This window comes from Enterovibrio sp. QJM3NY_24 (genome assembly GCF_057786035.1).
The window spans coordinates 461,372-692,057 of the sequence record NZ_CM173519.1 but is presented as its reverse complement, the minus strand read 5'-3'; the positions used below and the strand labels follow the sequence as shown (position 1 = coordinate 692,057).

Here is a 230,686-nt window from a genome sequence, read left to right as displayed (position 1 = left end):
ATCAGTTGAGTAATGTATCAAAAATTGACTTTATTGATTCAGTGAGAAACAACGAGGCGGTAGCTTATTATGGGCACTGTGCTCATGCTCCCCCTTGCAGACCAACTCTTAAAACGAAGCATTTCGACTTGAATGATTTAGAGTTAGTAAATTACATAAGTGGAATGAATCGGTTTGAATTTTGGGCTTGCCAGAGTGGTAGTAATATCCCTTTAAGTGTCTTCTCTATCCCCGTAAATGAAGCATTCGGTTTTGACATGCGGATGATAGAGTGGGGCGCAGTGACTTCAATTGGTTCTATGTGGGAACTGCCTGATATTGTTACAGCGCATATCAAATCTCACTATGATCAACTTGTTAAAAGTGGTACCTCGCCATCAAAAGCCCTACTTGCAGCTCAACGCTGGTGGGTTTCACAAGGAGCAAAAGCCGAACTTAACAAAATGAGAGAGATAGGGCTGACACCATATCTAAATACTCTAAGTTGTAATGAAACTGTGGATGGGCTTTTGGGGCCAATGAAGACAAAAGACTCGCGGCATGAAGATGAGCTAAAACATGCCGAAAAACTATTCCTACATCCTTCCTCTTGGGCTGGTTTGAGGTTTTGTGGGGTTTCAGAAAAAATCAAAGAAGCAGTTTGCAAAGAGAAAATAGACCTTACGGCTGATGAAACCAGTCAACTAAAGAGTCTATTAGCCAAAAAACATTTGAAATCTGGGTTTATAAATTATGCATGATGGCCTTGAAGAATCATTGCCGATAACTGATTGGAGTGTAGAAGGCCGCAGAAAGTACCTCGAACAGAACATAATTGTTGTTGAGTTGATACTGTATGAGAGTCTTGAGGTTTTCGATGAGCGAAGAGTATCTCTTGCCTTTAAAAGTCAGGATAACGCTAAAGATCAAATAATTAGTTTGTTTTCATCCGATAGATTTAAACTCGGGGAGTTACCAATAGGTATCCCCCATGATATCAATTTATTCAGCCAAATTAACTTCTGGTGCAAGCTTAAAACAGGAAAGACATTTTCTGGGGTACAGCGACTCGTAGATGAAGAGATCGAACTAATTGATGCTCAGTCAGAGGTAGGCACTTTTGAAGCCGATCTGAATAAACTGTCACATTGCCTAGCTATTTATAGTGATTTGGTAGCCGCAAACATGATTTATTTTTGGCTACAGGCTAACAAGAAGCTATTGGACGAATTAGGCAATGTAGTTCATCCACTTAAGCACGACAAGTCAGTATGCGTTGTAAAGAGCCCTACTAGATATAAAGTTGACTCATCATTTAGGTATCTTTGCGTTTTTCTAAATATCGAGTCGCACATCCCTGATTTTCACTTGTATAAGAGTAAATACTTAACAAAAGGAGAAAACAAGCCGCAGTATACTGCGAAGAAAAACGAAAGGGAGTCTCACCATACAACCAGTGAAATTAGATCTGTTGTGACAAAAGTTATTGATTACTTTTATAGAATTCATGGTGATGAACCAAGCCTTCTATGTATGGCACTATTTAAATCCATAGGAAGTAAGACTCTATTAGATCAATATAAAATCAAGAGTAACGATTGTACAGACATTGATGAACTAAGAGATAGGCTTACTGCATTAAAGTTCCCCTTCAGGGAGAAAATTTAATATGACTTTAGATAAACTTTCATTGGACGAGATGGTTCAAGGCCGAAACACTGATACAGAGGACTGGAAAGAGCTGATTAAAGATCCAGAGCGTGAGCGAGTTTGGCACGAGGCTGTTAAGCGTAGAGAGAGTCTTGATCGGTTTTGCTATTTTGCCGCCAAATGGCCGCAGTTTGTTAGTCATTACCAGCAAGCAAAGGGCTTTGTGAAACAGTCTATCAACTCTCCAAAAGTCTCTCTAATCAGTGAAAAGGAGTTACTAGGTGACTTAGCTTTGACACTAAATGAAAAAGATGGGGTAAAGGATCCGCTTCTTGTTACTGTCGAATGGGGAAGCCAACAGATAATTGAGGTTCATGGTGAGCAAGCCGTTCTCTTCTACAGTGAGTCGCGGGTTCAAATACACTATAGATACGAGGACTTAGAAGGCTGGATAACTTCTGAGGATAAATGGAAGTTCTCTCCTGATGAAGGAGCCGTAATGCTCACATTCATAGATGGAGATGTGATAGAGGGCGATCTGGATGAAAAAATAAACCATTCAAAATCAGTGAGTTACATTGCTTTAGTGCCTTCAATGAAATAAAAAGCGAAAAAAAACGATTTTCTATGCGTATGGGAGTACCACACAAAATAGGTACTCCTAAATGCAAAATATTGTCTTCGAATTCAAACCACAGAACTCTGACCTCATCACTTCTAGATCTCGTGACTGCATCTTTTTCGTTCATAAAAATATCTGGCAACAGTTGTCGAATTCCACTCAGAAAAAAACACTCCGTTTAGTAAGAGACATTACAAATGGCATTTCATTAACTTCGCTCGGCGGTCAAGTAGTCAAATCTAACCCATCACTGATTCGATTCAGAATCGGACGTAGTTTTCGTTTGGTCTTATCAAGAGGAAAAGACCGCCTTACCTTTCGACTCTGTCGCAGACAAGGTTATGAAGCGCAATTCAAACGTTTTTGATTTGGTCACTAAGCAAAACCATTAAGTGTGCAACAACGAACTTCACAGCGCTTTACGAACACTTTAAAGATCTAAAACTATGAGCCTTGTTATGAAAAAAATTAAGAAATGTCTATTGGTTACTTTTGACTTTACCCAAAGAGGAAGAAGCGCAACAAGTTTTGCCGCTGGGGTTCTTTTGTCTGCGTGTAAACAACATGATCTTTATGGTTTGCGATTTACTGTTGATCATTTTCCTATACAAATGATTAAGAGTAATGAACGCAACTTTACACCAGCCGATCTAGCTAAAAATATTAACGACCACTACAAGTTGGAAGATCTGCACGGACTAGCAATCTCTTGCTATGTGTGGAACACCGATCTGATAGAACCATTGATTCAAAAATGTAGAGACATGGGATTTAGGGGCAATATCATTCTCGGGGGATACCAAATAAATGAAAAAACTTGCCAGTCACTTTATCCTAGCGGCGATATATACCTTCCAAGCTATGCAGAGGTGTCACTACCTGAAGCTTTTATACATGACAGGGTGCTTCACAAATTAGTTGTATCCAAGCCAGTTGTTTTTGGTGCATTCGGGTCCCCCTATCTAAATGGTTCAATAAATCTGGAAGATAACCAAGCGATGATACATTGGGAAACCCAACGCGGTTGTTTCTATGCTTGTTCGTTTTGCGCTCACCGTGATGTCGCTAATAATAGGGTTCATGAGTTTCAACTGGAAACCATCAAAAAGGAACTGTTACTTTTTAAGAAAAAAAGAGTTAAGCGAGTCAACATCCTGGACCCCATATTTCGTAAAGGGCGCCGGTCCTACGAAATTCTGGAGTACGCCATTGAGATCGGACTAGAAGCAGAACTTGTGTTTCAAGTGCGCTTTGAAGACATTAATGAGCGTTTGTTAGGCCTATTTTCTAAACTCAATACTTACCTTGAGTTCGGTTTACAAACAGCAAATCAGGCCGAATCTGTTGTAATTAACCGCCGTAACAACATTAAAAAAATCTCTTCTGCTATTTCAATGCTTCAGGAGAAAGATGTGTCATTTGAAGTCAGCCTAATCTATGGGTTACCAACACAAACCCTGAGTAGTTTTGAACAGAGCATCCAATTTCTTCTAGAAAGAGGAGTAACATGCATTAAGGCGTTTCCCCTGATGCTATTGGAGGGAACACAACTTTCATTTGATAAAAACTTGTATGGGATCAAAGAAGGTCACATTGATCAATCAGGTATCCCACATGTTATTGAGAGTGACAGCTTTACTCACGAGGAATGGATTTCGATGAGAGAGTTAGCAGAACGGTTAACATACAAGAAATCGTAGTATCGTCATCGTCAGTGCGTCAACGCCGACTTAAGACTGATCCACTTAGCGGCGTTACCAAAAAACCACTGAACATGGAGTGGGTGTATCACATCAAAATATACAAATAATCTGATATTTCCAACGCAAAAAATCATGTTTTCTTAGCAATGCTACTCAACATGGTTGGCAACTTTATATATATCGCGCTAAGCTTATGTATCAAAAGAAGTTATGGTGATGGGTGAAAATTAGCCACTAATTTTAGCACCAAGAATAACACCAAAGCCCCCTCGCCCACTTAACTTTATCTATATGAATCATAATACTATTTTCTCGGTTCAACTCCCGCCAGCCCACCAATCGATTGGAAAAGGCCAACCTGAAAGGGTTGGCCTTTTTTATTATCCGATCCGCCTGAATCATGCCGTTTTTGATTAATACTTCACACTTACAATATAAATTATCCGTCATAAGGGATATAACATTGCGTATACCCTAAAGGGGATATAGCTTTGAATATAACGTGTAAGGGATATTTCTTTATAGGGAGCGGTTGTGATGATTTATAGTCCGCAGCAATTAGCAAACCACTTAAAACTACTTCGCACTAAGCACAAGCTCACTCAAGCAGAGCTCGCCCAACGTGTCGGTTTGAAGCAAGCTACGTTGTCCAACTTTGAAAATAACCCCGACACCACACAACTCAAAACCGTGTTTAAGATCATCCAAGCACTTGGCGTGAAAATGGACATACTCTCAGAAGAGAAAGCACCCATAGCAAAAACCGATGAAGAGGTGTGGTAATGGAAACGTTAGTGGCCTATATGAACGGAGAGCGTGTTGGTGAATTCATAAAGCTGGCGAACGGCGCACATGAATTCCAATACGATGCGCAATGGATTGAAAACCCTAAAGGCAGGCCGCTATCACTTTCCTTACCGCTTCAATATAAAAAGCACGCTTCCAGCCACGTCATTAACTACTTCGATAACCTGCTACCTGACCTTAGTGAAATTCGAGACCGTATCGTAGCGCGCTATCAAGCCGACTCTCGGCAAGCCTTCGATTTGTTAAAGCAGGTGGGTAAAGACAGTGTTGGAGCCATCGCGCTCTATGAACCGAATGAAGATACCCCCGCGTTCAAGCAACTAGACTATGACGTTCTCACCAATGATCGCTTGGAGAAAGTCCTCAGTGCTTACAAGGCCAACATCCCTTTAGGCATGCTTAGTGATGAAGAGGATTTCCGTATTTCCGTCGCTGGCGCACAAGAAAAGACCGCACTTTTAAAGCTGGGGGATGATTGGTGCATTCCTAAAAACGCCACACCAACGACGCATATCATCAAGTTGCCCATTGGCGAGATAAAACAGCCCGACGCCACGCTTGATATGCGCGACAGCGTCGAAAATGAATACCTCTGTCTGCTACTTGCCAAAGCACTCGGCCTTAACGTGCCCAACGCAGAGATCATTCACTCCAACGGCATCAAAGCCCTTGCCGTTGAACGCTTCGACAGACGTTGGTCAAAAGACGATGCTTGGCTATTGCGCCTGCCACAAGAAGACATGTGCCAAGCGTTTGGTAAACCTTCAGCCATCAAATATGAAAGCGACGGTGGTGTGGGAATTAAAGACATCATGACCTTACTTCTAGGCTCAAGCAATGCGCTCGAAGATCGCGACGCCTTCATGCGCTTTCAGGTATTCCAATGGATTATCGGTGCAACAGATGGGCATGCGAAAAACTTCTCGATTTTCCTTGGTGCAGGCGGCAGTTATCAACTTACCCCCTTCTACGATATACTTTCGGCTTACCCCCTATTAGGAGGCAAAGGGCTACACCGTCGCTCCCTAAAGTTAGCCATGGGACTAAAAGCCAACAAAGGCAGGAAGTACAAACTTGATAAGATTTTTGCTCGACATTTCTTAGCCACCGCCAAAGAGGTGGGCTTTAGCACACAGAGAATGCAGGCGATCTTGGATGAGTTTGCCAACCAGCTTCCTTCAGCCATCGAGCAGGTCAAACGACAGCTTCCAGAAGCATTTCCGGCGCATGTTTCGACGGCGATTTTTGAGCAGTCGTTGCTAAAGGCGAGTCGGCTGACAGACGACTAACAAAGCAAAGAGTCTCTAGCTATGGCCAGAGAAACTCCCGCTTTTGTTATATTCAACCGATCGCCATCCAACTCAAGCCACTGCGAGCTTAGCAGCCTGTTGCCACATAAAGTTGGGCATTGGCGTTTGAAGTTTCCAAGTGATGCTTAACGGTTGCGAACCCGTATGACTCACGTATTCCACTTCCCCGTAGTTTACAAACCCCATAGTGCGGCCGTATTTGTCCTTGGTCTGTTCTCGCACAAAAAGAAAGAGGCGCTTACCGATTTCACGATGATCTATGTACTCTTTACCGCGCCCGCGATCAGGTCTCGCGCTGTTCTGTGATTGCCAGTGGAATAGGCTCTCATTGATCGCGTAATCGTGGTACATCGTAGTTGGAGAAAACTGTTTTTCGTTTTTGTCTAAGGTGACAAAAAACAACTCAATATTCTGATCTTTAATATTAAATAAGCCTTCTCGTGAAGGTGGTTGATGCTCAAATGTGGTTGCGCCAAAGCCTACCAATATCTGCTCACGCGCGTAGCGTGCATGCAGGCGAAGTGGAACGTTGGGTAAAGAGGGCATCGCTGGTTGATCGTGTTTAGTTTGTGCCAACTTCCACTCGATCACATCGGCTAACTCTTGATTGAGCGCCAGTTGATTAAGTTTCGCCATGCTCTCGGAAAGCGTTCGAAAACCCAAATCAGGCCCCGTTTTTTGCCAAAAATCGTAGTGGCACATTAGCGTTCGCGGATCTTCGCTTTCGTCAAAGCTAAAACGACTCAGACAAAGCTGCTGTAAGAACAGCAAGTAGTAATGATCGTCACAGGTCAAAATACGGTTGTGTATCGCTTTTTTGACCAGCTTTATTGATGATTCATCAGAGGTTTTATTGTCACTGGCTTTATTAACAAGCTCGGTCCAACTGCCGCGTTTATACAGCTCGTTTAGGTCAATATGCGGGTGATGAGATAAGAAATTCTTCAGCGTTAATGGTCGCGAAGAGTGTTGCGGATACTGACGGATAAGCCCCACAAGCCTTTTGAGTGTCAGCGTGGCTTGGCGAATATTGTCCAATACCATCTCTTGTGTACGTTTAGTAAGCTCTATACGACAACCGAGAGGAGCATGCGGAAACCCTTGCTTCACTTCATCCGAAATGGCTTTCTCTGTTTTCCCCACCAACGCTCTAAACTTATTCGCAAAGTCATATTCATGATTAGAGTTACCAACAAAGTCCAGCACCGTACAGCACTCTTTCCCATCGGCTAAGCGTAAGCCTCGCCCTAACTGCTGAAGGAAAATAGTGAGACTTTCTGTTGGGCGTAGAAACAATAAAGTATCCACTTCAGGAATATCGACGCCTTCATTAAAGATATCGACCACACACAAAATGTTGATTTGACCGGAGCGAATCGCCTGCTTTTTTTGCTGTCGTTCATGGCTGTTATCACTGGTCAATACATCTGCTTTAATCCCTTTCAACAAGAACTGCTGAACCATGAAATTCGCATGAGCTCGACTCACACAAAACGCCAAAGCCTTTATATCGCTAATTTCAGTCACGATCTCCTGCAAACTACGGAGAATTTTATCTACTCGATTTTGGTTATGCGTATAAAGATTGGTTAACTGCGAAACATCGTAACGACCGCGATTCCACGAGATACTGCGAAGATCCGTATCATCATCAATGCCAAAGTATTGAAACGGGCAAAGGTGTCGGCGATTAATGGCTTCGGGTAAACGAATTTCAGCGGCGATCACACCGCCAAAATCGTTGAGTATATCCCCACCATCATGGCGCTCAGGTGTTGCAGTTAGACCCAATAAAATCGAAGGTGAAAAATAATCAAGCACTTCACGATAGCTCGCAGCCGCAATATGATGCACTTCGTCAATCACGATGTAGTCATAGTAATCCGGCGTCAATTTAAGATGCTGCAACTGATTGTTCAACGTCTGGATCGAAACAAACAGCTGACGATAGTGCTCTGGTGTGTTTCCACCAACCCATAGTTCGCCAAATGCGCTATTTTTCAACACACCGCGATACGCTTCCCTAGCCTGACGCAATATCTCTTCTCTGTGAGCAACAAACAGAAATGTGGCATTGGGTTTGTCTTTGATAAAACGGGCAAAATCAAAAGCAGATATCAGCGTTTTTCCCGTCCCTGTTGCTGCTACCACAAGGTTCCGATAGCGTTGATGCACTTCGCGCTCAACCAACAGTTGCTCAAGAATGTCTTTTTGATGGGGAAAAGGCGTAATCTCGAAAAAGTGTTGCACACTTTTGTCATTCCCAAATTTTTGCTGTTTCAATGCTCGCTTTAACTTTTCCACGCTGTCTGCTTGACCATCAAAAAGCTCAAATTCGTTCGATGCCCAATAGGTTTCAAACGTACTGAGTGACTTCTTAATAATGTGCGGAATTTCTTTCGAGGTGATCTTCAGGTTCCACTCAAGGCCATTGGTGAGCGCCGAATGAGACAGATTAGATGAGCCAATGTAGCCCGTGTGATATTCAGTATCACGCAAGAACAAATAGCTTTTGGCATGGAGTCGCTCACGCTCTGTGTTGTAGCTTAGTTTGACTTGGGTATTGGGAAGGCTTGCTAGATACTCAACCGCTTTGGCATCCGTCGCCCCCATGTAAGAGGTGGTAATAATTTTGAGCTCACGTCCACTGGTGGTAAACGCTTCTAATTCTTTACGGAAAATTCGAATACCTGTCCATTTGATAAACGACACCAGCCAATAGATCTTATCTGCCGACAAGATCTCGCGTTTAAGCTCTGATTCCAATGACAAGCCTGCATTGCTACCACAGAACAATTCGCTCTGCGTCAGACCAGTAAGCGGAAAGATATTTTCAACATACTGCTTCAAATTGGCTGAAATAGGGTTTTCTAACTCATACAGCGCAGTGAGTATTTTCCCTTGGCTATCAAGCAAGTTTTCTTCGATAAATTCTTTATCTTGGATTTGGTCTTTTAACCACATCAACAAATCATTAGAAAGCTCTATCTGTTTTTGTAACTGGTCGTCCCCCGAAGGCACTGAGCCAATCGCATAATCCAAAATATGGGTCAAAAAACGAGATAGCCAAACAGACGCTTCGTTGACATTGAGTTCACGCTCACCCACATAGAATCGGTCTCGATCCAGACGGCTATTAATGAGTTGTGTAATGAGCTGCTCGTAGATACCACTTTGCTTCATAGTCTGCCTTTCATACAGGCCAAAACACACAGTGTATATCGACCTGAAAATAATAATAAAAACGTTTCATTTTAATTGGTTAAAAACATTTCACAGAGAATACTTTAAGCATTATTCAAAAATAAAAAACGACTATCACCACTCCCCCACCAGCAACCGACTTTGAACTCCTGCCACTTGTAACTTCATGGATTCAAACACAGATTCAAAATCTCTTTCTGTTGACGTGAGGTTGGGGAGTGACAACGCGGCTTCGCAGAAGAAGCGCGATTGCGCGAGATCTTCACCCCATGCCAGTTGCCAGAAATCGAGGATCAGCGGCTTGGCTTTTTGCAGGCGTTGTTTGGATGGCACACGATTGAGCTTGGTGAGGTTTTCTTTTTCCGTGGTGGGGAACAGGTTCCATCTGTCATTGTTCGGCCAATAGGCGAACGGAAGACAATGATCGACATGATATTTATCGTTCAGCTTGGTGTTGCTCCACACACTGACGATTTGATGTTGGTTTTCACGCAACAATTCAATGCGTTTTCGCACGTCTCGCGTGTCGTGGCTGGCACCTATCCACGCTAAACAATCGTGATAGGTTTGCAGTGAAATCGCGCGGCGTTGGTTTAGCTCATAGCGCTTCATTTCCGCTATCCACTGGTTCACCACCAGCGGCTCTATCCAACTCGCGTAAAGCCTCAAGCAATCCCACAGGCTTTCTTCTAAGGTGAATACCCCGAAGCTTTGCAAAAACTCACTGTCAATAATAAAGCTAGATTTGGCGTGAACCTTGGTGCGTTCCATCTCAAACAAAGGTCTGGTGATATCACCACGATAGGTGAATTTGACGGGCCCCGCTTTGAGTGTGTCGATGGTATGCCGCATCGCCTTTTGCAATGCTTGTGCATCTTCACCAGTGAAAAACGCCCCGATAGAAAGATCGTCCGGCGTCAGGTGTTTTAATTTGTGCCAACCCTCGTCTTTAACAAACCCCAATCCTTTATTGGCATCGCTGTTTTGTTGAATCCCTTGTCCGTCACCCACGTCCGTATCAAGCAGGCGTTTGTACTGGCGCATCCAATACAGTGCGACCAAGCCCAATGGAATGGCAATACGCTTGTCAGAACGATCAATCACCGCGCCGGGATGTGCATCGGCAATGCGTAGCAAGGTGCGAAGCAACGCAAGCTTGTAAGTGGCTGATTTGCTGTCGTTGACGATCACGTGACGCACGGTGAGCAAATCACCCGAACCATCATCCGGCAGGGTTAATACGACGGTCTGCCACTTCACGTCATCACGGCCCAGCGCATCGGCTTGCACGGGTGTTTGCAGCCTTATCTGAAGCGCATGATCTTTGGCGAACTGCTCAATCTCCTCAACGGAAACTGAGTGAGCTTGCCTTGCATCATCAAAGCCGCCGTGGCGAAGCGTGATCACCAGTCGCCCATTGGGTGCAAGCAGGTTGGCCAGTTTTCGAAATGCGCGTTCTCTGTCACTCGGCGCGATGTGCATCCACACGGCAGAAAGCAAGATGCAGTCAAAGCGAAGGCTAAGTTGATTGACTACTTTCAGTTCAGGCAAGGTGTCTGAAAGCCAAGTGATAGGAAGAGATTGCGTGCGTGACTCACCAATTGCCCGAAAGCTATCGGCAGGCTCTACCGCATAAACATCACAGCCTTGGTTCGCGAACCACGTGGCATCCGCGCCATTGCCTGCGCCCACATCCAACACTTTGCAGGTGCCATTGCTGCCATCAGGCCAAAAAGATCGCCAGCTCTCATGAACCCGTTCAAAGCTCACTTGCTGATACTGGTTATCCAGCTGTTCTGAATGTTGATGGTAAAACTGGATAGTTCGATTCATAAGAGACAAGTTTATAAGTGGTTTATCAATTGTACTTTGTATGGACTTTTATGCACGCCTAACAAAGAAAAACGCGACCGTGGCTGCCGATTCTAAAGGCAGTGGCATTGAACAAAGACAGCTGGCCATCAAGCCCTTATCACATATCGGCACGGGTCATTTCCCCCCTACAATTGAAACCTGCTCGCTTAGTTGCCATCATTACGCTTGTGCGTTCTAAGTTTGGTGCGCTGAAATGCAAGCGATGGAGAGCGGCGGTGCGACATTTGGTCTTGGGGTTATTGTTTCTTGTATTTGCAGCGCCAACACTGGCAGCATGGGACGAGACTGCCTACGTGAAAAAGGCATTCAAGATTATTGCCCTCAACAATGAGTATGATGATAAAACCCACCCCATCCGCAAGTGGCACCAGCCAATACGGATTTTCATTGATCACCGCGTGGGTGATGACAAGCTTCACACCATGCTCACCACCATTCAGATCAACGATTTAGCACGCGCCACAGGGCATGACATCAAACTGGTCGATGACCCGGAAGAAGCCAACATTCGGATGGTGTTTACCCGCCAAGGCCGTTGGCAAGATGAAACCCGAGAATTGTGGCCGACAGCGGAAGACTTCCCTTTTCATGGCGCGATCTGCATGGCGCATATTTCGGTGACGCCAAAGACAGAAATCCGAAAGGCGCTGATTGTTATTCCTGTCGACCTTGCCCGTGAACGCGGCAAACTGTTTGCCTGCGTGGTCGAAGAAATCACTCAGGTGATGGGGCTGCCGAACGATTCAGATAAGGTCTTCCCCTCCATTTTTAACGATGCCTCGAAGAACAACCTGATGACGCCGCTAGACATCACGTTGCTTCGGTTGCTCTATTCATCTGAGGTTCGCGCTGGCATGAGTGAAAAACAGGTGATGCCGTTGCTGGACGCCTGGTTCAAACAAAACCCTAATTGGTCAAAGCAATCGACTGATCTCTATCTTCAAAGTAAGTTCATTACTGAGTTTGGGTTGAATTGAGGGGCGACGACTTTCAATTTTGATACAACCTTAGTAAATGTTGTCTAAGTGCTTGTACATACTGCATCTTTAACCAATAATGTTACGGTAACATTATTGGTTGGCTCAATGTATGAATCAAAATTTTAAAAAGAATCGCGCAACGCTTCAAGACGTAGCAGATACCATTGGTATCACGAAGATGACGGTCTCTCGTTATCTTCGAAACCCCGACACGGTCGCCGCAAAAACCCGAGAGAAAATAGCGCAAGCCATTGAAGATCTTGGCTACATTGAAAACAAAGCACCGGCGATGCTTTCCAAGTCATCCAGCCGTGCAATTGGCATTTTGCTTCCCTCTCTGTCCAATCAAATCTTTGCCTCTTTCGTTCAAGGAATAGAATCCGTCACGAAAGCGCATGGCTATGAAACCCTGCTGGCTCACTTCAGCTATGACGAAGTAGAAGAAGAGCATAAAATCGCCTCTCTCCTTTCTTATCAAGTCGATGGGCTTATCTTAACCGAGAGCCATCACACACAGAAAACCCTGCAGATGATCGAGAATGCAGGCATACCTGTGGTGGAAACCATGGAACTGCCAGACACCCCCATTGATATGGCTGTAGGCCTTGATCATATTGCCGCATCGTATGACGTTGTGAATCGCATGATTGCTTCAGGCAAACGTTCAATTGCCTATTTTGGTGCTCGCCTTGATTCCCGCACCCAATTACGAATGGCGGGTTACGATAAAGCATTGAAAGAGGCTGGATTAGCACCAAAGCATATTCTGACAGGCGAGCATTCCAGCTATTCATTATCGCTGGCCTTCTTAGCCGTGCGTTAGAAGCACATCCAGATTTGGATGGCGTGTTTTGCACCAATGACGATATTGCCATCGGTACATTACTGAGCGCACAGCAACGGGGGCTGAAAGTGCCCGAACAGTTAGCGATTGTGGGGTATAACGCGCTAGATATTGGCCAAACCGTCATGCCAAAACTGACGAGTGTGGATACACCTCGTTATGAAATTGGCGAGAAAAGTGCAGAGCTTTTGCTGGCAAGGCTGAGAGGTGATGAGATTGAAAACAAGATTGTCGATTTAGGCTATCAAATTACGAATGGTGAAAGCCATTAACTGAAAACACACAGGGCGGCTATTTGGCCGCCCTGTGGTTATTGGCATCACTGATGCGCTCAGTATCAAAGAATGAAGCTTGCGCCTTCCTCTGCGCTTGTCACGCTCTGACGCATCACTTTAAACATGTTTCGTCCCCACGTTTGCTGTAAGGCTTCAGTATCTAACTCAATCGGCGTTCTGCCCTGGGTATCAGCCAAGTTGTTCAACTCGCCCGTTTCGCAGTTCACAGAAATTATATCGCCTTCATGCACCAGACCAATCGCCCCACCACGAATGGCTTCTGGCGAAACGTGAATGGCAGAAGGTACCTTACCCGATGCACCAGACAGACGACCATCAGTGACCAATGCCACGCTAAAGCCGGCTTTTTGAACATTACCCAGAATCGGCATCAACTTGTGCAGCTCAGGCATGCCGTTTGCCGCGGGGCCATTGTGTGTCAGCACCACAATGCAGTCTTTGCTCAGCTCGCCACGCTTATAGGCCGCTTCCACTTCATGCTGGCAACGGAACACTGCCGCTGGCGCTTGAATAATGCGCTGATCCGCTTTTAGCGCAGACACTTTGACAACCGCTCGTCCAAGGTTGCCATCCAGAACGCGCGTGCCGCCCGTGCTTTCAAAGACTTCACCGCTCGCCGCAATAACGGCTGCGTCACTTGAACCATGGCAAGCCTGCCAGTGCAATTTGTCTTCGTTAAGGCTTGGCAGTGATAGTTGGTCTTCAAAAGAACCAAATACAGGAACCACATCAGAATGCACCAACTGCGCTTCGTGCAGACGATGCATCAACGCCGGCACGCCGCCTGCTTGTTGGAATGCATTCATGTCTGCTGGGCCATTTGGATATACTTTGGCCAACAACGGAACAACATCTGACAGATCGCTAATGTCTTGCCACGTCAGCATAATGCCCGCCGCACGTGCGACAGCCAGCATATGAATAGTGTGATTGGTGCTGCCGCCTGATGCTAACAGCGCAATCACGCCGTTGATCAGGCTCTTCTCGGTCACGACCTCAGAAAGCGGGCGGTATTGCGCAGAATCTTTGGTCATTGACGCGATCTTTGATGCCGCGTGATCTGTCAATGCCGTGCGCATGGCTGAATGCGGGTGAATGAACGCAGAGCCCGGAAGCATCAAGCCCATTGCTTCAAACACCAACTGGTTGGTGTTCGCCGTGCCGTAGAAGGTACACGTACCCGGCGCGTGGTAAGCGCTACATTCCATGTCTAGCAACGCTTCTTTGCCCACTTCGCCTGCTGCGTAGCGTTGGCGCACATCGACTTTTTCTTCGTTGCTGATCCCTGTCGCCATCAAACCCGCAGGCACGAACGCGGTCGGTAAGTGCGCATAGGCCAATGCGCCCATGAGCTGCCCTGGTGCGATCTTGTCACAGATACCCAGCAGCAAGGTGGCGTCATAGCTATTGTGGCTTAGTGACAGCGCAGTTGACTGCGCGATGAGATCGCGAGAAAACAACGACATGTCCATGCCTGGCTGGCCTTGTGTTACGCCATCACACATCGCAGGCACGCAACCTGCAACTTGTGCGGTGTGGCCTTGTAATGCCAGCGTTTGTTTAATTTGGTCTGGGTAATCTTTGTAAGGCTGGTGCGCACTTAGCATGTCATTGTATGCACTGATAAGTGCCACGTTAGCGCGAGTCAGATCGAGAATTGATTTTTTCTCGGATGCACAAGATGCAGCCACTGCGTGCGCTAAGTTGCCGCAAGAAAGTTGGTTACGACCTTTCCCTTCGTCAGCTTGCGCTTTGGTGTGAGCCAAGAACATTTCGCGGGTTGCACGGCTGCGTTCAATCAAACGCTCGGTGACTTTTTTGACGACAGAATGGATCATGCAAACACCTCATTCCTTTCCAACACAGCTTGTGCGGCATGCTCGACCACACTCTGAATATCGCAATTGATGCTGACAACAATCGTTTGAGGCTCGTTATCGGGGCGGTCTAAGGTTTCAAACTGGCTTTTCACCATGTTCTCTTTCATAAAGTGACCTTTGCGGGTGCGCATACGCGCCATGATCAATTCAAAGTCGCCATCAAGAAACAGGAAGGTCACGTTACTGTTTCCTTCACGTATCTGATCACGGTACTTTTTTTTCAATGCTGAGCACACGATCACACCATGCTCATTCTTACTTTCTAGACTGTAAGCCGCATCGCGAATACGCTCTAGCCAAGGTTTGCGGTCATCATCATTGAGCGGTTCACCTGATGACATTTTTTGAATATTGGCGCGTGGATGGAGATCGTCTCCATCGATGAATTTGCGATCAAGCCGTTTAGCGAGTAACTCTCCAATGGTGGTTTTTCCACTGGCACAAACGCCCATCACGATGACACTACTTCCAGCCATGACTCATCCTCTTTACCAAATTTGCGCGTGCTCTCAATTTTGGAATTCACTTTGAAATATGGGTTTATCTTACGAATGTTATCGGTAACATGTTACCGGTAACGTAAGCAAATGTGAACTCACACACAAACAATAACAATGCTAGAAAAGGTGTAACTATGGAGCAGTTAGTTCAACCCTCAGATCCTACGTTTTTGTTAACCATTGCTGTGTTCGCTATCGCGGCGCTCTTGGTATTGATCATTAAATTGAAAGTGCATGCGTTTGCCTCACTGACCATTGTCAGCTTGGGCACAGCGATTGCGACTGGCGTTGCGTCAGAACAAGTGGTACCGACCATGATGAGTGGTTTTGGTGGCACATTGGCTTCCGTCGCGCTGCTTGTTGGTCTTGGCGCGATGATTGGTAAAATCCTCGAAGTGACGGGGGGTGCGCAGGTTTTGGCTGACACGCTGATCGGTCGATTCGGCAAAGACAAGGCGCCTCTCGCCCTTGGTATTGCTTCACTGCTGTTCGGTTTCCCTATTTTCTTTGACGCCGGCCTTGTGGTGATGATGCCTATCATCCTGAGTGTTGCGAGCCGTTTCGGTGGTTCTCCGCTGAAATACGCACTGCCATCAGCCGGCGCATTTGCTGTCATGCACGGCTTCGTTCCCCCTCACCCAGGCCCAGTTGCTGCTGCAGAGTTTCTCGGCGCAAACATCGGTCTACTGTTGGTTGTTGGCCTGCTTGTGGCCATTCCAACATGGTACTTTGGCGCGTATCTTTTCGGCCTGTACGCGGGTAAGAAGTTCGATATTCCTTTGTCTAAAGCCTTCTTCAACGGTGATACCGTCGTTGATGAATCAAAGCTGCCTAAATTCGCCACGGTAATGAGCATTCTGGTGCTGCCTGTGGTACTTATCTGTCTCGACACAGGTCTGCACACGTTATCTGTTGCGGGCATCATTGACGGCAAAACACCGCTGGTTGAATTCCTGCGCATGCTAGGTAAAACACCCGTTGCATTGCTTATCACTTTGCTGGTCTGTTTGGTGGTTTTTGCCAAAGATTACGGCATGGCGAAGCTTGAAAAACTGTGTGGTGACTCGTTAGCACCCATCTGTGGCGTGGTATTGGTGACGGGTGCTGGCGGTATGTTCGGTGGCGTGTTGCGTGCAAGCGGTATTGGCGATGCATTGGCGGGCGTACTGACAGACACAGGCATGCCAGTGATTGTCGCGGCCTTCGTTATCTCAACGTGTCTTCGCGTTGCACAAGGTTCAGCGACCGTTGCACTGACAACCACCGCAGCACTGATTGCCCCTGTGGTTGCATCGACTGTAGGCCTTAGCGAACTCGATTTATGCTTTATCGTTATCGCCATTGCGAGTGGCGCGACGGTACTTTCACACTTCAACGATTCAGGCTTTTGGCTGGTATCTCGTCTACTCGATATGGATGAGAAGACCACGCTGAAAACATGGACCGTGATGGAAACATTGTTAGGCGGTATCGCATTTATTATCGTCGCAACACTTAGCTTTATTTTGTAGAGGTAAACAATGAAAACGATTGAACAGCGACTAAAAGAAATCCAAATCGTCCCAGTTATTGCGATTAACGATGTCGCTCACGCTCTGCCTCTGGCAAAAGTGTTGGTAGAAAACGGCCTGCCATGTGCTGAAGTCACTTTCCGCACAGAAGCGGCAGCGGAATCTATTCGTATTATGCGTGACGCCTACCCTGAGCTACTGATTGGTGCGGGCACCGTGCTGACGACGGAACAGGTCGACATCGCGATTGACGCGGGTGTGGATTTCATCGTGAGCCCGGGCTTCAACCCAACCACTGTGAAATACTGTCAGCAGCGCAACATGCCAATCGTACCGGGTGTGAACAACCCAAGTTTGGTTGAGCAAGCCATGGAAATGGGCCTGAAGACATTGAAGTTCTTCCCTGCTGAGCCTTCTGGTGGCGTTAACATGCTAAAAGCACTCGGTGCGGTTTACCCTGTGAGCTTTATGCCAACAGGTGGCGTTAGCCCAGCCAACGTTGATCAGTATCTTGCGCTAAAAAGTGTTGTCGCATGCGGCGGTACGTGGATGGTACCGACTGACATGATGGACAACGGCGACTGGGACGGCATTGCCGCGTTGGTCAAAGCGGTTTCCGAGCGTTAATCCCGAAACAGAACGCAAACCTAAGCCGAGCTCACCGCTCGGCTTTTCTCTATCAAATCACTCCTCATCAAATACGCAATTCAGTGCCCATTTCGAGCCAGAAATTGCCCCCGCATGATCTGCCTTTCGCTTTTGGTTTCGCGTCATTGTAATCACCTCGTTTGTTCGGTATTTAACCTACAAACAAAAATCATCAGGGAAGAATCAGTGGCGTACAGGGTTGTGAAAATGTCCGAACTCGCATCGTATGAGTTCGGTCAGGTTGAGGGGGCGTTTTCGACGTTAGATGAAAGAGCGCTGGCCGCGGTGTTGCCGCAGGATATGGCGTTAGATAAATTCAAATCGAAACTTGAAGCCGGCGAATTTGTATTGCTAAGCGACGCGCCGATCACGCCCGCTCTCAGAGCATCCAACACCTCCTATGGTGACAAAGTCTGGCAAGTTAACCCTGCTGCTGAATCTCACTTTTCACCACAGGCAAAAACGGCGTTTGTGTCTCGCTCCAAAGCGTCTGGCTTCACCTCTCGCTCAGGCTCTGAATCTCAATCCGCCCCTGATGTGCCTTACACCCCCGAACCCAAGGCCGTAGAAAAAACAAAAAAACCTGATCAAGATTATGAGTATCTGTTTGAGGTTGCCTGCACTGAGGCCGTGCTCGCCAGTGAAATCGGTTGCCAGTTTGCATTGGGTAAAACGCCCAAAGAAGCCAGTATTGTCAGTTGGCAGACCAAGCTTTCTGAAATAGGCACAATTTTTTCTGCCAAGGCCACGGATGACACACCCCGCAGGCTCATCGCTAAAGTCGCGGCAACTGAAAAAGGCGTGAGTAGCCAGCCTCCTGTGAAACTCAAACCCAAAGGCACTGATGCGGTTCGGGAAGCGTTTATTCCTATTGTCCCTGCCATGCAGTTAGGGTCGCGTTTAGGCTTTCCTACCGACGGGTATTTCTACCATTTTCATGAAGGAAAACTGGTTCAAGAGTACAAGATTTTAGGAGAAGGCCGCTGGGCATTTCAGGCGACTCGCTCTACCCATACCGCGCTCAACACTGAGCCGGGGCTGAATAAGTATCAAGGCGCTATCCTGCTTTATTGGAAAATCGACAGCAAAGTCGTCACCAACCAGCACCTTGTGCACCTCGGTTCCCCTATCACGCGGGAACAACTCGATAACCTCAATGAAGATTGGCTAGCTGAAAACGGCATTGCGATTGATATACCAGCCCTGCTTGCTGTCATAAAAACCACCACAGCCACCGAGAAGCCGTACAAGCCGTACAAGCCACAAACCTACAATACCCATGCAGATGTTACTTATGAGCACAAAGAACGCCTGCTGATGGGCTCGACGCTGAAAGCGATAAACAATACGCGCTTGGTCGAGAGTGGGTTGCCCGTGGTGAATGTTAAGACATGGGGGGAAGCCAAGTTGGCGTTCGATTTGGGCTATTGCCAGATTGAAGAAACCCAACCATTGGAACAGTTCTGGAGCAACCTGTTTTCAGACGAAACACCCACTGACATTCAGGAACTTATCAAGAAATACAATGAGCATTTGAATAATCCCGCCAGACAGGGGGAGATTGTTGTTCTGCCGACAGCAGAGCCAGAGACCGAGGAAGAAAGAAGCCGTCTTGATGCACTGATTGAAGAAGCGAAAGCGGCAAGTAAAGAGCTGGGCAAACTGACGGATGATGCAGTGGCTACCGTAAACCGTCACTTTGAGCTTTTGGACTACTATGCGTCGGAAACATTAAAAACAGTTAAGGAAGATGGACTTCCATCAGATGCTTACGCGCATGCCTCATTGGGAGTTGGGGCTATAGCTGCAGGTATTGGACAGCATCTTGATAACATTAATGGCATATTACTGGAAATTAATAGCTTGTATGTATCGCATGTGGCAATGGCAAACCGTGTTGGTGGGATAAACTATGGAGCCTTCGTCACCGAGCGAGCTGCTCTATTTAAAAAATTGGATGGGTCTTTCGCTGCCCTTTCGAAAGGCAGTGTCAAAGTCCCAGCCTATGTGCAAGTTCGAAAGAACTTAAAACTGTCCACTAAGTCGGTTATCCACAATGCCAATGAAATTATCGCGAAAGGCGTTGTCCCAAATCTGGGCAAGCGCATGGCAAATGTAGCTATGGGAATGTTCGCATCGAAAGGGCTTGGATATGTCAGTATTGCCCTAGGTGCAGCAAGCGGAATTAACAATATTTACGAAGCTTGTTCGTTAGACACCCCTGATAATTGCGGAAGGGTTGTAACCAGAGAAACCTTTGGATTTGGCGCAGGTATCTTGGGAGGGGTTATTGGTGGCAATCTCGCTATGGCGGGTATGGCGCTATTAATTGGCATTGCCGGCATTACATCCGCACCTATAATCGCTATAGCCACAGTCGGTGCAGTTGTGGGAGGAGGAGCCTTTGGTGGTATAGCTGGTTCAACTGCTGGTAAAGCGACTGGAGATACTGTGTACCTAGCATATGAATGGATTGGGGATATTTTCTAGTTATGTCGGATTTTGGCTCAACACTCATACTAATGCTTGCCATTGTAGGGACGCTATCTCTCGCTTGGATTATTCCGGGCATTATCTCTTTTTGCGTTGTTTCTCTGGGGAGTTTTAAACACATCATTTATCTTGATAGCCAGCTAAGCAGAAAATTAAACGAGCTTTATGATGAGGAAGGCAACCTAAAGAACATGAATTTTTTGAATATTGGCGGCCGTTTCATAACCTATTGTTTTACTTTTCCATTTATTCAAAAGCATGCCCAATCAATGCCAATTAAATACAAAGTATTTATGTGGTTGAACTCTGTTGGCTTCTGGAGCCTTATGGTCACGATGCTTCTGGCCTTTCTCGTTCGACATTTACACATCTTGAGTTAGACACAAGCAAATCACAATGGAATGGTACGAAGTAGCAATTGTGCTCATCAGCGCACTTTTCGGTGGTTATCTAGTCATTTGGGCAATTCCTGGAACGGTTATGAGTGCCATGGTTGCACTCGGTGATGTTGAACGAATTGTATTTATTGATAAACAACTTGCTAAGAACCTGAAGAAGTATTATGACGAGAGAGGTTATTTAAAGCCTGAATATCAATTGTATACTTCAATTGGCACACGACTATTTGGCTACTGGATTGCTTATCCATTTATTAAGAAAAGAGCTACCACCCAGTCTAAAAAATTCAGGCTATTCATGTGGATAAATTGCCTGGGAATGTGGAGTTTGGTTGGTACAACGTTTTTTGTTTGCTTGGCAAAGTTGCTGGGAATTATTCCCTAATTCTGACCTTAAAAATGGATACCCATGCACATTGAAGAGCTAAAAATAGCGGCATCAGGCTTACTCGCAATCTACGCCATATTGTGGGCTCTTCCCGGAACCATCATGAGTGCAATAGTTTCTTTGGGAGATCCGCAACGTATCGTTTTCATTGATCAACAATTAGCAAAAGATCCCCAGAAGCTCCACGCTGACTGGTCAAGCATGATTTTCAGTAACATTGCAACACGCCTCTTTGGCTATTGGCTTGCCTACCCACTCATTCGTCGCAGAGTAACCACAACCTCAACAAAGTTTTCATTGTTTATGTGGTTCAACTGTATGGGAATGTGGAGCGTGATTGGTGCGCTGTTGCTGTCCTTGATGTCAAAGGCGCTTTGACGGTCCCTCCCCAATTTGCCCCCTCAACCACTCCACAAAACACGCGGTGCTTTCGTTTTGGGTGGTGTTTATCAAGTAATAGCCTGCGTTGGCTTTGATCGGTGCGAAAGGCGACACTAAACGCTCGGTGTCCAACTCGTCATCAATGAGTGCCATACGCGCCATGGCAATCCCTACACCGGCTTCGGCAGCAGACATGGCCATATCAGTGCGGTTGAAAAAATGGCCTTTATCTGTCGGTATCTCAAGCCCTTGCTCTAATGCCCAATATCGCCACTCATGATCCCGTGCGGCGTTTTGCCACGGCATGGCATCATGCAGCAAAGTGACAGTTTGCCAATGCTCTGAGCTATATGGGTCATCCAACAGCCAGTGGTGTTTTGCAAGGTACCTTGGGCTCATCACGGGCAGTAAATATTCGTCGAGCAACAGCTCGGCATTAGGATGACGATAAGGGTGCTGGCGGTAATCAATCGCCAAATCAAAATCTCGCGTGTCACTGTTCACCAGTGCGCCTTCGGCAAAGATCTGAATTTGAATCTCCGGAAATTGCTGATGAAAGCTTTCAAGCTTTGGCACTAGCCATTTGAAGGCAAACGACGGGGTGAGTTTCAGGCGTACTTCCTGCTTTTTTCCCTGCAATTGCTGAAGCACGGTGATTTCAGCGTCTATTTCTCCTAAATGGAAGCTCACACTTTGCAGCAGTTGCTTTCCTTTGTCTGTTAAGCGAATTCCCCGTGAATGACGCTCAAACAGGCTAAAACCCAATTGTTGCTCAAGCTGCAACAATTGCTGACTCACCGCCCCTGTGGTCAGGCATAACGCCTTGGCAGCGCTGGTTAGGCTTGTGTGTTTGGCCATTTCCGTAAACGTGAGTAACGCACCCAAGTGGTTGCTTTTGATTGTCTGCATCTTTCTGCTTTTAGTTTTTCTATACGCTGTGATTAATTTATATCGATTGTTAGCACCTTGTAAACAACACACACTCGCCTTGTTTTCAATTGGAGAAGAAAAAAGATGAAAGCCTTGGTGTTGGGAAGTGGTGTTGTCGGTTTAATGAGTGCTTGGTATCTACAAAAAGCCGGCTATCAAGTGACGGTGGTTGATCGTCAATCACGCAGCGGTGAAGAAACCAGTTTTGCCAATGCTGGGCAAATTTCCTATGGCTACTCCTCCCCTTGGGCAGCGCCGGGTATTCCACAAAAAGCCATTCGCTGGTTGATGGAAGAACACGCCCCATTGAAAGTGAAACCTAGATTAGATCCGCAGCTCATTAAGTGGGCCAGCCAAATGTTGGTCAACTGCCAGCTCGACCGCTACAAAGTGAACAAATCGCGCATGCTGGGCATTGCCAATCACAGCCGAGAGTGCCTGATTGAACTGCGCGATCAACACAACATTCAGTATCAAGGTCGTCAACAAGGCACACTGCAACTCTTCCGCAGCCAAAAACAAGTGGATGCGGTAGAAAAAGACATCACCCTGCTAGAACAAAGTGGTACTCGCTTCCAACGCATGTCGGTGGAAGCGTGTATTAAGCAAGAACCTGGGCTGACAGCTGTAAGCCACAAGCTAAAAGGTGGTTTGTATCTGCCTGATGACGAAACGGGCGATTGTTACCTGTTCTGTCAACAAATGACCGAACTCGCCAAACAACATGGCGTCGAGTTTTTGTTTGATACGCCCGTGTTGGATGTAAAACGCGAAGGTACGCGTATCGTCGGTGTGGAGACAGACAAAGGCACATTGGAAGCCGATACCTTTGTGGTCGCCATGGGCAGCTATTCCACCCCATTTTTAGCAAAGCTTGGCGTGAAGATCCCAGTCTATCCGGTAAAAGGCTACTCGCTCACCGTGCCGATTACCGACGCATCACAAGCGCCTGTTTCTACCGTGATGGATGAAACCTACAAGGTAGCGCTGACGCGCTTTGATGATCGCATCCGCGTGGCGGGCACGGCGGAATTGGCAGGGTTTGATCCGGCCATTCCAGAAAAACGCAAAGCAACCATTGAGATGGTGGTGAAAGATCTCTTCCCGCACAGCGGCGATTTTGCAAAAGCCGAGTTCTGGACGGGCTTCCGCCCCATGACGCCCGATGGTACGCCTGTGATTGGCAGCACGCCTTACAGTAACTTGTTCACCAATACGGGTCACGGCACCTTAGGCTGGACCATGGCGTGTGGTTCAGGCGATTTGCTGGCACAGATGATCACCAAGCAGGTGACCAGCAAAGTGGAAGGGCTCGATTACTTCCGCTACGCAAGCTAACCCCCTATTCAATACCCTTTAACAAGAGAGGTAGATGATGCCTCTCTTCCGCTCATATTTGCGTATTTCTTCGCTTCTACCCTCTTGTTTCTTTTTATCCCGCTCTGCCTCCTTTCAGTTTCGTATCAACAATAAACCGCCTAGATACTTCCTGCGCATCTACCTTCAAAGCACTCAAAAAACTGAACAGCATTAAAGGAAGCAGTATGTCGGTTATTCAACAATTCAGCCTTGAGGGGCAAGTCGCTATTGTCACTGGCGCCGCAGCAGGTATTGGGCGTCGTATTGCTGAAGTCTTTGCGGATGCGGGCGCCGCCGTGGTGGTGAGCGACCTCGATATGCAGGCAGCGAGCGATGTGGCTGCTGCTATCACAGCCAAAGGCGGCAAAGCCGTTGCGACCGCTTGCAATGTCACCAAAGAGGAAGATCTTGTCGCCCTGGTAGAAACCGCAATGCGGGAGTTTGGCAAGCTCACCCTACTCGCCAATAACGCGGGCGGCGGGGGTCCAAAACCGTTTGATATGCCAATGAAAGATTTTGACTGGGCGTATCAGATCAATGTCTACGCGCCGTTTCGCTTAATGCAGCTTTGCGCCCCTGCAATGCAACGAGCGGGGGGCGGCGCGATATTAAACATCAGTTCAATGGCAGGAGAAAACAAGAACGCTCATATGGCTTCTTATGGCTCATCAAAAGCCGCAGTGAATCACTTAACGCGCAATACGGCGTTTGATTTAGGTCCAATGGGCATTCGTGTCAATGCGATTGCACCTGGGGCAATTCGGACTCAGGCGTTGGAAAAAGTGCTCACACCAGACATAGAAAAAGCCATGCTGAAACACACACCACTTGGCCGATTGGGTATCACTGATGATATTGCGCTCGCGGCTTTGTTTTTGTGCTCGCCAGCGGCGGCATGGGTGAGCGGACAAATCCTGACAGTGAGTGGCGGAGGAAGCCAAGAATTAAGCTAATAACGAATCCGTGCCAACGTGGAAACAGCGAAAGGGGCGATACGCCCCTTTCGCTGTTTCTATCTTTTCTGGCTCTCTAATCGTGCAATCTACTCGCGCTCACTCAAACCCGCACACTTACTGCTCCATCACCTTTTTAAGGTTACCTAGCCCTGCTTTGTATAACCCTGTGATCGCACTGATGGCGGTTTCATCATTTAAATTTTCTGGTGGATTATTGTTTGGATCGCCGCGGTAAAAACCTGCTTTCCAAGTCACCACACTGTTGTCACCATCCGCTTTGACGGTGAGGGTGGATTGATAATTGGTGACAGGAAGGAGAGTTGTATTGTTAATGCTGATTTTGTACTTGAGTAACATGCCAGCGTTATCCAACTTCTTAAGTTGTTCTGTCACGTTTTGCTCACCAACGTATACGACTCTCACCGCCCCTTTTTGATCCGCAGGCCCTTTTTCCATTACGACTTTGGTCACAGGCGGAAGCCACGCAAGACTGTCAAACGCACCCACGGTTTTCCATATTTTTTCAGCGGGAGCATTGATGATGACAGACTCTGAGACCTTCAACCTTGACGGCCCGTGAGCATGCGCGGTTGAAACGCTGAGCGCACAAGCGAGAGCCAATAATATGCGCGTCAGTAACCTACACGATAGTTTTCTGAACATCCGTTGCTTTCCTTCTCAATACCGATGACCGTTTCTGTTATAACGGCGATTGAGAAGGAACAAAATCGCGCCTGAGGCAAAAGTGTTTTTTCACCCCAATAGTCGCAAATAGACTATGCGGCTTTCACGATCTTCGGCTCGTATTTTTTGATAAACCCTTTGATCTTCGGTGCAATCACTTCGCGATAACGGCGACCGTTGAAAATACCGTAATGCCCCACACCTTCTTGTTCGTAATGCATTTTCTTGGATTTTCTCAATTTGGTGCACAAATCCAGTGCCGCCGCAGTTTGACCTCGCCCAGTGATATCATCCAACTCACCTTCTATGGTCAGGATCGCCGTTTCAGTGACGCAATCAAGGTTGATGAGCTTGCCACGATAGGTCATGGTTTTGTTCGCGAGCTTTTGATCCAAAAACACTTTGCGAATGGTATCGAGGTAGTATTGCGCGGGCAAATCCATCACTGCTAAATATTCATTGTAAAACTGACGGTGCGACTCCGCATTGTCACCATCGCCTTTGACTAAATCACCAAAGAACTTAAAGTGCTTTTGCACATGGGAATCAAGGTTCATCGACATAAAGCCAGAAAGCTGAACAAAACCCGGATACACCAATTGCCCCATGCCTTTATATTGCTCAGGCACAGTACAAATCACGTTCGATTCAAACCATTCTAAATCTTTGCCGCTGGCATAATCGTTCACTTCTGTGGGATTGATGCGGGTATCAATTGGACCGCCCATTAGTGTCATGCTCGACGGGGTTGCAGGGTTGTTTTGCTCTGCCATCAGCGCAGTAGCCGCCATTAATGGCACACAAGGCTGACACACTGCGATCGCATGCGTATCTGGCCCCAGCATTTCAAAAAACTCAATCAGGTAATCCACATAGTCATCAAAGTGAAAGTCACCCTCACTGAGTGGCACATCTCGTGCATTTTGCCAGTCGGTCACGTACACATCATGATCAGGTAAGAACTCGCGAATCGTGCCGCGAAGTAGTGTGGCGAAATGACCCGATAGCGGAGCAACGAAAAGGACTTTCGGCTGATTCGGCTGTGCTTTACTACGCCTAAAATGAAGCAGGTTACAAAACGGCTTGTTGGCAATCACATTGTATTGAATCGCCAAACTCTGGCCATTAATCACCGTATAATCCAAGCCCCAAGCCGGCTCGTCATAGCAATCGGTTAGTCGCTCCACCAGCTCCATCGAAGCATCTAAAGTACGCGCAAGGGTGGAATCTCGCATGCCATTCCAAGGCGCAGCGTTAAAGTCTCTGACAAACCTCACCCAACTATTTAGCGGTTTAATGGATTCCATGTATGTCGCATTGAGCTCATAAAGCATACGGTGCCCCTGATGTTAAAAAGCGCGTGGCGAGTCGCCACTATTGACTAACTACTTAATTAACATACTAGACCAGAAACTCAACGCCGCTGGTTTGTGTCAAAACACCTATTACAAATGTATACCCAATGCTCCCCTCATTCGTTGCTTTAACCTCAATGTCTCAATGCCTCAATGTCTCACTGGCGAAACACACCACTCATTTCTAACCTTGTAATAAGCAAGCTCGCAGATCGACCCCAAAAGATCTGCCACTGAATCAATTCATGAGGCCAAGAAAACTTGATGAAACATACTTTATTATTTGGCGTGTTTGTCATGCTGCTTATCGGTTGCGATCGTCAAACCGATTCGCAAGTCGTCAATCCTGAGCAAGACGCTGAATCGTTCGTATTAAAACTGGCGCTGGCAAATGCCACAGGCAGTTCTGAGCATAAGGCTGCAAAATTCTTTGCATCATCATTAGAAAGTGCAACTCAAGGTAATGTCACTGTCGAATTAGTGTCGACATCCTCGCGCCTATCAGAGCGTGAAGTGATAGCTCAAGTACAACAAAATAAGTTGGATATCATCATCACACCAGCGTCAAAGTTGTCCCACCTTGTGCCTGAAATGCAGATCCTCGACATTCCATTTTTATTCGAAGATAACGCCGCTGTGCAACGTGTGTATGAATCCAGTGCAGCGCGGACGCTGTTATCAACACTCGACAAGCAAGATCTTAAAGGACTCGCTTTTTGGAAAGGCGGCTTTAAGCAATTAATTAGCACTGCCCCGCTTTCATCGCTGTCTGATTTTAAAAACCGCCGCTTCAGAATCATGGAGAGCTTGGTGCTCCGCGAGCAGTTTGAGCATTGGGGAAGTACCACGGTACCCATTGCCTCCAATCATGTCGCTGATGCTTTTGCCAAAAAAGCCATTGACGGGGCTGAGGGTACATTCGTCAATATCGCCAAACTCGGCGTCGACAATCTACAGATTACTAAAACCAATCATGGATACCTCTCACTTGTGATGATGATGTCACCGAGCTCGTTTGATTCGCTTCCTAGTATTTATCAAGACGCGCTGCTAGAGGCAGCAAAAGCAACTACTCTGCATCAATATTCACTTGCCGATCAAGAAGGAGAAAATGCTTACTCTGCTGTTAAGCGTAAATGGACAATCACACAAGCGTCGCCTCACCTTATTGGCAAAATGAAGGATGTCTCCAAAACAATTCTTGAGCGTAATCGCATGATGTTTGGCACTGCGCTAGTTGAACAAGTATTGCAAACCAGCCAAAACTGGAAAGCGCCGCATCCAGAGGCTTTATTGGTCGCGCTAGATGCAGATCTAACAAATGCTGCAGCCTTATCAGGATTAGCCATACGTCGTGGCATTGAGTTGGCACTAGACGAAATTAATGCACAGGGCGGACTACTGGGTAAGGAAGTGAAACTGGTGGCGAGAGATAACTCCATGGTGCCATCGCGAGGGATCGACAACATAAAAACCTTCGCCAAACTGCCCAATCTTATTGCTGTTTTCAGCGGAATAAGTAGCCCTGTAGCCCTCGCCGAGCTCGATTTACTCCATCAACATGACATGCTCATGCTCGTTCCTTGGGCTGCTGCTACCCCTATTGTAGATAACGGCCATGATCCCAACTTTGTTTTCCGTGTCTCTGTTCGAGATGAGTATGCCGCTGAATTTCTCCTCGACGGCGCTCTCGACGTATCACCCAATATTGGATTAATGCTGGTTAACAATGGATGGGGACGAAGCAATTACGAAGGCTTGACCAATGCAATGGCAGAGCGCGATCTCCCTCCCGCTCATTTAGAGTGGTTTCATTGGGGAGAAAAGGATATTTCATCCAAAACAACTCGACTCATCGAACGGGGTGCAGAAGTCATTATTTATGTTGGTAATCCTGTAGAAGGTCAGAAATTCCTCGCCGCTTTAGCGACACACCCCACGCCTCCTGTCGTGATTTCTCATTGGGGGATAACAGGGTCAGAATTTGCCCAACAGGCTGCAAGAGAGCTAGAGAAAATAGATCTTCGTGTGCTGCAAACTTTTTCCTTTATCGACAATGACAGCCCTATTGCCACGTCGCTGGCTAAGCGTTACCACCATCAATACAACACCCTATCCGCCACCGACATTTTCGCCCCATCTGGCACCGCACATGCTTACGATTTAATGCACTTGTTAGCACAAGCAACACGAAAAGCAGGCAGCTCCGACATGACGAAAATTCGTCAGGAAATGAAGAATCTTGATCAACACAAAGGTGTCATGAAGCGCTATCAATCCCCCTTCCTAAGCGGTCAACAAGATGCATTAACGCCAGAGGATTATATCTTTGCTTTTTATAAAAACGGCATGCTTCACCCTATAAGGTCCACAAACTAATGGCCGAAAATAGAAGCATTGCCAGCCGATTTGCCAATCTGAATTTGGTGTTACTTGTGTCATTTTTTCTTTTTGTGGTCGGTGCAACCACGGTGATGGAGCTGTTTCGATTAGAAAAGCAGCTCCATGTGGAACTGCATACTCAAGCACAAACTCGCCTCAAAATATTGAATCAAGAAATCAACAACCAACGCGTCGCGGTTACGCGAACCGCTGAAAGTCAGCTGTCAATCAATAGCCTTATCGACATTAACGGCAGCAGCCTCTATTTCGACCATGCGCTAGAAGATCTCACCCAGTACACTGCCATTGATGATGCGCAGTTTTTTGATTATGCGAGCTCTCTATTAGACAAATCCTCTTCTCCCCCCACCTGGTATTCTGCCTCGTTCGTCAGAGAAACGTTGGTAACCGGCAAGGGGGACATAAAACTGCACAATGGGGCTTTCTTTATCATTGAGCCCATTACGTATTTCGGCGCGGTACAAGGCGGCATCATTGCACGAGTTAACTTATCCGAGTTGGTTTCGCCAGTGCTTGAAAACATTGACCGTTACTATTCGCTCAAATTGGGCGAAAAAACGGAATTCACCAACGGTGAAAGGCACAAATTTGAGTCCACAGCCTTTGTGGTGCCTTCATCAGACATGACACTCAGTGATTTCCCCATATCCATCACCTTGTCCGAGCCTTACCTTTACCTGCTACACAAGATCTCGCCATGGCTAACTAGCGTTGGCATTTTCGCCTTAATATCCTTATTTCCTATCGTGGCGATTGCACGTCGGTGGGGGGAAAAAATGGCTCTCCCTATTGCGCAGCTGTCAGAAAAAGTGGAAGAAGGCACTTACCCGATTGCGCTCTCTCACACCGCCATTGAATTAGAAGTGCTAGCGAATGCGTTTAACCGAACAACAGAACAAATAAACAAAGCCGGTGAATTGAATCTTGAGGCTGAGAGACAATCGGGCCAAAGCCAGTTGCTCGCCATTGTTGACACCGTAGTTGATAGCATCATCACCATCGACGAAAAGGGCTACATCGCGACCTTTAATCCCGCGGCAGAAGGCTTATTTGGGTATTACGCTGACGAAGTTATCGGGAAAAAAGTGAACATGCTGATGCCACAAGATTTCGCCCTACAACATGACACTTTCTTGACAAACTATCTCGGTGGAAAGCCTGCAAAAATCATCGGGATTGGTCGAGAAATCGTCGCTAAACGCAAAGACGGTTCGGAATTTCCCGCAGAGCTATCCGTCAGTGAAATGCGCGTCTTAGGTGCGCGAATGTTTACTGGCATTATTCGAGATATTACGGCTCGCAAAAAGGCGCAAAGTGTAAAAAATGAATTTGTCGCAACCGTCAGTCATGAATTACGTACTCCGCTCACATCAATTCGCGGTGCGTTAGGTATCGTATTAGGCAAATTTGGCAATGACTTGCCAGAAAAAAGCAAAAAGATGCTCACCATTGCACTTCGAAACAGTGAACGATTAACCCTTTTAATCAACGATATTCTTGATATTGAAAAACTAGATTCAGGGCAACTCAGCTTTAGTTTTAGCCGTATTAATCTTGATTCACTGATTCGGCGTTCGATTGACGACAACGACGGGTTTGCACGACAACACAACGTCTCGTTGGTATACATCAACGAAGTTAACGATGCCTATGTCAATGCCGACTCAGGTAGGGTGTTGCAAGTGATGGCTAACTTATTGTCAAACGCGATCAAATACTCCCCAGAATATGGTGAAGTCACCATCACACTAGCGCAACAGGATTCATTTTACCGCATCGATGTGACTGATGTCGGATCGGGTATCCCTCCTGAATTCCATCAACGCATCTTTGAACGCTTCTCCCAAGCAGACAGCTCAGATACACGAAGAGTTGGTGGAACAGGCTTAGGACTTAGCATCACCCAATCGATTGTAGAAGGCCATAAGGGACAACTTGACTTCTTCTCGGCGCTCGATGAGGGGTCTACTTTCTACTTCACGCTCCCTATTGATACAGCCGAGGCTAAGCGCTTGAGTGCTGATCACGGGGGTGTGGTAACCCCATTCAACGCAGTGTTTCAGGTGTTATATGTCGGGAGTGACGACAATCTCATTCGAGTATTGCGAAATGAGATTGCTAAGGTCGCAGAAATATCTCGTGTTCCCTCTCTTCCAGCCGCCACACTGGCTTTCAAACAGCAACATTTTGAGCTTGTCATATTGGACAATGAATGGGACGAAGAGAGTATTACACCTTTCCTATCTTCAATGGCAGAAAACGCGAACCCTGTCATTTTGATTTCAGAAACACGCCTTGAAAAGACACTGCCGACCAACGTCATTTCGTGTCATGAAAAGTCTCAATTAAATATCAACAAACTGAAATCGGAAGTCCGTCTTATACTTAAGAAAACATCCCCCAAAAAGGCAGTGTAATGAGCAAGCCAATTACTGTTTTATATGTAGAAGATGACGAAGATATTCGCGATGTTGCCGAAATGGCGTTAGAAGGCGACGATTTCATCCTTCTTGTATGCAGTTGTGGTGAAGAAGCATTGGAAAAGGGAGCGCTCTCCTCCCCTGACTTACTGCTGCTGGATGTGATGATGCCTGATATGGATGGACCCACTACGCTGATAAATTTACGCAAGCTGCCTCATATGGAGGTGACACCCGCTATTTTTATGACTGCAAAAGTGCAGCCTTCCGAGATAAAGGCCTACCACGAATGCGGTGCTATTGGGGTTATCAGTAAACCCTTTGATCCAATGATGCTTGCCGAAAAAATCAAAAGCATGATGACAAGGGAAGGCTTATGAGACCATCTCAATTAAAAAAATTTCAGGAACAACAAGCCAAATTTGCCAAAGGCATTGGTAAGCGCGTCGAAAGAATAACGACGTTATGGCAAACGATCCAAACCAATAAGAAATCGACCCATGGCGAACTTGATGAGCTAGTGCTTGAAGCACATAAATTAGCGGGGACGGCCACTACGCTAGGGTTTGTCGATTTAGGAGAACGTGGTCGCGATATCGAAGTCTTGCTCAAGCCTTCTCTTGAGAATCAAGAAAACCCTTGGCCAAATACGGATATTGATGCGCTCATTGCCACAATCGACGATGTGGCTCGCATTGAACCTAAACGCCCGGAAGATCTCACCTATGGTGAAGTCACCTTGCTTCATGAACAAGGACGAACGAAGCAACTGGTCTATGTGCTCGCCGATGATCTCAGTAACACCCAAGATATGGTCGAACAACTTCAATACCTTGAATATGACGTGCTGTCATTCGACGCCACTGATGACTTGAAAGAGGCCTTGAGTAAAGAAGCGCCGTCAGTGCTAATTGTTGATATCAATGAATGTGACCTACTCAGTAAAGTCACTAAGGTGTGGCGTAAAAACAGCGGTATTCCACTGGTGGTATTAAGCAGCACCGAGTGTTGGAAAAGCAGACTTCTCGCTGCCAAAGCAGGGGCGTTTGCCTTTTTCCATAAACCAATTGAATACGATGATATTCTCAGTGTACTGGATTCTCTTTGGGAAACTCATAACGCCCAATACCGTGTCCTGATCGTTGAAGATGAACAGATACTTGCTGAGCACTACTCCATTGTGCTGCAAGGGGCGGGAATGAAAACCCTGATCGTTGACGATCCAGAACATTTGCTCGATGAGCTCGGCGAATTCAGTCCCGATTTGGTACTGATGGATTTGTATATGCCCAAGTGTTCGGGCGTGGAAGCCGCCAGAGTTATTCGCCAGCACTCTTCTCACACCAATGTGCCTATCGTGTACCTTTCTGGTGAAACCGACTTAAAGCTGCAAATGAAAGCGCTGCAAGTGGGCGCAGATGACTTTCTTACCAAACCCATCAATGATCTGCACCTAACGCAAGCAGTCTCCATTCGCGCTAAACGCTTCCGTCAATTAAGCGCCTTAATGGACAGGGATAGCCTCACAGGGTTACTCAATCACTCGAACCTCAAAGTCGCCCTCGACCGCGAATTGTCACGAGCACGTCGTCACAAATCTCCATTGAGTTTTGTGATGATAGATATCGATCACTTTAAGTCTGTTAACGACAGATATGGTCACCCCGTGGGAGACAAAGTCATCAAAGGCGTCGCCCGCCTGCTCAATTACCGATTCCGAAAAACCGATACCTGTGCCCGCTACGGGGGGGAAGAGTTTGCGCTCATTTTACCGGACACACCTGCAGATATCGCCCTTCGACTGATTGACGAGTTTCGGATCACCTTTGCAAAGACGCCGTTCTCCAATGGTCCGGACACTTTTTACGCGACCTTGAGTGCAGGCGTCGCAACTTTCCCTGAATTTGATTCGGTCGAATCCATTATTGAAGCGGCAGATTCTTCTTTGTATATGGCCAAAGAAAAAGGCCGTAACCGTGTGGTGACTCATGTAGAGTTGGATGCAAATAAAAAGAATCACGCCTAATGAGTGATAAGAACGAAATTGCCGCCCAATAACACAGGGTTGCCGTGGCTAAAGCGAAACAACAATGCACCCGATTAACCTCACGAATAAATTGACATAACTCTGTGAGAGTTTCGCAATAAATTCGAGACCGTTTCGCCACTTTTCCGCGCCATGCTTTGAAAGTCTCAACGCATTCTTGAGTCTTTCAATTGCACATGGAGCGAAACATGAAACCATTACTCTTAGCCATCGCGATGGGCGCTGCGTTTTCCGCACAAGCCGCAAATATCGATGTGAGCATCACCAACGCTACCGACGGCGTCTATTTCACCCCTTTAATCGTTGCTGCACACTCGGATGACGCTAATCTCTTCCAAACAGGCACACCCGCATCTGAGGCTGTTGAAGCCATGGCAGAGGGTGGCGATATCAGCGGATTAGAAGACGTCGCACTGAGCGTAGGCGCAGCCGTTAGCGCTAACCCTGCCGAAGGCATTCTAGCCCCAGGCGAAACGGCCTCTACGCGTCTTTATACTCAACACGGCGACGTGCTTTCTATTGCCGCTATGTTGCTCCCTTCAAACGATGCATTCATCGGCGTCGACAGCTGGAAAATACCGAAGAAGAGAGGCACCTATGTCATTAACGCTAATGGCTATGATGCTGGCACAGAAGCAAATGATGAACTGGCCGCCAGTGTTCCCAACCCTCCTTTCTTAACATTTGGCACGGGCGGCACGGGCGTTGACAGTGACGTTGCAAATCAAGCGGTTCATATTCACCCTGGGAATCTTGGCGACACCAACGCCACAGGCGGTATCAGTGATTTTGATAGCACCAAACACCGTTGGTTGAATCCGGTTGCCATCATCACCGTCACGGTTTACTAAGGGAGGGCGTTCTATGTTTCGCTTATCTCTCGTTGGGATCACTGCGCTGTTATTGGCGGGTTGTCCCTTGCAAAAAGAGTACACCGTTACGGTGGAAAATCTGACTGATGCGCAACCTATGTCACCAGTGACGCTGGTAACGCATCGTAAAAACTTCGATCTATTTGAAGTTGGGCAACCGGTGAGTGTTGCATTAGAAAAACTCGCCGAAAGTGGCGATAACAGCGACGTTCTGACTTACAAGAAGCAACGATCCGTTGAAGATGCCGTGTCAGGGAAAGCACCACTTGGTCCCGGCGCATCGGAAACCTTTACCTTGCAACTGGGTAACCAAAAAACGCGTTTTCTCTCTGTGGCTTCCATGCTCGTCAATACTAATGATGCGTTGGTTGCGCAATCAGGCATTGATTTACGCAAACTAAAACCCGGTCAAAGCATGACTATCACCTTACCCGTGTGGGATGCGGGCACAGAGGCTAACAGTGAATCTCAAGGTTCGGTTCCAGGCCCAGCGGCAGGTGGTGAAGGCTTCAATGCCGATCGTGATGATGCGAACCGTATTCGTATTCACCCTGGCGTACTGTCGCAAGATGAAGGGCTTTCTTCTTCCGCGCTGAGCTATCGTCATCGTTTCCTTAACCCCGGCGCGAAAATCACCATTAAACGTGTTTGGTAACTCGCTTAGCGGCGTTATTCTCAACATGTACTTTGCGCCTAGCATTCCCTCTGTTAGGCGCTTTCTTTTCGTGAGCAGTTATTTTTGTGGGGTAATTGCATGTGTGGGGTAATTGCATGATAGCGCATTGCGCTGATCGTCATTCAGATCCGTATTGTATGATAAGCTAACAACCCGTCATTCATAGCAGGAGCGCGCGTGCTGACATTTATTGAGTCGCAGGAAATGGCCTTTCGACTGTTCACCTTTTTCTCTATTTTTGCGGCAATGGGGCTCGCCGAATGGCTTTTTCCTAAGCGCCTTCTTACGGTGAGCAAAGCCAAGCGCTGGCTCAATAATATCTCTCTGATGATCCTCAACACTTTCGTGCTTCGCGCCATCTTCCCGCTGGCAGCGGCAGGCTTTGCTGCATGGACCGCTGACCAAGGCATTGGCTTGTTTAATCTAGTGAGCACCCCACTATGGGTATCCGTATTGGTTTGTATCATCGCTCTGGATGGGATCATCTGGCTGCAACACCGACTGTTTCATCAAATCCCCCTGCTTTGGCGTTTGCACGCCGTTCATCATGCCGATAAAGATCTCGATGTCACCTCGGGTGCGCGTTTCCACCCTCTCGAAATTTTACTGTCGATGGTGATTAAGATTGCCGCCATTGCCTTGCTTGGCACGCCTGTGGTCGCGGTTATTTTATTTGAAGTGATACTTAGCGGTATGGCACTGTTTAATCACAGCAATGTCGCCATCCCACCCGCTATCGATCGCGGGCTACGCCTGTTGGTTGTTACACCGGATATGCACCGCGTCCATCACTCTATTCATCGCTATGAAAGTGATTCAAACTTTGGGTTTAATCTTGCGATTTGGGACAGACTCTTTCGCACTTATCGCGCCCAGCCTGATGAAGGCCATTACGGCATGACCATCGGTATCAAAACGCAGCGTGAGGAGCGGCACGTCGTCTGGTTAAGCGGCTTATTAGCACTGCCCTTTCTGTTGTTTAGCGCATCAGGATCAAACAAATCCCGTTCGAACAAAAAATCAAAACAAACGCCTTAGTTCAGGAAATTAGCACCATGACAAAAGTGATCGTCACCTCGCTCAACCCTGCCAAAATTGCCGCAGTAGAAACGGCATTTCGCAGTGTATTCCCCGATAACGACATGACATTTGAAGGCATCTCTGTTTCCAGTGATGTGGCCGATCAACCCATGACGAGCGAAGAGACCCTAGCAGGCGCAAGAAATCGCGTTCACAACGCAAAGAAGGTGATTGACGGTAATTTCTACGTGGGCGTTGAAGCGGGGCTGGATAACCCATTTACCTTTGCGTGGATGGTCATTGAATCATCCGATCGCACCGGTGAGTCGCGCTCAGCCTCTGTGCCATTGCCGCCACAGGCGCTCAAAGCGCTGGAAACAGGCAAAGAGCTAGGCGATGTGATGGACGAAATGTTCAATGAAGAAAACGTAAAGCAAAAAGGCGGAGCGATTGGCATGTTAACAGGGGACTTACTCACCCGCAGCTCGGTCTATCACCAAGCACTTATTCTGGCGTTGATCCCGTTTATGCATCCGAACTTGTTTCCGCCATTAGATAAAAATAACTCGCCACAAAACCACGGCTAGCATTGGCAGATGCCAAAAACGTTCGCGCAAAAAAATAGGACCTTACGGTCCTATTTTTCTAACACTTTCCCCAGCCACGCCTTCTGGCTGTCATCAAGTTGTTTAAGCTCATTTGAACCGCGGGTAATGGTGGCAATGCCTACACCCAGCATCTGGCTTAGCTGGCGTTGGCTAATTTCACCTTTTAGCAGCTCATTGACAATATTCACGCGCGCAATCAACGCGGTGCGTTCATCTTGTGTCAGCAGCATTTTAAGAAGCTCCGCTTCATGCCCTGAATCTATTGCTCTGTGAATCAAATCCAGCACATCTTGCCAGTCTGAATACTCGGGCGTGTCTTGCATACTAGCCTCACAGGAAGAGAATACTCTGGCGTAGTTTACGCACAGCCAGAGTTTGGCTCAATCATACTGTTACCTAACACGACTAATAGCGTCGACTCTGTTCACTTTCATGCAAAAACTGTATCTGCTTCCCAAGTAACTTACGATAGTAAATGTCGTACATCAGCACGTTCTGCACATATCCACGGGTTTCGTTGAAAGGGATTGCTTCGATAAACGCAATGGCGTCGAGATTGCCATCGGATTTATCCAACCAACGCGAAACACGGTGTGGCCCGGCGTTGTACGCAGCAAATGCCAAAATGCGGTTTTCGTCAAACCTGTCGAGCAACATGCGAAGGTACCCACTGCCAAGACGGATATTAATTCCTGGATCGCTCAATGTGCTTTTGCCAAGGTAACGAAAGCCCAGCTTTTGCGAGGTTTCTTTAGCCGTGGCTGGCATGAGTTGCATCAGACCTCGTGCACCAACGGGCGATACCGCATTGGTGTAAAACGCACTTTCCTGACGCGACAATGCAAGCAATGTTGTCAACGGAACCTCACGCTCTTTGCTGAAAAACTCGAACCACCAGCGATGGGCCACAGGGAAGCGATATTCAAGGTGTCCCCACAACTTACCAGCAATGGTTGCCTGCACAGAAAGGTGATACCACTTACTCTCAGAAGCAAAGGCGGCCAGCATGGCTTTTTGCTCTAGATCGGCGCGTCTAAGCAGATATTGCCATTCGCGTTTAGCGGCTACCACCTTGTCGAGCACTAGCAGCTCGCCGACACGATCTAACGCCGCGCGAAACGGTTTAATCGACTCAATATTCAGCGAGGTTGTCTGGAAAGGAATATCAATCGGCTTGTCGAGGTGCATGGCTGCTGCAACGCTGTAAAAGTTGCGCTCGCCAATCATGTCAGCAAACAGTTTTTCGGCTTGCGCCTTGTTGCCTTTTTCCATCTCGATGCGAGCATGCCAGTATCGCCATTTCAGTTTCTTGGCCTCTTTTTCTGGCAGAACATTTAGCCACCGCTCGACTTTTTTCCAATCGCCCTTCACTAAACTGACGCGAATACGACGTTCCAACAAAGATGGGTTTGTAGACTGCTTAAGCCATTTGTCACGCCATTTCGCTAGCGTATCGTCATCTGTCGACATCAAACGGCTGGCGAGAAAATCTGCCATCTCTTGCCGCTCGTTCTTTTTGTAATGTTGTCCCTCCACCACACGAGTAAACTGCGCCACAGCGTCTTTGGCATTGATGCGCGCTAAGCGCTCAAAAGAAAGACGAGTTAAACGCTGATTAAACGGCGTCACTTTGCTTTTTTTCGCAAACTCCGCGACACCTTGAGGCTTGTCATAAAGCGCAATAATTTGCTGACCACTTGCCGCGGCGTTACCTGTCAGTTGCTTTCCCAAATACTTGAGCAGCGTTTTATTTCGGTTATCAAACGTCAACAACATGCGATCTAACACCAAAGCATTGTTGAGTTTGCCTTTATCCTGTAAATCTTCAAAAAGCTTGTCGCACGCACGGTCAACCGATGAGCCGGACAAATACAGCGACTTGGCTCCGGAAAGCGCCAACGCTTTGTCTCCCGCTTGGCTATGGGCATAATAGTACTGACACTGATGGCTTTCGCCACGAGGCACTGTCGTTTGAAAAGCCAGCAATTCTGACCACTTACCTCTCGATGCCAATACATTCAAATAGCGAGCACGCACGGTATTCGTGAACGGCAATTCGTCATATCGACCAACGAACGCTTCAACTTCTTGCTCCTTCGCTGAACTCAATTCACGCATGAATTCGCGATAATCGAGATAAGGATAAAGCGGATAACCGTTAAGACCTGATTTGAGTGTCGAAAATGTCGCCATATCATTGCGTTCAATCGCCGCAATGGCTTTTTCATAGCGTGTGCGTTGCTCTTCTAAACTTAGCGCTTGCGCTGGAAGTGATACCCCGAGTAACGCAATAAACCCAAAACGCGCTGAACGCAAAACGTCTTTCGCTAAATTATTATAGGTTTCTGTAATTATTGATTTTTCTATCGATAGCATATTGAATGCATCTCCAAGGCGCGCCTGATTTTATAGCTTATACCCTATCCGCCTAGCCGGACGGATTTTACGGTGTACGACTGGTCTATATACCAAACTCATTTGATATATGCCGCAAAATAACTGTTGCTGAATGCGTCGTAATGTCAAAACGGGATGTTGATCTGTGCTTATCAGCGTTGCGGTGCATGAATGTTGCGCACGTCACTCTTCATCTACGTCTGATTAAAACACCGTCTTATTGTTTGTTATCAAAATCAACGATTGGTTCCCGACACCGTCGCTTTGCGGTATGGCTGTTACAATAATCGGCTATACCAGTTAGAATATCCCTTTTATGTGACAAGAGAACGCGAGCAGAAATGGCTGAGTACGTTTATACCATGTCGCGCGTTGGCAAAATCGTGCCACCGAAGCGTCAGATCCTGAAAGACATCTCCCTGTGCTTTTTCCCTGGCGCCAAAATTGGCGTATTGGGTCTGAATGGCTCAGGTAAATCTACCCTTCTTCGCATCATGGCGGGTATCGATACCGATATCGAAGGTGAAGCACGTGCCCAACAAGGCATCAAAGTGGGTTACCTGCCACAGGAACCGAAACTGGACGAAGATAAAACCGTACGTGAAACTGTGGAAGAAGCGGTCGCGGATGTGGCTGGCGCACTGTCTCGTCTTGACGCGGTTTATGCGGCTTACGCTGAACCCGATGCCGACTTCGATGCACTGGCAAAAGAACAAGGCGATCTTGAAGCGCTGATCCAAGCAAAAGACGGTCACAACCTTGATAACGCCCTTGAGCGTGCTGCTGACGCCCTTCGTCTGCCAGAATGGGATGCGAAAATTAAGCATCTGTCTGGTGGTGAGCGTCGCCGTGTCGCTATCTGTCGTCTATTACTTGAAAAACCTGACATGCTGCTTCTCGACGAACCAACCAACCACTTGGATGCAGAATCTGTGGGCTGGCTGGAGCGTTTCTTGGTGGATTACAACGGCACTGTTGTGGCCATCACGCACGACCGTTACTTCTTGGACAATGCAGCAGGCTGGATTCTAGAACTTGACCGTGGTGAAGGTATTCCATGGGAAGGTAACTACACTTCTTGGCTTGAGCAAAAAGATGCGCGTCTCCAACAAGAGTCGTCGCAGGAAAGTGCCCGTCAAAAGACCATTGAGAAAGAGCTTGAGTGGGTTCGTCAAAATCCTAAAGGTCGTCAGGCGAAATCTAAAGCACGTATGGCGCGCTTTGAAGAGCTAAACAACACCGAACACCAACGTCGTAACGAAACCAACGAGCTGTTCATTCCACCAGGTTTGCGCTTGGGTGACAAAGTCATCGAGATCAACAACCTGACCAAATCGTTTGGCGATCGCGTTCTGATTGATGATCTGTCGTTCAGCGTACCTAAAGGTGCCATCGTCGGCATCATCGGTGCGAACGGTGCCGGTAAATCGACGTTGTTCAAAATGTTGAGCGGCACAGAGCAGCCTGACAGCGGCACCATTGAACTGGGTGAAACCGTTCAATTGGCATCGGTTGAGCAGTTCCGTGACAGCATGACGGACACCAACACGGTTTACCAAGAGATCTCTGAAGGTGCGGAAATCATCCGTATCCACAACTTTGAACTTCCTGCACGTGCTTACTGCTCGCGCTTTAACTTCAAAGGCAGCGATCAGCAAAAACGCATCGGCGATTTGTCGGGCGGTGAGCGCAACCGTGTGCACCTTGCGAAACTGCTAAAATCAGGCGGTAACGTATTGCTGCTGGATGAACCAACCAATGACTTGGACGTAGAAACCCTACGTGCATTGGAAGAGGCGCTGCTGGAATTCCCAGGCTGTGCCATGGTTATCTCGCATGACCGTTGGTTCCTTGACCGCATCGCGACCCATATTTTGGATTACCGCGACGAAGGTAAAGTTAACTTCTTTGAAGGTAACTACAACGAATACAGCGAATGGCTGAAGCAAACCTTGGGCGCACAAGCGGCTCAACCTCATCGCATGAAATACAAGCGCGTTACCAAGTAATTCGCGCTACGCATTCAATACTGCAATGAGTCAAAGGGTCACTTCGGTGGCCCTTTTTGCATTTTCAGCCCATATCCCCATCCATCTTATTGATAAGACGCGCAGCGCATCACGGAGACGAGACGCAAGAGTAGAGATATCGACTCGTCTCTCCTACACTTGGTGTAAATTGTACTGAGGATTTGTTATATGGCAGAACGTCGTATGTTTTCGCGTGTTGTCTATCTCACTCCCGCCACGATAAGGCAGGGAGAATCAAGTTGGACCTCTAACGTTCTTGATCTATCGCTAAAAGGCGCACTGCTTTCCACCCCTGAAGATTGGGGCGTTGGCAACGAGACAGATTATGTTGTGAGCTTCAAATTGCATGACTCTGACATTGAGCTCAGCATGGAGCTTCAGTTGATTCAAGACGGCGGCGACTATCTTCGCTTCCAGATTGATCATATTGATATCGACAGTGCGAGCCACCTGAAACGTCTGGTTGAACTGAACGTCGGTAACGATGATTTGCTTCACCGCGAATTAGCACAACTGACAGATCTAAAAGATACCGTATAATCGGTGAAGTTGGTCGCTAGAGATCACCGCTCTAGGGATCATCTCTCGAGGCGTTGATGACTCTGGAAATAATTATCACGCTGTTTTTTATGCGTCCATTTTACAAGTGCTGTGCGTTACCAAATGCTTGGCTCAAATAAACACTAAGCGCCATTACGTGCATAGATACATGAAGTAGTAGTAACCATGCCACATAACATTCGAATTGCCGTTTCACATGCGAATGGATCTCGCCACTTTGTGCTCTCTCCGTCGCTTAAAAAAGTGCTGCTCACGCTATTGATCATACTCGTGGTCGGTATTGTCGCCAGTATCGCCACGATTTATTACCTCAATCACCGCTCAACCACCGCAGAAATGACGGTGAAAAACATGACAGAGAAAAGCTCCGCTCTGGTCGGGCAACTCGAGTCTCTCAAGCAAAAGCGTCAACAACTTGAGCAGCAAATCAACAATAAAGAAGAAGAATACGCGCAAACCATCGAAGAAAAAGAAAGCGAGCTGAATTATCTCACTCAACGTGTTTCCAGCGTTGAAGAAGTGTTGGGGTTAGAAAAAGAAAACAGTAGCGAAGTTCCACTAACAGAACGCTTAGATGTTGCAGTGATCAACTCTGCCGTACGTGCCACCATGCTTAGATTGATCCCAAGTGGTCAACCGATTGAAAGCTATCGTCGCTCATCCGGCTATGGCTCCCGCACCCATCCGGTTACTGGAAGCAAGAAATTCCACCTTGGTTTGGATTTAACCGCAGACATCGGCACACCCGTTTATGCTCCCGCAGATGGTGTGGTGGAATACAAACGCCCGAGTCGCAAAAAAGGTTATGGCAACCTACTCAAGATTGACCATGCCTTTGGCTTTATGACGCTTTACGCACACCTCGACAAGTTCAACGTCAATACTGGCGAATTTGTGAAAAAAGGCGACTTGATTGGCTGGTCTGGCAATACGGGGTTATCTACTGGACCACACCTTCATTACGAAGTGAGATTTCTTGGCCGCGCACTGAATCCGAAGCGCTTTATCGCTTGGACACACGACAATTTTGAAGCGCTGTTCAAAGAAGAAGATAAAGTGAAATGGGCAAGCTTGGTGAAAATTGTCGAGAGCATGGTCGCAACGCAGGTTCAACTAGCGTCCGATGCAACAGGACAAGCTGGTCTGGTTGCTGTCGCCAATCACTCTGCGGCCTCAGACACCGCCGAGATTGAGAGCACCAAGTAGCTCAATAGCTTCCAGTCAAACCAAACGAAAAAAGGCACGCAATGTGCCTTTTTCTGTTTTCTGCTTCTGCTTCTGCTTCTGCTTCTGCTTCTGCTTATAAGCAAAACTAATCAAACTCATCCAGCACGGCAAGCGCTTCTGATAGCTTGTTCACGCCGTAGACTTTCATCCCCGGCGTGTCTTTTTTCGGTGCATTTGCTGAAGGCACAACTGCGCGGGTAAATCCATGCTTCGCGGCTTCCATTAAACGCTCTTGACCACTTGGCACAGGGCGTATTTCGCCGGCCAATCCCACTTCACCAAAGACCACCAGATCCCGAGGCAAAGGGCGATCACGAAAACTGGAAATCAACGCCAGTAGCAACGCAAGATCCACACTGGTTTCTGTGACCTTTACGCCACCCACCACGTTCACAAACACATCCTGATCGGACATTTGCAAGCCACCATGTTTGTGGAGCACTGCAAGCAATAGCGCAAGGCGGTTTTGTTCAAGACCAACGGCAATACGACGAGGGTTGGACAGTTGGCTGTAATCCACCAGCGCCTGTATCTCGACTAACAAAGGACGCGTTCCTTCCCACAGCACAGTGACTGCGCTGCCTGATGTCACCTCTTCGCCTCGGCTCAAGAAAATGGCTGACGGGTTGCTCACTTCACGAAGCCCCTGCCCTGTCATGGCAAACACCCCAAGCTCATTCACGGCGCCAAATCGGTTTTTGTGGCTGCGAAGGGTACGGAAACGACTGTCACTCGAACCATCCAGCATCACAGAGCAGTCAATGCAGTGCTCGAGTACTTTGGGGCCCGCCAAAGAACCGTCTTTGGTGACGTGCCCGACCATGAAGATCGCCACATTGTGTTGCTTGGCATAGCGGGTTAAAGCGGCGGCAGATTCTCGAACCTGTGCGACGCTTCCGGGTGCAGACACCACATCGGCACAATGCATCACCTGAATCGAGTCGATGACCATGATTTTGGGCTGCTCTTGGCGAGCAATCTGACAGATGGTTTCAACATTGGTTTCCGAGAGCATTTTCAGTTTATCTTTCGGTAATCCCAAACGTTCAGCGCGCATAGCGACTTGCTGTAACGACTCTTCACCGGTCACGTACAAGGTTGGCATTTGACTGGCTAGCCAACACATAATCTGCAGCAGCAAGGTACTTTTACCTGCCCCCGGACTACCACCAATCAAAATGGCTGCGCCAGGCACAACACCGCCGCCAAGCACACGATCGAGTTCTTTGAAGCCACTGCTAAAACGAGGCACTTCTTGCAGGTCAATCGACGCTAACGTTTGCACTTGCGCGTCAGCTTTGCCTGCATAGCCCGCATACTTTTCGTTACGTGCGACTTGAGGCGAGGCCGCCAAGCGAACTTCTGTAATCGTGTTCCATGCACCACACGCTGAGCATTGACCTTGCCAGCGTGGATAGTCTGCGCCGCAATCATTGCAGACATAGGCACGTTTTGCTTTCGACATGATTTCTCCTGAAATGACGTCTTGCGGTTCGAGAACTGCGAGACAAGGCAAGTTTATGCATATCTTCGAGACACTTACACGAAAACAGGTAAACTATGCCCCTTCTCAGCCGTTAAATAATTCACGATTCTATCAGACTTTACCATGATGCAGGACCACGATAAGACGCTGTACGATCAGTTACTTCCACTCTATGAGATGGAAGGTTTTGATGATTTACTGTTTAAGCTGACCCCAACAGAAAGTAACTCTGAACGCTTGATCATTAAAATGGAAGTGCGCAAGCTCATGTCTGCGTGCAGCCGCCCCGTGGACTTACGCGGTAAAGTGGTCGGCGAATGCCGTCGTTATTTTCTCAACAACGTGAACCATTGGTTGGATGATGTCGCGATCAATCTGTATCAGCGCCGTCTCGATATCTATCAAGGTAAGATGACACAAGGGTTGTGGGATGAACTTCACAACACCTCCAACAGTTATCGCGTATTGCAACGTCAAGGCGATGTGCGTGCAGCTGAGTCGATGGATACGGTAGAAACCGTGCCATTGCGCTTTGGTCATTACTTGTCCCGCAGTGAAAATCGCATTCAAATTTCCAGCCGTATTCAGGCTTTTCTGCCCGACGGAACGGAAGTTAACGGCTCGACAATCGATCTATCTAACTCGGGCATGCAAGTTAAGCTACCTGCGGCATTTCGTTATGACGAAGGCTCAACACTGGTCGTTTACTTCCCGCAATTGGGCGACGAATGCCGTCTGCCTGAACTGTTTAGCGGCCTAAATTATCGCGTGGTCGGGGTTGAACTTAATTTCAACAAAGACAGTTTTCAGCGACTTCGACTGCGTCTAGTGACCAGTACTGACGCCATCAAAAACGCGATTGAGACCAAAAGTACGCAAGACACTGTCAGTTCGCGCTCAGAAAATGAAGACAAGTTTCTAACAACACGTTCAAAGAGTTACGAACAAATCTTTCTTGAGCAAACATCCTCATTACCGCTGTTTTTCTGTGGCAACAAGCTGCGTTATAGCTTGCTAACTGAGCAAAACCGTTCGCTGTGGGACTACTGGCATGATGAACGCAACCTGCCTGTGGTTGATAAACTCTTTTCTGCTGCTCGGCTCCAACATTTGGCCTTAGAGGGACTCACTAGCAGTGAAACGCTGGTCTATTGCTTCAGCCACCAACACAGTGATAAAACCTTCTTTTTCTCTGCCTGCCCAACAGAGCTAACACCCGAGCTTCGCCGATTATTTTGGCATGTGGGTAGCTCTCGCCCCTCATGGCGTGTGCTGCGCGTTACGATGGCGAAAATTAATGAAGAGGACACTCGACGTTTACAGGACATCTCTCCTGCCTACATCCAGCAAATTGATGAATTAACCCACATCGCGACGATTCAGGATTTAACCTTAGAAACCGTTAACAGCGACTATCGCATCCCGATCAAACCGAAGCTGCCTTCTCGGTCACTGAATCAATTTGTCCATGAGCGAGATCCTATTGCGGCGATAGACGCGGTGCCATCAGTACTCGCACCGCAACGTAAAGAACCTCGTTACCAGCATAAAACGGGCACCATATTAATTCACCACACCAGTGGTGAACTGCATGGCGAGACAATTGATTTCTCTCCTCATGGATTAAATATTTCATTGAGTGGCCCTTTTTCTGGGAGTAAATCACAAGAAGTGGCGGTGACATTTACTGACCTAAAGCGCGTGGATCCCAACGCGCCGCTCGGAAATGTGCCATACAAAGTCATCCAAATCAGCGAAGACCGCACAAACGTTAAGCTTGCTTTGCTCAAGGACAGACACAGTAAACATCGCAGTCACTACTTACAGCGACTCATCGAACACAACCAACATAAGCTCATGTTAGACAGTGAAAAACTGCCGGATGCCCCGCTTCTTAGCGCCATGCATCAAATGTTGCTAACACGTTTGTCCGTCACACCGTATTTCCTCGTTCGTCGTGGTGAAACGCTTCAAGTGTCAGGGATTGGCACTAACTATCCAGGTAGCGAACTCAGCCGTATTTTGCATAAAAGCGCAGCGGCGGGCATGATCTCGCTGGCGCCAGTGCTTGGTGAGCACTTGTCGAAATACGCCAACGGAGTAACACGTCAACGAAACCGTCTTGAGCAGATAAGACATGAGTTTTATGTCGCTGCAACCATTGCGAATGGCGTGGTCATCGCGGTGAAGTCACGTTCATTGGACAGCTTTGAAACACCCGAGGAGAGAAAGTTTTTCATCTCTCAAGCGAAAAAGCGCGGAAAGTTTTTTGCCGTACGAAATTGGATGCAGCCTATAGATGATGGCAGTCAGTGGCTAAATTCGGAAACGTCAGAGCAATTGATGAAGCTATCCACCAAAAGAACGGCACAGCTTGAGCATGAGTTTGCCGATTTGTGTGTCTACGGCGAAATGAGTGACATCACAGATGAAGTGATGATGCGATTGGAAATGGGATGAACCCAAAACCAAAAAACAGAGAGCTAGAAGCTAACGCTTGACGTTAAGCTTCTAGCTTGGCAAACAGCCCTTACCAGCTAAGGCGCTGAGGCAACAACGACGCTGACAACACACACATAACGCCACCTAAGTCCCCATGACGGATCGAGACCTGCGCAGCTTGCTGCACTTTGGGTTTCGCGTGATAAGCAATGCCCAATCCCGCCGCGGCCATCATGGTTAGATCATTGGCACCATCACCCACTGCTAAAGTGTTCGACGGCGGATATTCGTAACTCTCTGCCAAATCGCGCAAAATGTCCGCTTTACGCTGTGCATCCACGACAGTACCGGCCACTTCACCGGTCAGCTTGCCATTTTCAATCACTAGCTGATTGGATTCGGCATACGCCAGCGACAAATCATTTTTGAGTTTGTCAGAAAACCAAGTAAATCCACCAGAAGCAATCGCCACTTTCCAACCACGTGCCTGCAGCGACGCTGTCAGACGACGCATTCCAGGCATATAAGGAATATTGTCTCGCACGTGCTCAAGCACAGACACATCCGTGCCTTTGAGCGTGGCGACACGTTGACGCAAGCTTTGCTCAAAATCCAATTCGCCACGCATAGCACGCTCTGTGACGTCGGAAACTTGCTGGCCTACACCTGCCAGCTTGGCTATTTCATCAATGCATTCGATTTGAATCGCAGTGGAATCCATATCAAATAACGCCAAGCCTGGCTCATAAAGGTTAGGAATATTTTCCAGCCCTGAGCAATCGAGAAACAGTGCATCACACAAAGCGACAATCTCAGGCGTTAATTCCCCGCGCATAAGTAGCACTTCATAAGGACCAACCGTCCAACCCGCTAACGGGCGAACACGCTCACCGGTGAGAAACGAAAAATCATCAAGGTAAGAGGGGCTGATGTGCAAACCGAACAGTAGCCATCCTGCTTGACGGCAGTCAGACGGACGAAAGCCACGTATAGAAGGGAATCGGTTTAACAGTTTGGTGTGCTTTTTTATTGGATAAGCTGAAAATGCATCCATTGCATAAATTCCTTTTTGAAAATTCGTATACCCGAGCAACCTCAGATGCTTATTCAGCGAGAGCTTGTTTGGGCATACTACTATATCAAAGAGTGCGTATGATCACAGTAGCGCGATCGACGAGTGACTTCAAAATACTGACTCAGTGAGAATTTGGTTAAGCCAAGCGCTGACTTGCATTTTTTAAGTGCTGACAGCAAACTGAGGGCGCGCTGATTTTGATGCGAAGTATTTCATAACTTCGCCTATTGCTTGGAAGGCATATGCTACAAATAAATAAAAAACGCCTAAAAAAACTGTGGCAGTTCATTATCCTTGTGGCGTGCTTCGCTACGGTAATGATGCTTTTTATGTACAGTAATCAGTTAAATAACCGTAACTATAAGATGTTATACGACCAGACCGAATCCTTGTCTCGCGTCATTTTACGTCAAGCTGCTGCTGCTGCCCACGATGCTATTGCTAACGATGACATAGAGTCACTTCAACGCTTAGTTGCGAATCTGCAGAGTGAGGATTTGATCTTGGACTCCGCCGTGTACGACATCAGGGGGAATATTGTGGTTAACTCTGTCGGCGCAATGCCGCTTGAACAGCTCACTGGTCTCAATACACCGCTGTCTGTTGCCAGCATTGGTCGACTTCAACTGGTTGAGCCCATTGCAGACAATGGCAACGTGGTGGGCTTTTTACGCATCACTCTAGAACATGGTGATGTGATAAAAGTGGCCTCTAATCGCTTAGAACAAAGCATTAATTTGGTCCGTGCCATGATTTTGGTGGCGATCGTGACAGGGGCGTTACTCATCTTCACGTTTGCTAGCCGCAAAGATCTCTGGCGATCGACATTTTTGCTGAAAAATAATGATTAGTAGAGCGAGAGCGGTCTTAGGTCCTAAAGAGCAACTTTGTCACAACTTAGAACACAAAAGGATGGCCTGAGCCATCCTTTTTCATTTCTGTTACTCAGCAGAACTTACGCTTCGTCAGCGTCGCCCAGCAGTACAGATTCTAGTGCGATTTCAATCATCTCGTTGAACGTGGTTTGACGCTCGTCAGATGACGTTTGCTCGCCGGTCTTAATGTGGTCAGACACAGTACAGATAGTCAGAGCTTTCGCGCCGAATTCTGCCGCTACGCCGTAAATACCCGCCGCTTCCATTTCCACACCCAAGATGCCGTACTTCGCCATGGTGTCGAAGAACTCTGGCTCAGGCGAGTAGAAAAGGTCCGCAGAGAAGATGTTACCTACACGTACGTTGATGCCTTTTGCTTTCGCGGCATCGACTGCGTTACGGGTCATTTCAAAGTCAGCAATCGCTGCGAAATCATGGCCGTTAAAACGAGTACGGTTAATTTTCGCATCGGTTGACGCGCCCACACCGATGATCACTTCACGCAGTTTCACGTCTTCACGCACAGCACCACAGCTGCCCACACGAATGATTTTCTTTACGCCAAAGTCTTTGATCAACTCAGTCGCGTAGATTGAGCATGATGGGATACCCATACCATGTCCCATCACAGAGATCTTACGACCTTTATAAGTACCGGTGTAACCAAACATGCTGCGAACATCGCAAACTTGCTTAACATCTTGCAGGAACGTTTCTGCAATGTACTTAGCGCGAAGCGGGTCGCCCGGCATCAGAACAACATCTGAAAAATCACCCATTTCGGCATTGATATGTGGAGTTGCCATTTGTATTTTCCTTTTGATCAAATTTCGGATTCTACCTATTGAACATCTGCCGCAGCACGATGAAACACCAGCGCTGCGATGTCTATTCAATGGGGTATTACAAGAATGATTTGCCATAGTCCATGTCGGAGGTACCGAAGTACTCCGCCAACGTCTGGCCAATATCTGCAAAGGTTTCGCGACGCCCCAATGAGCCCGCTGGCACTTTTTTGCCATAAACCAGAACAGGAATGTATTCACGTGTGTGATCTGAGCCCGGCCAGGTTGGATCACAACCGTGGTCAGCCGTCAGGATCAACACGTCGTCTTCATCCAGCATATCGATGATCTCTGGAAGACGACCATCAAAGTATTCAAGTGCAGCCGCATAGCCCGCCACATTGCGGCGATGGCCGTAATGTGAGTCAAAATCGACAAAGTTGGTGAAAACAATGCTGTTGTCACCCGCTTTATTGATCACATCTTTGGTGGCATCAAACAAAGCTTCTAAGCCCGTCGCTTTGATTTTCTGCGTAATGCCGACGTGCGCATAGATATCAGCAATTTTGCCAATCGATATCACTTCGCCTGATTTCTCTTCAACCAGCTTTTGCAACACAGTGGCAGCAGGTGGCTCAAGCGACAAATCACGACGGTTGCCGGTACGCGCAAACTCACCTTTGCCTGCACCAACAAACGGACGCGCGATAACGCGGCCTATGTTGTAGTCTTCCAGCTCTTCACGCGCAATTTGGCAAAGCTCAAGCAAACGATCTAAACCGAAAGTCTCTTCATGCGCGGCGATTTGAAACACAGAATCAGCAGACGTATAGAAGATTGGCAAGCCACTCTTCATATGTTCTTCGCCTAATCGATCGAGGATCTCTGTGCCTGACGCATGGCAATTACCCAAATAGTCAGAAATGCCTGCACGCGCAAGAATACGGTCGGTCAGTTCTTTCGGAAAGCTGTTTTCTTTGTCGCTGAAATAGCCCCAATCAAACAATACAGGTACACCTGCAATTTCCCAGTGACCCGATGGCGTATCTTTGCCAGAAGACAATTCTTGAGCATGGCCATAAGCACCGATGATTTCAGCATTAGGATCGAGCCCTTCAGGGAAGTAGCCAGACGCTTCTTCGCATGCTTTACCTAAGCCAAGTTTATTCAGGTTCGGCAGATCTAGCAGGCCATGACGATCTTCGTTATTCGCATTCCCTGCCGCACACGCTTTCGCGATTGAGCCTAGGGTGTTGGCGCCCACATCACCAAATTTGTGAGCGTCTTCTGAAGCACCGATCCCAAAAGAATCGAGAACCAAAATTATCGCGCGTTTCATGATCGCCTCCTTTAGACGTCTTCTGGGCCAATCTGACGGTACACGTCTGGTGTCGCTTGTGGCGCCTCATCAGAGACAGCCATTGCGGCCTGAAATGCTTGTGCTGCTTGTTGCCATTGATCTTCATCGTTGGCGTGCACAACCGCCAGTGGCTTAGTGCTATCAGCACGCATTCCAAGTCGAATGACGTCACTGAAGCCCACTGAGTAGTCAATAGTATCGCTCGCAACACGGCGTCCGCCACCTAAACCGACAACGGCCATACCAATCGCTCGTGTATCCATCGCGGAGACAAAGCCAGAGGTGGTGGCAAACACAGGTTTAATCACGTTTGCAGTTGCAAGGTACTTGCTGTAATTCTCAACAAAATCTAACGGACCACCGAGGCCTGCCACCATTTTGCCGAAGCATTCTGCCGCTTTACCGTTATCTAGCACGGCTTGCAGTTTGTTCATCGCATCGTTTTTGTCTTTCGCAAGACCGCTGATCATCAGCATTTCTGCAGACAATGCCATGGTTACGGTGTACAAACGCGGATTGCGATATTCACCGGTCAAAAACCGCACGGCTTCTTTCACTTCCAGCGCATTACCCGCGCTGGATGCCAGCACTTGGTTCATGTCTGTCAGTAATGAGCTGGTGCGAGTGCCTGCGCCATTCGCCACAGCAACAATCGACTTTGCAAGTTCTTCGGATTTTTCGTAGGTCGGCATAAATGCGCCAGAGCCTACTTTGACGTCCATCACTAGCGACTCTAATCCTGCCGCCAATTTCTTCGACAAAATTGATGCCGTGATCAACGAAATATTGTCGACCGTCGCGGTGACATCACGCGTGGCATAAACGCGCTTGTCCGCGGGTGCGAGATCGCCAGTTTGACCAATAATCGCGACGCCCGCAGTTTTCGTTACCTGACCAAACACGTCATTGGTTGGGGTAATGTTGTAACCGGGAATCGCTTCAAGTTTATCCAGCGTACCGCCAGTGTGGCCTAAGCCTCGACCTGAAATCATCGGCACATAGCCACCACATGCTGCCACCATTGGGCCTAGCATTAATGAGGTGACATCACCCACACCGCCGGTACTGTGCTTATCGACGATAGGGCCATCAAAATTCATGTGTGACCAATCGATCACCATGCCAGAATCGCGCATGGCACATGTCAGCGCAACGCGCTCGTCCATGGTCATATCATTGAAATACACTGCCATCGCAAACGCCGCGATCTGACCTTCAGACACGGTATCTTTGGCAATGCCTTGGATGAAAAAATTAATTTCATCCGTGGTCAGTGCGATATTGTCACGCTTCTTTCTGATAATTTCTTGGGGAAGGTACATGGTTGACCTCGCAATCTTGGTGATCCGCAACATCAGGGGAGCGCGAACACTCCCCTACTGAATGGCTTAGTAGCCGCCTTCCGCCGCTTTTTCGCCTTCACCCAAGGTATTAAGAAGGTTCGCCAGCAAGCTAGATGCACCAAAACGGTAATGATTCGCGTCAGCCCAATCACCACCAAGAATACGATCAGCCATTGCTAAGTATTCTGCTGCGTCTTCTGCTGTGCGCACGCCGCCAGCGGGTTTGAAACCAACTTTCTCAGCAACACCCATGTCTTTAATGACAGTTAGCATGATTTCAGCTGATTCAGGGGTCGCGTTAACTGGCACTTTACCGGTTGAAGTTTTGATGAAGTCCGCGCCCGCTTCGATAGAGATTTCTGAAGCACGTTTGATCAATTCAGCTTCTTTCAGTTCACCAGTCTCGATGATCACTTTCAGCGTGATATCACCACACGCCGCTTTCACTTGTTTTACCAGTTCAAAACCGGTTTTCTCGTCACCTGCGATCAGTGTGCGATATGGGAAAACCACGTCGACTTCATCGGTGCCATATGCAATAGCTGCTTTGGTTTCAGCAACAGCAATCTCGATGTCATCGTTACCGTGCGGGAAGTTAGTCACGGTCGCAATTTTGATTTCAGGCGTGCCTTGCTCGCGAAGTTGTTTTTTCGCCACAGGGATGAAACGCGGGTAGATGCAGATAGCAGCAGTGTTACCAACAGGCGTTTTCGCACTCTTACACAAGGCGATCACTTTTGCATCAGTGTCGTCGTCGTTAAGGGTGGTCAAATCCATTAGTTTAAGGGCACGTAGGGCTGCTGCTTTAAGATCGCTCATGACTTTCTCCAGTCTATATATTCAAAACCAAGTAACAAATTGCACGACCATAATTGGCACGTTGCAATTTGATGAGCGGACTTGGCTCCTTGAAGTTTGGCTTAAGTTTGCCAATCAACATTCCTTGTTGCCGCACACCCTTCATCATCATCGTTGAGGGTGCAAACTCAACCACTGGACCGCGATGGGTCTTGGGTTGTTGAGTTGTGATATTTCATCGTTCCGCTGTCTAGATGAAACTAAAGTGAAAGTAATTGAAATCACCCTTTCGAATCTTTGACAGCGCTCACCAATTTTACCAATGTTCACGCAGCAGAACCAGATGTTACCTGTTTCTGTTGAAAAACACTCTGTTGCTCTTCGTGTCCAAATCGGCACGTTAAGCGGACATGGTTCGGGTATCAATCCAATATATGCGTTGGGCCAACATCATCCTGTCTTATTGCTAGGGCAAGCTTGCCGTTAACGTGCACATTCAACGCCCTTTCCCCTAAACGACAGACAAAAAAAACCGCCTCACAAGGAGGCGGCTTTTAGAATTTTACGTTGTGCGTATTACATCATCGACAGAGTCAGGAAGAAACCAGCGATAGTTGCACTCATCAGGTTAGATAGCGTACCAGCCGCTACAGCCTTCATACCGAAACGAGCGATGTCGTGACGACGTGTTGGTGCGATGCTACCCAAGCCACCCAGTAGGATTGCTACTGAAGATAGGTTAGCGAAACCACACAGTGCGAACGAGATGATAGCAACACTCTTGTCACTCAAATCTGGAATCATTGGGGTGAAGTTCAGATAAGCAACAAATTCGTTAACAACGATCTTCTGACCGATGAAAGAACCAGCAATATCCGCTTCAGCCCAAGGAACACCAATCAGGAATGCTAGTGGTGCGAAGACTTTACCCAGCAGCCACTCAAGCGTCAGACCTTCAATGCCGAACCAGCCACCAATGCCGCTCAACATGCCGTTAACCAGCGCGATAAGACCGATGAAAGCCAACAGCATTGCACCAATGTTCAACGCCAGTTGCATACCAGAAGATGCGCCGCCAGCAGCTGCATCGATGATGTTTGCAGGCTTGTCTTCTTCTTCGTCATCAGCATCAGCGCCAAACTGTTCAATAGGTTGATCAGTTTCTGGCTTGATGATTTTCGCGAACAACAGACCACCCGGTGCAGCCATGAAAGAAGCGGCAATCAGGTAAGAAAGTGGAACGCCCATTGCTGCGTAACCCGCCAGTACACCACCTGCTACAGATGCCATACCACCACACATTACGGCAAACAGCTCAGATTGAGTCATTTTTGGTACGTATGGACGAACAACCAGTGGCGCTTCAGTTTGGCCAACAAAGATGTTTGCTGTTGCTGACATAGATTCAGCGTGCGAAGTACCCAGTACTTTACGCAGTGCACCGCCCATTACGCGGATAACAAGTTGCATGATACCTAGGTAGTAAAGAACGCTGATCAACGCCGAGAAGAAAACAACGGTTGGCAGAACTTGGAACGCAAAGATAAAACCGATGCCATCTACAGAGAAGTTTACAAGGCTACCAAACAGGAAGCTGATGCCGTCTTTACCATAGTTGATAACATTCTGTACGGCATTTGCCATACCGTTCAGCAGGGTTTGGCCCCACGGAACAAACAGGATAAATCCACCCAGGATAAACTGGATAGCAAACGCACCACCAACGGTACGCAGGTTGATTGCTTTGCGGTTGTCAGACAGAAGTACGGCGATTAGCAGCAGTACAACCATCCCTACAATGCTCATAATCAGGCTCATAATATGGGTTCCTAAAGAAGTCTTGGCGTATCGACAGATTGGGAGTGTTATTCCGGCCGAGATTATACTCATGAGATCGGTTGCAAAGGAATGCACGAGTCACGGTTTGAATGAAAATTTTTATGCAATTCACCCGAAATAGTGATGTAGATCTATTTTTGTGACCTATGCACGACGCAAACGATTGGGCAAACGATGACGATCAGGTGTTCAATGCAAAACAATCGTTCGCATTTTGTGATGTTGTGTGAATAATTTCTTCGACACTGACTCCTTTTAATTCAGACAGAGCGGCCACAATCAGCGTTAATCGTTCTGGCAAATTCGGCTCCCCCTGAAACCCTGAAACTGGCATATCTGGTGAATCAGTCTCCAAAACCATGGCTGAAAGCGGCAAGGCTTTAACGGCATTTCGCGTTTTATTGGCGCGTTCATAAGTAATGGTTCCACCTATACCTAGCAAAAAACCACGACGAACATAGTTAAACCCGACCTGCTCGCTGCCACTGAACGCATGCAACACCCCTTTTACACGCGGGAATTCGTTAAGAATTTGTAGCAATTCATTGTGCGCTTTTCGGCAATGTAAGATCACGGGTAATTGATGTTTTTCAGCCAACGCAAGTTGCCCGCGAAGCAAGGTTATTTGTTTTTCTGGTTGTGGATTATTGATGGCAAAGTCTAATCCGCACTCCCCCACGGCCACGCAAGCTTTGGGCGCGAGTGACAATGCATGGTCGAGCTTTTCAATATCGTCATCATGATGTTCGTGTAACCAAACGGGGTGAAGACCTAACGCAAAAGAGATAGTGGGAAAAGTGTTGGCAAGGTTTGCCGTTGTCTGCCAGTTGCTGAGTGCAACCGAAGGCACGATAAGATGACGAACACCTGCAATCTCGCTGCGATTTACCCAGTGCGCTGGTTCATCATCAAAGGGCGGAAAATCAAAATGGCAATGTGTGTCTATCATTCAAAATCCTTCTCCAATCCTTTTAGCATACAAAAAAGCCGTCTAAGTAGACGGCCAGTTTTGTACTCAAATGCCAATTTTCGCTTTTCGTGAAAGAGCGAAATTGCAATCAGCGTGAATTAATGCTCACGTGTTGCGCGGAAGATAACATCTGGGTGACGTTCTTGCGTCAGATTCAAATTCACCATGGTTGGCGCAATATAACTAAGATTGTCACCGCCATCGAGTGCGAGGTTCGTTTGATTCTTACGCTGGAAGTCTTCCAATTTTTTCGCATCAGAACAATCAACCCAACGCGCTGTCGCTACGTTGATTGGCTCATAGATAGCTTCGACGTTGTATTCAGATTTCAGACGTGCGACAACCACATCAAACTGAAGCACACCAACTGCTCCTACAATCAAATCATTAGAAATCAGCGGACGGAATACCTGCACCGCGCCTTCTTCTGACAATTGAACCAGACCTTTGAGCAATTGCTTTTGCTTCAATGGATCGCGCAGACGAATGCGGCGGAACAGCTCAGGGGCAAAGTTCGGAATACCAGAGAACTTCAGATCTTCACCTTGTGTAAAAGTATCACCAATCTGAATCGTGCCATGGTTGTGCAAACCAATGATGTCGCCCGCATAAGCATCTGCGGCGCGGGAGCGATCACCCGCCATAAAGGTAACCGCATCTGAGATCGACACCATCTTACCGGAGCGAACATGCTTCATCTTCATACCTTGGCTGTATTTGCCCGACACGATGCGCATGAAAGCAATACGGTCACGGTGTTTTGGATCCATGTTCGCTTGGATCTTAAAAACAAATCCGCTGAATTTTTCTTCACCTGACTCGACAACACGCTCATGAGTTTGGCGAGACAATGGCTTTGGTGCCCACTCGGTTAAGCCATCAAGCATATGGTCAACGCCAAAGTTACCCAATGCTGTACCAAAGAATACAGGCGTCAGTTCACCGCTCAGGAACAACTCGCGGTCGAACTCGTGAGAAGCACCAATCACAAGCTCTAGCTCATCACGCAATTGCGCAGCCAGATCTTCACCGATAGCAACATCGAGATCCTTATTGCCGAGCCCTTTAATAATGCGCGTTTCTTGAATGGTGTGACCTTGACCTGATTGGTACAAAATCGCCTCATCACGATGAATATGATAAACACCTTTGAATTCTTTACCGCAGCCGATCGGCCAAGACACTGGTGCACAAGCAATCTTCAACTCGCTTTCGACTTCATCAAGCAGTTCCATTGGATCCCGAATTTCGCGGTCCAATTTATTCATGAAAGTCACGATTGGCGTGTCGCGAAGACGGGTGACTTCCATCAGCTTACGAGTACGATCTTCAACACCTTTCGCGGCATCAATGACCATCAAGCAGGAGTCGACCGCTGTCAGAGTACGATAGGTATCTTCCGAGAAGTCTTCGTGTCCCGGCGTATCAAGCAGGTTAACGAGGCAATTGTTATAAGGAAACTGCATTACGGAAGTGGTAACCGAAATACCACGTTCTTTTTCCATTTCCATCCAGTCTGACTTCGCGTGCTGGTTAGACCCACGGCCTTTTACGGTACCGGCTTTCTGGAGCGCGTTTCCGAACAACAACACTTTTTCAGTGATGGTGGTTTTACCGGCATCAGGGTGCGAGATGATCGCAAACGTACGACGCGTGTCGACTTCTTGCTGGAATGGAGAGTTTGTCATGCTTAGGTTTTTCCGGGTTAGACAATACGGTTAATGATCTTGGAGGCGTTAGCGCATTGTACATCAATTCAAATCGGCGGGTATTTTGTACGATCTAGCCATCAGACTCAACGACTGCTCAATAAAATCCCATTCTATCTTCGCTAACGTTAATTTTTTGTAACAAACAAGATCAAGATTGCCGCGAAATGACCGCCCAACAAGTAAGACATACATAAAACGACGCTTATTGATTGAACCTGATCGCATTAAACGGGAAAGCATCGATTTTTCAATCTCATGGATGGAATCAAAAAACAATCAATATTTACAAATTGCGTCACCTTTTTGGCATTTACTGTAACAAGCCCGAGTGGAATGGATTGCTTTGCATAGTAATATGGATGAGACTGATGTATCGCGCACGGTACACGCATTTATATTTACCTTTCTGCAGGAATAAGATTCATGGATTCGATTATCACCAAGCAGGCTGCAAAAGTAGTTTCAGTAAACGGTAACGCTCACGTCAAAATTAACGGAAAAGAAATCCCCGTTGCAGAACTGTCAGAGTTAACGTCAGGCACTGAACTCATCCTCCCTCCCGGTGCGGGAGCGCTTCTTCAATTAGAAGACGGCAGTTTTATACCTGTAGGTGAAATGGAATCCAACCTTGCATCAACGGACGAATTCACCGTTGACGACGAAATCGCCGCACTTCAAGAATTGCTTCTTAATGAAGACTTTGACCCGACACAAGAATTAGAAGCGACAGCGGCGGGTAATTCCTCGCCGACGAACACCGGCGCTCAAACCTCAGCAGTAGAAAGCCGCACTGGCAATGAAACCGTGGCTCAAGCAGGTTTTGACTCAGAGGCGACATCACGTAGTTTTGCAAATGCGAGAGGCCTGAGCCAAACATTTAGCTCAACGGCTAATGACCTTCCTACCCTTACTGTGTCTGGCGGCGGCGAAGTGAATGAAGGCAGCAATGTCACCTTTAACGTCGAGCTGGGTAACCCTGTAAACAGTGATATTACATACACGTTGGTTCTGAACAATAGCGCAACGGACAACAGCGACTTTGCCCTCAACCCAGACGGCACCCTAACCGTCGAAGTCAACGGTGAGAATGTCGTCTTTACGCTGATTGACGGCAAGCTCACCGGCACCCTTGAACTTGTTGGTAATGTCACCTCGTTCAACGTCGTGATCCCGACCTTTAATGATAGCGGCAGTCCCGTATTTGAAGGTGACGAGTCGTTTAACCTCGATATCTCCGCTAGCCTCGGAAGTCAAACACTTACAGATTCAGGCAGTGCCACTATTTCGGATGATGGAGTAGTGACTGACGAACCCGCTGAAGACCTAACTCCAGGCGGTAATGACGACCGCCCTGAAGTCGCAAGCGTGACTGACACCACCGTCAGCGAAGGCGACGACGCCACCTTTACGGTCACTCTGACCAACGACAGCACCACCGACACCACGGTCAGCCTAACCTTGGCGGGTGACAGTGCCGACAAGAACGTCGACTTCACGGGCACAACCGTGACCGTCAACGGTACCGAGATCCCGGTTGCCGCTGACGGCAGCTTCACCGTCTCTGTTGCTGCTGGCGACACCGCATTCAATGTGGTGGTTAACACCACGGCTGATGACACCTTCGAAGGTGATGAAACCTTTACTGTGTCAGCCAAGACAGACAACCAAACCAGCGCGGTCATCGGCACGGCCACCATCACCGATGGCGGCAATGACGGCACACCTGGCGGCGGTGATGACGACCGCCCTGAAGTCGCCAGCGTGTCTGACACCACGGTCAGCGAAGGCGACGATGCCACCTTTACGGTCACTCTGACCAACGACAGCACCACCGACACCGAAGTGAGCCTAACCCTGGCGGGTGACAGTGCCGACAAGAACGTCGACTTCACGGGCACGACCGTGACCGTCAACGGCACCGAGATCTCAGTCGCCGCTGACGGCAGTTTCACGGTCTCTGTTGCTGCTGGCGACACCGCATTCAATGTGGTGGTTAACACCACGGCTGATGACACCTTCGAAGGTGATGAAACCTTTACTGTGTCAGCCAAGACAGACAACCAAACCAGCGCGGTCATCGGCACGGCCACCATCACCGATGGCGGCAATGACGGCACACCTGGCGGCGGTGATGACGACCGCCCTGAAGTCGCAAGCGTGTCTGGCACCACGGTCAGCGAAGGTGACGATGCCACCTTTACGGTGACCCTGACCAACGAGAGCACCTCCGACACCACGGTCACGATGACCTTGGCCAGCGGCAGTGCCGACAAGGACGTCGATTTCACGGGCACTAAGGTAACCGTCAACAGTGAAGAGGTATCGGTTAATGCTGACGGCACCTTTGATGTCACGGTGTCACCGGGTGACACCAAATTCACCGTTGCCGTCAGCACCACAGATAACCTGGATGCTAACGGCAAGCCTGTGTTCGAAAGCACGGAAGACTTCACCCTGTCCGGCAAAACCAACAGCCAGACCGATACCGTTACGGGAACAGGTACCATCCTTGATAACGATGCTCCTACCCTCAATGTCTCCAATGCAGGCAAAGTGGCCGAAGGCAGCGACGCCTTCTTTAACGTAGCGTTGAGTAATCCGGTCGACAACGAGGTTACCTACACCTTCACCGCCAACACTGGTGATGACAGCGACAGTGATAGCCTTACCGCGAAAGCGGGTGACATCAGTACCCAATTGACCGTGACTTACACCAAAGCCGACGGTACTAAGGTCACTGAAACCATCGACAATGGTGCTGAGCTGAAGATCCCAGGCAATGCTACGGGTATCACTGTGGCCGTCACCACCCTGGATGACCAAGGCAACATCATTTATGAAGGCGACGAGAGCTTCCAACTCGACGTCACAGCTAACACAGGCATTAACAATGTCATCGTCAATGACAGTGGTAACGCCACCATCGCTGACGATGGCACAGGCTCTAACCCACCACCAAGTGGTGGCGACAACCGCCCTGAAGTACAAAGCCTTAAGGATGTCACCGTCAGCGAAGGCCAAGACGCGGCCTTCACCCTGGCACTGACCAACACCAGCACCTCAGGCACGGATGTCACCCTCACGCTCAACAGCGGCTCTGCGGACAAGGGCGTTGACTTCTCCGGCACCCAAATCAAAGTCGGCGATCAGACCATTGACGTGAACGAGGACGGCTCCTTTACCGTCACTGTTCCTGCCGGCGAGACCACCCTCGACTTCTCAGTGATCACCTCAAACGATGACACCTACGAAGGCGATGAAACCTTCACAGTGACGGCAACCACGTCGAACCAGCAAAACGCGGTGACCGGCCAGGGCACCATCACGGATGAAGCTGACCGTCCAACTATCCAGGTCGCCAATGCCGGCGCGGTCAGCGAAGGCAGCAACGCGGTCTTTGATGTGGCACTGAGCAACGAAAGCAAGGCTGACGTGACCTTCTCACTGACCCTTGAGCCTGCCGGTAATGGCACCAACAATGCTGAGCTGGAAGACCTGCTCGGCGACGCTCAAACCCTGATTGTCGAAATCCTTGATGAGAACGGCAACCCGCTGCTTGACGGTGACGAGAACCCCATCACCGTCGAAATGCGCCTCGAAGACGGCACTCTGGTCGGCCAAATCACCCTGCCGGGTGACCAGACTGACTTTCAGATCCGCGTCCCCACCGCACAAGACGATGTCTACGAAGGCAATGAGCGCTTCAAACTGACCGTCGACAGCGACACGCTGGCGGCAGAAGGCAACGATAAAACCGGTGGTGCCCGTATCACTGACGGTGGCCAAGGTGGGGGTGATGACGACCGCCCAGAAGTGAAAAGCCTCAATGATGTCACCGTCAACGAAGGCGAAGAAGCAACCTTCACCCTGACACTGACCAACACCAGCACCTCAGGCACGGATGTCACCCTCACGCTCAACAGCGGCTCTGCGGACAAGGGCGTTGACTTCTCCGGCACCCAAATCAAAGTCGGCGATCAGACCATTGACGTGAACGAGGACGGCTCCTTTACCGTCACTGTTCCTGCCGGCGAGACCACCCTCGACTTCTCAGTGATCACCTCAAACGATGACACCTACGAAGGCGATGAAACCTTCACAGTGACGGCAACCACGTCGAACCAGCAAAACGCGGTGACCGGCCAGGGCACCATCACGGATGAAGCTGACCGTCCAACTATCCAGGTCGCCAATGCCGGCGCGGTCAGCGAAGGCAGCAACGCGGTCTTTGATGTGGCACTGAGCAACGAAAGCAAGGCTGACGTGACCTTCTCACTGACCCTTGAGCCTGCCGGTAATGGCACCAACAATGCTGAGCTGGAAGACCTGCTCGGCGACGCTCAAACCCTGATTGTCGAAATCCTTGATGAGAACGGCAACCCGCTGCTTGACGGTGACGAGAGCCCCATCACCGTCGAAATGCGCCTCGAAGACGGCACTCTGGTCGGCCAAATCACCCTGCCGGGTGACCAGACTGACTTTCAGATCCGCGTCCCCACCGCACAAGACGATGTCTACGAAGGCAATGAGCGCTTCAAACTGACCGTCGACAGCGACACGCTGGCGGCAGAAGGCAACGATAAAACCGGTGGTGCCCGTATCACTGACGGTGGCCAAGGTGGGGGTGATGACGACCGCCCAGAAGTGAAAAGCCTCAATGATGTCACCGTCAACGAAGGCGAAGAAGCAACCTTCACCCTGACACTGACCAACACCAGCACCTCCAGCACGGATGTCACCCTCACGCTCAATAGCAGCTCAGCGGACAAGGGCGTTGACTTCTCCGGCACACAAATCAAAGTCGGCGACCAGACCATTAGCGTGAACGAGGACGGCTCCTTTACCGTCACTGTTCCTGCCGGCGAGACCACCCTTGACTTCTCAGTGATCACCTCAAACGATAACACCTACGAAGGCGATGAAACCTTCACAGTGACGGCAACCACGTCGAACCAGCAAAACGCGGTGACCGGCCAGGGCACCATCACGGATGAAGCTGACCGTCCAACTATCCAGGTCGCCAATGCCGGCGCGGTCAGCGAAGGCAGCAACGCGGTCTTTGATGTGGCACTGAGCAACGAAAGCAAGGCTGACGTGACCTTCTCACTGACCCTTGAGCCTGCCGGTAATGGCACCAACAATGCTGAGCTGGAAGACCTGCTCGGCGACGCTCAAACCCTGATTGTCGAAATCCTTGATGAGAACGGCAACCCGCTGCTTGACGGTGACGAGAGCCCCATCACCGTCGAAATGCGCCTCGAAGACGGCACTCTGGTCGGCCAAATCACCCTGCCGGGTGACCAGACTGACTTTCAGATCCGCGTCCCCACCGCACAAGACGATGTCTACGAAGGCAATGAGCGCTTCAAACTGACCGTCGACAGCGACACGCTGGCGGCAGAAGGCAACGATAAAACCGGTGGTGCCCGTATCACTGACGGTGGCCAAGGTGGGGGTGATGACGACCGCCCAGAAGTGAAAAGCCTCAATGATGTCACCGTCAACGAAGGCGAAGAAGCAACCTTCACCCTGACACTGACCAACACCAGCACCTCCAGCACGGATGTCACCCTCACGCTCAATAGCAGCTCAGCGGACAAGGGCGTTGACTTCTCCGGCACACAAATCAAAGTCGGCGACCAGACCATTAGCGTGAACGAGGACGGCTCCTTTACCGTCACTGTTCCTGCCGGCGAGACCACCCTTGACTTCTCAGTGATCACCTCAAACGATAACACCTACGAAGGCGATGAAACCTTCACAGTGACGGCAACCACGTCGAACCAGCAAAACGCGGTGACCGGCCAGGGCACCATCACGGATGAAGCTGACCGTCCAACTATCCAGGTCGCCAATGCCGGCGCGGTCAGCGAAGGCAGCAACGCGACCTTTGACGTGACCCTCGGTAACGAGGTCAAGGGCGACGTCGAGTACACCTTTACCCTGTCTGGCAACGGCGATAACGCCGCGGACATCAGCAGTGACATCGTGGGCCTAACCCTGACCGATAAGAACGGCGCTCCGATTGAGGGCGTGACCATCTCCGATAATGGCGATGGCACCTACACCGCGACCATCGATGGCACGATCACCGACTTCAAGGTGGTCGTTGAGACCAAGCAAGACGGCGTGTTTGAAGGCGATGAAGGCTTCCAGCTTGACGTCAGCACGGACATCCCGCTGGCCACAAGCAGCAACGACACTACCGGCACCGCTACCATCTCTGACGATGGGGAACTCGATGGCAAGCCAGGCGGCGACGATGACCGCCCAACCATTTCCATCGAAGGCACCGCAGAAGTGAGCGAAGGCAATACTGCCAGCTACAAGATCACCCTTGATGGTCAGACGGATAAGGAAGTTAACTTTAAACTTGCATTGAATGCGGGGACGGCAGACAGCGATGACTACGGCAGTGTTACCGTTTACTACCTCAATGAGTTCAACAAGTTCGACGTCATCACACCAGACACTGACGGCAACTACACCGTACCTGCTGGCGTGAACCAATTGCTCGTATATGTGGATACTAAAGAAGACAACGTATTCGAGGGGGATGAAAACTTCACGCTGACCGTGATCCCTGGCGACGGTGTCAATGGCATTACCGAAGGCAAATCTGCTATCGCTGAAACTATCATCTCTGATGACGGTGAACTCAATGGCAAGCCTGGTGGCGATGATGACCGTCCGACCCTAAACCTCTCAGATGCTGGTGAAGTTAACGAAGGTCAAGATGCAAGCTTTGATGTTGTGCTGGGTAACAAGGTTGAAGGCAACGTCGAGTACACCTTCACTCTCAGTGGTACTGGGGACAGTGCCGCGGACATCAGCAGTGACATCGTGGGCCTAACCCTGACCGATAAGAACGGCGCTCCGATTGAGGGCGTGACCATCTCCGATAATGGCGATGGCACCTACACCGCGACCATCGATGGCACGATCACCGACTTCAAGGTGGTCGTTGAGACCAAGCAAGACGGCGCGTTTGAAGGCGATGAAGGCTTCCAGCTTGACGTCAGCACGGACATCCCGCTGGCCACAAGCGGCAACGACACCACCGGCAACGCCACCATCTCTGACGATGGGGAACTCGATGGCAAGCCAGGCGGCGACGATGACCGCCCAACCATTTCCATCGAAGGCACCGCAGAAGTGAGCGAAGGCAATACTGCCAGCTACAAGATCACCCTTGATGGTCAGACGGATAAGGAAGTTAACTTTAAACTTGCATTGAATGCGGGGACGGCAGACAGCGATGACTACGGCAGTGTTACCGTTTACTACCTCAATGAGTTCAACAAGTTCGACGTCATCACACCAGACACTGACGGCAACTACACCGTACCTGCTGGCGTGAACCAATTGCTCGTATATGTGGATACTAAAGAAGACAACGTATTCGAGGGGGATGAAAACTTCACGCTGACCGTGATCCCTGGCGACGGTGTCAATGGCATTACCGAAGGCAAATCTGCTACCGCTGAAACTATCATCTCTGATGACGGTGAACTCAATGGCAAGCCTGGTGGCGATGATGACCGTCCGACCCTAAACCTCTCAGATGCTGGTGAAGTTAACGAAGGTCAAGATGCAAGCTTTGATGTTGTGCTGGGTAACAAGGTTGAAGGCAACGTCGAGTACACCTTCACTCTCAGTGGTACTGGGGACAGTGCCGCGGACATCAGCAGTGACATCGTGGGCCTAACCCTGACCGATAAGAACGGCGCTCCGATTGAGGGCGTGACCATCTCCGATAATGGCGATGGCACCTACACCGCGACCATCGATGGCACGATCACCGACTTCAAGGTGGTCGTTGAGACCAAGCAAGACGGCGCGTTTGAAGGCGATGAAGGCTTCCAGCTTGACGTCAGCACGGACATCCCGCTGGCCACAAGCGGCAACGACACCACCGGCACCGCCACCATCTCTGACGATGGGGAACTCGATGGCAAGCCAGGCGGCGACGATGACCGCCCAACCATTTCCATCGAAGGCACCGCAGAAGTGAGCGAAGGCAATACTGCCAGCTACAAGATCACCCTTGATGGTCAGACGGATAAGGAAGTTAACTTTAAACTTGCATTGAATGCGGGGACGGCAGACAGCGATGACTACGGCAGTGTTACCGTTTACTACCTCAATGAGTTCAACAAGTTCGACGTCATCACACCAGACACTGACGGCAACTACACCGTACCTGCTGGCGTGAACCAATTGCTCGTATATGTGGATACTAAAGAAGACAACGTATTCGAGGGGGATGAAAACTTCACGCTGACCGTGATCCCTGGCGACGGTGTCAATGGCATTACCGAAGGCAAATCTGCTACCGCTGAAACTATCATCTCTGATGACGGTGAACTCAATGGCAAGCCTGGTGGCGATGATGACCGTCCGACCCTAAACCTCTCAGATGCTGGTGAAGTTAACGAAGGTCAAGATGCAAGCTTTGATGTTGTGCTGGGTAACAAGGTTGAAGGCAACGTCGAGTACACCTTCACTCTCAGTGGTACTGGGGACAGTGCCGCGGACATCAGCAGTGACATCGTGGGCCTAACCCTGACCGATAAGAACGGCGCTCCGATTGAGGGCGTGACCATCTCCGATAATGGCGATGGCACCTACACCGCGACCATCGATGGCACGATCACCGACTTCAAGGTGGTCGTTGAGACCAAGCAAGACGGCGCGTTTGAAGGCGATGAAGGCTTCCAGCTTGACGTCAGCACGGACATCCCGCTGGCCACAAGCGGCAACGACACCACCGGCACCGCCACCATCTCTGACGATGGGGAACTCGATGGCAAGCCAGGCGGCGACGATGACCGCCCAACCATTTCCATCGAAGGCACCGCAGAAGTGAGCGAAGGCAATACTGCCAGCTACAAGATCACCCTTGATGGTCAGACGGATAAGGAAGTTAACTTTAAACTTGCATTGAATGCGGGGACGGCAGACAGCGATGACTACGGCAGTGTTACCGTTTACTACCTCAATGAGTTCAACAAGTTCGACGTCATCACACCAGACACTGACGGCAACTACACCGTACCTGCTGGCGTGAACCAATTGCTCGTATATGTGGATACTAAAGAAGACAACGTATTCGAGGGGGATGAAAACTTCACGCTGACCGTGATCCCTGGCGACGGTGTCAATGGCATTACCGAAGGCAAATCTGCTACCGCTGAAACTATCATCTCTGATGACGGTGAACTCAATGGCAAGCCTGGCGGCGATGACGACCGTCCGACCCTAAACCTCTCAGATGCTGGTGAAGTTAACGAAGGTCAAGATGCAAGCTTTGATGTTGTGCTGGGTAACAAGGTTGAAGGCAACGTCGAGTACACCTTCACTCTCTCAGGCAGTGGTACTGGGGACAGTGCAGCAAACATCAAAACAGATATCACAACAATCACATTGCAAGACAAGAATGGACTTCCTCTCAAGGACGCCAACGAGCAAGTGATTGAAATCACCATTGATGCTAACGGTGAATTCTCCGTCACCCTTCCGGGTAACATCACCGACTTTAAAGTGGTAGTGGGTACCAAGAATGATTCCATCTTCGAAGATGATGAAGACTTTAAACTTGATGTAAGCACTAACATTGAGCTGGCGACGACAGGAAACAAAACTACGGGTACCGCCATCATTTCTGACGATGGTAACGACAATAACAACCAGACTGATCCTGACGACGATGACCGCCCAACCCTAAACGTTAAGAGCCTGAAAGATATTGATGAAGGCAACCTAGCAATATTTGAAGTCAAGCTAGATAAAAACGTCCAAAGCAAAGTCTCTTATACACTTAAACTAACAAGCGACGATGGCTTCAATATTTCCGATATCGAATCTATTTACATAGATGGTACCGAAATAACAGACCCAAACATCATTGCGACTTTCTTTGAACAAGGGTATGACCTTACGCTTTCTGGTTACGAAACGAGCTTCAACGTAATCATTAACACAAAGGATGATTCAATATTTGAAGGTTCAGAGACAGTCACGCTAACTGTCGGCACAAGTGTTGAACTAGCTGAAACAGGTAATCAACTATTCGATACCTCGACAATCAAAGACAACGACAACCCGCCAGTTGCTAAAGATGACTATAAAGACACAGGTTCTATTTTCTTCGAATCATTTGAAAGCCAACCAAGCAGCAATAACGTTGTTCTAGATAACGGCAAATGGGTGGTCGTCGATGGGTACAACGGCTGGGATATCACCAACGGTTTAGAAATCCAAATGGGTAATGTTGGTGGTAGCACTGCATCCGATGGAAGCAGTCACGCTGAACTAGATAGCCATGGTTCTGTTGACACGTCAGTCACCATAAGTCGCACTTTGGATGCGGGTGATGGCGTTATTGAAGGTCAACTTTACACCTTGTCATTTGACTTCAAGCCACGTCCGAACCACGAAGATGACAGCGATATGCTCTTCAAATTCGGCGAGTTCACTTACAAAATCAACGCAGACAGCAACAAGAACGTAACGGTTATGCCTGAAGACTCAAAGGTCACCATTAAAGGTCCTGATAATAATGGCTGGTACACCGTTTCAACAGAATACACAGCGAATAGTAGCGCAGAAATCGAGCTTTCTTTTGCGAACAATGCCGATACCACCAGCACGAAAAACTTTGGTGCGTATATCGACAACATTGAAGTAGACGGCCCTCAGCCATATTGGGTAAATAACGATAGCGGTAACGAAATCATCATTCCGCTTGAGCACATTTTAGGAAACGATAGTGACCTAGATGGCGATTTATTGTCAGTTTGGCTAGAGAGTGGATTAGACAGTCTTAATCTAGTTCCAGAAAATGCGGGGACTATTTCTCTCGTTACCGAGAACGGAGAAGTCACCGGGATCAAGTTCACACCAGACAGTGAATTCAACGGCCCAGTTCAGATCGAATACAAGGCGACTGATGGCACAAACCTGTCCAACACCGCCAATATCCACATTTACGTCAATGAGGTGAATGCAAACGACGATGGCGATGGCATCCTGTTTTCCACATCAAAAGCTGATGGATGGGAAAACCTAGATGGAAATGGCTTCTTCACTGTCAAAGCATTCAAAAAAGGCGAAGTTCTAAACGCAGATGGCTCATTAAATACTGCAGGAGAACTTATCACCGAGGAATCAGAGCACCTAGACAACAAATATGGTATGGGTGTCGCTGACAGTGCTCGTGGTGATGGTGCTGGAGACGTGCCGTATCAAGTGGAATACGATCATGAAACAGACCAATCCGAAGCATTGCGGATCGATTTAACAAATCCAATTAAGGCGTTAGAGTTTGGCGTTGCACGTCTGTTTGCCGAAGAAAATGGCACTGAAGTTGGTCAATACACGCTTTACGATGCAGATGGCAATTTCATCAAAGTGCAGGAATTTTCGCTTGATTCAGGGAATAGCGGGAAATTCACGATCATTTCAGACGTAGCGTTTGCTTACGTCGTGTTTGAAGCTCTACCTCGAACGAAAGATGGAGACAATCAAACAAGTGGTGACGCTTCAGATTTTGTCATTACTGAAATTACCATTTTGTCAGACAAGTTCATTGTTGAAGAGGGGTCAACTCCTGACAATTCAGACACTGACACAATAAGCGGTTCGTTGTTCGACAACGACAGCGATCCTGAAGGGCATGCTTTCTCCATCACTAAGTTGGATGGGAATGAGCTCATCTTTATCGATGGTAAAGCGACTGTTGATTTCGATGAAGGTACGTTGACTATCTGGCAGAACGGTAACTTCACTTTCGAGGCTGCAGATCAGGGTGATGACCTCAAAGCGGGCCAAAAGCAGGACTTTGACTTCACGTACACCATTCAGGACGAAAAAGGCGACACGGATACCGCCACCGTTCATATCGATATTATTGGTAAGGATAATGCTCCTGAACCACAACCACCTAAGTTCGAAGTAAATCCATCTGACGTGTTGGTTGAAGAAGACAAGCTAGTCGATAGCAATGCTGAACTACCAATCGCATCGGGAACATTTGATATCTCTGACCCAGATTCAGAGTTGGTAGAAAGTAACGTATCGCTAAGTATCAACCTGCCTCAAGGGCAATCTATTGAAACCGCCACTGGTGAAACTTTGTCGTGGAAATGGGTACCGGCTGAAAATGGCGAAAATGCTCAACTTGTTGGCTACTACCAAGATGCAACCCCAAGTGATGTAGCAGTTATCACAGTAGAACTGACATCACCAGCAAGCGGTACTGAAGGTCAATGGAGCTACGACGTTACATTGCATGAAGCCATTAAGCATGATGATGCGAGTGTATCTGACGAAATCCTAGATATCCCAGTAACAATCACCGTGACTGACGGAGATCTGACGGATACTGCCGACTTGAATATTCAAGTTAAAGATCATGGGCCAACACTTACTGCCTCAGAGCTAGTCACAACTGAAATAGTCATCAACTCGGTAGCAGGACTCAACCAGGTCACCTTAGATGCCATTTTATATGATACCGACGATAATAAATCATCCGCATCCCTTAAAGAATGGGGGCAAGGAGTAGGCGTTATCAGCGGTCAGGACAATGGTAATGGAAACTCAAACAAGAACGAGATCCAATACCTACAAAACGACTACAAAGAAGCCATAGGTGTGAACCTTCCACAAGGTAGCACTGGCTACAGTACTACCATCACACTGGGTAAAATCCAGGACGGTGGAAAGGGAGCAAATCAAGTTGATGAAGATATTAACTTCATCGTGGTCTTCTTTGACAAGCAAGGGGGGGAGGTTTTCCGTGGCTCATATTCAGAAAGTGACTTGTCCTATAACTCCTCTGGCAACTCAAATAAAACCGGCGTTATTACTATTGATGTGCCCGCAGGCTTTAATCGTTTCGAAGTAATCGCTGCCGACAATGGCAACGCTCAAGACAACTCAGACTTTACCCTTGTTGATGTTTCCGTTAGCACAGGATTTCCTTCGCAAACAGGTCAGCTCAATGTTGATTTCGGTGCCGATGGCAGTGCAGCACAAGATGCTCTCAAACTGGTACACGATGGCAGTACTTCAGGACTAACCAGCGGCGGCGACCCAATCAGCATCTCTGTTGTTGCAGGTGCAATTGTGGGTAACGTAAACGGTGAGCCAGTCTTCAGGATTATTCTGGATACCGCTGCCACACCACCGACATGGACGTTAACTCAACTCAAACCAATTGATGGTGATGACAGCACACTTAATTTCGATATTACAGCGACCGATAAGGATGGTGACACCGCCTCAGTAGCCGTTAATGCGACATTGGCAGGTGCCGGAGACATTACTACACCTAATCCAGAGCCTGAGCCAGAGCCAGAGGGCAAAGTAATAGTGTCAGGCTTTGGTGGTGATGACTCAATCAACGCAAACATCGAGGCCATATTAAAAACAGGTGGATTGAATCGCGATGATGAAGCATATACGAAAGAGCTTTTTGAAGACGCAGGCTACGTCGTCGACTCGCACGACGAGGGACTTCTGAATCATGACTCAGGCAAGTACGGTAACTTTGAACTAGAGCTTGAAAATCCTTACGACCCTTCTACTGGAGCCTATCTATTTGGCGACTTAGGGAATGATAATATTATCGGTGGCGCGGGAGATGACATCATTCGAGGTGGCGCTAACGGTCACGGAACTTCCGGAACAAGTGCAAACGGTGGACAAGGGGACACTCTTGAAGGCGGAGCTGGGGCTGATACCTTCCTCTGGATGAAAGAAGACTTGGTCAATCTCGGCGCTGTAGATGGATATGACCATATCACTGACTTCATTGGTGATTTTAATGTCAATGAAGATAAATTGGATTTATCCGATCTCGTTTCTGTCTCAAATGGTCAATTAGATAACCTGACTGTGGGTTACGATGACAAAGGACAACTGAAAATATCTATTGCTGTTAATGGCTTAGAGAATGATACAGATGGAAATGTCACCCAACATATTGTGCTGGAAAAAGTTAGCCAAGGTCAGGAAGGAAACGAAGGGCTAGATCCTTCCGCTGTTGGCGGTGTGGTGCTCAATACCATCATCAATGGCAAGGAGGCAACGTTGACTATCACCGATGAGGATGGCGCAGGAACAACGCATAACCCCATTGTTGAAATTAAGTTCGAAGAACATTCCTAATTAAAACCCTCAAGGCATCGGCCAATCAGCCGATGCCCTTTTTGTATTTGTACATTTTTGATTTTTGACTTTTTATAGAGAGAACTAGGTGGCAGAAGCAGCTATCGCTGAACGTAAACCGTCGCAGTGGCGCATTTCAGCGTCTACGCAGGCGGTTGACGACCCGTTGTTAGATTGCTTGGTCTTATTGACCGAGCACTATGGTTCACCGTGCTCTGGCGACGCCTTAACGGCAGGATTACCCATGACTGATGCGTTGCTGACGGCGGATTTATTTCCGCAGGCTGCGGCGCGCGCAGGGTTAACGGCCAAGCTCTCGCGGCGCCAACTAAAAGCGCTACCGAAACTTTTGTTACCTTGCATACTTCTTTTGACCGACAAAAAAGCCTGCATTCTGCGTGAAATTGACGAGAAAGAAGGCACAGCGCTGATACAAACCTCAGAGAGCGGCGGTGAGGAAGAAATGTCTCTGGCTGAACTTGAGTCCATGTATGTCGGCTATGCATTTTTGGTCAAACGTCAGTATCGCGGTGACAACAGTGTCGACCTGCATTTACACGACACCAAAATCCATTGGTTCTGGCAAACCGTCAAAGACGCCTCCCCTATCTATCGCGATGCGTTAATCGCGTCGGTATTAGTGAACTTGTTCGCCTTGGTCTCGCCGCTGTTTGTCATGAATGTGTATGACAAAGTGGTACCTAACCTGGCGTTTGAATCTTTGTGGGTACTGGCATCGGGAGCACTGATCGCGTTTTTCTTTGATTTTCTCATGAAGAAAATGCGCTCTTACTTGATAGATATTGCAGGCAAGAAAGTCGACATCATCGTGTCATCTCGCTTGTTTGCGCGATTAATGGGGATCCCGTTAGAAAAACGCGCCAAAAGTGTCGGCGGTATGGCCAAGCAACTGGGTGAGTTCGATGGTATTCGCGACATGTTAACGTCGGCGACTATCACTACCTTGGTCGATTTACCCTTTGCGGCCTTCTTCATTTTTGTGATTTACCTTGTCGCGGGCGATCTGGCGGTCGTGCCTGTTGTCGCGGGTATCGCCATTCTAGGTTATGCATTTATTGTGCAGCCGCGCCTGAAAGCCGCCATTGAAGAGTCCAATAAATACGCCAGCCAAAAGCACGGTCATTTGATTGAAAGCCTATCCGCCTTGGAAGGGATCAAAGCCAACGTGGCTGAAGGTATTGTGCAAAAAAGCTGGCAACAAATGACCGCACACACCGCTAACTGGAACATGAAAGTCAAACAAATCACCAACTCTGTGTCGTATTTCGCGGCCTTCGTCGTGCAAGTCACCTCAGTAGCCGTAGTCGTACTGGGTGTCTACCGCGTTGCGGATGCTGCCATCAGTATGGGTGGCATTATTGCCGCGGTGATGCTGTCTAGCCGCGCGGTGTCACCGATGGCACAGCTTGCAGGCCTGATGAGTCGCTGGAATCAGACCCAATCAGGTATGCGTCAGCTTAATGCCATGATGGATCAAGAAGACGAGTTCGCAGACAAAGGCCACCTGATTAGCCGTAAGCGCCTGAAAGGCGATATCTATGCCGACAACGTGGGCTTTACCTATCCAGAAACGGAAAAACCGACACTTCACCCCACCAGCATGACTATCAAGGCCGGTGAAAAAATCGCGATTCTGGGTAAAAACGGGACAGGCAAAAGTACCTTAATTCGTATGCTGGCAGGCCTTTATCAGCCAAGCGCCGGCAGCCTGCGTTTTGATGGCGTTGACGCCAAACAAATCCACCCTGCAGATCTGCGCCGCAATGTCGGTTATCTGGCACAAGATGTGACACTTTTCCACGGTACGATTCGTGAAAATATCATGTTCGGCACCCGCCAAGTGACAGAGCACCAGTTAATCCGTGCGACCCAGCTGTCGGGGGTCGGAATCTTCACCTCACAAGACAGCGAAGGGCTGGATAAACAAGTGGGTGAGCGCGGTGAAACACTTTCCCGTGGCCAACGTCAGTCTGTCGCATTAGCACGTGCGCTGCTTAACGACCCGCCGCTACTGATCATGGACGAACCAACAGCCAGCCTTGATGCTCATGCGGAAAACCAGTTTATCCATTCCATGAAGTTCGCCGCAAAAGATCGCACCTTAGTGATGATCACCCACAAAATGGCGCTACTCAACTTGGTAGATCGCGTCATTGTGATGGACAAGGGCCGCATTGTGATGGATGGGCCACGAGACAAAGTTCTTGAGCGTTTAAACAGCAATAACGCAGGAGAACAACATGACTAATCCATTGAAGCGCGATGACATCGAAATGACTGACGATGTCTATGGTGCCATGCTGACAGACGCGCCACTTCGCTACCGCATGGTAATTTGGGGGGTATTCATATTCTTCGCAGTGATGTTGGTTTGGTCTAACTTTGCATCGTTAGATCGCATGACACGCGGCGAAGGTAAAGTGATCCCCTCTTCACAAGTGCAGCTGATCCAAAGTCTTGATGGCGGTATTTTGCAAGCAATGTATGTGCAAGAAGGCCAACTGGTTCAACAAGGTGAACCGCTTGCGCGTATTGATGACACGCGTTTTCGTTCCGACCTCGCTCAGCAAGAAGAGGAGGAATTCAGCCTTCGTGCCAATATTTTGCGTATGCAAACCGAGCTAAAAAGCATCCAGTTAACCCCGACGGCCCCAAACTGGCGCGAGCAAATCCAGATAACCATGTTGCCATTGGAATTTCCCACACAACTTGAAAGTGCCGAGCCGGCACTGATTGCGCGTCAGCGCCAGGAATATGCAGGCCGATTGGTCGACTTGAAAAACAAAGTCGAAATTCTTGCTCGCCAGATCCAGCAAAAACAGCAAGAACGTCAAGAGATTGATTCAAAGCTACGCACCCTATCTAACAGCTATGGCCTGATCAATCGAGAACTAAAAATCACCATTCCGCTGGCCAAAAAAGGCATTGTTTCTGAAATTGACTTGCTCAAGCTTGAGCGCCAAGTCAACGACCTCAAAGGTGAACTGGAATCGCTTCGCTTAATGCAGCCAAAGATCAAATCCACTGTCGACGAAGCGATTTTAAAACGCCGTGAAGCGGTGCATTCGTTCAACAATGAAACCCGCTCAAAAATGAGTGAGTTGGAATCGCGCTTGTCTCGCTTAACGCAGGCACAAGTTGGCTCTCAAGACAAAGTGAACAAAGCGGTGATCACTGCCCCTGTCACTGGCACCATCAAAACCATTCATATCAATACATTAGGTGGCGTTGTTCAACCTGGCATTGATTTGATTGAGATCGTACCCGCTGAAGACAAATTGCTGATAGAGGCAAAAATCGCGCCCAAAGATATCGCCTTCTTGCATTCAGGATTGCCATCGGTCGTGAAAGTCACTGCTTATGATTTCACACGCTACGGCGGTCTAAACGGCACCTTAGAACATATCAGTGCTGATACCACCCAAGATGAAGAAGGAAACAGCTTCTACTTGGTGAGAGTCCGCACCGATAGATCCAGCTTAGAAAAAAAGGATGGCAGTGAATTGCCCATTATTCCGGGAATGCTGACGTCAGTGGACATCATTACCGGAAAACGGACGGTTCTAGAATATTTGCTTAATCCCATTTTAAGGGCAAAAGAATCTGCGCTAAGAGAGCGCTAATAATAAGAATCAAGGAGAGAGACATGAAAAACAGTGTTAGCCAGTCGCTGAAAAAAAGCGTGGCAGCATTGGCAGTGGCTGCGGTATTGCTACCCACGTCAGTTGCCGCTCAATCACTCGAACAGGCAGTGGCAACCGCATTAGATACTCACCCGCAAATCCGCCAAGCATTCAACCGTTTTAAGGCGCGTGAAGAGCAAGTGAACCAAGCCTCTGCTGGTTACTACCCAACGATTGATTTCGATGCAGGTATTGGCCGCGAGTGGACAGAAAGCCCGTCAACCCGTCGAGACGGACTCAACGATAAATATGACGATAACAAAGAACTGACGCGCCGAGAAATTGGTGTCTCCCTTCGCCAAATGCTGTTTGATGGTTTCCAAACCTCCAGCGAAGTTGAGCGCACGGAATATGAAACCAGCGCTGAACAATGGATGCTGTTTGCCTCTGCGGAAAATGTGGCATTGGAAGTCTCTCGTGCCTATCTAGAATACCTGCGCGCAGGTCAAATTGTGGTTCTTGCCGAGCGCAATCTAGAAAGTCACCAGACTATTTTTGATGCAGTAAAACAAAAAACTGATTCGGGCTTAGGCTCAACGGCAGATTTGTCTCAAGTCACAGGTCGTCTTGCCCGTGCGCATTCGAATCTAATTTCATCGAAAAACAACCTTTCTGATGCCACCATCACCTACAAAAAGCTGGTGAATGTTGCACCAGAAGACCTACGCATTCCAGCACCTGATGCCGTTTTGCTGCCAATTAGCTTAGATCAAGCCATTGATATGTCGACAGCCGATCACCCTACCCTTAGATCAGCTGGCAATGATATCAATGCAGCAACAGCACAACGTGAATCTGCCAAAGGCAATTACTACCCTCAGGTCACCTTTGATCTGTCTGCGGGTTGGGATGACAACTTAGACGGTTCCGATGGCCTAAGTCCTTTTGGTGCTGACGTAGGCGGTAACAGCGACGAAGTGCTCGCCATGGTGCGCGTCAGCTACAACCTGTTCTCCGGCGGCGCAGACAGTTCAAGAGAGCGCGAAGCGGCTTACAGCATTAATGAATCAAAAGCGGTTCAACAAGAAGCTTATCGTGACGTTGTTGAAGGTACGACCTTGGCTTGGAACGCGCGTGATTTTCTGAGCCAACAAATGACCTACCTTCGTCAGCATGTTGAATCCGCTATCGAAACCCGTAATGCCTATGAAGATCAGTTCAAACTGGGTCAACGCACGCTTATCGACGTACTGGATTCAGAGAATGAACTCTTCCAAGCACGCCGTGAGTACTTGACGGCCGAATATGATGATTTGATCGCACAATACCGTTTGCTCAACGCAACAGGACAACTGCTGCAATCATTACGCATCACAACGCCTGAAGTCTGGTTAGGCGACGATAGCTACAAAGGAGGCGTACAATAATGAACAAACTCGTTCTCTTACTTCCTATTGTTCTTTTGGCTGGCTGTGCCAATCAAGAAATTGCGACCATGCAAGATGTCTCACCACAAGCCAATGACCTGCGTGATCTTGACTACGACGGCGTGATCAAAGCCCGTGAACTTTGCGACGCAACGTTAAACGGTGCGGCAGTCAACAACGACGGCTGTGCAAAAGACAAAACCGTTAAGCAAAGCTTTCGCCTAGACGTGAAATTCCCCAATGATTCCGCAAAACTCATACCAAGCAACTACGCAAAGCTCGAACAGCTCGCGGCATTTTTGGAAGAGCAAGATGGCGCAGTCGCGACGATTGAAGGCCACGCCAGTAAGGTGGGCAACCCCGCTTACAACTTGTCACTGTCTCAACGTCGCGCTGACGCAGTCGCAACAGCACTGATTGAGGATTTCGACATCCCGGCTTCACGTGTTGAAGCCATCGGCTATGGCGATACTGTGCCCTTGATTGATGAAGACTCGGAGCTTGCTCACGAGACTAATCGTCGTGTAATGGCATCACTTTCTGGCGAATACAGCACCACAGACATGAGATGGACCATTTTCACGTCTGAATAACTTTATGTCGCATGACCTTATGTTACGTAAGCTTATGTTTACATAACGTTACGTATGCATAAGAGAATGGGCCAGTGCACAAGCGTGCTGGCCTATTCTATTCTACGCTATCACGGGCTTTACTATGATAACAAAACGCCTTTCCCTGCTTCTGGTTTATGTGTCAGCTGCGTTGTTACTCGCGATGTTTATAGCAGGGCAGTTGTTCATGAACACCCATGAACAACAAGCTAAGCTAGCGCAGCGCGCCGATGATGCGACACATCAACTCGTACAAACGTTGCCAAAATTTATTGCGTACTACGACACCGATTCGATAAAGCTTATCGTCAACGCTATGCTGTCTCCCGAGCTGGCATCAATAACATTGACCGATCAGATAACTTCAGAAGCGGCAACGTGGTCTTATGACAAGCGCAATGCAGACAACCGCTCAGACAATGAGATATCTAGCCCTTCATATTGGTTTTCAGCGCTGACACAGGTTGCTCCTGTTGAGCGAGTGGTTGAGCTAAAAAATAACGATTCGGTTGTCGCTTTTCTCGTATTGACCTTGTCTCCCAATCAAGCGAATCAAAGTGTCTTCGAACATGTTTCCTCGTTGATAGCGAGCGCGAGCCTGCTGACGCTGGGTTTGTTATTCGTATTCACTCTGGTCACTGAAAAGCACCGACGCGCGATCCGAAAAGCGACATCAACGATCCACCAGTTGGCAGTGCAAGATTTTTCCTCTCAGGAGTCCTCATCGCAACGCTCAGGTTTGACCCTGCTAGATGACGCGATTGATAGTTTGGCACAGCAAGTTCAGCGCCTGATTCAATCACTGAACAACGAGCTCAAAACACTGCACAACAGCATGATGTACGATGCGGTCTCGGGTCTTCCGAATCGTCAATACTTCTCACACCAGCTCAACAGTTGGATGGGGGAAGGTCATGACGCTCAAAGTGCTGTGTTCATCGCTAACATGGCATGGATGGATACGATATATCGTCGCTATGGTTACGCAGCGCGCGATGAAACATGGCGCTTGTTGTCGAACTCACTGCAGTCCGCCCTTGGTAATCAAACCAATATTTGTATTGCACGAATTAGCGAAACCGAAGTGGCACTTCTGTTGCCAGAATACAGCGAAGAGCAAAGCCGACATTGCCTTCATACGTTGATTAGCACACTAAACAATGAAGTGACCATGGCAGGCTTTGATGCCAATGAAGGCTTCCATATTGGTGTGGTTCATGGTCATGCAGTGCCTAGCTCTCAGCTGATGTCTTTAGCCGACAACGCTATGCAGCGCGCGATTCAAATCAACGATGTGTTTGTGTTCAACCGCGGATCCGAAGAGCAAGTGATTGACCGAGAAACCTGGCGATCATTGCTTACAGATACCCTTCGCGAGAAAGCGATTCGCCTGCACTGGCAACCAGTGAATAGGTTGGATAGCGCCAATAGCAAACCCTTTCATTACGAAGTGTTCACGCAGGCATTGATTGAACATCAGTGGCAATCAGCAGGTCGGATCATGCCTTATATCCAGCTGTTTTCGAAAGGTATTGAGTTTGACAAAATCGTCATTGAGTCCTTAGTTGGCATGCACAAGTTACAGTCACTTGAAACGCCTATTGCGCTTAACCTCACCGACGAAAGCCTCTCCAGTGAGGCGTTTACCAATTGGTTGGTACAGACACTCAATACCGCGCTCCCTAGCGAAAAGATATTCTTTGAAATCAGTGAAGCAAGCGCGCGCAACAACTTGAAAGCCTGCATTTCATTTAGTGACAAAGTTCGCGATGCGGGGGCGTTTGTGGGCGTCGATCACTTTGGCCGCTACCTACAGGAAGTAGAGTACTTGGCGAAGCTTAAACCTAGCTATGTCAAACTGGATCAAGCATTGAGCCAAGAACAGAACAGCCCAAATCGTCTGTTTACTGAAACCTTAGCCAATATTGCGGATTCGCTGGATATCACAGTGATTGCAACAGGGGTGAAAGATGAAGAAAATAAAACACGGCTAAACAGAGAATTTATCGATGCATACCAAGGCTTTATTCATCCTCCAGTGATGATTGTCTTAAAAGAGCAAGCCGTCTAAGTCGTATAAAAAAACCCGCTAAGTGCGGGTTTTTTTATTCGAAATCATTATTCGAACCAGTAACTCATGATCAGCGCATCTTCCTTACCCGCTTTTGTCGGGTAATAACCGTAACGACGATCAAATTCGTTAAATTCTAACGCTTCATAGAGCTTAATGGCAGCTTGGTTGCTCTCCCTCACTTCAAGCCATGCTTCCTGCGCCTCCATTTTACGCATACAGGCAAGAAAGCCGCTCAGTAGTTCCTTTCCAAACCCTTTGCCTTGATACATCGGCGCGATGGCAATGTTAAGCAGCGACGCTTCCCCCGCCACACATTGCGCGAAAAAATACCCAACCACATCATCATTCATCACCAACACGCGATTGCAGCCAAACTTTGTCGGTGGCTTGCGCAGTAGGCTTTCTGCCCATGGGTGACTATGCGCCGCGCGCTCAATGGAAACCACCGCATCGAGCCAGCAATCATCCATTGGAAGTAATTCAGTTTTCATAATTTTTTATTTGTTTCCACAGTGCTTTTTTCGCGTTTTGGTCGTCGTTCAACGCAGAGAGTGACGGTGAAGAGAGCGCTTTAACATTCGGCAAGGCGTGCGCAGACACACCGGAAAACCAGCTCCATTCAAGCGAATGCTCGCCCAGCGCCGACAGTGCTCTCGGCGGCAAACGAAGCGCCTGCTCAGGGGTCAATTTCATGCTCGCGAGAATTTTCCCAAACAGCCAAGCTTCATGGTCATTCGGCGCACTCTCACTAACAAACAGCAGCTTGCAGGACGGAGGCAATGTAATGGCCGTTGTCATATTTTCAGGGAACACCACGGGATGCCTAATATCCCACACGGTAATCCCCATTTCTTTAAGACGCTGTAAATCGTTCATGGCACCACGAAAGTCAAAAACTCAACCGATAAATATGCACGCATCCTATCAAAGTTCGCGATGCATCGACATCAAAGCGCGAAGTGATATCCCCAGGCAGCTTCAAGATGCTCGCTCAGCGAGCACTTACTCAGCATAAAAACAAAAGGAGTAGCCACTGGCCGCCCCTCTTGTTTTGAACCAAACATAACGGAACAATCACATCACTGCGACGTTAAAGCTCATCAAACTCTGGGCAGTAATCCACAATGCCTTGCAGGTTTTCAAACGCATGATCAATGATCTCTGTTGCCATAAACGCCTCTTGCGGCACATCCCATTTGCAATGGAATCCGAAGGTGTTTGCGGCGGTAAAGCCAAACTGTTCGTAGTATGCAGGGTCGCCTAACACGACACAGGCTGGGTAGCTTAGCTCCCTCAGGATCTCCAAGCCTTCTTTGACTAATGAAACGGCAATACCCTGTTTACGATAATCAGGATGAACACAAAGCGGTGCCAAGCCTTGGATGCCAGTGTCCATTCCACCGATAGTGACAGGGCTAAACATCACGTGGGCAACGATTTTGCCTTCGTCGTTACACGCCACCATCGACAAGGTGTTGTGACCATTTTCACGCAATGACATCACCAACTTGGCTTCCGCTTTAGTTGGGAAGGCTTTTTTTAGCAATCTGTCGATCGGTAAAAGATCGGCAGGCGCTTCAGATCTTATGAGCATAGTGCGCCTCATTGAGGGGAGCGGGAGCTTGCAGGCCTTTTTGAACAAAGGCTGCTAACGAAAATAGTCCTTGGCGAAGCATGGTCGGTAATGAATCCAAATCCACACTGTCCATCAAGTTCTTCACTTCCAGCCCGAGCTCAGTATCACCTTCAATCAAAAGGCGACGCTGGAAAAACAAAGTATCAGGATCTTCCTTGCGGGCTGCAATCAATATTAAATCGTTCAGATTACCGCTAAATCTAACATCCGGCGCTTCAATGTCTTGTTGCACCACCAGCTTGTCATTATCAAAACTAATATAGCTTTTAAATCCGATATCGCGCACGTGCACTTCCAACCAGCGATTCTCGAGAAACTCAAATTCGCCATCATCCAATGCTTCGCGGAACACGCGTTTTAAGGTTTCTAACATCAATGCTTTTTGCGCTGATGCTGGAACAAGTTTGATTGGCAGTCTAAATAAAGCTGGTGCTTGATGCACCAACGTTGAGTGAAGTTTGTCGAGCAAGGTAATGCTCCAATGCTAAGGGTGCCGAAGATATGACCCATTGTATGCCATTGTGTCGAGCAATGATCATGCCTTACATCAAAAAATAGGGTGCACAAATGCCACGACTATATAAAACAGGGTTGAATTAAATATTAATGCTATTTGTAAGGGCATTAGCCGTCCCTACAACCCTTTATTTGAAATACATCACGATGTGGCAATTTCAATACTCCCCCGAAAAGCGGTATGGGTTCAATAAGCCGATCCTTTAGAGATATAAGCTATATAAAGGTTTATCCGATCACATCACCGTTATATAGTGTTGTCTCAAATTTGAAGTTGAAGTAGGAATTAGCTTCGCAAGCTAGGATGTATGGTGCCTAAATGCCAATCGAGCAGTTAACCTATTGGTTTTCACGTCTGACTCAAAACAGCCCTTTTCTTTTTGCCGTTCTGGACAAAAGCCATCGTTATCTCTGGGTTAGCCAGCGTTATTGCGAAATCAGTGGCCTCGATCACAATGAGTTAGTCGGAAAACAGGATAAAGACATTTTAGGCACAGCCTTCTACGATGCATTATCGCCCCATTATAATCGCGCACTTAATGGCGAGAATACGGAAGGCGAGATAGTTCTCAATGATGGCATTCATGACTCAAGCTTTCACTTCAGTGTTTCCCCACTAACCAGCAGTGAGTGGCCAGAAGGCGCAGTGATTTTTCACGCTGCAGACACGTCTGAAAGGCAAGTACTGACCAGTGCATTAGAGTCGTCAGAAAGCCGGTTTACTAATCTGTGCCAACTGGTTGGTGAAGGGTGCTGCGTACTCGACGATGGCATAATCCTTAGTGCCAACAGCCATGCTGTTAACCTGTTAGGCTTCGATAACCTAAATGAAATTTTAGGTGAAGATATCGAAAACCTTCTGGCAAGTCCTATCAAAGGACAATCCCTCGTTGCCTCTTTAACGTCATTAGCATCTGGACAGCAACTGGTTTGCCAGGCGAGTAATGGTAACGCTGACAGCAAACCTCTGAATATCTCTTATGGCTCTGTGAGCTTACTCGGGGGCAGTTGCGCTCTCATTACGTTATCGCGAACCCTCGCAACAACCGACCATAAGCAGACTATCGAAAAGCTGGCTCAGTTCGATGCACTTACGGGCCTATATAATCGACACGGTTTCTCGCGCCGACTTGAACAGCTCATCAATGGCGAAACACCTCTGCTGATGCTGTATCTCGACATTGATAACTTTAAGAATATTAACGACTCTCTAGGACACCACATTGGCGATCGTGTGCTGCAGGAAATTGCTCAGCGTCTTCGTCGCCAATTACCCGCAGAAACCATATTGGGCCATCTTGGTGGTGATGAATTTGCGGTTTTATTGCCAGAGCAGACTGGTGAAGATGTTGCCGGTGAATTGACTAATAAAATCGTGGAAGTGATCAGCCAACCTTTCGACCTCTACCATTTCAGCAAGTATCTCGCCTGCTCAATTGGCTCGGTAAAATATCCTGGAGATGGTAAAGACGCACGTAGCCTGCTGCAAAATGCTGACACCGCAATGTACGAAGCTAAAGAACAAGGCCGTAACCGTGTTGTGACCTATAACCAACACATGAACAAAGAAGCACGCATGCGTCTTTGGTTGGAAATTGAACTACAAAAAGCGCTGCAAAACAATGGCCTAGAAGTTTGGTATCAACCTAAGGTGAATGCTCAAGATTACACCATCAACGGCGCGGAAGCACTGGTGCGGTGGAAGCACCCAGTTGAGGGCTACATCAGTCCTGCGCGTTTTATTCCGGTGGCAGAACGATCTGGCATGATTGAATTGCTCGGTCGCAATGTGATGCGCGAAGTGTTTCAAGCGGTGCGCCGCTGGCAAAGCCTAAAGGTGCTGCCCGGTCGTGTGGCCATAAACCTATCACCGCAGCAATTTAGTAACCCAAACCTCACTACGCACATGAAAAAACTGCAATCTGCCACGAAAGCTGATCCCTCACTCATCACCTTCGAGCTGACTGAAAGTGCCGTCATGAGCGACGGTGACCATGCTATCCAAATGCTAAATGCCATTAAGGATCTCGGGTTTGCACTCTCAATTGATGATTTCGGTACGGGTTATTCGTCGCTGTCTTATCTGGCCAAGTTTCCACTTGATGAATTGAAGATTGACCGCGCGTTTATCTCAGACATGGAAACCTTCCCAAAACAGGTCACATTGATAGAGAACATTATCAATCTTGGCCGTTCGTTAAACATGTCTGTGGTCGCCGAAGGGGTAGAAACGGGCAAACAGGCAAGCGTGCTCGCCAACCTAAAATGCGACACGATTCAAGGCTTTCATTTCTATAAACCGATGCCAAGAGCAGAATTTGAAGCGCTACTAATAAACAATCGTAAGGCGATTAAAGCCGCTTCCTGATGCCGATAGTTGGCGCACGAACTGCGCCAACTCTATTCGCCTCAAGCCCGTTCATTGCAAACCAGTCACCCAAACTCACCTTCATCCGCCCCCTGCCACCATATAGTCCACAGATCGAATCCGTTACATATCTTGCCCTGAATCATCGATTTCCCATCGGTTTCATTCTTTGTTTACCCAAACCTGCCTTACATCAATACCTTTTGAGGCAACTCTGCCTAAAATCCGGACTTTATGTTCAAACTCATAGCCAGATGCTGACCACGGATGTGGGGAAATTTATGGAATTGCTTTGTCCGGCAGGTAACCTTCCTGCCCTGAAAACGGCCATCGATAATGGCGCCGATGCGGTATATATCGGCTTCAAGGATGGCACCAATGCACGCCACTTTGCAGGCCTGAACTTTGACGGGAAAAAACTCGAAAAAGCGGTTTCCTATGTTCATGATCGAAATAAACATCTTCATGTCGCACTGAATACGTTTGCCCACCCAGATGGTTTCAAACGTTGGACTGACGCGGTTGATGCAGCGGTTGATTTGGGCGTAGATGCACTCATCATCGCCGATCTCGCCGTACTTGATTATGCAGCCACTAAGCACCCTGACATGGAAATTCACCTGTCGGTGCAAGCCTCCGCCACCAACAGTGCTGCCATTGATTTCTATCGTGATCACTTCAACGTTAAGCGCGTTGTATTGCCGCGAGTGCTATCTATGCATCAAGTGAAGCAGCTTTCTCGCACCACCGATGTTGATCTCGAAGTGTTTGCCTTTGGTAGTCTTTGCATCATGTCCGAAGGACGTTGCTACCTGTCTTCCTACCTGACAGGAGAGTCACCCAATACTGTAGGCGCTTGCTCACCTGCAAAATATGTTCGCTGGCAGGAAACACCACAAGGATTGGAATCTCGTCTCAACGACATTTTGATCGACCGCTATAAAGCCGGTGAAAACGCAGGATATCCAACGCTATGTAAAGGACGCTTTGTCACCGACGGAGAGCCATTCCACGCTTTGGAAGAGCCAACCAGCCTGAATACACTTTCTATTTTGCCTGAATTGTTTGCCGCTAACATTGCCTCGGTCAAAATCGAAGGTCGCCAGCGTAGTCCTGCATATGTCGAACAAGTGACTCGCACGTGGCGACAAGCTATTGATAGCTACCTCAAAAAACCAGATGGCTATCATGTGCTTCCGCAGTGGGATCAGTGCTTGGACAGTGTCTCAGAGGGCGCTCAAACGACACTGGGTGCTTACCACCGTAAATGGCAGTAAGAGAGAAAACTATGAAATATTCACTTGGCCCACTTCTCTATTTCTGGCCAAAAAATGACGTTCAAAGCTTTTATCAAAAAGCCGTAAACAGCGACACAGATATCGTCTATCTTGGCGAAACTGTCTGCTCTAAACGCAGAGAAATGCGCACTGCCGATTGGATGGATTTAGGTCGAGAACTGGCACAACACGGCAAGCAAGTCGTGCTGTCGACCATGGCGCTACTTGAAGCGCCAAGCGAAGTCAAAGTGATGAAAAGTTACATCGACAATGGCGAGTTCATTATCGAAGCTAACGATGTCTCAGCAATTCAACTGGCACACGAGAAAAAGATCCCCTTTGTCGCAGGCCCTGCGCTGAACCTTTACAACGCACAAGCACTTCACGTGCTGCTGAAAAAAGGCATGATACGCTGGTGTATGCCGGTTGAGCTGTCTCGAGAATGGTTGCAAAAAGTCCTAGCTGAAGCTGAGATGCTGGGGATCCGCAACAGCTTTGAGGTTGAAGTGTTTTCCTATGGGCATTTGCCCTTAGCCTATTCAGCCCGTTGTTTTAGTGCACGCGCCGAAAACAGACCAAAAGACAAATGCGAAACCTGCTGTGTTAACTACCCACAAGGTCTCGAAGTCAAAAGTCAGGAGGGCCAAGCCGTGTTTACGTTGAATGGTATTCAGACCCAATCAGGTTACTGTTATGACCTGAGTGCTGACATCGCATCCATGCAGGGGTTAGTCGACGTGGTACGCATCAGCCCTCAGCATTTAGACACCATTGATGTACTGGAAGGCTTCAAACGCGGTGATACTGGCTTTGCGCCTCGCACCCATCACTGCAATGGCTACTGGCACAGCATTGAAGGGATGGCGACACACGTTTAACCGCTCAAATGTGAAAAGAGCCACTGATAGCGGCTCTTTTTTGAATGACTTCAACGCTTATCTCACCCACGACATCAATATTATGAAGATGGCGACTGGCTCAACTGTTGTGCAATACGGCTTAGTTCCAACATCGAGTAGCGATGCTCAACGAAGTCATAAACATTACCCGCCATAGCCAATTTATACAGTGCCACGGCTGAACCTAAATCACCCTGTGCCTGATAGCGTTTGGCAAGATAGAAATACCCTTCACACAATCGTTCGGCCAACTGTAAATTATCCATGCTGCTATTCATGACTTCATTAAAGAACGCTTGCTCACTAATATCGTTAAGATACAGCCTTGCTAACTGCCAGCCCCAATCCTGTTTATCAGAGGCTTGGTAACGATCCCTGAGAGCTTGCGTGGCCTGCTCTCTGCCCTCTTTCTCTCGCTCTGCCAGATACAACCACAAGGCGCGGTAGGAATCGTTTTCATTATCACTATAGTGTTTGAGCAAATCGCGTACAGCTAAATCGTAGCGACCACCGTAGTAAAGCGCTATTCCACGGTTACGCTCTGCATACTGATGTGTCTCGTTTAATTCTAAGGTCGAATCGAACGCTTCGTACGCTGCGTCATACAGACCACTCTGGGTGAAATACACACCAAGGATATTAAACACATCTGGTTGTGCAGGGTTATATGACAATGAACGGTTGAAATCTAAACGCGCGAGATCACGCAGCCCTAGGCTGTCATTAATTAATCCGCGCTCGTAGTAGATCTGCGCTCTGTCTTGCTCCGCGATATCATCACGAAGCAGAATTTGGTCAATTCGCGCTAGCTGGACTTCCTGTTGCGTGGTTGACTGCAATGGCACTGCCATTGGCAGGTAATGCCAAGGTTGCGTGTTTTTCACTGAGGTAGACGTAGCACAGCCAGAAAGCAGTAGCAACGAACCAACAATGGTCAACGGCAGCCATCTCATATTTCGCATTAGCGCATCTCTCCTGAAAAACAGAAAAACAAAAAGGGGGCAATAGCCCCCCTTTTTATACCGCGTTTATCGCAATAGTGTAACTTATTCCGCGTCAGCTTCTGGCTGAGCGTCAGTTTCAGCGGCAGCAGGCGCTTGCTCTACTGCTTCTTTCATGCTCAGGCGGATACGACCCTGACGGTCGATTTCCAGAACCTTAACTTGAACTTCCTGACCTTGCTCAACGAAATCAGACACTTTCTCAATGCGCTTGTCAGCAACTTGAGAGATGTGAACCAGACCTTCTTTGGTGCCGATAACAGACACAAAGCAACCGAAGTCTACGATGCGAGTAACTTTACCGGTGTAGATACGGCCCACTTCAACTTCAGCAGTCAACGCTTCAATGCGTGCAATTGCCGCTTTCGCTTTATCGCCATCTGTTGCTGCGATCTTCACTGTACCGTCATCTTCGATTTCGATGGTGGTTTCAGTTTCTTCAGTCAGCGCACGAATAACTGCACCGCCTTTACCGATCACATCTTTGATCTTCTCTGGGTTGATCTTGATGGTGTGGATACGTGGTGCGAATTCAGAAATATCGTCACGAGCCGCAGAGATTGCTTGATCCATGACGCTAAGGATGTGCAGACGCGCGCCCTTCGCTTGGTTCAGTGCAATTTCCATGATCTCTTTAGTGATACCTTCGATTTTGATGTCCATCTGCAGCGCAGTGACACCGTCATCCGTACCCGCTACTTTGAAGTCCATGTCACCCAGGTGATCTTCGTCACCCAGAATGTCAGACAGTACAACAAAGTCGTTGTCTTCTTTCACAAGACCCATTGCGATACCCGCAACAGATTTCTTGATCGGAACACCAGCATCCATAAGAGCCAGAGACGTACCACATACAGACGCCATTGAAGACGAGCCGTTAGATTCAGTGATTTCAGAAACCACACGAATGGTGTACGGGAATTCGTCTTGTGAAGGCATTACTGCTGCAATACCGCGCTTCGCCAGTTTACCGTGGCCGATTTCACGACGCTTAGGTGAACCAACAAAGCCAGTTTCACCCACACAGTACGGAGGGAAGTTGTAATGCAGCAGGAAGTGATCAACACGCTCGCCAGTGATCGAGTCGATGATTTGAGCATCACGCTTCGTACCAAGGGTTGCAGTAACCAGAGCCTGAGTTTCACCACGGGTGAACAAAGAAGAACCGTGGGTACGTGGCAGAACACCAGTACGTACGTCTAGCGCACGAACCATGTCTTTTTCGCGACCATCGATACGTGGGTTACCCGCGATGATGCGACCACGTACAACGTTTTTCTCAAGGCTGCTCAGCATACCTTGGATTTCACGGACGTTCAGATCGTCATTCTCTTCGCTCATTTGAGCGATAACGCCTTGCTTGATTTCACCAACTTGCGCATAACGCGCCATTTTTTCGGTGATCTGGTACGCTTCTACGAAACGCGCTTCAGCCAGTTCAGCAACACGTGCTTTCAGGTCAGCGTCAACCGCTGGAGCAGCCCAATCCCAAGAAGGGGTAGCGACTTCAGCAGCAAATTCTTTGATTGCTTGAATAGCAACTTGTTGTTGGTCATGACCAAAAACAACGGCTTGCAGCATTTGCTCTTCGCTTAGACGGTCAGCTTCTGATTCAACCATCAGAACTGCGCCTTCAGTACCTGCAATAACCAGATCCAAACGGCTAGTTTCAAGCTCAGCGTTGCTTGGGTTCAATACCAACTGATCGTTGATGAAGCCAACACGTGCTGCACCAATAGGACCGTTGAATGGCAGACCTGAAATAGCCAGAGCTGCAGAGGTCGCAAGCAATGCAACGATATCAGGGCTTACATCTGGGTTTACAGAAACCACAGTTGCGATAACTTGAACTTCGTTTTTAAAACCGTCTGGGAACAGTGGACGGATTGGACGGTCGATCAGACGTGATGTCAGTGTTTCGCCTTCAGAAGGACGACCTTCACGCTTGAAGAAACCACCAGGGATTTTACCTGCAGCGTAAGTACGCTCTTGGTAGTTAACCGTCAACGGGAAGAAGTCTTGACCTTCTACTGCTGATTTCTTACCAACAACACTTACGAATACAGAAGTGTCGTCCATGCTTGCCATTACAGCAGCGGTTGCTTGGCGAGCCATAACGCCAGTTTCCAGAGTAACGGTATGGTTACCGTACTGGAATGTTTTTACGATTGGATTCACGTGAAATTCCTTGTTTTATTTGCACTTACTTAGTGCGAGTCACTTTATTTTCAAAGGCTTCACCAATCGCGACTAATGACAAAACTCAATATTTCCTTGCTGTAGGAAAACGGCAATAGAGTGTTCTCAATAGTCGCGACCTGATGGTCGACTTCGTAGACTGCGAAGCCAATGAAAGCGCCAATATTATATACCCAAACTGTCGCAAGTTGCATGTTTCGGCAAGAATTACTGGGGTTATGCTCAAGGGTTAACGCAACTCGATTCATTTGATCGAGTCAAAAAGCGGTCACGATAGGCACAAGCCCAAAAAATTCTCGAACGAATAATAGTTGAGGGATGAAAAAAGGCGGGAACAAAAACGAGAAAAGGAGTCACGAGGACTCCTTTTCGGCTTGCGGTGCTTAAAAGCCAAAGGCTTATTAGCGACGCAGACCTAGACGCTTGATTACTTCTAGGTAACGGTCAGCGTTTTTACGCTTCAGGTAATCCAGAAGCTTACGGCGACGTGAAACCATGCGCAGCAGACCGCGGCGGCTGTGGTGATCACCTTTGTGCTCAGCGAAGTGGCCTTGCAGGTGATTGATAGAAGCAGTAAGAAGCGCTACTTGAACTTCTGGAGAACCAGTGTCGTTAGTGCCTTGAGCGTAATCAGCAACGATTGCTGCTTTAGTTTCTGCATTCAGAGACATAGTCTATTCCTAAATGTAAAAGGTTGAATTTGTGTCAGCCAATCTCTGATTCAGCCAGACACCCGAGCGGCGGATTCTACAGCGCTTCCCTTAATAAGGCAATCGATATAGCGCCCACCAAATATTTTTTCATCGCTTGCGCGTTTACTCTGGGCGAGCGTTGACCAAACGGCGAGGTGCAACCATGCCATCAGCGTCAATCTCACCAACACCGATAAAGGTGCGCTCTTCGCCAACCGTCATGCGCACTTGGCCTTCAGTAGGCGCGTTTGACGCTTGTACTGCCTGACCTTGTAATGCATAACTTGCTACCGCAGGAAGCAAATTAACTTCTTCTAAATCTTGTACCGCTGAATCCAGAGGCAACAAAAGAGAATCAAGCAACTCGCGTGGCTGAACTTCTTGCTCGCGCGCTTGCTCAAGCAGTGCTTCCAGCTGTTCCAACGTTACCATCTTCTCGATAGGGTAACGTGACACACCAATGCGGCGAAGGGCAATGACATGTGCGCCACAGCCTAACATTTCGCCAAGATCATCAACGATGGTACGGATATACGTGCCCTTAGAGCAATGCACTTCCATCTCCACTTCATCGCCTTCAAAGCGTAATAGGGAGATTTCGTACACATTGATCTTACGTGCTACGCGAGGCACTTCGATACCCGCACGCGCATATTCGTAAAGGGGTTTACCTTCGTATTTCAACGCAGAGAACATTGAAGGCACTTGCATCGTTTCACCACGGAAACCCGCAATAAAGCCTTCAAGCTGTTCTAGATTGACGTTAACATCACGAGTTTCAACCACTTCACCGTCTGAATCAGACGTGTTGGTACGCTCACCCAATTTCGCGACAACAACATAACGCTTGTCAGAGTCGAGCAAAAACTGGGAGAACTTGGTCGCTTCACCAAAACAGATTGGCAGCATACCTGTCGCCAATGGGTCTAGTGCGCCGGTATGACCCGCTTTTTCTGCAAAGAAAATGCGTTTCACTTCCTGCAAAGCACCATTGGAGGTAATACCGCTTGGTTTATCCAGCAGAACGATCCCATCAACAGGACGTCCGCGACGACGTGGACGACGACCCATTACTCTTCTTCCCCATCAACATCTGCGCGGCGCGCTTCGTCTGATTTAACAGCACTGGTGACAAGGTTCGAGATACGCATACCTTCAGTGAGTGACTGGTCAAACACGAAGATAACTTCAGGTGTGATACGCAGACGAATGGCTTTACCTAACAAAGTACGGACATACCATGCTTGCTCGTTCAGTGCTTCCAAACCAGCTTCTGCCGTTTGATCGCCTGTCGTCAAAAAGGTCACATGAATTTTTGCATACGCAAGGTCACGTGAAACATCAACGCCTGACACGGTTACCATGCTAATGCGTGGGTCTTTAATTTCGCGTTGCAGGATAAGCGCGACTTCTTTTTGCACTTGTTGCGATACGCGTTGGGTACGGCTAAATTCTTTGGCCATAACTCTCTTCTCTGATAAAGAATAGGGGAAAGCGCTTAGCACTTCCCCCCATGGTGTTTATAAACAACCTGTTACAGGTAGCTATTATTCGATAGTACGCTTAACTTCAACGATTTCGAATACTTCGATTTGGTCGCCTGGGCGAACATCGTTGTAGTTCTTAACGCCGATACCACACTCGTAGCCTTTAGCGACTTCGTTAACGTCATCTTTAAAGCGACGCAGTGACTCTAGCTCACCTTCATAGATAACAACGTTATCACGCAGAACGCGGATTGGGTTGTTACGTTTGATGGTACCTTCAGAAACGATACAGCCTGCAATTGCACCAATCTTAGGTGACTTGAAGACTTCACGTACTTCAGCCAGACCCATGATTTCTTGTTTGAACTCAGGCGCAAGCATACCGCTCATCGCTTGTTTCACTTCATCAATCAGGGCGTAGATCACTGAGTAGTAACGTAGATCCAAGCTTTCTGCTTCGATAGTCTTACGCGCTGATGCATCTGCACGAACGTTAAAGCCTACCAAAATTGCATTTGACGCAGCGGCCAGCACAGCATCAGTTTCAGTGATTGCACCAACACCTGAACCAACGATCTTCACTTTCACTTCATCAGTTGAAAGTTTAACCAGTGAATCAGCAATCGCTTCAACAGAACCTTGTACATCAGCTTTCAGTACAATGTTCAGCTCAGACACTTCGCCTTCAGTCATGTTAGAGAACATGTTCTCCAACTTAGCTTTCTGCTGGCGAGCCAGTTTAACATCGCGGAATTTACCTTGACGATACAGGGCAACTTCACGTGCTTTACGCTCATCACGAACAACGGTCGCTTCGTCACCCGCTTGTGGTACACCTGATAGACCCAGGATTTCCACAGGGATAGACGGACCAGCTTCTTCAACGTCTTTACCGTTCTCATCGCGCATTGCACGAACACGGCCATATTCCAGACCACACAGAACGATATCGCCTTTCTTCAGCGTACCTTCTTGAACCAGAACAGTTGCAACTGGGCCACGGCCCTTGTCGAGACGTGATTCGATAACCACACCGCTTGCCATGCTGTCACGTACGGCTTGAAGTTCAAGAACTTCAGATTGAAGCAAGATAGCTTCCAACAGCTCATCGATATTAAGACCTTGCTTAGCAGAAACATGAACGAACATGTTTTCGCCGCCCCAATCTTCTGACATAACGTTGTGCTGAGACAGTTCGTTTTTCACTTGATCTGGGTTTGCTGCTTCTTTATCAATCTTGTTCACTGCAACGATAAGTGGCACATCGGCCGCTTTTGCGTGCTGGATAGCTTCGACAGTTTGTGGCATTACGCCATCATCTGCTGCAACAACCAGAACAACGATATCTGTTGCTTTCGCACCACGTGCACGCATTGATGTAAACGCTGCGTGTCCTGGAGTATCCAAGAAGGTGATCATGCCGTTTGGCGTTTCAACGTGGTATGCACCGATGTGCTGAGTAATACCACCCGCTTCGCCTGAAGCAACATGCGCTTTACGAATGTAGTCAAGTAGCGACGTTTTACCGTGGTCAACGTGACCCATGATAGTAACAACTGGTGCACGTGGTTCACGTTTTGCACTGTCATCACGATCCAGCATGACCGCTTCTTCAAGTTCGTTCTCTTTACGAAGAACAACTTTGTGACCCATTTCTTCTGCAACAAGTGCTGCAGTTTCTTGGTCGATAACTTGGTTGATGGTTGCCATAGCACCCATCTTCATCATGGTCTTGATAACTTCGGTAGCTTTAATAGCCATCTTGTTAGCCAGTTCAGCAACAGTGACCGTTTCACCGATCTCTACATCACGGTTAACTTTCTGTACTGGTTTCTGGAAACCATGCTGCATAGAAGTCGGCTTGGACATACGTCCTTTTAGCTTACCGCCTCTACCGCCACGACCGCGATTCGCAGATGAATCGTCTTTGTCTTGTGCTGACTTTTTCTTCTTACGGCGACGTGGAGCGGCTTCTTGGCGGCGATCCGCTTCGTCTTCTGCTTCACGTGCATGTTGGAAAGTTGTAACGTGATGATCGGTTGCTTCCATTACATCTGCTACCACTTCTTGCTTACTCCAACGCTCTTCATTCAATTCTGCCATTTTGCGTGCCTCTTCTAGCTGGCGCTGACTTTCTTCTTCAGCTCTACGCTTGGCTTCCTCTTCCTGGCGACGCTTGAGTTCATCAGCTTCATTTTTTGCTTGCGACTCTGCCGCTTCACGAGATGCTCTTTGTTCAGAGTTCTCATTCAACGCTTTAGATTTTTCAGTCGCAACGCGTGCTTTTTCTTCAGCGTCGCGCTTAGCTTTCTCTTCAGCTTCGCGTTTTGCTTTTTCTTCGGCTTCTCGCTTCGCTGTTTCTTCAGCGGCGCGACGGGCTTTTTCCTCAGCCTCTCGCTGTGCTGCTTCTTCAGCTTCACGTTGTGCTGCTTCCTGCACTACACGTTGTTCTTCGAGGTCGCTGCGCTTCACGTAGGTACGTTTCTTACGCACTTCTACCTGAACATCCTTACTCTTTCCGCCAGCACCTGAAACACTCAATGTGCTGCGTTTTTTGCGCTGTAACGTCAGTCGAGTTGGAGCGCTACCATCGTCGCCGTGCTCACGTTTCAGGTGAGAAAGCAAAGTTTGCTTCTCATCTTGGCTTACGCTGTCTTCTGCCGACTTTTGAATACCGGCATCTTGAAATTGCTTAAGCAAACGATCTACCGGCGTATCGATCTCGCTCGCCAGTGCTTTAACTGTAACCTCTGACATTCTGCTCCTCCTTTGCTGCGCTTAAGCTTCGTCGCTGAACCAGCAAATATTGCGCGCAGCCATAATAAGCTCGCCCGCTTTAACTTCATCCATTTCCTCGATATCAAGAAGATCATCAGTGCCTTGGTCAGCCAGATCTTCCAATGTACAGATGCCTTTTGCTGCTAGGCGGAACGCCATATCACGCTCCAAACCTTCCAGACCCAATAGGTCTTCAGCAGGCTCTGCACCGTCAAGGATTTCTTCTTTCGCCAGTGCGATAGTGGTCAGTGCTTCTTTTGCACGGCTACGTAGTTCTTCAACAGTATCTTCATCAAGACCGTTGACTTCCATCAGCTCTGCAGCTGGTACGTAAGCAACTTCTTCCAATGTGGTGAAACCTTCTTCAACCAACATTGCTGCGAAATCTTCGTCGATATCCAGGTGCTTACTGAACAGTTCAATAGACTGGCCAGCTTCTTCCTGGTGTTTCTTCTTCAGATCATCAACAGTCATGACGTTCAACACCCAACCCGTAAGTTGAGATGCTAGACGTACGTTTTGACCGTTACGACCGATAGCTTGCGCTAAGTTGTCCGCTTCGACAGCGATATCCATAGTATGGGTATCTTCGTCTACGATAATAGACGCAACTTCCGCTGGTGCCATCGCGTTGATAACAAGTTGTGCAGGGTTATCATCCCACAAAACGATATCGATACGCTCACCACCAAGTTCACCTGAAACAGCTTGAACACGCGCGCCACGCATACCAACACACGCACCAACAGGGTCAATACGCTTGTCATTCGTCTTCACGGCAATTTTTGCACGTGAGCCAGGATCACGGGCTGCGCCCATGATCTCAATCATTTCTTCGCCAACTTCTGGCACTTCAATGCGGAACAGTTCGATCAGCATTTCAGACTTAGAGCGAGTCATGAACAATTGGAAGCCACGGGCCTCAGGACGCACAGCATACAGCAAACCGCGCACGCGGTCGCCTGGACGGAAATTTTCTCGTGGTAATTGATCGTCACGTTGGATTGCCGCTTCTGCGTTGTTGCCCAAATCAACGATGATCAAATCACGGTTGACCTTCTTGACAATACCAGTGATTAGCTCACCTTCATTGTCCATGAACTGCTCAACGACTTGCTCGCGCTCAGCTTCTCGTACCTTTTGTACGATAACTTGCTTCGCTGTTTGCGTCGTGATTCGGTCAAACGTAACAGATTCGATGTCGTCTTCAACATAACCACCAAGCTCAAGCGTTTCGTCATCGAATTGCGCTGCTTCCAAGGTGATTTCACGTGTTGGCATGGTAACTTCGTCAACCACTAACCAACGACGGAAGGTTTCGACCTCGCCAGTTTTGCGGTCGATAACAACGCGGACTTCAATTTCTGCTTCGTATTTCTTTTTCGTGGCCGTTGCCAAAGCTGTTTCCAACGCTTCAAAAATGCGCTCGCGGGGAACTGCTTTTTCATTGGATACCGCTTCTACGACAGCCAAGATTTCTTTGTTCATGAACTAATGCCTCATTTAGCTTAAAATGAAGGAACCAGGTTTGCCTTGGCGATATTGCTCAGGGCGAACGCTTCTTCGTTGCCATCGACGCTGATGGTCACAGTCTCACCTTCCACGGAAAGAATATTACCTTTCCACTTGCGGCGGTTTTGCATAGCCATTTTAAGCACTACGTTGACTTCATGGCCGATAAAACGCTGATAATGTGCAGCGTTAAAAAGTGGTCGCTCCAAACCCGGAGATGAAACTTCGAGATTGTAAGCTACTGTAATTGGATCTTCGACATCCATGACCGCACTAACCTGACGGCTCACTTCTGCACAGCTTTCAACCGTAATACCATTTTCATGATCAATAAAGACCCGAAGGGTTGAGTGCTGCCCAGCGCGAACAAATTCAAGCCCTACAAGCTCATAGTCCAACGCCGCTACAGGCGCTTCAAGCATAGCGAAAAGCTGTTTTTCTAGTCCTGTCATACAAACCCCAGAAATAAAAAAAGGGCTAAAAAGCCCAGTTATTTGTTCGAATGGTCATCTTCAGATAATAAAAAACCCCGAATCTCGGGGTTTAATGCAACTGGACCCTGTGCCATGGTTTCCCATAACCAGCGACTGTTTTGGTCTCACTAAACAATCGCCGTAAAGTGGTTGCGGGGGCCGGATTTGAACCGACGACCTTCGGGTTATGAGCCCGACGAGCTACCAAACTGCTCCACCCCGCGTCCGATGGCGACATTATATCGTCGCCTCACACACTAATACAAGCACTGTGAACCCTAATAGGGATTTTAAATTGGTGCCGAGAGCGGGACTTGAACCCGCATGCCTATACAGGCACTACCCCCTCAAGATAGCGTGTCTACCAATTTCACCACCTCGGCAAATCTTTTCTTAGTTAGGGATGTCGCTGTTGCCACTTGTCGTAGCGGGAACATCACCTGCCTGCGTCTGCTCAGTTAGCGGCACACTCAGGTCTTCATACTCACTACCCGTTTGGATCTGGTGAGATGTTAAGTTACCCAGCACAAGGCTAAGTATAAAAAATACAGTTGCGAATATCGCAGTCATTCGGGTCAGAAAGTTTCCAGAGCCGCCAGAGCCAAATACAGTACTTGATGCCCCAGCCCCGAAAGAGGCTCCCATATCTGCGCCTTTACCTTGTTGAACCAAAACCAGGCCAATAACACCGAGCGCGGCCAACAGATAAATCACAAGTAGAATTTCGTACATGGGTTCCACCTATGTTCCAAATTGTTGAGCCAGCTGACATTTAAGTTCACTAGCGCAACTCCCATCATTGGGAGCGAGAGAATACTAACGAATGCCAGCAGGTGAAACAAGAGAAAAATGCAAAAAAACAGCACTTTTCCTCGCGTTTGCACATCTTCTAACCAAACCGTCTCTCTCGCCCAATGTCGTTTTATGTATCAGCGGTATGTGCGATTAGCAGTTCGCTTTCACAGCGTCTGCAATCTCAAACGCATAGGCTTGGACATCTTCCGCATTTTCGCCTTCCACCATAACGCGTATGAGGGGCTCAGTACCCGACTTACGAAGCAATACGCGGCCTGTATCACCCAGTTTCGACTCGACAGATGCTTTTGCCGCTAACACGGCTTCAGATTCAAGCGGGTCGCTAGTGCCTTTGAAACGAACGTTCTCTAACACTTGTGGGAACATACTCATGCCTTCACACAATGTTTTCAAACTCATTCCAGTGCCAACGACGCTCGCCAGCACTTGCAATGCTGCCACAATGGCGTCGCCAGTGGTGACCTTATCCAAAAGAATAACGTGACCTGAATTTTCAGCGCCAATTTTCCAGCCTTTTTCAAGTAGCTGTTCCATGACATAGCGGTCGCCTACTTTGGCTCGGGTAAACGGAATACCAAGGTTTTTTAACGCCACTTCCATGCCCATATTGGTCATGAGTGTACCGACAACACCGCCCTTCAATTCGCCACGACGCAGAGATTCACGAGCAATAATATACGCAATCTGGTCGCCATCCACTTTGTTGCCTTCGTGGTCAACCATGATCACGCGATCGCCATCACCATCAAAGGCAATGCCAAGAAGCGCTTCTTCTTCAACTACGCGTTTTTGAAGGGCGCGTACGTCAGTTGCACCGACTTCGGCGTTAATGTTAATGCCGTTAGGTTCAACACCCATAGCGATGACATCGGCGCCCAGCTCAGAAAATACGGAAGGGGCAATGTGATAGGTTGCGCCATGGGCGCAGTCAATCACAATTTTCATTCCCTTAAGGCTCATTTCTGAAGGAAAAGTCCCTTTACAAAATTCAATATAACGGCCCGCTGCATCGACAATTCGCTTAGCTTTACCCAACAAGGCTGACTCTACACAGGTCAGCGGCTTTTCCAATTCAGCTTCAATAGCCAACTCAATCGCATCAGGTAGCTTGGTACCTTCTGATGAGAAGAATTTGATGCCGTTATCGTAATAAGGATTGTGAGACGCAGAAATCACGATCCCTGCTTCGGCGCGGAAGGTTTGAGTGAGGTAGGCAATCGCTGGCGTTGGCATTGGCCCTGTAAACGCAGCTTGAAGACCCGCAGCAGATAGGCCAGCTTCAAGTGCGGACTCCAGCATGTAACCAGAGATGCGCGTGTCTTTACCAATCAAGACCTTTTTCGTGCCCTGCTGGCTCAATACACGCCCTGCTGCCCAGCCAAGCTTCATAATGAAATCTGGCGTGATCGGGAATTCACCCACTTTGCCGCGCACACCGTCGGTGCCGAAATATTTACGTTCTGTCATTGTGTTTCTCCAAATAAAGCCGCTGCTTCGTTCATCATTTTGACGACATGAACAACGTCAGAGGTCTCTTTCACGTCATGTACGCGAATGATCTGAGCCCCTTTCATTGCAGCGATGGTGGCGCAAGCTAAACTGCCTCCGAGAACATCGGTAGGCGCTTTATCCAAAAGTTTAAAAATCATGGACTTTCTCGACATGCCCGCCAGTATTGGCAGCCCATAACGATGAAAAACCTCCAGCTGCGAAAGCAGTTGGTAGTTATGTGTCAAGGTCTTACCAAACCCAAAACCAGGGTCTAGTATCAGCTTGTCTTTCGCTATTCCTGCGATTTCACAAGCCTCAATACGTTGTTCGAAAAACTGATGAATATCATCCAGTAAATTCGTATAGATTGGGTTAGATTGCATGGAACGTGGCTGACCTTGCATATGCATTAAACACACAGGCACGCCAGCATTTGCAGCTGCTTGAAGGGCTCCCTCTTCTTGCAGCGCTCTTACATCGTTAATCAGATCAGCCCCGACAGCCGTCGCCTCACGCATCACATTGGCTTTGCTGGTATCAATAGAAATCCAACAATTAAAACGTGTGCGGATCGCTTCAATAGCAGGTACAACCCGAGATAACTCTTCATCTTCTGACACGTCTGCTGCGCCAGGTCGCGTTGATTCCCCACCAATATCCAGAATAGACGCTCCAGCCGTTAACATGGCTTCTGCATGAAACAATGCAGCATCTAACTGGTTGAATCTCCCTCCATCAGAGAAAGAGTCAGGTGTTACGTTGAGGATCCCCATCACTTGAGGGGTAGAAAGATCTAGCACTTTGGATTTGCAGATGAGTTTCATGAATGGACTTTGTTCGGTTCGAGAATTTATAGCAGATAAAAGAAAAACCCCGAATTGATTCGGGGTTTTGCGATATTTCGATTCAATTACGCTTCCGACTTCTTATCTGGGTCTACGGGCTTATTGCCTGCATCCAAATTGTCAGAGGATGGCGGTACATCTGAGGCCACTTCTGCGTCTGGCGTCTTCGGTGTGTTATCTGAATTATCAGAATCCGAAGCAGTCCAGCCAGCAGGTTCACGAACAGGACGTCGTTCCATCAAATCATCGATTTGACCCGCATCAATCGTTTCATATTTCATCAATGCATCTTTCATTGCATGCATGATGTCCATGTTATCTTCGATGAGCTTGCGCGCACGCAGATAGTTACGGTCAATCAATTCGCGAATTTCACTGTCAATAAGACGCGCTGTTTCATCTGAGACGTGTTTGGATTTAGCCACAGAACGACCAAGGAATACTTCGCCTTCATCATCAGCGTATAGCAATGGACCTAACTTCTCTGAGAAGCCCCATTGCGTCACCATCTTACGGGCAATATCCGTAGCGCGTTCAATGTCGTTCGATGCACCGGTTGAAACGTTGTCGAAACCGTAAACAATCTCTTCAGCTAAACGACCGCCATACAAACTTGAAATCATTGATTCAAGGTGTAAACGAGACATGCTCACACGGTCGGTCTCGGGCAGATACATGGTCACACCCAACGCACGACCGCGCGGAATGATTGAGACTTTGTAAACAGGATCGTGCTCTGGCACGAGGCGACCCACAACGGCGTGACCTGCTTCATGGTAAGCCGTCGATTCTTTCGTCTCTTCAGTCAATACCATGGACTTACGCTCAGCGCCCATCATGATTTTGTCTTTCGCCAACTCAAACTCAGTCATCGACACGACACGTTTGTTGCCACGTGCTGCGAACAAAGCCGCTTCGTTAACAAGGTTAGCCAAATCTGCACCAGAGAATCCAGGTGTACCGCGAGCAATCAGTGATGCTTCAACGTCACTACCCAAAGGCACTTTGCGCATATGAACTTTAAGAATCTGCTCACGACCACGGACATCGGGTAAACCAACAACAACCTGACGGTCAAAACGACCTGGACGCAGAAGCGCTGGGTCAAGAACGTCTGGACGGTTAGTCGCTGCGATAACGATGATACCTTCGTTACCTTCAAAGCCATCCATTTCAACCAGCATCTGGTTAAGGGTTTGCTCACGCTCGTCGTGACCACCACCTAAACCCGCACCACGTTGACGGCCAACGGCATCAATTTCATCGATAAAGATGATACATGGTGATGATTTCTTCGCTTGCTCGAACATGTCACGCACACGAGATGCACCCACACCCACGAACATTTCAACGAAATCAGAACCTGAAATAGTAAAGAATGGGACTTTGGCTTCACCCGCAATGGCTTTTGCCAGTAGCGTTTTACCTGTACCTGGAGGACCCACCATTAGAACACCCGTCGGAATTTTACCGCCGAGTTTCTGGAAACGGCTTGGATCACGCAGGTAATCCACCAACTCTTTAACGTCTTCTTTTGCTTCATCACAGCCAGCAACATCTGCAAACGTCGTTTTGATTTGATCTTCACTCATCATGCGAGCTTTAGACTTACCAAAAGACATTGCACCTTTGCCGCCGCCGCCTTGCATCTGACGCATGAAGAAAATCCACACACCAATAAGCAGAAGCATTGGGAACCAAGAGATGAAAATAGATGCAAGAATGCTTGGTTCTTCAGGTGGCGTACCGCGAACCTGAACTTTAGAGTTAATCAGGTCGTCCAGCAATTTTGGATCTTGGAGAACAGGCATGTAAGTGACATAGCTCGTGCCATCACGACGTGTCACTTTCAGTTCGCGATTATCGAACTGTACATCCTGTAGTTTATCCTGTCCTATTTCTTGGACGAACGTTGTGTAGTCGACTTGACGGCCCGCGCTGTCGCCTGGTCCAAAACTCTGGAACACAGACATTAGAACAACAGCGATAACCAGCCATAAAATCAAGTTTTTTGCCATGTCACTCAAGGTGTTAGCCCCGCGGAAACTTTAGTAATAATAGTAGAGTACTACAGTTTATAACCTGTAGCCACAATGTAGACCTCACGCGAGCGCGCGCGGGAGGAATCTGGTTTGCGGATTTTCACCGCTTTAAACATTTTACGTACTTCAGCCAAATATTGATCAAAGCCTTCCCCTTGGAATACCTTAACAATAAATGCGCCATCACGAGCCAAAACTTCTTGGCACATACTCAGCGCCAACTCAACCAGATACATAGCACGAGGTTGATCTGACGCTTGGTTACCACTCATGTTTGGTGCCATATCTGACATCACCACATCCACCATATCTGGCTGGATACGATCTAGCAACGCGTTTAGCACCGCCTCTTCACGGAAATCCCCTTGCAGGAAACTGACACCTGGCAAGGAGTCCATAGGAAGAATGTCACAAGCAATGACCTGTCCATTATCTCCGACCTGTTCAACAGCATATTGAGACCACCCCCCGGGGGCTGCCCCCAAATCGACCACTGTCATACCGGGTTTCAATAACTTATCTTTACCTTGGATTTCATCAAGTTTAAAAATTGCTCGGGAACGAAAGCCTTTTTTCTGGGCTTCTTGAACATATTTATCATCAAAATGTTCTTTCAACCAACGACCAGAACTCGCTGAGTGTTTCTTTTTGCTCATGTTTTACCTAGCCCTTAATTCAGTCGTTAACTTCAAACAGACGGTTTAGAGGGATATTTGTTCAGTTTGATTAGAGATGGCGGTAGAATGTCACGTTTTCAACCCCGATAAAACAACAAATCGAGTCAACATGAATCTAAGCACAAAACAAAAGCAGTATCTAAAAGGTCTGGCACATAATCTTAAACCTGTCGTTCTGATGGGTGCCAATGGCCTAACAGAAGCCGTGCTTGCTGAGATTGAAATCGCTCTCGATCACCACGAACTGATCAAGGTTAAAGTTGCGTCTGAAGACCGCGACACTAAGAACCTGATTGTAGAAGCAATTGTTCGTGAAACTAAGGCAGAGAAAGTCCAAGTCATCGGTAAGGTACTTGTTCTATATCGTCAAAGCCAAGAGCGTAAAATCGAACTACCACGCAAATAAAAGAAGGCCGCTTAGCGGCCTTCTGTGTTTTCACGCCTGTAATACTCGCTAACAGTTTTCACCGTTAGACATTCCGCGCTACACGTACTTAACACCACCAATTTCAAATTCTTTTACGCCACCAGGCGTGGTGATAGACACTTCATCACCTTCTTCTTTACCAATCAGCCCACGCGCGATCGGGGAATTTACAGAAATCAGATTTTTCTTAATATTAGCTTCGTCATCACCAACAATCTGATAAGTCAGTTCATTGTCAGTATTGATGTCAATCAGCGATACTGTTGAACCGAAAATAACCTTCCCGTTGTTAGGGATTTTTGAAATATCGATAACTTGAGCGACTGACAGCTTGTATTCAATGTCGCGAATTTGTGCTTCGCAGATGCCCTGCTCTTCACGTGCGGCGTGATACTCAGCATTCTCTTTAAGATCGCCAAGTTCTCTCGCTTCACCAATCGCCTGAGTAATAATTGGACGACGTTTCAGTAAGCGAGCTAGCTCTATACGAAGCTGCTGCTCGCCAAGAACAGTCATGGGTACCTTATCCATAAATGACATTACCTCTGTGTCCAAAACCTTGTGTTTTGGAATAACAAAACCCCGCCCAAGCAAAGGTATGAGCGCGGAAAACGAATATTTATATCCTCAGTGTAAACAAGTTAGTTGCTCTGGTCACCTACGATTTTGGTCGCGCAGGTGCTTGAGCGCTCCTGAATGGCATAGATATAAACAAACACTTGCCACCTAAAAGCCCCTCTACATATCCCTCACGACATTTCCTCGATGCACATCACACAAACAAGAACAAAAACAAATGTTTAGGAAAAATAAAAAACAAAAAATATCTAAAAACACCATCTAGCATGGAACTTATCAATAAACCAGCAACACATTGAAAAATAACTAATTATTATAAAATACTCACATAAAAAACAATGTTTTCTATTTGTTTTTTGATCGTTTTACTAACGGTTGCAATTCGGGAGCGGTTACAAACAAGACATCGAGATGTTTGGAGATTACGTCTCGAAAATCATAATCTTATAAAGGACAACATAATGAACAAAAAGTTGATCGCACTTGCTGTTGCTGCTGTAGCTTCTACCTCTGTTTCTGCTGCTGAAGTTTTTAACGACGGCACCTCTAGCCTTTCAATCGGTGGCCGTATCGAAGCACGTGCATTGCTTGTTGATGGTGACATGGATGACAAAAGTCGCGCACGTATGAACATCCTTGGTCAAACCGAGATCGCAGAAAATGTTTACGGTTTTGGCTTCTTCGAGCACGAATACACCACAACTGAAGATGAAGTTCGTTACGGCTTCGCAGGTATCAGCACTGAGTTTGGTAAAGTGGCTTACGGTAAAACTGACGGCTCTTTGGGCATGATCACCGATTTCACCGATATCATGTCTTACCACGGTGCTGGCGCGAGCGCTAAAATCGCTGTTGCTGACCGTATCCAAAACAACCTAGCGTACATGGGTGAGTTCGGTGGCCTGACGGTTAAAGCAAACTACGTGGGCGAAACTGAAGCTCTGGATGGTACGCTGATTGTTGACGGCGGTTACTCTATGGGTGCGGTATACGCAATGGAAAACGGCCTAGCAATGGGTCTGGGTTACGCTGACCAAGGTAAAGACACCAACACCACTAAAGCAGAGAGCCAAATCGAAGCTGCTGTTTCTTACACCATGGGTGACATCTACGTTGCTGCGCTTTACAAAGATGGCGAAAACAAACAATCAGGCGTTAGCACTGACCTGACTGGTTACGAATTGGCTGCTGCTTACACCATGGGCAAAACTAAGTTAACAACCACTTACAACAACGCGGAATCAAAATCAGGTTCTGACAAGTCAGATACCTACGATGCAATCGCAATCGACGCGACGCATTACTTCAACGACAACTTCCGTGCTTACACTTCTTACAACTTCAACCTGCTTGATGCAAACGAAGTTGAAACTAAGAAAGATGCAGAAGACCAATTGGTATTCGGTCTACGTTACGATTTCTAATCTGACTTAAGTTCTTTACTTAAATCAGTATCAAAAACGCCTACCTCCGAGTAGGCGTTTTTTGTACCATACTGAATCTTCCTTCATTGCGGGAACTTCTTATGGCGCGCCTTTTATCTCTAATCGTTTGTTCTCTTTTCTCTGTCACCGCCTTTTCCATTCCCCTCAATAACATTGAGGCTATGCTTCCCGCTGGTAGCCAGCTTGCACTTTCGGTGTTTAACACCAACAGCGGCGAGCAAATCGTTGGGCGTGATGATGACATCTTGCTGCCACCCGCCAGCACACAAAAAGTCGTGACTGCACTGGCCGCATCACTTTACCTCCCCCAAGATTTCGCCTTTGAAACCAAAGTGCTTCAATCAGGCAAAGACATTGTTTTTAAGTTTGATGGCGACCCAACGCTGAAGCGCAAAGATCTTCAATTGCTCGTTAGTGCCCTAAAAGCCAAAGGCATTCGTCAAATTCGCGGTGATGTTTGGCTTGATGGTGAGATATTTACGGGATATGAACGCGCCGTTGGTTGGCCATGGGACATTTTGGGCGTTTGCTACAGCGCGCCGTCTTCAGCAATAACGCTAGAACGAAACTGTGTTCAAGGCTCGATCTATAGCGAGAAAAGTAAGCGCCAAACTCGCGTCTTTGTGCCCGAGCACCAACCGATAGAGATAAGTACCAATGCATTGGCGCTAACCAAAGATCAGCAAAAAGACCAACATTGCGATTTAGAGCTTCACTATGACAGCAACAACCACTATCAATTGAGTGGTTGCTTGGCACACCGCACTAGCCCGCTTCCTCTAAAATTTGCCGTGCAAAACCCACAAAAATACATGACTGATGTACTCGCCAGTGAGCTAAAGAAAGCCGCGATTTCCGTGAAAGGTAAAATTCGAATCGGCGCGCCAAGCGGCCAACGCAGTTTTATTGCCATGCATAAATCAGCGCCACGCGATGCACTGCTTAATACCATGCTCAAGCGCTCTGACAATCTAATTGCCGACAATATACTCAAAACATTGGGTCATCGTTACTTCGATCAAGCCGGCTCATTCAGCAATGGGGCAGCGGCGATCAAAGCCATATTGAAGCAACAAGCCAACATTGATCTTGATACTGCGGTGATGGTTGATGGGTCGGGGTTGTCTCGCAACAATCGCATGACTGCGGCGCAACTGATAGATGTGGTGCAATACGTCTATACACACCCTCAAATTGGCATCCTAGCCATGTTGCCCGTGTCAGGGGTGGATGGCACATTGAAGTATCGCAGCAGTGTTCGTAATGCACCGCTCAAAAATAAGCTGACAGCGAAAACAGGCTCTTTATATGGTAGCTATAACCTTGCGGGCATACTGAGAAATGACAAAGGCCAAGATATCCTGGTGGTTCAACTTGTGACTAACTACCACATTCCCGCATCGGATGATCGCCCCAGCAATGTTGCCAGCCCGATCACCCAATTTGAACGAGAGTTGTATCAAGCGCTGCTTACGTCAAGCCTAACCACGCGTTAATGGTCATAAAGTAAATCGCCATCCCGCTGATATCGACGACAGAGGCCAGCACTGGACTCACAAGAACGGCGGGATCTAGCTTGAGTTTGCGAGCCACCAATGGCAGCACACCACCTAACGTGGTGGATAGTGTCACTTGGATCACCAATGCGGTACCAATGGCCATCGCAATATCATTAAGGTGAAAGCCTGCAGGTAACGATGTGGCATCACTAAAAACCAGCACTCTCGCCATAATCACGGCCGCTAGCGCAAACGCGATAATAATCGCCACTCGTACTTCCTTCCACATCACAGCTAGCCATTGAGAAGGGCGAACTTCATTCATGGCCATTGCCCTCACCACTAATGTCGCCGCTTGAGAGCCCGCATTTCCTCCCGCTGCAGCGACCACTGGCATATAAATAGCGAGCAGAACCAACTGAGTGATCGTGTCTTCATAATGTGAAATGATAAGACCAGATAAGATCCCAAGTAACGCCAAACCAACAATCCAGCCAATACGCTGCCTGACATGGTTCATCACAGAATTAGTGAGATAATCTCCGTCGGGTTCAATTTCAGAACTAATCAATCCCAAATCTATCGCGATTTGTCTGCTCCTGACGGTATCCCCCGTTTCCGTTAATGCATCCAATAATTCTCTGACCAAAGCCAGTGGGCAGCAATTCAGCACACCAACAGCTTCAGATACGGGCATGACCGAGAGCAGGCGAACTCTCTCTTCCATGGTGTGAATGAGAAATGCATTTTTTGCGGCATCAATTTCATGAGCAGCAAGGTGTGTGTGTTGGCAATCCAACAGTGTTGTGTACATTACCGACATAGCGAATCTCCCGATTGGCAAGTTCCTGACGTAAACGCCTGGTTGAGGGTAACGACCAAAAAATACGAATTTGAGGCTCAACAATAAACAGCTAACGCGCATGCTTATCATGAAACTCGTCACTAAAGACTCAACGTCCTTGGTCGTATTTTTACTCTGAATATCGGGGAAGCGCTGGGATTGATGCAGGAAATAGCAATCATTCCGACCGGGCGGTCGAAATGTGGATACACATGAACTTAACCGCTGGGTTTACTGGCCTCCCTGACAACTCGGAGGATGGTCGATAACGTTCATGGTGTTCTCCATCATTGCCGCTGTATTGCGACACGAGCATTTTACGCATCCCCTACCTCATCTCAAGCAAAAAATGTCATCAATCAACAATCCATGCCTAGCTTATTGATGGGCTAAATCACGCCAAAATAAACAATGAAACTCGGTGATGTTTCGCACTATCTGAAACGAATAAGAAATGCCAGAGACAAAAAAGCCCGACTAAGTAAGGCGGGCAAGGAGGTTATCTAGGCCGGCTTGATGCCGGCTCATTGGTTATATCTTTATATCGTGTATAAGGATTACGCTTTACCGTATTTCTCTGCCACGCGAGCATGCAGCTCTTGTACCGAGTTCACTTTAGACAGATCAGCTGCCGTGTGAGCCATACAGGTTGCGAATGCTGCATTTAGCGTGGTGGTGTAGTTCACTTTCTCAGCCAGTGCGCCACGACGAAGTACTTTTGAATCTTCAATCGCCTGACGACCTTCCGTGGTGTTGATGATGTAGCTGTATTCACCATTCTTGATACGGTCAAGAATATGAGGACGACCTTCATGCACCTTGTTCACCAAGCGAGGGTTAATACCCGCTTCACCAAGCACAACTGCTGTACCGTGTGTTGCATCTAACTCAAAACCTAGCTTGATAAGCTTGGCTGCCAGGTCAACAACACGTTGCTTGTCGTTATTACGAACAGACAGCAGCGCGCGACCTTGGTCGGAATAGGATTTACCACAACCGAGATCCGCTTTCGCAAACGCTTCTGCGAAGGTATCACCCACACCCATCACTTCACCTGTTGAGCGCATTTCTGGGCCTAACAGTGGGTCAACGCCAGGGAACTTGTTAAATGGCAACACCACTTCTTTCACTGAGTAATACGGTGGAATGATTTCCTGCGTGAAACCTTGTGATTCAAGTGATTGACCAGCCATTACACGTGCGGCAATTTTCGCCAGTGGTGCGCCAGTGGCTTTAGACACAAACGGGACAGTACGTGCAGCACGTGGGTTCACTTCAATCAGGTAGACTTCACCGTCTTTCACCGCAAACTGTGTGTTCATCAAGCCACGAACGCCCAGCTCAAGTGCTAGCTTCTCAACTTGGCGACGCATTTCGTCCTGAATCTCTTGGCTCAGAGTATATGCAGGTAATGAACATGCAGAGTCACCGGAGTGAACGCCCGCTTGCTCAATGTGCTCCATGATACCGCCGATAACCACACGCTCACCGTCGCAAATTGCATCTACATCGACTTCAGTCGCGTCATCCAAGAAACGGTCCAGCAATACAGGGGATTCGTTAGAAACACTCACTGCCTCAGCAAAGTAGCGGCGCAGATCGCTCTCGTCATAAACGATTTCCATCGCACGGCCACCCAGCACGTAAGAAGGACGAACAACCAATGGGAAGCCAATCTCTTTTGACTTTTCAATCGCCAGTTCCATCGTAGTTACAGTGGCATTTTGTGGGGTTTTCAAACCAAGACGGTCAACCGCTGCTTGGAAGCGCTCACGGTCTTCTGCACGGTCAATGGCATCAGGACTTGTACCAATGATTGGTACGCCTGCCGCTTCTAGTGCACGCGCCAGTTTCAGAGGTGTTTGACCACCGTACTGAACAATCACGCCTTTTGGTTTTTCAACACGCGCGATGGCCAGTACGTCTTCCAAGGTTACAGGTTCGAAGTACAAGCGATCAGACGTGTCATAATCGGTTGAAACCGTTTCAGGGTTACAGTTAACCATGATGGTTTCGTAGCCATCTTCACGCAGCGCGAGCGACGCATGAACACAACAATAATCGAATTCAATGCCTTGGCCGATACGGTTTGGACCGCCACCAAGAACCATGATTTTGTCTTTGTCAGTAGGGTTCGCTTCGCATTCTTCGTCATAAGTGCTGTACATGTACGCGGTATCAGACGAGAACTCTGCCGCACAAGTATCAACACGCTTGTAGACAGGGTGAATGTCGAACTGGTCGCGCAGCTTGCGGATTTCGCTCTCGCTAACACCCAACAGCTTGCTCAGGCGAGCATCAGCAAAACCTTTGCGCTTCAGTTTACGAAGCACTTCTTTGTTCAGACCCGCGAAGCCATTCTCTTTCACTTCAGCTTCGATTTTGACGATGTCTTCGATCTGAACCAAGAACCAGCGGTCAACGTTTGTCAGCTTAAACACGCCGTCTACCGACATGCCTGCACGGAATGCATCTGCGATGTACCAGATGCGCTCAGCGCCCGCATCTTTTAGCTCATGACGAATTTTGGTCATGGCATCGGGTTCGTCCAGATCAACCATTTCATCAAAGCCTGTCGCGCCAACTTCTAGGCCGCGCAATGCTTTATGCAGTGATTCTTGTTGATTACGACCAATAGCCATGACTTCACCCACAGATTTCATCTGTGTGGTCAGACGGTCATTTGCGCCCACAAATTTCTCGAAGTTAAAACGAGGAATTTTGGTCACAACATAGTCAATTGTTGGTTCAAATGATGCTGGAGTTGCACCGCCAGTGATGTCATTCATCAGCTCATCAAGCGTGAAACCAACCGCCAGTTTTGCCGCGATTTTTGCAATCGGGAAACCCGTCGCTTTTGACGCCAACGCAGAAGAGCGAGAAACACGTGGGTTCATCTCGATGATAACCATACGGCCATCTTTCGGGTTGATACCAAACTGAACATTCGAACCGCCTGTTTCTACGCCAATTTCGCGCAGAACAGCCAAGGATGCATTACGCATCAATTGGTATTCTTTGTCCGTCAGTGTTTGTGCTGGGGCAACGGTGATGGAGTCACCCGTGTGGATGCCCATCGCATCGAAGTTTTCAATCGCACATACGATGATACAGTTGTCGTTTTTGTCACGAACAACTTCCATCTCGTATTCTTTCCAACCAATCAGAGATTCATCAATGAGAAGCTCGTTGGTAGGAGAAAGATCCAAACCGCGACGACAGATTTCATCGAACTCTTCTTTGTTGTAAGCAATACCACCACCGGTGCCGCCCATGGTGAAAGAAGGACGGATGATGCAAGGAAAACCAACCATATCCAAAACTTTATAAGCTTCTTCCATCGTTTTCGCTGTATCTGCCGTTGGGCATTCCAAACCGATAGACTTCATCGCTTTGTCGAAACGTGAACGGTCTTCTGCTTTATCAATCGCATCAGCCGTTGCACCAATCATTTCCACGCCGAACTCAGCCAGTACGCCGTGTTTTTCCAAATCTAGTGCACAGTTCAGTGCCGTTTGACCACCCATGGTAGGCAGTACAGCATCTGGGCGCTCTTTGGCGATGATGTTACGTACTACTTCCCATTGAATTGGCTCGATGTAGGTCGCATCAGCCATTTCAGGATCAGTCATGATGGTTGCAGGGTTGGAGTTAACCAGAATAACGCGGTAACCCTCTTCACGCAGCGCTTTACACGCCTGCGCACCTGAATAGTCAAACTCACATGCTTGACCGATAACGATTGGGCCTGCACCCAGAATAAGAATACTTTTAATGTCTGTACGTTTTGGCATTCTCTGCTACTCCGGATTACGCGCTGTGTTGCTTGATAAGTTCAATGAAATGGTCGAACAGTGGGGCCGCATCGTGTGGGCCAGGGCTCGCTTCAGGGTGTCCCTGAAAGCTAAATGCTGGTTTATCTGTGCGATGAATACCTTGCAGTGAGCCATCAAACAGAGACTTGTGAGTAGCACGCAAGTTCTCTGGCAGTGTGTCTTCGTCTGCTGCAAAACCGTGGTTTTGGCTGGTGATCATCACCACATCGCGATCCAAGTCTTTCACAGGGTGGTTGGCGCCGTGGTGACCAAATTTCATCTTCACGGTTTTAGCGCCACTTGCCAGTGCCAGAATTTGGTGCCCCAAACAGATACCAAAAATCGGTAGGCCTTTTTCTAAGAATACTTTTGTTGCTTCAATAGCATAAGTACATGGCTCTGGGTCACCAGGACCGTTCGACAAGAACACGCCATCTGGGTTCATTGCCAGTACGTCTTCTGCAGGCGTCTGCGCTGGCACAACCGTCAAGCGGCAACCGCGGTCAACCAACATACGAAGGATGTTGCGCTTCGCACCAAAGTCATATGCCACTACGTGGTATGGCAATTCGCTATCATCTTTCGCTTCTGGCAGGCCACCTTCTAGTGTCCATGAGCCTTGCTTCCACTCATACGCTTCAGCAGTCGTCACTTCTTTTGCCAGATCCATGCCTTTCAAACCTGGGAAATCTTTTGCTTTGGCGAGCGCCAGCGCTTCATCAATACTGTCGGCGGCAACGATACAACCATTCTGTGTACCTTTTTCGCGCAGCAGACGGGTCAACTTACGAGTGTCGATTTCAGCGATGCCAACGATGTTTTGAGATTTGAGATAATCAGAAAGGGATTGCTGACTGCGGAAGTTTGAAGCCATAAGCGGGAGGTCGCGGATTACCAAGCCTTGAGCGTGGATTTTGGAGGATTCTTCGTCTTCGGTATTCGTACCGGTATTGCCAATGTGGGGATAAGTGAGAGTAACAATTTGCTGGGAATAGGACGGGTCAGTGAGAATTTCTTGGTACCCCGTCATCGAGGTATTAAAAACAACTTCACCAACAGCAGTTCCATCAGCACCGATGGATTCACCGTGGAATACAGTCCCATCTTCCAGGACTAAGAGCGCAAACTTGCTCAAGACAACCTCCAAATCAATAAAAATGCAAAAAAAATAGATAGTTTTGCATCAAGTCATTCCATAGAAATGCCTAGTTCCGAAAAGCGGAATTTAGACAAATTGCGCGCATTTTAGATATTGCGGTCGAAAGTGTCAACAAGGAGTGAAAAAAGAATATGCTTTATAGCCAATAGATGGCAATTAGTGCATCAAACAGACAAAAGACAGGCTTAACCTCTATAACTCAGCGGTTTTACATCCACGGAGCTAACACTTTTACTTCTTTGTCGACCACGGCGGTAAAAATACAACCAGCTCACTCCGCAACCGTTTACATGTTACCACTAAAGCCAAACTTTTAGCCATCACGGCGAGGTATTATAGCGTAACCCAATAAATGGCAGGTCAATGAGAGTGATATTCACACTAGCGGCAGTCACATACTTGAAGAGTCGTTAGGGACAGGAATATGCAGCAAGTATTCACTTACTGCATATGTAGGCATTATAGCTGATCGAGTTCCAATACATCTTGCATGGTAAAAAAGCCCGTATCTTTAGCTGCAACCCACTTGCCTGCGCGTACAGCGCCATTGGCAAACGTCATGCGGTTTGAGGCCTTATGGGTAATTTCAACACGCTCGCCGATGTCAGCAAACATGGCAGTGTGCTCACCAACGATGTCTCCCGCGCGAATGGTTGCAAAACCAATTTCGTCGCGAGTACGTTCACCCGTTATCCCTTCACGGGCATAAACAGCAACATCGCTCAGTTTGTTGCCCATCGCTCCGGCAATAGCCTCGCCCATGCCGATTGCAGTACCAGATGGCGCATCAACTTTGTGGCGGTGGTGGGCTTCAATGATTTCAATATCGCAGTAGTCACCCATTACTTTGGCGGCTTTTTCTAACAGCTTAAAAACCAAGTTAACACCGACGCTGTAATTAGGAGCCATCACTAACGCGACATCACTTGCTGCTGCATCAATTTCAGCACGCTGCTCTTCAGAAAAGCCCGTGGTGCCGATCACCAGTTTTTTGCCATGCTCTCTGCACAATGCTAAGTTCGCGAGTGTTGCAACTGGCGCAGTAAAATCAATGATGACATCAAAGTCATCAGCCACTTTCGCGAGATTATCGACAATCGCTATGTCACGTTTGCCTATACCAGCAAGTTCGCCTGCATCCGCACCAATTAGGCTTGATTCAGAGCGCTCGCTGGCCGCAGTAAAGACAACGCCTTCCATTGCGTCCGTGGCTTGAATTAGCTGTCGGCCCATTCGACCTGCAGCGCCCGCAATTGCTATGCGAACCATCATTTTCCCCTTGTTAACGTCCTGTTCATGCCGGATCACCGACACCAAATAATAGTTTGTTATTCACTCTACCCTTTTCGCCACACGATGTATATTGGTGACGAAATCAAGAAAAAGGGAGCCATTAGCTCCCTTCAAAACGCGTTACGATGCTTATTGCACCTGCTTGACTTGCAGTTCACGAGGCACTTCAAAGAACATATTTTCTTCACGTCCTTTTAGCTCTTCAACTGACGTTCCACCCAAAGCTTCAATGCGCGCAATGATCAGATTCACCAGTTCTTCCGGCGCAGATGCCCCAGCGGTCACACCAACTTTAGCTTTGCCATCAAACCATTCCGGTATCACGTCTTCTGCACAATCAATCAAGTAACCCGGCGTACCCAGCTTTTCACTCAGCTCGCGCAAACGATTCGAGTTCGAGCTATTTTTCGAGCCAACAACGACCAATACATCACACTGGGTCGCGAGATCGCGCACGGCATCTTGTCTGTTTTGGGTTGCATAGCAAATGTCATCTTTACGCGGGCCTTGGATATCAGGGAACACTTGACGCAGAGTATCAATGACATCCGCAGTTTCATCCACAGACAACGTTGTTTGGCTGACATAATGAAGATTGGTTGGGTCTTTGACGACGAGCTTGTAGACATCTTCTGGTCGCTCGACCAAATACATACCGCCAGTATCGCTTGCGTACTGACCCATGGTTCCTTCCACTTCAGGATGACCTGCGTGACCAATCAGAACCACTTCCATATCACGGCGGCTTGCGCGTGCGACTTCCATATGGACTTTGGTCACCAACGGACAGGTAGCATCAAACACGGTCAGGCTGCGTGACTTCGCTTCCTGACGAACGGCTTGAGATACACCATGCGCAGAGAAAATCACGATGCTGTCATCGGGAACTTCACTCAGTTCTTCAACAAACACTGCGCCACGTGATTTCAGGCCCTCCACCACAAAGCGGTTGTGTACCACTTCATGACGCACATAAATTGGCGGTTGATAAAGTTCGAGTGCACGTTCAACAATGCTGATAGCACGGTCTACACCGGCACAAAACCCTCTTGGGTTTGCAAGCATGATTTTCATTGGATTGCCTTTTGACCAACTTGTACTTTAACTGACGCTGATGATTTCAACGTCAAAGATAACACGGTGTCCTGCCAATGGATGGTTGAAATCCACGGTAACTGATTCGCCAGCCACTTCGGTGATCACGCCAGGGATCTCTTGGCCACCAGGGCCAGCAAACGCAATAATGGTGCCTTCTTCTGCAGGCGCGTCACCGACAAATAGCGTGCGATCCATATGCTGAACGTTATCTGGGTTAGGCATGCCGAACGCATCGGCAGGTTCAAGTGTAAAACTTCCCGCTTCGCCTTCGCTCAGACCCAGCAAACATTTCTCAAAATTTTCAGTCAGGCTGCCATCGCCCATCACCATCTTAGCGGGCTTACCTGAGGTTTTCGTGCTGTCTGCGACAGAACCATCTTCCATCTTAATAGTGAAATGCATGATCACTTCACTGTTTGCGATAATTTGCGTCATTCACTCAGATCCTTGAATTAGAAGGTGCGCCAAACAAACGTAGAAACACCCAAAACCACAAAATATATTGGGTTTTAAAACACTCATTATAAGAAAGCGCCGCTCGCAATTGCGAGCAGCGCCATCAATGTATTAACAGTCGAAAAGCACGGTGCTTATTCGGCCTCAGCGTGCGGCTTTTTTGATGCTCTCACGCTATCCAACACAATTAACCCTGCACCTACACAGATTGCTGCGTCGGCAAGATTGAATGCTGGCCAATGGCTGTTGCCGATATAGAAATCAAGAAAATCGACAACATATCCATGAACGAGACGATCAAACAAATTACCAATAGCGCCGCCGATCACGAGGGCATAGGCTACGTTCAAAATTCTGTTACTGGCAGGCGTACTACGCATCCAGTAAATCAATAGTCCCGACACGCCAAGTGCAATCGCTGCAAAGAACCAGCGTTGCCAACCGCCTGCATCACTCAAAAAGCTGAACGCTGCGCCATAGTTATGAACATATAACAGGTTAAAGAAAGGCAAAATCTCAATGCGGTTTGCCCAACCATATCCCATGGTATCCATCACGAACAACTTGGTGCCAATATCGAGAACGAACACCAGAAGCGCTAGCCAAAGCCAACGTACACCTGATTGTTTCGTTGTCAGATCTTTCATCCAATCTTCCTACTATCGTTGAGCAAAAAGCTGGTGAACCAAGTCAGCCAGCTTTTGTCTTTGCTACTGTGTGATTAAACGAACCCGCAATTACGCGAATTGACGGTTTTCGCCTTCACCATCGATGTTGCTCACGCAACGGCCACAAAGTTCTTCGTGCCCTGCAATCGTGCCCACATCAGGCACATGGTGCCAGCAACGTTCACACTTCGCCGCTTCTGATTTCTCAACGACAACCGCCAGCCCATCAACATCAGTGACAACGGCTGATTCAGGTGCGGCATCCGTCGCAACCACAACGGCTTTCGACGTCAACAGAACAAAACGCAGTTCATCACCCATGGCTTGCAATTTAGCAGCGAACTCAGGGTTTGCATAAAGCGTGATTTCCGCTTCAAGTGAGCCACCAATTTTCTTGTCGTTACGTGCTTGCTCCAACACTTTGTTGACCGCACCACGTACGCGAAGCAATTCCGCCCAGAACGCGTTGTTCAGTTGCTCGTCATCGCTCAAACCAAACAGACCGTCGTACCATACTTCTGTGAATACGTACTTAGCACGGTTACCTGGCATCTCGTTCCAGATTTCATCCGCTGTGAACGACATGATAGGTGCCATCCAGCGAACCAGAGCTTCCATGATATGGAACAAGGCTGTTTGACAGCTACGGTGTGCGAGACCACCTGCTTTCGCGGTGTACTGACGGTCTTTGATGATGTCCAAATAGAATGAACCCATCTCAACCGAGCAGAATTGCATCAAACGCTGTGTGACTTGGTGGAAGTTACACTCTTCAAATGCTTTCAGCATTTCTTCTTGCGCTTCTAGTGCTTTACCTACCGCCCAGCGATCAGCGATCACCATATCTTGTGCAGCAACCATGTCCGTTTCTGGGTTGAAACCATTAAGGTTCGCCAGAAGGAAACGCGCCGTGTTACGGATACGACGGTAAGCGTCAGCACTACGCTTTAGGATTTCATCAGACACCGTCATTTCACCGGTGTAGTCTGTTGAAGCAACCCACAAACGCAGAATGTCACCACCCAGTTTGTTCATCACTTCTTGTGGTGAAACCACATTACCGATCGACTTCGACATCTTACGGCCCTGACCATCAACGGTGAAACCGTGGGTCAGCACTTGCTTGTAAGGGGCGTGATTTTTAATCGCCACTGACGTTAGCAGTGATGATTGGAACCAACCACGGTGTTGATCAGAACCTTCCAAGTACATGTCCGCTTCGTGACCGTTAAATTCAGGACGCTGATTCACAACCGCGTAGTGCGTTGCGCCTGAATCGAACCATACATCCAGCGTATCCAGCACTTTTTCGTAATGCGCTGCATCGTCGCCAAGCAGCTCGTCGATGTTAAGATCCCACCAAGCTTGAATGCCTGATTGTTCAACTTTTTGAGCCACTTGCTCAATCAATTCAACCGTATTTGGGTGCAGCTCTGATGTTTCTTTATGAACAAACAAAGCAATGGGTACGCCCCAAGTGCGTTGACGAGAGATACACCAATCAGGGCGACCATCTACCATCGATTCAATACGGTTTTGACCCCATTCAGGGATCCACTGTACATTTTTGATCTCTTCCAGCGCTTTCGCACGCAGACCCGCTTTCTCCATTGAGATAAACCACTGCGGGGTTGCACGGAAAATGATCGGCGTTTTATGGCGCCAGCAATGCGGGTAGCTGTGCTCAAACGCGTGATGATGCAGCAATGCACCGTGCTCTTTCAGCACGTCAATCACGTTGTTGTTAGCTTTTAAAACGTGTTGACCCGCAAACAGCTCAGTGTCTGGCAGGTAAACGCCGTTGCTGCCAACAGGGTTTGCGACTTCTAGTCCGTATTTTTGACCAACAACAAAGTCTTCTTGACCGTGGCCTTCGGTGCGGTGTGAACCACGCCTGTACCTGATTCAGTCGTTACGTGTTCACCGCAAACAACTGGCACATCAAAGTTGTAGAACGGGTGGTTGAAGCGCAATAACTCCAACGCATCACCATTACAGAAACCCAGATTATGGAAGTGTTCGATACCGACACGATCCATCACTGACTTCACAAGTTCTGCAGCCATGATCAAACGACGTGGTGTTTCACCTTCTACCTGAACCAGCACATATTCCAGTGCACTAGCGACAGCAACCGCACGGTTAGCTGGCAGCGTCCAAGGTGTTGTGGTCCAGATAACGATAGACACATCGCCGTGACCTTCATGACCTTCCGCCAAGTTAAACTTAGACAGCACAGCCGCTTCGTCCGTGGCACGGAACATCACATCAATCGATGGTGACACTTTGTTCTCGTATTCTACTTCTGCTTCTGCCAATGCGGAGCCACAGTCTGTACACCAGTGAACAGGTTTGAAACCTTTGTGTAAGTGACCATTGCCAGCAATTTTGCCCAGTGCACGAATGATGTTGGCTTCGGTATCGAAGTCCATGGTCAAGTAGGGCTTGTCCCACTCGCCCAATACGCCTAGACGTTTGAAGTCAGCTTTCTGGCCTTCAACTTGCTTGGCGGCATACTCACGGCATTTTTGACGAAACTCAGCAGCAGACACTTTTTGGCCTGGCTTACCGATTTTCTTCTCAACCATCAGTTCAATTGGCAAACCATGACAATCCCAACCAGGGATGTAAGGCGCGTCAAAATCAGACAGCGTTTTAGACTTAACAATAATGTCTTTAAGAATTTTGTTTACTGAGTGACCAATGTGAATATTGCCATTCGCATACGGAGGGCCGTCATGCAAAATGAAGGATTTCTTACCCTTCTTCGCTTTACGGATCTCGCCGTAAAGATCTTCCTCATACCAACGCTTAAGCATTTGTGGCTCGCGCTGAGCAAGATTACCTCGCATCGGAAACGCGGTTTCCGGCAGGTTTAAGGTATCTTTAAAGTCACTCATTGATTGTTCATTCCGTATATGGACATTATTTATTAGACGGCTCAGACAACCATGCACGCGCTGTCTGAGCATCAAGTTCAATTTGGGCTTTCAACTCGTCAAGCGAGCCGAATTTCATCTCGTCACGTAGCTTATGAAGAAGCTGGACTTCGATATGTCGACCATAGAGATCTTCCTCAAGGTCGAAAAGATGCACTTCAAGTTGTTGACGCACACCGTTAACTGTTGGCCGAGTGCCGACGTTAGCCACACCGCCTAGCCATTGGTTTGTTTCGATACCGCCAACCTTGACAACATAGACACCGGACACGGGTGTCACTCGGCGTTTCAATGGCACATTGGCAGTCGGGAAGCCAATCGTCCTCCCCAATTTTTTACCGTGTGAGACTCGCCCACTGATGCTGTAGGGTCTGCCGAGCATGTCCTCAGTAGCTAACTGATTACCATCCGCCAATTCATTTCGGATAGCGGTGCTACTCACACGCTGCGTAGAAACGGTAAAGCTTTGAGTGCTGACCACTTCAAAACCTACACTCCGCGCTTCATCTTGCAGATAACAAAAATCGCCCTGACGCTCAGCGCCAAAGCGAAAGTCATCGCCGACCACGAGAAACTTAACACCCAATTGTTCAGCCAACAAGCGATGAACAAAGTCATACGGTGTCATGGCTGCAAACTTCGCATTGAAATTCACCACCAATAGACGCTCAACGCCCAATTTGGCTAACTGGGTGTACTTATCACGCAAACGCGTCAGTCTAGCGGGAGCTTGCTCTTGGGAGAACAGTTCTCTTGGTTGAGGTTCAAATACCATCACGGTTGATGGCAGCCCTAGCCCACGTGCTTTTTCAACCACGCGTTTTAGCACTTTTTGATGCCCCAAATGCACACCATCAAAGTTGCCGATAGTCAGTACACATCCACGGTGCCTGTCTCGGATGTTATGAATACCTCGGATCAATTCCATAGTGCTAAAACTGCTTTCCCCTCAAAAAAACCGACGGATTATATACTAATCGCCTCAATCAATCAGCCTTCTATGCGAAGTTGATGGGGTCTTAGACCCAAAACCAGTAATGATACGAGGTAAGTGACTGCACCTGCGCCAATTATTCCTGACAGCATATAAATTCTCTGCCACAAATCCATTGCCAACCAGCGGTCATTTTCTGGCATCAATCCCAAAATCAGGCCCCCCATCAGCACCACCGCGATCATCAAACGTAACGTAAAGATCACCGTCTCTTTGCTAATGCGATAAACCCCCTGCTTGTGCAGTCCGCGATACAACAAACCTGCATTAATCAGCGCTGAGAGTGCCGTTGCCATTGCCAGCCCCACATAGCCATAGAAGTATGCAAATATTAGGTTAAAGACCATGTTACTAACCATAGCAATAATGCCGTATCGAACGGGTGTTTTGGTATCTTGACGTGCGTAATATCCTGGGGCGAGTACCTTGATGAGCATAAAATTCAACAAACCTGATGAATAGGCAACCAGCGACAATGACGCGGCGTTGACATCATCCACACCAAATTCACCACGCATGAACAACACCATCAGCATGGGTTTGGCCAATATCATCATGCCAATCATCGCAGGAGCGCCCAAAAGCAGCACCATGCGAATGCCCCAGTCCATGGTGCTAGCAAACTGCCCCGATGTTTGTTCAACGTGCTTTTTGGATAACGCTGGCAAGATCACCGTTGCGATCGCGATGCCGAACAAACCCAGAGGAAACTCCAACAAACGGTCTGAGTAATACAACCAACTGATGGAGCCTGTTGCTAAGAAGCTGGCAATAAATGTATCCAGCAACAAATTAATCTGACTTACCGACACACCAAACAGCGCAGGGATCATCAAGGTGCGAATTTTCACCACACCGGGATGTTTCCAGCCCCATTTAGGGCGGACAAGCATGCCTTCGCGATAAAGAAATGGGATCTGAAACGCAAACTGAATCAAACCACCCAGAAAAACGCCAATACCCAATCCGACTTCGGGCTGATCCATGCTGGGTGCTATCCAGATCGCGGCTGAAATCATCGCAATATTGAGAAATACTGGCGTAAAGGACGAAACTGCAAAACGGCCAAGGGTGTTCAAAATTGAACCCGCTAACGCCACAAAACTAATAAACCACAGATAGGGAAACGTGATTTTTAGTACCAGTGATGCCAATTCAAATTTATATGCCGACGGGCCATCATTCCACCAATCAACAAACCACCCCATACCAAAAAGTGCGGTAATCACTGGCGATGCGATGACACCAATCACCGTCACAACAGTGACCAACACACCTAATGTGCCTGAAACATAGGCAATTAATTCACGTGTTTTGTTTTTGTCATCACTGGCCTGATACTCAGCAAGTACAGGCACAAAAGCTTGCGAAAAAGCACCTTCGGCGAATAACCGACGCAAAAAATTAGGGATTTTGTTAGCAAAAAAGAAAACATCTGCGGCGGCGCCAGCGCCCATAAGGTTCGCAATAACAACATCACGAACCAAACCCATGACACGCGATACCATGGTCATAAAGCTGACAATCATCCCCGATCGAAGCAATCGCTTTGACACCTGTAACCCCTTAATACGAAAAATAAAGTAAGATGCATTCGACCGCTGATGTTAACACGTCTTTTTTTATTGAGTTTTAGACGTTGTGGCAACTGCGAAAAGACAGATAAAAGGCTTACTTCATACTGAGAATGCTGGTAGAATCTGCCGCCATATTAACCGCGATGTTCGTCACATGCCATTGCAATGGCAATGCGGCGGATTATTGCACAAATGAATTGACAACTAGGGTAAAACGGGGCATATTCCTCGGCCTTAAATTGTCACCGAATATAAGATTTGGGAGTTAGACCCTTGGCGAATATCAAATCTGCTAAGAAGCGTGCAATCCAATCTGAGAAGCGCCGTCAGCACAATGCAAGCCGTCGCTCAATGATGCGCACTTATCTGAAAAAAACCATCACCGCTATTGCAGCTGGTGATAAAGAAGCAGCTACTAAAGCATTTGCTGAAGCTCAACCTATTCTTGACCGTATGGCTACTAAAGGCCTTATCCACAAGAACAAGGCCGCTCGTCATAAAGCTAGCCTAGTTGCTCAAATCAAAGCTCTGTAATAAGCGCTAAGATTTGAAATAAAAAAAACCGGCCTAAAGCCGGTTTTTTTTATTTCTATTTCCTACCGCGTCGCTTATTTGTCTTTGCAATAGAGTTGATGCAAGGTCATCATAATGGTCTGCACCTCAATGCTCTTCAATGAGTAGTAAACCGTCTGTGCCTCTTTACGCGTTGCCACTAAGCCATCACGTCGCAACCATGCCAGATGTTGAGATAGAGCCGACTGACTCAGCTCAAGCTTATCACTGAGCGTCCCCACAGACATTTCCCCTTCCAGCAAATAACAAAGTATGAATAGTCTGCGCTCATTTGCCATTGCTTTAAGCAATTGCACTGCCTTGGGCCCAGTTTCCTGCATTTGTTTTAATTCCATACTTACTGCCTATTCACCTACATCTAAAAGGTTGTTCACGTTGATTTAAGTGTATCATTCAACATATGAGCAACAATGCCTTGCGTTTAAGAAATCCATTTCATAAGGTAAGACTAATGGAACAGTTTGCTAAAGTCAGCCTCACAGATACGTTTTACCGCAGGATGTTGGATCATCCTTTCCGCAAATATAACGTAATACTCTTCTTTTAATTCCTCTACTTGGGCAATCTCTTGAATGTCCGGCAAGTCGAGTATGTCAGCCGAGTACAACGTTGGTGCAACAAACATTGCCCGATGATTCGCCCCAAAAGCTTTCATTAATGCGGCATCATCAAACTCACCCAGTATCGTTGGTGTTATACCTTGGCTATCAAACCAGTGCATCAGCTTGCGTCCCATCGCTGTCCGACTGCCAGGAATGAGCAACTTATGTTCTTCAATTATGGCAGGGAATCTTTCTTTTGATACAGCACCTGAGCAAAAGAAGCTCATGATGCTTTCGCCTATCTTTACGCTAAACAATCCAGGGCTTTGACTTGAATCCACTGGACAGTCAGACAAAATCATATCTAGCTTATGCTGCCTCAGTTGCTCAAGAAGCAGTTCATGGGTCGATTCATAACAACGAAGGTGAATACCATCATCGTCGGGAATCGCTTTTAGCAGTACACGACTCACTAGGCTTTTCGACAATGCATCGGCCACGCCAACATCAAATAGCTCATTCTCTCGCTGACTATAGTTAATGATATCTAACATTTCGTAGCTAATACCGAACATCTTGTCAGCGTACTTGTAAACCAACTGACCGAGCTCAGTTGGTTCGACATGCCTACCTGAACGTTTAGTCAGTTTACCGTTCAGACGGTCTTCTAAGGTCCGTATTTGGCCGGTTACTGTCTGCGGTGTCAGGAACAATGCTTCAGCCGCTTTTGAGACTGAGCCTTTTTTGCAGACCATCCAGAAATAATAGAGGTGGTTGTAGTTTAAATGCGACATAGCTTCTCAACGTAAAAAGCGCCTCACCACGAGGACGTAGTGATGGCGCTTTTTGATTAGGTCATGATCTGGTTGTCTTCAGTGAGGTTAGAGCCACAATAATGCTTACCTCACATGCTACTCTGCCTCAATGATCATCTTTACTCGATGCGTTTAACACAGCCAGTTTGAGTCAGCACAACCCGTCCTGCTATCAAAGATGCAGTGAAATACACGCTTTAATAATCAATACTCACTTTTTCCCCATCGCCATCTTCTTCCGCCGCTGGTGATTTAGGCAGTACCGCACTCAATAGTGCGTAGCCAGCAAGCGCGGAAACCGTAGACCCAATCAAAATACCCAATCGAGAGAACGTGATGTAGCTTTGGTCCACACCCACAAACGCGAGCGAAGAGATGAATATCGACATCGTAAAGCCGATACCACATAGCAGTGAAACCGCAAAGATTTGCTTAAAGTTGACGTTTTCAGGTAATCGCGCCACACCTGTTTTTACAGCAATCCAGCTGAAGGTAAAAATACCTAACGGCTTACCAATCAGTAGACCCAACGCAATACCTAGCGGCAGCATGTTAGTCAGGCTTGCCAGTGACACACCTTCCAACGAGACACCCGCATTAGCAAATGCGAACAAAGGAAGAATCAGAAATGCCGCGTAGGGATGAATGGCATGCTCTAGCGTTTTTAGCGGGGATTTTCCGTCTTTGCCACCCGCCAGAGGGATAGCAAAACCAAGCACCACACCCGCCAACGTCGCATGCACGCCGGATTTCAACACACTGAACCAGAGAATTGCACCAACCAGCAAGTACCATTTCACGCCAGTGACGTTCTTGGTGTTCATTAAGAACAATACGGCGGTAGAAATAAAGGCAACCACTAACGCAGTAATAGAAAGATCGCTGCTATAAAACAGCGCGATCACGACAATGACGCCTAAATCATCAATAATCGCCAGCGCGAGCAAGAAAACTTTCAGAGACAAAGGCACACGCTTACCGAGCAATGCCATCACGCCGAGTGCGAAAGCGATGTCTGTTGCTGCAGGGATAGCCCAACCATTTATGGTCACAGGATCTGAATAGTTAAATGCCAAATAAACCAAAGCAGGTGCCAGCATGCCACCTACGGCAGCAATAGCAGGAAAAATCGCTTTTTCTTTCGTATTAAGGGCACCCTCAATGAGTTCCCTTTTCACTTCGAGTCCGATCAGCATAAAGAAGATAGCCATCAGACCATCATTGATCCAATGCGCGACCGATAAACCAGCTATATAGCTATGAAGAGCGCCATCATATAGCGGCTGCAAGGGTGAGTTGGCAATCACAATCGCCAATATTGCAGCAATGATCAGCACCAAACCGCCGGCTGATTCCATCTTCATAAACTGACGAATCGCATCAGTCATTTAAAGCACTCCGTTAAAATTAAGTAATCCCTATTAGTCTAGTCACCAATCATCATTAAAGAAAAATCGGTTCTTTGGAGATTAAACCTCGGAATATCCGAAGTTTCCACCAAAAAGTGACACTTTTTTCGTGGTGTGAAACATAGCCCTGTCATAAATGCCCCTCAATGTGACATCTTTTACGATGAATATCGCGCGTTTGGGCGCTTTTTAACCACTTGAAAAACACCACACAAAAATAATTAAATCATTGTTTTTATTAATTAAAAAACAGGATGAACATGTAGCTTTACACCTATTCTTATCATTGGTCAGCAGTCTGAATTAAAACTGTAATATTAGTGAAATATTTCCTACCTACTATTCGCTCAGATTAATTCATTGACACAAATCTGACATACAACTGTCTCGGAGATTTCCTTATGACATCCCAAGCTTCTACTGCTGCTCCAATTAACAGCTCTAAGAATTGGGTACGTTGGGCCAACCTGGCACTGATGCTTTATATTCTGCTTGTTGCAGTTTCCATGGTTGGTAGTGGTTTTAAATGGGCGGCAGGTGACGAAGCGAGAACCCTGTTTGAATTCGCCTCTCACCCTGTAGCGGGTCTGATGATCGGTATCGTTGCAACCGCACTGATCCAATCTTCAAGCACAGTCACATCGATTATTGTTGGTCTGGTTGCCGGTGGCCTACCAGTCGAAACAGCTATTCCTATGATTATGGGTGCCAACATTGGTACGACCGTAACCAATACCTTGGTGAGCCTAGGCCACGCGCGCTGTAAAGAAGAATTCCGCCGTGCATTCACCTGCGCAACCGTTCATGATTTCTTTAACTTAATGGCTGTCTCCATTTTCCTTCCTTTGGAAATGATGTTTGGTCTGTTAGACAAAATTTCGAGCTGGTTGGTTGCACCTCTAATGTTTGATGGCAACCTGAGCATGAAAGGTCTGGACTTCATGGGTCCATTGACGAAGCCTTTGGTTAACGGCACGAAAGGTCTGTTCTCTTCACTGCCTGGTGACTGGGGTGGCGTAGCGCTTATCTTCCTAGGTATTGCATTGATCTTTGCCGCTATTACCATGATGGGTAAATTGATGCGCAAACTAATGGTTGGTCGTGCCAAAGAGCTTCTTCACAATGCCATCGGTCGTGGCCCTCTGCACGGCATCGCATCAGGCACCTTAGTGACGATTCTGGTTCAGTCTTCTTCAACAACGACAAGCTTGATGGTTCCTTTGGTTGGCACCAATGTTCTCAAGGTGCGTGATGTTTATCCCTTCACCCTTGGTGCAAACATCGGTACCTGTATCACTGCGCTGCTTGCCGCGACAGCAGTGACGGGGCCTAACGCGGTATTTGCTCTGCAAATCGCGCTGGTACACCTTGTGTTCAACGTGTTAGCAACTTTGCTTATCTTTGGTACGCCATTCCTGCGTGAAATTCCGTTGAAATGTGCAGAGAAGCTGGGTGATGCAGCAGCAAAGAGCAAGCTGGCTGTGGTTGCGTACCTTGGTCTGGTGTTTATTGCAATTCCGTCAATCGTTATGGTGGCGACGCAGTAAGTCGAAACACATTCGATAAAACGCCCGCTGATGCGGGCGTTTTTTTTGGGGGAAAATAGAGCAGGTCTTGGGTACTGGGTACTGGGTACTGCGATATGTTGATACCTGCATTTTCTACATTAAGCACTTGCTTATGCGTTTCCTAGGATTTGAGTCCTGCTCTTCCTAGTCTCTGCGCTTTATTTCCCACAAAAAAACCGGGAAATCCCCGGCTTCTTAATACTTGCTGTTCAAACCTGACTGATTAAATCGCGATCGGCGCCTTAATGCTTGGCTGCGCGTCATACCCTTCGATAACAAAGTCTTCCAACGTGTAATCAAAGATTGAGTCAGGCTTACGTGCGATCGTTAGCGTCGGCTTGTTGCCAGGCACACGCTTGAGCTGCTCATAGACGATATCGTCAGTTAGATGATTATGATAAAGATGCACATCACCGAAGGTATGCACAAAATCTCCCACTTCCAAATCACATTGCTGCGCAATCATATGCGTGAACAAAGCGTAACTGGCGATATTGAATGGCACACCGAGGAAGTAATCTGCACTGCGCTGATATAGCTGGCATGACAGTTTTCCGTCAGCCACATAGAACTGGAATAAACAGTGGCAAGGAGCCAGCGCCATTTTCCCCTGTTCGACATTGGCTTGAGGGCCTATGCTCTCATCCGGCAAATCTGCTGGATTCCATGCGGTGATAATATGACGACGTGAATTAGGTTTGATTTTAATTTGCTCAATGAGCTCGGCAATTTGATCAACAGTAGAGCCATCAGGACACGCCCACGAACGCCATTGGGCGCCATAGACAGGGCCAAGGTCACCGCTTTCTGTCGCCCACTCATCCCAAATACTGACATTGTTGTCCTGCAAATACTTGATGTTGGTGTCACCGTTTAAGAACCAAAGCAACTCTTGAATAATGGCACGCGTATACAGCTTCTTAGTCGTCAGCATCGGGAAACCTTCGCTGAGATCAAAACGCAACTGTCGACCAAAGACAGATCGCGTACCCACACCCGTGCGATCGCCACGATCGCTGCCGTTATCAATGATATCCTGCATCAAATCAAGATACTGCTTCATGACTATTCCTTACATTACCCATCCACCAGCAGGCTGAATGGCAGATTAAAGACAAAGAAAACCGCAGACAGGCTGCGGCTTAAGAATGCAAAATTAGGCCGAGCGGGTCGCGTTTTGTGCGCGACGATATGCCCAAACCATCATGAGTGCCCCACCAATGATCATCGGTGTCGACAAAATTTGTCCCATGCTTATCCAATCACCAAATAGGCCGAGGTGCGCATCGGGTTCACGGAAGAATTCGACGATAAAACGGAACGAACCATACCCAATCAAGAACAAGCCTGATATTGCACCAGCAGGACGAGGATGACGCGCAAACCAGTTAAGGATCAGGAACAGCACCACACCTTCAAGCGCGAACTCATACAGTTGCGAAGGGTGACGCGCAATCGGACCACCCGTAGGAAATATTACGCCCCACGGTGCATCCGTAGCGCGTCCCCACAGTTCACCATTGATGAAGTTACCCAGTCGTCCGGCGCCCAATCCAAATGGTACCAGCGGCGCAATGAAATCAGACACGGTGAAAAAGGTGCGCTTGGTTTTGCGTGCAAACCAAAACATGGCGGTAATAACACCGAGCAAGCCACCATGGAAAGACATACCGCCCGTCCACACTTTGAACAAGAAAATAGGATCAGCAAGGAAAGCATCAAATTGATAGAAGAGCACATAGCCAATGCGCCCGCCCAGCACAACGCCTAAGAATCCCGCAAACAGTAAGTCACTGACCTCATCACGTGTCCAGCCACTACCAGCCTTGTCAGCACGACGATTAGCTAACCAAAGGGCAAACGCAAAGCCCGCTAGATACATTAAACCGTACCAACGAATCGCAAGCGGGCCAATTTCAATCAGGATGGGATCAATTTGGGGAAATGTCAGAGACATAGAGTTGTCTTCCTTAGCTTAAAAACATACTTGCCCCAACCAAGAGCAAGAACACGGCAAAAACACGTTTAATGATTGGCGTCGGCAACCGTGAAGTCAGCCTCGCTCCATATCGCGTTGTAAAAACAGAGGTGACTACAATACCAATCAACGCAGGTAAGTAAACATATCCCACGCTGAACCTTGGTAAGGTTTCAGTTTGTGTCAGCCCAAAAAAGATAAAACCCGCCATACCTGCTAGCGCGAGAAAAACACCACATAAAGAGGCACTGCCGATCGCTTGGCGCATTTCAACGCCATAGTAATTGAGGTAAGGCACAGTCAGCGACCCACCTCCAATACCCGCAAGGCTAGCAATCATGCCTATCAGACCGCCACTGAACACATTTCTTACAGGCGAAGGGAACGGCTTAGCGGGCTTAACGCGTAATGACAGCGCCATTTGAAGCGCCAACAAAAGCACAATAACGCCAAACACACGAGGCAGGTATTCCGCAGGTAATCGATCGGCGATCGCGCTACCCAATAAACCGCCAAGCAATACGCCGGGCAACAGGCTTCGCACAACAGCAGGCAGTACATTGCCTAAACGGTAATGGGTATAAGCGGAAGAAGAAGAAGTAATAACAATGCTGGCCAGCGATGTGGCAAGTGCCATTGGCATAACCAATGAAGGTGTGATGCCCGCCCACGGCAAAAGTACCGATAGCGCAGGCACAACGATCAAGCCACCACCAATGCCAAGCAAACCTGCTAGCAAACCGACGCAGCTGCCGAGTACAAGGCATGCCCCGAACAGCCACAAGGTGGCATCAACCATGAAAATGTTCCTATTTGCCGACTCGGATGAGGTCACCCAAGCTATAACGTTCTAAAAAGTCTTCTGAGGCTTTTCGTATCTCGCCAGTTAAAGACAACTGCTGCATCGCGAGAACATGTTTCTGCAACGCCTCTGACGGGATATGACGAAGTACATATTTGATCTTGGCAACGCTACGCGTATTCATACTGAGCTGTCGATAACCCATACCCACCAGCAATGCAGCGCCTATGGGATCACCCGCGAATTCACCACACACACTCACAGGTAACTTCAATCGTTGGCTGCTCATCAAGATCTGGTGAAGCACAGCCAGCACTGAAGGGTGAAATGTATCATAGACGTCCGCCACACGGGCATTGTTTCGATCTACTGCTAACAGATACTGAGTCAAATCATTGGTACCGACAGACAGAAAATCGATATGCGGAGCAATTGCATCAAACTGGTAAAGCACCGATGGCACTTCAACCATAATACCAAGACGCGGCTTGTTGAGTTTCTTCCCTTGTGACACGGCTATTTCAGACACTTCATTAAATGCCCGATTCACCAGCGCTTTTGCTTCTAGTAGCTCCGAAAGCCCTGAAATCATCGGCAGAAGAATAGCGAGATTGTCTCGCCCAATACTGGCACGCAGCATGGCTCTGACTTGAATAAGGAAGATATCGGGGTGATCGAGCGTGAAACGAATGCCTCGCCAACCCAAAAACGGATTGTCTTCTTCGATTTTCAGATAAGGAAGCGGCTTGTCTCCGCCAATGTCGAGTGTTCGCATCACGACAGATTGCTTTGGGTAGCAATCCAGTATCGATTGGTACTGCTTTACCTGATCCTCTTCTGAAGGAAAGCTGCGTTGCATCAAGAACGGCACTTCCGTTCGGTATAAACCCACGCCGTCAACACCACGGTTAATCGCAATACTCGTATCGGCACTGAGCCCCGCATTGAGGTGGATCTCCACCCTCACGCCATCTGCAGTTTCTGTGCGCCGAGTAAACGCACTGTCCACCTCTTGTTGCAGCTCCAGCTCTTCATCGCGAAGGCGCTTGTACTCTTTAAGAATGTGCGCAGAGGGCTCAACCAGCACGCGACCTTTAAAGCCATCCAGCACCACTTTTTTCTGGTGAATGATTTGTGGGTTAAATTCCACCCCCATCACGGCAGGAATACCTAATGCTCGCGCTAAAATTGCAGCATGCGCATTCACCGCGCCCTCTTCTGCCACCACACCTGCCAAGCAGTCTCGTGGAATGGCAGCCAACATCGCCGCGGTCAGCTCTCGGGCAAACAAAATGACGGGCTCATCAAGGTTCCACTGCTTGGTTTCCTGATTCTCGAGGAAATACAACAAACGCTGACCAAGCTCTTTCACGTCATTAGCACGATCACGTAGATAGGGATCGGACATGTTTTGGAAACGTTCAGCAAAAGAATCAATCGTTTGCTTAACTGCCCACTCCGCGAGATCGCCCTGCTGAATGTGCTCGTTCATGGCTTTGCGAAGCACAGGATCGTTCAGTAAATGGATAAAAAGATCGAAGATCGCCAGCGTGTCTTGATTCAACTCATTGTCAAAACGCTTTCTCAGGCGACGGAAATCAGAAATCGCAGCACTTAACGCACCATCTAAGCGATCACGCTCTTTTTGGTTATCCAGACAAGAAGCAGGAGAAACAAGATCGAGGCGAGGCTGGGAAACATCACACCACGCTTTTGCAATTGCGACACCGGGAGACGCAGCGGCACCTTCCAATAGCAAAGAGCCTTTGACATCGCTCGGCCACAAGCCTTGCGCTTTAGCATGGGCAAACACCACGGCCAACTGCGCAGCTAAGGTTACAAGAAAAGACTCTTCGCTTTCGTTGAACTGACGGGAATCTCGTTGCTGCACAACCAGCACACCGAGAATCTGACGACGATAAATGATTGGGGTGCCAAGAAACGCATTAAAAACGTCTTCACCGATATCAGGGAAATGTTTAAAGTCGACATGCCCACTGGCAAAGGCAAGATTGATGGGTTCTGCTCGACGGCCAACAAGACCGATGAGACCTTCGTTGAAAGACAGCGCCACACGACGCGATTTCGCATTGAGGCCTTGGGTGGCCATCAATTCATAGACTTGGCGATCGTGATCGGCGATGTAAACAGAGCAACACTCTGTATCCATCGCAGAGCAGGTCTCACTCACTAAAGTATTGAGCGCTTGCTTAACGTCACTGGATGACGCCACGTTATTAACGATATCTCGCAGTTTCGTCAGCATCGGCGCCCTCTAAGCCTTCCTTTAGTTTTTAGCTGAGCCTCGTTTACCTTTACTGCGCTTCACTTTTCGCTCACGAAAAGGCATCGCAATCGCTGCAAACTCTTTCATTGCGCGTCGGTAAACATCGCGTTTAAACGACACCACCTGCCTGACCGGATACCAGTAGCTGACCCAACGCCAACCATCAAATTCTGGCGTACCACTCCGTTGCATGTTCACTTTTGACTCGTCACATTCCAGCTTGAGCAAAAACCATTTTTGCTTTTGCCCAATACACACTGGTTTTGAATCCCAACGAACCAGACGTTTTGGCAACTTGTATCGCAACCAATGGCGACTTGTCGCCAGGATCTTTACGTCTTTTTTCGAGAGCCCTACTTCCTCGTATAACTCTCGGTACATGGCTTGTTCCGGCGTTTCACCGTCATCAATACCACCTTGGGGGAATTGCCAGGAATGTTGTCCATATCGACGAGCCCAGAGAACCTGACCGTGGCTGTTGCATATTACTATCCCTACATTAGGACGGTAACCATCGCCATCTATCACTGGACGACCTCAAATATAAATCTCTATTAACAGTGATTTTTTCACACTATGTACACAGTGGTAAACAAACATTGTGTATGAAACGCATTTTTTGGGGAGTTCAACCGCCTTTAGGGATAAAACAAGCCCTCACCATAAGTTATAAACAACTTGATGAGACCAAGCGCACATTTATTCACGCTTTCTGTGGATAGATTTGTGAAGAACACCTTTTAAACGGCAATAAAGCATGATGTGATAGCCATACATGATTTTACGCCCACTTGAGAAATACAAAATAAAATATTTAATATCAATGCTTTGAATGAAAAATAAAACAAACTAGATTCTATTTCCTCCTTGGAAAATCAAGAAGATCTTAAAGTGCTCAAAGATCCACCAAAATGAGAGTTACCCACACCATTCGTACACTTCCTCATCAATAATGGACGATCGCTCTATAATCAACACATTAAAAGCACTGTATATGCATCCATGACACTAGGGAGTCATGATTATCGCTTGATCCTTGTGGATAACATTGGAAAATACTCATCACTGAGTGATCCCATTGTCAGTCCCATACAAACACTGGTGTTTTCAGTGTTTGGCTGATAGCGTTCTGACGATTAACATTGAATGGATAGCCCCATGATCCCCGCGCCAACAACCGAACAAGAATTGCTCGATCGTGCTTATGCTCTGGCAGGATTTACCCTTGGCGAGCTTGCTTCGCAACGAGACATTGCTTGTCCTGCCGATCTTCGTCGTGAAAAAGGCTGGGTCGGTATGTTGTTGGAAAACTGTCTGGGTGCGACAGCTGGGAGCAAGCCAGAGCAAGATTTTCAGGATCTTGGTATTGAGCTGAAATCGATCCCCATTAGCCACAGTGGTAAACCGCTAGAAACCACCTTTGTCTGCGTTGCGCCGCTAACCGGTGTTCATGGACTGACATGGGAAAGTAGCCACATCCGCAATAAGTTGTCCAAAGTGTTGTGGGTGCCTGTTGAAGGCGAACGCGAAATCCCGGTGTCAGAACGCCGCGTTGGAATGCCGCTTATCTGGCAACCATCACAAGAGGAAGAGAAACAACTTAAGGCAGATTGGGAAGAGTTAATGGAGTTTATTGTGCTAGGCAAGATCCACGAGATTTCAGCAAAACACGGTGAATTTTTGCAGCTACGCCCGAAAGCGGCTAACAGCAAAGTGAAGACTGAAGCTTACGGAGCAAATGGTCAACCTATCAAAACGTTACCAAGAGGCTTTTACTTACGAACCCAATTCACCGCAAGGATACTCGCCCGACATTTCTTATTGTCAGATAGCGAGTAACCGAAAGATACAGAGTCTATTGCAGTTGGCGTATTCGTTGACCCGCTAGAGCGAGATCTCCATGTCTTCTTTGCACGAGGCATCGGCAGGACCAAATTCATCATAAGGGTCTAGTAAGCGCATCGTTACCTTTCTAATACCGAGCTTTTTCAGCTTGGCACTGACTTGCTCCATGTTGTCAAAGTGCATCACTTCATCGGTTTTATCATCTCTCAAAGGTTCTAGTTGATGCCTAACTTCCACTTCCACAATATGTTGTGCCCCACCAGCATGTGCCACCACATAGCAATGCGGCACATTGTCAGGGTGAGCCTGTATCCAATTTTTCAATTGCTTTAATTTCATCTAGCCTCCCGCATTGTTAACCAAATGTTAATCCTAGTATAAAAATGGGGCTGACTGACAGATTATCTTGATGAAATTTCTGTTTATGCTGTGTGATTTTCACTCTTGGTGCATCTTGCTGACTGTCTTTTACTCAACGAGTTGAAGTCGTACAAGCTTTCGCTGTTTTTGAAGCTTGTACCTGAGGCAGAATCTCCTAAGATGGAAGTTCAAACCTCTTCTCTCGACAATGAGCCAAATCAACCTCATTGGGCGATAAGCGCAATCCAAGGAGAACGGATGCAATTTCATACTCTTCCTCATACCAGCTTAGACGTCAGTAAAATATGCCTCGGTACCATGACGTTTGGTCAACAAAACTCAGAAGCTGATGCCCATGAACAACTGTCGTTAGCATTGGATCTGGGTGTGAACTTTATTGATACGGCCGAAATGTATGCCGTTCCCCCCACCCAAGAGACTCAAGGGTTAACAGAGAAATACATCGGTAGCTGGCTGCAAAAATCAGGTAAGCGCGACAAAGTGGTCATTGCAACCAAAGTGGCAGGGCCACGTGGTGTTCCTTACATTCGCGATAACATGTCGCTCGATCGCCGCAATGTACGTCAGGCGGTTGATGACAGTCTTGCTCGCCTACAAACCGACTACATCGACTTGTATCAAGTTCACTGGCCACAACGCCATGTGAACAGCTTTGGCCAACTTAACTATACACATCAAGATGAAAACTCAGGTGTCAGTTTGCTCGATACGCTAGATGCGCTATCGGAACTGGTGCGTGAAGGAAAAATTCGCTATATCGGTGTCTCGAATGAAACGCCTTGGGGTGTCATGAGCTATCTGCGATTGGCGGAAAAACACAGCCTAACCCGCATTGTTTCAATCCAAAACCCTTACAACTTGCTTAACCGAAGCTTTGAAGTGGGCATTTTTTCAGAAATCAGCCATCAAGAAGGTGTTGAGTTGCTGGCCTATTCGCCACTGGCGTTTGGTGTACTCACGGGTAAGTATCTGAATGGCGCTCGTCCAGAAGGGGCTCGTTGTACCCGATGGGAACGGTTTGCACGTTATTTCACAGAGCAAGGACAAGCCGCAACAAAAGCCTACGTTGACCTCGCCAACGAGTTTTCGCTCGACCCCGCACAAATGGCATTAGCGTTTGTGAACAGTCGTTCTTTCGTTGCCAGTAACATCATTGGTGCGACGACACTCGACCAGTTAAAAACCAATATCGAATCTATCGATATTCAATTGCCAGAAGAGCTGTTAACTCGCATCGATGAAGTGAGCGCGAAATACTCAAACCCTTGCCCATAGTTCGCATCAGCAAGCGACTGCCTGGCTGAGTCATTCAGCACTGAGTCGCGTGGTGCTAATGAGCACAAGACGAGGCATAACTAGTTTGTCTTTAAGATAAGAAAAGCGCCAATTGGCGCTTTTTCTTTCGTCACACGCACATAGACTCAGCCGTCGAACACTATAATTGATGCCGACTTCACACAGGGTGGACAAGGCATGAAAGCAAATCATATCGGTGTATTTTGTATTTCCATATTGGCACTAGGAACAGCAGGTTGCACATCTCCAAACCCCTACGGCGATTCCTACGGCACAACAGATACACGTACCATTCAAGACGTGTATTACGGCACGGTGATTAAGGCAGAGCCAGTGACTCTCGACAGCTCTAGTCAAACCAATCTCATTGGCACCATCGCAGGGGCAGCCATTGGTGGAATACTAGGCTCCAAAGTTGGAGGCGGCACAGGCTCTGAAATCGCAGCGATTGGTGGGGGGTTGCTTGGCGGTTATGCCGGCAGTGAAGCTGCTGCAAAAGCTGGGGAAAGTAACGGGGTGAACCTCACGATTAAACTCGATGACAGTGGAAAGATCATTTCGATCGTTCAGGCGGTCAACCCAGATATGATTTTCCAAGATGGTCAGCAAGTGCAGGTCAATGTGGATGGCGATACAGCGCGGGTGGTTCCGCGCTAGCTATATATATGACTGGCTGCGACTCAGTGTCACTCATCACAGACTAAAAAGGATAGGGAGCCTTCCCAGCAAAGAAGGCTCCCTTTCGCTACGTGGTAGGGTTCAACCTCAACCGGCGACGCATACGTGCCACTTCGCGTTGTGCTTTAAATTGAGGCGCGACAGTGTGACCAATGGAAAAGCCATCTTTCTCGAAACCGATGTCACGCATTAAATGCTCAGACATAGGATCTCCAATGTAGCGGATACGTCGATGTGCTTTTCGCCATTGTGCTTCTTCATGCTTAATATCTAAACGAACGAACATAACGGCTAGACGAAGGTAAAGTGATTGGTTCATTGTGGACTCCATATTGTGTTTAGGAGGTTCTGGATAATCTGCGGGGGAAATGAGAGTTGTTGCTTTCACATTTGGCCGCAGAGATATCCGCGGCCCACTTTCGAGGGGTGCGGAAATTACTGTACAGGTTTTCGCATATCTGCGCACAAATTGGAGGCGCAGGTCATAACGGTTGTAAAAGTATGATTTTTCATTCGTTGCCTCCTTAAATTCGTTAACCTGAGTGATAACCGCGTTTGTAAATTCACTGTTAATATTAATGACAGAGATCAATATATCAACAAGTTATTTCATATAACGATCAATTTGAAGTCATTGTCTCCATTCAACATTCTGTACAAACTTTCACCATGCCATTCACTTTATTTTGCCCAATAATTGGTACATTTCACTGTTCGAGATTTATTCACTATCATTAGCTGTCTGCATCGCTTTTATTCGCTTTTTACTTCGAAAACATACGTCGATGATTGAATCGCTCATTTCAATGTCTTACTCATTATACTCCCCCTCTCATCAATCCGAATATCGGATAGGTTTTAACTTTTATCAATCTATTAATTGGATATTATGACACCATCTTTTAGGAGGAACGCTCAATGAGAACAATGACAGACCGTATTCGACATGCCATCGCATTTGAAGTGATTGGCTTGATTCTCATCGTCAGCATCCTGTCCCAATTTGGTTTTGATGCCGCCCACACAGGTGTGATGGGCATTGCGTTTTCAGTCATCGCGACAGGATGGAACTACATCTACAACGTGTGGTTTGACAAAGCGATGATGAAGCGGACAGGAACAACCAAGAAAACACAAAAACAGCGTATCTTACATGCCGTACTATTTGAGTTGGGTTTGCTGTGGATAACGCTTCCTGCAATGGCTTGGTGGCTAAACATTGGCTTGTGGCAGGCATTTGTCATGGATATCGGCCTTGTGGCTTTCTATCTGGTTTACGCTTACGTGTTCAACCTCGCTTATGACAAGTTGTTCCCGGTGCAAACAGAAGAACTGACAAATCACTAACAGCGAGCCCTATACTGAACAATAAAAAAAAACCGCCTAGGGCGGTTTTTTTATCGCGGTTGAAACATGGGCTAATTAGCGAAAGCTACGAGGCGCAGGGATCAAGCTATGTTTGTTCAGCAGGCGATACATGGTCGCGCGCGATACACCCAGCTCTTTGGCTGCCGCAGACACTTGACCATTGTTGCTTTCCAGCACGGCCAGCAAGGCATCACGTTCAGACTCTTCACGGATTTTGCGCAGGCTTTGCTTGTAATCCCCCTGACGTGGAAGATCCAAGTGCTCTGCTTCAATCACCAGGTTATCTGCCAGCAACACCGCACGTTTTACCTGATTAATCAGTTCACGTACGTTACCTGGCCAGCTGTAGTTGGTCAGGATCTTATTGCCCTCTTCTGAGAAAGTGCGTGCCTGTGTGTTGTACTGGCGAGCAAATTTCAGCAGGAAGTGTTCAGCAAGGTCTGGAATATCAGCACTGCGTTCTTTCAAGGAAGGCACAGAGATGCGCAATACGTTTAGACGGTAGAATAAGTCTTCACGGAATAGACCTTCAGCAACCGCTTTTTCCAAATCCATATGTGTTGCCGCAATCACACGAACATCGATTTCTTTCGCGTATTTGTCATCATGGGATTCCACCGTGCCGTCTTGCAGCAAGTGAAGTAAGTTTGCCTGAAGGTTAAGCGGTAGGTCGCCAATTTCATCAAGGAACAAGGTTCCCTGGTGCGCTTGCTGTACCTTCCCTTCGCTCGTACCATCACCAAATAGCTCTGATGAGATCAGCTTTTCTGGCAATGCACTGCATTTGACTGAAACAAACGGGCCTTTCGCGCGGGTAGAGGCATTATGAATTGCCATACCCACTAACTCTTTACCGGTACCGCTTTCCCCATGAATAAGCACGGAGACATCGGTCGGCGCAACACGACGCACTTGGTCACGCAGCTTCTTCATTACTGAGGTTTTGCCAAGCAAGCCCATGTCACTGTGATCGCCCAACTGCGGCCATACATGGCGCTCCAGTTTCAACATACCCAACTGGTGGCCAATGGTGCTCATCAACTGGCTATCTGGAATAGGAGACGTGAAGTAGTCGATGCAGAAGCTCACAATGAACTGACAAATTGCATCATTGTTGAGTTGATCTTCGCGGATAAGCGCCAGCCAACGCACTTGCTTATTACGGTTGACGAGAGACGCCACACCATTGAGACTAAAGTCATCGTGACTGATATCAACAATACCGATACAAGGACCGATATCTTGTAGAAGAGATTGAGCAGCTCTAAGGTCATAACAACGGTGGCAACGCCAACCCGCTTGCTCCAACGTTGCTAACCATGGTTCGTAGGTTCCCCCCACGACAACGAGAGAACTTGGAACTGCCTCAGATCTGAATTGCATACCCATAACGCCTGCCTTTAGTCATCCATTAACGACATGTGTTCAAAATGTTGTGAGTTCATTATATTTTGTAAGACAACTTAGTCTGTCTCAGTATAGATACAACCTAGCTCTCAATTCAGCTAGCATCCTAAAATAGACATTTCAGCTATCGCTAACCCTGACAAACAGACATCAAAAATCGACAACTAACCTTTTTAAATTCATCAGGTTAATTGATTGCACTGAACAATGGCGACTACATATTGAACATGGGATTTTTTGATGATCTCATTTATAAGAAAAAATATTTTCTCTTTTATTTTTCTTAAATCATAGACGATGACCCGCTTTCGTGAGGGTATCTATTGATAGAGAATCAGTGGAAAATCAAAACCGTGCCCCGATGAGACACGGTCTTTTAGTTAAGGCAGGGGAGTAAAGAGTTAAAGTGCTAGCGCACCTCTTCGCCGCTCGCAATGACAGTTTCACGCACTTTGTCTGCAAACAGCAACGCTTCTTCACGAACGGAATTTTCGTCTACGGTCAGTATGTCTCGGTTCTGCATTAAAACCTTACCATCGACAATGGCGTGTTTTACATTTGTCGCATAGGCCGAATACACCAATGCGGAGTAAGGGTTGTACATTGGCACCATATTTGGTGCTTGAGTATCAATGACGATGATATCCGCTAACTTGCCTATCTCCAGCGAACCGATCGTATCTTCCATATGTAGCGCTCGTGCCGCGCCAATGGTCGCCATCTCAATCACCTTAACGGGCGGCATAGCAGCGCGGTCTTGGTTCACCAACTTATGGACCTTCGCGACTTGATTGAATTCATCGATCGTACTCAAAGTATTGCCAGACATTGGTCCGTCGGTTCCTAACCCAATACGTAGACCATCATCAAACATCTTCAATGCCGGAGACACGCCTTTGGCAGATTTGATGTTGGCACTCATATTGTGCGCAATACCCACATCATATTTTTGCAGCAATGCAATATCAGCGTCGTCCACATTGATCACGTGAGCACCGACCAAGTTTGGCGTTAATGCACCAATGTCTGCCATATAGGCAACTGGCGATTTACCACCACTGCGCTCCGCAATCACTTCATTTTCACGGTCTGATTCAGCAAGATGGATCATCACAGGCACATCATGCTCTAGCGATAGCTTGGTGATTTTCTGCAGCACTTCCGTGGTGTTGGTATAGGGTGCATGCGGTGCAAACGCAGGGGTGATGCGTGGGTGATCTTTGTATTGCTCAATAAAATTAAGCGCGTACTGGATCCCTTCTTCTGCATTCGCAGCATCAGCAACCGGATACTTAATCACGGTTTCACCCAGCACAGCACGCATACCGATTTGATCGACGGTTTTTGCCACTTCATCTTCAAAGTAGTACATGTCTGCGTAAGTGGTCACGCCGCCTTTGAGCATTTCAACATTACCCAGTTGCGCACCAATACGCACCATGTCGCGACTCACCAACTTCTTCTCTAATGGGAAGATGTAACGGTGCAAGCGATCAGGCACATCGTCACCCAGCGAACGAAACACGGTCATCGACGCATGGGTATGAGTATTGATTAGACCGGGCATCACGATGTCACCGTCGACATCTAATACACGTTTCGCTTTGTAGTCATCGGCAAGAGAGGCCTCCCCGACTGCAACGATCTTATTCCCTTTCACAGCAACAACACCTTGCTGATAAACCGTTTTATCGGCATTCATTGTCAGCACAGTCGCATCAGTGATCAGCAAATCAACATTTTCAGCGGCAAAGGCTGTTGTCGACATCATGGTCGCAAGCGCGACACTGGCAGAAAGTAGCGTTTTTTTAAGCATCATTTTCATCATCATTCAGCGGCAAGGGAAAACGCGAGCATCATGGGGGGCGAGGGACAAAAGCGGAACAAAAACGTTATTTGGATCGCAAAAAGTGTGAGCTATGCCAAACGATTGCTTATGGAATTTAGCGCATAAAAAAACACCGGATAAATCCGGTGTTTTTATGTCTCACAGACGTCTTAAATTCGTCTCACAACCAAGGCAATTACGCTTTGTTGGGGTTCTGTGGACGCATCGCAGGGAACAAAATCACGTCACGGATAGTGTGCGTGCTGGTAAACAGCATCGCCAAACGGTCAATACCAATACCTTGACCCGCCGTTGGTGGCAAGCCGTGTTCCAATGCAGTGATGTAGTCAGCGTCGTAGAACATCGCTTCGTCATCACCCGACTCTTTCGCGTCAACCTGTGCTTTAAAGCGCGCATCTTGATCTTCAGCGTCATTCAGCTCAGAGAAGCCATTTGCCACTTCACGACCGCCGATGAAAAACTCAAAACGATCAGTGAAGAATGGATTGCTATCGCTACGACGCGCCAGCGGAGAAATGTCTGCTGGGTAGCCAGTGATAAAGGTCGGCTGGATCAACTTAGGTTCTGCGGTTTCACCGAAGATTTCTTCAAGCAACTGACCACATGTCCAGAACTTCTCAACGTAGATTTCCAATGACGTCGCAATAGAAACCATCAGATCACGATTCTGAACACCTTCTTCATCCAATGCTTGGATAGCTTCATGCTCAGGATTGTATTGCTTGATCGCCTCTAGCATGGTCATACGCGCATACTTACCGCCGAACTCAACGGTATGCTCGCCGTAAGGCATGGCAGAATTACCAAGCACCTCGATGGCTACCGTGCGTAGCATGTCTTCAGTCAGATCTATCAGATCGTTGTAATCCGCGTATGCCATGTAGAATTCGATCATGGTGAATTCTGGATTGTGGCGCGGAGACAAACCTTCGTTACGGAAGTTACGGTTGATTTCGAACACACGCTCAAAACCGCCCACAACCAAACGCTTCAGGTATAGCTCAGGCGCAATACGCAGGTACATTTCCTGATCGAGTGCGTTGTGGTGAGTGATGAATGGACGTGCAGACGCACCGCCAGGGATCACTTGCATCATTGGCGTTTCCACTTCCATAAAGTCTTTTGACTCCATGTAGCGGCGAATCGCTGAAATGAGCTTTGAACGTACTTTAAACGCATTACGCGAATCTTCGTTCACGATAAGGTCAACGTAACGCTGACGGTAACGCGTCTCTTGGTCAGTCAAGCCGTGGAACTTTTCAGGAAGAGGACGCAGCGCTTTCGTCAGCAGCTCGAACTCTTCCATGTTCACGTACAGATCGCCCTTGCCTGATTTGTGCAAGGCACCTTTCACACCGATGATATCGCCGATATCCAGACCTTGGTATTTGTCTTTTAGTTCATTTTGAACGTCTTTTGCTGCGTACGCCTGAATGCGACCGCTTACGTCTTGAATCGCTAGGAATGGTCCACGTTTGGCCATCACTCGGCCAGCGATGCTGACTTTATGATCCAGTGTTTCTAGCTCTTCCTTGCTCTTTTCGCCGAATTCAGCCTGAAGGTCTGCAGCTTTGTGCTCACGACGAAAATCATTCGGGTGGCCGTTAGCGCTGCAGTTTTGACGAATGTGGTTCAGCTTGGCACGACGCTCCGCAATCAGCTTGTTTTCGTCTAGTAATTGGTCAGTCATAGTGAACCTTTAATTAACTTAAAAAATTACAAACCAGATTTCAGGCTGGCTTCAATAAATTTGTCGAGATCACCGTCAAGCACCGCTTGAGTATTGCGGTTTTCAATGCCGGTACGCAGATCTTTAATACGCGCGTCATCCAACACGTATGAGCGGATTTGACTGCCCCACCCGATGTCAGATTTCGAATCTTCGTTGGCTTGCTTCTCTGCGTTCTGTTTGTGCATTTCGAGCTCAAACAGTTTTGCGCGAAGCTGCTTCATCGCCTGATCTTTGTTTTTGTGCTGGCTACGGTCATTCTGGCACTGCACCACGGTATTCGTTGGTATGTGCGTAATACGTACCGCAGATTCAGTGGTGTTTACGTGCTGACCGCCCGCGCCCGAGGCACGGTATACGTCAATACGTAGATCAGAAGGATTGATGTCGATTTCAATGTTGTCATCAACTTCTGGGTAAATAAACGCAGAAGCAAACGAGGTATGACGACGACCGCCTGAGTCAAACGGGGATTTGCGCACCAAACGGTGAACACCGGTTTCAGTGCGCAGCCAGCCGTAAGCGTATTCGCCGCTCACGCGAACCGTCGCTGATTTCAATCCAGCCACATCACCTGCTGACACTTCAATCACTTCAGATTTGAAGCCTTTCGAATCTGCCCAGCGCAAGTACATGCGCAATAGCATCGATGTCCAATCTTGCGCTTCTGTGCCGCCCGATCCTGCTTGCAGGTCGATATAGCAATCAGCACCATCATGGTCGCCTGCAAACATACGACGGAATTCAAGCTTTTCTAGCTTGGCTTCTAAGTCGCTCAGTTCAGGTTCAATTTCATCGAAGGTGTCTTGGTCGCTTTCTTCAACGGCCAATTCCAGCAAATCGTTGATGTACCCACCACCCTGGTCTAGCTGATCGATGGTTTCTACCACCGCCTCAAGCGACGCACGCTCTCGACCTAGCGTTTGAGCACGCTCAGGTTCAGCCCAGACGTCAGGTTGTTCAAGTTCAGCATTAACTTCTTCTAGACGTTCTTTCTTGGCGTCATAGTCAAAGATACCCCCTAAGGACATTTGCGCGTTCGGCAATGTCCGCTAGGCGGTTTTTGATTGGATTGATTTCAAACATGGTCACTTATCTAAGTTCAGAATGAGTTTTAACCGCCGAATTCTACAGAATTGCGGACGGAATATACAGAGTGTGATGAGGATCAAAGGTGAATATTTAGATAAAAAGAGGGAAAGAAACAAAAGCAATGCGCGAAAAAGCATAGAGAGAGCACAGGTAATGGAACGTAGGAGCTACACTTCCTACGTCCTAGAGCCGCTTTTTTATTACACCGCCACCACATGTTCTACCATAAGCTGCACAGTTCGGTTACCGCGAAACTCATTCACATCAAGCCGATAAGCCAACTCGACCTTCTGAACTGATGGGTCAGGCCAGCGACGTAGATCAACGTTAAATGCGATAGCATCCACCATTTGCCCGCCCAATGCCGGTTCTAACATCATTTTCAGGTGTTTTCCGCCCACCAGCTTTTGATGGAGCAATTTGAACGTACCGTCAAACAAAGGCTCTGGGAAGCCTTGTCCCCATGGGCCACCTGCGCGCAGTATTTCGGCTACGTCCATGCTGATTTCTTCTGGCAACAGTTCACCATCAGATAACAACACACCTTTAAGCTGATCTTCGCTAATGATGTTTTGTACCGCTTCATCAAACAAACGTGAGAAGCGCTCGTAGTCTGCTTCTGCGATGGTTAAGCCTGCCGCCATGGCGTGCCCACCGAATTTTTTAATCAACCCTGGGTTTTGCGTATCAATTAAGTCCAAGGTATCGCGCATGTGAAGGCCTTGGATAGAACGAGCTGAACCTTTTACCTCACCTTCATCACCGGCGGCAAATGCAATCACAGGGCGATGGAATTTGTCTTTAATGCGCGAAGCGACAATCCCAATCACGCCTTGGTGCCACTCGCGTTGGAACAGCGCGAGGCCACTCGGTAGACGAGTATCTTCACCAAACTGCAATCGCTCACAGATAGCCATGGCTTCTTCTTTCATGCCTTGTTCAATGTCTTTACGGCTTTGGTTCAGCGCATCCAACTCGCTCGCCATTTGACGTGCAGCAGGTAAACTTTCACTCAATAAAAGCTCAATACCGAAAGACATATCATCCAAACGCCCTGCCGCGTTAATGCGAGGGCCGAGCGCGAAACCAAAATCGCTCGCCACCAACGTTGCCATGTTGCGATTGGCGACTTCAATCAGCGCTTGAATACCCGGTCGGCATTTTCCTGCGCGTATACGCATTAGCCCTTGGTGCACCAAAATACGGTTGTTGGTGTCCAGCGCGACCACATCCGCCACCGTACCCAGCGCGACCAAATCCAGCAGATCGGCCAAATTAGGCTCAGCCATTTGACGCTCGACAAACCAGCCCGTTTCACGAAGGTGCGCCCGAACGGCGAGCATAAGATAAAACGCCACGCCAACACCCGCGAGCGATTTGGATGGAAAACCACACTCATCAAGATTTGGGTTCACCATGGCATCGGCATCAGGCAACACATTGCCTGGCAAGTGATGATCAGTCACGACGACCTGAATGCCACGTTCTTTTGCAGCGGCAACGCCTTCAATCGATGACACACCGTTATCCACGGTCATGATAAGTTCCGCGCCTTTTGCCGCCGCTTGCGCGACCACGTCTGGGCTTAGGCCATATCCATCATCAAATCGGTTCGGCACCAAGTAATCAACGTTGTGACAGCCCATCATACGAAACGCGGTCACTGATAGTGCAGAACTCGTGGCACCATCAGCATCAAAATCCCCCACCACAATAATGCGTCGCCCTTGCGCCATCGCATCTGCCAGCAATTGTACGGCTTTCTCAATGCCATACAATTCGCTGAAGCTGTGAAGCCCTTTTGCGCTGCGTTCTAGCTCGCCTTCACTGGTGATCCCGCGGTTGGCGTAAATACGTTGAAGTAAAGGTGGCATTGAGGCAGGAAATTCTGCATCAGGTGTGGATTGGCGACGTTTGATTTCAATCATGGGAACAAGACCTGTCTGTGGCGGTGTATACACCGACGACTGTAAGAATGCGGATTGAGGAACTCATTGTAACGAGATGGGGGTAAAGCGAAAGCCTCACGGGCAGTTTACTCGGGCTTAGAACGCAAAAAGGCGCAGACTGTCGCCTGCGCCTTTTTGGGGAAACGGAGGTTTAGCCTTTTTGCTGAAGCACTTCTAGCAACTTAGGTGCTGGCAAGTAACCTGATAGCATGGTGCCATCTTGCAGCATAATCGCTGGCGTGCCGCTCACACCCATCGAGGTGCCGAGCGCCATGTGACGACGAACCAAATCATTACATGCATCTGTTTCTTTATTAAAATCGCCTGCTTTCGCTGCATTCATTGCGACAGCTCTGTCATCTGCACACCAAATCGCACTCATTTGTTCCATATTTGGTGAACGCTCACCAGAACGAGGAAACGCCAAGTAACGAACAGTAATGCCGAGATCGTTATAGTCTTGCATCTCACGGTGCAGCTTCATGCAATAGCCGCACGTCGTATCGGTGTATACATTCACGATATGCTTTTCATTTTTTGCTGGGTACACGATCAACTCTTTCTCAACGCCTGCGGCATCAAACAGTTTTTTGTTGCGTTTAGCCTGAGCAATCTCGGTGAGGTTGATCGATTCTTTTTCGTTCGTGTGGAACAATTGACCGTAGATAAAGTAAGAACCGTCTTTGTTGGCGTAAACCACACCACCATTCGTGATCACTTCAAAAAGCCCCTCAACAGGCGACGCTTCAATGCTTTCAATATTAAGTCGATATTGTGCTAACACATCAGAAATGGCAGCTTTATCCGCCCCTTCTACTGCCTGAGCACCAAAAGAAAACAAGGCTGAAGAGAGCATGACACCCGCAAGCAGTTGTTTGAAATTCATCGTGTTTTTATCCCATTTATCTACAAAGGCCCACAAGACGCAGGCATACCATTACTCTTTCAGACCGGAAAACCAGAAAAAAATCCCTGAATAGGCAAAAATATTTTTTCCACCCACTGTTTTAAAACCGTCCAAGCCATTTTAACAGCCGCCTTATGACCACGGTTAAATATACTATTATGCCCGAGGATGATGCTCTTGGTGCAATTGTTTTAATCGCTCAGTCGCCACATGCGTATAGATCTGAGTGGTCGACAAGTCGCTATGCCCGAGCAACATCTGCACCACTCGTAAATCAGCACCGTGATTGAGTAAATGCGTCGCAAATGCATGGCGTAATACGTGCGGCGATAGCAGTTCGCTATCAATGCTTGCCAACGCGGCATAAAACTTAATACGGTGCCAGAAAGTCTGTCGGGTCATCATTCGCCCGCGACGACTAGGGAAAAACACATCGGACGTTTTCTCTCCCAGCAATCCTTGTCGGGAATGAGCAAGATAGTGTTCTAGCCAATCAATGGCCGATTCCCCCATTGGCACCAAGCGCTCCTTGCCACCTTTACCGATCACTCGCACAACGCCTTGTCGCAAGCTGACGTTTTCCGTGGTCAAACTGATCAATTCAGTGACACGTAGTCCCGTCGCATACAGCAGTTCCATCATGGCTTTGTCGCGCAGTTCCAGCATATCATCCGTATCAGGCGCATCCAGCAAAGCGTCCACCTGTTCTTCGGAGAGATCTTTTGGTAAGCGTTTCGGCAACTTGGGGCTGATCAAGGTGGCGGAGGGATCGTCTTCACGCTGCTTTTCACGATAAAGATATTGGAACAAGCGACGCATGGCGGACAACATACGAGCGCGGCTCGTCTGCTTAAAGTCTTGATCAAATAGCCAGTGCTGATAATCCTGCAAAGTGGGGGTCGTGACCGTTGTTAGCTGCACATTATCTTGCGATAACCAATGGCACAGCTTCATTAAATCATTGCGATAGGAAATCAAGGTGTTTTCTGACAGCCCTCGCTCCATCCACATCGCATCTAAAAACTGCTCAACCAAACTGGTATTTTGTTCCACGATTCACTCACTTAACGACGCAATTTTGCTTTCTTCAAACTACCTCAGTTTACTATGAATGCAAGCGTAGCCCGTGTTTTAAGGTGTTTCACGAGTATTTGTTCAGCAAAGATAGCGCGATGAGTAAACTCTGGGGTAGAGAAGCCGCCCCGTGACAGGTAAAATCGCGCCAAGCGCAACAGCAGGAAATAGGCATGAAGATAGGTTTGTTCTATGGCTCGACGACGTGTTACACCGAAATGGCCGCGGAAAAGATCCGTGATATTTTGGGTGACGAGTTAGTGGACGTTCACAACATCAAAGACGCCCCCGTGAGCGATATGAACCAGTACGATCTCCTGTTACTGGGCATTTCCACGTGGGATTTTGGTGAACTGCAAGAAGACTGGGAAGCGGTTTGGGACCAGCTTGAAGGGCTTAAACTTCAAGGAAAAACCGTGGCACTGTTTGGATTGGGCGACCAAGAAGGCTACGCAGAATGGTACCTTGACGCCATGGGTTTGCTTCACGATCAATTGCTCCCAACCGGACTGAATTTCATTGGCTACTGGCCTGTTGAAGGCTACACCTTTGACGCATCCAAAGCCCTGACCGAGGATGGAAAGCACTTTGTCGGCCTAGCGCTAGATGAAGACAGTCAATACGAATTAAGTGATGAGCGCATCGCCACTTGGTGTGAAAAAGTGCTCACCGAATACCAAGCCTTGCTTTAATTTTAGCGCCCAATCACAGCCCTCTTTTCGGCATAAAAAAACCACCGCATGCGGTGGTTTTTTTGACGCTGAAAACTAACGCTTCAACGCATACATCACATCACTTAGGCGTGAGACGACTCGCCTTTCGGTGCGGGTGCAAAACGAACAGCCACTGTCGCAATCATGGTTGGCAACAGCCATGCCATACCAAAGTTAAACAATGGTAGCGCTTTAAGCAAAGACATATCCATACCCGCCACTTTCGCCGCATCCAACAATGCAAATACCAGTGACACACCCAATACCACTCGGTAAGCCAGTGCAGGATTAGGCATGAAACGGCGCAGGAAGGTCAGCGCAATCAACGCAATCGCAACAGGGTACAGTGCAAACAATACAGGTACTGAAATCGCAATCAATTGGGTCAAACCAACGTTTGCCACAATGGCACACGCCACTGACAAAATCACAACCCATTGACGATAAGAGACTTTCACTAAAGTGCTGAAGTAATCCGCACATGCTGACACCAAACCAATGACCGTGGTTAAACACGCCAGAATGATAATCGCAGACAAAATGATCTGACCGGCAGGGCCAAACAACGCCATCACATACGCCGACAGAATCGCACCGCCATTCGCCGCTCCTGCTGCCACACCCGTTGCTGTCGCGCCGAGATAGAACAGAGAAACATAAACAAACGCCAAGCCTGTCGCGGCAATCACGCCAGCATAAATCAGGTATTTGCAGGTTTTTGTGTCAGACGTGATGCCTTTCTTACGGATCACATCAACAATCAGCATACCGAACATCAGTGCCGCGAAGGTATCCATGGTGTTGTAGCCTTCGAGGAAACCCGTTGCGAATGCTTGATCAACATACGCGCCTTGCGCTGGTGCCACATCGCCCTGCGGATTAACCACAACAGCAATCGCCAGAACCACCAATGCCGTAAACAATGCCGGTGTCAGTAGTTTACCAATGGTATCAATCAGTTTGCCTTGAGACAGAGAGAAGAACATTGCAACGGCAAAGAACACCACAGAGAACAATGATAGTTCCCACTGACCTGCATCGGTCAAAAACGGCTTAAAGCCCATTTCATAGGCAACGAGGCCCGCACGAGGCGCCGCAAATGCAGGACCAATGATGATGAAAATCAGCACAGCCATCAGTGTTGCTACTGACGTTGGAAGATCACGCGTTAAGCCTTTCCAACCACCACCAGCAACAGCGACGGCAATAATACCGATAAGAGGCAAGCCCACTGCCGTGGTCAAAAAGCCCAGCATGGCAGAAAAAGTATGATCACCAGCAAGAAAGCCTGCTTGCGGTGGGAAAATGATATTGCCTGCCCCGAGGAAAAACGCAAAGGTCATAAAACCTAGCGCGAGTATGTCGCTAACCTTTAAACTCTCTTTCACTATTTACTACCTATGTGTGTTTGCAGATGTGTATTTGCCAATACGTGTAATCAATCGGTTAGCCTTTTGGTTTTTTTTACTGAGCTTTACCGTGTAGACAGGATAATGACGAAGTTTCACCATGCAGACAATAGGGCAGTAAAAATCAGGCTATTAATTCAATTTATAATAAAAATTAAGTATTAAATGCCAATAATTACTCACTAACCAAAACTATCAAAAGAATATGGCACACAAAAACAGTAACAACACAGCAACATTATCATCTATTTTTTGAGCAATTTAAGATAATCACGTGGCGGAGATAAAGTGAGTAAAGGCTTTCAATTCAAACAGTTTTCGATTGATAACGCCGGCTGTGGCATGCCAGTGAGTACTGATGGCGTGCTGCTTGGCGCTTGGGCTGACGCCGAAAATCGCGACAACGTGTTAGATATTGGGACGGGAACAGGTTTACTGTCTTTGATGATGGCGCAACGATTTCCTCACGCCCACATCACCGCCCTCGACATTGATCAACAAGCCGTAGAGAGCGCGCGTCTCAATGCAGAACAATCTGCTTGGAACAAACGCATCATTGTCATGCACCAAGACATTACGCAATGGCAGGACGCGGTCAAATTCGACACCATTATCTGCAATCCGCCCTACTTCAACTCCGGGGAACAAGCGACAGATTCGAAGCGAGCGATGGCGCGTCATACCGACACGCTTTCTCATGACAGCTTATTAAAAGTGATAAAAACGCACCTTTTCCCGAACGGGCATGCGCATTTGATCTTACCCTCAGTGGAAGCCGAACAATTGATCACGAAAGCGATTCATTACGGTTTGTATTGCCAAAGGGTAACGTCGGTAAAGCCCACATCGACTAAACCAGTGAGCCGAAAACTCATCACCTTTTCGCCTGTAGAGCAGGAAAAATGCCTGCAAACCACGCTGGTGATCCAAGAGAATGGCGCGTATTCAGACGACTTTGTGGCACTAACAAAAGATTTTTACCTCAAGATGTGATGGCCGCACTTGAAATTATCTTAACTATCTATGTCAGTTAATCTCGTTGAACGATGCATCTTGAGGATGTTTGGGTATATAATCCGCCCCCTAACTTTGAGTGGAGAAACAACGCGTGCGAACTTTTGCAGAACTAGAACTGGATCCTAAACTGCTAATGGCGCTGGATGACATTGGCTTCGAGCGACCAACCGCTATCCAGGCTGACGTGATCCCTCATGGTATGGATGGCCGTGATGTATTGGCGTCTGCGCCAACCGGAACAGGTAAAACCGCAGCATTTGTGCTGCCTTTGTTGCAGCACTTACTGGACTTCCCGCGCCAAGACCCAGGCCCTGCACGCGCACTGATCCTCACTCCAACTCGTGAGCTGGCGATCCAAGTCGCAGACCAAGCACGTGCGCTGGCGAAAAACACAGATTTAAAAATTATCACCATTACGGGTGGTATTTCTTATCAAGAACACGCCGAAATTCTAGGTAAAACACAAGATATCGTGGTGGCAACACCAGGTCGCTTGATGGAATATGTAGAAGGCGAACGCTTTGATTGCCGCGCCATTGAAAGCTTGGTGCTCGATGAAGCCGACCGCATGTTAGACATGGGCTTTGGCCCTGCCGTTGAGCGTCTGTCAAATGAATGTCGCTGGCGTAAGCAAAGTATGCTGTTCTCAGCAACGCTCGAAGGCAAAGGCATTCAGGGCTTTAAAGAGACGCTGCTGACCGATCCTGTCGAAGTGACCGCAGAGCCGCCTCGCCGCGAACGCAAAAAAATCACCCAGTGGTATTACCGCTGTGATGACATGAACCACAAATACGCATTGTTGAAATCCATTCTGGCAGATCAAGCCAACCGTGCGATCATCTTTGTGAAAACCCGTGAGCGTCTTGCTGCCCTTCGCGAAGAACTGACCAGACAGAAGATAAGCTGTGCGTGGATCCAAGGTGAAATGGCACAAGCCAAACGCACCAATGCGATTGAGCGATTCTCAAGCGGTGAGATCAACTTCCTGCTCGCAACAGATGTTGCCGCGCGCGGTATCGATGTACCAAACATCAGCCACGTCATTAACTTTGATTTACCACGCAAAGCGGATGTGTACTTGCACCGTATCGGTCGTACTGCGCGCGCGGGTAAAAAAGGGAATGCCGTTTCGCTGGTCGAAGCACACGATCAAGCCATGATGGATCGTATTTGTCGTTACATGAATGAAGACGTCAAAGAGCGCCATATCGAAGGTTTGAAGCCGTCGCATAAAAAGCCTGCCTTCAAGAAGAAAAAAGTCAAAGCACCGAAGAAGGTCTTAAAAGCTAAAGCTAAAAAAGTAGCAAAGAAAGTGGCGAAAAAAGCAGCGAAAACAACGGATAAATCGTAAATAAATAGATTTTACATCCTAATAACGTTAAAAAAGGAGGCTGAAAGCCTCCTTTTTTTGTTCCTTGCGATCACTCGCAGCAAAAAATGCTAATCAGCCAAGGGAATACAGGCTGAAGATCGGGCTCACAAAGCGCCACATTATTAACACAAAATGTTAACAATACAGCTCTTTTTGAGATTACCCTGCCTCTGGATAACAATTAACCTGTTCAATACTTTTCATTAAAGGGATCTTATAATGCAATCTGTTGTTGATTTTTTAAACAGCATCATCTGGAGTCCAGTCCTTATATACCTATGTTTAGGTGCAGGTCTGTTTTACTCCATCGCGACGCGTTTTGTGCAAGTTCGTCAATTCAAAGAAATGACCCGCCTACTGCTTTCTGGCAAAAGTTCTGACAAGGGCATTTCATCATTTCAAGCACTCGCCGTTTCACTGTCGGGTCGAGTCGGTACCGGTAACATTGCAGGTGTGGCCGCAGCTATCGGCTTTGGTGGTCCAGGTGCCATCTTCTGGATGTGGGTCGTCGCGTTCCTAGGCGCTGCAACGGCATACACCGAATCAACACTGGCGCAAATCTACAAAGAAGAAGACAACGGAGAGTTCCGTGGTGGTCCGGCTTACTACATAGAAAAAGCCATGGGTCAGAAGTGGTATGCATGGATCTTTGCTATCGCCACTATCTTCGCATGTGGCGTATTGCTGCCAGGCGTTCAATCAAACAGTATCGGTAACGCAATGGAAGCCGCGTTTGGTCCTGGAGAGATGATTGAAACGGCACTGGGCACATTTAGCACAGCCAAAATCATCACAGGTGCCATCATCTCTATCCTGCTTGGTTTCATCATTTTTGGTGGCGTTAAGCGTATTGCAAACTTTACCCAAGTGGTTGTGCCGTTCATGGCACTGGCTTACATCATCATCGCGTTCGTCATCATTTTGCTGAACATCACTGAAATCCCGGGCATCATTGCGATGATCGTGGGTGATGCCTTCACGCCAATGGCCGGCTTTGGTGCAGCCATCGGTTGGGGTGTTAAGCGCGGGGTTTACTCGAACGAAGCAGGTCAAGGCACGGGTCCTCATGCTGCCGCTGCCGCTAACGTGCAACACCCAGCACAACAAGGTTTGGTGCAATCGTTCTCAATATACATTGATACCCTGCTGGTATGTTCAGCAACGGCGTTTATGATTTTGATCACTGGCGCATACAACGTGCACGGTGCAGGCGAAGCCTTCATCGTTCAGAACATTGCAGCGGATATTGCCGCGAATGGTCCTGTGTACACGCAAATGGCCATTGAAAGCACCATGCCTGACTGGGGCAAACCCTTCATTGCTGTTGCTTTGTTCTTCTTCGCCTTCACCACCATTTTGGCGTACTACTACATTGCAGAAACTAACATCGCGTACATCCGTCGTACCTTCAAAGTATCGGGCATGATGTTTGTACTGAAGTTGGTTCTGATGTCGGCAGTCTTCTATGGCACCGTCAAAACGGCAAACCTTGCTTGGGCAATGGGTGATGTTGGCGTAGGCTTGATGGCATGGCTGAACATCACAGGCCTATTAATTATCTTCTTCCTAGGCAGACCTGCTCTGGTCGCACTTCGCGATTACGAGCGCCAGCAAAAAGACGGGGTGGAAGAGTACACGTTCGATCCTGTTAAGCTGGGTATCAAAAATGCCGATTACTGGGAACAACGTCTGGCACGTCGAACCCAAGATAACGAAGCGGAAAGTGTTTCAGGTAAACCTGTAAATCCCACGGCGTAATCTAGACGTAAAGACAGCAGACAAAACGAAAAAGGTTAGCGAAAGCTAACCTTTTTTTATTGCCTAACATCGACATCAAAAGCGCTACTGCTCTTCGCGTTTGAACACCAACTCTTTGTCGTTAGATTCTTCTGCGCTGAACCAGTAACCCGCTATATCGAACGCCTTCAGGCCTTCAACAGAATCAATACGGTTGTCGATGATATAACGCGCCATCATGCCGCGCGCTTTCTTGGCGTAAAAGCTGATCACTTTGTACTGACCGTTTTTACGATCTTTGAAAACAGGTGTAATGATCTGCCCTTTCAACTTGGCAGGCTTCACCGACTTAAAGTATTCGTTCGATGCCAAGTTGACTAATAGCGTATCGTTTTGTGCTGCCAGAGCCTCGTTAAGCTCACCTGTGATGATGTCACCCCAGAACTGATAGAGGTTACTCCCACGCTCGTTCGCGAGCTTAGTGCCCATTTCAAGGCGATAAGGCTGCATCAAGTCCAATGGTCTCAGCAAACCATACAGGCCCGAAAGCATCCGCAGATGATCTTGCGACCAACTAAAGTCTTCGTCACTCAGGGTTTCGGCTTCAAGGCCAGTATACACATCCCCTTTAAACGCCAAAATCGCAGGACGCGCATTGTCTGGGGTGAATGTCGGTGACCATTCTGAAAAGCGCGCGGCATTGAGACCTGCAATTTTATCGCTCACCTTCATCAAACTGCCGATATCAGCCGGCGTTAGTTGACGACACACTTCAATCAGTTGTTGTGAATGCTCGATCAACGCGGGCTGCGTGAAACGCTCCGTCGCCAGTGGTGATTGGTAATCCAAGGTTTTGGCTGGAGAGACCACAATCAACATAATGTTATTCCCTTCAAACTGTTATTAACGAAAGAGTACCATTAGGCACAAAAAAAGCCACGCGATGCCGCATGGCTTTTTCCAATCATTGTCATTGGTGAAACCGAATCAATCAGCCCTTAGAGGGTAGGCTTTCCGATACGTTCTCGTTCGGTTTACCCCACACGCCCGGCTCAATTTGAGTGAGCATTTCTGGGTGATGCTGGCTATTGAAGGTCGGTACTTTTCCACTATCGAGTTGCTGATTATAATCCTTAGCCAATTTCACGACCGTGCCGGACAGCAGCAAAATCGCCACCATGTTGACAATCGCCATTAGCCCCATGGAGGTGTCGGCCATGATCCACACCACAGGCAATTCAGCCATCGCACCAAACATCACCATGCCAAGCACAATCATGCGGAAGACATTCAAGCCCGCCTTGTGGTTGTGTTCCAGAAAAATCAGGTTCGTTTCTGCATAAGAGTAATTAGCAATAATCGAGGTAAACGCGAAGAAGAAAATGGCGACGGCCACAAAAATCTCGCCCCACGCGCCCACTTCACTCGACAATGCACGCTGCGTCAGTTCAATACCCGTGATCTCACTGCCCGGCATGTATTCGCCTGACATTAAGATAATGGCGACTGTCGCAGTACAAATCACGATGGTATCGACAAACACGCCCAGCATCTGAACATAGCCCTGTGATGCAGGATGAGGAGGATACGGTGTGGCACTGGCCGCAGCATTCGGCGCTGAGCCCATGCCCGCTTCATTTGAGAACAAACCACGTTTAATGCCCTGCACCATGCCTTGCGCAATGGTGTAACCCAATGCGCCTGATGCCGCTTCTTCTAACCCAAATGCACTGCGGAAAATCAACGCGAACACGTCAGGTACTTTCTCTAGGTTGGTCAGCATGATGTAGAAGGCCAACAGCAAGTAGAGCGTCGCCATCACAGGCACAATCAATTCCGCCGTGCGGGCAATTTTGCGAATGCCACCGAAGATGACAAACGCAGACATCAGAACCAGTGCAATCCCTACATAAAGTGGGTCGAAACCAAAGGCAACGTAGGCGGCTTGCGTGATTGAGTTAGCTTGAACAGAGTTAAATACCAGACCAAAAGCCACGATAAGCAAGATGGAGAAGACGACGCCCATCCAACGCATACCCAGCCCTTTTTCCATATAGTAAGCAGGGCCGCCTCGGAAGTTCCCGTCATCATCACGGGTTTTGTAAAGCTGCGCCAACGTACTCTCAGCAAACGCTGTCGCCATGCCCAATATGGCAATTAGCCACATCCAGAAAATAGCACCAGGGCCACCTAGCGTTAGCGCAACAGCCACACCAGCCATGTTACCCGTACCCACACGGGCTGCGAGGCTAGTACAAAGTGCTTGGAAGGAGGAAATACCTTCGCTATCTGACTTGCGGCTATTCTTCATCACCTTAAACATGTGGCCAAAATGACGGATCTGGATGAAGCCAAGACGCAATGTAAAAAAGATCCCGCCACCGATAAGTAGATAGATGAGCACCGATCCCCAGATGAGATCGTTCAAAAAATTAATCAGACTTACCACGCCTACCTCTCTTTACGCATAAACATTCTCGCAGCGACTAAGTCTCCGTATTGGAGCGTGCGATTTGAAACAACCAACAAACACTAGAACATGCTCGCGTCGGTCGAAATAGATGAGGAGCTTTTGAACAAGAAAAGGGTTCAAAACTCCAAAAAAGTGTTGTTTGTGTCTTGGTATTGCGGAGGGTTCCCGCCATTTGAGGCGAGATGATGAAGGTTGCCAACCTAAAAATCAATATGAACCAATACTCATAATACTGTGATATTTATTGCGTCACAAGGTGTTGAGAAGTCAATAAATATGCATTCCATCAACATAAACGAAACATTTCCCCAAGAAAATAACGCCTCTGTTTCTCGCGTTCTCACACTGTGACTGTTTTGTCTGTGGTGCAAGTCTATTGCTATGACAGGACTTTTCGCGCATTCCTCGCAACCGCTTGCAATAACCGATACCAAAGCACACTAACGCACTGCAACTGCGCGCATTTTGTACAACGCACTTATAATAGTGATTGACCTCTCATGAAAACTTCACCGAGGTGTAACAAATGAGAAACACTTCAATTTTATTTTATGAAAGGTTTGATACTTAATGAGTAACCGCTAGGGATAACGAGGTGAATTTATGGATAGCTTTGCCTTTGACAACATTTTCGAACAAGAACGACCACAACGTGGTGGACGCACTAAACAAGCTAAACGGAAATGGAGAGAGATTGAAGCGCTGAAAGACCAACAGCGCCTGCGTAGAGAGCTTCAAGATATTGATATGCTCGTCGACTTCAGCAGCAGCGAGTTTGAGCTTTAGGCTGAATACCCATTTGGTTTCTAACCCTCCCACGCACAGGATTGTGCGCTAGACGGAATCGTGAAAAAGGCACCCACTCGGTGCCTTTTTATTGTCTTTGAATAACGGTGTTGATGAGATATTTATAGCGCGGCAGCCAACTCTTTAAAGCGCACCGCCACTTGCTCACCAAACAGCGGATCTTGCTCCTCTTCCTCCCATTGCGATTGCAAAGAGTTCCAGTCATCCGTCGTCAGCGTTTTCTCAATGGCTGGCAGCACAGAACTTTCTTCCAACTCCAAATGACTGCGCTGCTGCTCAACAAACTTGTTGAGTCTGTCCGCGAACAGATCGAGCGGGATGACGGCATCCATCAATATCATTTCAACCGTGTCAGCGAATTCCGCTGTGAGTACTGCCAATTCCTCGTGCTCAGCATCCAGCTTTGCAACACCTTCGTGATCGTCATAATGCGAGACATAATAGTGGTAGATCAGATCTTCTTTCGGGTGATGGTATTTTTCCGCATACTCCTGCAAATACATTACCGTGTCGCGGATCTGCCCAAAGTTCACAGGCTTCTCATCACGAATAGCTCCCAAGTTTTGGGTAAGTAATCTAAGCAATCGGCTTATGTTACTGTGATCTCTATGAATGCTTGCTACTAACATAGCGCCTCCTTTCTTCATTCACTCGACCCTTTCAGTCTAAACCTCCCGAATAATGAGAACTTGCGCATGGTCATTTTTTGTTCAGTTAATGTCTGGCGCGGATTGAGCAAAAAAATAGCCCGCGATCCGTTTCACGAATGCGGGCAATATTGTTGTGCTTTAGCTATCAGTTATCAGTTATCAGTTATCAAGAGAAGGTTGCCAGTTAATCGGTGATTTACCCATCTCTTCCAGTAAAGTGTTGGTGGCAGAAAAATGCTTACAGCCAAAAAATCCACGATAAGCTGACAGTGGTGACGGGTGAGGACCTTCAAGCACATGGTGACGAGTGCGATCAATCGCTCTCCCTTTTTTGCGTGCATGTGCTCCCCACAACAAGAAGACCACACCCTCTCGATGCTGATTCACAGCATCAATGATGCGATCCGTAAAGGTTTCCCATCCCAAGTGCGCGTGCGAATTCGCATTACCTTGCTCCACCGTGAGGACGGTATTCAAGAGCAGTACCCCTTGATCCGCCCAGCTTTTCAAATAGCCGTGATCAGGGACAGTAAAGCCTTCAATATCTTGTTCTAGCTCTTTATACATATTCACCAAAGACGGCGGTGTTTTAATGCCCGGGAGGACAGAAAAGCACAGGCCATGCGCTTGATTAGGCCCGTGATAAGGGTCTTGCCCCAAAATCACCACACTGACATCAGCAAACTCAGTGAAACGAAAAGCATTGAAGACATCTTCTTGGGGTGGGTAAATCACTTTCCCCTGTGCTCGCGCCTGTGCGACCGTATCCAACGTTTGTTTTAGATACTCTTGTTCTTTTTCCTGACCAATAACGTCATCCCAAGTGACTGACTGCGTCATGCTGACCTCGCGTGTGTGAATTTACGAACCTAAGCGTGCTATACCGTCGCTACATAGCAACAGGCGCTGTTGCCGCAGCCTCAAACTGACGTAACAAGCGTATTTCATCTGCCCAACGCTCTGGCTTTATGGTTTCCAAAATAAGCGGTATCCCGTTGAAGCGCTGATCTTGCATGATCACCTCGAAACACGGTAGGCCAATTTCACCATCTCCCAGCGCCTGATGACGATCCACGCGACCACCAAGCGGCGTTTTCGAATCGTTCAAGTGCATTGCACGCAGATAATCAACCCCCACTAAACGATCGAACTCCGCAAATGTCGCCTCGGCAGCACTGTGTGTTCGCAGATCATACCCTGCAGCAAAGGCATGGCAGGTATCGATGCAGACACCCACTCGAGATTTGTCACTCACCTGCGAGATGATCGAAGCGAGTTGCTCAAACGACCAACCCATGTTGGTTCCCTGCCCTGCGGTGTTTTCAATAACAGCAACCACATTTGGCACCGCGTCATGGGCAAGGTTAATGGATTCAGCAATCAACGATAGGCACGCTTCTTCGCTGATTTTTTTCAGATGACTACCCGGATGAAAATTAAGCAAAGGCAGACCGAGGGTTTGGCAGCGTTCCATTTCGTCGATAAAGGCATCGCGAGATTTAATCAGCTTGTCTTCTTCTGGCGCACCCAGATTAATCAAGTACGAGTCATGGGGAAGAATTGCTTCGGGCACAAAGCCCAATGCTTGGCATTTCGCCTTAAACGCTGCGACGGTCGAGGTCTCTAACGGTTTTGCCTGCCATTGACGTTGATTCTTGGTAAACACCGCGAACGCGTTAGCGCCAATTTCAGCAGCATTCATGGGTGCTTTATCTACCCCTCCTGCAGCCGAAACATGCGCTCCAATAAATTTCATAACATTTCTCACTTTGTTTTACCCAAACAAGCATCTTGCGGTTGCTTGGGTATAGTAACTGACAACAGTTTAAGTTACTTAATCCAAGATAAAAGCAGAATATTTACCGCAAACCGCCCATCAAAATGTAGTAATAAAATTACAAATGTAATTTTTGGCCAATCTTTAGCTTGTTACCGAATTGTTTTAAATACAGATAGTTAAGTTTTTATTGATTAAGCGCAAGAAATCAAAGGCGACAATTGGGCATATTTTGATTGTATTTTGACTAAAATCAAAATAACCTTACGGATAGTAAGGTATACAAGTACCCAGCTCATCAAATGATGGAAAATTAAAACCACCAAGCCTATCAAGGGGAAAGAATATGATCACTGGTATTCAAATCACGAAAGCCGCTAACGACGACCTACTGAATTCTATCTGGCTGCTGAACAGCGAGACCAATGAAGCACGTTGCATCGCTGCTAAAGCAGGCTTCGAAGCAGACCAAGTTATCCCAGCCGCCGATCTGGGTGAGTACGAAAGCCGCGATATCGCGATTGAAGTACCAGCGAAAATTGAAGGTGGCCAACACCTGAACGTTAACGTCCTGAAGCGTGAAACACTGGAAGATGCTGCTAAGCACCCAGAAAAGTACCCACAGTTGACGATTCGTGTATCAGGTTATGCTGTTCGCTTTAACTCGCTGACCACTGAGCAGCAACGCGACGTTATCGCACGTACTTTCACTAGCTCTCTGTAATAGATACTTCTATATACAAATCGCTAGAATGAAAAAACCGGCCAATTGGCCGGTTTTTTATTTTTCAGCAAAGGCTTATCAGCCAGCTACCTTCATCAGGTATGCGCGAAGCTGTGCAAATTCTGCATCTTGCTCCACTGACAACAAATCCATCACGGCATGTTTCGCCAAAGGACCCGGCAACGGAATGTCTAGCCCCAAGATCTCATCCACCGACTCTTTGAATTTCGCAGGGTGTGCCGTACAAAGGAACAGGCCATGCTCGCCCTCTTGCAGTTGCTCGTTCAACGCACGGTATGCGATAGCACCATGTGGCTCACACAGATAACCCGCATCAAACATCGCTTTCAACGTTTCTGCCGTTTCTTCATCGGTTACCGCCGCTGAACCCAACTCATTCAAGCCCCAGCCTTGCAGCTGACATAGCTCTTCGATACGCGGCCAATTGTTTGGCTGGCTCACATCCATGGCGTTAGACAACGTGGCGATAGTTGGTGTTGGCGTCCATTCACCCGTTTTTAGGTAACGTGGCACGGTATCATTTACGTTGGTCGCGGCAATAAAGCGTTTAATTGGCAAGCCAATCGCTTTCGCCAGCAAACCTGCAGTGAGGTTACCGAAGTTACCACTTGGTACGGCAACCACGAGGTTTTCGCGCTGCGCTTTCGTCAGCTGTGATGCCGCTTCGAAGTAGTAACAAATCTGTGCCATCAAGCGGCTGATATTGATTGAGTTTGCTGAGTTAAGGCCAATAGCAGCGCGAAGCTCTGCATCGTCAAACGCATCTTTTACCATGGCCTGACAATCATCAAACGTGCCGTTGATTGCCACGGTGTGGATATTACCACCTAGGGTACAGAACAGTTTTTCCTGCAGCGGGCTGATCTTGCCTTTCGGGTACAAGATAACCACTTTGATGTTTTCCATGCCAAAAAATGCATGGGCAACTGCCGCTCCTGTGTCACCGGACGTGGCCGTCAGAATAGTCACTTTGCCACCGTCAGAAACAGCCGCGAGTGATTGCGCCATAAAACGGCCGCCAAAGTCTTTGAACGCCAGCGTAGGGCCATGGAACAGCTCCAACGCGCTAACGGTGTCAGTGACTTTTTCGACGGATGCAGGGAACTGAAACGCGTTTTCGACCATGCTGCGCACAGTGTCTGGCGTTAGTTCATCGCCGATAAGCGCTGACAAGATTTCACTGCTACGTGTGACAAAGTCTTTGTCTAGCAGCGCATCAATGTCATCAAATTTTGGTAATTCACTTGGGAAGAACAAGCCTTGATTACGGCCAAGCCCTTGTTTTACAGCCTGTCCGAATGAGACCTGCTCGTCGTTTTCCTTGATATTGTAAAGCTTCATAGTTCACTTCCTGTCACTGTCGATCCCTTCACATCCAATCGACAGATGTGGACAAATCCTTCTTCATTTTGAACATAGTGGTCTTGCAACCACTTGGCGACACGCTCAGCAATCTCTTTGTCATCGGTAATACTGAACAGCGTCGGGCCAGAACCAGAGATGCCGGTTGCTAGCGCGCCAGCTTCTTGTGCATAACGTCTTGCATCCGCAAAACCCGGCAGCAATTTTTCGCGATACGGTTCAGCCACCACATCTTTGATCATACTCGCTGCCAATTGCGGCTGACCAGAGTAACAGCCATGGATAAAGCCTGCCAGATGACGACCGTGATTAATCACATCCTGGCGACGATATTGCGCGGGTAAAATGGCTCGTGCTTCGGCGGTAGGCACTTTAATGCCGGGATACGCCATCACCCAATACCATTCATCAAAGCAAGGCACTTGCTGACTAATGATGCCCATCTGCTCGACCATCAGTTGCAAGCCACCCAAGTAACACGGCGCGACGTTGTCGTAGTGCAAACTGCCTGAAATTGCCGCTTCCATCTCACCCATCAGAGCAAGAAGTGTGGTTTCATCGAGCGCTTCATCATGGAATTTATTGATCGCATCCAATGCCGCCACAATAGAACATGCACTTGAACCCAAACCGGATCCAATCGGCATATTCTTTTCCAGCGTCATGACGATGTTGCGAACAGGCTCGCCACGCTTTTCCATCTCACGACAGAAAACAAGGTAGCTTTGATAAACGATGTTTTCTTCTTGATCCGCTGGCAGTTTATCAACAAAGCTGCCAACACAATGGAGAGTGAATGGCACATTTCCGCCATCCGCGACCATGACACGATCACCGAGTAGAGAGCCATCAATTGGAGAGACTGCTGCCCCTAAAACATCAAACCCAACACTCACGTTGCCGATAGACGCCGGCGCGTAAACAACAACACTCATGATTACACTCCCAGCTTCCAGCCAAGTGTACGCATCAAGTCAGCGAACACACCCGCCGCAGTCACCTGAGTACCTGCACCGTAACCACGTAATACCAATGGAATTGGTTGGTAATAACGACTGTAGAAAGCCAGTGCGTTTTCACCCTCTTTGATCTTAAACATTGGGTCATCAGCATCGACGGCTTGAATTTTCACCGAGCAATGACCTTTATCAATACAACCGATGTAGCGCAGCACTTTGCCTTCCGCGCGCGCTTCCGCTGCGATCTTATTGAAGTAAACGTCAGCTTCTGGCAGCTTGGCCATGAAGGCATCAACATCGCCAGATGAGTCAAAACCCGGTGGCAATGCAGGCTCAACGTCAACATCTTCAAGTTCAAGGTTCATGCCTGCTTCACGAGCAAGGATCAATAGCTTACGCGCCACATCCATCCCCGAGAGATCGTCACGTGGATCTGGCTCGGTAAAGCCGCTATCACGGGCAACAGAGGTTGCTTCACTAAAGCTTTGACCTTCATCGAGCTTACCGAAGATATGAGACAGTGAACCGGACAGGATACCCATGAACTTCTCAAGCTCATCTCCCGCAGAGATGAGGTTTTGCAGGTTTTCAATAACAGGCAGGCCAGCACCTACTGTGGTGTCGTACATGAACTTACGACGGCTTGCGCGCGCAGATTTACGCAGCTGTTGGTAATAAGCCATGCTCGCGGTGTTGGCTTTTTTGTTCGGTGTGATGACATGGAAACCTGCCGACAAGAAATCTGCATATTGATCAGCAATTGATTGATCAGAGGTACAGTCGATAAACACGGGGTTGATGATGTGGTTTTGCTCCACCAAACTCACCAAGCGAGACAAGTTAAACGGTTCATTGATGTTTGTCAGTTCGTCGCGCCAGTTGTCAAGATCAATACCTTTGCTGTCTAGCAACATGCCGCGGCTGTTTGCTAACCCGCAAACTCGAATGATAATGCCTTGGCCTGCTAATTTGCTCTGCTGGCGCTTCACCTGCTCGACCAGCTCTCCGCCCACACCGCCAACGCCAACAATAAATACATCAAGGTAGTGATTACTGTTAAATAGGTTCACGTGACACGCTTTCACGGCTTCCGACACACGGTTGTCCGGAATAACCGCCGAAATAGAGCGCTCAGAAGAACCCTGTGCAATCGCGACGATGTTGACGTTCACTTCCGCTAAAGAGGTAAAGAACTGAGATGCCACCCCTTTCGCAGTGCGCATCGCATCACCCACCAATGAGACAATCGCGACGTCATCGACAAAATCGACAGGCTCAAGCAGACCGTCTTTTAGCTCAAGTTCAAAGTTCTCTTGCAGTGCACGCTGTGCCAGTGGCTTGTCTTGCGCTTCAATACAAAAACTGATGCTGTATTCAGACGATGACTGAGTGATCAAGACAACAGAAACGCCCGCTGCTGACATGGCGCCGAATACACGTGCTGCCATGCCTACCATGCCTTTCATGCCAGGGCCAGACACGTTAACCATGCTCAGCTCACTCAAGGTAGTGATGCCTTTTACTGCAAGGTTGTCTTCACCGTTGTCGAAACCAATCAAGGTGCCTGCACCCTGAGGGTTTGCCGTGTTTTTAATCAGGCATGGGATGTGAAAGCGAGCAATAGGAAGAATGGTTTTCGGGTGCAAGACTTTCGCACCGAAGTAAGACAGTTCCATTGCTTCTTGGTAGCTCAATGATTTCAATAGTTGTGCATCTGGTACTAGGCGGGGATCACAGCTATAAACACCATCCACGTCAGTCCAAATTTCACAGCACTCTGCACGCACACATGCGGCCAAAACGGCTGCCGAGTAATCCGAGCCGTTACGGCCCAAGGTCACCAATTCGCCTTGCTCATTCGACGCCGTAAAGCCCGGCATCAAGCCAATGTGTTTCGCTGGGATAGGTTCTTTGCTGAAGTTGTCAGAAGAAACTTCGATATCCACCATGGCTTCAAGGTAATCACCTTTAGCCTGAAGGTAGTGAACAGGGTCGATCACGAAGGTGTTGTGACCACGTGCTTGTAGCAACGCTGACATGGTGGCAATAGAGAGACGCTCACCTTTACTGATAATGCGTGCATAAATGTTGTCAGGACACAGTCCCAGCAACGCAATGCCGTGAATATATTGCTTAAGCTGATCAACTGAGCGCGCTAATTCAACATACAGCGCTGCTTTGTCAAAATCCGCTTCCATTTCGGCAAGACCGTCAAACAGTGCCGAGAAAATCGACTCAATCAGTGCAACCTGACTGTCTGCTTCGCCATGTTTCACTGTGTGATCAATCACATCAACTAAGGCATTCGTGATTTTTGCCGGCGCAGATAATACCGCTGACACGTCACCCTGACAGGTATTGCTTGTGATGATTTCTGCTGCGCGGCTAAAACGTTCCGCATTGGCTAATGATGTGCCACCAAACTTTAAAACTCGCATCCTTACCTCCAACTCCTTCCTGAACCCGAAAATTCAATAACAAATAAGCGAAAAAAAAGCCCGCACATCTTTTTAGTGCGGGCTTTTTTTTAAATTTCTGTGCATGTCAGCCCGCACCTTCACCCATGGTGATGGTAATAATGGTGATAATGGTTGTAGTGCCGACTGTATGAAGCATCGCTTTGGACCTTCCGTGCTGCGTTTTTATAACCTTTACTCAATGCAGGGTATCAGGTCAACAAAAATTTAAGTTATCTATCAAAAAAACGCCATAATTCGCAAGATTAAATTAACACAATTAAAAGATGAGAAAGCGCAGCATTCCGCCCCTTGATGCTTGCGATTGTGAAAAGAGCACGACATAGTGAATTAAATTGAGCAGAAAAGCAGCAATAACAAAGGAGGGAACCATGGCGGTTGAAATGGAGGAATTGGTTGCGCAGACTATATTACAGGGCTCAGACGCTATGTATGGTCGATTTTTGGATGTGACTGCAGGCGCACAAGAACGTTTTGAGCAGCGCGACTGGAAAAATGTGCAAAGCGCTTTAAAAACCCGCATCAATTTTTATGACCACCATGTGGCACTGGTTAGCCAGCAATTGAAAACCATGTTGGATAAACAGCACGCGACTCGATCTTTCCTTATGGCAGTCAAAGAATCCTACAGCCATCTGCTGGATGACTACCCACGCTATGACATTGCAGAAAGCTTCTTTAACTCTGTGTATTGTCGTATGTTCGACCACCGAAATATTCGCCGTGACAAACTGTTTGTGAATAGCTCACAGGGAGGACGAATTCCTAAGTACCCCACACCTTTGCTAAAACGCTATCCCTCTCAAAAAAACTTGATCCAAACTGTCGAACGCATTCTCGATGACACCCCCTTCACGCTGCCTTGGGTCAATAAAGCACGCGATGTCCATCGTATTGTTGAGGCCATGCAGCAACGTTTAGGACCCCAACTGACCAATGAAGTCACCATCGACATGATCCGTGAGCCTTTTTTCCGCAACAAGGCCGCGTACTTGATTGGTCGCATTGATATGGCGAATCAGACTCGCCCGTTGGTTTTACCCATTCTTGTCAATTCGCAGGGTGAATTGTATGTCGATGCCTGCATCACCGACTCTGATGATGTCAGCGTGATCTTTGGCTTCGCGCGTTCTTATTTTATGGTTTACGCGCCAGCACCTGCCGCATTAGTCGATTTTCTCAATCAGCTGATGCCACACAAAACACCCGCACAACTCTACACAGCGATAGGTTGTCAGAAACACGGTAAAACTGAACTCTATCGCGAGTTTCTACAACATATTGACAGCTCAGATGATCAGTTTGTTGTCGCGCCCGGCATTAAGGGCATGGTGATGTCCGTGTTCACCCTCCCCTCATATGGCTTCGTATTTAAGATCATTAAAGACAAATTCGCCCCGCAAAAAGACGTCACGCATGCCATTGTAAAAGAAAAATATCAGCTGGTTAAAGAACACGACCGCGTGGGTCGCATGGCAGATACTCTCGACTATCGAAACTTCATCTTTCCTCGAGATAGATTTAGCGATGAACTCATTAAAGAGTTGCTAGAGGTTGCTGAATCCAACATCAAACTCACCAGCAAAGAAGTTCACATTCGTCACCTGTACATGGAACGACGAATGATCCCCCTCAATATTTATCTCGAGCAGGCGGATGACGATGAACTTCGTGAGGCGGTTCAAGGGTATGGCGATGCTATTAAACAATTGGCGGCGGCGAACATTTTTGCAGGCGACATGTTGTTTAAAAACTTTGGGGTATCACGCCATAGCCGTGTCATTTTTTATGATTACGATGAAATCTCCTACCTGACAGAAGTGAACTTCCGACACATTCCGCCACCGCGCTTCCCTGAGGACGAAATGGCCGCTGAACCTTGGTACAGCGTGGGAGAATACGATGTTTTCCCAGAAGAATTTCGCACCTTCTTGTTGATCAATCCCAAGATCCGCGCCTTGTTTGATGAGCTGCATTCAGATTTATTTGATGCGGAATATTGGAAAAGCCTTCAGACCAATATCCAGCAAGGTCAGTTTAATGATGTGTTCCCATACAGCGAGGAGTCACGTTTCTCTAACCTTTGAAAGTGAGACCAAGAACAGCCACTGACAAAAAATTGTCGCTATATGGGCACAAGATTTGCTTTATTTTTAACCACCTTTAATGACAGCAACGCAAGGCCGTTGTCATTTCGAGAAGTGAGTTAACAATGGCGAAAAATTCATGACAGTCCGGTAACAAAATTAAGACGAGTGGACTAGAATGATTACGCTGTCTAATAAAAACGAATCAGGGAGGGTAGTAAATGGATAGAATCTTGCTCGCCATTACCCTGCAATCAGTGGCTTTTTTCACATTCGCGCAGGGTTCGTTACCGCTGTATGAATACATCGAGGAAGATAACCGTGATCCTTGGTTTTCCCACTCAATCTCAACGGGTGGCCAAAGTTTTGACAGTTGGACGATAAGCTCTGGCTATCACTATCCCGTTCTCAAAAAAATCAATGTCTATCTGGCGACAGAAATGACGACTGAGTCCGACTACAACGCTAGTGCCAAAGGGATACTTAGCGGTCTCGAATACAATTTCAACGATGCTTTGAGCTTTGGCAGTACCGTTCAAGCCGAGCGCGTCAACGAAGAGACCATCGGCAGTGTGGGCATGAGCAGTCAATATAAGCTCACTGACAAGCTAAATCTCCAAGCCAAGTTTGACTACAGTGTAAGCCAACAACCTGCGGCATCAGCTAACTATCAACTCGGTGTCGGATACCGCTTCTAGCGTTATTGTTACTGTTCACCAAACTCAATGGGGTGTTGGCTGACCATCACCCCGTTTAAATCGGCAAACAAATAATCCCCAGGTGAAATCGGCACATCATGAATGCGCAAAGGAACATCTTCATCACCCGCGCCGCGCTTTTCCGTCTTAATCGGACAAACACCAAGCGCTTTAACACCTAATGGCATCTTGCTCAGCGCACTTGCATCTCGCACTGCACCAAAAACCACAATCCCTTCCCAGCCATTGGTAACCGCTCGCTCAGCTAACAAATCGCCCAACAACGCCTTGTTTAAATTACCGTGCCCATCCACCACCAGTACTCGTCCTTCTCCAGGCTTGCCCAGTATGTCTCTAACTTTTGAGTTGTCTTCAAAGCATCTCAATGTTTCCACACGACCGGAGAATGCAGAACGTCCGCCAAAATCACGCCATTGAACGGGGATCCAATGAACATCGTCACCGTGCGCATCACTAATATCTGGCAATAAATCTTCCATGCTGTTTCCCTCTTGTTGCAGTCCATACCACACTAAAGGTAGCAACCTCGCAGTGTTATGTAAGGTCATTCACCTCAAAATGGAATTTCTTCTGCAGGTCGCAATGTCAACTCAACGCACCATACCCTTCGTCTAACATCACGCTCTAATGCAATACTTTGTTCAAAATCAAAAGCCAATCCATTGATTTTACTCAGTAGTTCTCAGTGCGTGACGATGCACGTTTTCGGGCAATCTAGATGCCCTCATCAACGCTCTCACAGTGAAATGGTTGACCCCCTATAAACAAAATGGTCTGATACCCTTGAGTTGTTACACAATTTTCACACCTGTTGTAATAGTACGAAATAGATTAAACTCGCTAGTAATATTTGAGACATTTTTTGGCGCAATATTCCATGTTTTGCGACCACAAAGGCTGAGATTGACGTATATCAATAAAGATTAAAAAAAGTTGCGTTGATTTATTACTAAATATTGTTAGCACGCTGTTAAATGAATACAATCAGCCCTATCCAAAGGATTTGCTGGCCAAAATGATTTGACTAGTAGCATGCAGCGCGTTTAAACGCATCTGCAATCACCTTCTCTAAGGATGGCGTTTGTATCAGGGAAGTATGCCGAATAGGCAAGCAAAGTACTTTTGATATACTTTTCCTGTTTGTAACTTTTATTCATAGAGTCTGAGTACTCTGTGAGTGTTAATACCAGATTCCTTAAAGAAATTAGGTAACGCCAATGCAAACCCCTCATATTCTGATTGTTGAAGACGAACACGTCACTCGTAACACGCTGAAAAGCATCTTTGAAGCGGAAGGTTATACCGTTCTAGAAGCCAATGATGGCGAAGAAATGCATCAAGTGCTGTCGAACAATCAGGTTCACTTGGTCATTATGGACATTAATCTTCCAGGTAAGAATGGCCTGCTGCTTGCACGTGAATTGCGTGAACTTGGCGACATGGCACTGATGTTCTTAACTGGCCGTGACAACGAAGTGGACAAAATCCTGGGTCTGGAAATCGGTGCGGATGATTACATCACCAAACCATTCAACCCACGTGAACTGACTATTCGTGCTCGCAACCTTCTGACACGTGCAATGAGCCAAGGCGCACTGCCAGAAGACAAGCGTTCAGTTGAAAGCTACGCGTTCAACGGCTGGGCACTGGATATCAACAGTCGCTCACTGATAAGCCCAGACAACGAGCAGTTCAAGCTGCCACGTTCTGAGTTCCGTGCACTGCTGCATTTCTGCGAGAATCCGGGAAAAATCCAGACTCGCGCAGATCTGCTGAAGAAAATGACTGGCCGTGAGCTTAAGCCACACGATCGCACCGTTGATGTCACAATCCGTCGTATCCGTAAGCATTTTGAGTCTTTTGGTGACACACCAGAAATCATTGCCACGATTCACGGTGAAGGCTACCGCTTTTGTGGCGAGTTAGAAGATATCTAACTCCCCCTCACATCTAGCGTTATCAACACCGATGAAAAAGGCCTGCATTGCAGGCCTTTTTATTTTCATTTCAGTCCCTTGCCTTAATTATTTGGCTTGGTAATTATCCAACCATTGCCTGAGCACGTTGAGATCATGACTGTAGCCTTCTTTGATCTCATCAACCCAATCAGTGATATTCTCCCACCATGCAGGCAGTTCAGGCGATTGCGCTTTCTGTGCCACTTTCTGAATGTGCTTCAACCCAATGGAACCAGCAGCACCCTTGATTTTATGCGCTTCACTGGCGATACCGTCCTGATCTTTCGCCATCATGTTGCTATCAAGGATCTTAAGGTAGTCTGGCATAACCTGCTCAAACATCTCAATGCTTTGGTAAACAGGCGCGGCGCCAACTATGTCAACGTAGGAAGTCAACATGTCGATATCCAACAAGGTATCAAACAGATCGTTTCCTGACACTGTCTGACGTGTCTCAATCATCACTTCTTGATCGACTGAGCATTGCAACGCCAAGCATTGCAACGCCAAGCGTTCAATGACACCCGTTACCGCAGCAACACTGATCGGTTTACTGATCGCATCGTCCATGCCTTTACGGATGTATTCCGTTTTGTCTTTGATCACATTGGCCGTTAGGGCAACCAGTGGCGGAAGCACTGCATCACTGTCTCTGAGATGTCTAGCAATATCAAAGCCCGTCATGTCAGGCAATTGAATATCCAATAGCAAAAGATCAAAGTGGGCGGTTGGGAAGGCGGTTAATGCCTCGTGACCAGTGCGAGCAACCGTCACCGTATGACCCAAGCTTTCCAGCAGGTTCACTGCCACGGTGATATTAAGTTCAATGTCTTCGACCAAAAGAATGTGTAGCGGACTTTGCTCAGCGATCACCACTTCCGTGTTCACTGCAGCTTCGCAAATGGGCACAGCCAAAGAAACAGTAAATGTGCTGCCCTCGCCTATTTCAGTATCTACCGTGATATCCCCGCCCATCAAACGTGCCAGCTTGCGTGATACGGCTAATCCGATGCCAGTACCCACGGCATGCAAATTGTCTTCGCCTTGCTGAACTTGGTAGTACATGGCAAAAATCTTCGACACTTCATCTTCAGGGATCCCTATCCCGCTATCTTCAATATCAAATTGCAAATAGGCCGTGTCATCTTCCACATCGCAGCTAACGGTGACATTCACCGCCCCTTGCTTAGTAAACTTCACCGCGTTACCGACTAAATTCCATAAGATTTGGCGTAATCGCGTAGCATCCACTTTTACTGATGCCGGTAACGAGGTGAGCCTATCAAGACTGAATCTCAGCCCTTTTTGCTCAGCCATCAAGGCGCTGATGTTATCAATTTCCGAGACAAAATCAGGCAGGTCGACAGGCTCTGGCATCAGAGAGAGTCGGCTACGATCTGATTTATCCAAATCAATAATGTCGTTAAAGATATTGCCCAGAGTGATCGCGCTGACATGAATGGTACGCAAGTAGCCGAGTTGCTCTTCAGAGAGCTTAGTATCAAGCAGCATACGGCTTAGGCCAACGATGCCGTTTAATGGCGTACGCAGTTCATGGCTAATGGTAGAAATAAACGCGGTTTTGTCCTGACTCGCTTTCTCAAGCGCGTCTTGGTAGCGCTTGCGTTCCGTGATCTCTCGACCAAAGCCAACCAATCCCAAGCGACGCCCATCACGTGCATAAAACGGCAGTTTACGCAGCTCAAAATAGGCTTTGCGCCCATCTTTGTATTCCAGCCACTGTTCATAAGTGAGTGATACGCTGTTATCGAACACTTGCTGATCGGTTTCGACGACCTTGCTCGCCACATCTTCGCTATAGACATCCCAAGGTGTTAGCCCGACCAAATCGCTTTCTGTCTTGCCTGTTAATTCTTCCATGGCTTTATTACAGCCAGAGAATTTCCCTTTTTCGTTACGGTAGTAAATCAAGTCAGGGGAGGCATCGATGAAAGAGCGCAAGAGTGCCGTCTGCTCGGCAAGCTCCACCTGTGCTTTCTCACGTTGATAAACCTCATTCTCCAAATCTACCATCGCCTCTTCGCGTGCTTCTTCTGCACGCTTTCGCTCTTCAATTTCAAGATTGAGCTGAGTAATGTTGTCAGTGAGTTGTCGGTTAAGCTCCATATCACGCGAGCGCATTTCTTCAAGTTTGGATACTAGCTTGGTCAATCGCTGACGCGACTCCTCCAACTGATCCACCACGACAGAAAGAAAATAAACCGCCCAAGGTGTAATAAGGAGACCAAAAAAGACCGAGCGGACGATATCGCTATCATGCACCGTCCCATTGAGGAAAAGAGTGATCCCAACTTGAACAATAACGGCAAGCGCCACCAGCGCGAGTGCCAGCAACATGCTGAAGCGAACAATGCCGAGCTTTACCAGCAAATCGACATAATATTGCGCCAAGAGTTTTATTTGCTTCATTGAACTTCCTGATCAACGTGAGTTGCAGCCATGATAGCCTTGAGTGTCAGGAAGAAAAAGGAAAAGGCGCGAGGTATTTTGTTACGCGCATAACAACGATGCACCGAGCTATGCGGGAAGATTTAAACGGTTTCTTCTACCGTCTGAGACGCTGAAGCGATTTGGTCACGTCCTGCGTTTTTAGCGCGATACAGAGCTCTATCAGCCATGGAAACCAAATCACCATAGTCTTGCCCCGCCTGAGGTCGTAATGTCGCCACGCCTTGGCTCAAGGTCAGCGCTTCTGACACTGCAGAAAATGCATGAGGTATACCCGCCAGTGTTAGCTCATGTGAGATATTTTCCGCTACCACAAGCGCTCCTTGCTCGGTGGTACTAGGAAGCAAAATCGCAAACTCTTCACCACCATAGCGAGCCACGGCATCAAGAGGGCGACGGATAACGTTCTGGAAGACTTGAGCAACGCGCCTCAATGCCTCGTCACCTTGTTGGTGACCATAGTTATCATTATAGGGTTTGAAATAATCGATATCACACAGGATCAGAGACAAAGGCTCCTGCTCACGAATGTGTGATTGCCACATCTTCACTAGCTGCTCATCAAAGCTGCGTCGGTTAGCCACTTTGGTTAATCCATCTACAAAGCTAAGCTCTTCGAGCTCCATGATGGCGTCAGCCAATTCCTGCTGCGTGGCTTTGCGTGCGGTGACATCACGAGCAATGACCAATACGCCAATCGTCTCGTCCGTTGGGTCACTGAACTGCGTTTTCGTCAGCTCATACCAAACCTGAGATCCATCACGCTTCATGACCAAGTCTTCGTATTTAATGGTTTCGCCGTTGTCCAATACCGGGTGATCAATTTTTTGGTGTTGAGCCAAAATCTCCGGATCCATCAGATCAGCAGCATGTTCGCCTTCAAGATCGTCATGCATGGCCCCCATGGCCTCAGCAAATGCGGCATTGCCCCCGAGAAATTCATAGTCTTTGTTATATATGCCAATCGGATCGACACTGGCTTTGAAGATAGATGTCAGCACATTGCTGTGCTTTTTCAGTTGCTGCTCAACTTCCTGGCGGGCTTCTATCTCCTGCTCCATCACCTGACGCATCATGTGCCAGTTGGTAACATCATGACTGATACTCAAGGTGCCATAGATAACATGGTTGTCGTCGCGTAACACGGTTTGACTGGTTTCAAGTAAACAGCTATCCCCATTCGGATTTGTGGTCCAGCTTTGTTGGGTACGACGACCTTCAATTTCTTCTTGTGCGCTAAAGAACACACCTTCTTCTTCGCGACCTTTCCAAAAGCGATCGAACGCCACATTGGAACCGACAATACGGCCTTGGCGGTCTTGAAAACACACCAGTTCAGCCAGTGAATTAATCACGCTGCGAAAAATTTGGCTATCATTTTCAACAAACGGTTCGCTGTAAACCGAGTCAGATTCAGGCTCCAACGAAACAATCCAAGCGCGCTGACCATTGCACCATACTGGCAGGCCAGAAAAACGCGCATTGCGTCGTGCATGCTTGTCGAACCCAGAACGAAAATCAGGCGTCACTTCGATAAAAGGTAGGGGCCAGCGCCGATTGGCCAGCAAGGTGTCGATAGTCTTTCGTTCGCGATCGCCGTCAATATGAAACGAATTATTGTGCTGAGAGATATTGAACAGGCGCACAAAACTGCGGTTAGCATAGAGAATGCTGCCGTCACTCTCGCTCACCATCGCTTTAGGAGAGTGAAGGTTGGCCAGATAGGCTTGCCACGTTTTTGCCGACACCACACGCCGACGGGAAACCCAGAACGATCCCAAGAAAAAAATCACCGATAGCATTAATACCGCTATGGGCATCCACTCACTCATTCATCCATCCTTCGGCCATGATCCTTGAAGCAGCATCATTTTTTTGAATTAACATCACGCTTCATCTTGCCACATGGATATGAGAGAACACGAACAAGGCTTATCTATTTTGCGAACAATTAAGCATTAGTCGCATTAACGCGCAAAGTGAAAAGCATCTCCAACCAGACTGCCTTGCGCACCTTTTACTGTCAATGCACGCGCAATATCTGTCATTGCCAGCCAGCGATTTTCACACCACGCCGGCGCCAATAAGGTCGGCTTTCTCGCACTTGCAGATACACGGTGATACACCACGTTAGAGGGCGTACGTAAGATCATCTCAGACGCACTCTCTGCATAATCGTCCAAAGATATCGCCTGCAAGCGACCAGCACGCCACGCCTTCGCCATGATGCTACCTTCAACAATGTGCAAAGGATGAAGCTTTATCCCGTCAGTCCCCGTTTCAATGACGCGGTCCATGGTGTGAATGTGATCGCTTGCCGTGTCGCCCGGCAGGCCAACAATCAGATGCGTACACACATTCAAGCCTAATGCTCGAGCGCGACGAGTGATCTTGTCATAGCACGCAAAATCATGACCACGATTGATACGCTGGAGTGTTTTATCATTCGCCGTTTGCAAACCCAGTTCCAGCCAGATTTCATACCCTTGATCTTTGTAGCTAGCGAGAAGATCCAATACTGCATCCGGCACACAATCTGGTCGCGTTCCTACACAGAGGCCAACAATGTCAGCATATTTCAATGCTTCTTCATACATGGCTTTTAGTTTTTCGACTTCTGCGTAAGTGCTGGTATAGGCCTGAAAGTACGCGAGGTAACGTTTCGCACGATCAACGCCAAGAGCGCGCTGAGAAAGCTGCGCTGACACTGAAAGTTGCTGGGCGGTTTCGTCTGCAAATGACGCGACATGACAGAAAGTACAGCCGCCACGACCGATCGTACCATCACGATTAGGACAGCTAAATCCACCATGAAGCGAGAGCTTATGAACTTTTTCGCCATACCTGCGTTGTAAATCCTGACCAAAGGTATTCACCAAATGATGAAGTTCCATCGTCGACCGCCTGTGTTATTGGGTTAAATGAGGAGGGAGGAAAAAAGCGCGCGATGTTATCACCAATGGTTCCGACAAAACCTCGATCAAATCAATATTGGCTCAAACTTTCATCACTCTCATGAAAGTTAATTACATTTCATTTACACATCAAACTTGCCAAATTCTCAGTAAAAATATCGATATTCACTCCTGGCACCCTATAGTGGTTTTCTATTCACTATTTTCGAAAATCTACTCTTGTGGTGACGATTGCAGAGCAATTGATTGGCAACTTTTTATGGTAATTAAATTTCGACATATGTAGGATAGCTACAGCTGCGTCTAAATTGTGAGCAATATAATTCGCGAAATATGGCACTAATCCAGTGGCTTATTTGGCAATTCAAATGAAACGCAGCATAACTGCATAGGATTGCAGAACGGAGAAGGTTACTACTATTGAGTCAGTGACCGGGTTTGGGTACCGCGAATAGACACATTTTGTCTGTTCAAACTTGGCACCCGCTCAGTCTGTGCCCGCAACAGGTACGGCAAGGGAAGACAAATGCTCCCGCTGCATTTGTGTCAACTGGAAGGACGTAAAAATGACAGATTCAGTGCTACGCACAGAGGGGCTCTATGTGCCCGAAATGGAACACGATGCCTGTGGTATTGGCTTCGTAGCCCACTTGAAAAACAGAAAATCCCACGGGATTGTCACTCAAGCACTTGATATGCTCGCCCGCATGGAACACCGTGGCGGTCAAGGCTGTGACCCATGTAGTGGTGATGGTGCAGGTATTCTTTTACAAAAACCTCACGAATTCTTACTCGAAGAAAGCCGTAAGCTTGGCGTTCAATTGCCATCTGCTGACAAATACGGTGTTGGTGTTATGTTGTTCCCAAGGGATGAAAACAAACGTCAACAATGCCGTGAAATCTTCGAGCGCAACGCAGCACGCCTTGATCTAGAAGTCATCGGTTACCGCGAACTGCCAACCGATAATTCAATGATCGGTGCAGACCCGCTCAGCACAGAGCCTCATTTCGAGCATGCATTTGTTACTGGTGGTGATCACCTTTCTCTCGACGCGCTCGAACGCAAGCTATTTGTACTGCGTAACTATACTGTCCGCGTTTGCTTGGAAAGCGTCTCTAACATTGGCGACGATTTCTACATTAATTCTTTTTCTGCCAAGACACTGGTTTACAAAGGCCAGTTGACCACAGAGCAGGTGCCACAGTACTTCTTAGACTTACAAAACCCGTCTATGGTCACGGCACTGGCGTTGGTTCACTCTCGCTTTTCAACCAACACCTTCCCAAGATGGCGACTGGCACAGCCTTTCCGTAACATCGCTCACAATGGTGAAATCAACACCGTTCGCGGTAACTTGAACTGGATGAAAGCACGTGAAGCACTGCTGGAATCAAAACTGTTCAGTGACCAAGAGCTCAAAATGTTGCTGCCTATCTGTCAAGAAGGCGCATCAGACTCAGCTAACTTCGACATGGCACTAGAACTGTTAACACTTTCTGGCCGCAGCATGCCGCACGTACTGATGATGATGGTGCCGGAAGCATGGCAAGAGAAGAAAGACATGGACCCGAAACTCCGTGCTTTCTATCAATTCCACGCCAACATCATGGAACCTTGGGATGGCCCAGCCTCACTATGTTTCACTGATGGCGTTAAAGTTGGTGCAACGCTTGACCGTAATGGCCTGCGTCCTAGCCGCTATACCGTGACAAAAGATGATTACCTCATCATGGCCTCTGAGTCAGGTGTGGTAGACATCGAACCAGAAAATATTCACTTCCGTGGCCGTCTGCAACCAGGTCGTATCTTCGTTGCTGATTTGGAACAAGGTCGCATCATTTCTGATGAAGAAGTGAAAAATGAAATTGCTTCTGCTCAACCATACCAAGAGTGGGTTGAGAAGAACTTGCTTCATCTGGACAAGCTTCCAGAAGCAGGCACCAAGAACCACCAGCCATCCCCTGAACGCTTGCTACATCATCAACAAGCTTTCGGCGTGACATCAGAAGAAGTAAATGAAATTCTGCTGCCCATGGCCAAAGACGGGAAAGAGCCGTTAGGTGCAATGGGCGCTGACTGGCCGCTAGCGGTTCTGTCGCACCAATCTCAGCATCTGTCTAACTACTTCAAGCAGCTATTTGCGCAGGTGACCAACCCGCCGATCGACCCGATCCGCGAACGTATGGTGATGTCGCTTAAAACCTACTTAGGTCAAGATCAGAACCTGCTGATTGAAACACCAGAACACTGCCGTAAAGTTGAACTGGAAACCCCAGTACTCAGCAATGCAGAACTAGAAAAACTGCGCGCCATTGATAACGATCACCTCCAAGCAAAAACGTTGGATATCGTTTTCCGTGCAAGCGGCGAAACAGGCAAACTTGAGCGTGCGCTGAAGCGTATTTGCCAATACGCTGAAGATGCCGTTAACGACGGTTACTCAATCATTTTGCTGACTGACCGTGCCGTGAACTCAAACCACGCCGCCATCCCAGCGATGCTGGCTGTTGGTGCTGTTCACCACCATCTGATCCGCAAAGGCTTGCGTGCAAAAGCCGACATCGTTATTGAAACCGGTGACGCGCGTGAAACCCATCACTTCGCCACACTTGTTGGCTACGGTGCAAATGCTGTTAACCCGTACCTGGTCTACGAAACTTTGGTCGATTTGCAGCGTACCAAGAAGCTCGATCCTCAAGCTGATGTAGATGTGCTGTTCGAGAACTACCGCAAATCTATCAATGCTGGCCTGCTGAAAATCTTCTCGAAGATGGGTATTTCTACCCTGCAGTCCTACCATGGCGCTCAGATTTTTGAAGCACTAGGCATCAGCAAAGCAGTGGTTGATAAGTACTTCACCGGTACTGTTTCACGCATCCAAGGCTTGAGCATCGACGACATTGCCAAAGAAGTGTTGGTTCGTCACCGTGTCGGTTACCCAACACGTGAAATTCCAGTTCAAATGCTAGATGTAGGTGGTGTTTACCAGTGGAAACAGCGTGGTGAAAAACACCTGTTTAACCCTGAAACGATCCACTTACTGCAAAATTCAACACGCAACAAAGACCTCAAGCAATTTAAAGAGTATTGCCACGCAGTTGATAGCCAAGGTGATGATGCAGCTACACTGCGCAGCCAGTTCGACTTTGTGAAAAACCCTGCAGGAAGCATTCCTCTGGAAGAAGTCGAGTCGATTGAAACCATCTTGAAGCGCTTTGCAACAGGTGCTATGAGCTTTGGTTCTATCTCTCACGAAGCGCACTCAACCCTTGCTGTCGCCATGAACCGCATCGGTGCGAAATCGAACTCCGGTGAAGGTGGTGAAGACCCAATCCGTTTCGATAAGAAAGAAAACGGCGATTGGGAGCGCTCGGCAATCAAACAGGTTGCTTCTGGCCGCTTCGGTGTGACCTCTTACTATCTGACCAACGCCGCTGAAATCCAAATCAAAATGGCACAAGGCGCGAAGCCTGGCGAAGGTGGTCAGCTACCGGGTCATAAAGTTGATGATTGGATTGGTCGTACGCGTCACTCAACCCCAGGGGTTGGTCTGATTTCGCCACCACCACACCATGACATTTACTCCATCGAAGATTTGGCGCAGCTGATCTACGACCTGAAAAATGCCAACCGCGAAGCACGTATTAACGTCAAGTTAGTATCAGAAGCCGGTGTTGGTACGATTGCATCAGGCGTTGCGAAAGCAAAAGCCGATGTCGTACTGATTGCAGGTTTTGATGGCGGTACAGGTGCATCGCCACTGTCGTCGATCAAACACGCAGGTCTGCCTTGGGAACTGGGTCTAGCGGAAACGCACCAAACGCTGCTCAAGAATGGTCTTCGTAACCGTATCGTCGTGCAATCAGATGGCCAGATGAAAACACCTCGTGACCTTGCCGTCGCAACCTTGCTGGGTGCTGAAGAATGGGGCGTCGCGACAGCAGCGCTGGTTGTTGAAGGTTGTATCATGATGCGTAAGTGTCATCTCAACACCTGTCCTGTTGGTATCGCAACCCAAGACAAAACCCTGCGTGAGCGCTTTGACGGCCGCGTAGAAGACATCGTCACCTTCTTCACTTACATGGCCGAAGGCTTGCGTGAAGTGATGGCAGAGCTTGGCTACCGCACTATCAACGAAATGGTCGGTCAATCTCAGCACCTGAAAGTGCGCAGCGATGTGGGCCACTGGAAATACAAAAACCTCGACCTCAATGTTGTTCTTCACAAAGAAGAGCCACGTGAAGGCGACGGCATGTATTGCCAACGCGAACAAAACCACAGCTTGGAAGCCGTTCTAGACCGCCGTCTGATTGAAGCCGCATCTAGCGCGCTTTATGAAGGCCGTAAGGTTGATACAGAGTTTGCTATCGTCAACACAGACCGTAGTGCCGGCACCATGCTGTCGAACGAAATTTCGAAGATCTACAAAGACCAAGGCTTGCCACAACAAATGAACGTGAAGTTCAAAGGTTCAGCGGGTCAAAGCTTCGGTGCATTCCTTGCTAAAGGTGTGGCGTTCGAAGTGGAAGGTGATGCGAACGACTACTGGGGTAAAGGCTTATCTGGCGGCACCTTGGTGCTGTACCCAGACGCGAAAAGTGACATCATCGCAGAAGACAACATCATCGTGGGTAACGTCTGTTTCTACGGTGCAACCTCTGGTGAGTCATTCATTCGCGGTGTAGCGGGCGAACGTTTCTGCGTACGTAACTCCGGTGCAAAAGTCGTTGTCGAAGGTATCGGTGACCACGGCTGTGAATACATGACCGGTGGTGTGGCTGTCGTTCTAGGCCAAACGGGTCGTAACTTCGCCGCAGGCATGAGTGGCGGTGTTGCTTATATCTGGGATCAGTTTGAGAACTTTGAGTCCAAACTCAATCCTGAGCTGGTTGATTTGGATCCGCTTGACGCTGAAGACATTGAGTTGCTGAAAGAACTGATTGGTAAACACCAAGCATTCACAGGCAGTTCAGTCGCAGAGACCTTCATGTCTAACGTTGAAGAGAACCTCAAGCGCGTTGTTAAAGTCATGCCGCGTGATTACAAAGCGGTACTGGAACAACGTAAAGCGGAAGCCGAAAACAAGGAAGAAGTGGAGGCTGTAAATGGGTAAGCCAACAGGTTTTATGGAATTTGGCCGTGAATTACCGGCCAAGAAAGATCCGGCTGTTCGTATTCAAGACAACAAGGAATTTGTCCTGAACGAAGAGTTTGGCAAAAAAATTAACGAGCAATCGTCACGCTGTATGGATTGTGGTGTCCCGTTTTGTCATAACGGCTGCCCAATCGGTAACATCATTCCTGAGTTTAATGACGCGGTATATCGTGACAGCTGGGAAGAAGCGTGGAACATCTTGAGCTCAACCAATAACTTCCCAGAGTTCACTGGTCGAGTATGTCCTGCGCCTTGTGAAACATCGTGTGTGTTGGGCATTAACCAAGATCCGATTACTATCTGTAACATTGAAAAGACCATTGTTGAAACGGCCTACCGTGACGGCTATGCCAAGCCGAAGATCCCAACATCTCGCACAGGCAAGAAAGTCGCCATCATCGGTTCAGGCCCTGCCGGTCTGTCTGCTGCAGAACAGCTAAACAGTGCAGGTCACAACGTGACTGTGTTTGAGCGCGATGAAAAAGTCGGTGGTCTACTTCGTTTCGGTATCCCTGATTTCAAACTGGGCATGGATATTATTGATCGCAAGATCAATCTAATGGCCGAAGCGGGTGTTGAGTTTGTGGTTAACGCGCACGTGGGTGTCACTGTTAACGCACAGCAAATTCGTCAAGATTTCGACGTTGTACTGCTAACGGGTGGCTCTACCGTGCCACGCGATTTACCTATTCCAGGTCGCGATTTGAAAGGTGTTCACTTCGCGATGGAATTTCTAGGTCAAAACAACCGCCGTGCAAACGGAATGGATTTGAAAACCGAAGAAATTCACGCCAAAGACAAGCACATTGTCGTCATTGGCGGTGGTGATACCGGTTCTGACTGTGTGGGGACATCAAATCGCCACGGTGCAAAAAGCATTACACAGGTTGAGATCATGCCGATCCCACCTGAAAAACGCCCGGCGAATATGCCTTGGCCGCAATATCCAATGATCATGCGCACATCAACTTCTCATGAAGAAGGTTGTGACCGTCATTGGAACATCTTGACCAAAGAGTTTATCGGTGATGATGCGGGCAATGTAAAAGCCCTGCGCATCTCTGACATTGTTTGGAAAGATGCAGCGCCAGGTGAACGCCCAGGCTTTGAAGAAATAGCAGGGTCAGAGCGCGTCATCCCTTGTGACCACGCATTCCTTGCTATGGGTTTCTTGCACCCAGAGCCACAAGGTGTGCTGGCGCAGCTTGATGTTGCTATCGATGATCGTGGCAATGTCGCGACAACCAGCTACCAGACTAGCCAAAAAGGTGTCTTTGCTGCAGGCGATATGCGTACCGGTCAGTCACTGGTAGTACGTTGTATCAACGAAGGCCGAGAGTGCGCCCGTGCTGTCGATACTTATCTGATGGGAGACACGCATCTTGAAGCCAAAGCGGACTCCTTGATGCTCTCTGCATAATTATAAGTAAGTGTTATCTTCCAGTTTTGCCAGCCCCTGCGGCTGGCTTTTTTCTTTCCGATATTTTTTAGTGATAGTAGCCTCAGACTAATCCAGCCTTTCAGCAATTAAAACTCACTGCTAATACACCAAAAAGCATCGACTTTCTTCCTAGCAATCTCTGCGACTTACTTAAAAAAACCGCGATAAAACACTGACTTCAAATGCCATTTTCGATATATATCCCTGTTAATAGGTGAAGTTAATGTCATGTGACGAAATTTGACCTGATCATCAATAATCGATAACGTGCGGGGTTGGAACAACTACTATCCATCTCAGTTATTCGATAAACAATGTCAGGAAGACATTAAGAACTGCAGTCACTGCTTGGAGCAGTCGCAAGGGAGAATTGCAATGTCGCTGTATGATCCGATGCTGGAAAAAGACAACTGTGGCTTTGGTTTGATCGCCCATACCGAGGGCGAAGCTAGCCACAAACTTGTCCGCACAGCCATATCCGCACTAGACCGAATGACCCACCGAGGTGCCATCAATGCAGATGGTAAAACCGGTGATGGTTGTGGATTATTGCTTCAAAAACCCGATGCTTTTTTCCGCATCATTGCCGAAGAGAACGACTGGACGCTCAGTAAGCTCTATGGCGTGGGGATGATATTTCTAAGTAAAGACCCGGAAAAAGCCCAACGAGCAAAAGCGATTTTCGCCCGCGAAATTGAAGCAGAAACCCTGTCCATTGTGGGTTGGCGTGAAGTACCGACCAATCATGATGTACTGGGCGAAATTGCCCTCACCTCAGTGCCGACCATAGAACAAGTCTTTATTAATGGTCCTGCAGGCTGGCGCGCACGCGATTTAGAACGTCGCTTGTATATTGCCCGCCGCCGCGCTGAAAAAGCGATACAAGACGACAATGATTTTTATATCACAAGCCTTTCTACCCGTACGATCGTCTACAAAGGCCTGTGCATGCCAGCCGATCTACCAAGGTTCTACCTTGATCTTGCGGATCTCCGTTTAGAGTCTTCTATCTGCTTGTTCCACCAGCGTTTCTCAACAAACACGACGCCTCGATGGCCATTGGCTCAACCCTTTCGCTATTTGGCGCACAATGGTGAGATCAACACCATTGAAGGCAACAGACAGTGGGCTCGAGCACGTGCCTACAAATTTAAGTCACCACTTTTACCCGACCTTTCTGAAGCGGCGCCCTTTGTAAACGAAACAGGGTCTGACAGCTCAAGCCTCGATAACATGCTTGAGGTCTTCCTTGCTGGCGGCATGGATCTGTTCCGAGCGATGCGCATGCTCGTGCCGCCTGCTTGGCAAAACCACCCCGACATGCCAGAAGATCTGCGTGCCTTTTATGATTTCAACTCCATGCACATGGAGCCGTGGGATGGCCCAGCGGGTATCGTGATGTCAGATGGGCGCTATGCCGCCTGTAACCTTGATAGAAATGGCCTTCGACCGGCGCGCTATGTGGTGACCAAAGATAAATTGATCACCCTGGCATCAGAAGTCGGAATTTGGGATTATGCGCCTGATGAAGTGGCCGAAAAAGGCCGTGTTGGCCCTGGAGAGCTGCTTGTTATCGACACTTTTGAAGGTGAAGTTTGGCACTCCGCTGACATCGATAACGATCTCAAAAGTCGCCATCCTTACAAGGCTTGGCTAGATAAAAACGTTCGCCGTTTAACCCCATTTGAAGACATGGATCCCGCTGACCGAGCAGGTCAACGCGCCATGGAAGACGACGAATTACATATCTACCAAAAACTCTTTGGCGTTTCAGGCGAGGAACTCGATCAAGTATTGCGCGTTCTAGGTGACATAGGCCAAGAAGCCACAGGATCAATGGGCGATGACACACCAATGGCTGTGTTGTCTTCAAAATCGCGAAATGTGGCAGACTACTTCCGTCAAAAATTCGCCCAAGTAACCAACCCGCCAATCGACCCACTGCGTGAAAATCATGTTATGTCACTCGCGACCTCGATTGGCCGTGAGAAGAATGTGTTCTCAGAGACAGATGGCCACGCACATCGCGTTGCGTTTAAGAGCCCTGTGCTGCTCTATTCTGACATGGTGCAGCTACTTGAATTGGACGATGAATACTACCGCAACAGCATCATCGACATTAACTTCGATCCTGAAGAAAAAGACCTCCAACAAGCCATTGTAGAGATGTGCGATCAGGTTGAACGTGTCGTACAAGACGGTACTGTATTAGTCGTGCTCTCTGACCGTGGCATCGCAAAAAACAAACTGCCTATTCCAGCCGCAATGGCGGTCGGCGCGGCGCAACAACGTTTGGTCAATGCAAACCTGCGTTGCGATGCCAACATCGTGATAGAAACGGCATCGGCGCGTGACCCTCACCAATTCGCGGTATTGCTCGGATTTGGCGCAACGGCGGTTTATCCGTACTTGGCTTACGAATCAATTGGTAAAATGATCGAGAATAAGATCATCGACAAAACCATGGCAGATGCCCTGTTGAATTTCAGAAATGGTATTCAAAAAGGCCTGTTCAAAATCATGTCGAAGATGGGCATTTCCACCATCGCCTCCTACCGTTGCTCGCAGCTTTTCGAAGCCGTTGGTCTAAATGACAACATCGTTAATCTGTGTTTCAAAGGTGTTGCGAGCCGAATTCAGGGCGCTGACTTTGATGATTTCCAGCAAGACTTAGTCAATTTATCGCGCCAAGCATGGCTAAAGCGCAAGCCCATTGATAATGGTGGATTGCTGAAATACATGCATGGCGGCGAATACCATGCTTACAACCCAGACGTGGTCAATAACCTGCAAGCTGCGGTTAAATCTGGCGACAGCATCGATTACAAAACGTATGCCGATACCGTCAATAATCGCCCTGTGTCATCACTGCGCGATCTCATGCGTATCAAACCAGCTGACACGCCGACAGCACTTGACGACGTAGAGCCAGCGAACGAACTGTTTAAACGCTTTGACTCAGCAGCCATGTCTATTGGCGCACTAAGCCCTGAAGCACACGAAGCGCTTGCCATTGCCATGAACCGCCTTGGCGGCAATTCAAACTCTGGCGAAGGTGGTGAAGATCCTCGACGCTTTAACACGGAGCGTAATTCGCGGATCAAGCAAATTGCATCCGGCCGTTTTGGCGTCACACCGCATTACCTAACAAATGCCGATGTGCTTCAAATCAAAGTAGCGCAAGGCGCAAAGCCAGGTGAAGGAGGACAACTCCCCGGACACAAAGTCACCGCAGAAATTGCGCAATTGCGCCACTCGGTGCAAGGCGTGACGCTGATTTCGCCACCGCCACACCATGACATTTACTCAATCGAAGATTTGGCTCAGCTCATCTTCGATCTAAAGCAAGTCAACCCGAGTGCATTGGTTTCGGTGAAACTGGTTTCCGAACCCGGCGTCGGCACGATAGCAGTGGGTGTCGCAAAAGCTTACGCTGATTTGATCACCATCTCCGGCTATGACGGTGGCACAGGGGCAAGCCCACTGACATCGGTAAAATACGCGGGTAGTCCTTGGGAACTCGGCCTTGCTGAAACGCAACAAGCCTTGGTGGCGAATGGCCTTCGCCATAAAATACGCTTGCAAGTGGATGGCGGTTTAAAAACGGGATTAGACATTATCAAGGGCACCATTTTGGGTGCAGAAAGCTTTGGTTTTGGTACTGCGCCTATGGTCGCCTTAGGGTGTAAATACCTTCGTATTTGTCACCTTAATAATTGCGCGACAGGGGTTGCGACGCAAGATGACACCCTGCGCCGCGAATACTTCAAAGGGCTACCAGAACAAGTCATGAACTTCTTCAAAGGTCTTGGCGAAGAAGTCCGTGAATTGATGGCGCTGCTTGGGGTTGAAAAACTCACTGACCTTATCGGTCGCACCGATCTTCTTGAGGTGGTCGAAGGCTTTACAGCCAAGCAGCTCAAGCTTGATTTGAGCCATATTTTGGAAAGCCCAACGCCAGTAAAAGGCAAAACGGTGTACTGGAGCGAACCAAACCCACCGTTTGATAAAGCCATCCTCAACAAAACATTGGTTGAAACCTTTGCGGATTCAATCGAACGACGCCGACCTGCTAGCGCGTACCTGAACGTCAAAAACACTGACCGTTCAGTGGGTGCCACTTTGTCAGGAGCCATCGCCAAACGCTATGGCAACCAAGGCATGGCAGCAACACCACTGAACATTCAACTGCAAGGTACCGCAGGACAATCACTCGGCGTATGGAACGCTGGCGGTGTGAACATCACACTCACCGGGGATGCGAACGATTACGTGGGTAAAGGCATGGCTGGCGGCAAGATCGTCATTAAGCCGCCGATTGGATCCGCGTTTAAATCGCATCTATCCACCATCATTGGTAACACCTGTTTGTACGGTGCCACTGGCGGAAAATTGTTTGCCGCGGGAACCGCAGGTGAACGTTTTGCGGTGCGTAATTCTGGGGCGCTCGCCGTCGTGGAAGGTGCTGGCGACAATGCGTGTGAATACATGACCGGCGGTATCGTCGCGATTCTCGGCCACACTGGCGTGAACTTCGGTGCAGGCATGACGGGCGGCTTTGCGTATGTGTTAGATGAAACTGGCGATTTCGCAGGTCGCGTTAACCCTGAATTGGTTGAGGCCTTGTCTCTCGATAAATTAACCATTCATCAAGAACACCTCCGTGGTCTGATTGATCAACATCTGGAACTCACTGGCTCGTCTCGTGCTCAGGAAATTCTTGCGGATTTTGAACAATGGATCAGTAAATTTTATCTGGTGAAATCTAAAGCGGCAGACGTTCGTTCTCTGCTCGGTCACCAAAGCCGAAGTGCAGCTGAGCTGCGCGTTCAGGCACAATAACGGAGGATCTTATGAGCCAGAACGTATACCAATTTATTGATGTTCAGCGTATGGACCCGCGCAAAAAACCAATCAAAGCGCGTAAAACACAGTTTGTCGAAATTTATGAGCCCTTTACAGGCAAGCAAGCATCCGCGCAATCTGACCGCTGCTTAGATTGTGGTAACCCGTATTGCGAATGGAAATGTCCTGTTCACAACTACATTCCTCAATGGCTAAAACTGGCGAATGAAGGCCGTATTATTGAAGCGGTTGAACTGTCGCACCAAACCAACAGTTTGCCTGAGGTGTGTGGGCGAGTTTGCCCACAAGATCGCTTGTGTGAAGGATCTTGTACCCTGAATAATGACTTTGGTGCCGTCACCATCGGAAACGTCGAAAAATACATTACGGACAAAGCCTTCGAAATGGGCTGGAAACCGGACATGTCTGGCGTGGAATGGACAGACAAGAAAGTCGCCATCATTGGTGCCGCCCAGCAGGTCTTGCCTGCGCAGATGTGCTGGTAAGAAATGGTGTGAAGCCTGTTGTGTTTGATCGTTACCCAGAAATCGGGGGCTTGCTGACGTTCGGTATTCCGTCATTCAAACTAGAAAAAGACATCATGCGAAATCGTCAGCGCATCTTCTCCGACATGGGCGTCGAATTTCAGCTCAATACCGAAGTGGGTTCAGACGTGAGCATGGACACACTGCTGAAAGATTACGATGCCGTCTTCCTTGGCGTCGGCACGTACAAATCTCTGCGTGCAGGCCTTGCCAATGAAGATGCGCCAGGTGTCTACGACGCACTGCCGTTTCTGATTGCCAATACCTACCGAGTGATGGAACTTGAAGGCGATGCGCCTGAGTTTATCGACATGGCAGGGAAACAAGTTGTCGTACTGGGTGGCGGTGATACTGCCATGGACTGTGTGCGCACGTCTGTTCGACACGGGGCTAAAAGCGTGGTGTGTGCTTATCGCCGCGATGAGGAAAACATGCCAGGTTCACGTCGAGAAGTGAAGAATGCCAAAGAAGAAGGCGTAAACTTCATGTTCAACCTACAACCTCTGGGCCTTGAGTTGGACAGCAACGGTAAGGTTAACGGCGTCAACGTGGTGAAAACTCAACTCGGCGAACCTGATGCGGCGGGTCGCCGTCGTCCTGAACCGGTTGAAGGTAGCGAACACGTGCTGCCTGCCGATGCCGTCATCATGGCATTTGGCTTCCAGCCTCACCAAATGGCGTGGCTTGAACCGTTCAACGTCGACCTTGACCAATGGGGGCGCATTCAAGCGCCATCACAAAGCGCATTCCCTTACCAAACCACCAACAGCAAGATTTTTGCCGGTGGTGATGCAGTAAGAGGCTCAGATCTTGTCGTGACCGCCATCGATGAAGGACGAAAAGCTGCAGACGGGATTATGGACTTCCTCGAAGTCTAACTTTCAGCGAGTTTGAATCATCACTAAAAAGTGCTCGTAAGAGCACTTTTTTTTCGTCCGAATTTACCGCCATGTTACACTCAGGTCATTCCCAAAAACCGAACGAGAATGAACATGAAAATTGGTATTATCGGTGCCATGGAGCAGGAAGTGACCCTGCTGAAAAACCAAATCAACAACGGCCAACTACAAGAAATTGCGGGCTGCAAATTTTACACGGGTGACATGAACGGTGTTGATGTCGTGCTATTGCAATCAGGTATCGGCAAAGTCGCCGCCGCCGTTGGTACCTCTGTGCTGCTTGATCATTTCAAAGCGACGCTGGTTATCAATACGGGTTCAGCGGGCGGTTTTGATCCGTCGTTGAACTTGGGCGATGTTGTGATTTCTACCGACGTGGCTTACCACGATGCTGACGTGACTGCGTTTGGTTACACCATGGGTCAAATGGCTGGCCAGCCTGCCACGTTTACCTCTGATGCAGCATTGATGGATATAGCAGAACAAGCACTGGCAGCAATGAAGCCAGCGCCCCATGCGGTTCGTGGCCTCATCTGTACTGGTGATGCCTTTGTTTGCACCGCAGAGCGCCAAAACTACATCCGTGAACATTTCCCGAATGTCATTGCGGTAGAAATGGAAGCAGCCGCCATCGCGCAAGCTTGCCACCAGTTCAACGTCCCGTTTGTCGTGGTTCGCGCCATCTCTGATGTCGCAGACAAAGAATCACCAATGACGTTTGACGAATTCCTGCCACTGGCAGCGAAAAGCTCAAGCGCCATGGTTGAAAAAATGGTCGACTTGCTGAAAGCATAATGACCGAGCTCCCTACCCCGCTTGAGGCACTACTGGGATATTCCACGTTGCTTGCGATGTGGGGAGCATTGCTATTGCATTGGTTTTTCCCCATCCCAAGGGAGTTTAATCCCCTTTCTTTGTGGCGACAGGTAGCAACAGCCATTGCCGAAAAGGTAAACCACGCCGACGATCCCCCTTCTCAGCAACGTTTAGCCGGTGGCCTATCGCTTGCCATCATGTGGCTAACACTCGCCACACTGCTTATTGCCTTACAACAAATCGTCTGGGTACCTTGGCTGTTTGATTTGCTTTTGCTGTGGCTCTCTCTCAGTTGGAAACCCCTGACAGATACCGTGCTTGAACTTGAGGCGACCTTACTTCGCCAAGATAAACCCGGCGCGCGAACCTTGCTGGCAAAATCAATCAATCGTGACACGCAATCCCTGTCTCCTGTCGGCATTGCCAAAGCTGGATGTGAGACTTTGCTGATGGGTTATTCTCGCGGTTTGATTGGCATCCTCTTTTGGTACGCCATCAGTGGGGGTATTGCTGCGTTTCTATATACCTTAATTGTTCAACTTGCCCGCTGCTGGCCAACACGGCGTGGCGACTATGCGCAATTTGGTCTCGCAACGTCCGTCTTTCTCAGTGTTGTCGATGCTGTACCAGCCAGACTATTTGCCCTGCTCATCGCAATGGGTCATCGCTTTGAGCCTTCAGTTACCGCCATTAGGGAGCAAGGAAGAAGTTGGTCCGCAAATGGCGCTGGCTGGATACTGGCCGCATCAGGTGCCAAGTTTCAACTCGCACTCGGTGGCCCTGCCATATACGATGATGAAAAAATCTCGCGCCCGCGTATTGGCGGCGAAATCGCGCCTTCACCTTTGCATTTGGCCCTACTCAATCAACAGTTACGGCAAAAAGCCCTGCTGTGGATCCTGACTCAAAGCTTCCTTATGTGGTTCGCACACGGATTATTATGATGTTTCGCTATTTCGTCTTTTTGTTGTGCTTGCCCACCATAGTGCTAGCAGCTCCCCTTCGCGTTATTAGTTTGTCACCGCACACGACAGAGTTAGCCTTTGAAGCTGGCCTAGGAAAAAATCTTATTGCGGTCAGTGCACACAGCGACTACCCGCCACAAGCGCTAGCGTTGGAACAAGTCGCCAACTTTCGAGGTATTAACATAGAACGTGTGGTCACGCTAAAACCTGATTTAGTATTGGCATGGAAAGGCGGCAATCCAGATCGTGAATTGGCAAAGCTTGAGCGCTTAGGCATCGAGGTGTTCTATTCCAACCCCCACTCACTTTATGATGCAGCAGATAACATCGAAAAACTCGGTGAGTGGTCAACCAACCCAAGCCACGCAAAGGCTCGCGCTGACGAGGTTCGCAATGAATTAGTCGCCATAGAAGCCGCGCAAAAAGGTAAACCTCGCATCCCGTACTTTTATCAGCTGAGTGACTCCCCATTGATGACAAACAACGGTGATCATTGGCCTCAACCACTGTTTTCATTGTGTGGCGGCGAAAATATTTTCACCAACAGCGCTGCGCCCTATCCACAAGTGAGCATGGAACAGGTGATTGTCAGAAAGCCTAAAGCCATTTTTTACCCCTCAGCCAAGGCAATGCCATTGGGGGGCTGGGACAAGTGGGCTGATTTCATTCCCGCGGTCAAAAATAACAACATCTTTGCGATAAGTGGTGATTGGTTGAATCGCCCAACCCCACGCGCACTCAAGGCCGTAAAACAAATCTGTACCGCCTTTGATCAGGTAAGAAGCGATCTTGATCACTAATTCAAATTCTGGTTCACGAGCCGCGTAAACATCGGATTGCTCGATAAGGGTTTTCACGTACAATCGCGCGCGATTTACTGGCCAATGGCGATGAATATAAGGCCCTTCGTTTGATGCGATGTGCCTCACTTTGGGAATGGAACTGCGTACCATGCTTTTATATATATTGGACATATTTGGAACCGCGATATTTGCGATTTCAGGCGTTTTGCTGGCTGGCAAACTTCGGATGGACCCATTCGGCGTGGTTGTGCTCGCGATGGTTACCGCGATTGGCGGTGGCACCATTCGAGACATGGCGCTGGGCGCGACACCCGTATTTTGGGTCAATGCCCCTGAATATCTATGGGTTATTCTCGTGACCTGCATTTTGTCACTGCTGATCATCCGACACCCTCGCCGCTTGCCTTGGTACTTCTTGCCCGTTGCCGATGCCATCGGCCTTGCCGTGTTTGTTGCGATTGGCGTTGATAAGGCGCTGAGCTATGGCGCTTCACCGTTGGTTGCCGTCATTATGGGCGTAATAACTGGCTGCGGTGGCGGCATTATTCGCGATGTCTTAGCAAGAGAAGTCCCCATGGTGTTACGTACTGAAGTTTACGCAACCGCCTGTATTGCAGGAGGCGTGGTGCACACTCTTGCGCTGGCTGCTAACGCTGACGTTGAAGTCGCCTCGATCTCAGGCATGATCACCACCTTGTCGATTCGACTTGCCGCGATTCGCTGGCACCTTTCTCTGCCAACGTTTGCCATCGGCAAGTAACCCTTTACGTTCTGTTCAATGAAAAAACGCACGTCTTCCGACGTGCGTTTTTTTATACTCCTCGCAGTTAAGTAAACCATTTGCTTTACTTAATTATAATGACGGCTATTATGTAAACAAATAAGCTTACTTAATATAAAGCAGGAACTGATCATGAATAGCTATGTCGAACATGCCAACATCACCGTCAATAACCTCACCAACACCATCGCTTTTTTACGAACCGCCATGCCTGATTTCAAAGTGCGAGGAGAGGGCAGAGATGAACATTATGGTTGGTGTCACCTAGGTACTGACACCTCTTACATCGCGCTACAAGAGGTCGTCATTGATAAGCCTGTAGATCGAGTACCTTACCGTCAGCTTGGCGTTAATCACATTGGATTCGTCGTCGACGATGTCACGCTCGTCGCGGAAAAGCTAAAGGCGGCAGGCTTTGAAGAGGTGTCGTTTGAAAAAAGTCATCCTAGTCGAAAGCGGGCGTATTTCTTCGATACTGATGGCATTGAATGGGAGTTCATTGAATATCTAACTGATGCAATGGATAGCCGAAACGACTACGTGTTATAACGAAAAAGCAAAGGACTGCCGTTATGTATCAACCTCTCACATCAACAGGGCTTAAACTGATAAAGAAAAGCCATCGGTTTGCGCCCACCTTTGGACCTCGCCTGTCTAACCACCTACCGATGACCATCTTGGCAATGCAAAGGCTTGGTGCTTCCACCGACCAACTTAACGCAGAATATCAGCGCGCCTCTGATCATTTAGATCCACTAGGATATGCTCAAGGGGTTAGCTCTCCAACCTTGAGTAACAAGGAGCACAACGCCAATTTCGTGGAATATTACCGTCTCATGCAGCGTGAAATCGGGACAGAGGAAACCCTCAAGAAGACAATACCTTTTCTGCTACCTGGGATCTCTGCTGGCGCGTTTCATGGCGTGATACGTTTAGCATACGCCGTCGAGTTAGATGATATTGACGAGATCAGTCATGCCCTCGCTTACTGGTCATCAGGATACACGCCTCTAGTCGATCTTTCTTTCCGACAGGGCCTTACTGCAGAAGCAGACTTAAACCATGCACTTTCGCTGTTTCATGATCAAACCTATAAAGAAGGGATCATCATCGATCATGTCGAAGAACTGATCACTTTGCCAACCTATCAGATCATTGCTAGCCAGCCTAATTCATTGTCATTAGAGGAGGTCGCGCGCATCGTGTTAACCCAATTTTCCGCAAACAATGATTTTACCTTGCTACACGGCGTCACGGGTTTCCAAGCGCTCGTTTCTCTTTTTCCTTTCGTCGAGAATCAAGATCTTGCTCTGCATTATTTCTGGCAAGCCTATGTCGCAGCAGCTTGCACCGCAGCCTATCGAAAGCCCTATCAAGTTCTGCATTCAGAGGTTATTGCCAACTGGTCACATTGGTTCAAACAGGCACTGGAAACGGACAACGACCACACCATCAAACTAACTTACAGCTGTGCTCGTCTTTATGATCGCTTCAAGCTCCCTGAAGCTTTGTATGCGATCAAATACAGACTGGAGGCCAAATAATGAAAAATATCGCTATCGTCTATTTTTCACAAACAGGTACTACCGACATGATGGCGCAAGCCATTGCAAGTGGAGCTGAGAACAAAGGCGCACGCATTCTCGCTTACCGTATACAAGGGAAGGACATTCAAGAGGGCCGATTTAGAGACGCAGAACTGTTTGCTTCATTGCTCAACATGGATGCGATTATTTTTGGTTCACCGACCTACATGGGCGGTCCGGCAGCTCAATTTAAAGCATTTGCTGATGCCAGCAGTGAAACATGGTCTAAACAAGGATGGCACAACAAATTAGCCGCTGGTTTCACTATTGGTGGTAGCCCGTGTGGTGAGGTCCAGAGCACCGTGGAGTACTTTAATATTCTCGCCACTCAGCACAGCATGCTTTGGGTAGGAATGGATGCCCCTGATGGCTCAACTACTCTTAACTTCAATCGCTTAAACGCATCTATTGGAGCGATTTCTTTGTCTGAGGATAACAATGCATTGCACCCTGTGGACGTAAAAACGGCCATGAGATTAGGAGAGAGAGTGGCGGAGCTTCTCCCATAGAGGATACCCCTGCGGATACCTATCCCTTAGATAGAAAAAAGGCGCCATCAGGCGCCTTCTCAGTATTATCAATGACAACTTAAGCCAAGGTGATGCGGGCAAATTTGCGTTTACCTACTTGGTAAACTGAGGTGCCAGCAGCAGGAACCAGTTTGGTATCCTCAACTTTTTCACCGTCAATTTTCACCGCACCTTGGCGGATCATACGCATTGCATCAGACGTCGAACCCACTAGGTCAGCGTCTTTCAGAAGGTTTGCAATCGCTACGCCTTGCTCGAAAGAGAATTCAGCCATTTCTTCTGGCATCGCACCTTTTTGGAAACGATTGATGAATTCAGCTTCTGCTGCTTCTGCATCGGCTTCAGAGTGGAAGCGCGCAATGATTTCTTTTGCCAGTGAGATCTTCACATCGCGTGGATTCTTGCCGCCTTCGATGTCCGCTTTAAATTGTGCAATTTCCTCCAATGGACGGAAAGACAACAATTCGAAGTAGCTCCACATCAAATCGTCAGAGATCGACATGATTTTACCGAACATCTCGTTAGGCACATCGCTGATACCTATATAGTTGTGCGCAGATTTGGACATCTTCTTCACGCCGTCCAGACCCACCAGCAACGGCATGGTGATCACAACTTGCTGCGATTGACCATTTTGCTTTTGTAGCTCACGGCCCATCAGTAAGTTGAACTTCTGATCCGTACCACCCAATTCAACATCCGCTTCAAGCGCTACAGAGTCATAACCCTGCAGAAGCGGGTAAATGAACTCATGGATCGCGATTGGCTGGTTGTTGCTGTAACGTTTTTTAAAGTCATCACGCTCTAGCATACGTGCAACCGTTGAACTAGCTGCCAGACGGATCATACCGTCTGTGCCAAGCTTGCTCAGCCAGCTTGAGTTAAATTCGATGCGCGTCTTAGCAGGATCCAAAATTTTGAAAATCTGCTCTTTATACGTTTCTGCGTTGCTCAGCACTTGCTCACGAGTCAGCGGCGGACGCGTTGCGTTCTTGCCACTTGGATCACCAACCATCGCGGTATAATCACCGATCAGGAAGATAACTTCATGGCCCAGCTCTTGAAAGGCACGCAGTTTATTCATGATCACAGTGTGACCTAAGTGAATATCAGGTGCCGTCGGATCCGCACCCAACTTAATACGAAGAGGACGGTTCTCTTTCAATTTTGCAATTAACTCCCCTTCAGGAATTAATTCCTCAACACCACGCTTAATTTCGGCTAGCGCGGCTTCAATGCTCGCCATATTTTATCGCTCCCACAGAATCGGCATTTTTTCGTAAGCCGACATACTACTTGAATAGCGAAGGTTTTTGAAACCAGTTAAACTTAAAGCAAGCTAAAACGAATTCACCGCCCGCTTTGATTCCACAAGGAAGTTGGCAATAACGATGTGCATTCGATTAAATTCATCTTCCTTAATGACTGTTTCTTAATGCCTGTTAATAAAATTGCTGCGCTACCTCGGCTTCACCAAATGTTGATCATGGCTCTCAGTGCATGTGTTGTACTGCTCATTGCTATTCCTACTGAATCGCCAGCTCAACATCCTGACGCCAAATTTGAAGTCGGAAAACTCTATCCGATCCCACTTGAAACTTCGTCTTTGTTGCCACCTGAAGGTGACACACAACCTAACCTGTCATTTACACCACTTGAATGGCACAAATTTAAAGTGCAGGCAGGTGACAGCCTCGCGGTCATTTTTGATCGTGTGGGTATCAGTCCAACCACGCTTTATCGACTCATCAGCAGTGACAAGGGTACTAAGTCCCTAGCCTCACTGAAAGTTGGCGATGAAATCCACTTAGGCTTTGATGAAAATGGTTTGTTTACTCAGTTAGTCCAACCTAAGAATGCCAATGAAACATTGATTGTTAACCGCATTGGCAATGACTTTGCCTCCACGGTTGAAGAAAAAAACATTGATACTCAGATTAATTATGCGTCAGCCACCATTACCTCTAGTTTCTGGAATGCAGGGATCAGTGGTGGTTTAAGTGCCAATCAAATTATGGAGCTTGCCGGTCTTTTCGGCTGGGATATCGACTTTGCACTAGATATTCGCCAAGGGGATCATTTCTCGGTTCTTTACGAAGAGCAATTGGTGGAAGGTGAAATGATTGGGCGTGGGGATATTTTGGCCGCCACCTTCACCAATCAGGGTGAAACCTTCACGGCGATTCGCTCAAAGTCAGGTAAATACTATGACGAGAAAGGCCGAGCGATGCGCAAAGCCTTCCTTCGCTCACCGGTGAACTTTCGCTATGTCAGTTCCAACTTCAATCCCCGTCGACTTCACCCCGTAACAGGGAAAGTGAGATCTCACCGAGGTACAGATTATGTTGCGCCGGTAGGAACACCGATCTGGGCTGCTGGTGATGGCGTGGTGATGAAATCAGCATATAACAAGTTTAACGGTCATTATGTATTCATTCGCCACACTTCCACCTATATCACCAAGTATCTCCACCTTACCAAACGTTCGGTGAAAACGGGACAGCGAGTAAAGCAGGGACAAACCATCGGCACGTTAGGCGGCACAGGACGCGTAACTGGCCCCCATTTGCACTACGAATTTTTGGTTAATGGCGCACACAAAAACCCGCGCACCGTCAAACTGCCGCAGGCGCAGTCATTATCTGGAAGACAAAAGACGGCATTTATTTCTCTGGCGCAAGACCGATTGGCACAGCTAAATAAATTCAGCCAACTGCTGGCCTCTATTGGCACATTAGAACGTAGCTCTTCTTAGTTTTTATCAACAAAAAATAGAGTAACAAAAAAGCAGCGCCATTGCGCTGCTTTTTTTGTCCTACGGTTTCAAACCTTAGTGTTGAGGTTCGACATCATGTTGTGACTTTGGGAGGGAGGACTTGTCCTCCATTTTCTCGACATCAGAGGCATAAGCATCAAAACTAAACACCTCCGGTGAGGCTTTAGGCTCTCGTGCCAGCATGAGTAAGCAAGGTGTTAGAACCAATGTCAGCACGGTTGAGAAAGCAAGGCCACCTGCAACAGCCGTTGCCAGTTGGGACCACCACTGCGTGCTTGGCGCACCAAATTCAACACCGCGATTAACCAAATCAACGTTCATTTCCAACACCATAGGCATCAGCCCTAAAATGGTCGTCACTGTGGTCAATAAGACAGGGCGAAGACGTTGAGCACCAGTTTGCAAGATAGCGTCGATTTTCGCCAATCCTTTGCGGCGAAGAACATTGTAGGTATCAATCAATACAATATTGTTGTTCACGACAATACCCGCCAAAGTGATCACGCCCACTCCCGACATGATAATGCCGAAAGGTCGCTGAAAGATGAGCAACCCGAGGAAAACACCGACCGTCGAGAACAACACCGCACTTAAGATCAAAAAGGCTTGATAGAAACTGTTGAATTGCGTGATGAGGATAATGACCATTGCGCCAAGAGCCGCCAGAAATGCCATCATCAAAAAGGCCTGACTTTCATTCTGCTCTTCATTTTGGCCGCGCAGTGAAATACTCACACCATCCGGCAATACCATGGCATTAATTTGCTCATTCAGACCAGGCAGTTCCAAGCTTAGGTTGTAACCTTCCGCCATGTCAGCCATCACCTTGATCACTCGCTTACCATCAACACGATCGATATTGCCCTGCTTTTGCTCGGGAGTAATTTTGGCAAAATTAGTCAGCGGCACTAAGCCATACGCTGTTTTCACTCTCAACTCATCAAAACGACCAATGTCTCGCTTATCTTCTGGATAACGAACAAGAATATCCACTTCTTCACTGGAGTCATCCGGCAGGTAATCGCCAATTTTCAGGCCATTTGTCACAAACTGAACCGTATTGCCGACCATCGTTGCATCGGCACCAAAACGCGCAGCATCAGTGCGATTAATATCGATTGACCAGTCGATACCCGGCTTTGTGAGCGTGTCACTAAAGTTTGTGAAAGCAACATTTTGCGCCAACAAGGTACGGACCTGTTTAGCAACCGACTCAATGTTGTCACGGTTGGTCGAGATCACTTCAATCGAGAGATCATGTTCACTTGGCGGCCCTGCATCGGGTTTTTTGAACTCAAGTTCTAAACCGGAAAGATCCTCAGTTTTGACTCGAAGCTCCTCAATGATTTCTTTGACCTTACGGCGGTTTTGCCATTCGATTGGCTTCATTTGGATGATGCCAATCTCATCCTCTCCACCAGTGCGCGTGTACACACTGGCAATTTCGTCCATACCTAACACACGTTGCTCGACCTCTTTCATCAACGCATCTTGTTCATGAATAGATAAATCGCCATAGGAACGGACTTTAATATTGAAGAATGCGGGATCGACATCTGGGAAAAATTCAGTGCCTAATCCTGACTTGTTGTAAGCAAAACCGACCAAAAATGCGACCACAAAGGCGGCACACAATATTTTTATCGGGTGTTGAATTGCGGTCGACAAGGTTGAAATATATGCACGCGTGATCCCGCGAGCTTGCGTAAAGTCTCCATTTTCAAGTGCCTGCATTCTGTCTTGCTGAGGAGAGGTCAATGGCAAAGGTTTACCAACTAAACTCCCTAACACAGGAACAAACAACAAAGCCATAACAAGCGAAGCCGACAACGTGGCAATCAATGTGAGTGGCATATATTTCATGAACTCGCCAGTGATCCCCGGCCAAAACATAAGGGGAGCAAATGCGGCTAAAGTTGTTGCCGTTGATGCGATAATTGGCCACGCCATGCGGTGTGCCGCTTCGCGATAGGCTTGTTTTCTATTAATGCCTTCTCGCATGCGACGATCGGCATACTCGGTGACAACAATGGCACCATCCACCAGCAGACCAACAGCCATAATCAGCGCAAAAAGCACCACGATATTGATTGTAAGACCACTCAAGCCAAGAACGACTAACCCCGTAAGGAATGAACCAGGGATCGAAACGCCAACCAGAAAAGCGGTACGAGAGCCGAGTATGGCGATGATCACCACCACAACCAGCAACACCGCTGACAAAATGTTATTTTGCAGATCCGTCAGCATCGAGCGAACATCTTCAGATCCGTCCCACGTATATTTCACTTGCAAGGCACCCGGCCATTGCGGTGAAGACTGGGCTTGCTCGAGAACGGTTTTAACGAGTTCAACGGTCTCAATAATATTTTCGCCTGCACGCTTTTTCACGTCCAGCACGACTGCGGGCTTACCATCAAGGCGCGCAAAACTTTCAGGATCTTTAAAGCTACGACGTACTGTCGCCACATCACCCACAGTGACCACTTGGGAGCCGTCAATCTTAATTGGCAGCTGAAGCACATCTTGTACCGTTTCAAAAACAGAAGGGACTTTGACAGAGAAACGGCCATAACCTGTATCAACATAACCTGCCGCAACCACACGGTTGCTTCGATTCACCAGATCGTAAATATCCGCTTGGTCGAGGTCATAGCTTTCAAGCAATAACGGTTCAATAATGATCTCGACAATGTCATCACGATCACCAGCGATATCGACCTCAAGCACTTGCTTGAAGCCTTCCAGCTTTTCTTGTAATTCACGGGCGATTTTGACGATCGCACGTTCAGAAACATCACCATAAAGCGCAACGGACAATACAGGTTGCTGATTAGCGAATGTGACTTCATTCACCGTCGGCTCGTCGCTGTCATCTGGCAAACGCGGTTTCACCAAATCAACCGCTTCACGAACATCGGCCATGGCGAGATCGAGATCGACCCCTACATTGAATTCCAATGTGACAGAAGCATGACCTTCTGAAGCAATGGCAGTCATCTCTTTAATCCCCTCAATAGAGCGCAACTCTTGTTCTATCGGGCGAACCAGCAGCCGTTCAGCATCTGACGGTGAAATGCCTTCATGGCTTACAGACACATAAATGACAGGGATAGTGATGTCAGGATCAGATTCTTTGGGTATGGTTTGGTATGTATAGATACCGGCTACCAGTAGAAAAAGCAGCAGGGTAACCATCGTACGAGTACGCGCTAAGGAGGCGTCAATCAGAGTTCTCATGCAAGGCTCTCCTTATTGCGTCTGCGACTGATGCACAGCATCAACCGTATCGCCATCACGCACGAAGCCTTGTCCTTTGGTGATCACATCAACTTGATCACCCAAACCCGATAACCACACACCGTTTTGCTCCGCTTTTACAACACGAGCAGCAACGAATGCGACTTTGTCATCTACCAACGTTTTAACGCCGAGATTACCTTGCTCATCAAGAGCCAATGCGGATGGGCTAAGTTTGACTGCTTGCTGAAGATCCAGCGCCAGATCAACCTCGGCACTGATACCCGCAGGCAGCAATTGCCGTGGGTTAGAAATTTCGAGTTCAATGGCGAAGGTATTGGTCGTTGGAGAAGCGATACTCGATTGATAGCGTAAATGACCTTCTTTCATCTCACCATTAACGAGCTTGATGCTAGCAGGTAATGAGGAATCAATTTGACTGATGTGCTGCTCAGAGACATCCGCCGTCACGATCAAGGGATCAAGGTCAATCAAGGTCGCCATCGGATCGCCGACTCCGAGGTAATCGCCCACTTCAACCATAACGTCATCAACGATGCCATCAAAAGGTGCACGAACCTCTGTGTGTGAAAGCGCCAATTCGATATTTTCGACATTAGCATTCGCTTCGACAAGGTTAGCTTCAGCCAATGAATAGGCCACCTCACCCTGCAAGCCTTTTTTCTTTAGAGACTTTGCAGCATTGAATTCTTTTTGGCGAACTGACAACAAAGCTTTAGATCGCGCGAGCTGGGCGGCACGATCGCCTTTGTCTATAAAAACGAGCAAGTCACCTTGCTTCACTGTCGCACCTTTTCTCACATCCACCTTGATAACACGACCATCTGCTTCAGCTGAAATAGTGGCATCTCTATCAGGCGCAGTTCGGCCATAAAGTGAAATAGAACGCGTAATAGGTTCAGCGTAAAACGTTTCAACAGAGACTTTGGTGAGCGGTGCGCTCTGCACTTCATTTGGTTCAGAAGAAGGCGTCGTCGCGTTACTGGAGCCACTACTGACCCAAAACACGAGAATAATGAGAAGAACCAAGGAAATTATCCAAGGTCGCTGAGATAAATAAGACGCTTTTACGCCTGCATTAGCCATACTAGTTCATCCTGACGTGGTTACTGCAGAAAAAGAAAACGGGCACTGATCCATCCGGCCCGTTACAAGAGAATTTAATTGCTACAAATAGTAGCGTTCAACACCTCTTGATGTGTCTTATCATTTATACACTGAATGATGCACCACAACCACAAGTGGTGGTCGCATTTGGATTGTTAATGAAAAAACGTGAGCCCTCTAACCCTTCTGTGTAATCGACTTCTCCGCCAATTAAATACTGCAGGCTCATTGGATCGACCACCAATGTGACGCCACACTTCTCAATGACCATATCTCCGTCATTGACCTTTTCATCAAAGGTGAAACCGTATTGGAAGCCACTACAGCCGCCACCCGTAATATAGACACGCAGCTTCAGGTTTGGGTTTTCCTCTTCCTGGATCAGCGTTTTTACCTTGTTCGCCGCTGTCTCAGAAAATTGCAACGGCAAATTGGTATCGCTCATTTCGACCTCACATAACTTCTTTTATATAAGCGCATTATCTAATACCTGACTAATTCGTTCAAGTATTCGTCTTGGTTAGAAAACATGTTGTTTAATATACGCCAAGTTTAAGATGTATACCGCATCAACCATCTCGCCACATTACACTGTATCTCGTACAATACGTAGCGACAGAAATCCAACGATCATATGGCCTAGGAAAGAACCATGACCAAATCAGCCGAGTTGTTCCAACAAGCACGCAAAACCATTCCTGGTGGCGTCAATTCACCTGTTCGCGCTTTCGCTGGCGTTGGCGGTGACCCAATTTTTATTGAGCGTGCTGACGGCGCATACATTTACGATGCCGATGGTAAAGCTTACATAGACTATGTGGGCTCTTGGGGCCCAATGATCCTTGGTCACAATCACCCTGCGATCCGTGATGCCGTGATTGAAGCCGCGCAAAATGGCTTGAGTTTTGGTGCACCCACTGCACGTGAAATCACACTCGCCGAATTAGTCAGTCAGTTGGTGCCATCAATGGAAATGGTACGTATGGTCAGCTCAGGCACGGAAGCGACCATGAGTGCTATTCGTCTGGCGCGTGGCTTTACCCACCGCGACAAATTCATCAAGTTTGAAGGTTGCTATCACGGTCATGCCGATTGCCTACTCGTGAAAGCGGGTTCTGGCGCGCTGACGCTGGGCGAACCGACTTCTCCAGGCGTTCCGGCCGATTTTGCCAAGCATACTCTGACATGCACCTTTAACGATCTCGATTCTGTTCGTGCTGCCTTCGAGCAATATCCGGATGAGATTTCCAGCATTATTGTTGAGCCTGTAGCTGGCAACATGAACTGTATTTTACCTCAGCCAGGTTTCCTTGAAGGTCTTCGTGCACTGTGTGACGAATTTGGCGCATTGTTGATTTTTGATGAAGTGATGACCGGGTTCCGTGTCGCGCTGGGTGGCGCTCAAGCACATTACGGCATTAAGCCAGACCTCACTACACTAGGCAAAGTGATCGGTGGCGGAATGCCAGTCGGTGCATTCGGTGGTCGTCGTGACGTGATGGAATACATCGCGCCGACAGGCCCTGTTTATCAAGCCGGTACCTTGTCTGGTAACCCAGTGGCGATGGCCGCAGGTGAAGCAGCACTGTCGGCATTGCGCCAAGAAGGCAACGAAGCACAACTGGCTGAGATGACTAAACGCCTGGCAGAAGGCTTCAAAACAGCGGCGCAGAAACACGGTATTGCACTGGCAACCAATCAAGTGGGTGGCATGTTCGGCTTCTTCTTTACGGACAAAGAAAGCATTACCTGTTTCGCCGACGTGCAGCAATGTGACATCGAGAAATTTAAGCGCTTCTTCCACCTGATGCTGGACGAGGGCGTTTATCTTGCACCGTCGGCGTTTGAAGCAGGCTTTACCTCATTAGCGCACGGTGAGAAAGAGCTCGCAGCAACATTAGTAGCCGCCGATCGCGCATTTGCGAAACTCGCTAACGAGTAATAGAAATACATTAATTGAATACGAAGCGGAGCCAAAAGCGCTCCGCTTTTTATTGCCAGAAAATCAGCACTAAAACGGCAAGTACCGCTATATAGATAAGCGGCAGATTAAGCTTTCGTCTTTTTTTGGACTCACACTGCCCATCACAACATCCCATGCTCACTGACCCCTCATGTATTTTCAGATACTGTCACACCACAAACGTCACTGACTCGCAAAAGTACATTGATAAGAACAAATTGATAATTTGCACTTTTTCCTTAATTTGTCACAACGTATCATACGCTTCACACTACACTGTTCACCAGACTGACTGGCGCGAAATAAGGAACCTACTAGTGGCATCATCTTTCAAGATCGAACCAAGACACTGGACGCTTATCGGTGCATTGGCACTGTCTTCGTACGCGTGTTACGCCCTTATCGCTCCGTATATGGGGTCAATTGTGCTCGCGTTTATCGTGTCACTACTCTTTCTCCCATTACACAGCCGTATAGATCACCGCCTAAAATCGCACCCCAACCTCTCAGCCGCCTTGTCTTGTACACTCCTGACAGTGATGATTATCATCCCGATGATCTTTGTCGCTGCCGCAATTTTACGTCAAGGTATCACCTTTTTTACGGGCTCTTATGAATGGTTAAGTACTGGAGGTGCAAAAGAGATCCTGTCTATGCCTTTAGTAAAAACGGGCCTCGGTGCGCTAAACAAATACCTGCCCTTTGACTCCATTGACCCTCAAGAACTTATCTCTCGTGCGGCATCCACAGTCTCTTCTCTGAGCTCTGAAATGATAGGTATGAGTTCACAGGTCTTAGGGGATGTCACCGGCATGTTTGTCAACTTCTTGTTGATGTTGTTTGTGTTGTTTTTCTTGTTGCGCGACCACGAGAAAATCATTCAATTGCTACGTCATGTCAGCCCACTGTCGCGCAGCCAAGAAGATACCTTACTCGATGAAGTAGAAAGCGTCGCCAAGTCTGCGGTATTAGGGTCGTTTCTTACGGCATTAGCACAAGGCTTTGTTGGCGGTTTTGCAATGTGGCTAGCTGGCTTCCCTGGGCTATTTTGGGGAACCATGATGGGATTCGCATCATTCATTCCTGTGGTAGGTACAGCGCTGATTTGGCTGCCCGCTGCCGGATATCTCTTGCTCATAGGAGAATGGGAATGGGCGGCATTTCTTGTTGGATGGGGCGTCATTGTCGTTGGCTCCGTCGACAATATCCTAAGGCCATTACTGATGCAGGGTAACTCCGGCATGAATACGTTGCTGATCTTCTTTTCTTTGATCGGCGGCTTGCAGGTTTATGGGTTGATGGGACTCATTTATGGCCCCATTATTTTCTCCGTCACTTTAGTGCTTTTCCGCATGTATGAAGCTGAATTTCATCATTTCCTAGAAAAGCAGGACAACTCTTAATTGCCAGACCATTGCGCGGGTTATTTTCACAAGCCAAGCTTTGTGGGAGAATCCGCGCTCTCATTTGTCACCCCCTGAGGCGTACATGTCATACAGCACCCCAAGCCAAGTAGTGGCTCGTCAACTTGAATACTTTGAAGGCAAACATGTGCTGCTTGCCGGTGAACTGGAAGACACATTTGCCACAGAGTTGGTTAGTTGCGCCGAAAGCGTCAGCATTTTCACAACCAACCTCGCCTACGCCAATCAAATGCACCGTTTCGATTCACTCAATGTGCAATTTGGTGAAGCCTATGAGGCCATGCCTAATGTAGACATGGTGCTACTGTATTGGCCAAAAGCGAAAGCAGAAGCAGAGTTCTTGTTGTCGATGCTGATGGCAGCACTGGGTCAAGATACCGAAATCGTCGTCGTTGGTGAAAACCGCAGTGGCGTACGAAGCATTGAAAAAATGTTCGCCCCTTACGGTAAAGTCACCAAGTTTGATTCAGCAAGACGCTGTGGATTCTACTGGGGCCAGTGCGTTAACGAACCTTCCCCGTTTATTCTCGCTGATTGGTTTAAGAGCTACCCGCTTCACCTTGGTGAGCAAACGCTTACCATCCGCTCGCTACCGGGTGTATTTAGCCATGGAGAGCTCGATGTAGGAAGCCAGTTATTGCTCGATACATTGCCGACACTCAAGGGTGATGTATTCGATTTTGGCTGCGGTGCAGGAGTGATTGGTGCTGCCATCAAACTACGTTATCCGACGGTCAATATCACGATGGCTGATATCAGCGCATTAGCCGTTGCATCAGCACGAGAAACATTGCGCTTTAACCAACTCGATGGCAACGTACTCGCTTCTGATGTTTACAGCGAAATCTCATCAACATTCGACCATATCGTCAGTAATCCACCGTTTCATGCTGGTCTGAAAACCCACTATGCCGCGACAGAAACATTCTTGCAGCACGCACCCCAATTTCTAAATCGACAAGGTCAACTCACCGTTGTCGCCAATAGTTTTCTGCGTTATCCGCCGTTTATTGAGGCCGCATTTGGCCATTGCGACACGCCAGCTAAGAACAACAAATTCGCCATCTATCACGCCATCAAAACCGCATAACCCCTACAGGGGCTGGCTTACAGCCCCTCGTCAAAAACGTTAATTTTGCGTTATCACACGAACTTCACTCACAACTTGCTTGCCAACAATAATTAAGTCCGTATAAGGGCTGAAGATGGATTTTATTGATATGTACCTCACCGAATAGACGTCAATTTCGACAAAACCGGCGGTCATACGACATTTTTTGATTTCACTTTGTCAGGCAGAGACATGCATAAAAAACAGAAGTTCAAGCGGCTTCAGCATACGCTGATGCTCGCTTTTCTTGTGCTGAGTATTACCCCTCTTACCCTGCTGGCTATTTTCTTTCTAGAATCACACAGCAGTGATTTGGAACAGCAAAGCACAACTCACCTCGCGTTCCTCCGAGATAACAAAAAAGAACAAATCATCAGCTACTTTGATGCGCGTTATTCCGAGGTCAATGCTTTCTCACGCTCAGAACTTGCCACTGCTAGTGGTGGTCGCTTCTATGGGTTAGTGGCAGCCTTTCATCAACTAGGGAAAAGCAAAGAAGAAGCACGAGAAGTGGCTCGACTACGCTATGTCGAAAATCCAGATAACCCATTAGTCGCCGGCTCCAACGACAGCAATTTTATCGGTAGCGAGCGCTATAGGTTGCTTCATAAACGCTACGATTGGGCTTATAAAGAACATCTTAAGCGTTCAGATTTCTCTGATATTTTACTGGTTGATATCATGGGGAATGTTGTCTATTCAGCGCTAAAAGATGAAAAATTTGGCGCTAACTTACTTGAAAAGAAATGGCAAAATACGCCAGTGGGCAACACTTTTGCCAATATTCAAAGCCAAATAAATACGCCCATTGCCGATACTGACAAAAACCCAATCGCATTTACCGACTTTAGCCAAGAGGCGAACGGTGACATCGTCGCATGGTTTGCTGCGCCAATCACTCAGCAAGGGTATTTGCACAGTTACGCCTTACTAAAACTGCCAAACACAGCGCTGGTTGACATGCTCAACAAGGCGCCCAGTGAAAAGGGATACATCAGTACTCTTGTTGTGGGTTCAGATCAAATCCCTCGTAACATGGAAACCAAGGAGCCGCTAATCGCGGTTAATAGCAGTGCAGTCGCAGCGGCGCTAGCAGGTGCGCGTGATGTCGGCAGCTTTTTAGGTTCTGAAAACCAGAGTGTCTTAGGCGCCTACTCACCCGTGCTCATCCATGACAAAATATGGGCAATTATTCTTGAACTACCAGAAGAAGAGGCGTTCGCGCGTATCTATCAACTCGAGAAAATCTTTATCGTGGTCATGGTTGTTGCCATTTTCTTGGTTGTTCTCGCCTCACACCTTCTTTCAAACTCCATCACAGCACCTCTACTTCGGCTTACATGGGCCGCAGAGCAAGTATCTGCCGGCGATCTCGACCAGAAGATCAGCAGCACCGATCGTGAAGACGAAATAGGTCGACTGGCAGTCAGTTTTGCGCGGATGCAACGTTCGGTACGCGAAAAATTGGCGCTCATTAGAGAGCAAAATAAAGAACTTGAACAAAATATTCAGTTAATCAAAACCAAAAATGAAGAACTCCAGCAAGCTGACCGCATGAAAGATGACTTTCTGGCGACAACCTCCCATGAACTTCGAACACCGCTTCACGGCATGGTTGGCATTGCTGAATCGATGCTTGCTGGCGCTGAAGGGCCACTGCCTGAGCGTCATAAACATCAACTTCAGATGATCATTAACAGTGGTGATCGTTTATCGAACTTAGTCGACGACCTATTGGATTATCATAAGATGCGTTATGGCAGTCTCGATATTTCACCACAAGCGGTCGATACGGCGAATGCTGTGCGTTTAGTTATTGAACTTTCAAGCCACCTGCTTGGTGGTAAGCCCGTACGAATCATCAATCAAGTACCGATCGACTTACCTCTGGTTCGAGCTGACGAACAGCGCCTCGAACAAGTGCTATACAATTTAATCGGCAATGCTATTAAATACACTGACGAAGGCAAGATTATCATTTCGGCCACGGTCCTCGAAGGACAGCTGCGTATTCAGGTTGTCGATACCGGTCAAGGTATACCATCTGATCAACTTGAATACATCTTCGAGCCTTTAACTCAGGCTAAATCAGGAACAACCGTCTATCGCCAAGGTGCAGGATTGGGACTATCTATTAGTCGACAGCTTATCGAAATAATGGGTGGCCAACTCTATGTCAGCAGCCAGCCTATGGTTGGCGCTACTTTCAGTTTTACGCTCCCTATTGCAACCGAAGAAGACAAAGCAAAGACGCGACTGGCTAACAACGTTCACTTTGCAGCACCAAGAGTAGAGCTAGAACGTCATGAGCTCACCCAATTGCCCGACAACCCAAATGGACCGTTGATCCTTGTTGTCGATGACGAACCGGTTAATTTACAAATACTAAATAACTTTCTCCGCCTAGAGGGTTATCGTGTCAAGGCTGTGGAAAATGGCCGTCAAGCAATCGAGTCTGTCACCCAAGAAAAGCCGATGCTTATGCTACTCGATGTCATGATGCCGGAGCTTAGCGGCTATGACGTGTGTGCTCACTTACGCGAGCACTATAGTCGTGCCGACCTTCCCATTATCATGTTATCAGCCCTAGGGCAGGTGCAAGACAAGGTGAAAGGATTTGATGCTGGCGCAAACGACTACCTAACGAAGCCGTTCAATAAAGATGAATTAAGTGCGCGTATTCGTGCTTATATCAACGCTTCATTGACAGAGCAAGAACGTGAGAACAATCGTCAATTAGTCAAGGAGATACACTTCCGAGAGCAAGTTGAAGCTGGGTTGAGAGAAGTACAAAACCGACTTTTAGGACTGTTAGATTCCGCTTCAGAAGCCATTCTGTGTGTCCAAGAAAACGGCAGGATAAGTTACGCAAATGACGCATGCAATTCGGTATTCAAACTCAGTGCAGAACAAATTGAGCGTCACAACATTGATGACTTCCTTGCCATGGCACTGCCTGAAACAGAATCAAGTCGCGGACATTATAGTGGCCAACTTCGCTTTAAAGTCGATGGGGATATCATCAATATCGATACTGACGTGATCACCTTGCCGGAAACGTCAGGCCTCCGAATGATGCTGCTGTTAAACACGGGGGAGAAAACCTCATCACATCGAGTTCAACTGCTTGAAAGTGCAGTAGAAGCCCTATCAGAATATGCATTTGATGGGGACCAAAACCAATTGCAGCAACTTAGGGAGCTCGGTGGTGAATTCACACGTATGGCAGACAAATTCTCCGGTGACAAACCTGACAAAGGCGACGTATTGCGTGAAACATTGGTAAAAGTCATGCTCATTACGCTCAACTACTGGAATAACGCAACCGGAAAGACGAAATTTGACCTCGCAGAAGAGAGCGGCTTGTGGCGCGTCTATCTCGACAGAAGCACCCTACAAACGCGAACGCTGGACAAATATCTACACACAGAGACGGTACCTAAATCACCCCGTTGGCGCACTGTCATCAATACGATTGATTTTGTCCTCGAGCGCTGCAGTGATGACACCAAAGAGAGGCAAGAAGTCGTGCAACTACGCGATAAACTGCAATCACTCATCACTCGCTAAATTCATCGATACAAGCCCCTTAAACGGGGCTTTTTTCACTACACTCAAAGCCCTCCTCAATACAACTCACCATTTTAAAATCTCATGATGCCTGTGCCTGTGCCTGTGCCTGTGCCTGTGCCTGTGCCTGTGCCTGTGCCTGTGCCTGTGCCTGTGCACAAATGATAAAGCACCAGCGCATCAAACAAGACTATTCTGGCTGCGGAAGAGCAATACCCCCTACGATAGCGTTTCAAAGGCAGACTAAGACGTACACACCAAACAATACAGATGGGAACACTAAGCTAATGGTGACAGGTGATCATCTAACTTATTTCACGCTGCGAATATCACCAACTGGCAACACTATTGATGGTTCCACCTGAGCAAGAAAACGCATATATAAGTGGTCAACATTCACTCATAACAAAAAATGAATCAAGACAAGTTCTGTTTCTGAGAAGAAAATCACAACAAAGCAACTCGTGTAATTTTCAGCAAAAAATTAACGAAAAAAGTAAATGAAGATCAAGATCACGACAATAGGAAAATACGAATATAGTCAATCTAAGAAGGAATTAAGGGGTTAGTAAGCACTAACAAAGATGCAATAGAAACACTGGCAAAGTGCATTAATTGACCTACATCAATAGGATTCCAACACCGTTAAAATCGTCAAAATTAACGTTTTTGACGCGACACCCTCGAGTTTTAACGTTTTTAACGGGCAGGTCAATTGACCCAAAACCGGAACCGGAGTTTCCTAACGTTGCACTGAGCCTGCACGGCCATGTGAGTATCCAAGTTCACTTGTTGGGATATTCATAGCGGGTAACGGCCTGACCAGAGATAAAAAGGTCAGATTGAAGTGAAACAAAAGCAACTAGTAAGGAACAGCTATGCTTGCCAATCTAAAGAAAAAACATCTAGCAGTTGCCATCGTCGCGGCCGCAGCGTCTGTAATGACAGTACCAACTGTTAGCGCTGCTGATAGAACGGAACTGACTGTAGTACCTGACTTCTACCCACAACTTGTTCGTAACTTCAACCCGTTCCTACAGAACAACCTGAAGAGCACATTGGATTTCGTGTACGAGCCATTGGTTATCTTTAACCAACTGGACGGCAACACGCCAACTATGCGTCTGGCGAAGGACTACACGATTTCAGATGACCTAAAAACGGTTACTTTTGAAATCCGTGACGGTGTTCAATGGTCTGACGGTACGCCTTTCACTGCAGAAGATGTTGCATACACTTACAACCTCATCCGCGAAAATGCAGCGATTGACCTTGCAGGTAACGCAGCCCTTATCACTGACGTTTCAGTGAAAGGCAACAGCGTAGCAATCACTCTGAAAGAAGCTAACTCTTCAGCACCATTCAAACTGGTTCAAACACCAATCGTTCCTAAGCACATCTGGAGCAAGATTGACAAGCCAGAAGCGTTTGCGAATGAAAACCCAGTAGGTACTGGTCCTTTCACTGAAGTTGATACCTTCACTAGCAACTTGTATGTTCAGTGTCAGAACCCGAACTACTGGGATGCAGCAAACCTAGAAATCGACTGTCTGCGTATGCCTCTGATCACTAACAATGACGGCCTTCTGTCTAAAATTGTTGCTTCTGAGCTAGACTGGACTTCTTCGTTCATTCCTGACATTGACGCTGTTTACGCTTCAGTAAACAAGAACCACAAATACTGGCCAGCGCCAGTAGGTAGTTCAGTTAACCTTTTGGTTAACTTCGAACACCCAGATGCAGCGAAAAACGAAGCATTGACTAACGTTGATTTCCGTCGCGCTATGTCTACTGCTATCGACCGTCAGTCAATCATCGATATCGCGTTCTATGGTGCGGGCACGCCGAACCATTCTGCGGCAGGTATTGCTGCGCTTTACCAAAGCTGGTCAGACTCTGACACTTTCAACAGCGCTAAAGTTTACAACACCTACAACGTTGAAAAATCGAAAGCATTGCTGAAAAAAGCGGGCTTTAAAGACATCAACGGCGACGGTTTTGTTGAAACTCCATCAGGTAAGAGTTTTGAGCTTGAAGTTCAAACACCTTCTGGCTGGACTGACTGGAACAACACTTCACAACTAGCAGCAGAGAACTTGGCTGACGCTGGTATCAAAGTGAAAGCAGTTACTCCTGATTTCTCTGTGTACAACGAAAAAATGGCTGGTGGTCTTTTTGACGTAGCTCTAACGAACTACTTCACTGGTCCAGATCCACACCAAACTTGGGATACTGGTTTCCACTCACGTTTCATGGGTAAGCAAGGCAACCCACGTTTCGCGATGCACCGTTTCCAAAACGCAGAGCTTGATCAGTTGCTAGAGAGCTTCTACGCAACGGCAGACAAATCAGAGCAAATGGAAGTTGCACACAAGATTGAGAAAATCCTTTCTGACAATCAAGTAGTCATTCCTGTTCTTTCTGCTGCTTCAATGTATCAGTTCAACGAAACTCGCTTTACTGGCTGGTGGGATGCGGACAACGCAAAAGGTCGTCCAATGATTTGGCAGGGTACGCCAGAACGTCTTCTGCACATTCTAGACCTCAAGCCTAAATCGTAATATCCAAAATCTGGCGGTGCGTTCGCACCGCCTCTTTCCAAAGATAGGCTATCAGTACTTTTGACCTCGGAGTTTCTATTTCTTTGGTTACGGCTTTGCCGTGCCACTTAAGGTGTGAGTTATGGGATTTTTTCTTAATCGATTAGTGTTTTATTTTGGCGCATTGCTTATCGCAATCACGCTGAACTTTATTTTGCCGCGAGCGATGCCTGGTGACCCAGTTACCATGATGTTCGCAAATGCAAGCGTCCAAGTAACACCAGAACGCATTGCTGCTATGCGTGAGCTATTGGGCTTTGTTGATGGTCCAATTCACGTGCAGTTCCTGACTTACTTGCAGAGCATCTTCACATGGGAACTAGGTATTTCGACCTCGTTCTATCCCATGACGGTTAATGAGCTGATTGCCAAATCACTTGGTTGGACACTCTTCTTGGCAGGTAGCTCTGTTGTTCTTGCTTTCTGTATCGGCTCAGTGCTGGGCATATTTGCAGCATGGCGACGTGGCAGCCGATTCGATTCATTCGTATCTCCAGGTTTCATGGCACTCCAAGCAGTTCCCCCTGTAGTTATCGGCATGATGGTGTTGTTTGTATTTGGTATCAGCCTCAAATGGTTCCCGACATCATACGGCATGCCTGAGGGCGCAATACTGGATTGGACCAGTTGGGAAACATACAAAGGCATTCTTTACCATGCTGCGCTACCTCTCGTCTGTGCAACCGTCGCCCAAATCGGTGGCTTCTTGATCAACATGCGTAACAACATGATCAACCTGCTCAGCGAAGACTATATCACTATGGCGAAAGGCAAAGGCCTCTCTGAAAATCGTGTCGTCTTCAATTACGCCGCGCGTAATGCAATGTTGCCAACCGTTACCGCCCTTTCCATGGCACTCGGTATGGCCGTTGGTGGTCAGCTAGTCGTGGAAATGATTTTCCAATATCCAGGCCTTGGCACAACCATGCTGAATGCCGTTAACGGACGTGACTACCAAGTGTTGCAAGGGCTATTGATCATCCTGACACTTGTCATGCTGTTGTTTAACTTCTTGGCTGACATCCTCATTGTTTTGCTTGACCCACGTCTGCGTAAGGGAGGCAAATAATCATGAAAGACTTATTCAAAATTATTCGCGGTAATACGAAAGCCTTCGTTGGTGTCATCTTGATTGTGACATTCGTATTGATAGCACTTTTTGCACCTGTTCTATCAAAATATGACCCGCAAAAACGAACAGGTAACCCTCACGAATATCCATCAGTGCTTGTGAAAATTGCACAAGCAAGCCCTGATGGTTGGGTGGCAGAGAATCTCACTGACAATACACGACGCCTTCGTATCTCTAAAGATGCCGATCATGTCATGGGTACAACGCGTTTGGGTCGCGACATCTGGTCTCAAGTTGCGCATGGTGCGCGTACCTCACTAATGGTTGGTTTCACCGCAGGTATTTTCGTCTGTGTCGTCGCCACTATTATGGGTATTTCTGCAGGTTACTTTGGTGGCCGTGTCGACAACATATTGTCCGGCGCGATGAACGTCATGCTGGTTGTTCCGCAACTCCCCGTCATCATGGTTATTGCAGCATTTGTGGGTCAGGCAGGTCCACTAACCATTGCCTTGGTCATAGCCTTCACCTCCTGGGCTTGGGGCGCCAGGGTAATCCGCTCCCAAACGTTAGCTATTCGTGAAAAAGAATTTGTCAAAGCCGCAGAAGTACTCGGCGAGTCAAAACTTCGCATCCTGTTTGTTGAAATTCTGCCAAACCTGCTTCCTCTGGTAGGCGCGAGCTTCATCGGCTCCGTGATGTACGCCATCCTTGCGGAATCTGTACTGTCTTTCATCGGCATGGGCAGTGCAAATACGGTCAGCTGGGGCAGCATGCTTTATAGCGTTCGTACTTCATCAGCCATGCAACTTGGCATCTGGTGGGAAGTTCTCGCGCCTTGTTTAGCCCTGACGCTACTTTCATTGGCACTGGCTCTTGTTAACTTTGCAGTTGATGAAATTGCCAACCCACAGCTACGTGCACAAAAAGGCATGAAACGCTGGAAGAAAGTGCAAGAAGAAGAAAAGAAAGCCCGTGAACAGGCTGATGTTGCTACACAAACTCCAGTATTGAGCGGAGAAAAATAATGACTGAAGCACAACTATCAATCCGCAACCTTTGTGTTGACTATATTACCGATGCGGGCGATGTCCGTGCGGTAAACGATGTAAGTTTCGATATTGGTAAGGGCGAAGTATTTGGTCTAGCTGGAGAGTCTGGTTGCGGTAAGTCAACCGTCGCATTCTCCCTAATGCGTCTTCATAAGCCGCCAGCCTATATCAGTGGTGGACAAGTATCCTTCAATGGCGAAGACATCATGAAGTACAGCGACGAGCGTATGAACCGCTTTCGCTGGAAAGAAATGTCCATGGTATTCCAATCTGCCATGAATGCCTTGAACCCTGTTTTAACGATGGAAGAGCAGTTTTGTGACGTAATTATGCGCCACACAAACATGACACGCGATCAAGCAAAAAATCGCGCTGAAGGTCTATTAGAAATCGTCGATATTCACCCAAGTCGTTTAAGCGATTACCCACACCAATTCTCTGGCGGTATGCGTCAACGTTTGGTTATCGCGATTGCATTGGCTCTGAATCCAAAAATGATCATCATGGATGAGCCAACAACCGCTCTAGACGTGGTTGTACAGCGCGAGATCTTGCAAAAGATCCACGCACTGAAAGAAGAATTTGGTTTCTCAATTCTGTTCATCACCCATGACTTATCTCTGATGGTCGAGTTCACGGATCGCATCGGCATTATGTATGCGGGTCAGCTGATCGAAGTGGCACCGTCAAAAGAGATTCTGAAGACGCCATACCATCCTTATACCGAAGGTCTGGCAAGCTCCTTCCCTGCACTTACCGGTCCGAAAACACACCTAAAAGGTATTGCGGGTAATCCACTTAACCTGCTCGAAATACCGCAGGGTTGTCGCTTCCAAGCTCGCTGTAGCAAGGCGACAGACAAGTGTTTCAACGTGGCAAACACCTTGACTCAGATCGAGGCGACCCGTTTCACCAACTGCCACCTGTTTACAGGTAAGTAATTCGGCTATTTGCGACTTGTAGGAGTGAGCATGACTAAAGAATTAGGCCAACCAATTGTTGAAGGGAAAAACCTGGTAAAGGACTTCCCTGTTAGCAGCAACACGCTGAATAAGCCTTTGATGCGCGCACTGAATGATGTGTCATTCAAACTGTATAAAAGCCGCGGTCTATCTGTGGTTGGTGAATCAGGTTCTGGTAAATCAACTACGGCAAAAATGATTGCAAAGATGTATGCGCCAACGTCCGGAAGTATCGAATACAAAGGCCGCGACATCAGCACCATTACCAAGAGCCGCGATCTGATGACCTATCGCGAAGGCATTCAGATGGTATGGCAAGACCCGTTTGGCTCTTTGAACCCAACGCATAATATTTTTCACCATATTGAGCGCCCGCTGCGAATCCACAAAAAAGCGAGCAGCAACCCGAAAGAGCTGGAAGAACAGGTGTATGAATTGCTGAATCAGGTAGGGCTAACCCCACCGAAAGAAACAGCACAGAAATACCCTCACCAGCTATCTGGTGGTCAGCGTCAACGTGTCAATCTTGCACGAAATCTGGCTGTTGGCGCAGAAGTAGTGTTGGCAGACGAACCAACTTCAATGCTCGACGTTTCTATTCGCGCAGGTGTTTTGAACCTGATGGAAGAAATGAAATTCGAGAAAGAAATGGCATTGCTATACATCACGCATGACATCGCGACCGCTCGCTACATCGCTGAAGATCTAGCGGTTATGTACGTGGGACACATGGTGGAATGGGGTGACTGTGAAGAGATCATTCACCAGCCACAACACCCTTACACCAAGCTTCTCGTTTCTGCAGTGCCGGATCCGTCCAAGTCAATCCACCAGCAACTGGAAGGAAACAAAGGCGAAATCCCACTCTGGACACCAGATTCAGTCGGCTGTCCATTTGCTGGCCGATGCCTGCATGTGACAGATAAGTGTCGTGAGAAATTGCCAAGCGTCACCAAGCTGGCTGATAACCACTTCGTTCGCTGCTACCTGTTCGAATAATCTTCGAATACGTGTTTTAGGAGGTAAAATGCAGCTGTTGACCAATCATATCGGGTACGAACGCTTAGGCCACAAATCGGCGCTAATCCTTGCGGATCACGCTTTGTCTGAGACGCTTGCCGATATAGTGGATTGTCAGACTGGTCAATCCGTGATGCAGCTGCCTGTTTATGCTCGTGGTTCAGTAGACCAATGGCATTCCGGCGACGTCTATCAGCTAGACTTCTCCGCTCTGGATCAGAGCGGAGAGTTCTGCATCAAAGTTGGGGACACTACGTCTCCAGCTTTTTCGATCGCTGACGGCATACTGTTTGATCGCACTTTTTCTGATGTGATCCACTACTTCAAATCCCAGCGTTGTACAGGCACTTTTGATCAACACGATCGTCAAGCGCCATTGTTAGGCTTTGAACGTCGCATTGATGTTCGCGGCGGTTGGTATGATGCGTCAGGCGACGTCAGCAAATACTTCAGCCACCTTTCTTATTCTAACTATCTAAACCCACAGCAAATTCCCATGGTTGTTTGGAATATGCTGAACTCTTTAGAAACACTAAATACCGAATTGGTCCCATTTTCTAAAACACGATTGCATGACGAAGCCTTGTTCGGCGCAGATTTTCTCGTTCGCATGCACGACGCCGACGGATATTTTTATCTGACAGTGTTCGATAAATGGAGCAAAGACCCAGCGCAACGTGAAATATGTGCATATGAAACACAGCTGGGTAACAAGACCGACGCGTTTCAGGCAGGTTTCCGCCAAGGTGCAGGTGTGGCTATCGCGGCACTCGCTGCCGCTGCTCGTTTGGGCATCAATAGCGAATATGATGTCGAAACCTACCGGAAGACAGCTGAAACAGGCTACTGGCACCTAAAGGAAAACAATCGCGCTTACCTGGACGATGGTCAGGAAAACACCATCGACTTTTACTGCGCATTATTAGCGACAACCGAGTTATTCAAACTCACTGCCAGTCAGTCATACCTAGAAGAAACTCGTTACTGGGCCTCGAAACTGGCAGAGCAACAACAGAGTGACGACCAAGTATCACATTTTTGGTCAGCCAACGCCGATGGCTCTCGTCCTTATTTCCATGCCGCAGAGGCCGGGTTACCCGCCATTGCACTGATGCAGTATCTCGCCGTTGAAACTGATGCAGCATTGAAAGCGAAGTTTGAAATCATCTTAGTTAATGCGCTCAACTTTGAATTGCAGATTACCAATGAGGTCAACAACCCATTTGGTTACCCGCGCCAGTACATCAAAAACGTTGACGCCGATAAACGCACCAGCTTTTTCATTGCCCAGCGCAATGAAACGGGCTACTGGTGGCAAGGTGAAAACGCACGACTTGGTTCACTAGCAGCCATGGCTTACATGGCAACGAATTACGTATCTGACTCTGAGCTGAAAAAGCAGCTACGCCAATACGGTCAACATGCCTTGAACTGGATTGTGGGTCTCAACCCTTACGATATGTGCATGCTCGACGGTCATGGACGTAATAACCCAGACTATCTGCCAGAGCTTGGTTTTATCAATGCCAAAGGCGGTGTCTGTAACGGCATTACTGCAGGTTTTGATAGTGAGCATGACATCGCCTTCAAACCGGAAGGTCAGAAAGACGACATGCTACAAAACTGGCGCTGGGGCGAGCAGTGGATCCCCCACGCGGCTTGGTATCTATTAGCTATCGCCATGCAGAAAAAGGACCTAGTCAATGGCTAAGTATTTCTGTGGTGTGGATGGTGGTGGCACGTCATGCCGTGCGCGTATCGTTGATGAACAAGGCCACTTTCTCGGCGAAGCAAAAACAGGCAGTGCCAACATTTTGCTTGGTGTCGAATTGGCAATGGCCTCAATAGAAGACGCTATTTCCCAAGCGGCTCATCAAGCAGGTATTTCTGATCTATCTGAAATTTCTGTCGGTCTTGCATTGGCTGGCGCAGAGCAAAAATCAGCATGGCTAGATTTTATGTCTCTCCCTCAACCTTATGGACATTTCACGTTGAACACCGACGGTTACGGAGCCTGCATAGGCGCATTCAGCGGTGAAAACGGCGCGATTGTCATTGCCGGAACAGGGTCTGTGGGTATCTACCTGGAAAATGGTAACCAACATGTTGTGGGAGGCCGAGAGTTTCCTATTTCAGATCAAGGCGGCGGCGCAGTCATGGGCTTACGTCTAATTCAACAAACCTTATTGGCGCATGATGATCTGCGCGCCACTTCCTCGCTATCAGAGTATGTACTCACCCACTTTGATCACGATCTCGATGCCATCGTTAGCTGGTCTAAAACTGCCAAACCTCGTGATTATGGGCAGTTCAGTCCAAAAATCTTCGAATTAGCAATGCAACGAGACGAACTTGCCATGGAGTTACTCCAAGGCTCAGCCGACGATGTCGAGCGCCTGATCCTCGGTCTTAACCGAAAAGGTGCTACACAGATCGCGCTAATGGGCAGCATTGGTGAACGTATTGTTTCCTGGTTATCTCCCGCAGCTCAAGCCTTGTTAGTGCAGCCCAAGGCGGATGCTATGGCCGGCGCCATATTGATGGCAAGCGGCGATCACAACCTTTATCCGTTTCCGAGGTAAGCCATGAATTTTCGCCTAGATCTCAATGTTATCGATGTTAAGCCAAATGAAAGCCGTTTTGCATTGGTGCTGCATAATTTATCTGAATCCAACATTGAAAACTGGCAGCTAACCTTCAGCGTTAGTCGCTATGTCCAACCTGCCAGCGTGTCTCACGGTACGCTCAAGCAGATTGGCAGTTTATGTGTATTTGAAACAGGCGAGCCTCTCAACGCAAACGCGCATCTGTATCTTGAATTTAGCCATACAACAAAGCCTTTCTCGATGCATGATGAGGGCATTGCCGATGCATGCCTGATGGTTACAACAGACAAGGGCGTCACCGCATGCCCAATCGAAACAACGGTTATCAACTTAGGTGCTCAAACACTCGAGCGTATACCGCTTTGTTTGCCTGAGGCAAAAGCCATCAATCTCATTCCTCAGCCTAAAGCGCTGGTGATGACGCAAGGTCAATTTTCGATTGCCGATGATTGTGCTGTCGCAAGTGACAGTGATACCAATAAACCTGCCGCATTATGGCTAGCTCAAGAGTTATCGACACATCTTCGCGGTGATATATCCGTCAAGCAAGAAGGCCAAATTCGCCTCGTGTTTGATAATACTCTATCAGAATCACATTACCGTGTGAGTGTAAAACCACAGGGCGTGACGATTACCGCGTCGAATGAAAGTGGGTTCGCTCATGGTGTTTCCACCGTGCTGCAACTTTTGCCGAACAACGCATCTCATCGTCATTATTCTGCTTACAACCTGCCTTGTGTAGAAATTGAAGATCATCCTCGCTTTGCCTATCGCGGCATGATGTTGGATTGCGCTCGCCATTTCCATCCCTTGCATCGCGTCAAAGATCTTATCAACCAAATGGCACGTTACAAGTTCAACCATTTTCATTGGCACCTAACCGATGATGAAGGCTGGCGTATTCAAATTGATGCTTTCCCTGAGCTCACGGAAATTGGCGCTTGGCGCGGACCTTTCGAAACCATAGAGCCGCAATATACGTCATTGTCGAAAATCCACGGTGGTTTCTACACCAAAGAACAAATTCGAGAAGTGGTTGCATTCGCGGCACAACGAGGCATCACTGTCGTCCCTGAAATTGATATTCCTGGGCACAGTCGCGCCGCCATCAAATCCTTGCCACACATTTTGATGGAAGATGCCGATGCCTCTGTATATCGCAGCATCCAAAACTATTCCGACAATGTGCTAAATCCCGGTCTCAAAGGCACTTACACCTTTATCGAGACCGTGCTAAATGAAGTCTGTGAGCTTTTCCCTGGCGCATTCGTTCACATTGGTGCTGATGAGGTCCCAGACAATGTCTGGAGTGAAAGCCCATCTTGCCAAGCAATGATGAAAACCCATGGCTACAGCAGCAGTAAAGAACTGCAAGGCCACCTTTTGCGCCACGCAGAAAACTTCCTCAGCACCAAAGGTAAACAAATGTTTGGCTGGGAAGAAGCCGTGTTTGGCGACAAAGTCAGCAAAGACACCGTTATCTTCTCTTGGTTGAACGAAAAGTCAGGTCTCGAATGCATTCGCAACGGCTATGACGTTGTATTGCAACCAGGCCAAGAAACCTATCTAGATATGGCTCAGGACTTCTCTGCTGATGAGCCGGGAACAGACTGGGCCTGCAAGATCCCGCTTGAAAAAGCGTACCACTATGAACCCTTTGCCAACTCAAACGTCACCTCAAAAGAGTTTGAGCAAGTAAAAGGCATTCAATGCGCACTCTGGTGCGAAATGACCAACACCCAAAGTCGCTTCGAGTACATGCTCTACCCTCGCCTTTTAGCGATCGCAGAAGTGTGCTGGAGCGCCAAGGAACAACGAGATTGGGCAGATTTTCAAGCCCGCCTAAACGGACAACTGCAGTACCTAGATCGTCTAGGTATTAACTATCGTCGGTAATTACTTCAATTTTTTGAGATTTGTAGAAGGATACACGCCATGAAATACGGCTACTTTGATAACGATAACCGAGAGTATGTCATTACTCGTCCTGACGTACCGGCGCCGTGGACTAACTATTTGGGTACTGAAAAATTCTGTACCGTGATTTCACACAACGCAGGTGGTTATTCTTTTTATCAAAGCCCTGAGCACAACCGTGTCACTAAGTTCCGTCCAAACGGCACGTTTGACCGCCCAGGACACTTTGTTTACTTACGCGATGATGAAACAGCAGATTACTGGTCAATCTCTTGGCAGCCAGTAGCAAAAAGCCTTGAAGAAGCGTCTTATGAGGTTCGTCATGGCCTGTCTTACTCTAAATTCAAGTGTGAATACAAGGGTATTACAGCAACCAAAACACTGTTTGTACCAAAAGGTGAAGACGCGCAACTTTGGGATATCACCATAAAGAACGATGGCGATAAGCCTCGTACTATCAGCGCATTCTCTTTTGTTGAGTTCTCATTCAGTCACATCCAATCTGATAACCAGAACCATCAGATGAGCTTGTACTCTGCTGGTACATCTTATGAAGATGGCGTGATTGAATACGATTTGTATTACAACACCAACGATCACGATGGCTTCTACTACATGGCTTCTAGCTTTGAACCTGATAGCTACGAAGGCCAACGCGACAGCTTCTTGGGCATGTATCGTGACGAAGCGAATCCTATTGCGGTTGAAAAAGGTCGCTGTTCTAACCACGTTCAAACCTGCTACAACCATTGTGGTTCACTGCACAAGCAATTCGTTATCCAACCCGGTGAAGAAGTTCGCTTCGTTTACATCCTAGGTGTTGGTAAAGGCGAAGGCCAACGCCTGCGTAAGAAGTACCAAGATCTTGCTAACGTTGACGCTGCATTTGCTGGCATCAAAGAGCACTGGGATACGCGTTGTAACAAATTCCAAGTATCTTCACCGAACGAAGGTCTAGATACCATGATCAACGCATGGACGCTTTACCAAGCAGAAACATGTGTGGTTTGGTCTCGCTTTGCTTCTTTCATCGAAGTCGGCGGTCGTACTGGCCTCGGTTACCGTGATACCGCACAAGATGCGATCTCGGTCCCTCACTCAAACCCAGAAATGACACGCAAACGCCTTGTGGACCTTCTCCGTGGTCAAGTAAAAGCCGGTTACGGTCTGCACTTGTTCGATCCTGATTGGTTCGATCCAGAAAAAGCAGATGTTCAACCATCCAAATCGCCAACAGTCGTTCCAACGCCTAGCGATGAAGACAAGATCCACGGCATTGATGACACCTGTTCTGATGATCACCTATGGATCGTTCCAACGATCATTAAGTACGTCACCGAGACGGGTGAAGAAAGCTTCCTTGATGAAGTCATTCCCTATGCAGATGGCGGTAACGCTACTGTTTATGAACACATGAAAGCAGCATTGGATTTCTCAGCAGAATACGTGGGTCAAACCGGTATCTGTAAAGGTCTTCGAGCAGACTGGAATGACTGTCTTAACCTAGGCGGCGGCGAATCAGCAATGGTGTCTTTCCTGCACTTCTGGGCACTACAAGAATTCATCACGCTAGCAAAACACAAAGCGCAAGACGCTGACGTTCAAAAATACACAGAAATGGCCGCTAACGTGCGCGAAGCATGTGAAAAACACCTTTGGGACGAAGAGGGTGGTTGGTACATCCGTGGTCTAACCAAAGATGGCGACAAAATCGGTACTGCACAACAAACTGAAGGTCGTATCCACCTAGAGTCAAACACGCTAGCAGTGTTATCTGGAATGGCATCACAAGATCGCGGCGAGCAAGCGATGGACGCCGTCGATGAAAACTTATTCTGTGACTATGGTCTTCACCTGAACTCACCGTCATTCTCAACGCCAAATGATGACATTGGTTTTGTTACACGTGTTTACCAAGGCGTAAAAGAAAACGGCGCTATCTTCTCTCACCCAAATCCATGGGCATGGGTTGCTGAAGCGAAACTGGGTCGTGGTGACCGTGCAATGAAGTTCTACGATGCACTAAACCCGTACAACCAGAACGACATGATTGAAAAACGTGTTGCAGAACCGTACTCCTACGTCCAGTTCATCATGGGTCGTGACCACGAAAACCATGGTCGTGCAAACCACCCATGGCTAACGGGTACTTCTGGCTGGGCATACTTTGCCGTCACCAACTTCATTCTTGGTGTGCAAGTTGGCTTCGACGGATTGAGCGTTAATCCTTGTATCCCAACTGAATGGCCAGGTTTCGACGTAAGCCGTGAGTGGCGTGGTGCGACTTACCAAATCAAGGTAGAGAACCCGAACGGCGTGAGCAAAGGTGTGAAAACCATCACCTTGAATGGCGACATCGTGACAGGTGCTATCCCAGCACAAGCTGAAGGCTCTGTGAACGTTGTTAACGTTGTCATGGGCTAAATAAAAAAGGAGGGCACTTTGCCCTCCTTTTTTTTCGTTTTAGAAAGGAGTTCTACCATGATTCAATTTGGTACCGGCGGATGGCGAGCCTTCATTGGTGAAGAATTCACCAAAGACAACGTACGTTTAGTTGCACAGTCACTAGCAAACATCATGATCACTGAGAATGCGTGTGAGCCGGGTTTCGTTATCGGATATGATCGCCGTTTTTTATCAGATAAAGCGGCAGCTTGGTTTGCAGAAGTGCTTGCTGCTAATGGCATTACTGTCAGCTTTATCAACAAATACGTTCCTACACCTATCGTGATGTTCAAAGCGAAGGAAATGGAAACGCATTATTCTGCGTGTATTACCGCATCTCACAACCCAGCTGATTACAACGGTATCAAAGTCTTCATTCAAGGCGGTCGCGACGCTGATGAAATTATCACCGCGAAAATCGAAGAACAGGTCAACACACTTCAACTTAGTGACGTGAAATCGATAGATTTTGAAGATGCAGAGACTCAAGGGCTAATCAAAATCATCAACCCGATGAACGAATTCGTTGACTCGATCATCGATTTCATCGATATCGAAGCCATCAAGGCCGCAAACTTACGTGTTTTGATTGACCCAATGTTTGGTGTTGCTAAGAATGCGCTTCAAACTGTACTTATCTCCGGTCGCTGTGACGTTGACGTGATCAACGATGGCGCCAACCCGGGGTTTGGCGGAGTCATGCCATCACCCAATGCCGCTACGCTTTACCGCCTGAAGCACTTGGTTGCTCATGAAGGTTATGACATTGGCATCGGTACAGATGGAGATGCAGACCGTCTCGGCATTATTGATGAGAAAGGCAACTTCATCCATCCAAATGAAGTCCTACTGCTTTTGTATTACTACATGCTGGAGTACAAAGGCTGGAAAGGTTCAGTTGTACGAAATATCGCAACAACACATCTGCTAGACAAAGTTGCTGCCGACCATGATGAAAAGAGTTTTGAAGTGCCTGTTGGCTTCAAGCACATCAGTTCACAAATGGAAGCGGATGATTCTCTGATCGGTGGTGAGAGCTCAGGCGGTCTAACTATCCGTGGTCATATCAAAGGTAAAGATGGCGTATTTGCATCAAGCCTACTGGTTGAAATGATCAGTGTGACAGGTAAAAAACTGTCTGAACTGCTTGATGAAATCTACGGTAAGTATGGTTATGCCTACACTGCAGAAGGTGACTGCACCTTTAAGGCATCTCAACGCCAAGAGCTTTACAACAAGATCTACGTTGAAAAAGCGCTGCCAGAATTTGCCTATGAAATAGAAAAAGTTAGCTATGCTGACGGCTTAAAAGTTTACTTCAAAAACGGAGGCTGGGCACTGGCTCGCTTCTCCGGCACTGAGCCTTTACTTCGCATCTTCGTAGAGTGGGAAGATAAAGAATCAGCAGAAGCTTTGGTTAATCAAATTAAAGCCTTTTTGTACGTTTAGTATAAAGAGTGAGCCGTATGACAACGGGTTGGTTTATTTGAACCCAACTGGCTTACAAAAAAGGGGTAGCTTTCGCTACCCCTTATCTATCTCACCAATACACAGTCTCGCAACTGGCTGTCTCCCCAAACCAGCATGGCTTCTTGGCCTTTAGTATACAGACCAAATTTCTTATCTTCAGACTCCCACTGAGCACCAGATGCAGATCGAATCCTCGGCAATGAACGTTCTTCATTGTTAAATTGCACAATCGCCTTATCAGACATAACCATTGCATCAAACGTTTGATGACTCTCACACGTATACAGATGCGGCAAGGAAGTGCTGCATGCTGATAAGAGCAACGAAACCAGTATAGCGCCAATAAATTTGTTCATTTAACCCCCTCACTGACGAATTCAAATACATCATTTCATGCCACCTTATTGCTAACTGTTTACAGTGTCACAGAGCAAATATCTTGTTGGGGAATAAACACGAAATAATTGTCAGACATTGAAGTGGGGAATAACTGACCACCAAATACATTCAGGTCAGTGGTATATAACTATGAATTAAAAACGCAAAAAGGCCACCCGATAGGGTGGCCTTTTTGTTTTTCTTTTTGCCTTCATCTTTGTATTAAAGATGAAAACGAATTTGAAGCCTGGCGATGTCCTACTCTCACATGGGGAGACCCCACACTACCATCGGCGCTATTACGTTTCACTACTGAGTTCGGCATGGGATCAGGTGGGTCCATAATGCTATGGTCGCCAAGCAAATTCTGTTGTTGTATCCCGCTTGTCAGGCTTCACTCTGGCTGCATTGCCTGCCTCCTTCACTCGGTCATGTACAGTCGTACACTTCCTCGCTCAGCTCGTGGGCGGCTTTGCCAAAATAAATCCTGCCTACGCTATCTCTATGGATAACGGCAAGATACTAATATCTGGGAAAATTCTGACTAGCTATAGGTTCTCAATACACATTCAACGTTCTTATCTGAGTCCGCTAAAACCCCTTGGGTGTTGTATGGTTAAGCCTCACGGGCAATTAGTACAGGTTAGCTCAATGCCTCGCAGCACTTACACACCCTGCCTATCTACGTCGTAGTCTCCAACAACCCTTCAGGACACTTATAGTGTCAGGGATGACTCATCTCGAGGCTCGCTTCGCGCTTAGATGCTTTCAGCGCTTATCAATTCCGAACTTAGCTACCGGGCAATGCCACTGGCGTGACAACCCGAACACCAGAGGTTCGTCCACTCCGGTCCTCTCGTACTAGGAGCAGCCCCTCTCAATCATCCAACGCCCACGGCAGATAGGGACCGAACTGTCTCACGACGTTCTAAACCCAGCTCGCGTACCACTTTAAATGGCGAACAGCCATACCCTTGGGACCGACTTCAGCCCCAGGATGTGATGAGCCGACATCGAGGTGCCAAACACCGCCGTCGATATGAACTCTTGGGCGGTATCAGCCTGTTATCCCCGGAGTACCTTTTATCCGTTGAGCGATGGCCCTTCCATTCAGAACCACCGGATCACTATGACCTACTTTCGTACCTGCTCGAATTGTCATTCTCGCAGTCAAGCGGGCTTATGCCATTGCACTAACCTCACGATGTCCGACCGTGATTAGCCCACCTTCGTGCTCCTCCGTTACTCTTTGGGAGGAGACCGCCCCAGTCAAACTACCCACCAGGCACTGTCCGCAACCCCGATTAGGGGCCAACGTTAGAACATCAAGCATACAAGGGTGGTATTTCAAGATTGCCTCCACACCATCTAGCGACGGTGCTTCAAAGGCTCCCACCTATCCTACACATGTAGGGTCAATGTTCAGTGCCAAGCTGTAGTAAAGGTTCACGGGGTCTTTCCGTCTAGCCGCGGGTACACAGCATCTTCACTGCGATTTCAATTTCACTGAGTCTCGGGTGGAGACAGCGTGGCCATCATTACGCCATTCGTGCAGGTCGGAACTTACCCGACAAGGAATTTCGCTACCTTAGGACCGTTATAGTTACGGCCGCCGTTTACCGGGGCTTCGATCAAGAGCTTCTCCGAAGATAACCCCATCAATTAACCTTCCGGCACCGGGCAGGCGTCACACCGTATACGTCATCTTTCGATTTTGCACAGTGCTATGTTTTTAATAAACAGTTGCAGCCACCTGGTATCTGCGACTGCCTCTAGCTCCATCCGCAAGGGACTTCACCGGAGGCAGCGTACCTTCTCCCGAAGTTACGGTACCATTTTGCCTAGTTCCTTCACCCGAGTTCTCTCAAGCGCCTTGGTATTCTCTACCCGACCACCTGTGTCGGTTTGGGGTACGATTCCTTATAACCTGAAGCTTAGAGGCTTTTCCCGGAAGCATGGCATCAATGACTTCATCACCGTAGTGACTCGACATCGTGTCTCAGTGTTAATAGCGTCCCGGATTTACCTAAGACACCCACCTACGCACTTGAACTTGGACAACCGTCGCCAAGCCCACCTAGCCTTCTCCGTCCCCCCATCGCAGTTATAAGCAGTACGGGAATATTAACCCGTTTCCCATCGACTACGCCTTTCGGCCTCGCCTTAGGGGTCGACTTACCCTGCCCCGATTAACGTTGGACAGGAACCCTTGGTCTTCCGGCGAGGAGGTTTTTCACCCCCTTTATCGTTACTCATGTCAGCATTCGCACTTCTGATACCTCCAGCAAACCTTACAGTTCACCTTCAACGGCTTACAGAACGCTCCCCTACCCAACAATTCCGAAGAATTGATGCCGCAGCTTCGGTGTATCGCTTAGCCCCGTTACATCTTCCGCGCAGGCCGACTCGACCAGTGAGCTATTACGCTTTCTTTAAATGATGGCTGCTTCTAAGCCAACATCCTGGCTGTCTGAGCCTTCCCACATCGTTTCCCACTTAGCGATAACTTTGGGACCTTAGCTGGCGGTCTGGGTTGTTTCCCTCTCCACGACGGACGTTAGCACCCGCCGTGTGTCTCCCGGATAGTACTTACTGGTATTCGGAGTTTGCAAAGGGTTGGTAAGTCGGGATGACCCCCTAGCCTTAACAGTGCTCTACCCCCAGTAGTATTCGTCCGAGGCGCTACCTAAATAGCTTTCGGGGAGAACCAGCTATCTCCGAGTTTGATTGGCCTTTCACCCCTAGCCACAAGTCATCCGCTAATTTTTCAACATTAGTCGGTTCGGTCCTCCAATTGATGTTACTCAATCTTCAACCTGCCCATGGCTAGATCACTCGGTTTCGGGTCTACTCCTAGCAACTCATTCGCCCAGTTAAGACTCGGTTTCCCTACGGCTCCCCTATTCGGTTAACCTTGCTACTAAAAGTAAGTCGCTGACCCATTATACAAAAGGTACGCAGTCACCCCACGAAGAGGCTCCCACTGCTTGTACGTACACGGTTTCAGGTTCTATTTCACTCCCCTCACAGGGGTTCTTTTCGCCTTTCCCTCACGGTACTGGTTCACTATCGGTCAGTCAGGAGTATTTAGCCTTGGAGGATGGTCCCCCCATGTTCAGACAGGATACCACGTGTCCCGTCCTACTCGTTTTCACAATAAAAGCATTGTCGTGTACGGGGCTATCACCCTGTATCGCGCCACTTTCCAGAGGCTTCCACTAACACTTAAACTGCTTAAGGGCTAATCCGGGGTCGCTCGCCGCTACTGCCGGAATCTCAATTGATTTCTTTTCCTTCGGGTACTTAGATGTTTCAGTTCCCCGAGTTCGCCTCATACAGCTATGTATTCACTGCATGATACGTGCTTATGCACGTGGGTTTCCCCATTCGGAAATCGTAGACTCAAGTGGCTTTTACTGCCTTATCTACGCTTATCGCAAGTTAATACGTCCTTCATCGCCTCTGACTGCCAAGGCATCCACCGTGTACGCTTAGTCACTTAACCATACAACCCCAAGAGGTCTTGTGTATGGCAAACAACCAAGGTGACTCTCGTTAAAGAGTCGGTTCGCTGTTTTTGACCCTACTTTTATGAAAAAGTGGAAACCAAGAACGTTGAACGGTTTTTCGCCGGACTCAAATATGTTCATCTTTCGATGAAACCAAGAACACTTGAATGTGTTTGGTGTTAATCCAATCAGGATTAACGTTTTGAGAACTTTTGTTTCATTACCTCTCGGGTAGAGAGATAAGAAACAGATTTCAATTTATTTCCTCTCTATAAAGAGAAGTCATAAATCTACTAGTCAGCTTTCCAGATTTTTAAAGAGCATTTCTCTTTCGAGAACAGCGCAAAAAGCGCTAATCAATGACGTTGTCATTCATTAGGGCTTTTCCCGTCTTTATTCTTCAACCTATACAATTTGTGTGAGCACTTGCATTAATAGTATCGTTAAGGAGGTGATCCAGCCCCAGGTTCCCCTAGGGCTACCTTGTTACGACTTCACCCCAGTCATGAACCACACCGTGGTAAACGCCCTCCCGAAGGTTAAGCTATCTACTTCTGGTGCAGCCCACTCCCATGGTGTGACGGGCGGTGTGTACAAGGCCCGGGAACGTATTCACCGTGGCATTCTGATCCACGATTACTAGCGATTCCGACTTCACGGAGTCGAGTTGCAGACTCCGATCCGGACTACGACGTACTTTCTGGGATTCGCTCCACCTCGCGGTCTTGCTGCCCTCTGTATACGCCATTGTAGCACGTGTGTAGCCCTACTCGTAAGGGCCATGATGACTTGACGTCGTCCCCACCTTCCTCCGGTTTATCACCGGCAGTCTCCCTGGAGTTCCCACCATTACGTGCTGGCAAACAAGGATAAGGGTTGCGCTCGTTGCGGGACTTAACCCAACATTTCACAACACGAGCTGACGACAGCCATGCAGCACCTGTCTCACAGTTCCCGAAGGCACACCAAAATCTCTTCCGGCTTCTGTGGATGTCAAGAGTAGGTAAGGTTCTTCGCGTTGCATCGAATTAAACCACATGCTCCACCGCTTGTGCGGGCCCCCGTCAATTCATTTGAGTTTTAATCTTGCGACCGTACTCCCCAGGCGGTCTACTTAACGCGTTAGCTCCGGAAGCCACGGCTCTAGGCCACAACCTCCAAGTAGACATCGTTTACAGCGTGGACTACCAGGGTATCTAATCCTGTTTGCTCCCCACGCTTTCGCATCTGAGCGTCAGTCTTTGTCCAGGGGGCCGCCTTCGCCACCGGTATTCCTTCAGATCTCTACGCATTTCACCGCTACACCTGAAATTCTACCCCCCTCTACAAGACTCTAGCCTGCCAGTTCAAAATGCGGTTCCCAGGTTGAGCCCGGGGCTTTCACATCTTGCTTAACAAACCGCCTGCATGCGCTTTACGCCCAGTAATTCCGATTAACGCTCGCACCCTCCGTATTACCGCGGCTGCTGGCACGGAGTTAGCCGGTGCTTCTTCTGCAGCTAACGTCAAACGAACACGCTATTAACGTATCCGCCTTCCTCACTGCTGAAAGTGCTTTACAACCCGAAGGCCTTCTTCACACACGCGGCATGGCTGCATCAGGCTTGCGCCCATTGTGCAATATTCCCCACTGCTGCCTCCCGTAGGAGTCTGGACCGTGTCTCAGTTCCAGTGTGGCTGATCATCCTCTCAAACCAGCTAGGGATCGTCGCCTTGGTGAGCCATTACCTCACCAACTAGCTAATCCCAACTGGGCCCATCCCGACGCGAGAGGTCCGAAGATCCCCCTCTTTGGTCCGTAGACATCATGCGGTATTAGCAGTCGTTTCCAACTGTTATCCCCCACGTCAGGGCAGGTTCCCAGCCATTACTCACCCGTCCGCCGCTCGTCATCTTCAAAAGCAAGCTCTTGAAATGTTACCGCTCGACTTGCATGTGTTAGGCCTGCCGCCAGCGTTCAATCTGAGCCATGATCAAACTCTTCAATTAGAATTTTTCTTGTTATCCCCATTTCCGAAGAAACAGGTCTAACGCTCAATGAATACTGAATTACTTTTTTGCCCTAAGGCAAATCTGCATTGACTGTGTTGACAGTGTCACTTCGAAAAGCTCAACCATCTTGGGTCACTCAGTGCATTGATAAATCTTATGTCTATCAAGTACGAGTGCCCACACAGATTGTATAGGTCAAATTGTTAAAGAACGTTGACTTGGTCAGCGGCTTAACTCGCCGTGTTCCGTGTCGATGGGCCGCATTATAGAGACTTCGAACTGCTTGGCAATAGCTAATTTCAAAAAACTTAATAAAACAGGCCTAACCGTTTAAATTTGCATCATAACGGTCAAAACTGACTATTTATTACTCTATTTTCAGTTGTTTTTCATCAAGTTTTCTTTCTTGAAGCACAATAGAACCCCTTTGCCTCTTTGATATATCGTAATTGCCTGTCTTCAATATCACCTCGCACCCAGTTTTGAACGTTTGGTTCATGTAGATGTAGATGTAGATGTAGATGTAGATGTAGATGTAGATGTAGATACAGCGTAATGAGGGAATCAAGAGTAACAATGAGAACGACCACCAAATACTGTTGTTTCTCTATATATACCCAAACAACCTCAAGATGCTTGTTCAGCGAGAGTTTGTAGGCTGTCAGGCACGGCGTTGGTTTGGAAACATAGTCGCTCTACGTTGAAAATCAGCAACAAAGCATGGCGGCCAACAAAACTCGCCCTTTGGGAGCCTCTCATCTTGAGGTTGCTTGGGTATAGAGGGATTAATAGAAAGTAGAAGATGACGGTGAAACAAAGGAGGGAGAAAATTTGGAAATGCTAGAACGAAAAAAGCCTTAGTCTTTCGACTAAGGCTTTCTCGGAATTTGGTGCCCGAGGTCGGACTTGAACCGACACTCCTTTCGGAAACGGATTTTGAATCCGTCGTGTATACCAATTTCACCACTCGGGCAAGTGCGGCCAATTATACGCATGCCGAACAACGACGCAAGTACATAAATAGAAAAAAATGTTCAACCGTTTCTTTTTTCGCCATCCTGGTAAATAAACATGCAATTTGACCCATTTTTCTCCATTCACCCTTATCGATAAGGCTGTTAAACTGCACGCATTACTCATTATTAGGACAGCAACATGTCTCAATCCTCTGTTCAGTTCAGTGTGCCTAAAGGCGCGAGCTTCTTTCGTCGTATGGGCGCATGGCTTTATGACCTTCTCGTACTCGTCGCCGTTGAAATGCTTGCTATCGGCTTGGTTGTTGGTGGTTTCGCCATTGCGATGCAATTTGGGCTTTCAATAGAAGGTTACGTGGACGTGGGAGATTACCTGACTCGCAACCCTATGATCAGTCCTTTCTTTACTCTCTATGTATTTGCAATTGCTGCGGGATTTTATGGCTACTTTTGGTCTAAAGCAGGTCAGACCGTTGGAATGAAAGCATGGAAGCTTAAACTTGTGAGTGAATTTGGTGGAAACCTCACCTTCACTCAGGCGCTAATACGAATGGCGACTGCTTGTTTGGGTGCGGGTAATCTATTCACCTTATTTGATCGAAACAATCGTGCATTTCAAGATCACTTTTCAAACAGCCAAATGCTCAAGATCGACTAAGTTTGATCATATCGTTTGATATAAGAAGAGGGAGCCCATGGGCTCCCTCTTCTTATATCAAATAAATTTATCGCCTAGCATCTATAACTTTCTATTGAGTAAGTAAAGTGTCACACCGACAA

General features: G+C 47.9%; 163 protein-coding genes, 3 tRNA genes, 3 rRNA genes, 3 pseudogenes and 1 other annotated feature (2 of these 173 cut by a window edge). Of the genes and pseudogenes, 84 read left to right on the top strand and 88 right to left on the bottom strand.

Annotated elements, in window-relative coordinates; genetic code table 11:
* The 7 genes from AC3CIC_RS02930 to AC3CIC_RS02900 all read left to right on the top strand — a co-directional run.
* Positions 1–740, top strand: the final stretch of a protein-coding gene (locus tag AC3CIC_RS02930; protein WP_488515306.1) for a CHAT domain-containing protein. Its footprint begins 1,954 nt before the window's first position; the window shows 740 of its 2,694 coding nt (coding positions 1,955–2,694); its start codon lies off the left edge, out of view; the stop codon is at positions 738–740.
* The gene (locus tag AC3CIC_RS02925) at positions 733–1,647 is read left to right on the top strand and encodes a hypothetical protein (RefSeq protein ID WP_488515305.1); all 915 of its coding nucleotides are present in this window, start codon (positions 733–735) and stop codon (positions 1,645–1,647) included. Before AC3CIC_RS02930 ends, AC3CIC_RS02925 begins: the two co-directional genes overlap by 8 nt.
* A 1-nt stretch (position 1,648) precedes the next feature.
* Positions 1,649–2,233: a hypothetical protein gene (locus tag AC3CIC_RS02920; RefSeq protein ID WP_488515304.1), complete on the top strand. Its 585-nt coding sequence runs from the start codon at positions 1,649–1,651 to the stop codon at positions 2,231–2,233.
* Positions 2,234–2,294: 61 nt separating this feature from the next.
* Positions 2,295–2,618, top strand: coding sequence for a ParE family toxin-like protein (locus AC3CIC_RS02915; RefSeq protein WP_488515303.1), 324 nt, complete (start codon positions 2,295–2,297; stop codon positions 2,616–2,618).
* Between the two features lie 91 nt (positions 2,619–2,709).
* A complete protein-coding gene (locus AC3CIC_RS02910) occupies positions 2,710–3,951 on the top strand; it encodes a B12-binding domain-containing radical SAM protein (RefSeq protein WP_488515302.1) in 1,242 nt (413 codons plus the stop codon).
* A gap of 540 nt (positions 3,952–4,491) precedes the next feature.
* On the top strand, positions 4,492–4,737 hold the full coding sequence (gene hipB, locus AC3CIC_RS02905; RefSeq protein ID WP_017007461.1) for a type II toxin-antitoxin system antitoxin HipB: 246 nt from the start codon (positions 4,492–4,494) through the stop codon (positions 4,735–4,737).
* Complete coding sequence (locus AC3CIC_RS02900; protein WP_488515301.1) at positions 4,737–6,050, top strand: type II toxin-antitoxin system HipA family toxin; 1,314 nt, start codon at positions 4,737–4,739, stop codon at positions 6,048–6,050. The genes hipB and AC3CIC_RS02900 overlap by 1 nt, the downstream gene beginning before the upstream one ends.
* 72 nt (positions 6,051–6,122) lie before the next feature.
* Here AC3CIC_RS02900 and AC3CIC_RS02895 read toward each other — a convergent pair whose 3' ends face one another.
* On the bottom strand, positions 6,123–9,254 hold the full coding sequence (locus AC3CIC_RS02895; RefSeq protein ID WP_488515300.1) for a DUF3427 domain-containing protein: 3,132 nt from the start codon (positions 9,252–9,254) through the stop codon (positions 6,123–6,125).
* Between the two features lie 135 nt (positions 9,255–9,389).
* The gene (locus AC3CIC_RS02890) at positions 9,390–11,108 is read right to left on the bottom strand and encodes a class I SAM-dependent methyltransferase (RefSeq protein ID WP_488515299.1); all 1,719 of its coding nucleotides are present in this window, start codon (positions 11,106–11,108) and stop codon (positions 9,390–9,392) included.
* A 257-nt stretch (positions 11,109–11,365) separates the two neighbouring features.
* Between AC3CIC_RS02890 and AC3CIC_RS02885 the strand changes: the two genes are divergently transcribed.
* Together AC3CIC_RS02885 and AC3CIC_RS02880 are read left to right on the top strand one after the other, a co-directional pair.
* Positions 11,366–12,127 (top strand): DUF2927 domain-containing protein, encoded by a 762-nt coding sequence (locus AC3CIC_RS02885; RefSeq protein ID WP_488515298.1) that lies wholly within the window; start codon positions 11,366–11,368, stop codon positions 12,125–12,127.
* Between the two features lie 112 nt (positions 12,128–12,239).
* A pseudogene (locus AC3CIC_RS02880) lies at positions 12,240–13,246 on the top strand (LacI family DNA-binding transcriptional regulator).
* Positions 13,247–13,311: 65 nt separating this feature from the next.
* Here the strand turns inward: AC3CIC_RS02880 and edd are convergent.
* Together edd and AC3CIC_RS02870 are read right to left on the bottom strand one after the other, a co-directional pair.
* Positions 13,312–15,108, bottom strand: coding sequence for a phosphogluconate dehydratase (gene edd / locus AC3CIC_RS02875; RefSeq protein ID WP_488515297.1), 1,797 nt, complete (start codon positions 15,106–15,108; stop codon positions 13,312–13,314).
* Positions 15,105–15,626, bottom strand: a complete 522-nt coding sequence (locus AC3CIC_RS02870; protein ID WP_016959774.1) for a gluconokinase — start codon at positions 15,624–15,626, stop codon at positions 15,105–15,107. Before AC3CIC_RS02870 ends, edd begins: the two co-directional genes overlap by 4 nt.
* A gap of 158 nt (positions 15,627–15,784) precedes the next feature.
* Here AC3CIC_RS02870 and AC3CIC_RS02865 point away from each other — a divergent pair, with 158 nt between their 5' ends.
* From AC3CIC_RS02865 to AC3CIC_RS02840, 6 genes are all read left to right on the top strand, one after another.
* Entirely contained in the window at positions 15,785–17,161 is a 1,377-nt protein-coding gene (locus AC3CIC_RS02865; protein ID WP_016959773.1) for a GntP family permease, read from the top strand.
* Between the two features lie 9 nt (positions 17,162–17,170).
* Positions 17,171–17,788 (top strand): bifunctional 4-hydroxy-2-oxoglutarate aldolase/2-dehydro-3-deoxy-phosphogluconate aldolase, encoded by a 618-nt coding sequence (locus AC3CIC_RS02860; RefSeq protein ID WP_016959772.1) that lies wholly within the window; start codon positions 17,171–17,173, stop codon positions 17,786–17,788.
* A gap of 228 nt (positions 17,789–18,016) precedes the next feature.
* Positions 18,017–20,299, top strand: coding sequence for a hypothetical protein (locus tag AC3CIC_RS02855; RefSeq protein ID WP_488515296.1), 2,283 nt, complete (start codon positions 18,017–18,019; stop codon positions 20,297–20,299).
* 2 nt (positions 20,300–20,301) lie between these two features.
* Entirely contained in the window at positions 20,302–20,682 is a 381-nt protein-coding gene (locus tag AC3CIC_RS02850; RefSeq protein ID WP_407332303.1) for a hypothetical protein, read from the top strand.
* Between the two features lie 16 nt (positions 20,683–20,698).
* On the top strand, positions 20,699–21,085 hold the full coding sequence (locus AC3CIC_RS02845) for a hypothetical protein (RefSeq protein ID WP_016959767.1): 387 nt from the start codon (positions 20,699–20,701) through the stop codon (positions 21,083–21,085).
* A gap of 24 nt (positions 21,086–21,109) precedes the next feature.
* Positions 21,110–21,466, top strand: coding sequence for a hypothetical protein (locus tag AC3CIC_RS02840; protein WP_488515295.1), 357 nt, complete (start codon positions 21,110–21,112; stop codon positions 21,464–21,466).
* Here the strand turns inward: AC3CIC_RS02840 and AC3CIC_RS02835 are convergent.
* Complete coding sequence (locus AC3CIC_RS02835; RefSeq protein ID WP_488515294.1) at positions 21,452–22,378, bottom strand: LysR substrate-binding domain-containing protein; 927 nt, start codon at positions 22,376–22,378, stop codon at positions 21,452–21,454. The two genes, AC3CIC_RS02840 and AC3CIC_RS02835, sit on opposite strands and share 15 nt — an antisense overlap.
* A 105-nt stretch (positions 22,379–22,483) precedes the next feature.
* Between AC3CIC_RS02835 and AC3CIC_RS02830 the strand changes: the two genes are divergently transcribed.
* Positions 22,484–23,737, top strand: a complete 1,254-nt coding sequence (locus AC3CIC_RS02830) for a D-amino acid dehydrogenase (RefSeq protein WP_488515293.1) — start codon at positions 22,484–22,486, stop codon at positions 23,735–23,737.
* A gap of 206 nt (positions 23,738–23,943) precedes the next feature.
* Complete coding sequence (gene hdhA / locus AC3CIC_RS02825; protein WP_488515292.1) at positions 23,944–24,711, top strand: 7-alpha-hydroxysteroid dehydrogenase; 768 nt, start codon at positions 23,944–23,946, stop codon at positions 24,709–24,711.
* A gap of 117 nt (positions 24,712–24,828) precedes the next feature.
* On the opposite strand, the gene AC3CIC_RS02820 is transcribed toward hdhA, so the two are convergent.
* A complete protein-coding gene (locus AC3CIC_RS02820) occupies positions 24,829–25,278 on the bottom strand; it encodes an SRPBCC family protein (protein WP_488515291.1) in 450 nt (149 codons plus the stop codon).
* 212 nt (positions 25,279–25,490) lie between these two features.
* Positions 25,491–26,732 carry a polyhydroxyalkanoate depolymerase gene (locus AC3CIC_RS02815; protein WP_488515290.1) on the bottom strand — a complete coding sequence of 414 codons (1,242 nt, stop codon included), beginning with the start codon at positions 26,730–26,732 and terminating at the stop codon, positions 25,491–25,493.
* A gap of 285 nt (positions 26,733–27,017) precedes the next feature.
* Between AC3CIC_RS02815 and dctP the strand changes: the two genes are divergently transcribed.
* From dctP to yjjX, 8 genes are all read left to right on the top strand, one after another.
* Positions 27,018–29,132 (top strand): TRAP transporter substrate-binding protein DctP, encoded by a 2,115-nt coding sequence (dctP, locus tag AC3CIC_RS02810; protein ID WP_488515289.1) that lies wholly within the window; start codon positions 27,018–27,020, stop codon positions 29,130–29,132.
* Positions 29,132–31,573 (top strand): PAS domain S-box protein, encoded by a 2,442-nt coding sequence (locus tag AC3CIC_RS02805; RefSeq protein WP_488515288.1) that lies wholly within the window; start codon positions 29,132–29,134, stop codon positions 31,571–31,573. Before dctP ends, AC3CIC_RS02805 begins: the two co-directional genes overlap by 1 nt.
* Complete coding sequence (locus tag AC3CIC_RS02800) at positions 31,573–31,956, top strand: response regulator (protein WP_488515287.1); 384 nt, start codon at positions 31,573–31,575, stop codon at positions 31,954–31,956. Before AC3CIC_RS02805 ends, AC3CIC_RS02800 begins: the two co-directional genes overlap by 1 nt.
* The gene (locus AC3CIC_RS02795) at positions 31,953–33,602 is read left to right on the top strand and encodes a diguanylate cyclase (RefSeq protein ID WP_488515286.1); all 1,650 of its coding nucleotides are present in this window, start codon (positions 31,953–31,955) and stop codon (positions 33,600–33,602) included. Before AC3CIC_RS02800 ends, AC3CIC_RS02795 begins: the two co-directional genes overlap by 4 nt.
* 209 nt (positions 33,603–33,811) lie before the next feature.
* A complete protein-coding gene (locus AC3CIC_RS02790; protein ID WP_488515285.1) occupies positions 33,812–34,474 on the top strand; it encodes a spondin domain-containing protein in 663 nt (220 codons plus the stop codon).
* A gap of 13 nt (positions 34,475–34,487) precedes the next feature.
* Positions 34,488–35,150 (top strand): spondin domain-containing protein, encoded by a 663-nt coding sequence (locus AC3CIC_RS02785; RefSeq protein WP_016959755.1) that lies wholly within the window; start codon positions 34,488–34,490, stop codon positions 35,148–35,150.
* Positions 35,151–35,348: 198 nt separating this feature from the next.
* Positions 35,349–36,209, top strand: coding sequence for a sterol desaturase family protein (locus AC3CIC_RS02780; protein WP_488515284.1), 861 nt, complete (start codon positions 35,349–35,351; stop codon positions 36,207–36,209).
* 17 nt (positions 36,210–36,226) lie between these two features.
* Complete coding sequence (yjjX, locus tag AC3CIC_RS02775) at positions 36,227–36,778, top strand: inosine/xanthosine triphosphatase (RefSeq protein WP_488515283.1); 552 nt, start codon at positions 36,227–36,229, stop codon at positions 36,776–36,778.
* 50 nt (positions 36,779–36,828) lie between these two features.
* Here yjjX and trpR read toward each other — a convergent pair whose 3' ends face one another.
* Positions 36,829–37,122 (bottom strand): trp operon repressor, encoded by a 294-nt coding sequence (gene trpR, locus AC3CIC_RS02770; RefSeq protein WP_017004610.1) that lies wholly within the window; start codon positions 37,120–37,122, stop codon positions 36,829–36,831.
* An 82-nt stretch (positions 37,123–37,204) separates the two neighbouring features.
* Complete coding sequence (gene sltY, locus AC3CIC_RS02765; RefSeq protein ID WP_488515282.1) at positions 37,205–39,175, bottom strand: murein transglycosylase; 1,971 nt, start codon at positions 39,173–39,175, stop codon at positions 37,205–37,207.
* A gap of 362 nt (positions 39,176–39,537) precedes the next feature.
* Here sltY and ettA point away from each other — a divergent pair, with 362 nt between their 5' ends.
* The 3 genes from ettA to AC3CIC_RS02750 all read left to right on the top strand — a co-directional run bounded on the left by ettA (position 39,538) and on the right by AC3CIC_RS02750 (position 42,993).
* Complete coding sequence (gene ettA / locus AC3CIC_RS02760) at positions 39,538–41,205, top strand: energy-dependent translational throttle protein EttA (protein ID WP_016959748.1); 1,668 nt, start codon at positions 39,538–39,540, stop codon at positions 41,203–41,205.
* A gap of 189 nt (positions 41,206–41,394) precedes the next feature.
* The gene (locus tag AC3CIC_RS02755; protein WP_394211030.1) at positions 41,395–41,766 is read left to right on the top strand and encodes a PilZ domain-containing protein; all 372 of its coding nucleotides are present in this window, start codon (positions 41,395–41,397) and stop codon (positions 41,764–41,766) included.
* A 186-nt stretch (positions 41,767–41,952) separates the two neighbouring features.
* A complete protein-coding gene (locus AC3CIC_RS02750) occupies positions 41,953–42,993 on the top strand; it encodes a M23 family metallopeptidase (protein WP_488515281.1) in 1,041 nt (346 codons plus the stop codon).
* Positions 42,994–43,099: 106 nt separating this feature from the next.
* Here the strand turns inward: AC3CIC_RS02750 and radA are convergent, their stop codons facing one another.
* Positions 43,100–44,479, bottom strand: a complete 1,380-nt coding sequence (gene radA / locus AC3CIC_RS02745; protein WP_394211034.1) for a DNA repair protein RadA — start codon at positions 44,477–44,479, stop codon at positions 43,100–43,102.
* A 144-nt stretch (positions 44,480–44,623) separates the two neighbouring features.
* Here radA and AC3CIC_RS02740 point away from each other — a divergent pair, with 144 nt between their 5' ends.
* Positions 44,624–46,960, top strand: coding sequence for a PilZ domain-containing protein (locus AC3CIC_RS02740; RefSeq protein WP_488515280.1), 2,337 nt, complete (start codon positions 44,624–44,626; stop codon positions 46,958–46,960).
* A gap of 70 nt (positions 46,961–47,030) precedes the next feature.
* Here AC3CIC_RS02740 and serB read toward each other — a convergent pair whose 3' ends face one another.
* Entirely contained in the window at positions 47,031–47,996 is a 966-nt protein-coding gene (serB, locus tag AC3CIC_RS02735) for a phosphoserine phosphatase (protein WP_488515279.1), read from the bottom strand.
* A 263-nt stretch (positions 47,997–48,259) separates the two neighbouring features.
* Between serB and AC3CIC_RS02730 the strand changes: the two genes are divergently transcribed.
* Complete coding sequence (locus AC3CIC_RS02730; RefSeq protein ID WP_488515278.1) at positions 48,260–48,868, top strand: YtjB family periplasmic protein; 609 nt, start codon at positions 48,260–48,262, stop codon at positions 48,866–48,868.
* A 104-nt stretch (positions 48,869–48,972) separates the two neighbouring features.
* Here AC3CIC_RS02730 and deoD read toward each other — a convergent pair whose 3' ends face one another.
* From deoD to prfC, 7 genes are all read right to left on the bottom strand, one after another.
* The gene (gene deoD, locus AC3CIC_RS02725; protein ID WP_016959740.1) at positions 48,973–49,698 is read right to left on the bottom strand and encodes a purine-nucleoside phosphorylase; all 726 of its coding nucleotides are present in this window, start codon (positions 49,696–49,698) and stop codon (positions 48,973–48,975) included.
* Positions 49,699–49,795: 97 nt separating this feature from the next.
* On the bottom strand, positions 49,796–51,016 hold the full coding sequence (locus AC3CIC_RS02720; protein WP_016959739.1) for a phosphopentomutase: 1,221 nt from the start codon (positions 51,014–51,016) through the stop codon (positions 49,796–49,798).
* An 11-nt stretch (positions 51,017–51,027) separates the two neighbouring features.
* Positions 51,028–52,359, bottom strand: coding sequence for a thymidine phosphorylase (gene deoA, locus AC3CIC_RS02715; protein ID WP_488515277.1), 1,332 nt, complete (start codon positions 52,357–52,359; stop codon positions 51,028–51,030).
* Between the two features lie 66 nt (positions 52,360–52,425).
* Positions 52,426–53,199: a deoxyribose-phosphate aldolase gene (gene deoC / locus AC3CIC_RS02710; protein ID WP_016959737.1), complete on the bottom strand. Its 774-nt coding sequence runs from the start codon at positions 53,197–53,199 to the stop codon at positions 52,426–52,428.
* Positions 53,200–53,754: 555 nt separating this feature from the next.
* The gene (locus AC3CIC_RS02705) at positions 53,755–54,996 is read right to left on the bottom strand and encodes a NupC/NupG family nucleoside CNT transporter (RefSeq protein ID WP_016959735.1); all 1,242 of its coding nucleotides are present in this window, start codon (positions 54,994–54,996) and stop codon (positions 53,755–53,757) included.
* Between the two features lie 202 nt (positions 54,997–55,198).
* Positions 55,199–55,966 carry a TatD family hydrolase gene (locus tag AC3CIC_RS02700; protein ID WP_488515276.1) on the bottom strand — a complete coding sequence of 256 codons (768 nt, stop codon included), beginning with the start codon at positions 55,964–55,966 and terminating at the stop codon, positions 55,199–55,201.
* A gap of 119 nt (positions 55,967–56,085) precedes the next feature.
* Complete coding sequence (gene prfC, locus AC3CIC_RS02695) at positions 56,086–57,675, bottom strand: peptide chain release factor 3 (protein ID WP_488515275.1); 1,590 nt, start codon at positions 57,673–57,675, stop codon at positions 56,086–56,088.
* A 447-nt stretch (positions 57,676–58,122) separates the two neighbouring features.
* Here prfC and AC3CIC_RS02690 point away from each other — a divergent pair, with 447 nt between their 5' ends.
* The 6 genes from AC3CIC_RS02690 (at position 58,123) to AC3CIC_RS02665 (ending at position 79,630) form a co-directional block, all read left to right on the top strand.
* A complete protein-coding gene (locus tag AC3CIC_RS02690; protein WP_488515274.1) occupies positions 58,123–71,874 on the top strand; it encodes a Calx-beta domain-containing protein in 13,752 nt (4,583 codons plus the stop codon).
* A gap of 88 nt (positions 71,875–71,962) precedes the next feature.
* Positions 71,963–74,143, top strand: coding sequence for a type I secretion system permease/ATPase (locus AC3CIC_RS02685; RefSeq protein ID WP_488515273.1), 2,181 nt, complete (start codon positions 71,963–71,965; stop codon positions 74,141–74,143).
* Positions 74,136–75,518, top strand: coding sequence for an HlyD family type I secretion periplasmic adaptor subunit (locus AC3CIC_RS02680; RefSeq protein WP_017004600.1), 1,383 nt, complete (start codon positions 74,136–74,138; stop codon positions 75,516–75,518). The genes AC3CIC_RS02685 and AC3CIC_RS02680 overlap by 8 nt, the downstream gene beginning before the upstream one ends.
* Positions 75,519–75,541: 23 nt before the next feature.
* Positions 75,542–76,945, top strand: a complete 1,404-nt coding sequence (locus AC3CIC_RS02675; RefSeq protein ID WP_488515272.1) for a TolC family outer membrane protein — start codon at positions 75,542–75,544, stop codon at positions 76,943–76,945.
* Entirely contained in the window at positions 76,945–77,538 is a 594-nt protein-coding gene (locus AC3CIC_RS02670) for an OmpA family protein (RefSeq protein WP_488515271.1), read from the top strand. The genes AC3CIC_RS02675 and AC3CIC_RS02670 overlap by 1 nt, the downstream gene beginning before the upstream one ends.
* Before the next feature lie 124 nt (positions 77,539–77,662).
* Positions 77,663–79,630, top strand: coding sequence for an EAL domain-containing protein (locus tag AC3CIC_RS02665; protein ID WP_488515270.1), 1,968 nt, complete (start codon positions 77,663–77,665; stop codon positions 79,628–79,630).
* Positions 79,631–79,677: 47 nt separating this feature from the next.
* Here the strand turns inward: AC3CIC_RS02665 and rimI are convergent, their stop codons facing one another.
* The 4 genes from rimI to ubiT all read right to left on the bottom strand — a co-directional run bounded on the left by rimI (position 79,678) and on the right by ubiT (position 81,738).
* Complete coding sequence (gene rimI, locus AC3CIC_RS02660) at positions 79,678–80,124, bottom strand: ribosomal protein S18-alanine N-acetyltransferase (RefSeq protein ID WP_488515269.1); 447 nt, start codon at positions 80,122–80,124, stop codon at positions 79,678–79,680.
* The gene (locus AC3CIC_RS02655) at positions 80,114–80,509 is read right to left on the bottom strand and encodes a DNA polymerase III subunit psi (RefSeq protein ID WP_017004596.1); all 396 of its coding nucleotides are present in this window, start codon (positions 80,507–80,509) and stop codon (positions 80,114–80,116) included. Before AC3CIC_RS02655 ends, rimI begins: the two co-directional genes overlap by 11 nt.
* A 214-nt stretch (positions 80,510–80,723) precedes the next feature.
* Positions 80,724–81,227, bottom strand: coding sequence for a GNAT family N-acetyltransferase (locus tag AC3CIC_RS02650; protein WP_488515268.1), 504 nt, complete (start codon positions 81,225–81,227; stop codon positions 80,724–80,726).
* Complete coding sequence (gene ubiT, locus AC3CIC_RS02645) at positions 81,211–81,738, bottom strand: ubiquinone anaerobic biosynthesis accessory factor UbiT (RefSeq protein ID WP_016961647.1); 528 nt, start codon at positions 81,736–81,738, stop codon at positions 81,211–81,213. Before ubiT ends, AC3CIC_RS02650 begins: the two co-directional genes overlap by 17 nt.
* Positions 81,739–82,104: 366 nt before the next feature.
* On the opposite strand from ubiT, the gene AC3CIC_RS02640 reads away from it, so the two are divergent.
* From AC3CIC_RS02640 to AC3CIC_RS02630, 3 genes are all read left to right on the top strand, one after another.
* Positions 82,105–84,153, top strand: coding sequence for a sensor domain-containing protein (locus AC3CIC_RS02640; protein ID WP_488515267.1), 2,049 nt, complete (start codon positions 82,105–82,107; stop codon positions 84,151–84,153).
* A gap of 281 nt (positions 84,154–84,434) precedes the next feature.
* Complete coding sequence (gene ubiU, locus AC3CIC_RS02635) at positions 84,435–85,430, top strand: ubiquinone anaerobic biosynthesis protein UbiU (protein ID WP_488515266.1); 996 nt, start codon at positions 84,435–84,437, stop codon at positions 85,428–85,430.
* 11 nt (positions 85,431–85,441) lie between these two features.
* Positions 85,442–86,308 carry a U32 family peptidase gene (locus AC3CIC_RS02630; RefSeq protein WP_488515265.1) on the top strand — a complete coding sequence of 289 codons (867 nt, stop codon included), beginning with the start codon at positions 85,442–85,444 and terminating at the stop codon, positions 86,306–86,308.
* Between the two features lie 80 nt (positions 86,309–86,388).
* On the opposite strand, the gene nlpI is transcribed toward AC3CIC_RS02630, so the two are convergent.
* The 15 genes from nlpI to rlmE all read right to left on the bottom strand — a co-directional run bounded on the left by nlpI (position 86,389) and on the right by rlmE (position 102,321).
* Complete coding sequence (nlpI, locus tag AC3CIC_RS02625; protein WP_488515264.1) at positions 86,389–87,291, bottom strand: lipoprotein NlpI; 903 nt, start codon at positions 87,289–87,291, stop codon at positions 86,389–86,391.
* 84 nt (positions 87,292–87,375) lie between these two features.
* Positions 87,376–89,508, bottom strand: coding sequence for a polyribonucleotide nucleotidyltransferase (gene pnp, locus AC3CIC_RS02620; protein WP_016961656.1), 2,133 nt, complete (start codon positions 89,506–89,508; stop codon positions 87,376–87,378).
* A gap of 422 nt (positions 89,509–89,930) precedes the next feature.
* Positions 89,931–90,200, bottom strand: a complete 270-nt coding sequence (gene rpsO / locus AC3CIC_RS02615) for a 30S ribosomal protein S15 (RefSeq protein WP_016961657.1) — start codon at positions 90,198–90,200, stop codon at positions 89,931–89,933.
* Between the two features lie 144 nt (positions 90,201–90,344).
* Positions 90,345–91,292 (bottom strand): tRNA pseudouridine(55) synthase TruB, encoded by a 948-nt coding sequence (truB, locus tag AC3CIC_RS02610; protein WP_016961658.1) that lies wholly within the window; start codon positions 91,290–91,292, stop codon positions 90,345–90,347.
* Positions 91,292–91,684, bottom strand: coding sequence for a 30S ribosome-binding factor RbfA (rbfA, locus tag AC3CIC_RS02605; RefSeq protein ID WP_016961659.1), 393 nt, complete (start codon positions 91,682–91,684; stop codon positions 91,292–91,294). Before rbfA ends, truB begins: the two co-directional genes overlap by 1 nt.
* 84 nt (positions 91,685–91,768) lie before the next feature.
* On the bottom strand, positions 91,769–94,465 hold the full coding sequence (infB, locus tag AC3CIC_RS02600; RefSeq protein ID WP_016961660.1) for a translation initiation factor IF-2: 2,697 nt from the start codon (positions 94,463–94,465) through the stop codon (positions 91,769–91,771).
* A gap of 21 nt (positions 94,466–94,486) precedes the next feature.
* The gene (nusA, locus tag AC3CIC_RS02595; protein ID WP_016961661.1) at positions 94,487–95,974 is read right to left on the bottom strand and encodes a transcription termination factor NusA; all 1,488 of its coding nucleotides are present in this window, start codon (positions 95,972–95,974) and stop codon (positions 94,487–94,489) included.
* A 20-nt stretch (positions 95,975–95,994) separates the two neighbouring features.
* Entirely contained in the window at positions 95,995–96,450 is a 456-nt protein-coding gene (gene rimP, locus AC3CIC_RS02590) for a ribosome maturation factor RimP (RefSeq protein ID WP_016961662.1), read from the bottom strand.
* Between the two features lie 168 nt (positions 96,451–96,618).
* Positions 96,619–96,695, bottom strand: a tRNA-Met gene (locus AC3CIC_RS02585).
* Positions 96,696–96,767: 72 nt separating this feature from the next.
* Positions 96,768–96,854, bottom strand: a tRNA-Leu gene (locus tag AC3CIC_RS02580).
* Between the two features lie 10 nt (positions 96,855–96,864).
* Positions 96,865–97,203: a preprotein translocase subunit SecG gene (gene secG, locus AC3CIC_RS02575; protein WP_016961663.1), complete on the bottom strand. Its 339-nt coding sequence runs from the start codon at positions 97,201–97,203 to the stop codon at positions 96,865–96,867.
* Between the two features lie 213 nt (positions 97,204–97,416).
* Complete coding sequence (glmM, locus tag AC3CIC_RS02570; RefSeq protein WP_017004592.1) at positions 97,417–98,754, bottom strand: phosphoglucosamine mutase; 1,338 nt, start codon at positions 98,752–98,754, stop codon at positions 97,417–97,419.
* Positions 98,751–99,602 carry a dihydropteroate synthase gene (gene folP, locus AC3CIC_RS02565; RefSeq protein WP_017004591.1) on the bottom strand — a complete coding sequence of 284 codons (852 nt, stop codon included), beginning with the start codon at positions 99,600–99,602 and terminating at the stop codon, positions 98,751–98,753. The genes glmM and folP overlap by 4 nt, the downstream gene beginning before the upstream one ends.
* 86 nt (positions 99,603–99,688) lie before the next feature.
* A complete protein-coding gene (gene ftsH / locus AC3CIC_RS02560) occupies positions 99,689–101,641 on the bottom strand; it encodes an ATP-dependent zinc metalloprotease FtsH (protein ID WP_017004590.1) in 1,953 nt (650 codons plus the stop codon).
* A gap of 50 nt (positions 101,642–101,691) precedes the next feature.
* The gene (gene rlmE / locus AC3CIC_RS02555) at positions 101,692–102,321 is read right to left on the bottom strand and encodes a 23S rRNA (uridine(2552)-2'-O)-methyltransferase RlmE (RefSeq protein WP_016961667.1); all 630 of its coding nucleotides are present in this window, start codon (positions 102,319–102,321) and stop codon (positions 101,692–101,694) included.
* A gap of 130 nt (positions 102,322–102,451) precedes the next feature.
* Between rlmE and yhbY the strand changes: the two genes are divergently transcribed.
* The gene (gene yhbY, locus AC3CIC_RS02550; protein WP_016961668.1) at positions 102,452–102,748 is read left to right on the top strand and encodes a ribosome assembly RNA-binding protein YhbY; all 297 of its coding nucleotides are present in this window, start codon (positions 102,452–102,454) and stop codon (positions 102,746–102,748) included.
* A 78-nt stretch (positions 102,749–102,826) separates the two neighbouring features.
* On the opposite strand, the gene greA is transcribed toward yhbY, so the two are convergent.
* Entirely contained in the window at positions 102,827–103,300 is a 474-nt protein-coding gene (gene greA / locus AC3CIC_RS02545; RefSeq protein ID WP_026024021.1) for a transcription elongation factor GreA, read from the bottom strand.
* A 509-nt stretch (positions 103,301–103,809) separates the two neighbouring features.
* Between greA and AC3CIC_RS02540 the strand changes: the two genes are divergently transcribed.
* Together AC3CIC_RS02540 and dacB are read left to right on the top strand one after the other, a co-directional pair.
* Positions 103,810–104,772, top strand: a complete 963-nt coding sequence (locus AC3CIC_RS02540; RefSeq protein WP_488515263.1) for a porin — start codon at positions 103,810–103,812, stop codon at positions 104,770–104,772.
* A 101-nt stretch (positions 104,773–104,873) separates the two neighbouring features.
* Positions 104,874–106,289 carry a serine-type D-Ala-D-Ala carboxypeptidase gene (gene dacB / locus AC3CIC_RS02535; RefSeq protein WP_488515262.1) on the top strand — a complete coding sequence of 472 codons (1,416 nt, stop codon included), beginning with the start codon at positions 104,874–104,876 and terminating at the stop codon, positions 106,287–106,289.
* Here the strand turns inward: dacB and AC3CIC_RS02530 are convergent.
* From AC3CIC_RS02530 to murJ, 10 genes and pseudogenes are all read right to left on the bottom strand, one after another.
* Positions 106,264–107,115 (bottom strand): magnesium transporter, encoded by an 852-nt coding sequence (locus tag AC3CIC_RS02530; RefSeq protein ID WP_394211072.1) that lies wholly within the window; start codon positions 107,113–107,115, stop codon positions 106,264–106,266. The two genes, dacB and AC3CIC_RS02530, sit on opposite strands and share 26 nt — an antisense overlap.
* Before the next feature lie 578 nt (positions 107,116–107,693).
* Entirely contained in the window at positions 107,694–110,930 is a 3,237-nt protein-coding gene (gene carB, locus AC3CIC_RS02525) for a carbamoyl-phosphate synthase large subunit (RefSeq protein ID WP_016961673.1), read from the bottom strand.
* Positions 110,931–110,946: 16 nt separating this feature from the next.
* Positions 110,947–112,086: a glutamine-hydrolyzing carbamoyl-phosphate synthase small subunit gene (carA, locus tag AC3CIC_RS02520; protein ID WP_016961674.1), complete on the bottom strand. Its 1,140-nt coding sequence runs from the start codon at positions 112,084–112,086 to the stop codon at positions 110,947–110,949.
* A 483-nt stretch (positions 112,087–112,569) separates the two neighbouring features.
* Positions 112,570–113,379 (bottom strand): 4-hydroxy-tetrahydrodipicolinate reductase, encoded by an 810-nt coding sequence (gene dapB / locus AC3CIC_RS02515; RefSeq protein ID WP_016961675.1) that lies wholly within the window; start codon positions 113,377–113,379, stop codon positions 112,570–112,572.
* 153 nt (positions 113,380–113,532) lie between these two features.
* Positions 113,533–114,477, bottom strand: coding sequence for a 4-hydroxy-3-methylbut-2-enyl diphosphate reductase (gene ispH, locus AC3CIC_RS02510; RefSeq protein WP_016961676.1), 945 nt, complete (start codon positions 114,475–114,477; stop codon positions 113,533–113,535).
* A gap of 27 nt (positions 114,478–114,504) precedes the next feature.
* Positions 114,505–114,936 (bottom strand): FKBP-type peptidyl-prolyl cis-trans isomerase, encoded by a 432-nt coding sequence (gene fkpB / locus AC3CIC_RS02505; RefSeq protein ID WP_016961677.1) that lies wholly within the window; start codon positions 114,934–114,936, stop codon positions 114,505–114,507.
* A 155-nt stretch (positions 114,937–115,091) separates the two neighbouring features.
* Positions 115,092–115,604: a signal peptidase II gene (gene lspA, locus AC3CIC_RS02500; protein WP_488515261.1), complete on the bottom strand. Its 513-nt coding sequence runs from the start codon at positions 115,602–115,604 to the stop codon at positions 115,092–115,094.
* Positions 115,605–115,694: 90 nt separating this feature from the next.
* Positions 115,695–118,525 (bottom strand): annotated as a pseudogene (gene ileS / locus AC3CIC_RS02495) (isoleucine--tRNA ligase).
* A 25-nt stretch (positions 118,526–118,550) separates the two neighbouring features.
* The gene (ribF, locus tag AC3CIC_RS02490) at positions 118,551–119,492 is read right to left on the bottom strand and encodes a bifunctional riboflavin kinase/FAD synthetase (protein ID WP_016961681.1); all 942 of its coding nucleotides are present in this window, start codon (positions 119,490–119,492) and stop codon (positions 118,551–118,553) included.
* Positions 119,493–119,554: 62 nt separating this feature from the next.
* Positions 119,555–121,114 (bottom strand): murein biosynthesis integral membrane protein MurJ, encoded by a 1,560-nt coding sequence (murJ, locus tag AC3CIC_RS02485; protein ID WP_394211076.1) that lies wholly within the window; start codon positions 121,112–121,114, stop codon positions 119,555–119,557.
* Between the two features lie 294 nt (positions 121,115–121,408).
* Between murJ and rpsT the strand changes: the two genes are divergently transcribed.
* The gene (gene rpsT / locus AC3CIC_RS02480; RefSeq protein WP_016961683.1) at positions 121,409–121,669 is read left to right on the top strand and encodes a 30S ribosomal protein S20; all 261 of its coding nucleotides are present in this window, start codon (positions 121,409–121,411) and stop codon (positions 121,667–121,669) included.
* 74 nt (positions 121,670–121,743) lie between these two features.
* On the opposite strand, the gene AC3CIC_RS02475 is transcribed toward rpsT, so the two are convergent.
* The 3 genes from AC3CIC_RS02475 to nhaA all read right to left on the bottom strand — a co-directional run bounded on the left by AC3CIC_RS02475 (position 121,744) and on the right by nhaA (position 124,453).
* A complete protein-coding gene (locus AC3CIC_RS02475; protein WP_017005838.1) occupies positions 121,744–122,043 on the bottom strand; it encodes an ArsR/SmtB family transcription factor in 300 nt (99 codons plus the stop codon).
* A 113-nt stretch (positions 122,044–122,156) separates the two neighbouring features.
* Positions 122,157–123,044 (bottom strand): transcriptional activator NhaR, encoded by an 888-nt coding sequence (gene nhaR / locus AC3CIC_RS02470; protein WP_016961685.1) that lies wholly within the window; start codon positions 123,042–123,044, stop codon positions 122,157–122,159.
* A 218-nt stretch (positions 123,045–123,262) separates the two neighbouring features.
* Entirely contained in the window at positions 123,263–124,453 is a 1,191-nt protein-coding gene (gene nhaA / locus AC3CIC_RS02465; RefSeq protein ID WP_016961686.1) for a Na+/H+ antiporter NhaA, read from the bottom strand.
* A 422-nt stretch (positions 124,454–124,875) separates the two neighbouring features.
* On the opposite strand from nhaA, the gene AC3CIC_RS02460 reads away from it, so the two are divergent.
* A complete protein-coding gene (locus tag AC3CIC_RS02460; RefSeq protein WP_394211080.1) occupies positions 124,876–126,021 on the top strand; it encodes a Na/Pi symporter in 1,146 nt (381 codons plus the stop codon).
* A gap of 244 nt (positions 126,022–126,265) precedes the next feature.
* Here AC3CIC_RS02460 and AC3CIC_RS02455 read toward each other — a convergent pair whose 3' ends face one another.
* From AC3CIC_RS02455 to rppH, 5 genes are all read right to left on the bottom strand, one after another.
* Complete coding sequence (locus AC3CIC_RS02455; RefSeq protein WP_017004585.1) at positions 126,266–127,105, bottom strand: thymidylate synthase; 840 nt, start codon at positions 127,103–127,105, stop codon at positions 126,266–126,268.
* A gap of 93 nt (positions 127,106–127,198) precedes the next feature.
* On the bottom strand, positions 127,199–127,999 hold the full coding sequence (gene lgt, locus AC3CIC_RS02450; protein ID WP_016961689.1) for a prolipoprotein diacylglyceryl transferase: 801 nt from the start codon (positions 127,997–127,999) through the stop codon (positions 127,199–127,201).
* Between the two features lie 13 nt (positions 128,000–128,012).
* Entirely contained in the window at positions 128,013–128,819 is an 807-nt protein-coding gene (locus AC3CIC_RS02445; RefSeq protein ID WP_016961690.1) for a sulfite exporter TauE/SafE family protein, read from the bottom strand.
* Between the two features lie 10 nt (positions 128,820–128,829).
* Entirely contained in the window at positions 128,830–131,088 is a 2,259-nt protein-coding gene (gene ptsP / locus AC3CIC_RS02440; RefSeq protein WP_488515260.1) for a phosphoenolpyruvate--protein phosphotransferase, read from the bottom strand.
* 21 nt (positions 131,089–131,109) lie between these two features.
* The gene (gene rppH, locus AC3CIC_RS02435) at positions 131,110–131,637 is read right to left on the bottom strand and encodes an RNA pyrophosphohydrolase (protein WP_026024019.1); all 528 of its coding nucleotides are present in this window, start codon (positions 131,635–131,637) and stop codon (positions 131,110–131,112) included.
* Between the two features lie 630 nt (positions 131,638–132,267).
* Between rppH and mutH the strand changes: the two genes are divergently transcribed.
* Entirely contained in the window at positions 132,268–132,948 is a 681-nt protein-coding gene (gene mutH, locus AC3CIC_RS02430) for a DNA mismatch repair endonuclease MutH (protein WP_394211086.1), read from the top strand.
* 45 nt (positions 132,949–132,993) lie between these two features.
* Here the strand turns inward: mutH and AC3CIC_RS02425 are convergent, their stop codons facing one another.
* Positions 132,994–133,293, bottom strand: coding sequence for a DUF6482 family protein (locus tag AC3CIC_RS02425; protein WP_016961695.1), 300 nt, complete (start codon positions 133,291–133,293; stop codon positions 132,994–132,996).
* A gap of 279 nt (positions 133,294–133,572) precedes the next feature.
* Here AC3CIC_RS02425 and AC3CIC_RS02420 point away from each other — a divergent pair, with 279 nt between their 5' ends.
* The gene (locus tag AC3CIC_RS02420) at positions 133,573–134,610 is read left to right on the top strand and encodes an NADP(H)-dependent aldo-keto reductase (RefSeq protein WP_488515259.1); all 1,038 of its coding nucleotides are present in this window, start codon (positions 133,573–133,575) and stop codon (positions 134,608–134,610) included.
* A gap of 198 nt (positions 134,611–134,808) precedes the next feature.
* A complete protein-coding gene (locus AC3CIC_RS02415; RefSeq protein WP_016961698.1) occupies positions 134,809–135,288 on the top strand; it encodes an outer membrane lipoprotein in 480 nt (159 codons plus the stop codon).
* An 88-nt stretch (positions 135,289–135,376) separates the two neighbouring features.
* Here the strand turns inward: AC3CIC_RS02415 and AC3CIC_RS02410 are convergent, their stop codons facing one another.
* Positions 135,377–135,628 (bottom strand): hypothetical protein, encoded by a 252-nt coding sequence (locus tag AC3CIC_RS02410; RefSeq protein ID WP_017005834.1) that lies wholly within the window; start codon positions 135,626–135,628, stop codon positions 135,377–135,379.
* Between the two features lie 599 nt (positions 135,629–136,227).
* Between AC3CIC_RS02410 and AC3CIC_RS02405 the strand changes: the two genes are divergently transcribed.
* A complete protein-coding gene (locus tag AC3CIC_RS02405; RefSeq protein ID WP_026024017.1) occupies positions 136,228–136,656 on the top strand; it encodes a PACE efflux transporter in 429 nt (142 codons plus the stop codon).
* A 75-nt stretch (positions 136,657–136,731) separates the two neighbouring features.
* On the opposite strand, the gene AC3CIC_RS02400 is transcribed toward AC3CIC_RS02405, so the two are convergent.
* The 7 genes from AC3CIC_RS02400 to xerD all read right to left on the bottom strand — a co-directional run bounded on the left by AC3CIC_RS02400 (position 136,732) and on the right by xerD (position 146,663).
* Positions 136,732–138,066 carry a sigma-54-dependent transcriptional regulator gene (locus AC3CIC_RS02400; RefSeq protein WP_016961701.1) on the bottom strand — a complete coding sequence of 445 codons (1,335 nt, stop codon included), beginning with the start codon at positions 138,064–138,066 and terminating at the stop codon, positions 136,732–136,734.
* A 427-nt stretch (positions 138,067–138,493) separates the two neighbouring features.
* Complete coding sequence (locus AC3CIC_RS02395) at positions 138,494–139,903, bottom strand: amidohydrolase (RefSeq protein WP_016961702.1); 1,410 nt, start codon at positions 139,901–139,903, stop codon at positions 138,494–138,496.
* Between the two features lie 205 nt (positions 139,904–140,108).
* The gene (gene lysS, locus AC3CIC_RS02390; protein WP_488515258.1) at positions 140,109–141,623 is read right to left on the bottom strand and encodes a lysine--tRNA ligase; all 1,515 of its coding nucleotides are present in this window, start codon (positions 141,621–141,623) and stop codon (positions 140,109–140,111) included.
* 26 nt (positions 141,624–141,649) lie between these two features.
* A protein-coding gene (prfB, locus tag AC3CIC_RS02385) for a peptide chain release factor 2 (protein ID WP_139128050.1) occupies positions 141,650–142,748 on the bottom strand; the annotation gives its coding sequence in 2 pieces (ribosomal slippage) (positions 141,650–142,672 and positions 142,674–142,748; 1,098 coding nt in all).
* 206 nt (positions 142,749–142,954) lie between these two features.
* Positions 142,955–144,682, bottom strand: coding sequence for a single-stranded-DNA-specific exonuclease RecJ (gene recJ / locus AC3CIC_RS02380; protein WP_488515257.1), 1,728 nt, complete (start codon positions 144,680–144,682; stop codon positions 142,955–142,957).
* Between the two features lie 172 nt (positions 144,683–144,854).
* Positions 144,855–145,589, bottom strand: coding sequence for a bifunctional protein-disulfide isomerase/oxidoreductase DsbC (gene dsbC, locus AC3CIC_RS02375; protein ID WP_016961706.1), 735 nt, complete (start codon positions 145,587–145,589; stop codon positions 144,855–144,857).
* A 177-nt stretch (positions 145,590–145,766) separates the two neighbouring features.
* Entirely contained in the window at positions 145,767–146,663 is an 897-nt protein-coding gene (gene xerD, locus AC3CIC_RS02370; protein ID WP_016961707.1) for a site-specific tyrosine recombinase XerD, read from the bottom strand.
* Between the two features lie 194 nt (positions 146,664–146,857).
* Between xerD and fldB the strand changes: the two genes are divergently transcribed.
* Positions 146,858–147,376 (top strand): flavodoxin FldB, encoded by a 519-nt coding sequence (gene fldB, locus AC3CIC_RS02365; protein ID WP_488515256.1) that lies wholly within the window; start codon positions 146,858–146,860, stop codon positions 147,374–147,376.
* A 104-nt stretch (positions 147,377–147,480) separates the two neighbouring features.
* Here the strand turns inward: fldB and brnQ are convergent, their stop codons facing one another.
* A complete protein-coding gene (brnQ, locus tag AC3CIC_RS02360; RefSeq protein ID WP_488515255.1) occupies positions 147,481–148,785 on the bottom strand; it encodes a branched-chain amino acid transport system II carrier protein in 1,305 nt (434 codons plus the stop codon).
* A 363-nt stretch (positions 148,786–149,148) separates the two neighbouring features.
* Between brnQ and AC3CIC_RS02355 the strand changes: the two genes are divergently transcribed.
* The 3 genes from AC3CIC_RS02355 (at position 149,149) to AC3CIC_RS02345 (ending at position 152,953) form a co-directional block, all read left to right on the top strand.
* Positions 149,149–149,799: a tRNA1(Val) (adenine(37)-N6)-methyltransferase gene (locus AC3CIC_RS02355; RefSeq protein ID WP_241823959.1), complete on the top strand. Its 651-nt coding sequence runs from the start codon at positions 149,149–149,151 to the stop codon at positions 149,797–149,799.
* A gap of 115 nt (positions 149,800–149,914) precedes the next feature.
* Positions 149,915–151,174, top strand: a complete 1,260-nt coding sequence (gene srmB / locus AC3CIC_RS02350) for an ATP-dependent RNA helicase SrmB (RefSeq protein ID WP_017004574.1) — start codon at positions 149,915–149,917, stop codon at positions 151,172–151,174.
* Positions 151,175–151,414: 240 nt separating this feature from the next.
* Positions 151,415–152,953 carry an alanine/glycine:cation symporter family protein gene (locus AC3CIC_RS02345; protein ID WP_488515254.1) on the top strand — a complete coding sequence of 513 codons (1,539 nt, stop codon included), beginning with the start codon at positions 151,415–151,417 and terminating at the stop codon, positions 152,951–152,953.
* An 84-nt stretch (positions 152,954–153,037) separates the two neighbouring features.
* Here the strand turns inward: AC3CIC_RS02345 and yaaA are convergent, their stop codons facing one another.
* Both yaaA and AC3CIC_RS02335 read right to left on the bottom strand, forming a co-directional pair.
* Positions 153,038–153,811, bottom strand: coding sequence for a peroxide stress protein YaaA (gene yaaA, locus AC3CIC_RS02340; RefSeq protein WP_017005827.1), 774 nt, complete (start codon positions 153,809–153,811; stop codon positions 153,038–153,040).
* Between the two features lie 112 nt (positions 153,812–153,923).
* A complete protein-coding gene (locus tag AC3CIC_RS02335) occupies positions 153,924–155,381 on the bottom strand; it encodes an alanine/glycine:cation symporter family protein (protein WP_488515253.1) in 1,458 nt (485 codons plus the stop codon).
* A 627-nt stretch (positions 155,382–156,008) separates the two neighbouring features.
* Here AC3CIC_RS02335 and AC3CIC_RS02330 point away from each other — a divergent pair.
* Entirely contained in the window at positions 156,009–156,191 is a 183-nt protein-coding gene (locus AC3CIC_RS02330) for a DUF3545 family protein (protein ID WP_488515252.1), read from the top strand.
* A gap of 122 nt (positions 156,192–156,313) precedes the next feature.
* Here AC3CIC_RS02330 and AC3CIC_RS02325 read toward each other — a convergent pair whose 3' ends face one another.
* The 3 genes from AC3CIC_RS02325 to nfo form a co-directional block, all read right to left on the bottom strand.
* Positions 156,314–156,841 carry a hemerythrin domain-containing protein gene (locus AC3CIC_RS02325; RefSeq protein ID WP_016961717.1) on the bottom strand — a complete coding sequence of 176 codons (528 nt, stop codon included), beginning with the start codon at positions 156,839–156,841 and terminating at the stop codon, positions 156,314–156,316.
* 180 nt (positions 156,842–157,021) lie between these two features.
* On the bottom strand, positions 157,022–157,702 hold the full coding sequence (ung, locus tag AC3CIC_RS02320; RefSeq protein ID WP_016961719.1) for a uracil-DNA glycosylase: 681 nt from the start codon (positions 157,700–157,702) through the stop codon (positions 157,022–157,024).
* A 49-nt stretch (positions 157,703–157,751) separates the two neighbouring features.
* A complete protein-coding gene (gene nfo, locus AC3CIC_RS02315; RefSeq protein ID WP_488515251.1) occupies positions 157,752–158,618 on the bottom strand; it encodes a deoxyribonuclease IV in 867 nt (288 codons plus the stop codon).
* 367 nt (positions 158,619–158,985) lie between these two features.
* Between nfo and grcA the strand changes: the two genes are divergently transcribed.
* Positions 158,986–159,363, top strand: a complete 378-nt coding sequence (gene grcA / locus AC3CIC_RS02310) for an autonomous glycyl radical cofactor GrcA (RefSeq protein WP_016961721.1) — start codon at positions 158,986–158,988, stop codon at positions 159,361–159,363.
* A gap of 78 nt (positions 159,364–159,441) precedes the next feature.
* Here the strand turns inward: grcA and thrC are convergent, their stop codons facing one another.
* From thrC to thrA, 3 genes are read right to left on the bottom strand one after another with little or no spacing between them, the layout of a single operon-like run.
* Positions 159,442–160,725, bottom strand: coding sequence for a threonine synthase (thrC, locus tag AC3CIC_RS02305; protein WP_488515250.1), 1,284 nt, complete (start codon positions 160,723–160,725; stop codon positions 159,442–159,444).
* Positions 160,722–161,681 carry a homoserine kinase gene (gene thrB, locus AC3CIC_RS02300; RefSeq protein ID WP_488515249.1) on the bottom strand — a complete coding sequence of 320 codons (960 nt, stop codon included), beginning with the start codon at positions 161,679–161,681 and terminating at the stop codon, positions 160,722–160,724. The genes thrC and thrB overlap by 4 nt, the downstream gene beginning before the upstream one ends.
* A 2-nt stretch (positions 161,682–161,683) precedes the next feature.
* Complete coding sequence (gene thrA, locus AC3CIC_RS02295) at positions 161,684–164,143, bottom strand: bifunctional aspartate kinase/homoserine dehydrogenase I (protein WP_017006923.1); 2,460 nt, start codon at positions 164,141–164,143, stop codon at positions 161,684–161,686.
* A 49-nt stretch (positions 164,144–164,192) separates the two neighbouring features.
* Positions 164,193–164,311: a sequence feature (Thr leader region), on the bottom strand.
* 242 nt (positions 164,312–164,553) lie between these two features.
* On the opposite strand from thrA, the gene aceK reads away from it, so the two are divergent.
* The gene (gene aceK, locus AC3CIC_RS02290) at positions 164,554–166,269 is read left to right on the top strand and encodes a bifunctional isocitrate dehydrogenase kinase/phosphatase (RefSeq protein ID WP_016961726.1); all 1,716 of its coding nucleotides are present in this window, start codon (positions 164,554–164,556) and stop codon (positions 166,267–166,269) included.
* Between the two features lie 221 nt (positions 166,270–166,490).
* On the top strand, positions 166,491–166,967 hold the full coding sequence (locus tag AC3CIC_RS02285) for a hypothetical protein (protein ID WP_488515248.1): 477 nt from the start codon (positions 166,491–166,493) through the stop codon (positions 166,965–166,967).
* Between the two features lie 8 nt (positions 166,968–166,975).
* On the opposite strand, the gene AC3CIC_RS02280 is transcribed toward AC3CIC_RS02285, so the two are convergent.
* The gene (locus AC3CIC_RS02280) at positions 166,976–167,467 is read right to left on the bottom strand and encodes a putative 4-hydroxy-4-methyl-2-oxoglutarate aldolase (RefSeq protein WP_016961728.1); all 492 of its coding nucleotides are present in this window, start codon (positions 167,465–167,467) and stop codon (positions 166,976–166,978) included.
* A gap of 738 nt (positions 167,468–168,205) precedes the next feature.
* Between AC3CIC_RS02280 and arcA the strand changes: the two genes are divergently transcribed.
* Positions 168,206–168,925 carry a two-component system response regulator ArcA gene (gene arcA / locus AC3CIC_RS02275; RefSeq protein ID WP_016961729.1) on the top strand — a complete coding sequence of 240 codons (720 nt, stop codon included), beginning with the start codon at positions 168,206–168,208 and terminating at the stop codon, positions 168,923–168,925.
* Positions 168,926–169,012: 87 nt separating this feature from the next.
* On the opposite strand, the gene arcB is transcribed toward arcA, so the two are convergent.
* From arcB to mnmL, 3 genes are all read right to left on the bottom strand, one after another.
* Entirely contained in the window at positions 169,013–171,376 is a 2,364-nt protein-coding gene (gene arcB, locus AC3CIC_RS02270) for an aerobic respiration two-component sensor histidine kinase ArcB (RefSeq protein ID WP_488515247.1), read from the bottom strand.
* Positions 171,377–171,498: 122 nt separating this feature from the next.
* Positions 171,499–173,247, bottom strand: a complete 1,749-nt coding sequence (locus AC3CIC_RS02265; RefSeq protein WP_394211112.1) for a sensor domain-containing diguanylate cyclase — start codon at positions 173,245–173,247, stop codon at positions 171,499–171,501.
* A gap of 135 nt (positions 173,248–173,382) precedes the next feature.
* The gene (gene mnmL, locus AC3CIC_RS02260) at positions 173,383–174,309 is read right to left on the bottom strand and encodes a tRNA modification radical SAM protein MnmL/YtqA (RefSeq protein WP_017006920.1); all 927 of its coding nucleotides are present in this window, start codon (positions 174,307–174,309) and stop codon (positions 173,383–173,385) included.
* Between the two features lie 587 nt (positions 174,310–174,896).
* Between mnmL and gltB (AC3CIC_RS02255) the strand changes: the two genes are divergently transcribed.
* The 11 genes and pseudogenes from gltB (AC3CIC_RS02255) to AC3CIC_RS02205 all read left to right on the top strand — a co-directional run bounded on the left by gltB (AC3CIC_RS02255) (position 174,897) and on the right by AC3CIC_RS02205 (position 192,676).
* A complete protein-coding gene (gene gltB / locus AC3CIC_RS02255; RefSeq protein ID WP_016961734.1) occupies positions 174,897–179,444 on the top strand; it encodes a glutamate synthase large subunit in 4,548 nt (1,515 codons plus the stop codon).
* Positions 179,437–180,906, top strand: a complete 1,470-nt coding sequence (locus AC3CIC_RS02250) for a glutamate synthase subunit beta (RefSeq protein WP_016961735.1) — start codon at positions 179,437–179,439, stop codon at positions 180,904–180,906. Before gltB (AC3CIC_RS02255) ends, AC3CIC_RS02250 begins: the two co-directional genes overlap by 8 nt.
* Positions 180,907–181,302: 396 nt before the next feature.
* Complete coding sequence (gene gltB / locus AC3CIC_RS02245) at positions 181,303–185,769, top strand: glutamate synthase large subunit (RefSeq protein WP_488515246.1); 4,467 nt, start codon at positions 181,303–181,305, stop codon at positions 185,767–185,769.
* An 11-nt stretch (positions 185,770–185,780) separates the two neighbouring features.
* Positions 185,781–187,195: pseudogene (locus AC3CIC_RS02240) on the top strand (FAD-dependent oxidoreductase).
* A 114-nt stretch (positions 187,196–187,309) separates the two neighbouring features.
* A complete protein-coding gene (gene mtnN / locus AC3CIC_RS02235) occupies positions 187,310–188,011 on the top strand; it encodes a 5'-methylthioadenosine/S-adenosylhomocysteine nucleosidase (RefSeq protein ID WP_394211120.1) in 702 nt (233 codons plus the stop codon).
* Complete coding sequence (locus AC3CIC_RS02230; RefSeq protein WP_488515245.1) at positions 188,011–188,976, top strand: cobalamin biosynthesis family protein; 966 nt, start codon at positions 188,011–188,013, stop codon at positions 188,974–188,976. The genes mtnN and AC3CIC_RS02230 overlap by 1 nt, the downstream gene beginning before the upstream one ends.
* Complete coding sequence (btuF, locus tag AC3CIC_RS02225; RefSeq protein WP_016961742.1) at positions 188,976–189,797, top strand: vitamin B12 ABC transporter substrate-binding protein BtuF; 822 nt, start codon at positions 188,976–188,978, stop codon at positions 189,795–189,797. The genes AC3CIC_RS02230 and btuF overlap by 1 nt, the downstream gene beginning before the upstream one ends.
* Before the next feature lie 151 nt (positions 189,798–189,948).
* Positions 189,949–190,560 carry a TRIC cation channel family protein gene (locus tag AC3CIC_RS02220; RefSeq protein ID WP_016961744.1) on the top strand — a complete coding sequence of 204 codons (612 nt, stop codon included), beginning with the start codon at positions 189,949–189,951 and terminating at the stop codon, positions 190,558–190,560.
* Positions 190,561–190,713: 153 nt separating this feature from the next.
* Positions 190,714–191,130, top strand: a complete 417-nt coding sequence (locus AC3CIC_RS02215; protein WP_016961746.1) for a VOC family protein — start codon at positions 190,714–190,716, stop codon at positions 191,128–191,130.
* A gap of 23 nt (positions 191,131–191,153) precedes the next feature.
* The gene (locus AC3CIC_RS02210; RefSeq protein WP_488515244.1) at positions 191,154–192,125 is read left to right on the top strand and encodes a questin oxidase family protein; all 972 of its coding nucleotides are present in this window, start codon (positions 191,154–191,156) and stop codon (positions 192,123–192,125) included.
* Positions 192,125–192,676 (top strand): flavodoxin family protein, encoded by a 552-nt coding sequence (locus AC3CIC_RS02205; protein WP_488515243.1) that lies wholly within the window; start codon positions 192,125–192,127, stop codon positions 192,674–192,676. The genes AC3CIC_RS02210 and AC3CIC_RS02205 overlap by 1 nt, the downstream gene beginning before the upstream one ends.
* Before the next feature lie 79 nt (positions 192,677–192,755).
* On the opposite strand, the gene tyrS is transcribed toward AC3CIC_RS02205, so the two are convergent.
* Positions 192,756–193,943: a tyrosine--tRNA ligase gene (tyrS, locus tag AC3CIC_RS02200; RefSeq protein WP_488515242.1), complete on the bottom strand. Its 1,188-nt coding sequence runs from the start codon at positions 193,941–193,943 to the stop codon at positions 192,756–192,758.
* Positions 193,944–194,132: 189 nt separating this feature from the next.
* Between tyrS and shyC the strand changes: the two genes are divergently transcribed.
* Entirely contained in the window at positions 194,133–195,452 is a 1,320-nt protein-coding gene (gene shyC, locus AC3CIC_RS02195) for a peptidoglycan DD-endopeptidase ShyC (protein WP_488515241.1), read from the top strand.
* A 75-nt stretch (positions 195,453–195,527) separates the two neighbouring features.
* Here shyC and AC3CIC_RS02190 read toward each other — a convergent pair whose 3' ends face one another.
* From AC3CIC_RS02190 to erpA, 3 genes are all read right to left on the bottom strand, one after another.
* On the bottom strand, positions 195,528–198,713 hold the full coding sequence (locus AC3CIC_RS02190; protein ID WP_488515240.1) for an efflux RND transporter permease subunit: 3,186 nt from the start codon (positions 198,711–198,713) through the stop codon (positions 195,528–195,530).
* 12 nt (positions 198,714–198,725) lie between these two features.
* Positions 198,726–199,820, bottom strand: coding sequence for an efflux RND transporter periplasmic adaptor subunit (locus tag AC3CIC_RS02185; protein ID WP_017004556.1), 1,095 nt, complete (start codon positions 199,818–199,820; stop codon positions 198,726–198,728).
* Positions 199,821–199,944: 124 nt separating this feature from the next.
* Positions 199,945–200,286 carry an iron-sulfur cluster insertion protein ErpA gene (erpA, locus tag AC3CIC_RS02180; RefSeq protein ID WP_016961754.1) on the bottom strand — a complete coding sequence of 114 codons (342 nt, stop codon included), beginning with the start codon at positions 200,284–200,286 and terminating at the stop codon, positions 199,945–199,947.
* Between the two features lie 207 nt (positions 200,287–200,493).
* Here erpA and hemL point away from each other — a divergent pair, with 207 nt between their 5' ends.
* The 14 genes from hemL to AC3CIC_RS02110 all read left to right on the top strand — a co-directional run bounded on the left by hemL (position 200,494) and on the right by AC3CIC_RS02110 (position 223,032).
* A complete protein-coding gene (hemL, locus tag AC3CIC_RS02175) occupies positions 200,494–201,783 on the top strand; it encodes a glutamate-1-semialdehyde 2,1-aminomutase (protein WP_488515239.1) in 1,290 nt (429 codons plus the stop codon).
* Positions 201,784–202,121: 338 nt separating this feature from the next.
* A complete protein-coding gene (locus tag AC3CIC_RS02170; protein WP_488515238.1) occupies positions 202,122–203,207 on the top strand; it encodes an AI-2E family transporter in 1,086 nt (361 codons plus the stop codon).
* An 85-nt stretch (positions 203,208–203,292) separates the two neighbouring features.
* Entirely contained in the window at positions 203,293–204,318 is a 1,026-nt protein-coding gene (gene rsmC / locus AC3CIC_RS02165) for a 16S rRNA (guanine(1207)-N(2))-methyltransferase RsmC (protein WP_488515237.1), read from the top strand.
* A 213-nt stretch (positions 204,319–204,531) separates the two neighbouring features.
* Positions 204,532–207,909, top strand: a complete 3,378-nt coding sequence (locus AC3CIC_RS02160; protein ID WP_488515236.1) for a response regulator — start codon at positions 204,532–204,534, stop codon at positions 207,907–207,909.
* A gap of 878 nt (positions 207,910–208,787) precedes the next feature.
* Entirely contained in the window at positions 208,788–210,470 is a 1,683-nt protein-coding gene (locus AC3CIC_RS02155) for an ABC transporter substrate-binding protein (RefSeq protein WP_016961760.1), read from the top strand.
* 121 nt (positions 210,471–210,591) lie between these two features.
* On the top strand, positions 210,592–211,578 hold the full coding sequence (locus tag AC3CIC_RS02150) for an ABC transporter permease (RefSeq protein ID WP_016961761.1): 987 nt from the start codon (positions 210,592–210,594) through the stop codon (positions 211,576–211,578).
* A gap of 2 nt (positions 211,579–211,580) precedes the next feature.
* A complete protein-coding gene (locus AC3CIC_RS02145) occupies positions 211,581–212,609 on the top strand; it encodes an ABC transporter permease (RefSeq protein ID WP_016961762.1) in 1,029 nt (342 codons plus the stop codon).
* Positions 212,609–213,574, top strand: coding sequence for an ABC transporter ATP-binding protein (locus AC3CIC_RS02140; protein ID WP_016961763.1), 966 nt, complete (start codon positions 212,609–212,611; stop codon positions 213,572–213,574). Before AC3CIC_RS02145 ends, AC3CIC_RS02140 begins: the two co-directional genes overlap by 1 nt.
* Before the next feature lie 30 nt (positions 213,575–213,604).
* Entirely contained in the window at positions 213,605–214,594 is a 990-nt protein-coding gene (locus tag AC3CIC_RS02135; RefSeq protein WP_016961764.1) for an ABC transporter ATP-binding protein, read from the top strand.
* Positions 214,595–214,622: 28 nt separating this feature from the next.
* Complete coding sequence (locus AC3CIC_RS02130; protein WP_488515235.1) at positions 214,623–216,326, top strand: glycoside hydrolase family 9 protein; 1,704 nt, start codon at positions 214,623–214,625, stop codon at positions 216,324–216,326.
* Entirely contained in the window at positions 216,319–217,197 is an 879-nt protein-coding gene (locus AC3CIC_RS02125) for a glucosamine kinase nucleotide-binding domain-containing protein (RefSeq protein ID WP_488515234.1), read from the top strand. The genes AC3CIC_RS02130 and AC3CIC_RS02125 overlap by 8 nt, the downstream gene beginning before the upstream one ends.
* 3 nt (positions 217,198–217,200) lie before the next feature.
* Positions 217,201–219,117, top strand: a complete 1,917-nt coding sequence (locus AC3CIC_RS02120) for a beta-N-acetylhexosaminidase (RefSeq protein ID WP_488515233.1) — start codon at positions 217,201–217,203, stop codon at positions 219,115–219,117.
* A gap of 39 nt (positions 219,118–219,156) precedes the next feature.
* The gene (locus AC3CIC_RS02115; RefSeq protein WP_488515232.1) at positions 219,157–221,562 is read left to right on the top strand and encodes a glycoside hydrolase family 94 protein; all 2,406 of its coding nucleotides are present in this window, start codon (positions 219,157–219,159) and stop codon (positions 221,560–221,562) included.
* A gap of 57 nt (positions 221,563–221,619) precedes the next feature.
* Positions 221,620–223,032, top strand: a complete 1,413-nt coding sequence (locus AC3CIC_RS02110; RefSeq protein WP_017006793.1) for a phosphoglucomutase/phosphomannomutase family protein — start codon at positions 221,620–221,622, stop codon at positions 223,030–223,032.
* A gap of 86 nt (positions 223,033–223,118) precedes the next feature.
* On the opposite strand, the gene AC3CIC_RS02105 is transcribed toward AC3CIC_RS02110, so the two are convergent.
* From AC3CIC_RS02105 to AC3CIC_RS02085, 5 genes are all read right to left on the bottom strand, one after another.
* A complete protein-coding gene (locus tag AC3CIC_RS02105; RefSeq protein WP_016961770.1) occupies positions 223,119–223,409 on the bottom strand; it encodes an MliC family protein in 291 nt (96 codons plus the stop codon).
* Between the two features lie 267 nt (positions 223,410–223,676).
* A 5S ribosomal RNA gene (rrf, locus tag AC3CIC_RS02100) occupies positions 223,677–223,792 on the bottom strand.
* Positions 223,793–224,043: 251 nt separating this feature from the next.
* Positions 224,044–226,936: ribosomal RNA gene (locus tag AC3CIC_RS02095) — 23S ribosomal RNA — on the bottom strand.
* 448 nt (positions 226,937–227,384) lie between these two features.
* Positions 227,385–228,929, bottom strand: a 16S ribosomal RNA gene (locus tag AC3CIC_RS02090).
* Together the 16S, 23S and 5S rRNA genes form the textbook arrangement of a ribosomal RNA operon.
* Positions 228,930–229,820: 891 nt before the next feature.
* Positions 229,821–229,905, bottom strand: a tRNA-Leu gene (locus AC3CIC_RS02085).
* Between the two features lie 182 nt (positions 229,906–230,087).
* Between AC3CIC_RS02085 and AC3CIC_RS02080 the strand changes: the two genes are divergently transcribed.
* Positions 230,088–230,564 carry an RDD family protein gene (locus tag AC3CIC_RS02080; protein WP_016958935.1) on the top strand — a complete coding sequence of 159 codons (477 nt, stop codon included), beginning with the start codon at positions 230,088–230,090 and terminating at the stop codon, positions 230,562–230,564.
* Between the two features lie 81 nt (positions 230,565–230,645).
* Here AC3CIC_RS02080 and lptG read toward each other — a convergent pair whose 3' ends face one another.
* Positions 230,646–230,686, bottom strand: partial view of an LPS export ABC transporter permease LptG gene (gene lptG / locus AC3CIC_RS02075; protein WP_016958936.1) — the 3' portion only. It continues 1,033 nt past the right edge of the window; only the last 41 of its 1,074 coding nucleotides appear in the window; its start codon lies off the right edge, out of view; its stop codon occupies positions 230,646–230,648.

Bases quoted from the DNA above. Each gene is read 5' to 3' on its own strand.
- AC3CIC_RS02475 (WP_017005838.1), bottom strand. From the start codon at position 122,043: ATGGAATTAAAACAAATGCAGGAAACTGGGCCCAAGGCAGTGCAATTG.
- mtnN (WP_394211120.1), top strand. From the start codon at position 187,310: ATGAAAATTGGTATTATCGGTGCCATGGAGCAGGAAGTGACCCTGCTG.
- AC3CIC_RS02920 (WP_488515304.1), top strand. From the start codon at position 1,649: ATGACTTTAGATAAACTTTCATTGGACGAGATGGTTCAAGGCCGAAAC.
- ispH (WP_016961676.1), bottom strand. From the start codon at position 114,477: ATGAAAATCATGCTTGCAAACCCAAGAGGGTTTTGTGCCGGTGTAGAC.
- AC3CIC_RS02680 (WP_017004600.1), top strand. From the start codon at position 74,136: ATGACTAATCCATTGAAGCGCGATGACATCGAAATGACTGACGATGTC.
- thrB (WP_488515249.1), bottom strand. From the start codon at position 161,681: ATGAGTGTTGTTGTTTACGCGCCGGCGTCTATCGGCAACGTGAGTGTT.
- edd (WP_488515297.1), bottom strand. From the start codon at position 15,108: ATGATCCATTCTGTCGTCAAAAAAGTCACCGAGCGTTTGATTGAACGC.
- rbfA (WP_016961659.1), bottom strand. From the start codon at position 91,684: ATGGCCAAAGAATTTAGCCGTACCCAACGCGTATCGCAACAAGTGCAA.
- AC3CIC_RS02800 (WP_488515287.1), top strand. From the start codon at position 31,573: ATGAGCAAGCCAATTACTGTTTTATATGTAGAAGATGACGAAGATATT.
- shyC (WP_488515241.1), top strand. From the start codon at position 194,133: ATGCCTGTTAATAAAATTGCTGCGCTACCTCGGCTTCACCAAATGTTG.
- lspA (WP_488515261.1), bottom strand. From the start codon at position 115,604: ATGAAAGATCTGACAACGAAACAATCAGGTGTACGTTGGCTTTGGCTA.
- ubiU (WP_488515266.1), top strand. From the start codon at position 84,435: ATGGAATTGCTTTGTCCGGCAGGTAACCTTCCTGCCCTGAAAACGGCC.
- AC3CIC_RS02890 (WP_488515299.1), bottom strand. From the start codon at position 11,108: ATGAATCGAACTATCCAGTTTTACCATCAACATTCAGAACAGCTGGAT.
- AC3CIC_RS02860 (WP_016959772.1), top strand. From the start codon at position 17,171: ATGAAAACGATTGAACAGCGACTAAAAGAAATCCAAATCGTCCCAGTT.
- AC3CIC_RS02730 (WP_488515278.1), top strand. From the start codon at position 48,260: ATGCTACAAATAAATAAAAAACGCCTAAAAAAACTGTGGCAGTTCATT.
- truB (WP_016961658.1), bottom strand. From the start codon at position 91,292: ATGGGTCGTCGTCCACGTCGTCGCGGACGTCCTGTTGATGGGATCGTT.
- rlmE (WP_016961667.1), bottom strand. From the start codon at position 102,321: ATGAGCAAAAAGAAACACTCAGCGAGTTCTGGTCGTTGGTTGAAAGAA.
- AC3CIC_RS02830 (WP_488515293.1), top strand. From the start codon at position 22,484: ATGAAAGCCTTGGTGTTGGGAAGTGGTGTTGTCGGTTTAATGAGTGCT.
- AC3CIC_RS02785 (WP_016959755.1), top strand. From the start codon at position 34,488: ATGTTTCGCTTATCTCTCGTTGGGATCACTGCGCTGTTATTGGCGGGT.
- AC3CIC_RS02115 (WP_488515232.1), top strand. From the start codon at position 219,157: ATGAAATACGGCTACTTTGATAACGATAACCGAGAGTATGTCATTACT.
- AC3CIC_RS02655 (WP_017004596.1), bottom strand. From the start codon at position 80,509: ATGAACGATTTACAGCGTCTTAAAGAAATGGGGATTACCGTGTGGGAT.
- trpR (WP_017004610.1), bottom strand. From the start codon at position 37,122: ATGCAAGACACGCCCGAGTATTCAGACTGGCAAGATGTGCTGGATTTG.
- AC3CIC_RS02215 (WP_016961746.1), top strand. From the start codon at position 190,714: ATGAATAGCTATGTCGAACATGCCAACATCACCGTCAATAACCTCACC.
- AC3CIC_RS02395 (WP_016961702.1), bottom strand. From the start codon at position 139,903: ATGATGCTTAAAAAAACGCTACTTTCTGCCAGTGTCGCGCTTGCGACC.
- AC3CIC_RS02630 (WP_488515265.1), top strand. From the start codon at position 85,442: ATGAAATATTCACTTGGCCCACTTCTCTATTTCTGGCCAAAAAATGAC.
- lysS (WP_488515258.1), bottom strand. From the start codon at position 141,623: ATGACTGACCAATTACTAGACGAAAACAAGCTGATTGCGGAGCGTCGT.
- ung (WP_016961719.1), bottom strand. From the start codon at position 157,702: ATGACGCAGTCAGTCACTTGGGATGACGTTATTGGTCAGGAAAAAGAA.
- erpA (WP_016961754.1), bottom strand. From the start codon at position 200,286: ATGAGCGATACCAATTTGCCGTTGCAATTTTCTGAGACAGCGGCGAAC.
- AC3CIC_RS02705 (WP_016959735.1), bottom strand. From the start codon at position 54,996: ATGAGCCTGATTATGAGCATTGTAGGGATGGTTGTACTGCTGCTAATC.
- AC3CIC_RS02455 (WP_017004585.1), bottom strand. From the start codon at position 127,105: ATGAAGCAGTATCTTGATTTGATGCAGGATATCATTGATAACGGCAGC.
- AC3CIC_RS02405 (WP_026024017.1), top strand. From the start codon at position 136,228: ATGAGAACAATGACAGACCGTATTCGACATGCCATCGCATTTGAAGTG.
- mutH (WP_394211086.1), top strand. From the start codon at position 132,268: ATGATCCCCGCGCCAACAACCGAACAAGAATTGCTCGATCGTGCTTAT.
- ribF (WP_016961681.1), bottom strand. From the start codon at position 119,492: ATGGAATTGATCCGAGGTATTCATAACATCCGAGACAGGCACCGTGGA.
- AC3CIC_RS02750 (WP_488515281.1), top strand. From the start codon at position 41,953: ATGCCACATAACATTCGAATTGCCGTTTCACATGCGAATGGATCTCGC.
- AC3CIC_RS02815 (WP_488515290.1), bottom strand. From the start codon at position 26,732: ATGCTTTATGAGCTCAATGCGACATACATGGAATCCATTAAACCGCTA.
- yaaA (WP_017005827.1), bottom strand. From the start codon at position 153,811: ATGTTGATTGTGGTCTCTCCAGCCAAAACCTTGGATTACCAATCACCA.
- AC3CIC_RS02325 (WP_016961717.1), bottom strand. From the start codon at position 156,841: ATGTTAGTAGCAAGCATTCATAGAGATCACAGTAACATAAGCCGATTG.
- AC3CIC_RS02080 (WP_016958935.1), top strand. From the start codon at position 230,088: ATGTCTCAATCCTCTGTTCAGTTCAGTGTGCCTAAAGGCGCGAGCTTC.
- AC3CIC_RS02355 (WP_241823959.1), top strand. From the start codon at position 149,149: ATGCCAGTGAGTACTGATGGCGTGCTGCTTGGCGCTTGGGCTGACGCC.
- rimI (WP_488515269.1), bottom strand. From the start codon at position 80,124: ATGAAAACTGAATTACTTCCAATGGATGATTGCTGGCTCGATGCGGTG.
- greA (WP_026024021.1), bottom strand. From the start codon at position 103,300: ATGGATAAGGTACCCATGACTGTTCTTGGCGAGCAGCAGCTTCGTATA.
- btuF (WP_016961742.1), top strand. From the start codon at position 188,976: ATGTTTCGCTATTTCGTCTTTTTGTTGTGCTTGCCCACCATAGTGCTA.
- AC3CIC_RS02805 (WP_488515288.1), top strand. From the start codon at position 29,132: ATGGCCGAAAATAGAAGCATTGCCAGCCGATTTGCCAATCTGAATTTG.
- AC3CIC_RS02420 (WP_488515259.1), top strand. From the start codon at position 133,573: ATGCAATTTCATACTCTTCCTCATACCAGCTTAGACGTCAGTAAAATA.
- serB (WP_488515279.1), bottom strand. From the start codon at position 47,996: ATGGATGCATTTTCAGCTTATCCAATAAAAAAGCACACCAAACTGTTA.
- AC3CIC_RS02925 (WP_488515305.1), top strand. From the start codon at position 733: ATGCATGATGGCCTTGAAGAATCATTGCCGATAACTGATTGGAGTGTA.
- lgt (WP_016961689.1), bottom strand. From the start codon at position 127,999: ATGTCTCTGACATTTCCCCAAATTGATCCCATCCTGATTGAAATTGGC.
- AC3CIC_RS02330 (WP_488515252.1), top strand. From the start codon at position 156,009: ATGGATAGCTTTGCCTTTGACAACATTTTCGAACAAGAACGACCACAA.
- AC3CIC_RS02740 (WP_488515280.1), top strand. From the start codon at position 44,624: ATGATGCAGGACCACGATAAGACGCTGTACGATCAGTTACTTCCACTC.
- infB (WP_016961660.1), bottom strand. From the start codon at position 94,465: ATGTCAGAGGTTACAGTTAAAGCACTGGCGAGCGAGATCGATACGCCG.
- thrC (WP_488515250.1), bottom strand. From the start codon at position 160,725: ATGAAGCTTTACAATATCAAGGAAAACGACGAGCAGGTCTCATTCGGA.
- secG (WP_016961663.1), bottom strand. From the start codon at position 97,203: ATGTACGAAATTCTACTTGTGATTTATCTGTTGGCCGCGCTCGGTGTT.
- AC3CIC_RS02280 (WP_016961728.1), bottom strand. From the start codon at position 167,467: ATGGAAGATTTATTGCCAGATATTAGTGATGCGCACGGTGACGATGTT.
- AC3CIC_RS02105 (WP_016961770.1), bottom strand. From the start codon at position 223,409: ATGAACAAATTTATTGGCGCTATACTGGTTTCGTTGCTCTTATCAGCA.
- AC3CIC_RS02445 (WP_016961690.1), bottom strand. From the start codon at position 128,819: ATGGTTGATGCCACCTTGTGGCTGTTCGGGGCATGCCTTGTACTCGGC.
- yjjX (WP_488515283.1), top strand. From the start codon at position 36,227: ATGACAAAAGTGATCGTCACCTCGCTCAACCCTGCCAAAATTGCCGCA.
- AC3CIC_RS02425 (WP_016961695.1), bottom strand. From the start codon at position 133,293: ATGAAATTAAAGCAATTGAAAAATTGGATACAGGCTCACCCTGACAAT.
- AC3CIC_RS02185 (WP_017004556.1), bottom strand. From the start codon at position 199,820: ATGGCTAATGCAGGCGTAAAAGCGTCTTATTTATCTCAGCGACCTTGG.
- AC3CIC_RS02410 (WP_017005834.1), bottom strand. From the start codon at position 135,628: ATGAACCAATCACTTTACCTTCGTCTAGCCGTTATGTTCGTTCGTTTA.
- AC3CIC_RS02650 (WP_488515268.1), bottom strand. From the start codon at position 81,227: ATGCTCATAAGATCTGAAGCGCCTGCCGATCTTTTACCGATCGACAGA.
- AC3CIC_RS02210 (WP_488515244.1), top strand. From the start codon at position 191,154: ATGTATCAACCTCTCACATCAACAGGGCTTAAACTGATAAAGAAAAGC.
- AC3CIC_RS02895 (WP_488515300.1), bottom strand. From the start codon at position 9,254: ATGAAGCAAAGTGGTATCTACGAGCAGCTCATTACACAACTCATTAAT.
- AC3CIC_RS02835 (WP_488515294.1), bottom strand. From the start codon at position 22,378: ATGCAGACAATCAAAAGCAACCACTTGGGTGCGTTACTCACGTTTACG.
- AC3CIC_RS02640 (WP_488515267.1), top strand. From the start codon at position 82,105: ATGCCAATCGAGCAGTTAACCTATTGGTTTTCACGTCTGACTCAAAAC.
- AC3CIC_RS02230 (WP_488515245.1), top strand. From the start codon at position 188,011: ATGACCGAGCTCCCTACCCCGCTTGAGGCACTACTGGGATATTCCACG.
- folP (WP_017004591.1), bottom strand. From the start codon at position 99,602: ATGAAACTCATCTGCAAATCCAAAGTGCTAGATCTTTCTACCCCTCAA.
- arcB (WP_488515247.1), bottom strand. From the start codon at position 171,376: ATGAAGCAAATAAAACTCTTGGCGCAATATTATGTCGATTTGCTGGTA.
- AC3CIC_RS02855 (WP_488515296.1), top strand. From the start codon at position 18,017: ATGTCCGAACTCGCATCGTATGAGTTCGGTCAGGTTGAGGGGGCGTTT.
- AC3CIC_RS02220 (WP_016961744.1), top strand. From the start codon at position 189,949: ATGCTTTTATATATATTGGACATATTTGGAACCGCGATATTTGCGATT.
- AC3CIC_RS02120 (WP_488515233.1), top strand. From the start codon at position 217,201: ATGAATTTTCGCCTAGATCTCAATGTTATCGATGTTAAGCCAAATGAA.
- nhaA (WP_016961686.1), bottom strand. From the start codon at position 124,453: ATGACTGATGCGATTCGTCAGTTTATGAAGATGGAATCAGCCGGCGGT.
- AC3CIC_RS02720 (WP_016959739.1), bottom strand. From the start codon at position 51,016: ATGAAACGCGCGATAATTTTGGTTCTCGATTCTTTTGGGATCGGTGCT.
- hemL (WP_488515239.1), top strand. From the start codon at position 200,494: ATGACCAAATCAGCCGAGTTGTTCCAACAAGCACGCAAAACCATTCCT.
- AC3CIC_RS02145 (WP_016961762.1), top strand. From the start codon at position 211,581: ATGAAAGACTTATTCAAAATTATTCGCGGTAATACGAAAGCCTTCGTT.
- hdhA (WP_488515292.1), top strand. From the start codon at position 23,944: ATGTCGGTTATTCAACAATTCAGCCTTGAGGGGCAAGTCGCTATTGTC.
- AC3CIC_RS02190 (WP_488515240.1), bottom strand. From the start codon at position 198,713: ATGAGAACTCTGATTGACGCCTCCTTAGCGCGTACTCGTACGATGGTT.
- nhaR (WP_016961685.1), bottom strand. From the start codon at position 123,044: ATGTCGCATTTAAACTACAACCACCTCTATTATTTCTGGATGGTCTGC.
- AC3CIC_RS02540 (WP_488515263.1), top strand. From the start codon at position 103,810: ATGAACAAAAAGTTGATCGCACTTGCTGTTGCTGCTGTAGCTTCTACC.
- deoC (WP_016959737.1), bottom strand. From the start codon at position 53,199: ATGAGCGATCTTAAAGCAGCAGCCCTACGTGCCCTTAAACTAATGGAT.
- thrA (WP_017006923.1), bottom strand. From the start codon at position 164,143: ATGCGAGTTTTAAAGTTTGGTGGCACATCATTAGCCAATGCGGAACGT.
- gltB (WP_488515246.1), top strand. From the start codon at position 181,303: ATGTCGCTGTATGATCCGATGCTGGAAAAAGACAACTGTGGCTTTGGT.
- ftsH (WP_017004590.1), bottom strand. From the start codon at position 101,641: ATGGCAAAAAACTTGATTTTATGGCTGGTTATCGCTGTTGTTCTAATG.
- arcA (WP_016961729.1), top strand. From the start codon at position 168,206: ATGCAAACCCCTCATATTCTGATTGTTGAAGACGAACACGTCACTCGT.
- AC3CIC_RS02755 (WP_394211030.1), top strand. From the start codon at position 41,395: ATGGCAGAACGTCGTATGTTTTCGCGTGTTGTCTATCTCACTCCCGCC.
- rsmC (WP_488515237.1), top strand. From the start codon at position 203,293: ATGTCATACAGCACCCCAAGCCAAGTAGTGGCTCGTCAACTTGAATAC.
- AC3CIC_RS02265 (WP_394211112.1), bottom strand. From the start codon at position 173,247: ATGAGTGAGTGGATGCCCATAGCGGTATTAATGCTATCGGTGATTTTT.
- AC3CIC_RS02865 (WP_016959773.1), top strand. From the start codon at position 15,785: ATGGAGCAGTTAGTTCAACCCTCAGATCCTACGTTTTTGTTAACCATT.
- AC3CIC_RS02150 (WP_016961761.1), top strand. From the start codon at position 210,592: ATGGGATTTTTTCTTAATCGATTAGTGTTTTATTTTGGCGCATTGCTT.
- AC3CIC_RS02850 (WP_407332303.1), top strand. From the start codon at position 20,302: ATGTCGGATTTTGGCTCAACACTCATACTAATGCTTGCCATTGTAGGG.
- dsbC (WP_016961706.1), bottom strand. From the start codon at position 145,589: ATGAATTTCAAACAACTGCTTGCGGGTGTCATGCTCTCTTCAGCCTTG.
- yhbY (WP_016961668.1), top strand. From the start codon at position 102,452: ATGAATCTAAGCACAAAACAAAAGCAGTATCTAAAAGGTCTGGCACAT.
- AC3CIC_RS02915 (WP_488515303.1), top strand. From the start codon at position 2,295: ATGCAAAATATTGTCTTCGAATTCAAACCACAGAACTCTGACCTCATC.
- AC3CIC_RS02675 (WP_488515272.1), top strand. From the start codon at position 75,542: ATGAAAAACAGTGTTAGCCAGTCGCTGAAAAAAAGCGTGGCAGCATTG.
- AC3CIC_RS02670 (WP_488515271.1), top strand. From the start codon at position 76,945: ATGAACAAACTCGTTCTCTTACTTCCTATTGTTCTTTTGGCTGGCTGT.
- mnmL (WP_017006920.1), bottom strand. From the start codon at position 174,309: ATGGAACTTCATCATTTGGTGAATACCTTTGGTCAGGATTTACAACGC.
- nusA (WP_016961661.1), bottom strand. From the start codon at position 95,974: ATGAACAAAGAAATCTTGGCTGTCGTAGAAGCGGTATCCAATGAAAAA.
- AC3CIC_RS02110 (WP_017006793.1), top strand. From the start codon at position 221,620: ATGATTCAATTTGGTACCGGCGGATGGCGAGCCTTCATTGGTGAAGAA.
- AC3CIC_RS02125 (WP_488515234.1), top strand. From the start codon at position 216,319: ATGGCTAAGTATTTCTGTGGTGTGGATGGTGGTGGCACGTCATGCCGT.
- AC3CIC_RS02135 (WP_016961764.1), top strand. From the start codon at position 213,605: ATGACTAAAGAATTAGGCCAACCAATTGTTGAAGGGAAAAACCTGGTA.
- sltY (WP_488515282.1), bottom strand. From the start codon at position 39,175: ATGCTATCGATAGAAAAATCAATAATTACAGAAACCTATAATAATTTA.
- AC3CIC_RS02130 (WP_488515235.1), top strand. From the start codon at position 214,623: ATGCAGCTGTTGACCAATCATATCGGGTACGAACGCTTAGGCCACAAA.
- hipB (WP_017007461.1), top strand. From the start codon at position 4,492: ATGATTTATAGTCCGCAGCAATTAGCAAACCACTTAAAACTACTTCGC.
- deoD (WP_016959740.1), bottom strand. From the start codon at position 49,698: ATGGCAACTCCACATATCAATGCCGAAATGGGTGATTTTTCAGATGTT.
- carB (WP_016961673.1), bottom strand. From the start codon at position 110,930: ATGCCAAAACGTACAGACATTAAAAGTATTCTTATTCTGGGTGCAGGC.
- recJ (WP_488515257.1), bottom strand. From the start codon at position 144,682: ATGATTGAAATCAAACGTCGCCAATCCACACCTGATGCAGAATTTCCT.
- AC3CIC_RS02155 (WP_016961760.1), top strand. From the start codon at position 208,788: ATGCTTGCCAATCTAAAGAAAAAACATCTAGCAGTTGCCATCGTCGCG.
- AC3CIC_RS02160 (WP_488515236.1), top strand. From the start codon at position 204,532: ATGCATAAAAAACAGAAGTTCAAGCGGCTTCAGCATACGCTGATGCTC.
- deoA (WP_488515277.1), bottom strand. From the start codon at position 52,359: ATGTACCTTCCCCAAGAAATTATCAGAAAGAAGCGTGACAATATCGCA.
- glmM (WP_017004592.1), bottom strand. From the start codon at position 98,754: ATGACAGAACGTAAATATTTCGGCACCGACGGTGTGCGCGGCAAAGTG.
- AC3CIC_RS02250 (WP_016961735.1), top strand. From the start codon at position 179,437: ATGGGTAAGCCAACAGGTTTTATGGAATTTGGCCGTGAATTACCGGCC.
- rpsO (WP_016961657.1), bottom strand. From the start codon at position 90,200: ATGTCTCTGAATGCAGAAACTAAAGCAGCAATCGTTGCTGATTACGCT.
- fkpB (WP_016961677.1), bottom strand. From the start codon at position 114,936: ATGACGCAAATTATCGCAAACAGTGAAGTGATCATGCATTTCACTATT.
- AC3CIC_RS02460 (WP_394211080.1), top strand. From the start codon at position 124,876: ATGACATCCCAAGCTTCTACTGCTGCTCCAATTAACAGCTCTAAGAAT.
- AC3CIC_RS02285 (WP_488515248.1), top strand. From the start codon at position 166,491: ATGGATAGAATCTTGCTCGCCATTACCCTGCAATCAGTGGCTTTTTTC.
- AC3CIC_RS02140 (WP_016961763.1), top strand. From the start codon at position 212,609: ATGACTGAAGCACAACTATCAATCCGCAACCTTTGTGTTGACTATATT.
- dapB (WP_016961675.1), bottom strand. From the start codon at position 113,379: ATGGTTCGCATAGCAATTGCGGGCGCTGCAGGTCGAATGGGCCGACAG.
- aceK (WP_016961726.1), top strand. From the start codon at position 164,554: ATGGCGGTTGAAATGGAGGAATTGGTTGCGCAGACTATATTACAGGGC.
- AC3CIC_RS02790 (WP_488515285.1), top strand. From the start codon at position 33,812: ATGAAACCATTACTCTTAGCCATCGCGATGGGCGCTGCGTTTTCCGCA.
- AC3CIC_RS02700 (WP_488515276.1), bottom strand. From the start codon at position 55,966: ATGATAGACACACATTGCCATTTTGATTTTCCGCCCTTTGATGATGAA.
- nfo (WP_488515251.1), bottom strand. From the start codon at position 158,618: ATGAAATTTATTGGAGCGCATGTTTCGGCTGCAGGAGGGGTAGATAAA.
- AC3CIC_RS02665 (WP_488515270.1), top strand. From the start codon at position 77,663: ATGATAACAAAACGCCTTTCCCTGCTTCTGGTTTATGTGTCAGCTGCG.
- AC3CIC_RS02415 (WP_016961698.1), top strand. From the start codon at position 134,809: ATGAAAGCAAATCATATCGGTGTATTTTGTATTTCCATATTGGCACTA.
- ettA (WP_016959748.1), top strand. From the start codon at position 39,538: ATGGCTGAGTACGTTTATACCATGTCGCGCGTTGGCAAAATCGTGCCA.
- rimP (WP_016961662.1), bottom strand. From the start codon at position 96,450: ATGACAGGACTAGAAAAACAGCTTTTCGCTATGCTTGAAGCGCCTGTA.
- AC3CIC_RS02910 (WP_488515302.1), top strand. From the start codon at position 2,710: ATGAAAAAAATTAAGAAATGTCTATTGGTTACTTTTGACTTTACCCAA.
- AC3CIC_RS02845 (WP_016959767.1), top strand. From the start codon at position 20,699: ATGGAATGGTACGAAGTAGCAATTGTGCTCATCAGCGCACTTTTCGGT.
- AC3CIC_RS02345 (WP_488515254.1), top strand. From the start codon at position 151,415: ATGCAATCTGTTGTTGATTTTTTAAACAGCATCATCTGGAGTCCAGTC.
- dacB (WP_488515262.1), top strand. From the start codon at position 104,874: ATGGCGCGCCTTTTATCTCTAATCGTTTGTTCTCTTTTCTCTGTCACC.
- tyrS (WP_488515242.1), bottom strand. From the start codon at position 193,943: ATGGCGAGCATTGAAGCCGCGCTAGCCGAAATTAAGCGTGGTGTTGAG.
- prfC (WP_488515275.1), bottom strand. From the start codon at position 57,675: ATGACAAACTCTCCATTCCAGCAAGAAGTCGACACGCGTCGTACGTTT.
- dctP (WP_488515289.1), top strand. From the start codon at position 27,018: ATGAAACATACTTTATTATTTGGCGTGTTTGTCATGCTGCTTATCGGT.
- AC3CIC_RS02205 (WP_488515243.1), top strand. From the start codon at position 192,125: ATGAAAAATATCGCTATCGTCTATTTTTCACAAACAGGTACTACCGAC.
- AC3CIC_RS02795 (WP_488515286.1), top strand. From the start codon at position 31,953: ATGAGACCATCTCAATTAAAAAAATTTCAGGAACAACAAGCCAAATTT.
- AC3CIC_RS02400 (WP_016961701.1), bottom strand. From the start codon at position 138,066: ATGGGTATGCAATTCAGATCTGAGGCAGTTCCAAGTTCTCTCGTTGTC.
- fldB (WP_488515256.1), top strand. From the start codon at position 146,858: ATGAAGATAGGTTTGTTCTATGGCTCGACGACGTGTTACACCGAAATG.
- AC3CIC_RS02900 (WP_488515301.1), top strand. From the start codon at position 4,737: ATGGAAACGTTAGTGGCCTATATGAACGGAGAGCGTGTTGGTGAATTC.
- gltB (WP_016961734.1), top strand. From the start codon at position 174,897: ATGACAGATTCAGTGCTACGCACAGAGGGGCTCTATGTGCCCGAAATG.
- AC3CIC_RS02690 (WP_488515274.1), top strand. From the start codon at position 58,123: ATGGATTCGATTATCACCAAGCAGGCTGCAAAAGTAGTTTCAGTAAAC.
- ptsP (WP_488515260.1), bottom strand. From the start codon at position 131,088: ATGCTGACGAAACTGCGAGATATCGTTAATAACGTGGCGTCATCCAGT.
- radA (WP_394211034.1), bottom strand. From the start codon at position 44,479: ATGTCGAAAGCAAAACGTGCCTATGTCTGCAATGATTGCGGCGCAGAC.
- grcA (WP_016961721.1), top strand. From the start codon at position 158,986: ATGATCACTGGTATTCAAATCACGAAAGCCGCTAACGACGACCTACTG.
- nlpI (WP_488515264.1), bottom strand. From the start codon at position 87,291: ATGCGAAATATGAGATGGCTGCCGTTGACCATTGTTGGTTCGTTGCTA.
- AC3CIC_RS02530 (WP_394211072.1), bottom strand. From the start codon at position 107,115: ATGTCGGTAATGTACACAACACTGTTGGATTGCCAACACACACACCTT.
- AC3CIC_RS02870 (WP_016959774.1), bottom strand. From the start codon at position 15,626: ATGGCTGGAAGTAGTGTCATCGTGATGGGCGTTTGTGCCAGTGGAAAA.
- AC3CIC_RS02840 (WP_488515295.1), top strand. From the start codon at position 21,110: ATGCACATTGAAGAGCTAAAAATAGCGGCATCAGGCTTACTCGCAATC.